Source organism: Simplicispira sedimenti (assembly GCF_022760965.1).
GTDB lineage: Bacteria > Pseudomonadota > Gammaproteobacteria > Burkholderiales > Burkholderiaceae_C > Simplicispira > Simplicispira sedimenti.
In genome coordinates, this window is sequence record NZ_JAKVIJ010000001.1 from 114,021 (window position 1) to 339,757 (window position 225,737).

At 66.5% G+C, this 225,737-nt stretch carries 205 protein-coding genes, 1 pseudogene and 1 riboswitch (2 of these 207 cut by a window edge); of the genes and pseudogenes, 102 read left to right on the top strand and 104 right to left on the bottom strand.

The window, feature by feature from the left end; translation table 11 throughout:
* From MJ602_RS00515 to sucC, 11 genes are all read right to left on the bottom strand, one after another.
* Positions 1 to 156, bottom strand: the start of a protein-coding gene (locus MJ602_RS00515) for a Wzy polymerase domain-containing protein (RefSeq protein WP_243018978.1). Its footprint begins 1,449 nt before the window's first position; only the first 156 of its 1,605 coding nucleotides appear in the window; the start codon lies at positions 154 to 156; its stop codon lies beyond the left edge, outside the window.
* 716 nt (positions 157 to 872) lie between these two features.
* Positions 873 to 3,896, bottom strand: a complete 3,024-nt coding sequence (locus tag MJ602_RS00520) for a fused MFS/spermidine synthase (RefSeq protein WP_243018979.1) — start codon at positions 3,894 to 3,896, stop codon at positions 873 to 875.
* 60 nt (positions 3,897 to 3,956) lie between these two features.
* Positions 3,957 to 4,718 carry a hypothetical protein gene (locus MJ602_RS00525; RefSeq protein WP_243018980.1) on the bottom strand — a complete coding sequence of 254 codons (762 nt, stop codon included), beginning with the start codon at positions 4,716 to 4,718 and terminating at the stop codon, positions 3,957 to 3,959.
* Between the two features lie 53 nt (positions 4,719 to 4,771).
* The gene (locus tag MJ602_RS00530; protein ID WP_279235517.1) at positions 4,772 to 5,305 is read right to left on the bottom strand and encodes a pilin; all 534 of its coding nucleotides are present in this window, start codon (positions 5,303 to 5,305) and stop codon (positions 4,772 to 4,774) included.
* Positions 5,306 to 5,455: 150 nt separating this feature from the next.
* Entirely contained in the window at positions 5,456 to 6,250 is a 795-nt protein-coding gene (locus tag MJ602_RS00540) for an MBL fold metallo-hydrolase (protein WP_243018981.1), read from the bottom strand.
* Between the two features lie 15 nt (positions 6,251 to 6,265).
* Positions 6,266 to 8,458, bottom strand: a complete 2,193-nt coding sequence (locus tag MJ602_RS00545; protein ID WP_243018982.1) for a CHASE2 domain-containing protein — start codon at positions 8,456 to 8,458, stop codon at positions 6,266 to 6,268.
* 110 nt (positions 8,459 to 8,568) lie between these two features.
* Entirely contained in the window at positions 8,569 to 9,225 is a 657-nt protein-coding gene (locus tag MJ602_RS00550) for an FHA domain-containing protein (protein WP_162014793.1), read from the bottom strand.
* 48 nt (positions 9,226 to 9,273) lie between these two features.
* Positions 9,274 to 10,077, bottom strand: a complete 804-nt coding sequence (locus tag MJ602_RS00555; RefSeq protein ID WP_162014792.1) for a Stp1/IreP family PP2C-type Ser/Thr phosphatase — start codon at positions 10,075 to 10,077, stop codon at positions 9,274 to 9,276.
* Complete coding sequence (locus MJ602_RS00560; protein WP_243018983.1) at positions 10,074 to 11,777, bottom strand: serine/threonine-protein kinase; 1,704 nt, start codon at positions 11,775 to 11,777, stop codon at positions 10,074 to 10,076. The genes MJ602_RS00555 and MJ602_RS00560 overlap by 4 nt, the downstream gene beginning before the upstream one ends.
* A 246-nt stretch (positions 11,778 to 12,023) precedes the next feature.
* Complete coding sequence (gene sucD, locus MJ602_RS00565) at positions 12,024 to 12,920, bottom strand: succinate--CoA ligase subunit alpha (protein WP_243018984.1); 897 nt, start codon at positions 12,918 to 12,920, stop codon at positions 12,024 to 12,026.
* A gap of 15 nt (positions 12,921 to 12,935) precedes the next feature.
* Entirely contained in the window at positions 12,936 to 14,096 is a 1,161-nt protein-coding gene (gene sucC, locus MJ602_RS00570; RefSeq protein WP_162014789.1) for an ADP-forming succinate--CoA ligase subunit beta, read from the bottom strand.
* 168 nt (positions 14,097 to 14,264) lie between these two features.
* Between sucC and argC the strand changes: the two genes are divergently transcribed.
* Positions 14,265 to 15,197 carry an N-acetyl-gamma-glutamyl-phosphate reductase gene (gene argC, locus MJ602_RS00575; RefSeq protein ID WP_243018985.1) on the top strand — a complete coding sequence of 311 codons (933 nt, stop codon included), beginning with the start codon at positions 14,265 to 14,267 and terminating at the stop codon, positions 15,195 to 15,197.
* 58 nt (positions 15,198 to 15,255) lie between these two features.
* Here the strand turns inward: argC and recX are convergent, their stop codons facing one another.
* Entirely contained in the window at positions 15,256 to 15,708 is a 453-nt protein-coding gene (gene recX, locus MJ602_RS00580) for a recombination regulator RecX (protein ID WP_162014787.1), read from the bottom strand.
* 6 nt (positions 15,709 to 15,714) lie between these two features.
* Entirely contained in the window at positions 15,715 to 16,797 is a 1,083-nt protein-coding gene (gene recA, locus MJ602_RS00585; protein ID WP_243018986.1) for a recombinase RecA, read from the bottom strand.
* A 129-nt stretch (positions 16,798 to 16,926) separates the two neighbouring features.
* Here recA and MJ602_RS00590 point away from each other — a divergent pair, with 129 nt between their 5' ends.
* The 3 genes from MJ602_RS00590 (at position 16,927) to MJ602_RS00600 (ending at position 19,697) form a co-directional block, all read left to right on the top strand.
* Entirely contained in the window at positions 16,927 to 17,436 is a 510-nt protein-coding gene (locus MJ602_RS00590; protein WP_243018987.1) for a MarR family winged helix-turn-helix transcriptional regulator, read from the top strand.
* Between the two features lie 55 nt (positions 17,437 to 17,491).
* Positions 17,492 to 18,166 carry a response regulator gene (locus MJ602_RS00595; protein ID WP_162014785.1) on the top strand — a complete coding sequence of 225 codons (675 nt, stop codon included), beginning with the start codon at positions 17,492 to 17,494 and terminating at the stop codon, positions 18,164 to 18,166.
* An 82-nt stretch (positions 18,167 to 18,248) separates the two neighbouring features.
* Positions 18,249 to 19,697: a sensor histidine kinase gene (locus MJ602_RS00600; protein WP_243018988.1), complete on the top strand. Its 1,449-nt coding sequence runs from the start codon at positions 18,249 to 18,251 to the stop codon at positions 19,695 to 19,697.
* Here the strand turns inward: MJ602_RS00600 and MJ602_RS00605 are convergent, their stop codons facing one another.
* The 3 genes from MJ602_RS00605 to MJ602_RS00615 are packed head-to-tail and all read right to left on the bottom strand — an operon-like array spanning position 19,698 to position 21,827.
* Positions 19,698 to 20,435, bottom strand: a complete 738-nt coding sequence (locus MJ602_RS00605; protein ID WP_162014783.1) for an SPOR domain-containing protein — start codon at positions 20,433 to 20,435, stop codon at positions 19,698 to 19,700.
* A 13-nt stretch (positions 20,436 to 20,448) separates the two neighbouring features.
* Entirely contained in the window at positions 20,449 to 21,291 is an 843-nt protein-coding gene (locus MJ602_RS00610; protein WP_243018989.1) for a biotin--[acetyl-CoA-carboxylase] ligase, read from the bottom strand.
* On the bottom strand, positions 21,288 to 21,827 hold the full coding sequence (locus MJ602_RS00615) for an SET domain-containing protein (protein WP_243018990.1): 540 nt from the start codon (positions 21,825 to 21,827) through the stop codon (positions 21,288 to 21,290). The genes MJ602_RS00610 and MJ602_RS00615 overlap by 4 nt, the downstream gene beginning before the upstream one ends.
* 119 nt (positions 21,828 to 21,946) lie before the next feature.
* On the opposite strand from MJ602_RS00615, the gene MJ602_RS00620 reads away from it, so the two are divergent.
* The 6 genes from MJ602_RS00620 to MJ602_RS00645 all read left to right on the top strand — a co-directional run bounded on the left by MJ602_RS00620 (position 21,947) and on the right by MJ602_RS00645 (position 27,814).
* Positions 21,947 to 24,892 carry a DNA topoisomerase III gene (locus tag MJ602_RS00620; RefSeq protein ID WP_243018991.1) on the top strand — a complete coding sequence of 982 codons (2,946 nt, stop codon included), beginning with the start codon at positions 21,947 to 21,949 and terminating at the stop codon, positions 24,890 to 24,892.
* 3 nt (positions 24,893 to 24,895) lie between these two features.
* On the top strand, positions 24,896 to 25,243 hold the full coding sequence (locus MJ602_RS00625; protein ID WP_162014779.1) for a DUF4124 domain-containing protein: 348 nt from the start codon (positions 24,896 to 24,898) through the stop codon (positions 25,241 to 25,243).
* Positions 25,244 to 25,333: 90 nt separating this feature from the next.
* A complete protein-coding gene (locus tag MJ602_RS00630; RefSeq protein ID WP_162014778.1) occupies positions 25,334 to 26,080 on the top strand; it encodes a tyrosine-protein phosphatase in 747 nt (248 codons plus the stop codon).
* Between the two features lie 66 nt (positions 26,081 to 26,146).
* The gene (locus MJ602_RS00635) at positions 26,147 to 26,773 is read left to right on the top strand and encodes a class I SAM-dependent methyltransferase (RefSeq protein WP_243018992.1); all 627 of its coding nucleotides are present in this window, start codon (positions 26,147 to 26,149) and stop codon (positions 26,771 to 26,773) included.
* The gene (locus MJ602_RS00640) at positions 26,770 to 27,525 is read left to right on the top strand and encodes a tRNA-uridine aminocarboxypropyltransferase (protein WP_243018993.1); all 756 of its coding nucleotides are present in this window, start codon (positions 26,770 to 26,772) and stop codon (positions 27,523 to 27,525) included. Before MJ602_RS00635 ends, MJ602_RS00640 begins: the two co-directional genes overlap by 4 nt.
* A gap of 37 nt (positions 27,526 to 27,562) precedes the next feature.
* Positions 27,563 to 27,814: a hypothetical protein gene (locus MJ602_RS00645; protein WP_162014776.1), complete on the top strand. Its 252-nt coding sequence runs from the start codon at positions 27,563 to 27,565 to the stop codon at positions 27,812 to 27,814.
* A gap of 114 nt (positions 27,815 to 27,928) precedes the next feature.
* Here the strand turns inward: MJ602_RS00645 and MJ602_RS00650 are convergent, their stop codons facing one another.
* Positions 27,929 to 29,104, bottom strand: a complete 1,176-nt coding sequence (locus tag MJ602_RS00650) for an Acg family FMN-binding oxidoreductase (protein WP_243018994.1) — start codon at positions 29,102 to 29,104, stop codon at positions 27,929 to 27,931.
* Between the two features lie 2 nt (positions 29,105 to 29,106).
* Positions 29,107 to 30,153, bottom strand: a complete 1,047-nt coding sequence (locus tag MJ602_RS00655; RefSeq protein WP_243018995.1) for an NAD-dependent epimerase/dehydratase family protein — start codon at positions 30,151 to 30,153, stop codon at positions 29,107 to 29,109.
* A gap of 46 nt (positions 30,154 to 30,199) precedes the next feature.
* Between MJ602_RS00655 and MJ602_RS00660 the strand changes: the two genes are divergently transcribed.
* From MJ602_RS00660 to MJ602_RS00670, 3 genes are all read left to right on the top strand, one after another.
* On the top strand, positions 30,200 to 31,084 hold the full coding sequence (locus MJ602_RS00660; protein ID WP_243018996.1) for a LysR family transcriptional regulator: 885 nt from the start codon (positions 30,200 to 30,202) through the stop codon (positions 31,082 to 31,084).
* Between the two features lie 150 nt (positions 31,085 to 31,234).
* On the top strand, positions 31,235 to 32,278 hold the full coding sequence (locus MJ602_RS00665) for a pirin family protein (RefSeq protein WP_243018997.1): 1,044 nt from the start codon (positions 31,235 to 31,237) through the stop codon (positions 32,276 to 32,278).
* Positions 32,279 to 32,321: 43 nt separating this feature from the next.
* Positions 32,322 to 32,792, top strand: a complete 471-nt coding sequence (locus tag MJ602_RS00670) for an FKBP-type peptidyl-prolyl cis-trans isomerase (protein WP_243018998.1) — start codon at positions 32,322 to 32,324, stop codon at positions 32,790 to 32,792.
* A gap of 59 nt (positions 32,793 to 32,851) precedes the next feature.
* Here MJ602_RS00670 and MJ602_RS00675 read toward each other — a convergent pair whose 3' ends face one another.
* Both MJ602_RS00675 and MJ602_RS00680 read right to left on the bottom strand, forming a co-directional pair.
* Complete coding sequence (locus MJ602_RS00675) at positions 32,852 to 34,009, bottom strand: iron-containing alcohol dehydrogenase (RefSeq protein ID WP_243018999.1); 1,158 nt, start codon at positions 34,007 to 34,009, stop codon at positions 32,852 to 32,854.
* Between the two features lie 111 nt (positions 34,010 to 34,120).
* Entirely contained in the window at positions 34,121 to 35,035 is a 915-nt protein-coding gene (locus tag MJ602_RS00680; RefSeq protein ID WP_243019000.1) for a gamma-glutamyl-gamma-aminobutyrate hydrolase family protein, read from the bottom strand.
* 187 nt (positions 35,036 to 35,222) lie between these two features.
* On the opposite strand from MJ602_RS00680, the gene MJ602_RS00685 reads away from it, so the two are divergent.
* The 4 genes from MJ602_RS00685 to MJ602_RS00705 all read left to right on the top strand — a co-directional run bounded on the left by MJ602_RS00685 (position 35,223) and on the right by MJ602_RS00705 (position 41,424).
* Positions 35,223 to 38,786 carry a TonB-dependent receptor domain-containing protein gene (locus MJ602_RS00685; protein WP_243019001.1) on the top strand — a complete coding sequence of 1,188 codons (3,564 nt, stop codon included), beginning with the start codon at positions 35,223 to 35,225 and terminating at the stop codon, positions 38,784 to 38,786.
* Positions 38,767 to 40,743 (top strand): adenylate/guanylate cyclase domain-containing protein, encoded by a 1,977-nt coding sequence (locus MJ602_RS16695; protein WP_279235520.1) that lies wholly within the window; start codon positions 38,767 to 38,769, stop codon positions 40,741 to 40,743. The genes MJ602_RS00685 and MJ602_RS16695 overlap by 20 nt, the downstream gene beginning before the upstream one ends.
* Before the next feature lie 118 nt (positions 40,744 to 40,861).
* Entirely contained in the window at positions 40,862 to 41,209 is a 348-nt protein-coding gene (locus tag MJ602_RS00700; RefSeq protein ID WP_162014767.1) for an HPF/RaiA family ribosome-associated protein, read from the top strand.
* Positions 41,206 to 41,424: a SlyX family protein gene (locus MJ602_RS00705; RefSeq protein WP_162014766.1), complete on the top strand. Its 219-nt coding sequence runs from the start codon at positions 41,206 to 41,208 to the stop codon at positions 41,422 to 41,424. The genes MJ602_RS00700 and MJ602_RS00705 overlap by 4 nt, the downstream gene beginning before the upstream one ends.
* A gap of 233 nt (positions 41,425 to 41,657) precedes the next feature.
* Here the strand turns inward: MJ602_RS00705 and gap are convergent, their stop codons facing one another.
* Both gap and tkt read right to left on the bottom strand, forming a co-directional pair.
* Positions 41,658 to 42,656, bottom strand: coding sequence for a type I glyceraldehyde-3-phosphate dehydrogenase (gap, locus tag MJ602_RS00710; RefSeq protein ID WP_162014765.1), 999 nt, complete (start codon positions 42,654 to 42,656; stop codon positions 41,658 to 41,660).
* Positions 42,657 to 42,692: 36 nt separating this feature from the next.
* Entirely contained in the window at positions 42,693 to 44,729 is a 2,037-nt protein-coding gene (tkt, locus tag MJ602_RS00715; RefSeq protein WP_243019002.1) for a transketolase, read from the bottom strand.
* A 106-nt stretch (positions 44,730 to 44,835) separates the two neighbouring features.
* Between tkt and MJ602_RS00720 the strand changes: the two genes are divergently transcribed.
* Together MJ602_RS00720 and MJ602_RS00725 are read left to right on the top strand one after the other, a co-directional pair.
* On the top strand, positions 44,836 to 45,621 hold the full coding sequence (locus tag MJ602_RS00720) for a nucleotidyltransferase family protein (protein WP_243019003.1): 786 nt from the start codon (positions 44,836 to 44,838) through the stop codon (positions 45,619 to 45,621).
* The gene (locus MJ602_RS00725; RefSeq protein ID WP_243019004.1) at positions 45,618 to 47,015 is read left to right on the top strand and encodes an aminopeptidase P N-terminal domain-containing protein; all 1,398 of its coding nucleotides are present in this window, start codon (positions 45,618 to 45,620) and stop codon (positions 47,013 to 47,015) included. Before MJ602_RS00720 ends, MJ602_RS00725 begins: the two co-directional genes overlap by 4 nt.
* A gap of 11 nt (positions 47,016 to 47,026) precedes the next feature.
* Here the strand turns inward: MJ602_RS00725 and MJ602_RS00730 are convergent, their stop codons facing one another.
* The 4 genes from MJ602_RS00730 to MJ602_RS00745 are packed head-to-tail and all read right to left on the bottom strand — an operon-like array spanning position 47,027 to position 50,615.
* A complete protein-coding gene (locus tag MJ602_RS00730; protein WP_243019005.1) occupies positions 47,027 to 47,689 on the bottom strand; it encodes an ABC-type transport auxiliary lipoprotein family protein in 663 nt (220 codons plus the stop codon).
* Complete coding sequence (locus MJ602_RS00735; RefSeq protein WP_162014761.1) at positions 47,686 to 48,672, bottom strand: MlaD family protein; 987 nt, start codon at positions 48,670 to 48,672, stop codon at positions 47,686 to 47,688. The genes MJ602_RS00730 and MJ602_RS00735 overlap by 4 nt, the downstream gene beginning before the upstream one ends.
* Positions 48,672 to 49,487, bottom strand: a complete 816-nt coding sequence (locus MJ602_RS00740) for an ABC transporter ATP-binding protein (RefSeq protein ID WP_243019006.1) — start codon at positions 49,485 to 49,487, stop codon at positions 48,672 to 48,674. The genes MJ602_RS00735 and MJ602_RS00740 overlap by 1 nt, the downstream gene beginning before the upstream one ends.
* Positions 49,488 to 49,490: 3 nt before the next feature.
* A complete protein-coding gene (locus tag MJ602_RS00745) occupies positions 49,491 to 50,615 on the bottom strand; it encodes an MlaE family ABC transporter permease (RefSeq protein ID WP_243019007.1) in 1,125 nt (374 codons plus the stop codon).
* A gap of 211 nt (positions 50,616 to 50,826) precedes the next feature.
* Between MJ602_RS00745 and MJ602_RS00750 the strand changes: the two genes are divergently transcribed.
* The 7 genes from MJ602_RS00750 (at position 50,827) to MJ602_RS00780 (ending at position 58,341) form a co-directional block, all read left to right on the top strand.
* Positions 50,827 to 52,500 (top strand): GMC family oxidoreductase, encoded by a 1,674-nt coding sequence (locus tag MJ602_RS00750; RefSeq protein ID WP_162014759.1) that lies wholly within the window; start codon positions 50,827 to 50,829, stop codon positions 52,498 to 52,500.
* Between the two features lie 249 nt (positions 52,501 to 52,749).
* Positions 52,750 to 53,508: a sulfite exporter TauE/SafE family protein gene (locus MJ602_RS00755; protein WP_162014758.1), complete on the top strand. Its 759-nt coding sequence runs from the start codon at positions 52,750 to 52,752 to the stop codon at positions 53,506 to 53,508.
* A 205-nt stretch (positions 53,509 to 53,713) separates the two neighbouring features.
* Positions 53,714 to 54,475, top strand: coding sequence for an ABC transporter substrate-binding protein (locus MJ602_RS00760; RefSeq protein WP_162014757.1), 762 nt, complete (start codon positions 53,714 to 53,716; stop codon positions 54,473 to 54,475).
* A 41-nt stretch (positions 54,476 to 54,516) separates the two neighbouring features.
* The gene (locus MJ602_RS00765; protein WP_162014756.1) at positions 54,517 to 55,299 is read left to right on the top strand and encodes an amino acid ABC transporter permease; all 783 of its coding nucleotides are present in this window, start codon (positions 54,517 to 54,519) and stop codon (positions 55,297 to 55,299) included.
* Positions 55,296 to 56,045, top strand: a complete 750-nt coding sequence (locus MJ602_RS00770; RefSeq protein WP_162014755.1) for an amino acid ABC transporter ATP-binding protein — start codon at positions 55,296 to 55,298, stop codon at positions 56,043 to 56,045. Before MJ602_RS00765 ends, MJ602_RS00770 begins: the two co-directional genes overlap by 4 nt.
* 54 nt (positions 56,046 to 56,099) lie before the next feature.
* A complete protein-coding gene (locus tag MJ602_RS00775; RefSeq protein WP_243019008.1) occupies positions 56,100 to 57,386 on the top strand; it encodes a DcaP family trimeric outer membrane transporter in 1,287 nt (428 codons plus the stop codon).
* Between the two features lie 64 nt (positions 57,387 to 57,450).
* Positions 57,451 to 58,341: a DMT family transporter gene (locus tag MJ602_RS00780; protein WP_243019009.1), complete on the top strand. Its 891-nt coding sequence runs from the start codon at positions 57,451 to 57,453 to the stop codon at positions 58,339 to 58,341.
* Here MJ602_RS00780 and mrdA read toward each other — a convergent pair.
* From mrdA to MJ602_RS00800, 4 genes are all read right to left on the bottom strand, one after another.
* Positions 58,328 to 60,271, bottom strand: coding sequence for a penicillin-binding protein 2 (gene mrdA / locus MJ602_RS00785; protein ID WP_243019010.1), 1,944 nt, complete (start codon positions 60,269 to 60,271; stop codon positions 58,328 to 58,330). The two genes, MJ602_RS00780 and mrdA, sit on opposite strands and share 14 nt — an antisense overlap.
* Before the next feature lie 31 nt (positions 60,272 to 60,302).
* Entirely contained in the window at positions 60,303 to 60,818 is a 516-nt protein-coding gene (gene mreD, locus MJ602_RS00790) for a rod shape-determining protein MreD (protein WP_243019011.1), read from the bottom strand.
* A 58-nt stretch (positions 60,819 to 60,876) separates the two neighbouring features.
* The gene (mreC, locus tag MJ602_RS00795) at positions 60,877 to 61,800 is read right to left on the bottom strand and encodes a rod shape-determining protein MreC (RefSeq protein WP_162014750.1); all 924 of its coding nucleotides are present in this window, start codon (positions 61,798 to 61,800) and stop codon (positions 60,877 to 60,879) included.
* 72 nt (positions 61,801 to 61,872) lie between these two features.
* Positions 61,873 to 62,916, bottom strand: coding sequence for a rod shape-determining protein (locus tag MJ602_RS00800; protein ID WP_162014749.1), 1,044 nt, complete (start codon positions 62,914 to 62,916; stop codon positions 61,873 to 61,875).
* 216 nt (positions 62,917 to 63,132) lie between these two features.
* Between MJ602_RS00800 and gatC the strand changes: the two genes are divergently transcribed.
* The 3 genes from gatC to gatB all read left to right on the top strand — a co-directional run bounded on the left by gatC (position 63,133) and on the right by gatB (position 66,489).
* Positions 63,133 to 63,432, top strand: coding sequence for an Asp-tRNA(Asn)/Glu-tRNA(Gln) amidotransferase subunit GatC (gatC, locus tag MJ602_RS00805; protein WP_243019012.1), 300 nt, complete (start codon positions 63,133 to 63,135; stop codon positions 63,430 to 63,432).
* A 7-nt stretch (positions 63,433 to 63,439) separates the two neighbouring features.
* Complete coding sequence (gene gatA / locus MJ602_RS00810) at positions 63,440 to 64,927, top strand: Asp-tRNA(Asn)/Glu-tRNA(Gln) amidotransferase subunit GatA (protein ID WP_243019013.1); 1,488 nt, start codon at positions 63,440 to 63,442, stop codon at positions 64,925 to 64,927.
* A gap of 113 nt (positions 64,928 to 65,040) precedes the next feature.
* A complete protein-coding gene (gene gatB, locus MJ602_RS00815; protein ID WP_243019014.1) occupies positions 65,041 to 66,489 on the top strand; it encodes an Asp-tRNA(Asn)/Glu-tRNA(Gln) amidotransferase subunit GatB in 1,449 nt (482 codons plus the stop codon).
* 51 nt (positions 66,490 to 66,540) lie between these two features.
* Here the strand turns inward: gatB and MJ602_RS00820 are convergent, their stop codons facing one another.
* Positions 66,541 to 67,233: a DUF4124 domain-containing protein gene (locus tag MJ602_RS00820; protein ID WP_423246675.1), complete on the bottom strand. Its 693-nt coding sequence runs from the start codon at positions 67,231 to 67,233 to the stop codon at positions 66,541 to 66,543.
* A gap of 4 nt (positions 67,234 to 67,237) precedes the next feature.
* Positions 67,238 to 67,936 carry an orotate phosphoribosyltransferase gene (gene pyrE, locus MJ602_RS00825; protein ID WP_162014744.1) on the bottom strand — a complete coding sequence of 233 codons (699 nt, stop codon included), beginning with the start codon at positions 67,934 to 67,936 and terminating at the stop codon, positions 67,238 to 67,240.
* Between the two features lie 12 nt (positions 67,937 to 67,948).
* Here pyrE and MJ602_RS00830 point away from each other — a divergent pair, with 12 nt between their 5' ends.
* Both MJ602_RS00830 and MJ602_RS00835 read left to right on the top strand, forming a co-directional pair.
* On the top strand, positions 67,949 to 68,752 hold the full coding sequence (locus MJ602_RS00830) for an exodeoxyribonuclease III (protein WP_162014743.1): 804 nt from the start codon (positions 67,949 to 67,951) through the stop codon (positions 68,750 to 68,752).
* Positions 68,753 to 68,835: 83 nt separating this feature from the next.
* Positions 68,836 to 70,785, top strand: coding sequence for a GspE/PulE family protein (locus tag MJ602_RS00835; RefSeq protein ID WP_243019015.1), 1,950 nt, complete (start codon positions 68,836 to 68,838; stop codon positions 70,783 to 70,785).
* Between the two features lie 18 nt (positions 70,786 to 70,803).
* Here the strand turns inward: MJ602_RS00835 and MJ602_RS00840 are convergent, their stop codons facing one another.
* Positions 70,804 to 71,301: an Lrp/AsnC family transcriptional regulator gene (locus tag MJ602_RS00840; protein WP_243019016.1), complete on the bottom strand. Its 498-nt coding sequence runs from the start codon at positions 71,299 to 71,301 to the stop codon at positions 70,804 to 70,806.
* A 73-nt stretch (positions 71,302 to 71,374) separates the two neighbouring features.
* Between MJ602_RS00840 and MJ602_RS00845 the strand changes: the two genes are divergently transcribed.
* Together MJ602_RS00845 and MJ602_RS00850 are read left to right on the top strand one after the other, a co-directional pair.
* Positions 71,375 to 72,286: an EamA family transporter gene (locus MJ602_RS00845; RefSeq protein ID WP_243019017.1), complete on the top strand. Its 912-nt coding sequence runs from the start codon at positions 71,375 to 71,377 to the stop codon at positions 72,284 to 72,286.
* Between the two features lie 40 nt (positions 72,287 to 72,326).
* A complete protein-coding gene (locus MJ602_RS00850) occupies positions 72,327 to 72,965 on the top strand; it encodes an MBL fold metallo-hydrolase (RefSeq protein ID WP_162014739.1) in 639 nt (212 codons plus the stop codon).
* Between the two features lie 67 nt (positions 72,966 to 73,032).
* On the opposite strand, the gene MJ602_RS00855 is transcribed toward MJ602_RS00850, so the two are convergent.
* The gene (locus MJ602_RS00855) at positions 73,033 to 73,881 is read right to left on the bottom strand and encodes a M48 family metallopeptidase (protein ID WP_162014738.1); all 849 of its coding nucleotides are present in this window, start codon (positions 73,879 to 73,881) and stop codon (positions 73,033 to 73,035) included.
* A gap of 30 nt (positions 73,882 to 73,911) precedes the next feature.
* On the opposite strand from MJ602_RS00855, the gene MJ602_RS00860 reads away from it, so the two are divergent.
* The 3 genes from MJ602_RS00860 to MJ602_RS00870 all read left to right on the top strand — a co-directional run bounded on the left by MJ602_RS00860 (position 73,912) and on the right by MJ602_RS00870 (position 77,584).
* Positions 73,912 to 75,279, top strand: coding sequence for an AmpG family muropeptide MFS transporter (locus MJ602_RS00860; protein ID WP_279235523.1), 1,368 nt, complete (start codon positions 73,912 to 73,914; stop codon positions 75,277 to 75,279).
* Positions 75,280 to 75,433: 154 nt separating this feature from the next.
* Positions 75,434 to 76,150, top strand: coding sequence for a response regulator transcription factor (locus MJ602_RS00865; protein WP_162014736.1), 717 nt, complete (start codon positions 75,434 to 75,436; stop codon positions 76,148 to 76,150).
* Between the two features lie 165 nt (positions 76,151 to 76,315).
* On the top strand, positions 76,316 to 77,584 hold the full coding sequence (locus tag MJ602_RS00870) for an ATP-binding protein (RefSeq protein ID WP_243019268.1): 1,269 nt from the start codon (positions 76,316 to 76,318) through the stop codon (positions 77,582 to 77,584).
* On the opposite strand, the gene MJ602_RS00875 is transcribed toward MJ602_RS00870, so the two are convergent.
* From MJ602_RS00875 to aptA, 11 genes are all read right to left on the bottom strand, one after another.
* Positions 77,568 to 78,734: an O-antigen ligase family protein gene (locus tag MJ602_RS00875; RefSeq protein WP_243019018.1), complete on the bottom strand. Its 1,167-nt coding sequence runs from the start codon at positions 78,732 to 78,734 to the stop codon at positions 77,568 to 77,570. The two genes, MJ602_RS00870 and MJ602_RS00875, sit on opposite strands and share 17 nt — an antisense overlap.
* Before the next feature lie 157 nt (positions 78,735 to 78,891).
* On the bottom strand, positions 78,892 to 79,098 hold the full coding sequence (locus MJ602_RS00880; RefSeq protein ID WP_162014734.1) for a zinc-finger domain-containing protein: 207 nt from the start codon (positions 79,096 to 79,098) through the stop codon (positions 78,892 to 78,894).
* A gap of 62 nt (positions 79,099 to 79,160) precedes the next feature.
* Positions 79,161 to 80,189 carry a glycosyltransferase gene (locus MJ602_RS00885; RefSeq protein ID WP_243019019.1) on the bottom strand — a complete coding sequence of 343 codons (1,029 nt, stop codon included), beginning with the start codon at positions 80,187 to 80,189 and terminating at the stop codon, positions 79,161 to 79,163.
* 14 nt (positions 80,190 to 80,203) lie between these two features.
* Positions 80,204 to 81,142, bottom strand: coding sequence for a branched-chain amino acid transaminase (locus tag MJ602_RS00890; protein ID WP_162014732.1), 939 nt, complete (start codon positions 81,140 to 81,142; stop codon positions 80,204 to 80,206).
* A gap of 99 nt (positions 81,143 to 81,241) precedes the next feature.
* Positions 81,242 to 82,627, bottom strand: a complete 1,386-nt coding sequence (radA, locus tag MJ602_RS00895; protein WP_243019020.1) for a DNA repair protein RadA — start codon at positions 82,625 to 82,627, stop codon at positions 81,242 to 81,244.
* A 119-nt stretch (positions 82,628 to 82,746) separates the two neighbouring features.
* Positions 82,747 to 82,875 carry a hypothetical protein gene (locus tag MJ602_RS16700; protein WP_279235525.1) on the bottom strand — a complete coding sequence of 43 codons (129 nt, stop codon included), beginning with the start codon at positions 82,873 to 82,875 and terminating at the stop codon, positions 82,747 to 82,749.
* Positions 82,876 to 82,937: 62 nt separating this feature from the next.
* The gene (locus tag MJ602_RS00900) at positions 82,938 to 83,363 is read right to left on the bottom strand and encodes a barstar family protein (protein ID WP_162014730.1); all 426 of its coding nucleotides are present in this window, start codon (positions 83,361 to 83,363) and stop codon (positions 82,938 to 82,940) included.
* Between the two features lie 126 nt (positions 83,364 to 83,489).
* The gene (locus tag MJ602_RS00905; protein WP_162014729.1) at positions 83,490 to 83,897 is read right to left on the bottom strand and encodes a guanyl-specific ribonuclease; all 408 of its coding nucleotides are present in this window, start codon (positions 83,895 to 83,897) and stop codon (positions 83,490 to 83,492) included.
* Positions 83,898 to 84,052: 155 nt separating this feature from the next.
* Positions 84,053 to 86,368, bottom strand: coding sequence for an NADP-dependent malic enzyme (locus MJ602_RS00910; RefSeq protein WP_243019021.1), 2,316 nt, complete (start codon positions 86,366 to 86,368; stop codon positions 84,053 to 84,055).
* Between the two features lie 242 nt (positions 86,369 to 86,610).
* Positions 86,611 to 88,128, bottom strand: a complete 1,518-nt coding sequence (locus MJ602_RS00915; protein WP_243019022.1) for a CoA-acylating methylmalonate-semialdehyde dehydrogenase — start codon at positions 88,126 to 88,128, stop codon at positions 86,611 to 86,613.
* 68 nt (positions 88,129 to 88,196) lie between these two features.
* On the bottom strand, positions 88,197 to 89,555 hold the full coding sequence (aptA, locus tag MJ602_RS00920; RefSeq protein ID WP_243019023.1) for an omega-aminotransferase AptA: 1,359 nt from the start codon (positions 89,553 to 89,555) through the stop codon (positions 88,197 to 88,199).
* A 108-nt stretch (positions 89,556 to 89,663) separates the two neighbouring features.
* On the opposite strand from aptA, the gene MJ602_RS00925 reads away from it, so the two are divergent.
* From MJ602_RS00925 to MJ602_RS00935, 3 genes are all read left to right on the top strand, one after another.
* A complete protein-coding gene (locus MJ602_RS00925; protein ID WP_243019024.1) occupies positions 89,664 to 90,602 on the top strand; it encodes a LysR family transcriptional regulator in 939 nt (312 codons plus the stop codon).
* Between the two features lie 456 nt (positions 90,603 to 91,058).
* Entirely contained in the window at positions 91,059 to 91,868 is an 810-nt protein-coding gene (locus MJ602_RS00930) for a hypothetical protein (RefSeq protein ID WP_162014726.1), read from the top strand.
* Positions 91,869 to 91,929: 61 nt separating this feature from the next.
* Positions 91,930 to 92,232, top strand: a complete 303-nt coding sequence (locus MJ602_RS00935; RefSeq protein ID WP_162014725.1) for a flagellar basal body protein — start codon at positions 91,930 to 91,932, stop codon at positions 92,230 to 92,232.
* Here the strand turns inward: MJ602_RS00935 and MJ602_RS00940 are convergent.
* A complete protein-coding gene (locus MJ602_RS00940; RefSeq protein ID WP_162014724.1) occupies positions 92,216 to 92,479 on the bottom strand; it encodes a DUF2061 domain-containing protein in 264 nt (87 codons plus the stop codon). The two genes, MJ602_RS00935 and MJ602_RS00940, sit on opposite strands and share 17 nt — an antisense overlap.
* A gap of 268 nt (positions 92,480 to 92,747) precedes the next feature.
* On the opposite strand from MJ602_RS00940, the gene MJ602_RS00945 reads away from it, so the two are divergent.
* From MJ602_RS00945 to MJ602_RS00970, 6 genes are all read left to right on the top strand, one after another.
* On the top strand, positions 92,748 to 93,809 hold the full coding sequence (locus tag MJ602_RS00945; protein ID WP_243019025.1) for an SPFH domain-containing protein: 1,062 nt from the start codon (positions 92,748 to 92,750) through the stop codon (positions 93,807 to 93,809).
* Positions 93,810 to 93,912: 103 nt separating this feature from the next.
* Complete coding sequence (locus tag MJ602_RS00950; RefSeq protein WP_243019026.1) at positions 93,913 to 95,406, top strand: DUF4178 domain-containing protein; 1,494 nt, start codon at positions 93,913 to 93,915, stop codon at positions 95,404 to 95,406.
* A gap of 21 nt (positions 95,407 to 95,427) precedes the next feature.
* Positions 95,428 to 95,649, top strand: coding sequence for a DUF350 domain-containing protein (locus MJ602_RS00955; RefSeq protein ID WP_162014721.1), 222 nt, complete (start codon positions 95,428 to 95,430; stop codon positions 95,647 to 95,649).
* A 59-nt stretch (positions 95,650 to 95,708) separates the two neighbouring features.
* Positions 95,709 to 97,256, top strand: a complete 1,548-nt coding sequence (locus MJ602_RS00960) for a polyamine aminopropyltransferase (RefSeq protein WP_243019027.1) — start codon at positions 95,709 to 95,711, stop codon at positions 97,254 to 97,256.
* A 192-nt stretch (positions 97,257 to 97,448) separates the two neighbouring features.
* Complete coding sequence (locus MJ602_RS00965) at positions 97,449 to 99,140, top strand: FAD-dependent oxidoreductase (protein ID WP_243019028.1); 1,692 nt, start codon at positions 97,449 to 97,451, stop codon at positions 99,138 to 99,140.
* Between the two features lie 35 nt (positions 99,141 to 99,175).
* Positions 99,176 to 99,661 carry a hypothetical protein gene (locus MJ602_RS00970; RefSeq protein WP_243019029.1) on the top strand — a complete coding sequence of 162 codons (486 nt, stop codon included), beginning with the start codon at positions 99,176 to 99,178 and terminating at the stop codon, positions 99,659 to 99,661.
* Between the two features lie 33 nt (positions 99,662 to 99,694).
* On the opposite strand, the gene MJ602_RS00975 is transcribed toward MJ602_RS00970, so the two are convergent.
* Genes MJ602_RS00975 through MJ602_RS00985 form a run of 3 tightly spaced genes read right to left on the bottom strand, consistent with a single transcriptional unit; the run spans position 99,695 to position 101,804 of the window.
* Positions 99,695 to 100,243 carry a sensor histidine kinase gene (locus MJ602_RS00975; RefSeq protein ID WP_243019030.1) on the bottom strand — a complete coding sequence of 183 codons (549 nt, stop codon included), beginning with the start codon at positions 100,241 to 100,243 and terminating at the stop codon, positions 99,695 to 99,697.
* Positions 100,210 to 101,136 carry a sensor histidine kinase family protein gene (locus tag MJ602_RS00980; protein ID WP_243019031.1) on the bottom strand — a complete coding sequence of 309 codons (927 nt, stop codon included), beginning with the start codon at positions 101,134 to 101,136 and terminating at the stop codon, positions 100,210 to 100,212. Before MJ602_RS00980 ends, MJ602_RS00975 begins: the two co-directional genes overlap by 34 nt.
* Entirely contained in the window at positions 101,133 to 101,804 is a 672-nt protein-coding gene (locus tag MJ602_RS00985) for a response regulator (RefSeq protein ID WP_162014716.1), read from the bottom strand. Before MJ602_RS00985 ends, MJ602_RS00980 begins: the two co-directional genes overlap by 4 nt.
* A gap of 123 nt (positions 101,805 to 101,927) precedes the next feature.
* Here MJ602_RS00985 and MJ602_RS00990 point away from each other — a divergent pair, with 123 nt between their 5' ends.
* From MJ602_RS00990 to MJ602_RS01005, 4 genes are all read left to right on the top strand, one after another.
* Positions 101,928 to 103,694, top strand: a complete 1,767-nt coding sequence (locus MJ602_RS00990; RefSeq protein WP_243019032.1) for a phosphoethanolamine transferase — start codon at positions 101,928 to 101,930, stop codon at positions 103,692 to 103,694.
* A gap of 42 nt (positions 103,695 to 103,736) precedes the next feature.
* On the top strand, positions 103,737 to 104,165 hold the full coding sequence (locus tag MJ602_RS00995; RefSeq protein WP_243019033.1) for a diacylglycerol kinase: 429 nt from the start codon (positions 103,737 to 103,739) through the stop codon (positions 104,163 to 104,165).
* A 12-nt stretch (positions 104,166 to 104,177) separates the two neighbouring features.
* The gene (locus tag MJ602_RS01000) at positions 104,178 to 106,178 is read left to right on the top strand and encodes an LTA synthase family protein (protein WP_243019034.1); all 2,001 of its coding nucleotides are present in this window, start codon (positions 104,178 to 104,180) and stop codon (positions 106,176 to 106,178) included.
* Positions 106,179 to 106,330: 152 nt separating this feature from the next.
* Positions 106,331 to 106,615 (top strand): hypothetical protein, encoded by a 285-nt coding sequence (locus MJ602_RS01005; RefSeq protein ID WP_243019035.1) that lies wholly within the window; start codon positions 106,331 to 106,333, stop codon positions 106,613 to 106,615.
* A gap of 21 nt (positions 106,616 to 106,636) precedes the next feature.
* Here MJ602_RS01005 and MJ602_RS01010 read toward each other — a convergent pair whose 3' ends face one another.
* Genes MJ602_RS01010 through MJ602_RS01030 form a run of 5 tightly spaced genes read right to left on the bottom strand, consistent with a single transcriptional unit; the run spans position 106,637 to position 112,121 of the window.
* Positions 106,637 to 107,602, bottom strand: coding sequence for an FAD:protein FMN transferase (locus MJ602_RS01010; RefSeq protein ID WP_243019036.1), 966 nt, complete (start codon positions 107,600 to 107,602; stop codon positions 106,637 to 106,639).
* Positions 107,583 to 109,766 (bottom strand): PepSY domain-containing protein, encoded by a 2,184-nt coding sequence (locus MJ602_RS01015; protein ID WP_243019037.1) that lies wholly within the window; start codon positions 109,764 to 109,766, stop codon positions 107,583 to 107,585. Before MJ602_RS01015 ends, MJ602_RS01010 begins: the two co-directional genes overlap by 20 nt.
* Before the next feature lie 9 nt (positions 109,767 to 109,775).
* The gene (locus tag MJ602_RS01020; protein WP_162014710.1) at positions 109,776 to 110,252 is read right to left on the bottom strand and encodes a DUF2271 domain-containing protein; all 477 of its coding nucleotides are present in this window, start codon (positions 110,250 to 110,252) and stop codon (positions 109,776 to 109,778) included.
* Between the two features lie 47 nt (positions 110,253 to 110,299).
* Entirely contained in the window at positions 110,300 to 110,728 is a 429-nt protein-coding gene (locus tag MJ602_RS01025; protein ID WP_162014709.1) for a PepSY domain-containing protein, read from the bottom strand.
* A 22-nt stretch (positions 110,729 to 110,750) separates the two neighbouring features.
* On the bottom strand, positions 110,751 to 112,121 hold the full coding sequence (locus tag MJ602_RS01030) for a ferredoxin reductase family protein (protein WP_243019038.1): 1,371 nt from the start codon (positions 112,119 to 112,121) through the stop codon (positions 110,751 to 110,753).
* 107 nt (positions 112,122 to 112,228) lie between these two features.
* Between MJ602_RS01030 and MJ602_RS01035 the strand changes: the two genes are divergently transcribed.
* From MJ602_RS01035 to MJ602_RS01050, 4 genes are all read left to right on the top strand, one after another.
* On the top strand, positions 112,229 to 112,588 hold the full coding sequence (locus MJ602_RS01035) for a PepSY domain-containing protein (RefSeq protein WP_243019039.1): 360 nt from the start codon (positions 112,229 to 112,231) through the stop codon (positions 112,586 to 112,588).
* Positions 112,569 to 113,240, top strand: coding sequence for a response regulator transcription factor (locus MJ602_RS01040; protein ID WP_243019040.1), 672 nt, complete (start codon positions 112,569 to 112,571; stop codon positions 113,238 to 113,240). The genes MJ602_RS01035 and MJ602_RS01040 overlap by 20 nt, the downstream gene beginning before the upstream one ends.
* Complete coding sequence (locus tag MJ602_RS01045) at positions 113,237 to 114,598, top strand: sensor histidine kinase (RefSeq protein WP_243019041.1); 1,362 nt, start codon at positions 113,237 to 113,239, stop codon at positions 114,596 to 114,598. Before MJ602_RS01040 ends, MJ602_RS01045 begins: the two co-directional genes overlap by 4 nt.
* A 79-nt stretch (positions 114,599 to 114,677) precedes the next feature.
* Positions 114,678 to 115,214: a GNAT family N-acetyltransferase gene (locus MJ602_RS01050; protein ID WP_242455242.1), complete on the top strand. Its 537-nt coding sequence runs from the start codon at positions 114,678 to 114,680 to the stop codon at positions 115,212 to 115,214.
* Between the two features lies 1 nt (position 115,215).
* Here the strand turns inward: MJ602_RS01050 and MJ602_RS01055 are convergent, their stop codons facing one another.
* Complete coding sequence (locus tag MJ602_RS01055; protein WP_279235537.1) at positions 115,216 to 116,304, bottom strand: YcjF family protein; 1,089 nt, start codon at positions 116,302 to 116,304, stop codon at positions 115,216 to 115,218.
* 23 nt (positions 116,305 to 116,327) lie between these two features.
* Here MJ602_RS01055 and MJ602_RS01060 point away from each other — a divergent pair, with 23 nt between their 5' ends.
* The gene (locus MJ602_RS01060) at positions 116,328 to 116,813 is read left to right on the top strand and encodes an NUDIX hydrolase (protein ID WP_243019042.1); all 486 of its coding nucleotides are present in this window, start codon (positions 116,328 to 116,330) and stop codon (positions 116,811 to 116,813) included.
* On the opposite strand, the gene MJ602_RS01065 is transcribed toward MJ602_RS01060, so the two are convergent.
* Complete coding sequence (locus MJ602_RS01065; RefSeq protein WP_243019043.1) at positions 116,814 to 118,304, bottom strand: M20 family peptidase; 1,491 nt, start codon at positions 118,302 to 118,304, stop codon at positions 116,814 to 116,816. It abuts the gene before it with no gap.
* Positions 118,305 to 118,455: 151 nt separating this feature from the next.
* Between MJ602_RS01065 and mnmA the strand changes: the two genes are divergently transcribed.
* Entirely contained in the window at positions 118,456 to 119,571 is a 1,116-nt protein-coding gene (gene mnmA, locus MJ602_RS01070; RefSeq protein ID WP_243019044.1) for a tRNA 2-thiouridine(34) synthase MnmA, read from the top strand.
* Positions 119,572 to 119,672: 101 nt separating this feature from the next.
* Here mnmA and ssb read toward each other — a convergent pair whose 3' ends face one another.
* Positions 119,673 to 120,215, bottom strand: coding sequence for a single-stranded DNA-binding protein (ssb, locus tag MJ602_RS01075; RefSeq protein WP_162014700.1), 543 nt, complete (start codon positions 120,213 to 120,215; stop codon positions 119,673 to 119,675).
* A gap of 82 nt (positions 120,216 to 120,297) precedes the next feature.
* Positions 120,298 to 121,476, bottom strand: coding sequence for an MFS transporter (locus MJ602_RS01080; protein WP_243019269.1), 1,179 nt, complete (start codon positions 121,474 to 121,476; stop codon positions 120,298 to 120,300).
* Positions 121,477 to 121,708: 232 nt separating this feature from the next.
* Here MJ602_RS01080 and uvrA point away from each other — a divergent pair, with 232 nt between their 5' ends.
* Complete coding sequence (gene uvrA / locus MJ602_RS01085; protein ID WP_423246676.1) at positions 121,709 to 124,768, top strand: excinuclease ABC subunit UvrA; 3,060 nt, start codon at positions 121,709 to 121,711, stop codon at positions 124,766 to 124,768.
* 59 nt (positions 124,769 to 124,827) lie between these two features.
* Here uvrA and MJ602_RS01090 read toward each other — a convergent pair whose 3' ends face one another.
* From MJ602_RS01090 to MJ602_RS01110, 5 genes are all read right to left on the bottom strand, one after another.
* The gene (locus MJ602_RS01090) at positions 124,828 to 125,793 is read right to left on the bottom strand and encodes an alpha/beta hydrolase (protein ID WP_243019045.1); all 966 of its coding nucleotides are present in this window, start codon (positions 125,791 to 125,793) and stop codon (positions 124,828 to 124,830) included.
* 160 nt (positions 125,794 to 125,953) lie between these two features.
* Positions 125,954 to 126,901, bottom strand: coding sequence for a helix-turn-helix transcriptional regulator (locus MJ602_RS01095; protein ID WP_243019046.1), 948 nt, complete (start codon positions 126,899 to 126,901; stop codon positions 125,954 to 125,956).
* A complete protein-coding gene (locus MJ602_RS01100; RefSeq protein ID WP_243019047.1) occupies positions 126,888 to 127,556 on the bottom strand; it encodes a hypothetical protein in 669 nt (222 codons plus the stop codon). The genes MJ602_RS01095 and MJ602_RS01100 overlap by 14 nt, the downstream gene beginning before the upstream one ends.
* Before the next feature lie 77 nt (positions 127,557 to 127,633).
* Positions 127,634 to 128,542, bottom strand: a complete 909-nt coding sequence (locus MJ602_RS01105; RefSeq protein ID WP_243019048.1) for a hypothetical protein — start codon at positions 128,540 to 128,542, stop codon at positions 127,634 to 127,636.
* 142 nt (positions 128,543 to 128,684) lie between these two features.
* Positions 128,685 to 129,170, bottom strand: coding sequence for a glutathione peroxidase (locus tag MJ602_RS01110; protein ID WP_162017944.1), 486 nt, complete (start codon positions 129,168 to 129,170; stop codon positions 128,685 to 128,687).
* A gap of 144 nt (positions 129,171 to 129,314) precedes the next feature.
* Between MJ602_RS01110 and MJ602_RS01115 the strand changes: the two genes are divergently transcribed.
* Positions 129,315 to 129,719, top strand: coding sequence for a DUF2251 domain-containing protein (locus tag MJ602_RS01115; RefSeq protein WP_162017943.1), 405 nt, complete (start codon positions 129,315 to 129,317; stop codon positions 129,717 to 129,719).
* A gap of 54 nt (positions 129,720 to 129,773) precedes the next feature.
* Here MJ602_RS01115 and lplT read toward each other — a convergent pair whose 3' ends face one another.
* Positions 129,774 to 131,075, bottom strand: coding sequence for a lysophospholipid transporter LplT (lplT, locus tag MJ602_RS01120; protein ID WP_162017942.1), 1,302 nt, complete (start codon positions 131,073 to 131,075; stop codon positions 129,774 to 129,776).
* 145 nt (positions 131,076 to 131,220) lie between these two features.
* Between lplT and alr the strand changes: the two genes are divergently transcribed.
* From alr to MJ602_RS01135, 3 genes are all read left to right on the top strand, one after another.
* The gene (alr, locus tag MJ602_RS01125) at positions 131,221 to 132,336 is read left to right on the top strand and encodes an alanine racemase (protein ID WP_243019049.1); all 1,116 of its coding nucleotides are present in this window, start codon (positions 131,221 to 131,223) and stop codon (positions 132,334 to 132,336) included.
* Entirely contained in the window at positions 132,333 to 133,151 is an 819-nt protein-coding gene (locus MJ602_RS01130; RefSeq protein ID WP_243019050.1) for a hypothetical protein, read from the top strand. The genes alr and MJ602_RS01130 overlap by 4 nt, the downstream gene beginning before the upstream one ends.
* A 495-nt stretch (positions 133,152 to 133,646) precedes the next feature.
* The gene (locus tag MJ602_RS01135; protein ID WP_243019051.1) at positions 133,647 to 134,993 is read left to right on the top strand and encodes a ferredoxin reductase family protein; all 1,347 of its coding nucleotides are present in this window, start codon (positions 133,647 to 133,649) and stop codon (positions 134,991 to 134,993) included.
* A 9-nt stretch (positions 134,994 to 135,002) separates the two neighbouring features.
* Here the strand turns inward: MJ602_RS01135 and MJ602_RS01140 are convergent, their stop codons facing one another.
* Positions 135,003 to 136,751 (bottom strand): diguanylate cyclase domain-containing protein, encoded by a 1,749-nt coding sequence (locus MJ602_RS01140; RefSeq protein WP_243019052.1) that lies wholly within the window; start codon positions 136,749 to 136,751, stop codon positions 135,003 to 135,005.
* A gap of 177 nt (positions 136,752 to 136,928) precedes the next feature.
* On the opposite strand from MJ602_RS01140, the gene MJ602_RS01145 reads away from it, so the two are divergent.
* Positions 136,929 to 138,257 carry a ferredoxin reductase family protein gene (locus MJ602_RS01145; RefSeq protein ID WP_243019053.1) on the top strand — a complete coding sequence of 443 codons (1,329 nt, stop codon included), beginning with the start codon at positions 136,929 to 136,931 and terminating at the stop codon, positions 138,255 to 138,257.
* Here MJ602_RS01145 and MJ602_RS01150 read toward each other — a convergent pair.
* On the bottom strand, positions 138,245 to 138,832 hold the full coding sequence (locus MJ602_RS01150) for an NAD(P)H-dependent oxidoreductase (RefSeq protein ID WP_243019054.1): 588 nt from the start codon (positions 138,830 to 138,832) through the stop codon (positions 138,245 to 138,247). The two genes, MJ602_RS01145 and MJ602_RS01150, sit on opposite strands and share 13 nt — an antisense overlap.
* 56 nt (positions 138,833 to 138,888) lie before the next feature.
* Positions 138,889 to 140,016 carry an HD-GYP domain-containing protein gene (locus tag MJ602_RS01155; protein ID WP_243019055.1) on the bottom strand — a complete coding sequence of 376 codons (1,128 nt, stop codon included), beginning with the start codon at positions 140,014 to 140,016 and terminating at the stop codon, positions 138,889 to 138,891.
* A gap of 137 nt (positions 140,017 to 140,153) precedes the next feature.
* Here MJ602_RS01155 and MJ602_RS01160 point away from each other — a divergent pair, with 137 nt between their 5' ends.
* Complete coding sequence (locus MJ602_RS01160; RefSeq protein WP_243019056.1) at positions 140,154 to 142,055, top strand: putative bifunctional diguanylate cyclase/phosphodiesterase; 1,902 nt, start codon at positions 140,154 to 140,156, stop codon at positions 142,053 to 142,055.
* Between the two features lie 19 nt (positions 142,056 to 142,074).
* Here MJ602_RS01160 and MJ602_RS01165 read toward each other — a convergent pair whose 3' ends face one another.
* The gene (locus MJ602_RS01165; RefSeq protein WP_162017933.1) at positions 142,075 to 142,491 is read right to left on the bottom strand and encodes a MerR family transcriptional regulator; all 417 of its coding nucleotides are present in this window, start codon (positions 142,489 to 142,491) and stop codon (positions 142,075 to 142,077) included.
* A 93-nt stretch (positions 142,492 to 142,584) separates the two neighbouring features.
* On the opposite strand from MJ602_RS01165, the gene otnI reads away from it, so the two are divergent.
* From otnI to MJ602_RS01195, 6 genes are all read left to right on the top strand, one after another.
* Entirely contained in the window at positions 142,585 to 143,397 is an 813-nt protein-coding gene (gene otnI, locus MJ602_RS01170) for a 2-oxo-tetronate isomerase (protein WP_243019057.1), read from the top strand.
* 140 nt (positions 143,398 to 143,537) lie between these two features.
* Positions 143,538 to 145,514 (top strand): methyl-accepting chemotaxis protein, encoded by a 1,977-nt coding sequence (locus tag MJ602_RS01175; protein WP_243019058.1) that lies wholly within the window; start codon positions 143,538 to 143,540, stop codon positions 145,512 to 145,514.
* 59 nt (positions 145,515 to 145,573) lie between these two features.
* A complete protein-coding gene (locus MJ602_RS01180) occupies positions 145,574 to 146,785 on the top strand; it encodes a GGDEF domain-containing protein (RefSeq protein ID WP_243019059.1) in 1,212 nt (403 codons plus the stop codon).
* Positions 146,786 to 146,851: 66 nt separating this feature from the next.
* Positions 146,852 to 148,312 (top strand): M20 family metallopeptidase, encoded by a 1,461-nt coding sequence (locus MJ602_RS01185; RefSeq protein WP_243019060.1) that lies wholly within the window; start codon positions 146,852 to 146,854, stop codon positions 148,310 to 148,312.
* 60 nt (positions 148,313 to 148,372) lie between these two features.
* The gene (locus MJ602_RS01190; RefSeq protein WP_243019061.1) at positions 148,373 to 149,431 is read left to right on the top strand and encodes an AbrB family transcriptional regulator; all 1,059 of its coding nucleotides are present in this window, start codon (positions 148,373 to 148,375) and stop codon (positions 149,429 to 149,431) included.
* A 33-nt stretch (positions 149,432 to 149,464) separates the two neighbouring features.
* On the top strand, positions 149,465 to 150,352 hold the full coding sequence (locus tag MJ602_RS01195; protein WP_162017927.1) for an alpha/beta hydrolase: 888 nt from the start codon (positions 149,465 to 149,467) through the stop codon (positions 150,350 to 150,352).
* A gap of 59 nt (positions 150,353 to 150,411) precedes the next feature.
* Here MJ602_RS01195 and MJ602_RS01200 read toward each other — a convergent pair whose 3' ends face one another.
* A complete protein-coding gene (locus MJ602_RS01200; protein ID WP_243019062.1) occupies positions 150,412 to 151,575 on the bottom strand; it encodes an MFS transporter in 1,164 nt (387 codons plus the stop codon).
* Positions 151,576 to 151,743: 168 nt separating this feature from the next.
* On the opposite strand from MJ602_RS01200, the gene ubiU reads away from it, so the two are divergent.
* The 6 genes from ubiU to ubiD all read left to right on the top strand — a co-directional run bounded on the left by ubiU (position 151,744) and on the right by ubiD (position 156,912).
* Positions 151,744 to 152,796, top strand: a complete 1,053-nt coding sequence (gene ubiU / locus MJ602_RS01205) for a ubiquinone anaerobic biosynthesis protein UbiU (protein WP_243019063.1) — start codon at positions 151,744 to 151,746, stop codon at positions 152,794 to 152,796.
* A 14-nt stretch (positions 152,797 to 152,810) separates the two neighbouring features.
* Positions 152,811 to 153,719, top strand: coding sequence for a U32 family peptidase (locus MJ602_RS01210; RefSeq protein ID WP_162018180.1), 909 nt, complete (start codon positions 152,811 to 152,813; stop codon positions 153,717 to 153,719).
* Between the two features lie 52 nt (positions 153,720 to 153,771).
* Complete coding sequence (gene ubiT / locus MJ602_RS01215) at positions 153,772 to 154,314, top strand: ubiquinone anaerobic biosynthesis accessory factor UbiT (RefSeq protein ID WP_162017924.1); 543 nt, start codon at positions 153,772 to 153,774, stop codon at positions 154,312 to 154,314.
* Positions 154,311 to 154,730 carry a putative zinc-binding protein gene (locus tag MJ602_RS01220; protein WP_162017923.1) on the top strand — a complete coding sequence of 140 codons (420 nt, stop codon included), beginning with the start codon at positions 154,311 to 154,313 and terminating at the stop codon, positions 154,728 to 154,730. The genes ubiT and MJ602_RS01220 overlap by 4 nt, the downstream gene beginning before the upstream one ends.
* Positions 154,727 to 155,341 (top strand): UbiX family flavin prenyltransferase, encoded by a 615-nt coding sequence (locus tag MJ602_RS01225; protein WP_243019065.1) that lies wholly within the window; start codon positions 154,727 to 154,729, stop codon positions 155,339 to 155,341. Before MJ602_RS01220 ends, MJ602_RS01225 begins: the two co-directional genes overlap by 4 nt.
* 86 nt (positions 155,342 to 155,427) lie before the next feature.
* Positions 155,428 to 156,912 (top strand): 4-hydroxy-3-polyprenylbenzoate decarboxylase, encoded by a 1,485-nt coding sequence (gene ubiD, locus MJ602_RS01230; protein WP_243019066.1) that lies wholly within the window; start codon positions 155,428 to 155,430, stop codon positions 156,910 to 156,912.
* Positions 156,913 to 156,973: 61 nt separating this feature from the next.
* Here ubiD and MJ602_RS01235 read toward each other — a convergent pair whose 3' ends face one another.
* From MJ602_RS01235 to MJ602_RS01275, 9 genes are all read right to left on the bottom strand, one after another.
* Complete coding sequence (locus MJ602_RS01235) at positions 156,974 to 158,899, bottom strand: 2Fe-2S iron-sulfur cluster-binding protein (protein WP_243019067.1); 1,926 nt, start codon at positions 158,897 to 158,899, stop codon at positions 156,974 to 156,976.
* 13 nt (positions 158,900 to 158,912) lie between these two features.
* Positions 158,913 to 160,352 carry a cbb3-type cytochrome c oxidase subunit I gene (locus MJ602_RS01240; RefSeq protein ID WP_243019068.1) on the bottom strand — a complete coding sequence of 480 codons (1,440 nt, stop codon included), beginning with the start codon at positions 160,350 to 160,352 and terminating at the stop codon, positions 158,913 to 158,915.
* Positions 160,349 to 160,852, bottom strand: a complete 504-nt coding sequence (locus MJ602_RS01245; RefSeq protein WP_162017918.1) for a hypothetical protein — start codon at positions 160,850 to 160,852, stop codon at positions 160,349 to 160,351. Before MJ602_RS01245 ends, MJ602_RS01240 begins: the two co-directional genes overlap by 4 nt.
* Entirely contained in the window at positions 160,849 to 162,438 is a 1,590-nt protein-coding gene (locus MJ602_RS01250) for a hydrogenase iron-sulfur subunit (RefSeq protein ID WP_243019069.1), read from the bottom strand. The genes MJ602_RS01245 and MJ602_RS01250 overlap by 4 nt, the downstream gene beginning before the upstream one ends.
* Before the next feature lie 14 nt (positions 162,439 to 162,452).
* Positions 162,453 to 163,250: an SCO family protein gene (locus MJ602_RS01255; RefSeq protein WP_242455496.1), complete on the bottom strand. Its 798-nt coding sequence runs from the start codon at positions 163,248 to 163,250 to the stop codon at positions 162,453 to 162,455.
* A 76-nt stretch (positions 163,251 to 163,326) separates the two neighbouring features.
* Positions 163,327 to 164,226, bottom strand: a complete 900-nt coding sequence (cyoE, locus tag MJ602_RS01260) for a heme o synthase (protein ID WP_243019070.1) — start codon at positions 164,224 to 164,226, stop codon at positions 163,327 to 163,329.
* Positions 164,227 to 164,242: 16 nt separating this feature from the next.
* Entirely contained in the window at positions 164,243 to 165,943 is a 1,701-nt protein-coding gene (locus MJ602_RS01265; RefSeq protein WP_243019071.1) for a cbb3-type cytochrome c oxidase subunit I, read from the bottom strand.
* 13 nt (positions 165,944 to 165,956) lie between these two features.
* On the bottom strand, positions 165,957 to 166,496 hold the full coding sequence (locus MJ602_RS01270; RefSeq protein ID WP_243019072.1) for a cupredoxin domain-containing protein: 540 nt from the start codon (positions 166,494 to 166,496) through the stop codon (positions 165,957 to 165,959).
* Between the two features lie 13 nt (positions 166,497 to 166,509).
* Positions 166,510 to 166,665, bottom strand: coding sequence for a hypothetical protein (locus MJ602_RS01275; RefSeq protein ID WP_197905039.1), 156 nt, complete (start codon positions 166,663 to 166,665; stop codon positions 166,510 to 166,512).
* Positions 166,666 to 166,916: 251 nt separating this feature from the next.
* On the opposite strand from MJ602_RS01275, the gene MJ602_RS01280 reads away from it, so the two are divergent.
* The 5 genes from MJ602_RS01280 to MJ602_RS01300 all read left to right on the top strand — a co-directional run bounded on the left by MJ602_RS01280 (position 166,917) and on the right by MJ602_RS01300 (position 172,353).
* Positions 166,917 to 167,888, top strand: a complete 972-nt coding sequence (locus MJ602_RS01280) for a COX15/CtaA family protein (RefSeq protein ID WP_243019073.1) — start codon at positions 166,917 to 166,919, stop codon at positions 167,886 to 167,888.
* A gap of 62 nt (positions 167,889 to 167,950) precedes the next feature.
* Entirely contained in the window at positions 167,951 to 169,252 is a 1,302-nt protein-coding gene (locus MJ602_RS01285; RefSeq protein ID WP_243019074.1) for an acyl-CoA dehydrogenase family protein, read from the top strand.
* A 93-nt stretch (positions 169,253 to 169,345) separates the two neighbouring features.
* Positions 169,346 to 169,786, top strand: coding sequence for an acyl-CoA thioesterase (locus MJ602_RS01290; protein WP_162017911.1), 441 nt, complete (start codon positions 169,346 to 169,348; stop codon positions 169,784 to 169,786).
* A gap of 81 nt (positions 169,787 to 169,867) precedes the next feature.
* Positions 169,868 to 171,202: a D-serine ammonia-lyase gene (locus tag MJ602_RS01295; protein ID WP_243019075.1), complete on the top strand. Its 1,335-nt coding sequence runs from the start codon at positions 169,868 to 169,870 to the stop codon at positions 171,200 to 171,202.
* A gap of 23 nt (positions 171,203 to 171,225) precedes the next feature.
* Positions 171,226 to 172,353, top strand: a complete 1,128-nt coding sequence (locus MJ602_RS01300) for an NAD(P)/FAD-dependent oxidoreductase (protein ID WP_243019076.1) — start codon at positions 171,226 to 171,228, stop codon at positions 172,351 to 172,353.
* 102 nt (positions 172,354 to 172,455) lie between these two features.
* Here MJ602_RS01300 and pyrF read toward each other — a convergent pair whose 3' ends face one another.
* The 4 genes from pyrF to MJ602_RS01320 form a co-directional block, all read right to left on the bottom strand.
* Entirely contained in the window at positions 172,456 to 173,286 is an 831-nt protein-coding gene (gene pyrF, locus MJ602_RS01305) for an orotidine-5'-phosphate decarboxylase (protein ID WP_243019077.1), read from the bottom strand.
* A gap of 9 nt (positions 173,287 to 173,295) precedes the next feature.
* Positions 173,296 to 173,883, bottom strand: a complete 588-nt coding sequence (gene metW, locus MJ602_RS01310; RefSeq protein ID WP_243019078.1) for a methionine biosynthesis protein MetW — start codon at positions 173,881 to 173,883, stop codon at positions 173,296 to 173,298.
* A complete protein-coding gene (gene metX / locus MJ602_RS01315) occupies positions 173,880 to 175,007 on the bottom strand; it encodes a homoserine O-succinyltransferase MetX (RefSeq protein ID WP_243019079.1) in 1,128 nt (375 codons plus the stop codon). The genes metW and metX overlap by 4 nt, the downstream gene beginning before the upstream one ends.
* Positions 175,008 to 175,133: 126 nt before the next feature.
* Positions 175,134 to 175,697 carry a TMEM165/GDT1 family protein gene (locus MJ602_RS01320; protein ID WP_243019080.1) on the bottom strand — a complete coding sequence of 188 codons (564 nt, stop codon included), beginning with the start codon at positions 175,695 to 175,697 and terminating at the stop codon, positions 175,134 to 175,136.
* A gap of 24 nt (positions 175,698 to 175,721) precedes the next feature.
* Positions 175,722 to 175,901, bottom strand: a riboswitch (yybP-ykoY riboswitch).
* A 227-nt stretch (positions 175,902 to 176,128) separates the two neighbouring features.
* On the opposite strand from MJ602_RS01320, the gene MJ602_RS01325 reads away from it, so the two are divergent.
* Together MJ602_RS01325 and MJ602_RS01330 are read left to right on the top strand one after the other, a co-directional pair.
* The gene (locus MJ602_RS01325) at positions 176,129 to 176,470 is read left to right on the top strand and encodes an RNA recognition motif domain-containing protein (RefSeq protein ID WP_243019081.1); all 342 of its coding nucleotides are present in this window, start codon (positions 176,129 to 176,131) and stop codon (positions 176,468 to 176,470) included.
* Between the two features lie 258 nt (positions 176,471 to 176,728).
* Complete coding sequence (locus MJ602_RS01330) at positions 176,729 to 177,232, top strand: RNA recognition motif domain-containing protein (protein WP_162017903.1); 504 nt, start codon at positions 176,729 to 176,731, stop codon at positions 177,230 to 177,232.
* 65 nt (positions 177,233 to 177,297) lie between these two features.
* Here the strand turns inward: MJ602_RS01330 and MJ602_RS01335 are convergent, their stop codons facing one another.
* From MJ602_RS01335 to MJ602_RS01350, 4 genes are read right to left on the bottom strand one after another with little or no spacing between them, the layout of a single operon-like run.
* Entirely contained in the window at positions 177,298 to 178,074 is a 777-nt protein-coding gene (locus MJ602_RS01335) for an SDR family oxidoreductase (protein ID WP_243019082.1), read from the bottom strand.
* A gap of 32 nt (positions 178,075 to 178,106) precedes the next feature.
* Positions 178,107 to 178,715, bottom strand: coding sequence for an LPS export ABC transporter periplasmic protein LptC (gene lptC, locus MJ602_RS01340; RefSeq protein WP_162017901.1), 609 nt, complete (start codon positions 178,713 to 178,715; stop codon positions 178,107 to 178,109).
* Positions 178,712 to 179,263, bottom strand: coding sequence for a KdsC family phosphatase (locus MJ602_RS01345; protein ID WP_243019083.1), 552 nt, complete (start codon positions 179,261 to 179,263; stop codon positions 178,712 to 178,714). The genes lptC and MJ602_RS01345 overlap by 4 nt, the downstream gene beginning before the upstream one ends.
* Positions 179,260 to 180,261 carry a KpsF/GutQ family sugar-phosphate isomerase gene (locus tag MJ602_RS01350; RefSeq protein WP_243019084.1) on the bottom strand — a complete coding sequence of 334 codons (1,002 nt, stop codon included), beginning with the start codon at positions 180,259 to 180,261 and terminating at the stop codon, positions 179,260 to 179,262. Before MJ602_RS01350 ends, MJ602_RS01345 begins: the two co-directional genes overlap by 4 nt.
* 60 nt (positions 180,262 to 180,321) lie before the next feature.
* Here MJ602_RS01350 and MJ602_RS01355 point away from each other — a divergent pair, with 60 nt between their 5' ends.
* Positions 180,322 to 182,307, top strand: coding sequence for a monovalent cation:proton antiporter family protein (locus MJ602_RS01355; protein ID WP_243019085.1), 1,986 nt, complete (start codon positions 180,322 to 180,324; stop codon positions 182,305 to 182,307).
* Here the strand turns inward: MJ602_RS01355 and MJ602_RS01360 are convergent, their stop codons facing one another.
* On the bottom strand, positions 182,308 to 184,746 hold the full coding sequence (locus MJ602_RS01360) for a putative bifunctional diguanylate cyclase/phosphodiesterase (protein ID WP_243019086.1): 2,439 nt from the start codon (positions 184,744 to 184,746) through the stop codon (positions 182,308 to 182,310).
* A 153-nt stretch (positions 184,747 to 184,899) separates the two neighbouring features.
* On the opposite strand from MJ602_RS01360, the gene MJ602_RS01365 reads away from it, so the two are divergent.
* Complete coding sequence (locus MJ602_RS01365; RefSeq protein WP_243019087.1) at positions 184,900 to 185,457, top strand: adenine phosphoribosyltransferase; 558 nt, start codon at positions 184,900 to 184,902, stop codon at positions 185,455 to 185,457.
* An 18-nt stretch (positions 185,458 to 185,475) separates the two neighbouring features.
* Here MJ602_RS01365 and MJ602_RS01370 read toward each other — a convergent pair whose 3' ends face one another.
* From MJ602_RS01370 to rpmH, 7 genes and pseudogenes are all read right to left on the bottom strand, one after another.
* A complete protein-coding gene (locus MJ602_RS01370) occupies positions 185,476 to 186,237 on the bottom strand; it encodes a hypothetical protein (RefSeq protein WP_243019088.1) in 762 nt (253 codons plus the stop codon).
* Between the two features lie 130 nt (positions 186,238 to 186,367).
* Positions 186,368 to 186,859: pseudogene (locus MJ602_RS01375) on the bottom strand (Crp/Fnr family transcriptional regulator).
* A gap of 72 nt (positions 186,860 to 186,931) precedes the next feature.
* The gene (gene mnmE / locus MJ602_RS01380) at positions 186,932 to 188,353 is read right to left on the bottom strand and encodes a tRNA uridine-5-carboxymethylaminomethyl(34) synthesis GTPase MnmE (protein ID WP_243019089.1); all 1,422 of its coding nucleotides are present in this window, start codon (positions 188,351 to 188,353) and stop codon (positions 186,932 to 186,934) included.
* A gap of 80 nt (positions 188,354 to 188,433) precedes the next feature.
* Positions 188,434 to 190,137, bottom strand: a complete 1,704-nt coding sequence (gene yidC / locus MJ602_RS01385) for a membrane protein insertase YidC (RefSeq protein ID WP_162017892.1) — start codon at positions 190,135 to 190,137, stop codon at positions 188,434 to 188,436.
* On the bottom strand, positions 190,134 to 190,427 hold the full coding sequence (gene yidD, locus MJ602_RS01390) for a membrane protein insertion efficiency factor YidD (RefSeq protein WP_162017891.1): 294 nt from the start codon (positions 190,425 to 190,427) through the stop codon (positions 190,134 to 190,136). Before yidD ends, yidC begins: the two co-directional genes overlap by 4 nt.
* Positions 190,424 to 190,876, bottom strand: coding sequence for a ribonuclease P protein component (locus MJ602_RS01395; protein WP_243019090.1), 453 nt, complete (start codon positions 190,874 to 190,876; stop codon positions 190,424 to 190,426). The genes yidD and MJ602_RS01395 overlap by 4 nt, the downstream gene beginning before the upstream one ends.
* Before the next feature lie 66 nt (positions 190,877 to 190,942).
* Complete coding sequence (gene rpmH, locus MJ602_RS01400; protein WP_005798102.1) at positions 190,943 to 191,077, bottom strand: 50S ribosomal protein L34; 135 nt, start codon at positions 191,075 to 191,077, stop codon at positions 190,943 to 190,945.
* Positions 191,078 to 191,382: 305 nt separating this feature from the next.
* Here rpmH and dnaA point away from each other — a divergent pair, with 305 nt between their 5' ends.
* From dnaA to gyrB, 3 genes are all read left to right on the top strand, one after another.
* Positions 191,383 to 192,804: a chromosomal replication initiator protein DnaA gene (gene dnaA / locus MJ602_RS01405; protein ID WP_243019091.1), complete on the top strand. Its 1,422-nt coding sequence runs from the start codon at positions 191,383 to 191,385 to the stop codon at positions 192,802 to 192,804.
* 127 nt (positions 192,805 to 192,931) lie between these two features.
* Positions 192,932 to 194,038, top strand: coding sequence for a DNA polymerase III subunit beta (dnaN, locus tag MJ602_RS01410; RefSeq protein ID WP_243019092.1), 1,107 nt, complete (start codon positions 192,932 to 192,934; stop codon positions 194,036 to 194,038).
* A gap of 123 nt (positions 194,039 to 194,161) precedes the next feature.
* Entirely contained in the window at positions 194,162 to 196,762 is a 2,601-nt protein-coding gene (gene gyrB / locus MJ602_RS01415) for a DNA topoisomerase (ATP-hydrolyzing) subunit B (RefSeq protein ID WP_243019093.1), read from the top strand.
* A 60-nt stretch (positions 196,763 to 196,822) separates the two neighbouring features.
* On the opposite strand, the gene MJ602_RS01420 is transcribed toward gyrB, so the two are convergent.
* The 7 genes from MJ602_RS01420 to MJ602_RS01450 all read right to left on the bottom strand — a co-directional run bounded on the left by MJ602_RS01420 (position 196,823) and on the right by MJ602_RS01450 (position 206,333).
* Entirely contained in the window at positions 196,823 to 198,337 is a 1,515-nt protein-coding gene (locus tag MJ602_RS01420) for an ATP-binding protein (protein ID WP_243019094.1), read from the bottom strand.
* A 13-nt stretch (positions 198,338 to 198,350) separates the two neighbouring features.
* Positions 198,351 to 200,048 carry a restriction endonuclease subunit S gene (locus tag MJ602_RS01425; RefSeq protein WP_243019095.1) on the bottom strand — a complete coding sequence of 566 codons (1,698 nt, stop codon included), beginning with the start codon at positions 200,046 to 200,048 and terminating at the stop codon, positions 198,351 to 198,353.
* Positions 200,049 to 200,059: 11 nt separating this feature from the next.
* Complete coding sequence (locus MJ602_RS01430; protein ID WP_243019096.1) at positions 200,060 to 201,538, bottom strand: type I restriction-modification system subunit M; 1,479 nt, start codon at positions 201,536 to 201,538, stop codon at positions 200,060 to 200,062.
* A gap of 84 nt (positions 201,539 to 201,622) precedes the next feature.
* Positions 201,623 to 202,162 (bottom strand): hypothetical protein, encoded by a 540-nt coding sequence (locus MJ602_RS01435; RefSeq protein ID WP_243019097.1) that lies wholly within the window; start codon positions 202,160 to 202,162, stop codon positions 201,623 to 201,625.
* A 60-nt stretch (positions 202,163 to 202,222) separates the two neighbouring features.
* Complete coding sequence (gene hsdR / locus MJ602_RS01440) at positions 202,223 to 204,664, bottom strand: EcoAI/FtnUII family type I restriction enzme subunit R (protein WP_243019098.1); 2,442 nt, start codon at positions 204,662 to 204,664, stop codon at positions 202,223 to 202,225.
* Between the two features lie 86 nt (positions 204,665 to 204,750).
* Positions 204,751 to 205,068, bottom strand: a complete 318-nt coding sequence (locus tag MJ602_RS01445) for an acylphosphatase (protein WP_243019099.1) — start codon at positions 205,066 to 205,068, stop codon at positions 204,751 to 204,753.
* On the bottom strand, positions 205,068 to 206,333 hold the full coding sequence (locus MJ602_RS01450) for a M48 family metalloprotease (protein WP_243019271.1): 1,266 nt from the start codon (positions 206,331 to 206,333) through the stop codon (positions 205,068 to 205,070). The genes MJ602_RS01445 and MJ602_RS01450 overlap by 1 nt, the downstream gene beginning before the upstream one ends.
* A 259-nt stretch (positions 206,334 to 206,592) precedes the next feature.
* On the opposite strand from MJ602_RS01450, the gene MJ602_RS01455 reads away from it, so the two are divergent.
* Positions 206,593 to 207,408, top strand: a complete 816-nt coding sequence (locus tag MJ602_RS01455) for a M48 family metallopeptidase (protein WP_243019100.1) — start codon at positions 206,593 to 206,595, stop codon at positions 207,406 to 207,408.
* 100 nt (positions 207,409 to 207,508) lie between these two features.
* On the opposite strand, the gene MJ602_RS01460 is transcribed toward MJ602_RS01455, so the two are convergent.
* Positions 207,509 to 208,525 (bottom strand): sodium-dependent bicarbonate transport family permease, encoded by a 1,017-nt coding sequence (locus MJ602_RS01460; RefSeq protein WP_162017880.1) that lies wholly within the window; start codon positions 208,523 to 208,525, stop codon positions 207,509 to 207,511.
* A 91-nt stretch (positions 208,526 to 208,616) separates the two neighbouring features.
* On the opposite strand from MJ602_RS01460, the gene MJ602_RS01465 reads away from it, so the two are divergent.
* From MJ602_RS01465 to MJ602_RS01475, 3 genes are all read left to right on the top strand, one after another.
* On the top strand, positions 208,617 to 209,555 hold the full coding sequence (locus MJ602_RS01465; protein WP_243019101.1) for a LysR family transcriptional regulator: 939 nt from the start codon (positions 208,617 to 208,619) through the stop codon (positions 209,553 to 209,555).
* Positions 209,552 to 209,920 carry a nucleotide pyrophosphohydrolase gene (locus MJ602_RS01470; protein WP_162017878.1) on the top strand — a complete coding sequence of 123 codons (369 nt, stop codon included), beginning with the start codon at positions 209,552 to 209,554 and terminating at the stop codon, positions 209,918 to 209,920. Before MJ602_RS01465 ends, MJ602_RS01470 begins: the two co-directional genes overlap by 4 nt.
* Before the next feature lie 270 nt (positions 209,921 to 210,190).
* On the top strand, positions 210,191 to 211,552 hold the full coding sequence (locus MJ602_RS01475; RefSeq protein ID WP_243019102.1) for a homoserine dehydrogenase: 1,362 nt from the start codon (positions 210,191 to 210,193) through the stop codon (positions 211,550 to 211,552).
* Positions 211,553 to 211,556: 4 nt separating this feature from the next.
* On the opposite strand, the gene MJ602_RS01480 is transcribed toward MJ602_RS01475, so the two are convergent.
* The gene (locus MJ602_RS01480; protein ID WP_162017875.1) at positions 211,557 to 212,453 is read right to left on the bottom strand and encodes an AraC family transcriptional regulator; all 897 of its coding nucleotides are present in this window, start codon (positions 212,451 to 212,453) and stop codon (positions 211,557 to 211,559) included.
* A 101-nt stretch (positions 212,454 to 212,554) separates the two neighbouring features.
* Between MJ602_RS01480 and MJ602_RS01485 the strand changes: the two genes are divergently transcribed.
* Complete coding sequence (locus MJ602_RS01485) at positions 212,555 to 213,346, top strand: hypothetical protein (RefSeq protein WP_162017874.1); 792 nt, start codon at positions 212,555 to 212,557, stop codon at positions 213,344 to 213,346.
* A 9-nt stretch (positions 213,347 to 213,355) separates the two neighbouring features.
* Here MJ602_RS01485 and nhaR read toward each other — a convergent pair whose 3' ends face one another.
* A complete protein-coding gene (nhaR, locus tag MJ602_RS01490) occupies positions 213,356 to 214,282 on the bottom strand; it encodes a transcriptional activator NhaR (RefSeq protein WP_162017873.1) in 927 nt (308 codons plus the stop codon).
* 107 nt (positions 214,283 to 214,389) lie between these two features.
* Here nhaR and MJ602_RS01495 point away from each other — a divergent pair, with 107 nt between their 5' ends.
* From MJ602_RS01495 to MJ602_RS01545, 11 genes are all read left to right on the top strand, one after another.
* Positions 214,390 to 214,620, top strand: a complete 231-nt coding sequence (locus MJ602_RS01495) for a TFIIB-type zinc ribbon-containing protein (protein ID WP_162017872.1) — start codon at positions 214,390 to 214,392, stop codon at positions 214,618 to 214,620.
* Between the two features lie 43 nt (positions 214,621 to 214,663).
* On the top strand, positions 214,664 to 215,095 hold the full coding sequence (locus tag MJ602_RS01500; protein WP_162017871.1) for a tellurite resistance TerB family protein: 432 nt from the start codon (positions 214,664 to 214,666) through the stop codon (positions 215,093 to 215,095).
* Between the two features lie 36 nt (positions 215,096 to 215,131).
* Positions 215,132 to 216,169: a TerC family protein gene (locus tag MJ602_RS01505; RefSeq protein WP_243019103.1), complete on the top strand. Its 1,038-nt coding sequence runs from the start codon at positions 215,132 to 215,134 to the stop codon at positions 216,167 to 216,169.
* A gap of 188 nt (positions 216,170 to 216,357) precedes the next feature.
* Positions 216,358 to 218,532, top strand: coding sequence for an ATP-dependent DNA helicase DinG (dinG, locus tag MJ602_RS01510; RefSeq protein WP_243019104.1), 2,175 nt, complete (start codon positions 216,358 to 216,360; stop codon positions 218,530 to 218,532).
* Positions 218,533 to 218,570: 38 nt separating this feature from the next.
* Entirely contained in the window at positions 218,571 to 218,927 is a 357-nt protein-coding gene (locus MJ602_RS01515) for a zinc ribbon domain-containing protein YjdM (protein WP_243019105.1), read from the top strand.
* Positions 218,928 to 218,934: 7 nt separating this feature from the next.
* Complete coding sequence (locus MJ602_RS01520) at positions 218,935 to 219,558, top strand: 3'-5' exonuclease (RefSeq protein ID WP_243019106.1); 624 nt, start codon at positions 218,935 to 218,937, stop codon at positions 219,556 to 219,558.
* Between the two features lie 76 nt (positions 219,559 to 219,634).
* Entirely contained in the window at positions 219,635 to 220,216 is a 582-nt protein-coding gene (locus MJ602_RS01525) for an NnrU family protein (RefSeq protein WP_243019107.1), read from the top strand.
* Between the two features lie 24 nt (positions 220,217 to 220,240).
* The gene (locus MJ602_RS01530) at positions 220,241 to 220,417 is read left to right on the top strand and encodes a LiaI-LiaF-like domain-containing protein (RefSeq protein ID WP_243019108.1); all 177 of its coding nucleotides are present in this window, start codon (positions 220,241 to 220,243) and stop codon (positions 220,415 to 220,417) included.
* A 68-nt stretch (positions 220,418 to 220,485) separates the two neighbouring features.
* Positions 220,486 to 221,001, top strand: a complete 516-nt coding sequence (locus MJ602_RS01535; RefSeq protein ID WP_243019109.1) for a C40 family peptidase — start codon at positions 220,486 to 220,488, stop codon at positions 220,999 to 221,001.
* Between the two features lie 60 nt (positions 221,002 to 221,061).
* A complete protein-coding gene (locus MJ602_RS01540; protein ID WP_243019110.1) occupies positions 221,062 to 222,162 on the top strand; it encodes a 3-deoxy-7-phosphoheptulonate synthase in 1,101 nt (366 codons plus the stop codon).
* Positions 222,163 to 222,332: 170 nt separating this feature from the next.
* On the top strand, positions 222,333 to 225,737 hold the 5' portion of the coding sequence (locus tag MJ602_RS01545) for an EAL domain-containing protein (RefSeq protein WP_243019111.1). It continues 627 nt past the right edge of the window; only the first 3,405 of its 4,032 coding nucleotides appear in the window; the start codon lies at positions 222,333 to 222,335; its stop codon lies off the right edge, out of view.

Here is a 225,737-nt window from a genome sequence, read left to right on the forward strand (position 1 = left end):
CTGGCGCACCTGCCACACCAGCAGCAACGCCAGCACCCCGGCGCACAGCCAGGCGCACATCAGCGGCCAGAAATTGGTCAGAGGCGCACGGGTGCTGGAGAACAAAAACGGCACTGCCAGCGCCAGCGCGGGTCCCAGCCAAGTCAAAAAATGCATGTGCCTTGCCGCCCCTTTCATGGCGTGCGCTGATGCCATGACACCATGGGCCGGCGGGGGCGCGCAAGCCACACCGCTGCACGCACAACCCATCCACTACCCACCCCCCCGCGCGTATCGTAGCGGGGCCCATCATGTGCGGAGCGGCGCGTCACTATCCACTCCACGCCACAAGCTCATTTGCAAACCCGGACCTCCCTCGCCTGGGAGGCCGGGTTGCGCATCACGCACAAATACCATGGCAGCGAGGCTTTTTCCATGGCTGCCGCGTCCGAGACTCGTATGATCGCGGCACCCAACGTAGCCATGGCTCTGCGCAACCACCTGCGCTGCGGTCCGTGCAGCGCGCCCATCTCCGGCACAAAATGCAAGGCAAGGCGTTTTCTCCCCTCGGCGTTATGGTAGCCACCTGTCTCGCGAGCGGCCGCGGACAAAGCCGCAGCAAAAGCGCGTTTGTCCTGGTGCTGGAAGCACTCTTACTCGCCACCAACGCCTTTGATTGGGCGTGGCGGGATCGTCGCGTACCGCAAACTGCCCACGCTGCGCGAATACGCACTCATCGGTCCCGGATGCTGGAGCCTGAACCCGTTCCGTTGTGAGGGTAACCGCAACCGCTGGGTGCGGCGCCCTATCAATGCCGGAGTTTCTTTGACGCCTTATTCCGCAAAATTGCGTTTTATTGCCTATCAAATGACTCCATTTAGCGCTTCATTTGATTACTCGAATGCCATTGCATTTAATAACCATCTTTGGCGCTGATAGCCACCGGTAGATTTTACTTTGGTGCCATATTGATCTTCCATGGCGGCCACATCTCCCCATTTTTCTTGCTGAGCTAACGCCAGTGACATGGCGGAATAAGCCACAGGCGCAAATTCTTCGTCTAACACAGCGTTGTGAGGGCGATTGTCAAGCCATTCTCTAGCGGTGGCTTCCATTTTTCTAGTGTCTCTCGATGCCATGGCTTCGAGCAATTTGAGAGTTCTTTTTATCTCATCTGGCATGGAAGCGCAATCAATCCATTGGGGGGCGATCCAAACGCCTTTCATGTGCTCCGGGGTCAGAAATGCCATCGTGAGATCAACGACTTCTCTCATGCGACTTGCCAAAACATAAATCTGTTGCTTAGTCCAAGGCTTTCCACAATAAGGTACCGCACTCTTGAGTAACAGACCTGGTGCGGTAGATCGGCCTGGTTGCAAACCTGCTACTTGATGGTTTTCTTCCTCTCCACGAAGAATGGCGCCAATGGCGCGCGCGCGTTTCGTTACTAGTTCTGCAGGAAAGTGATTTAAATTTGATGGCTCAAGCTTTGAGTGCATCGCGGCTCTTACCCCCAGCATTTCCAGCATGAGTGTAGGCTGATGTGGAAGTTCGAGTAAATGGTCGGCGTTTTGGTGTTTGAAACGTGTGCGGGGAGCATTTAGGCCGAGCACTGGGTAGAAATCTGAATTGGTACGCAACTGATCATACAAACGTGAAAAGCCGCGCAACATTCTTGCATCTGCCACCCTTCTGAAGGAGATTTGGTCAGAGGATGCGATATTCAGGGCTTGAAGTTCCGTGAGTAAGTATCCGCCGTCCTGGATTTTTGAAAAATCAACAGGAGGCACTTTCCCTTTGGGTGTTGCAATTATCAATAGATCTGACCCGTTGGATAGCCAAGCTTGATAGTCTGAAAATGAGCTGGTTAAGCCCCGCAATATAGAGCCAACCAGAGATTCGTTGATTTCATACAATTGCACCCATTGAACAAATACGCCATTGTCACTCAGGTGGCGTGGAATGAATTTGTAAAATTCCTCCGAAAAAAGCGCTCCTACTCCGCTGATCCATGGATTGGACGGTTCGGAAATGATGATATCGTACTTCGTTTTCTGCCCCGAAAAAAATGCTTTCGCATCATCAATGACAATCGTGGAGCGCGGATCGGAGTATGCGCGTTCAACTCTTTTGCCGAAGAGCTTAGCACCATCTACCATTACTTTTTCTATTTCAATGGTGTCCACTTTTTGGATGCGTGTATCGCCAAGTAAGGTATGTGATGTCAATCCAGAACCAAAGCCGATCACGCCTACATTTTTCGGTTGGTCGACGATAGCAAGTGGCAATGCAGCCGCCATAACCATTGTGGGCTCGTCATGCGGTGGAATGCCGTGATCTGACATCAGTACTGCAGCATCCACCTTGCCATTGGTTGCTATCCGAAGCGTTTTTGCATCACGGTTTGCGATGACAGCAACACTTGCGGTTTTTCCATCGCGATAGAAAACGATATTATCCTCATTGGTGAGCTGAGAGTTGCCTGATCGAAATACGCCAGAAGCTAATCGCATGGCATCAAATGGCACACGCAAGCCGATGACAAGGAAGAATACGGAAAGAGCGGCGGCGAGTCCGAAACCCCTGAGAGAGCGCCTATCACTCACAAAAGCTCGCAAAAACAAGAGGCCGACAGCAATGTCCACAAGTGCAGCAATGCACAAAGTGAGTTTCAATCCAACGATGGGAATTAGCAGATGAATCGCGATGAACACACCTGCTATTGACCCAATCGTGTTTGCCGCATAAACCTTGCCAATGGCGCCCTCGCCGGCGCCATCGCGCAGCAACGCCACGGTGAAAAGGGGCAGCGTCGTCCCAGCAAAGAACGCGGCGGGCAGCATGATAGCTATAGCAATCACTGCTGTTCCTATGTTGAACAGCGCGTAACCTTCATCTGTTCTTGCCAGCGACTGGATCAACCAGCCGACCCATTCAAATGAGTTGCCGTAAACTATCAGCGAAATCAAAGCAGCAGAACCCATGAAAACTTGCATCCACCCAACAAGTTTCAATGGTTGATCGACGGTATCAGCTCTTTTGCGGACCCACAATCCTCCGAATGCGATACCGCCGATAAAGGATGCAAGCATTAATTCAAATGCATGCATGGTACTGCCGACTGCCATGCTCAGCATTCGTATCCATACGATTTCGTAGGCAAAAGAGGCAGCGCCCGATATAGCGGTTCCCCACAGAACGGATCGGATCAGTCTACTTTTCCTGCCGTTCTGATCTGCTTTGCTTATCAAGGAGGCGTTGCTGACAGGGGCTTTTGTTTGATCCTTGCCCGCAAGAAGCCATGCCAATATGGCAACCAGAAAGTTAAAAGCAGATGCAAAAATCATCGCTCCTGGCAGTCCAACCCAGGGAACCAAAGCAAATACCGCAATCAGTGCGCCCGCAGCGGCGCCGATGCTATTTGTAAAATAAAGGCCGCCTAATAATCCGCCTGCGCCTTCTGGGAATTTTCTGATTAATCCCGCGCTCATCAAGGGGAAGGTCATTCCGAGCAAAACGGTTTGTGGCAAGATGAGCGCAGCCGCAACAGACCATCGCAATAAATCGATGCTCAACGAAGATCCCAGCAATGGAATAATCACGTCATAACTAAATGCGGCAATAGTATTAAAAATCCAATGAAAAACCAGACCAAATACACCGATCACCAGCTCGATGGCGGCGTAGACTTTGATCAAGTTACGCCATTGCAAGCCCATGCGCGCCACGCTCACAGCGCCCAGAGCCATTCCGCCCATGAATATCGCGAGCACCAGAGCCTGCGCATAGGCGGCATGCCCCAAAAATAATCCGAGATAGTGCGTCCAAATCGATTGATAAATCAATCCGGCAAACCCAGACAAGACAAATACGAATAGCAGTGACAAACGTATTGTGTTCTTTTGTAAAATAATCAATTTGGCTCCTTGTTTGGCGGGTGATGATGGGGCTGCTATTGGTCTCGTTTTGATGTGCTATTATTTATATTGTTTAAAGCCATCTATTGGTGCATATTCGCGGGCATGGCCTGAATTGTCCAGGAAAACGATCCATTCCTTGTTTTTTGTGCTGGTGAATGGAATGAATTTTATTTGATCTGCTAACATGTCCGCCGTCAGTGGGCTGTTGATTTTTTTCATGAAAAATTTCTCAAAATCTTCTGGGCGCAGGTCGGTTGCCGGTTTGGCGGCGTCCAGCGCCTGTTTGGAGGCAGAGGCATAATCTGTCCATAATTCTTCGCGCTGGCTCGGCTCGATGCCTTGCAAGGATTGAAAAATCAATTCAGTGGAAGAGAGTTTTGGATTTTGAAAGTCAACGGCGACCAGCAAGGGACCGCGCAGTGAGCCCTGTATTGCGCAATGATCGTTTCCTTTGGATGAGCGCCATACCACTTCGTTGGCTTGCAAGACGACAAACCTGTCGCGCTCAAATACTATGGCAACGGGCCGTCCGTTGATTAAGACAAAAAATCCTAATAAAAACGCTGCAATTTGGATGGCAATGATCAACGTCCAATCAATGGCCAATGCTTTTTTTGTTTTATTTGTTTTTATTAGAAGGATGGGTAGTGCTACGGCAAGGAAAAATTGGATGCCTAAAATCGTGCATAGCGTGCGTCCCATTTCAAGGACGTGAAGCGTGGGATACGGGTACCATACGCCAAAAATCAAAGGAGCGGCGAAGGCCAGCATAACGGCATTCACCATCCAATTGGAAAGAATGGACCAGTGGCGCGACATCGGCGGTTAAAAAAAAGGAGTGCCGGGCACTCCTTTTCGTGAGGTAGGAAAAATTATCGGCAAATAGCAGGAGCGTACTTCGCTTCCAGTGTACCCGCTGTTGCCTTCATGCTTGCTTTCGTGGCAGAAACTTGGGTATCCGAAGCGCAAGCCCAGTCGATCGCTCCGCTCACCCCTGCCGTCAATGCGGCCTTCAGCTGTGTTGGCGCAGCAGCAGTATCGCGTACAAACGGGTTAATATTCACGGTATTTTTTGCGGCAGCCACACCGACTGCGGCAGCACGGTAGGTCACCGTGATTTCACCCGTATCACTGATTTGCACTTTTTCAACAAACTTAGAATTTGCACCAGTATTGCCTGCTTGTGCATTCCAAGTGGTCACCACGTTCGCCAGATCATCGACAGACGTAGCATCACTGCCCAGCATGCTTTTTGCACTTTCGGCAAGGCCCAAGCCTTCAGAAACTCGAGTGCGGACTGTGTAGTCCTGGTAAGCAGGCAGCGCAATGGCAGCCAAGATACCAATGATCGCCACAACGATCATCAATTCGATCAGGGTAAAACCCTTTTGCATAAAACGCTTCATAAATCACTCCTTGGAGAGTTGAAAAAGTCGATTGACGCACTATAACAAGCACGTTGCATGCCAACCCAGCCCAACAAGGCGTCCACTGCTTGCTGACACCAACCACCGCGCGTCCAGTAACACCAGTGACATTCCTGTCACTCAAAGATGTCAAACCTGGAACACATCCCCCGCCTGCAGCCACCGAATGTCATGCGGCGCCGCAAAACCATGGGGAATGCTGGCATCGAAACGACGGATCTCTTGCATGATGAGATCCGTCTCCAAGGGCTTGGTGTGGGTGATGTAGATGGGGCAACGTTGACCAGGCGCCAGTTGCGCCAGTTCCTCGGCCAAGGCGTGGGGAGCCAGGTGCTGGGCCAGTCGCGCGAGGGAACCTTCGCGGTTGCTGAAGGCGGTTTCTATGACCAGTGCGGCCAGCGGTAACCGGTTCACACGTTGCCAGAATTCCGGGCAGCTGCCGCCGGTGTCACCGCTGAACACCCACCACCCTGTATCACCCCGCACTGCGTAACCCACGGCCGGCACGGTATGGCGCGCCGGCAGAACCTCTATGTCGATGCCTGTCACTTGAAGGCCTTGCCCCACCTGCAAGGGCAGGTAGCGCACAAAGGGACGGGTCTGGCTGGGGATGCGGCTGAAGTCGGGCCAGATGACGTCATTGAAGATGTGCTGCTGCAGCGCGGCAATGGTGTCGGGCAACGCATGCAGGCGCAGCGGCTCGGCACGGCGCGAGGCCACCGCATCCAGCATCATGGGGAGCGCGGCGATATGGTCCAGGTGCGAATGGGTAAGGAAGACGTCGTCCACCGCCTGCATTTCATCCAGGGTGAGGTCGCCCACACCCGTACCTGCGTCGATGAGGATGCGCCCGTCAATCAGGAAAGAGGTGGTGCGGCAGTCCCGCGCGATGGCGCCAGAACAACCGAGCACGCGCACTTGCATGGTGGTGTGGCCTTGTTATTTGGTGTCGAAATGGGTTGCCCCATCCCAATCTGGATCGTAGGGTAGCACTCTACGCTCTTGCAGACGCTGCGCATAAAAGTGCAGCAGCTTGTCCCCTGCGGGGTTGGATTGGATGCTGGGCCAGAGTTCATCGCACAAGGACCAGTTCTGCGCCCGGAATGCGGCCAGCCAGCGGTGCCAGGATTCCATGGCCTGGAGGTTTTCACCCGCCACCCGCCCCGCCACACCCAGTGGGTAGTAGATGGCGACGGCCTGCTCCTTGCCTTTGACACGGACGCGGTCCAGCTCGAGCCAGACAAAACCCGGCGCCTGCGCGCGCGTGCTTTCGCTGGCAACGATCTCGACTCCATAGGCCTTGCACAGCCCTTCCAGGCGGGAACCGAGGTTGACCGCATCGCCGATGACGGTGTAGCTGCGGCGCACGTCGGAGCCCATGTCGCCCACGCACATGGGGCCGGTGTTGAGTCCTACCCCAACGCCGATGACGGGCAGGCCTTGCGCCTGGTGTTCGGTATTGACCGCGTGCACAGCCTGCACCATGTCCAGTGCCGCCTGCACCGCCAGGTGTGCATGGTCGGGAGCGGTCACGGGTGCGCCCCAGAAGGCCATGACGCAGTCGCCCATGTATTTGTCGATGGTTCCGCGCTGCTGGCGGATGACATGGGTGAGTCTGCTGAACAAGGTGTTGAGCAAGGCCTGCAACTGCACCGGCTCCATGCGCTCGGACAGGGTGGTGAAACCGCGAATGTCGCAGAACATCACCGTCAGCTCACGCATGGCCGCTTGCATGCTGTAGCGCTCGGGCTCGCGCACCATTTCATCCACCAGCTCGGGCGGCACGTAGGTACCAAACAAATGGGCCAGTCCGCGCTTGGTGCGGCTTTCCACAAAATAGCCGTAGCTCATGTTCAGGGCAAAGGCCAGCAGCACCATCACCAAGACGGTGGCCAAGGGAAACACCAGGCTGTGGGACAGAAACAGCCACAGATTCAAACCAACCAAGGCCGCAAACACCGAGATACTCAGTGCCAATGCGAGGCCAGCCCCCAGCCACGGCAACAGCAGTCCCAGCAACAAGCCGGCGATGGCAATCTGCGCCAGGTCAAAGCCCAGAGCGTAATCCGGCTGCACTGGGCCCTGCCCATCCAGAAAGCGGGCGACGAGGTTGGCGTGTGCCTCCACGCCCGGATAGGCGCCCCCCACAGGCGTAGCGCGCAAATCCTGCAGCCCCGGCGCCGTGGAGCCCACCAACACCACCTTGTCCCGCAATTGCGCGGCCGGGAGCTTGCCCCGCAGCACGTCAGATGCAGAGACATAGCTGAACGAGCCGCCCTGCTGTCCCCCGGGCCCTCGGTAGGGCACCAGCACTGCCAACCGATCGTCGGTGGGGATGAGTTGGCTGCGCCCATCCTGGTGCAGTTCGATGCCCTGAACGGCAGCCCATTCCTGCGTGCCGCCCGCCGCAAAGCTGGGCCGCACCTCCGGCAAGCCCAGCAGGGTACGAAACACGGCCAACGCCAGGGATTCGTAGTACTGCCCCTGGTACTGCGCCAGCAGTGGCAATGAACGCACCACGCCATCATCGTCGGACATGGCATTGAAAAAACCCGCCACGGGCGCCGCCTGGGCCAGCGAGGGGATGTTGCTGCCATGCCCGTTCCAGGCCGTGGCGCGCAATGCCTGGCCCATCAATTGCTGGCGGGTCACCACAGGCTGGGGGAGCTGGCCACGCGCGCCACCGTCGCGGTCGCTGGTGAAGTAGTACCCCAGCACCACGCTCTGCCCTCGCAGCACTTCAGCGAAGCGTTGGTCAAAGTCGAGTTTCGGGGCCAGCTTCTGCAGGGCCTGCCCATAGCCGGGCATGTCGCGCAATGCCCCCTGGGCCAAGTGCTGCAGATGGCGCAGCCCTGAGCTGCCATCGGGCTCGGAAAAAACGACATCGAAACCCAAGACAGCCGCCTGTTGGCGCTCCAACAGCTCCTGGGTCAATTGCGCCAGTTTGTCACGCCCCCAGGGCCAATGGCCTACTTCTTCCAGGCTGCGCTCGTCAATATCGACGATCACCACACGCTCGTCCAGCGTGCGCGGCATGGTGGCGCGCAAGCGGATGTCGTAAATGATCTGGTCCAGCCGATCGAGCACCGGCATGCGCCATGCACCGCTGGCGTGCAGCAACGCCAGCAGCATGGGCAAAAAAGCAACCAGGAGGCGCAAGCCGCGGCGGCGCAATGCAGCGCTCCAACGTTTGGCCTGGACCGAAGGCGCCTGGTGCGTCATGGCCTCAGGCCAGGGACTGGTCAGCTCTGGACGAACTGCATTTCGGTGCCAGCAAGCTCCAGTCGGTCACCGTTGTGCAGTGGCACCGGTGTACCTCCAATGCGCTGGCCATTGTGCAACGGCATATCTGGCCCTTCGACGTGGGCCAGCACGAATCCGTTGTTTCTGCGCGTGATGGACGCCACCGCCAGCCCAGGCTTGCCGATGGTCGTCACTACTTTGGTGAGCGCCACCTCGCGGCCAGCCGCCGCGCCACTCATGACCTTGATGACCGCATGGAGCGGCGCTGCGGCAGCAGCTGGAGCCGCTGCAGGAGCGGGCCGTGGCATGGCCGGGGGCAGCACCATGCCGGGCTTGAAGATCATGGTCTTTTCGAACCCGCCCGCCTCTTCGTCGCCATGGAAGCGGATCTTGTACTTGCCCACCTCTATGGTGTCGCCGTTGCGCAAAGGTTGGCGCTTGGCGGCCTTGCCATTGACATAGGTGCCATTCGTGCTGCCCAGGTCTTCGACCTCGACTTCCTCGCCATGCATGTGGAACACCGCGTGCTCTCCACTGACGGCCAAGTTGTCGATCACGATGTCGTTGTAGGGACGACGCCCGAGGGTGGTGCGCTCCTTGGTGAGCTGCACTTCCTTGATGACGACACCGTCGATCGACACGATCATTTTGGGCATGACCAACTCCTGTAGTTCTCTAAGCTTGAGTAATGAATCTGTGGCTGGTTATGCCGCACCCAACAGGCGCGACATGAAACCTCGTTTGGGACTGTCTGCCGCCGCCTGCACTAGCACCACGCTGATGTTGTCCCGCCCACCTGCGGCGTTGGCGGCGTCGATGAGCTGGCGCGCCTTGTCAGCCAGAGGCACGCTGGCAGCAGCCAGATCGGTCAACTCCTTGTGCCCGACCATCTCACTCAGGCCGTCGGAGCACATCAGGTACAAGTCCTGCGGCTCCACAAGGAATTCATTGATTTCGACCAGCACGTCTTCTTCCACGCCCAGCGCGCGGGTCACGAGATTGCGGCTGCTCGACAGCGCCGCCTGCTGCGGCGTGATGAGGCCTGCGTCGATCTGTTCCTGCAACCAGGAATGGTCACGCGTGATCTGCTCCAGCACCCCTTCACGCAAACGGTAGCAGCGCGAATCGCCAATATGCCCCAGCATGAGACGAGTGCCCTGGAACACGCCCACCACCAACGTGGTGCCCATGCCCATGTACTGCGGGTTGGCCTCCGAAGCGCCCAGGATGGCCTGGTTGGCGTTATCCACACAGATCTCGATGGCACGCCGCAAATCCTGCGCCTTGAGGTGCGTGCCTGCCTGCGCAATCCAACGGGAGAGCTCGGCCTGAATGAACGTGGTGGCCATGCCGCTGGCCACCTCCCCAGCGTTGTAGCCCCCCATGCCGTCAGCCAGCACGGCGAGCTGCGCCACAGGGTCGACCGTGACCGCGTCTTCGTTGTTGGCGCGCACACGGCCCGGGTCGGTGAGCGCGCAGAACTGGTAACTGATGGACAAACCCGTCATGGCGTGGCCTTGTCCCGGCCCGTTGCGGGCGTGCGCGGCGCAGCCGCGTCCATCACGGTTTCTTGGAAATCCGACATATTGTGCCCAGGGGGATTGCTGAGCGCATCATAGACGAGCGCCTGCCCTGGCGACACGTTCGCGGGGGTGCCTGCCCCCCCGAGGGTGGCGTGCACGCCACGCAGGGCGGAAGCAAACTGCCGTCCGGTCTGAAAGCGCTCGCGCGGGCTCTTGCGCAAGGCCTGTTCCACCACCTGCGCCAGGTCCGCCGGCAGTTCTGGCCGCAGCGTGCGCAGGTCAGGGGCAGGCGTATGGGCGATGTGGTGCATCAGCTCGCTCATGGAGTTGCCGCGCAGGGGCAACTGGCCGCTCAGCAGCTGGAACAGTGTGACGCCCAAGGCGTACAGATCGCATCGCCCATCCACGCGCTGGCCCGCGAGCTGCTCGGGCGCCATGAAGCTGGGCGTGCCCAGCACGAGACCGGTGCGCGTCTTGCTGCTGTCGGTGATGCGGGCGATGCCAAAGTCCGATACCTTGACCGCGTCGGCGCGCGGGTCGTACATGATGTTGGCGGGCTTGATGTCACGGTGCACCACATTTTGCTGGTGCGCATAGTCCAACGCATCGGCCACCCGCGCCGCAATCGACACCACCTGCTCCACCGGCAGCAACTTGCCCGGCTGGGTAGCGCTGCTCAGGTCCTGGCCCTTGAGCAGTTCCATGGCGATCCAGGCCAGGCCCTGGTCCTCACCCGCGTCATAGATGGTGACGATGTTCTGGTGCTGCAGCCGCCCTGCGGATTCGGCCTCACGGAAAAAGCGCGCCCGAGCATCCACAAGGGCCGCACCATCGAACTCCTGCCCCAGCGCCAGCGCCTTGATGGCCACGATCCGGCCAATCTTGGGATCGCGCCCCTGATAGACCACGCCCATGGCACCACGACCCAGCTCCTTTTCAATCTGATAGCGCCCCAGCGTGGCAGGGTGCGCCGCAGAATCCGATGGCAGTTCCTGGGGCTTGCTGGCCTGGGCTGCTATTTCGGCCAGGTGACGTGCACGCTTGCGCCGCTTGCGCGCTTCGGCATGCTGGCGGTCGTGACGCAGGAGGTGTTCATACACCGCCACGGCCTGGTCGTAGCGATGCTTCTGTTCGAACTCATGGGCCAGGTTCAGCAATTCGCCCTGCACCTGCGGCAAGCCGCGCGCACGGCGCAGGCGCTCAAAAGCCATATCCAATTGACCTTGGCCCATCAAGGCCAAGCCCATCATGCGCTCGGATTCGACCTCTGCGGCCGACGGCGCAGCCACCGCCTTGTGCTCCGGATCGACCCGCACCAGCAGGACCTGCACCAACCCACCCAGCACCAGCACCTCCACCGGCAGAGTGAGCGGCAGCGCCACAGAAGCCGCTTGCATGGCGCCCCACTGCAAAGCCAGCAGCGCGCCCGCCAGACCGAGGGCCAGTCCTGCCCCGGCAACCGCGCTCAACACCGGCAAGACCCCGACGAGCACCAGCAGAGCCGCCTGCACACCCAGCCAAGGCAGAGCCACTACCCACGCCGGCACAGCATGCAGTTGCTCCGCAGAATGCACACCTGTCGCTGCAGCGTCGAACAGATGGCGATCCAGCGCACCGCCAGACAAGAGATGCAGCAGCCCCAGCACCAGCGCCACCAGCACGGCCCCAGCCCCGTGCCGTAGCACGTGCTGCCATGTCTGACGCCCTCCTCGGTGACCACCCACTGTTTGCACCCCTGTTGTTCGCACTCTATGTAAGCAAGAATTGCGCCCCGACATCCGGGGCCACGCCATGAGGCTATGACCAGTTACCCAGCCATAGCGACAGGGTTTGCCTGCGCCGGATCCGACAAAATTGTCAGCACCAGAAACAAAAAGCGCCTGGGCACAGGCCACAGGCGCTTCGGTCGGACGCGCCCACAGGCGCTGCACTCACTTGAGCTGTGCCTTGAGCAGCTTGCCCAGCTCCGAGGGGTTGCGCGTCACGACGAAACCGCACTCTTCCATGATGGCGAGCTTGGCATCGGCCGTGTCGGCCCCGCCGGAGATCAGCGCGCCGGCGTGGCCCATGCGCTTGCCGGGAGGGGCGGTCACGCCAGCGATGAAGCCGACGATGGGCTTCTTCATGTTGGCCTTGCACCACTGGGCGGCCTCGGCTTCATCAGGACCGCCGATTTCGCCGATCATGATCACGGCGTCGGTGTCGGGGTCGTCGTTGAAGGCCTTCATCACGTCGATGTGCTTGAGACCGTTGATCGGGTCGCCGCCAATGCCCACGGCGGTCGATTGGCCCAGACCCACCTCGGTCAGCATGGCCACGGCTTCGTACGTCAGCGTACCGGAACGGGACACCACGCCGATGCGGCCCTTGCGGTGGATGTGGCCGGGCATGATGCCGATCTTGATTTCGTCGGGCGTGATGATGCCGGGGCAGTTGGGGCCCAGCAGCAGCGTCTTCTTGCCGCCAGCAGCTTCCTTGGCCTTCATCTTGTTGCGCACTTCGAGCATGTCGCGCACGGGGATGCCTTCGGTGATGCAGATGGCCATGTCCAGGTCGGCTTCCACGGCTTCCCAGATGGCAGCGGCGGCACCTGCGGGCGGCACGTAGATCACCGACACGGTGGCGCCGGTCTGCGTGGCGGCTTCCTTGACGGAGGCGTAGATCGGGATGTTGAAGATCGACTCACCGGCCTTCTTGGGGTTCACGCCCGCGACGAAGCAGTTCTTGCCGTTCGCGTATTCCTGGCACTTTTCGGTGTGGAACTGGCCGGTCTTGCCCGTGATGCCCTGGGTGATGACCTTGGTGTCTTTGTTGATGTAAATCGACATGTGTGTTCTCCGGGCTTACTTGACGGCAGCAACGATCTTGGTCGCGGCTTCGGCCATGGTGTCGGCCGCGATGATGGGCAGACCGGATTCGGCCAGCAGCTTCTTGCCCAGCTCTTCGTTGGTGCCCTTCATGCGCACCACCAGCGGCACGGACAGGTTCACGGCCTTGCAGGCGGTGATCACGCCGGTGGCGATGGTGTCGCACTTCATGATGCCGCCGAAGATGTTGACCAGGATGCCCTTGACGTTCTTGTTCTTGAGCATGATCTTGAAGGCTTCGGTCACCTTCTCGGCGGTGGCTCCGCCGCCCACGTCCAGGAAGTTGGCCGGCTCGCCGCCGAACAGCTTGATGGTGTCCATGGTGGCCATGGCCAGACCGGCGCCGTTCACCAGGCAGCCGATGTTGCCGTCCAGGCTGATGTAGGCCAGGTCGAACTTGGAGGCCTCGACTTCAGCGGGGTCTTCTTCGTCCAGGTCGCGCAGGGCCACGATCTCGGGGTGGCGGAACAGCGCGTTGGCGTCGAAGTTGAACTTGGCGTCCAGGGCGATCAGGTTGCCCTTGGAATCGCAGTTCAGAGGGTTGATTTCCACCAGCGACGCGTCGGTGTCCATGTAGCACTTGTAGAGCTTGGCGAACAGATCCACGGCCTGGTCCACCGAGCCGCCGGTCAGGCCGATGGCCGCAGCGATTTTCTTGGACTGGTCGGCGGTGATGCCGGTCAGCGGATCGATCATCTCGGTGATGATCTTCTCGGGCGTGGAGTGGGCCACTTCCTCGATGTCCATGCCGCCTTCGCTCGAGGCGATCAGGGCCACCTTCTGTGTGGCACGGTCGGTCACCAGCGAGATGTACAGTTCATTCTTGATGTCGGCGCCGTCTTCGATGTAGAGGCGGCGAACCTTCTGGCCTTCGGGGCCGGTCTGGTGCGTGACCAGCTGCATGCCCAGGATCTGCTCGGCCAGCTTCTTGACGTCGTCAATGCTCTTGGCCACCTTCACGCCGCCACCCTTGCCACGGCCGCCCGCATGGATCTGGGCCTTGACCACCCAGACGGGGCCACCCAGCTTCTGGGCCGCTTCCACGGCCTCCTGGACGGTGAATGCCGGAATGCCCCGGGGTACGGGCACGCCAAAATTACGCAAGATTTCCTTGCCTTGGTATTCGTGAATCTTCATGAGGGTCTCTCTCAGGGAAGGGATTTCACCCGTCTACCATGGCTGATTGTTCTGGCGGCGGGCTTGGGACATGGCAGCCGGTAAATGTATCATGGTGCGGCGCACCATACCTTTTTGCAAACTTACATGCTGCGACACCCCCGTGCCGCACATGGCCCTGGAGAGACCATGCCCACCGTATTCATCGATGGCGAAGCCGGTACCACCGGCCTGCAGATCCGCGAACGCCTGCAAGGCATGGCGGGCGTGCAACTGCTGAGCATCGCGCCCGAAAAGCGCAAGGATCCACTGGCCAAGCGCGCACTCATTGCGCAGGCCGATCTGGTGGTGCTGTGCCTGCACGACGACGCAGCGCGCGAGAGCGTGGCACTGGTGGACGCCATCACCCAGGAGACCGGCAAGGCCATCAAGATCATCGACGCCAGCACCGCCCACCGCACCACGGCAGGCTGGGTCTATGGCTTCCCGGAGCTGTGCGCAGGGCAGGCAGATGCCGTGCGCCAGGCGACGCGCGTGGCCAACCCCGGCTGCTACGCCACCGGCGCCATCGCCCTGCTGCGCCCGCTGGTCGATGCAGGCCTGCTGCCGCAAGACGCAGCGCTGTCGCTGCCCTCGGTGTCGGGCTACAGCGGCGGCGGACGCAGCATGATCGAAGCCTATGAAGCCGGCCAGGCCGCGCCTTACGAGGCCTACGCCCTGGGCCTGGCACACAAGCACATCCCCGAGATCCTGCATTGCACCGGCCTGACCCGGCGCCCGGTGTTCATTCCGGCCGTGGGCAATTTTGCGCAGGGCATGCTGGTGCAATGCCCGCTGCACCTGGACCTGCTGCCCGGCGCACCCAAGGCCGCCGACCTGCACGATGCACTGGCCGCCCACTACGCCCGCACCAACACGCCAGAGCAGTATGTGAAGGTCCTGCCTCCCACCGACGACCTGAAACTCGCAGCCGACACCCTGGCCAACACCAACCAGCTGGAGCTGCGCGTATTTGCCAACGAAACCTACCGCCAGGCCGTGCTGGTGGCCCGGCTGGACAACCTGGGCAAAGGCGCCAGCGGCGCCGCCGTGCAGAACCTGCGCCTGATGCTGGGGCTTTGATTGCTATTGTTTTAATAGCTGCTGGCGCTTGATCATCAAGCGCCAGCAGCCAAAAACACTAAAAATCGTCTTCCACACCCCGCACCACGCGGCGCACGGTGTCGGAGGCAAATCCACGTGCCAGCAGAAAGCGCACCTGGCGGGCGCGGCCCGCAGCGTCGGGCGCGGGCGCGCCAAACTTGCGCTCCCACAGCACCCGGGCACGCTCCAGTTCGGTGCCGCCCAGGCCTTCCAGGGCCGCATCCACCGTGGAGGCATCCAGCCCCTTGGCCTGCAGTTCCTGGCGCAAACGCTGCGTACCCAAGCGGGCAGCGCGGCGGTGGACCAGCGATGCGGCGGCGCGCTCGTCGCTGAGAAAGCCCTGGGCCTGCAGGGCATCGAGCAGGGCATCGAGCTGCCCCTCGGTTTCCTCGTGCGGCGCCAGCTTGCGCCGCAGCTCCGAGCGCGTGTGCTCGCGCCGCGCCAGGCTGCGCAGTGCGCGGGCCCTGAGCGAAAGGGCGGGCTGTGCCATGCCCGCTTACGCGGCGTTTTCCGAAGCAGACGCGCCAGAGGCTGACGGCTGCAGGGCAATACCCAACTGTTCGCGAACGCGGTTCTCGATTTCAAGCGCCAATTCGGGGTTTTCGCGCAGGAACTCGCGCGCGTTGTCGCGGCCCTGGCCGATTTTTTCGCCGTTGTAGGCGTACCAGGCGCCGCTCTTTTCGATGATGCGTGCGTTCACGCCCATGTCGATGATCTCGCCCTCACGCGAAATGCCCTCGCCGAACAGAATGTCGAACTCCGCTGTCTTGAACGGGGGGCTGACCTTGTTCTTGACCACCTTGACCTTGGTTTCGTTGCCGATGGCCTCTTCGCCCTTCTTGATGGTGCCGGTGCGGCGGATATCGAGGCGCACCGAGGCGTAGAACTTCAGCGCATTGCCGCCCGTGGTGGTTTCGGGGCTGCCGAACATCACGCCGATCTTCATGCGGATCTGGTTGATGAAGATGACCGTGCAGTTGGTCTTCTTGATGGTGGCGGTGAGCTTGCGCAGCGCCTGGCTCATCAGGCGCGCCTGCAGGCCGGGCAGTGCATCGCCCATTTCGCCTTCGATTTCGGCCTTGGGCGTGAGGGCGGCGACCGAGTCCACGATGATCAGGTCCACAGCGCCCGAGCGCACCAGGCTGTCCACAATCTCCAGCGCCTGCTCACCCGTGTCGGGCTGGGAGATCAGCAGATCCTGCAGGTTGACGCCAAGCTTTTGCGCGTACTGGATGTCGAGCGCGTGCTCGGCGTCCACGAACGCGCACTGCCCGCCGAGCTTCTGCATTTCGGCCACCACCTGCAGCGTGAGCGTGGTCTTGCCGGAGGATTCGGGACCGTAGATCTCGATCACACGGCCGCGCGGCAGGCCACCCACGCCCAGGGCAATGTCCAGGCCCAGCGAGCCGGTGGAAACGACCTGGATGTCCTCGATCACCTCGCCCTCACCCAGGCGCATGATGGTGCCCTTGCCGAACTGCTTCTCGATCTGCGCCAGCGCGGCCTGCAGGGCCTTGGCTTTTTCGTCCTTGGCCTTGTCGTTGTCAGCGGGAGAGGTACGGGTGGCGGTAGCGTTCACGGTGGACTCCTTGGAAGGTGGGATGGTGTCGCCTGTTTTTCATCACAGGCTGGATGCTTGAACAGTAGTTTATCCAGCAATAAATCAAACATCGCCAAATATTTGGTCAGTTTGATTTACCATTTCCGCATGACTGACACCCTCGCCGCCACGCCTATGGATGCCGCGCACCACGATGCCTGGCGCCAGACGCACCTGGGCCGCCTGATGGGCCACGCCCTGCGCCGCTTTGATGCGCGGGTGCTGCAGCTCATGGCGCGCAATGTGGAGGTGCCGCTGGCGCTGTCCAACCTGGCGGCGCGCCAGCAGGTGAGTGCGGCGCATGTGCACATCACGCGCCACCTGTCGCTGCGCGGCGACCGGCTCAGCGACCTGGCCGCCAAGGCGGGCATGACCAAGCAGGCCATGGGCACGCTGGTGGACCAGTGCGAGGCCTGGGGCCTGGTGCAGCGCCTGCCTGACCCGCACGACGCACGCGCGCGGCGCGTGTGCTTCACCCCCACGGGGCTGGACTGGCTGCGCGCCTTCGAGGCGGCCGTGGCGCAGGCCGAGGCCGAATGGCGTGCCGAGGTGGGCGACGCCGTGGCCACGGTGGTGTCCATCGGGCTGGAGACCTATGCCAGCGGCGCCTCGTCCTGAGAACGTGCGCTGAGGCAACGCCCTAAAATCCTTGCATAACCAGGAGACTCCCCCCATGCGCATCCTCATAGCCGAAGACGACCAGGTGCTGGCCGACGGGTTGCTGCGCACGCTGCGCAGTTCGGGCGCCGTCGTGGACCATGTGGCCAACGGCGCCGAGGCCGACGCCGCGCTGATGACCAACAACGAATTTGATCTGCTGATCCTGGACCTGGGCCTGCCGCGCATGCACGGGCTGGAGGTGCTCAAGCGCCTGCGCGCGCGCGGCACGGCGCTGCCGGTGCTCATCCTCACCGCGGCCGACAGCGTGGAGGAGCGCGTCAAGGGTCTGGACTACGGCGCCGACGACTACATGGCCAAACCGTTTTCGCTGCAGGAGCTGGAGGCGCGCGTGCGCGCCCTCACCCGCCGGGGCATGGGCGCCACCAGCAGCACCATCAAGCACGGCCCGCTGGTGTACGACCAGGCCGGGCGCGTGGCCACCATCGACGGCAAGATGATCGAGCTGTCGGCGCGCGAGCTGGGCCTGCTGGAGGTGCTGCTGCAGCGCGCCGGGCGCCTGGTCAGCAAGGACCAGCTCGTGGAACGCCTGTGCGAGTGGGGCGAAGAGGTGAGCAACAACGCCATCGAGGTGTACATCCACCGCCTGCGCAAGAAGATCGAGAAAGGCCCGATCCGCATTGCCACCGTGCGCGGGCTGGGCTACTGTCTTGAAAAAATTCCAGGCTGAAAATTGCTATGTTCTTGATAGCTAGTGACGCTTGATTTCATTGCCTTACAAGCCAATTTGATTCAAATCCAGGGCCGCCACCTTGAAACTCTTTCAGCGCGAGCAACGCTCCCTGTTCGGCGAGATCCTGGACTGGATGCTCACCCCGCTGCTGCTGCTCTGGCCTGTGGGCCTGGCACTGACCTGGCTGGTGGCACAGGGCATTGCCAACAAACCGTTTGACCGCGCCCTGATCTACAACGCGCACGCCCTCGCACAACTGGTGACGGTGCAGCGCGGCAGGCCGCAATTCAACCTGCCACAGTCCGCCAGCGAAATCCTGCGCGCCGACGATTCCGACTCGGTCTATTACCAAGTGCTGGGGCCGCGCGGGGAATGGCTCTCGGGTGAGCGCGACCTGCCGCCCCCGCCGGAGGAAGAAACCCCCCAGCCCGGTGATGTGCGCTTGCGCGACGCCGAACTGCGCGGCGTGGACATCCGCGTGGCCTACATCTGGGTGCGCGTGCCGGTGGAGGGCAACCCGCTGGCCCTGGTGCAGGTGGCCGAAACGCGCGAGAAGCGCAGCGTGCTGGCCACCGAGATCATCAAGGGCGTGATGGTGCCCCAGTTCGTGCTGCTGCCGCTGGCCGTGCTGCTGGTCTGGCTGGCGCTGGCGCGCGGCATCAAGCCGCTCAACCAGCTCGAAGAGCGCATCCGCGCACGCAGCCCCGACGACCTCTCGCCGCTGGACCACAAGACCGTGCCGCTGGAAGTGGCGCCGCTGGTGGACTCGGTGAACGACCTGCTCACGCGCCTGAACGATTCGCTGGCCACGCAAAAGCGCTTCCTGGCCGACGCCGCGCACCAGCTCAAGACCCCGCTGGCGGGCCTGCGCATGCAGGCCGACCTGGCCCAGCGCGAGGGCACCAGCACCGACGAGCTCAAGCAATCGCTCAAACAGATCGGGCGTTCCAGCATCCGCGCCACGCACACCGTCAACCAGTTGCTGGCCCTGGCCCGGGCCGAGGCCAGCGGCGCGCAGATGACCCAGCAGCGCTGCGACCTGGCACGCCTGACCATGGACGTGGTGCGCGACTCGGTGCCCCGCGCCATGGACAAGCGCATCGACCTGGGCTACGACGGTGCCGAGCCCGGCGCCCCCGGCGTGTGGCTGGACGGCAACCCCACCCTGCTCAAGGAACTGGTGCGCAACCTGGTGGACAACGCCATCAACTACACCCCCTCCTCGGACGACAGACCCGGCGTGGTGACCGTGCGCGTGCTGGCAGACACCTTCGGCCGCGTGCTGCTGCTGCAGGTGGAGGACACCGGCCCCGGCGTGCCCGAGTCTGAGCGTGAGCTGATCTTCCAGCCCTTCTACCGCGCGCTGGGCAGCGAGGCCGACGGCTCCGGACTGGGCCTGCCCATCGTGCAGGAGATCGCCCGCCAGCACCAGGCCGAAATCAGCGTGGAAGACGCCCGCCCCGGCCAGACACCGCCCGGGGCGCGGTTCACCGTGCGCTTCCCGGCACGGGACGACCAGAACGATTGATCAGGAACAGGGCTTGAGCGTCTTGCCCGCCATGGCCGGGCGCAGCACGTCCAGCTGGGGGCGCAAGGCATCGTCCACGCTGGGCAGGCGCAACTGGTAGCCAGGGGTGTCGGGGCGCTCCTGCACCACCTTGGCCGTGCGCACGCCCTTGGCCACCAGATTGCCCATGCCACGCTGGGCCGCCTCTTCGGTGGAGAAGCGCCCCAGCGACAGCCCCGGCTCCAGCGACGCGGTGCTGGGCCGATCAAAGGAAATACCCAGCTCGCGCAGTTCAGCGCGCTTCTTGGCCAGGGCGTCGGCATCGGCGAACTTGCCCATGTACACCATCCAGCGGCCCGGGATGGTGGTGCGCTGCAGGCTCCAGCTGCCCTGGGGCAGCGCACCAGCCACGCGGCGCAGGGCGTTGGCCTGTTCTTCGTCGAACACCCCGGCCTGCAGGCATTCGCCCGCAGGGCGGGCGGGCTCGGTGGCCGCCACTGGGACCGACGCCGCAGGCGCCTCGGCGCTGGCCTGGACGGCACTGTGCTCTGGGGCGGGCACAGCGGCCGGGGCCGGGCGCACGGGCGGGGTGGCAGGCTCCCCCGCCAGGCGCACGGCCTCGGGGCGGATCTGCTGCTGCAGGCGCTGCGGTTCGCCCTGGGGCGCAGGCGCCAGGCCCCACTCGGCCAGATGGCCCTGGGACCAGGCGTAATAGCCAGCATTGGCCAGCAAAAGCACGATAACGGTCAGACGCAACATGTAAAAAAGCGGTTCAGGAAGGCCGCACGCTGATTTCAGCGCTGGTCACGGCCTGCATGCCCCGCGCAGTATGCACGAGCAGTGCGCCATCCTCGCCCACGCCATGGGCCTCGCCTTGCGTGCCGTCGCTGAGCTGCACGCTGCGGCCCGCCAGCGCATCGCGCAGGCCAAAGCGCGGCTGCAGGGGCGCAAAGCCATACTGGGCAAAAGCCTGCAGCATGGACACCAAAGGCGGCACCACCCGCAGCAGCGCCGTGGGCGCATCCAGGCCGGGCTCCACCTCTTGCAGGCTGCCCGGCGGCAGCGACAGGCCCGCAGCGTCCTGCGGCAGCACGTTCAGCCCCACGCCGATGACCACGTAGCGGCCACTGTGGGCGGCCGTGGCAGGCGAACCGGCGGACGCGCCCCCCACAAAGCTGGCCGTTTCCACCAGAATGCCGCCCAGCTTGCGGTCGCCCTGGGCACCGCCCAGCCACAGATCGTTGGGCCACTTGAGCGCCACCCGCGGCGTGCTGCTGCCCGCAGCGGGCAAGGTGGGTTGCAGGCTTTCGGCCACGCTCACGCCCACGGCCAGCGACAGGCCCGACCAGTCCTGCGGCCCCAGCGGCAGACCCAGCGAGAAGGTCAGCGAAGCGCCCGCCGCACTGCGCCAGGGCCGGCCCATGCGGCCCTTGCCAGCGGTCTGCTGCTCGGCCACCAGCAGTACCGGGTCGCACTGGCCCGCGCGGGCGCGGCGCATGAGCTCGGTGTTGGTGGAGTCGATTTCGGGCAGCACCTCGACCGTGAAGCCAGGCAGCAGCGGCACCACGGCTTCCCACAGGGCCTCGGCGGGCCAGCGCAGCGCGGCGGCGCTCATGAGCGCCCCTTGGTACGTGCCCCACCGGGCTGCACCGGGTTGTCGGGGTGCGGCGGCGCCCAGCCGCGCTTGGGTGCCAGCAGGGTGCCACGGCAGTTGGGGCTGCCGCACCAGCAGGGGTACTCGGCCTTGAGCTTCTTGGTGTAGCGCTCGTCGATGATGAGGCCGTAGTCGTAGTTCAGCTCTTCGCCGGCCGCGATGTTGCGCAGCGCGGTGATGAAGACGCGGCCGTCGCGCTCATCGGCATAGCAGTTGGGGTTGCAGCTGTGGTTGATCCAGCGCGCGGCGTTGCCGCCGTATTTGGCGTCGATGACGCGGTCTTCGTCCACGTGGAAGTAGAACGTGTGGTTGGGCTGTGCGGGGTCGTGCGGATGGCGGTCCTGCGCTTCCTGCCAGGTGATGACCTCGCCGGTGTACTCGATCAGCACCTCGCCCTCGGCAATATCCTGCACCGCAAACACGCCCTTGCCATGCACGCCCGAGCGGCGGGTCTGGATGCGGCGACCAGGGGCAAGGGCGGTGCGGGTGCGGGGCATGGCAAAACTCTGTTAACTTGATGGTGCACACATGTGCGTGCGCGTGCACGCGCGTGAGAGCACCGATTGTAGAAGCGCCCGGCAGCGTGCCGGGCGGCGTCCGTTTCGAGAAACCATCCATGAGCAAAACCCTGGTCATCGCAGAAAAACCCTCGGTCGCGCAAGACATCGTGCGCGCCCTTACGCCGGTTGCGGGCAAGTTCGACAAGCACGAAGACCATTTCGAGAACGACCAGTACGTGGTCACCAGTGCCGTGGGCCACCTGGTCGAGATCCAGGCCCCCGAGCAGTACGACGTCAAGCGCGGCAAGTGGAGCTTTGCCCACCTGCCGGTGATTCCGCCGCACTTTGACTTGAAACCCGTGGACAAGACCAAGAGCCGCCTGTCCGCCGTTGTCAAGCAGGCCAAGCGCAAGGACGTGACCCAGCTCATCAACGCCTGCGACGCGGGCCGCGAGGGCGAGCTGATCTTCCGCCTGATCGAGCAGTACGCGGGCGGCGCCAAGGGAGCGCTGGGCAAGCCCGTGCAGCGCCTGTGGCTGCAGAGCATGACGCCGCAGGCCATCCGCGACGGCTTTGAACACCTGCGCAGCGACGCGCAGATGCAAGGCCTGGCCGACGCCGCGCGCAGCCGCAGCGAGGCCGACTGGCTGGTGGGCATCAACGGCACGCGCGCCATGACGGCCTTCAACTCGCAGGGCGGGGGCTTCTTCCTCACCACCGTGGGCCGGGTGCAGACGCCCACACTGTCGCTGGTGGTCGAGCGCGAGGAAAAGATCCGCAAGTTCGTGAGCCGCGACTACTGGGAAATCCACGCCAGCTTCGGCGCCCAGGCGGGCGACTACCCCGGCAAATGGTTCGACCCCCAGTGGAAGAAGGGCGAAGACCCCGAGGCCAAGGCCGACCGCGTGTGGTCGCAGGCCCAGGCCCAGTCCATTGCCGACGCGGTGCGCGGCCAACCCGCCAGCGTCACCGAGGAAAGCAAGCCCACCACGCAGGCCTCGCCCCTGCTGTTCGACCTGACCAGCCTGCAGCGCGAAGCCAACGGCAAGTTCGGTTTCAGCGCCAAGACCACGCTCGCCCTGGCGCAAAGCCTGTACGAGCGCCACAAGGCCCTGACCTACCCGCGTACCGATTCGCGCGCCCTGCCCGAGGACTACTTGGGCGTGGCACGCCAGACCTTTGAAGTGCTGGCCGACTCGGGCATGGCCCACCTGGCACCCTTTGCACGCCAGGCGCTGGAAGGCAACTACGTGCGCCCCAGCAAACGCATCTTCGACAACAGCAAGGTCAGCGACCACTTCGCCATCATCCCCACCACGCAGGCGCCGCACGGCCTGTCCGAGGCCGAGCAAAAGCTCTACGACCTGGTGGTGCGCCGCTTCATGGCGGTGTTCTTCCCGAGCGCCGAATACCAGGTGACCACGCGCATCTCCAAGGTGCAGCAGCACCACTTCAAGACCGAGGGCAAGGTGCTGGTCAAGCCCGGCTGGCTGGCCATTTACGGCAAGGAAGCGGCCGACGAAGTGGAAGGTGCCAAGGACGGCGACAAGGGCCAGAACCTCGTGCCCGTCCAGCCCGGCGAGATGGTGCGCACGGAACAGGCCGAGCCCAAGGGCCTCAAGACCAAGCCCCCGGCACGCTACTCCGAAGCCACGCTGCTGGGCGCCATGGAGAGCGCGGGCAAGCAGATCGACGACGACGAGCTGCGCGAAGCGATGCAGGAAAAAGGCCTGGGCACCCCGGCCACGCGCGCGGCCATCATCGAAGGCCTGCTGACCGAAAAATACATGCTGCGCGAAGGCCGCGAGCTCATCCCCACGGCCAAGGCCTTCCAGCTCATGACGCTGCTGCGCGGCCTGGAGGTGGAGGAACTGTGCCGCGCCGACCTCACGGGCGAGTGGGAATACAAGCTCGCGCAGATGGAAAAGGGCCAGCTCTCGCGCGAGGCCTTTATGCGCGAGATCGCCGCCATGACCGAGCGCATGGTGAAAAAGGCCAAGGAATACGACCGCGACACCATCCCCGGCGACTACGCAACCCTCTCCGCGCCCTGCCCCAACTGCGGCGGCGTGGTGAAGGAAAACTACCGCCGCTACGCCTGCGTCGGCCGGTCGGACGACGCTTCAGGTGCTGGCGCGGGCGGCAACTCCGGCCAGGGCTGCGGCTTCTCGTTCGGCAAATCGCCCGCCGGGCGCACGTTTGAAACGGCAGAGGCCGAGCAGTTGCTGGCGCACAAGCGCATCGGGCCGCTGGAGGGCTTCCGCTCCAAGGCCGGTTGGCCGTTCACGGCCGAGATCACCATCAGCTTCGACGAGGAGTCGAACAACTACAAGCTCGAATTCGACTTCGGCGACGACAAGAACGCAGAGGACACCGGCGAACTGGTGGAGTTTGCCGACGCGTCCCTGGGCGCCTGCCCCATCTGCGGCTCGGCCGTGCACGAGCACGGCAGCAACTACGTCTGCACGCGCGCCGTGCCCACGGCGGCGCAGCCCACGCCGTCCTGCACCTTCAAAAGCGGCAAGGTCATCCTGCAGCAGCCCGTGGAGCGCGCGCAGATGGAAAAGCTCCTTGCCACCGGCAAGACCGACCTGCTCGACAAGTTTGTGAGCATGCGCACGCGCCGCGCGTTCAAGGCCTTCCTGGTCTGGGACAAGGACGCCGGCAAGGTCAACTTCGAGTTCGAGCAGCGCGAAAGCAAGTACCCCCCACGCAAGACCGCTGCCCGCGCCGCTACCAAAACCATAGCTGCCAGCGCAGCAAAGAAGAGCGCTGCAGCCAAAAAAGCCCCGAAAGAGCCCAAAGCCACGGCCCCCAAGGCCCCGCGCAAGAGCGCGCCAGGCAAGGCGCCCAGCGCAGCCCTGGCGGCGGTGATTGGGGCCGAACCGGTGTCGCGCCCCGAGGCGGTCAAGAAGCTGTGGGACTACATCAAGGCCCAGGGCCTGCAAGACCCCAAGGACAAGCGCACCATCCGCCCCGACGCCAAGCTCCAGGCCGTGCTGGGCAAGCCCGAGGTCGGCATGTTCGAGCTGGCCGGTCTGCTGGGGCCGCACCTGGGCTGACCCATGCGCAGCCCGCGTGAACGCGCCCTGTGGACCGCCTTGGCCGTGGCCCTGGCCGCAGCGGCCGGGGCTGCGTGGTGGACCGCCGACCAGTGGCTCCCCCACGCCGGTCCCTGGCTGGAGCGCGCCTGGCGCAGCACCACCCGCCCCGGCCCCGACAGCCTGCCGCCGCAGCACCGGTCTGCCGCAGCCACCGCAAACCCCAGCGCCGACGCCGCCTCGACCCCCGCCACGCAGGCGCGCAAATGCCTGGTCAACGGCCGCACCGTCTATACCGACCAGCCCTGCCCCAGCGGCAGTGCCGAAAAACCGCTCGAAGGGGCACTGACGGTGCTGCCACCGCAGAAGTAGTGCAGCGCGTGGGGAATCGCGCCTGCGCGACATGCAGGCTTCATCCGAGGCCACTATGCTTGGTGATGCATTTCCTGGACGCCTGACCCCATGACCCGCCCCACCCGTTCCATCGCGCTGCAAGGCGCCAGCAACTTCCGCGACCTGGGGGGCTACCCCGGCCTGGGTGGGCGCACGGTGCGCTGGCGGCGGCTGTTCCGCTCCGACCATCTGGCCCGGCTCAGCGCGCAGGACCAGCAGGCGCTGGCCGGGCTGGGCATTGCCCGTGCCGTGGACCTGCGCGGCGAGGCCGAGCGCAACGCCCTGGCCTATGCCCTGCCGGGGGTGCAGTACCACCCGCTCACCATCGAGCCCACGGTGGTGCAACGCATCCAGGAGGTACTGCGCAGCGGCGCAAGCCTGTCACCCCAGGACGCCGCTGGCCTGATGCAGGACACCTACCGCGGCTTCGTGCACGACAACGCCCCGCGCTTTGCCGCGCTGCTGCGGATGTTGGTGGAGCGCGACGACCCGCTGGTCTTCCACTGCACCGCAGGCAAGGACCGCACGGGCTTCGCCGCCGCACTGATCCTGCTGGCCCTGGGCGTGCCGCGCGAGGTGGTGATGCAGGACTACCTGCTCACCAACGCCCTCTACCGCCCGCCCGCCAGCCTGGCCAGCCACACACCGCCCGAGGTCATGCAGGTGCTGTGCGGCGTGCAAGAGGATTTTCTGGACGCCGCACTGCACATGGTGGACGCCCAGTACGGCGGCATCACGCCCTACCTGGAGGACGTGCTGGGGCTGGATGCGGCAGCGCGCAGCGCACTGGCCCAGCGGTATCTGCAGGCGGAGTGATCTGCCAGCGCCCCTGCACCAGGGCGCTGGCGGCGATACTCTGCCCCCACCCCACCGGAACCTGACGTGCACCCCAAGCCCACAGACCACCCCGCACCCACCGTGGCCTTCGACGAGGCCTACTACCAGCGCTACTACTTCGACCCCAAGACCAGCGTGGCCGACCCGCAGCACATCGAGCGGCTGGGCGCCTTCGTGTGCAGCTACCTGCAGTACCTGCGCGTGCCGGTGCGCCGCGTGCTGGACGTGGGCTGCGGCATCGGCCTGTGGCGCGACGTGGTGGCGCGGCATTTTCCGCACGCCAGCTTCCATGGCGTGGAATACAGCGCCTACCTGTGCGAGCGCTTCGGCTGGGAGCGCGGCTCGGTGCTCGACTACCGCGCCAGCGAGCCCTTCGATCTGGTGATCTGCCAGGGCGTGCTGCCCTACCTGAACGCGGCCGACGCGCAGGCGGCCATGCGCAACCTGGCCCGGCTGTGCCGGGGCGCGCTGTACCTGGAGGCCGTCACGCGCGAGGACTGGGAGCAGGACATGGTGGACCAAACGCTCACCGATACGCGCCAGTTCCGCCACCGCGCGCAGATGTACCGCCGCACGCTGGCCGAGGGCTTTACCCAGATGGGCGGCGGCCTGTGGCTGAGCCACCGGGCCGAGGTGCCGCTGTTCGCGCTGGAACACGCGGGCGCGCCGTGACCCTCACCCCATCGCCCCACGCCGTAGCGCGCCTGCGCAGCGAGCGTCTGGCACGCAGCGCCAAGCCGTTCCTAGCCCGGGGTGGGCCGAGCGGCGAGCGCTGTCCGGGTTGCCGCCTGCGGCCCAGCCACTGCCTGTGCGCCCTGCGGCCGCAGGTGCCCACGCGCGCGGGTGTCTGCCTGCTGATGGCCGACACCGAGGCGCTCAAGCCCAGCAACACCGGCTGGCTGGTGGCCGATGTGGTGGCCGACACCTTTGCCTTCGGCTGGACGCGCACCGAGGTGCCCCCCGGCCTGCTGGCCCTGCTGGCCGATCCGCAGTGGCAGCCGTACCTGGTGTTTCCCAGCGACTATGCCGAACCGCAGCGTGTGGTGACCCAGGTGGCGCCCCCGGCACCCTCGGGTGAGGCGCCCGATCGCAAGCCGCTGTTCGTGCTGCTCGACGCCACCTGGGCCGAGGCGCGCCGCATGTTCCGCAAGAGCCCCTACCTCGATACCCTGCCGGTGCTCAGCCTGCAGCCCGAACAGTCGTCGCGCTACCGGCTGCGCCAGTCGGCCGACGCGGCGCACCTGTGCACGCTGGAGGTGGCGGCGCTGTGCCTGGCGCTGGCGGGCGAGGAGCGGGCCGCCCAGGTGATGGAGGCCTACCTCGACGTCTTCACCCACCACTACCTGCAGGCCAAGAACCAGCGGCCGGTGGACCCCGGAGATGCACTGCACCAGCGCCTGCACGGCTTGTGTGGCGTACAGTAGCGCCCCTGCACCCCGCACACCACCAAGGCACCCTCCCATGAGCAAAGAACTGGCCCGACAGCGCGAACTGAACCCGATGGAACTGTGCGAGTCCTGCAAGGGCATCCAGCGCAACTGGCGCAAGGCGCCCGGCCATGCCGAACTGGTGCAGCGCGGCAACCGCAAGGAAGACCGCGAGACGGGCACCGTCACCATCACCCGTTACCAGTGCGACCGCTGCGGCACGGCCTGGGAATACGAAAACGACAAGAACAACCAGCAGGCGGGCTGGTCGGTGGTGGGGCGCTGATCGAGTTTGCTATTGATTCAATAGCTGCTGGCGCTTGATGGAAGGGCGCCACAGCCCGATTTCAATCAAAACTGGCGCATGGGTCGCAGCAGAGGCTGAAAGACTCCCCGTCGCTCAGCCCAACAGGTGCGCCTGCACTCCCCGGCGCGGCGCCGGCCCCACGGGCGGCGCGTAGCCCAGGCGCGCCCACATCTGCACCGCATTACGCCCGGGCGCTGCGCCCAGCAGCGCGTGGATGGCGGCGTAATGGGGCGCCTGCTCGGGGTATTCCTGCAAGGCCTGCTGCAACGGGTGCATGGACAGGCCGTGCGCCGTAGCGGCGAGCTGCGCACGCGCGTAGGCGCGGCCGGCCCGCACCTGGGTGGCGCGGTCGTTGGCCTCGGTCACCATGGCGAAGAAGGCCGGCGTGGCCTCGATCTTGGCGTTGAAGTCCTGCACCTGCTGGGTCACCGCCATGTCGTCGGGGCCGGGCGCGCGGCTGCGGTCGAACAGGCGCAGGGCCGCCAGCAGGCGCGGCAGCGGCTCGTTCACGCTCAGGCCGTCGCGGTGCTGGGCGATCTCGCGCGGGCCCACGCGCAGCACCTTCAACGATTCGAGCATGGTGCGCGGCGTGACCAGCTCCACGCGCCAGGCATCGCGCGCGATGGCGCGGTGCTCCGGCAGGCGTGCATTGCCCGGCAGGGCGAAGTCCACGCGCAGGCCGGGTGCCGCACAGGCCGCCGCGATGGCCTGCACCGCCTGCGGCTCGGGGGCGCGCGGCGCGTAGGCCGAACGGTTGGTGTGGCGCCGGAAGATCTGCGCGAACAGCGGGTCGGGCGGCGCGCTGGCGTCGGGCACCAGCCGCACACGCGCCGTGGCGTGGTGGGTGTGCGGCGGCGCGGGCGGTGTGCGCGGGTCGAACACGCCGTGCGGAAACATCTCCACCTCGGCGCGCAGGCCCTGCTGCAGCGCGGCCAGGTGCAGCAGTTCGAGGAAGGTGCCCTGGCTCATGAGGATCTGGCGCGCGTGCGGGTCGGTCTCGGGCAGCAGGCGCGTGCGGTCGCAGTAGAGCCAGATCTCGCCCGGCGTGTGCAAATCCACCAGCCACGATTGCAGGTTGTGCGAATGCGGCGCCAGGATGGCGTGCGCCAGCAGCCAGCGGCGCACGTCGCCCCCGGGCGGCACGGGCGCGGGCGGCTGCCACGCGGCCAGCGCCTCGGCGGGCAGGGCGGACGAACAGCCCGGCAGCGCGGGCGTGGCGGCAAGCACGGCGGCCCCGCCGAGGATGCGCAGAAAGGGGCGGCGCTGCATGCTCAGGCTCCTGCGGCGATAGGGGTGGTGACGGGCTGCGCGGCGCCGTCCAGCAAGGCCAGGCTGGCACGCAACGCCTCGCGCAGCGGGGTGTGGGTCACAGGACCAGCGTACCGGGCCAGCGCCGTGCCGTCGAGCGCATGCGGCACCTGCCAGAGGTAGCGCATGGCCTGTAGCGAGCGCAGCATGGGCACCACCGGAGTGGCCAGGCGCATCCAGCCCCAGGGCAGGGATTGCACCCGTAGCGCGCCACCGCGCAGCCCACCTTGCTCCTGCGCCCATTCGGCCAGCACCGTCTGCCAGTCGTGGCCGGCAGTGGTGTGACCGGCAAACGGCAGGCAGGGCAACTGCCCCGGCGCGGGGGCGGGCGCGGCGGCCACGCGCACGAAGGCCTGGGCCAGGTCGGGCAGGTAGGCCCAGGCGTGCGGCACGTCCAGCGGGCCGGGCCAGGTCATCACGCCCTGGCGCAGCTTGCGCGCGATCACCAGGTCCAGCCAGGTGCCCTGGCCCGCGCCAAAAAAGTCGCCCGCGCGCACGATGACGGCGCGCAGCCCCTGGGTGGCCACGGCCTGGGCGAGCTGCTGCTCCAGCGCCACGCGCACCGCGCCCAGCGGCGTGCTGGGGCGCTGGGGCGTGTGCGCATCCAGCACGGCGGGCATGCCCGCGCCGAAGTTGTACACATTGCCCGGAAACAGCAGCACGGCGCGCAGCGCCAGCGCGGTGGCGATGGCCTGGTGCAGCAGCGCCGGGGCCTCGGCGCGCCAGGCACTGGCCGTGTAGCGCGCCGGGTTCATGGCGTGGACCACGGCGTCGGCCCCCTCGTCCAGCGCCGCCTGCAGGTCTGCGCCCGGCGCCAGCCATTGCACGCCAGGCAGCGTCGGGGCCTGCGCCACCGCGCCATGCCGCCAGGGTGCGCGCACCCGCCAGCCCGCCGCCGCGAAGGCCAGCGCCACCGCCCGCCCCAGGCGCCCGTTGGCGCCCAGCACCCATACCGTCTTGGCCATGTCCATCTCCATGTGCTCTGTGATGGGCTTGATTGTGGGAACCATCGCGAAGTTACACAATTGCATGAATATCCATAGCAGGATTTCATTCATGAATACCCCGTTCGACTGGAACCTGGTGCGCTCCTTCCTGGCCGTGCTGGAGCACGGCAGTCTGCTGGGCGCGGCGCGCGCCTTGCAGTCCAGCCAGCCCACCATGGGCCGCCACGTCGCCGAGCTGGAGGCGCAACTGGGCACGGTGCTGTTCGAGCGCACCGGCCGGGGCCTGCAGCCCACGGCCACGGCGCTGCGGCTGGCCGAGTCGGCGCGCGCAATGGAGGCCGGCGCGCATGCGCTGGCACGCGGCGTCTCCGGTGCGCAGGCCGGCGCCAGCGGCACGGTGCGCATCAGCGCCAGCCAGCCCGTGGCCTGCCTGCTGCTGCCGCCGCTGCTGCTGCGCATGCGCCAGCAGCTCCCCGACATCCAGGTGGAGCTGGTGGCCAGCAACGAGGTCAGCAACCTGCTGCGCCGCGAGGCCGACATCGCCCTGCGCATGGTGCAGCCCGACCAGTCCAGCCTGGTGGCGCGGCGCATCGGCAGCGTGGCGCTGGGCGCCTACGCGCACCGCGACTACCTGCGCCGCCGGGGCACGCCGCGCCAGCCCACCGACCTGCTGGCGCACGAACTGGTGGGCAACGACCGCAACGAGGACATCCTGCGCGGCTTCGCGGCCCTGGGGCACCCGGTGGGGCGCGAGCAGTTCCAGCTTCGCACCGACGATTTCATCGCCTACTGGCAGGCCGTGCGCGCGGGCCTGGGCATCGGCTTCGTGGCGCAGTACATGGCGCGCACCGACCCCGAGGTACTGCAGGTCCTGCCCCAACTCGCGCTGCCGCAGATCCCCATCTGGCTCACGGTACACCGCGAGATCCGCACCAGCGCGCGCATCCGGGCGGTGTATGACTTTTTGGCCGAGGCGGTGCCGCAGGGGCTGTAGGAACGCTCCTCTTTCAATAGCTGGTGGCGATTATCTGTATTGGCCCTAATGCTGTTTTTGCTCTGAATACACCCATGGAACGCAGTGTTGCGCAGCCAGGGGCTAGTCCTGCGTAGCCAATACCGCTCCAATACACGCAGGAGCACTGCGATGACCACGTCCACACCCATTCTGAACACCCAGGCCCTCGGCCCGCTGTGGCCCACGCTGGACCCTTTCCTGTTCTGCGCCCACCACGATGACGCCTACCCGGCGGGCAACGGCGCATTCGGCCCGGCGTCCCACCTGCTGGGCGGCCGCCAGATCGGCAGTGACTTCAGCCGCCAGGACGGCTGGAGCATGTACCACGGCGACGCGGTGCCGGGCTTTCCGGTGCACCCGCACCGGGGCTTCGAGACCGTGACGCTGGTGCGCAAGGGCCTGATCGACCATGCCGATTCGCTGGGCGCGGCGGCGCGCTTTGGCGGCGGCGATGTGCAGTGGGTGACGGCGGGGCGGGGCATCCAGCATTCCGAGATGTTCCCGCTGCTCGATACCGGCGGGCCGAACCCGCTGGAGCTGTTCCAGATTTGGCTGAACCTGCCCGCGCGCCAGAAGATGGTGGCGCCGCACTTCACCATGCTGTGGAACGAACGCATTCCGCGCCTGGCGCACCGCGACGAGGCCGGCCGCCTGACCACCGTCACCGTGGTGGCCGGGGCCCTGCCCGGCGCCGCCAAGCCACTGGCACCGCCGCCCGAATCCTGGGCCGCGCAGCCGGACGCCGACGTGGCCATCTGGACGCTGCACCTGGCACCCGGCGCCCGGTGGGTGCTGCCCGCCGCGCGCGGCCAGGGCACGCGGCGCATGCTGTACTTCTTTGCGGGCGATGGCCTGCGCATCGGGCCGCAGCACCTCGGCGAGCACGCCGCGCTGGAACTGGTGGCGGGCCAGGACTGGGCGCTGGAAAACACCGGCACCCTGGCCGTGGAATGCCTGCTGCTGCAGGGCCGCCCCATCGGCGAGCCGGTGGCGCAGTACGGCCCATTCGTGATGAACACGCGCGAGGAGATCATGCAGGCCATGCAGGATTACCGCCGCACGGAGTTTGGCGGCTGGCCCTGGCCCGACAGCGCCCCGGTGCATGGCGGCATGCCACGGCGCTTTGCGCGCTACCCCGGCGCGCAGGCCGACACGCTGCCGGGCGGGGGTTGAGGGTCTGAGAGAAAATCCCCGCTTTGCCATCCGAAAGCGCCGCATGAACATCAGCAAAGACTCCGCCGTCACCATCAGCTACAAGGTGACCACGCCCCAGGGCAAGCCGCTGGACGCGGGCAACCTGGCCTACCTGCACGGCGGCTACGAGAACATCTTCCCCAAGGTGGAGGCCGCGCTCGAAGGCCAGGCCGCCGGCTTTGCCACCACCATCGACCTGGCCGTGGAAGACGCCTTTGGCGCGCGCGACGAGTCGCTGGTGCGCACCATCCCCAAGAGCGAGTTCCCGCCCGGCGTGAAGGTGGGCGGCCAGCTACAGGGCGTGGGCAACGACGGCCAGCCCCAGGTGTTCAACGTGGTGAAGATCAAGGGCCCCGAGGTGCACCTGGACGGCAACCACCCGCTGGCCGGCCAGGCGCTGCGTTTTTCCTGCAAGGTGACGGATGTGCGTGCCGCCTCGGCCGAGGAAATCGCCCACCGCCATGTGCATGGCGCCCACGGGCACCACCACTGATTGCTATTGTTTTGATAGCTGCTGGCGCTTGATATTCAAGCGCCAGAGCCATAAAACCCTTAAAGCGCCGCTTCCAGGATGGCGCGGCTGACTTCGGGCGTGATGCTGCGGTGCTCGCCCAGCTTGAGCATGCCGTGCGCCGTGAGCTGCGCCACCACGGCGTCCACCGCCTCGCGCCCCAGGCCGTAGGCAGACAGGCGCGTGGGGATGCCCACGCTCTCGAAAAATGCGCGGGTGTGCGTGATGGCGGCGTCGATGCGCTCGTCCTCGGTGCCGCCGCTGACATGCCAGACGCGCTCGGCGTACTGCAGCAGCTTGTCGCGCTTGGCTACGCGCTGCGACTGCATGAGCGAAGGCAGCACGATGGCCAGCGTGCGCGCGTGGTCGATGCCATACAGAGCCGTCAGCTCGTGGCCGATCATGTGCGTGGCCCAGTCCTGCGGCACGCCCGCACCGATCAGGCCGTTGAGCGCCAGCGTGGCCGTCCACATCAGGTTGGCGCGGTGGTCGTAGTCGGGCGGCTCGGCCAGCGCGCCAGGGGCGATTTCCACCAGGGTCTGCAGCAGGCCTTCGGCAAAGCGGTCCTGCGGGCGTGCCTGCACGGGGTAGGTCAGGTACTGCTCCATGACGTGCACGTAGGCGTCCACCAGGCCGTTGGCGATTTGCGCAGGCGGCAGGGTGTAGGTCTTGGTCGGGTCGAGCACCGAGAACTGCGGAAAGCAGTGCACGCTGGAGAACGACAGCTTGGCCTGCGTGGCCTTGCGCGTGACCACGCCGCCGTTGTTCATCTCCGAGCCCGTGGCGGGCAGCGTAAGCACGCTGGCCAGCGGCAGCGCCCGCTGCACATTGCGCCCGCGCTGCAGCAGGATGTCCCAGGGTTCGCCGTCAAAACAGGCGGCGGCCGCCACGAACTTGGTGCCGTCGATGACGGAGCCGCCACCCACAGCAAGCAGGTAGTCGATGTGCTCGGCGCGCACCTGTTCCACGGCGCGCATCAGCGTTTCGTAGCTGGGGTTGGGCTCGATGCCGCCAAACTCGCTCACGCTGCGCTCGCCCAATGCGGCGCGCACTTCGTCCAGCGTTCCGGTGCGCCGCGCGCTCTCGCCGCCGTACAGCACCAGCACCCGGGCCTGCGCAGGCACCAGGCGCGCCAGGTCGGCCACCTTGCCTTGGCCAAAGACGATGCGGGTGGGGTTGTGGAATTCAAAGTTCAGCATGGGTCGGGCTCCTTGTGGGGCAGCCATGCTAGCGCGGGAGGCCGCCGGGTGGCAGTCGCTGGGCGGACAGCCCCGGCAGGTCACCTGGATAATTTGCTACGAAATTTATAGCTACTTGCGCTTACCCATCAAGCGCCCGATGGTGTTTTCTGCCGTAAACACGTCGCGCAGCAAAGCCTGGCGCAGCAGGCGTGCGGCCCGGTCGCGGATGTGCAGCGGGCTCACGGCCGGGAAGGGCCGGAAGCGCGCCGCGCTGCAGGCACCCAGAAAGTCGTGCAGGAGCGCCGTATCGTCCAGCGTGTGCGAGCCCTGCACATGGAACTCGGGGTGCCACTGCGTGGCCGCGATGTAGCCCTGCCCGCGCAAGGGGCTGCGGCGAATGGCCTCGGGGATGCCGTCGGGGTGGCTGACGGCCTCGACCACAAAACCGGGTGCCAACCGCTTGATACCCTGGTGGTGGATGCTGTTGACCGTCACCCGCCGCTGGCCGGGGTACAGGTGCGCCAGGCGCGAGCCGGGCACCAGGTCGATCTCGTGGAAATGCTGGTCGTAGGTGCGCGCGTTGCGGTGCTGCTGGGCACCGGGGTGTTGGGTCTCGATGTCCTGGTACAGCGCGCCGCCAAACGCCACGTTGATGAGCTGCAGCCCCCGGCACACGCCAAAAATGGGTTTGCCTGCCTGCGCAAAGGCCTCGACCACGGCCAGGTCGTACAGATCGCGCACGCGGTCGCCCAGCCATTCCTCGCGCAGCGGCTCCTCGCCATAGCTGCCCGGCCACACGTCGGCACCGCCGTGCATCACCACACCATCAAGCCACTCGGCATAGTGCGCCAGCGTCACGTCGCCACGCGCCGTCTCCCCCGTGGGGCAGGGCACCATCACCACCATGGCGCCGGCCGACATGATCCAGTGCGCGATCGACTGCTCAACGTACTGCAGCGTCTTGCCGGTGAACAGCGAACGCGAGGGGTCGGCATGCTGAAAGCAGGCCGACAGCCCGATCTTGAGGCGGCGCGGTGCAAACATGCGGCTGTTGTAGCACTGCGCGGGCGCTGCGTCTGTAGGCGCAATCCGTCGGGCGGCCTGTACCGGGCGGACTTCACGGTGCTGTTGCTTTTACGTGCCACCCCTGTATCCAGGTGTCACCGGCCGGTCGCATAATTTCCGCCATCCCCCACCTGGCCCTGCGGCCTGCCCACACCAAGGAAGCTCCATGCCCTTGCCGCCCCTTCGCGCCCGCCCCCTGCTCTGCGCACTGGCCCTGGCGTGGCCCCTGCACACCCTGGCCGCCCTGCCCGCAGGCGCCGCCGCTGAGATCGTGGACCTGCAAGGCGCGGGTGACCAGCGCCCGGCCAGCGCCACGGCCTGGAGCCCAGCGCGCACCGCACAAGCCCTGGCTGCTGGCGACTTTGTGCGTACACGCGAGGCCGCGCGCATGGCCCTGTTGTTTGCCGACCAGACCCAGGTGCGCCTGCACCAGAACACGGTGCTGCAGGTCAAGGCGCTGGCGGCGGCCGGGCAGGGCACCACCACGCTGCGCCTGGAGGCCGGGCGCGCCTGGACGCAAACACGCCGCCCGCCCGGCAGCCCGCTGGAGTTGCAAACCCCCGCCGCCACCGCTGCCATCCGTGGCACCGACTGGCACATCAGCGTGGAGCCTGACGGGCGCACACTGCTCACCGTGCTGTCGGGCACGGTGGAATTTGGCAACCCCCAGGGCACACTGACACTGAACGCCAACGAAGCCGCCTATGCCGAAGTGGGCAAGGCCCCGGTCAAGCTCATGCTGGTGCAGCCGCGCGAGAGCGTGCAGTGGGTCAACGCCCTGCAGCCCGACCCACTGCCCCACCTGGCCGCCGAGCCCCTGCCTGCGGCGCTGGAGCCGGTGCGCGCCGCGCTGGCGGCAGGCCAGATCGACCGCGCGCGCAGCGCCCTGGCCCAGACGCGCGCCCAGGCGCCTGCATCCTGGGGCGCCGCCCTGGAATTGGCTATTGCACTGCAGGCCGGCCAATGGCCGGAAGCACGCGCACTGGCGCAGCAGCAAATGCCCCAGCGCCCCCCCTTGCCGGTGTGGCTCATGCAGTCCGACCTGCTGCTGATGGGCGGCGAAGGCCAGGCCGCCGTGGCCACCCTGCAGGACGCGCTGCAACAGTGGCCCGCCCACCCCGCACTGCTGGCCCAACTGGCCCGCGCGCAGTTGCTGCAGGACCGCGCGGGCGACGCCGCTGCCACGCTCGCCCAGGGCCAGGCACCCCACCCCGAACTGGCGCTCGCCCGTGGCGCCCTGGCCCGCCGCCAGGGCGATGCGCCGAGCACACTGGCCGCCTACACCGAAGCCACCCAACTGGCCCCGCAGGACGCACGCGGCTGGCTGGGCCTGGGCAGCGCGCACACCGAGCGCGAGGACACCGGCCCCGCGCGCCAGCACCTGCAGCAAGCCATTGCGCTGGCACCGCACCTGGCGCAGGCCCAGGGCGAACGCGGCACGCTGGAGACCTTTGCCAACCGATTTACCGACGCCGAAAGCGCCTTCCAGGCTGCGCTGCAGGACCACAGCGCCGACTATGTCGCCCTCACCGGCCTGGGCCTGCTGCGGCTCAAGCAAGGCCAGCCCGAAGCGGCGCTCGACGCCTTTTTGCGCGCAGGCGTGATGGAGCCGCGCTACGCCCGCGCCAAGACCTGGACTGCCGTCGCCTACTACCAGCTCGGGCGCCACCAGGACGCCATCACCACGCTGCACCAGGCTGCCGCACTGGACGACAAGGACCCCGTGCCCCACATGCTGCTGGCGCAGATCCACACCGACCTGTTCCAGCCCGGCGAGGCCGTGGCGGCGGCGCGGGCCGGGGCACAGCGCATGCCCTACCTGCGCTCGCTCAACCAGTTGGCCAACGACCAGAAGGGCAGCGCCAACCTGGGCGCGGCGCTGGCCTTCTTCGGCATGGAAGACTGGGCGCTGGAGCTGGCGCAGCAGAGCTTCTACCCCTACTGGGGCGGCAGCCACCTGTTCCTGGCCGACCGCTACGCGGGTGAGTTCAACAAGAACTCGGCCCTGTACCAGGGCTTTCTCACAGACCCCATGGCCTTTGGCGCCAGCCAGCGCTACGCCTCGCTGTTGCAGCGCCCCGGCAGCCACGGCGCCGTGGGGCTGACGCTGGACCGCGAGTTCTACCGTCTGGCCTCGCCCGCCCTCACGCTCAACGGCATGGACAACCGCCATGTGCCAGTGTCGTGGTTTGTGAAGGCGCAGACGGCGCGGGCGCTGCGCTTTCCGGTGGATGTGGGGGTGGTCAACCGACCCGCGTTTTTCGACGCTTCCGGCACAGCAGACGTGGATGCACAAGTGCTCACCCTGGGACTGGGCGCACAGCCCAGCGAACGGCTGAACCTGTTTGCCTATGCCAACCACTTCAACATCGACCTGCGCGCGCAGAACCTGTTCCGAACCTCACTGGACAAAACCCAAAGCCAGGGCTCGATGGGACTGTCTTACCGCTGGGGTCCCACCGAGCAGACCTGGATCAAACTCGGGCGTAGTTTGGACGATGCGCTGATACGAAACTACCCTGCGCTCTTCACCTTGAATCCGCTGCAAGGCGTTCTGGGACTGGCTTCGCGGCCGCGCAAACAGTTCAACGATCTGCAATTGCGTCACACCATGGATCTCCGCCCCGGCACCCGATGGAGCGCCGCTCTGGAGCATGTGGCCGAGAAGCAGTCCAGCCAAACCCTGGCCGAAGGGCTCATCTCAGCATCCACGCCCGCAGGGGAGTTGCTGTATGCCGATCGCTTGGCGTTTGGCGGCACCAATGCCATCGATCGCCGTTATACCGCCTTCACTTTGGAAGGCAGCCACCGCTACAACCCCATGCTGAACCTGGATGGCGCCTTGGGTTGGCAGCAGATACGCCACCGCGTTCTGGGGGCCAACATCTATGCGCTGGATCTGCTGGGCCAAGTCGATGGCAACATCGCCCAACGCCACGACACCGAACGCGTCTTCACCCCGCGCGCAGGCCTGGTGCTGCAGCCCGCCCCCGGCCACACGCTGCGCCTGGCCTATCAGGACTGGATGCGGCCGCTGAGCACTTCGACCCTCGCGGGCATAGAGACAGCCGGCATCCCCGTGGAAGACCAGTTGCTCGAAGCCGGTGGCCGCCACAAGCGCGCCGTGCTGCAATGGAGCCAGGAATGGGGCGCTTCCACCTTCATCAAGCTGCGCGCCGACCACCTGCGCCTGACCAACCCCGGCACCATCGGCGTGGACCTGCGCACCCCCAGCCTGCCGTTCCTGGAGGAGCTGCGCAACGCCCAGTTGACCAACCTCTCGAGCACCGACCTGCTCGAAGACACGCCCAGCTACGAGGGCGGCACCCTCAAGGTGCTGGCAGGCAGCGTCAACCACATGTTCAGCCGCCAGTGGTCGGGCTACGCCAAGTACCTGTACCAGCACAGCCACAGTGCGTTTGGTGAAGGCGACGAGCGCGTGACCGGGCGCATGATTCCCTACATTCCGCGCCACACCGCCGTGCTGGGCGCCACCTGGGCCAGCAGTGCGCGCTGGTACCTCAGCGGCCGCGCGGTGTACCGATCCGAACGGTTTGAAGACAAGGAAAACCTCACCCGCCGCCCACCGGGCTGGAACCTGGACCTGATGGGCTTCTGGGAATCCACCGACAAGCGCTGGGTGGTAGGCATGGCAGCGCTCAACCTGTGGGGTCCCAAGTCTGCGCGCCAGAAGGCCCGCTTCGTGCTGGATGCGCGCTACCGTTTTTAAGCCGCTCGGCGCGGCGCTGCTGGCCCTGCTGTTGGTGTGGGCCGCCGCGCACAGCCGCCCCTGGCATGCGCTGGAGTTCCGCAGCTTTGACCTGTGGACCACGCTCGCCGCGCCGGGGCGCAGCAGCGTGCCCGTGGCCATCCTGGCGATCGACGAACCCAGCTTTCAGCAACTGGGCCAGGGCTGGCCTTTCCCGCGCAGCCTGCATGCCCGCCTGATCGACCGCCTGCGCGAAGACGGCGCGCGCGCCATTGGCTTTGACGTGGTGTTTGCCGACCCCGCCGCCGACCCGGCGCAGGACGCCGCCCTGGCCCAGGCGGTGGGCCGCGCGGTGGCCGCCGGCATTCCCGTGGTGCTGGCCTCCAGCCGCGAGAAGGTGGACAGCGCCAGCGCCACGCTGTGGACCGAGGTGCTTCCCCTGCAGACCCTGCGCGATGCCGGAGCCCAGCATGGCGACGCCGGGGTGGAGCCGGACGACGACTTCGTGGTGCGCCGCATGCCCCCCAGCGCGGGCCGCTTTGCGGCCACTCTCGCGCAGCACCTGGGCGTCCGCCCAGCGCCCGCGCCCTCCGTAGACGCCGACCGCCTGGTGGCCTACCGGGGCCCGCGCGGCAGCTTTGACACGCGCTCGTACTACCAGGCCCTGGAGCCCGGCCTGCTGCCTGCGGGGTACTTTCGCGGCAAGGTCGTTCTGGTGGGGCGCTCGGCCTTGACGGCCAGCGAACTGCAACACACCCAGGCCGACCTCTTCAACGCCCCCTTTGCCGCACTGGGCGGCGAACGCCTGTTCCCCGGCGTGGAACTGCAGGCCACCCTGCTGGACAACCATGTGACCGGTGCCGCCCTGCGCCCCGTGCCCGAGGGCTGGAGCCTGGCGCTGGTGCTGCTGGCCCTGGCCGTGCTGGTACCGGCCAGCGTGCGCTGGCACCCTGGTACGGTGGCAGGGGTGGCTGCGGGGCTTTCGGGCGCGGTGCTGCTGCTGTCGTGGTGGCTGTTTGTCCAGGCGCGGCTGTGGCTGCCGCCGCTGCTGCCCTTGGCCGCCGTGGTGGCCATCTACGGTGCCACGGCCCTGGTGGCCTACGCCACGGCGCGCCGGCACGCGCGCCAGGTGCGCGCCATGTTTGCACAGTATGTGCCCCCCGAAGTGGTCCAGCGCCTGATTGCCCAGCCCGAACTGTTGCGCCTGGGCGGCGAGACGCGCGAAGTCACGCTGTTGTTCACCGACCTGGCGAACTTCACCACCCTGTCGGAACAACTCAGCGCCGAGCAGACGGTGGAGGTGCTCACGGGCTACTTCAACGCCATGACGCCGCTCATCCACGCCACGGGCGGCACCGTGGACAAGTTCATCGGCGACGCGGTGATGGCCTTCTGGGGCGCGCCCCTGCCCGATGCCCAGCACGCCGAGCATGCCGTGCGCGCGGCCATCGCCATGCAGCAGGCCATGGTGCCGCTGGTGGCCGCGCTGCGCTCGCACGGCCTGCCCAGCATCCACATGCGCATCGGCCTGCACACGGGCCGCGTGGTGGTGGGCAATGTGGGCTCGGAGCAGCGCTTCTCGTACACCGCCATTGGCGACGCGGTGAACCTCGCGGCGCGCCTGGAAGGCGCCAACAAGGCCTTTGGCACCGGCATTCTGGTGTCGGGGGCCACGGCGGCCCAACTGCCCGACGACATCGCACTGCGCCCGCTGGACGATGTGATCGTCAAAGGCAAGTCCGAACCCGTGCGCGTGTTCACGCCCTGCGATGACGCGCAGGTGTGCCAGTTGTCGCACGCCGCGCTGCAGGCCTTCCATGCCCGCGCCTGGGATGAGGCCAGCACCCACCTGCACGCCCTGTTACAGCGCCTGCCGGGCGACACCACCGCGCAGCGGCTGCTGGAACGCCTCCAGGCCGCACGAACGCTGCCGCCTGGGGCAGCTTGGTCGCCTGCAGTGGCACTGGACAAGCTCTGATCCAGACGAACTTCCCCCTCCACTACAAAAATCTCGCCGCAAATCCGGGCATGATGTAGGCGTGGAGACCGCATCACCCCGGTCGCCGCACCGACCCATCGCTCAGAAAGGAGAACCCATGCAAGTACAAGTCCATACCGACAACAAGATCCAGGGCGGAGAGTCGCTGGCCCAGTGGGTACAGCAAGAGGCCGTGTCTCGCCTGGCGCGCTTCAAGGACCAGGTCACCCGCATCGAAGTTTTCCTGTCCGACGTGGACGCAGGCAAATCCGGCGCCAACGACAAGCGCTGCCGCATGGAGGCGCGCCCCGCAGGGCGCCAACCCGTGGGTGTGACGGCCGATGCCGACAAGCTGGCCGATGCCTTCACCGGCGCCATGGAGAAGCTGGCCCGCGCCCTCGACAACGACCTGGGCCGCGTGAAAGACCGCAACGGCCGCGACACCATCCGCACGGCGGAGGAATGAGCGACCCGCACGCCACCGATCAGCGCCTGACCGAGCTGGAGATCAAGGCCAGCTACACCGAGGATCTGCTGGACCAGATGAACCTGGCCCTGTACCGACAACAGCAGCAGATCGACCGGCTGGTGCAGGAGCTGACCCATCTGCGCCAGCAGATGCCCGAGCCCGGTGGCGGCGCGCCGCGCAACCTGCGCGACGAGATTCCGCCGCATTACTAGAGAACATCCCCCTGCGGCGCTGCGCGCCTTCCCCCTTCTCTGGCATCGCTGCGCGCTGCGGAAGGGGGACGCCACCCGCGCGGCGGGGCGGCCCTTGCGCGGTGGCCGCTGGCCTAGGGGCATGCCCGCTTCATGGGCCGCGGATAGTGCAATCACCATGGATCGCGGCATAAAAAAACCGGCCGCCCTCGCGGGCCGGCCGGTTGAATTCCTGAGCGCAGCTCAGGCGCCTATCACTTGGCGATCACGCGCACCATTTCCAGGCACTTGTTCGAGTAGCCCCACTCGTTGTCGTACCAGCTCACGACCTTGATGAAGGTCTTGTCCAGCGCGATACCGGCTTCGGCGTCGAACACCGAGGTGCAGGGCTCGCCACGGAAGTCGGTGGCCACCACCTTGTCTTCGGTGTAACCCAGCACGCCCTTCATGGCGCCTTGCGAGGCGGCCTTCATGGCGGCGCAGATGTCCTTGTAGTCGGCTTCCTTTTCCAGCTCGACGGTCAGGTCCACCACCGACACATCAGAGGTGGGCACACGGAACGACATGCCGGTGAGCTTCTTGTTCAGCTCGGGGATCACCACGCCCACGGCCTTGGCGGCGCCGGTGGAGCTGGGGATGATGTTTTCCAGGATGCCGCGGCCACCGCGCCAGTCCTTGTTGCTCGGGCCGTCCACGGTCTTTTGCGTGGCGGTGGCGGCGTGCACGGTGGTCATCAGGCCGCGCTTGATGCCCCAGTTGTCGTTCAGCACCTTGGCCACGGGGGCCAGGCAGTTGGTGGTGCACGAGGCGTTGGAGACGATGGCCTGGCCAGCGTATTTCTCGTGGTTCACGCCGAACACGAACATGGGCGTGTCGTCCTTGGAGGGCGCGGACATCAGCACCTTCTTGGCGCCGGCGGCCAGGTGCTTCTCGGCGCTGGCCTTGTCCAGGAACAGGCCGGTGGCCTCGATCACCACGTCGGCGCCGACTTCGTTCCACTTCAGGTTGGCGGGGTCGCGCTCTTGCGTCAGGCGAATCTTCTTGCCGTTCACGACCAGGGTGTTGCCCTCGACCGAGACTTCACCCTTGAAACGGCCGTGCACGCTGTCGTATTTCAGCATGTAGGCCAGGTAGTCGGGTTCGAGCAGGTCGTTGATGCCCACGATCTCGATGTCCGAGAAGTTTTGCACCGCAGCGCGAAACACCATGCGGCCGATGCGGCCGAAACCATTGATGCCAACCTTGATAGCCATGTCAGTCTCTTCCTTGCAAAGTTAAAAACAACCCAATCACTTCTTGCCTGCCAGCACGGCGCGCACGGTGGCCGCCACGTTCTCGGCAGTGAAGCCGAAGTGCTTGAACAGCACGCCTGCAGGGGCCGATTCGCCGTAGCGGTCGATGCCGACCACGGCGGCGCAGCCGTACTTCCACCAGAAATCGGTCACGCCCATTTCCACGGCGATGCGCGGCAGCCCTGCGGGCAGCACGGACTTCTTGTACTTGACGTCCTCGCGGTCGAAGCTCGTGGTGCTGGGCATGGAGACCACGCGCACGGCGATCTTTTTCTCGGCCAGTTGCTTTTGCGCGGCCAGGGCCAATTGGACCTCAGAGCCGGTGGCAATGATGACGGCCTGGGCTTTCTTCTTCAGGCCCACGTCCTTGGGCTCGGAGAGCACGTAGGCACCACGCGAGATGTCGCCCAGGTCGCGCTTGGACAGGTAGGGCAGGTTCTGGCGGCTCAGCAGCAGCGCGGTGGGCTGCTCGCGGTTGGACAGGGCCACGCTCCAGGCCACGGCGGTTTCGGCCGTGTCGGCGGGGCGCCAGACGTCCAGGCCGGGGATGATGCGCAGGGCTGCAGCGTGCTCCACCGACTGGTGCGTGGGGCCGTCTTCGCCCAAGCCGATGGAGTCGTGCGTGAAGACATGGATCACGCGCTGCTTCATCAGCGCGGCCATGCGGATGGCGTTGCGGCTGTAGTCGCTGAAGGTGAGGAAGGTGCCGCCGTAGGGGATGAAGCCGCCATGCAGCGCCACGCCGTTCATGATGGCGGCCATGCCGAATTCGCGCACGCCGTAGTTGATGTGGCGGCCACCCACGCCGTTCTCGTTCTTGACCACGTTGCCCTGCAGGTCAAAGCGCAGGTTGGGCGTGCTCTTGGTGTTGGTGAGGTTGGAGCCGGTCAGGTCGGCGCTGCCACCCAGCAGCTCGGGCAGGGCAGCGGTGAAGGCTTCGAGCGCCAGTTGGCTGGCCTTGCGGCTGGCCACGGTCTCGGCCTTGGTGTGGGCACCCACCACGGTATCCACCGCCGTCTGGGCAAAGTGCGCGGGCAGGTCGCCGTTCATGCGGCGCGTGAACTCGGCGGCCAGCTCGGGGTAGGCGGCCTGGTAGGCGGCAAAGCGATCGTTCCAGGCCTGCTCGGCGGCGTGGCCGGTGGCGCGGGCGTTCCAGTCGGCGTACACCTCGTCGGGGATGACGAAGGGTGCATGGCTCCAGCCCAGCGATTCGCGCGAGAGCGCGATTTCATCGGCACCCAGCGGCTCGCCGTGGGCCTTGGCGGTGTTGGCGCGGTTGGGCGAGCCCTTGCCGATGTGCGTCTTGCAAATGACGAGCGAGGGGCGCTCGGTCTGCTTGTGCGCCTCGGCGATGGCGGCAGCCACCTTGTCGGCGTCATGCCCGTCGATGGGGCCGATCACGTTCCAGCCGCTGGCCACGAAGCGCAGCGCCGTGTTGTCGATGAACCAGGGCTGCACGGAGCCGTCGATGCTGATGCCGTTGTCGTCGTACAGCGCGACGAGCTTGTTCAGCTTCCAGGCGCCGGCCAGCGAAATGGCCTCCTGGCTGATGCCCTCCATCAGGCAACCGTCGCCCAGGAAGGCGTAGGTGTGGTGGTCCACCACGGTGTGGCCTTCGCGGTTGAACTCGGCCGCCAGGAGCTTCTCGGCCAGGGCCATGCCCACGGCGTTGGTGATGCCCTGGCCCAGCGGGCCGGTGGTGGTTTCCACGCCGGGGGTGTGGCCCACCTCGGGGTGGCCTGCGGTGCGGCTGCCCATCTGGCGGAAGTTCTGCAGCTCCTGCATGGGCAGGTCGTAGCCCGTGAGGTGCAGCAGCGCGTAGATCAGCATGGAAGCGTGGCCGTTGGACAGCACGAAGCGGTCGCGGTCGAACCACTGGGGGTTGGCCGGGTTGTGCTTGAGGTGCCGCGCCCACAGCCCGACGGCCATGTCCGCCATGCCCATCGGGGCGCCGGGGTGCCCGGAATTGGCTTGTTGAACGGCATCCATTGCGAGTGCGCGGATCGCATTCGCCATTTGTTGAGTGTTGGCCATCGGGGCGGCTCCGGTCGGGAGTGAGGTGGGGGAAAACCCCTGATTTTAGCGGCCTGCCCCAGAGCGCACCGCCCGACCCCGCCAAACCATGCACTACAGTGCCACCATGCTCGCCACCGCACCCTCTAGCCCCCCGCTTGCGCAGCCCCCCGCCCTGCTCCTGGCCGCAGGCCGGGGCGAGCGCATGCGGCCCTTGACCGACACCTGCCCCAAGCCCCTGCTGCGCGTGCGCGGCCAGCCGCTGCTGCAATGGCATTTGCGGGCGCTGCATGCTGCCGGGGTGCGCCGCGCGGTCATCAACACCGCCTGGCTGGGGGAGCAGATCAGCGCGCATTTTCAAGATGCTTTCAGTCCCCAGGGCTTACCGGACAAGCGCAATACGCTATCTATTTTCTACTCGCACGAGGGCCGTGACTTTGGCGGCGCACTGGAAACCGCGGGCGGCATTGCGCGCGCGCTGCCGCAGTTGGGCGATGTGTTCTGGCTCGCGGCGGGCGATGTGTTTGTGCCCGGTTTTGGTTTTGACGCCGCTGCCGCACAGGCCTTTGCGGCCAGCCCCATGCTGGCCCACCTGTGGCTGGTGCCCAACCCGGCGCACAACCCGCGCGGCGACTTCGGCCTGTCGCCCGAAGGGCTGGCGCTGAACCTGCCGCCCGAATCCACCCAGCCGCGCTACACCTACAGCACCATCGCCCTGCTGCGCGCCGCGCTGTTTGCGCCGCCGTGGTGCGATATTCCCCCCGGCAACCCGCAGGGGCTTGCCGCCCCGCTGGCGCCCTTGCTGCGTCGGGCCATGGACAATGGCCGGGTCAGCGCCACGCTCTACACCGGCCCCTGGACCGACGTGGGCACACCGCAGCGCCTGGAAGAACTCAACGCAAGCACGCCATGACCCTGACTGTTCCCCTTTCTGTGTACGCGCAACGCCGCGCGCACCTGGCCGCGCAACTGGGCGATGGCGGCATTGCCATCGTGCCCACGGCGCCCGAGCGCATGCGCAACCGTGACAGCGACTACGCCTACCGCCACGACAGCTACTTCCACTACCTCACCGGCTTTACCGAACCCAACGCCTGGCTGGTGCTCACGGCAGATGGTCGCAGCACGCTGTGGTGCCAGCCCAAGGACATGGAGCGCGAAATCTGGGACGGCTACCGCCTGGGCCCCGAGGCCGCTGTGGCCGCACTGGGGGTGGACGAAGCCTACTCCGTGGCCGAGCTGGACCAGCGCCTGCCCCGCCTGCTGGAGAACCGCGCCTGCGTGTGGTACCCCTTTGCCACGCACAGCGGGCTGGCGGCACGCGTGGAGGGCTGGCTGGCCCCCGTGCGTGCCCGTGTGCGCTACGGCGCGCTGTGCCCCGCGCGCCAGGCCGACCTGTGCTTGCTGCTGGACGAAATGCGCCTGGTGAAAGACGCGCATGAACTGGCCCTGATGCGACACGCGGCCCAGATCAGCGCCCGCGCCCATGTGCGTGCCATGCAGCACTGCGCACAGGCGCTGCGTGCCGGGCAGGAAGTGCGCGAATACCACCTGGAAGCCGAGCTGCTGCACGAATTTCGCCGCTACGGTGCGCAGGCGCCGGCGTACAACTCCATCGTCGCGGCCGGCGCGAACGCCTGCGTGCTGCACTACCGCGCCGACCGCGCGCCGGTGGGCAGCAACGACCTGGTGCTCATCGACGCGGGCTGCGAATACGACGGCTACGCCAGCGACATCACGCGCACCTTCCCCGCCGGTGGGCGCTTCTCAGGTGCGCAGCGTGCGCTGTACGAGCTGGTGCTGGCCAGCCAGGAGGCCGCCGTGGCCGCAACCAAAGCAGGGGCGCGCTTCAATGCCCCCCACGACGCCACCGTGGCGGTGCTGGCGCAGGGGCTGCTGGACCTGGGCCTGCTGGACAAGAACCAGCATGGCAGCGCCCAGGACGTGATCGAGCGCCGCGCCTACTTCCGCTTCTACATGCACCGCACCGGCCACTGGCTGGGCATGGACGTGCACGACTGCGGCAGCTACGTGGAGCCGGGCGAGATCGGCGCGGTGCAGGAACGCAAGGACCCGCTCTCGGGCGAGACCATCAAGGACCGCCCCAGCCGCATCCTGCGCCCCGGCATGGTGCTGACCATCGAGCCGGGCCTGTACGTGCGCGCCGCAGCCGACGTGCCCGAAGCCTTCCACGGCCTGGGCATCCGCATCGAGGACGACGCCGTGGTGCATGCCCACGGCTGCGAGCTGATCACGCGCGGGGTGCCCGTTCAAGCTGACGAGATTGAAGCGCTGATGCGCGGGTAAGACAGCAGCCCTCAATACCCGGAGGCCTCCAACCACTGCGCCAGTGCCGCGGCCACCTGGTCGGCACCCTGGGCCAGGGCGCGGGTGCCACCGGTGGCGTCTGGGCTGGGGGCGGGGGCCTGGGCCTCGAACAGGCGCTGGGCCAGCAGGCTCTCGCCCAGAGAACCGGGCCGGGTCAGTGTGGCGCGCAGGCGCACCAGGCCCACGCTGCGCTCGGGGCTGTCGAACACCTGGCTGAATTCCTCCAGCTCCACGCGCAGAAGCGCCGGGGGCTGTCCATCGACCCGCACCGATGCCTGGGCACCCAGGGTGCCGATGACGGCCCGCTGCTGGCCCAGGTGCGCCTGGAGGCGCTGGCGCATGAGCTGGATGGGGGGCTGGCTCCAGCGTGCCTGCTGGTAGGGGCGCAATTCGCGCGCGTCGGCATAGGCCAGGCGGTAATGCACGGCAGTGCTGCCGTCGGGCTGGCCGGCGTTGTCCAGCGTGGCCAGCGCCAGGGCCGGCAGGGCCTTGGCCGGTGCTGTGGCGGGCAAGGATGCAGGGCCAAAGTCGTAGAGCACCGGCCGCACCGGGGGCTCTGGCAGGGCCGAGCAGCCCGCCACAGAAACAAGCACAAAAATGGCTGTAGCGCCCGATTTATAAGCGCGAGCAGCTATTGTTTTAATAGCATTCATGGTTGCACTCCGGTGCGCTGCGGGGCGGTGAAGCCCGGTTCGCCCGGGCCGGGCTGGCCCCGGCCTGGGCCGTAGAGGATGCCTTGGGGGTTCTCGCCCAGGCTGGAGGCGGCGCGGCCTGTCAGGCGCGCGGCGCGGGCGGTTTCGTCGGCGGCGCGCTCCATGCGCGGCAGGGTGGTGGTGCCAAAGCGCTCCACCGCCTGGGCCAGTGCCTGGGCGCCGCGCTCGGTCTGTTCCAGCGTACCGCCGGGGGCGTTGATGCGCTTGGCCGTCTGCCCGATTTCCGCGGCCATGCCCGACACCTGCTCGCCCGCCTGGCGCATGGACTGCAGCGCGCCCGTGGCCTCGCGCGCCAGCGGTGGGAGGGCGGCCAGTGCCGGGTCCAGGCGCTGCTGCACGGTGGCATCGAGCCGCTGGCTCAGGGTGTGCACGCTGCCTGCGGCCTGGCCGGTGTTGGCCAGCAGCTCGCGCAGCAGGCGCTGGTTGTCGTCGGAGAGCACCTGGTTGATGCGCTCGGTGGCCTCCTGCACGCGGCTGAGGATGGCAGGGCCCTGGTCGAACAACTGGGTGAACGGCGAGGTGCGCAGCGGCAGGCGCGGCAGGCCGCTGGGGCCGGGAGCGATGGCAGGGTAAGGCTCGCCCGCGTCGTCCAGCAGCACGTAGGCCAGACCGGTCACGCCCTGGTAGCCCAGCACGGCAAAGGTGGTGGGGGTGATGGGGGCGTCCACGCTCACGGCGATGCGGATGAGCACGTTGCCGCTGGCCTGGCTGTCAAAGCCGATGTGCGTGACGCGCCCCACGGACACGCCCTTGTAGCGCACGGCCGCCTGCGGCTGCAGGCCAGCGACGCCTTCGCCGCTGGAGAGTTCGTAGGACTGGTAGTTGCCCCGGTCGCGCGTGAGCCAGACGCCCAGGCCCACCACCAGCGCGGTGACGACCAGCACGAACAGGCCTGCGGCAAAGGCATGGGACTTGTTTTCCATCAGCGGTCCTTGGCAATGGCGGGCGGAGCCATGGCGCGCAAGCCGCGCTCGCCCTGAAAGAATTGGCGGATGAAGGGGTGCTCGAATTGCACCACTTTTTGCGGTGTGTCGGTCACGATGACGCGCTTGTCGGCCAGCACGGCCACGCGCGTGGCCAGGGAGAACAAGGTGTCCAGATCGTGCGTGACCATCACCATGGTCAGGCCCAGCTCGGCATGCAGCTCGCGCACCAGGGCACAGAACTCGTCGGCGCCGTTGGGGTCCAGGCCTGCGGTGGGCTCGTCCAGCAGCAACAGCGGCGGGTCCATGATGAGCGCACGCGCCAGCGCCACGCGCTTGATCATGCCGCCCGACAGGTCTGCGGGCATGCGCGTGGCGTGCTCGGGCTTGAGGCCCACCATCTGCAGCTTGACGATAGCGGCGTCGCGCACCACATCCGGCGGCAGCGTGCCCAGTTCGTTGAGGGCAAAGGCCACGTTCTCCAGCACGTTGAAGGCCGAATACAGCGCACCGTGCTGGAACAGCATGCCCACGCGGCTGGCGGCGCCATCACCGCCCATGTCCTCGGCCGGGCGGCCCAGCACAGTGACGCTGCCGCGCGCGGGGTGCAGCAGGCCCAGCATCTGGCGCAGCAGCACGGTCTTGCCGGTGCCCGATCCGCCCACCAGCGCCAGCATCTCGCCCTGGCGCACGCTCAGGTCCAGATCCTGGTGCACGGCAAAGGCCTCGGACCCCTTGCCAAACACCGACCACAGCCCCTGGATGCGGACGACTTCCGGCGACGGCTCTGGTGGGGAGGCGCTCTGGTCTGCCATGGCTTAGAACCCCACGTTTTTGAAGACGACGGCAAACAGCGCGTCCACGATGATGACCACGGTGATCGACGTGACCACCGAGGCCGTCGTGCCCTCACCCAGGCTTTGGGTGTTGGGCTTGACGCGCAGACCCCAATGGCAGCCGATCAGCGCGATCAACGTGCCGAACACCACCGACTTGGACAGTGCCAGCGTGAGGTTGCCAAAGCCCACCGCCGCAGGCATGGCATGGTAGAAGTACGCAGGCGATATGCCCAGCGACAGGTCGGCCGCCAGCATGCCGCCCGCCAGGGCGCACAGCGTGGTCCAGACGCTCACCAGCGGCATGGCCAGCGCCAGGGCCAGCGCGCGCGGCAGCACCAGGCGAAAGCCGTGCGGGATGCCCATCACGCGCATGGCGTCCAGCTCCTCGTTCACGCGCATCACACCGATCTGCGCGGTAATGGCCGAACCCGAGCGCCCTGCCACCAGGATGGCCGCCAACAGCGGCCCCAACTCGCGGATCAGCGACACGCCCAGGATGTTGACGATGAAGGTCTCGGCCCCGAACTGACGCAGTTGCAGCGAGGTGAGGTAGGCCAGCACCACCCCGATGAGAAAGCCCACCAGGGCCGTGATCGGCAGTGCCGTGGCCCCCATGCGGTAGAGGTGGCCCGACACGTCGCGCCAGGGCGCGCGGCGCGGCGCACGCAGCAGGCGGCCGGTGTCCAGCAGCATCTGGCCCACCATTTGCAACAGGTGGCGTGCGTGGTCCACGCCATGCAGCACCAGCACGCCCAGATGGTCCACCTGGTCGGCCAGGCGCCAGGGCTGCGGTGCGGGCGCGGGGACGGTGTAGCGCGCCACGCGCTCCAGCATGTCGCGCTGCGCGTCGCTGAGCCACAGCCGTGCAGGCCAGGCGCGGCCCCAGTGGTTCCACAGCACCTGGGCACCCACATGGTCCAGCCATAGCATGCCCCGCAGGTCCCAGCCCAGCGCGGGCTGGTGCGGTACCTTTGCCAGTTGTTCGGCCAAAGGGAGCCACAGCACCCGCTGGCCCAACTCCGCCGCACCCCAGCGGCCATGCAGCAGCGCGCACGGCCCTTCGGGCGTGTCGGAGCAGGCAATGCGCGGTTGCGGATCGGTCATGGCCATGGGGCGACGGACAGTGCGAACACAAAGCGCACATGGTAGCGGCTGGCAGTGGCACAGGCGCCACACTGTCGCCTATGGGGCGACGCGGGCAGCAGGGGTATGATGAAAACTGGCCACTCAGGCCCTGAGAACAAGCGCCGATAGCTATTATTTTTATAGCATTTACCCTGTCCTGCAAACCCGCCTCTTGCCCTACCATGCTGCCATGAGCGACGCAACCTACGACTACATCATCATCGGCGGCGGCACGGCCGGCGCCCTGCTGTGCAACCGCCTGAGCGCCGACGCCCGCCACCGCGTGCTGCTGCTGGAGGCCGGCCCCCGGGACGACTACCACTGGATCCACATCCCCGTGGGCTACCTCTACTGCATCGGCAACCCGCGCACCGACTGGCTCTACCAGACCGAGCCCGACGCGGGCCTCAACGGCAGGCGCCTGCGCTACCCCCGGGGCAAGACGCTGGGGGGCTGCAGCAGCATCAACGGCATGATCTACATGCGCGGCCAGGCGCGCGACTACGACCAATGGGCCCAGATCACTGGCGACGACACCTGGCGCTGGGACCAGGTGCTGCCCGCGTTCCGCCGCCATGAAGACCACTGGCGGCTGGACCAGCCCGGCGATGTGAACGAAAACTTCAAGCGCCTGCACGGCAACAAGGCCACCGGCAGCACGGGCGAATGGCGTGTGGAAAAGCAGCGCCTGCGCTGGGACGTGCTGGACGCCTTTGCCCACGCGGCGCAGCAGGCCGGCATTCCAGCCACCGACGACTTCAACAGCGGCAACAACGAAGGCGTGGGCTATTTCGAGGTCAACCAGAAGAAGGGCTGGCGCTGGAACACAGCCAAGGCCTTTTTGCGCCCCACCTGCTACGGGCGCGACAACTTCGAGATGTGGACCGGCGCGCAGGCCGCCAAGCTGCTGGTCGAGCGCCAGCCCCATGGTCCGCTGCGCTGCACCGGCGTGCAGGTGTGGACAGGCAAGTCCATGGTCACCGTGCGCGCCACGCGCGAGGTGCTGCTGTGCGCGGGCGCAGTCAACTCACCCCAGTTGCTGCAGCTCTCGGGCATCGGCCCGGGCGAGCTGCTGCGCCAGCACGGCATCGACGTGCTGCACGATCTGCCCGGTGTGGGCGCCAACCTGCAGGACCACCTGCAGATCCGCTCGGTGTACAAGGTGCAGAACGTCAAGACGCTCAACACCCTGGCCAGCTCGCTGGTCGGCAAGGCCAAGATCGGGTTGGAGTACGCGCTCAACCGCAGCGGCCCCATGAGCATGGCGCCCTCGCAGTTGGGCGCCTTCACGCGCAGCAGCCCCGACCAGCCCTGGCCCAACATCGAATACCACGTGCAGCCGCTCTCGCTCGACGCCTTTGGCGAGCCGCTGCACGGCTTCCCCGCGTTCACCGCCAGCGTGTGCAACCTCAACCCCACCAGCCGGGGCACGGTGCAGATCCAGAGCGCCGACTTCCACCAGCCTCCGGCCATCGCTCCCAACTACCTCAGCACCCCCGAAGACCGCCAGGTGGCGGCCGACAGCCTGCGCGTGACCCGGCGCATCGTTGCACAGCCCGCCATGGCACGCTACCAGCCCGAGGAGTTCAAGCCTGGTGTGCAGTACCAAAGCGATGAGGAGCTCGCGCGTCTGGCGGGCGACATTGCCACCACCATCTTCCACCCCGTGGGCACCACGCGCATGGGCCGCGCCGATGACCCCCTGGCCGTGCTCGACCCACGCCTGCGCGTGCGCGGCATCGAGGCACTGCGCGTGGTCGATGCCGGCGCCATGCCCTTGATCACCAGCGGCAACACCAACTCCCCCACGCTGATGCTGGCCGAGAAGGCCGCCCAATGGATTCTGGAGGACCACGCACCATAGCCAAACTCTATGGAGCCAGACCGGGAAATCCCCTATGGGCCGCGGGCGACTGGGCCTTTACATTAGCACCACTCGAACGCGCACCCAGTGCGCTGGACGGGGGGCCGGGGAGACAAACCGCCACCACCACAACCACAAGCCTTTTTCAAGCACCCGGTGAGGTGCCATCTTCTTTCCAACCGCCAGCCCTGCTGGCGTTTTTTTTTGCCTGCTGCACGCGCCGCAGCACGCGATGCGACAATCGCGCCGATGGAATGGATACTGGTTTCGCTGGCCTCCCTGCTTGCCGGCTTTGTCGATGCGATCGTGGGAGGCGGCGGCCTGATCTTGCTGCCCGCGCTGTTTGCCACCTTTCCCAGCGCACCCCCCGCCACGCTGCTGGGCACCAACAAGAGCGCCTCGGTGTGGGGCACCACCATGGCCACCTGGCAGTACAGCCGCCGCGTGCAGATGCGCTGGCGCGCCATGCTGCCCGCCACCGCTGCAGGCTTTGCCGGTGCCTTTGCCGGTGCCTGGGCCGTCACCGTGGTGTCGCCCGACTTCCTGCGCAAGTTGCTGCCCCTGGTGCTGCTGGCCGTGCTGCTCTACACCCTGGCCAAAAAGGATCTGGGGCGCCACCACACCCCCCACCTGACGGAGCGCGCCGAAGCCGCCGCCGCCTGCGCCATCGGCCTGAGCGTGGGGTTCTACGACGGCTTCTTCGGTCCCGGCACGGGCAGCTTCTTCGTGTTCCTGTTCGTGCGCCTGCTGGGTTACGACTTTCTCAACGCCTCGGCCTCGGCCAAGCTGCTGAACGTCTCGACCAACATCGCCGCACTCATCCTGTTTACCGCCAAGGGCCATGTGTGGTGGCACTTTGCGTTGCCGCTGGCTGTGGCCAACGTGGTGGGCAGCCTGCTGGGCACACACATGGCCCTCAAGCACGGCGCGGGGTTTGTGCGCTGGATCTTCATCGTGGTGGTCAGTGCACTCATCCTCAAGACCGGGTACGACGGCTTCTTGCGCTGATCTTTCGCCGCCCTAAACCTCTCGTTCAGACTCGGCCATTGGGGTTCTCCATGATGGCGGGGCGCAAAAGGGCGGCCCCTATAATTGCAACAGTTTGATGACACCGTGGCCCGACATCCCTCGGGCCACGCCGTTTTCCCTGGCTCCGGCCCCGCTATCCGCAGGCCGGATTTTTTTGTACCTGAACACCCCGACAGGACATACGATGAAGTTTCTCAAGTTTGTCGCTTCCGCCGTGGCGCTGTGCGCCGTATTCGGCGCCCAGGCCCGCACCTTTGACGAGGTCAAGAAAGACGGCAAGATCCTGATTGCCACCGAAGGCCAGTTCGCTCCCTTCAACTTCTTCAACGGCACGACGCTCACCGGTTTCGAGGTCGAACTGGCCGAGTTGGTGGCCAAGAAGATGGGCGTGACCGTGCAATGGAAGACGCTGGGCTTTGACGCCCTGCTCACCGGCCTGCGCCAGGACCGCTGGGATCTGGTGATTGCCTCGCACGGCATCACCGAGGAGCGCGCCAAGGCCGTGACCTTCACCGAACCGCACTACTGCTCGGGCGGCATGATCATCGCCATGGACCCGGCCATCAAGAACGCCAAGGACCTGGCAGGCAAGGTGGTGGCAGTGCAGACCGGCACCAGCTACCTGGAAAACGTCCAGAAAGTCTCCGCCATCAAGGAGATGAAGAACTTCCCCACCGACGTGGACGCCCGCAGCGCCCTGGCTTCGCGCCGCGTGGACGCCTGGGTCACGGACCGCTTCGTCGCCAAGGCCGTGGCCGAGAAGAACCCCGGCGCGGGCTTCAAGCTGGGCGACATGCTGTTCATCGAGCGCATCGCCGCCGCCGTGGCCAAGGGCAACCAGTCGCTCGCACAGGGCTGGTCCAAGGCACTGGCCGAAACCATGGCCGACGGCAGCTACGCGCAGCTGTCCAAGAAATACTTCAACGAAGACGTGCGCTGCCAGTAAGCACGCGGGCGCTCCTCGCGCCCTCACCGGTCTGATCTTTCATGCTTACTGCCCTTTGGCCCAGCCACTGGAGCCGCCAGCAACGCAGCAATGCGACGCTGGTGAGCGCCGTGGCCTTGATGGTGCTTGCCCTGATTCTGCTGGGCAAGGTGCTGTCCTTCCTTCCTGAACCCATTGGCCCGAATGCGCAGGCCTTCTCCGACGGCGCCCGCACCACGCTGTGGCTGACACTGATCAGCGGCAGCATCGGTTTGGTGCTGGGCACGGCGGCGGCGCTGGCGCGCACGGCCCGCTGGGCCGCGCTGCGCTATGTGGCCAGCTTCTACATCTGGGTCATCCGCGGCACGCCGCTGCTGGTGCAGATTCTTTTCGTTTACTTTGCACTCCCGGTGCTGGTCCCAGGCCTGAACCTGCCGGACTTTGCCGCCGCCGTGCTGGCGCTGTCGCTCAACGTGGGCGCCTACAACGCCGAAGCCATCCGTGCCGGCCTGCTGGCCGTGCCACGTGGCCAGACCGAGGCGGCTCGCGCCCTGGGCCTGGGGCGCATGCATGTGTTCTTCGACGTGGTGTTTCCGCAGGCCTTCAAGATTGCCCTGCCACCGCTGGTGAGCAACTTTGTGGCACTGCTCAAGGATTCGTCCCTGGCCTATGCCATCGGCGTGGTGGAGTTGACCAACGTGGGCAACCGCATCCAGTCGGCTACCTTCCAGCCCATTGCCACGCTGACCACGGTGGCTGTCACCTACCTGCTGTTGACCACGCTGGTCACGCAGATTTCCAACGCCATCGAGTACCGCTTCGATGTGGAAGGGCGCGCACGATGAGCCGCCCCCAACCCACCCCCTACATCGTGGCAGAGCATGTGTGCAAGTCGTTCGGCACACACCAGGTGCTGCGCGACGTCTCCACGCACTTCAACACGGGTGAAGTCACGGTGATCATCGGCGCCTCGGGCTCAGGCAAGAGCACGCTGCTGCGCGCCATCAACCGGCTGGAGCCGCACGACAGCGGCACCATTTCCATCGGTGGCGTGCCCGTGACCGACGACCCGCACACGCTGCAGCAGCAACGCTGCGAGGTGGGCATGGTGTTCCAGCAGTTCAACCTGTTTGGCCACCTGAGCGTGCTGGACAACATCACGCTGGCGCCCCGGCGCATTCGGCGCACCCCACGGGCCCAGGCAAATGAGCAGGCCATGGTGCTGCTGCGCCGCGTGGGCCTGCACGAGCACGCGCACAAATACCCGTGGCAGCTCTCGGGCGGGCAGCAGCAGCGTGTGGCCATCGCCCGGGCGCTGGCCATGCAGCCCAAGGTGATGCTGTTCGACGAGCCGACCTCGGCGCTCGATCCCGAGATGGTGCAGGAAGTGCTGGACGTGATGCGCGAGCTGGCGCGCGGCGGCATGACCATGATCGTGGTGACCCACGAAATGGGCTTTGCCCGTGAGGTGTCCGACCGCGTTCTGTTCTTCGACCAGGGCCGCATTGCGCACGATGCACCGCCCGCTTCGTTCTTCGACAACCCCGGCAATGACCGCATCCGTGCCTTCATCGGCCGCATGGGCGCCTGAGATCCAGAGCCCACCGTTCCTTCGCTACCTCCCACACAACCCAACGGAGTGACCATGAAACTGACCCACACCTTCGTGACCCTGCTGGCCGCCGGCCTGTGCAGCCTGCCTGCGGGCGCCCTGGCGCAGTCCGCCAAAGAGCTGGAAGAACTGCGCAACGAGCTCAAGGCCCTGCGCGCCGAGCTCAACCAGCTCAAGGCCCAGCAGGCACAGGCACCTGCCGCCTCGGCATCGGCCTGGAATGACCGTATCGATGCCGTGGAGCTCAAGCAGAAGGATGCCGTGGTGCTGGGCGACATTCCCGGGAGCTTCCGCCTGCCGGGCAGCGAAACCTCGATCCGCGTGTACGGTTTTGCCGAGGCCAACCTGATCAAGGACTTCAAGGGCACGGCACCGGGCGACAACTTCTCCAACCTTGCCGAGCAGCCGCTGGGCAAGAGCGACAACGGCAAGACCGTGCTCACGGGCCAGACCTCGCGCTTCGGCTTCGAGACCTCCACCCCGATGGGCAACGGCGCGTTCAACACCAAGATCGAAGCCGACTTCTACGGCTACTGCGGCTCCGAGTGCAACCGCAACCGCCTGCGCCTGCGCCACGCCTATGGCGAATACGCGGGCTGGCTGATCGGCCAGACCTGGTCCACCTTCATGGACCTGGACAACCTGCCCGAGACGGTGGACTTCAACGGCCCTCCGGGTGCCACCTCGCGCCGCCCCACCATGGTGCGCTACACCTACAACAACCCCCAGCTGGCCAAGTTCCAGTTCGCGCTGGAAGAGCCGTCTGACGGCGCACACTCGCCCAACCTGATCGCACGTGTGGACAAGGGCTTCGACTGGGGCAGCCTGAGCGCGCGCATCCTGTCGCACGAACAGCGTATCAGCGGTGTGAGCAAGCGCGGCATGGGCCTGGGCCTGTCGGGCGCGTACAAGCTCACGGGCACCACCACCCTGATGGGCCAGTACACGCTGATGGACGGCGACAACGACGGCGCCTACCTCGTGGGCGCCAACTACCCGGTGGTCGATGGCTCCACGCTGCGCCTGGACCGCGCCCAGGGCGTGGTGCTGGGCCTGGCCAATGTGTTCAGCGAGAAGCTGCGCGGCACGGTGTCCATGGGCTGGGTGCGCTCGCGCAACCGCCTGGGTGACGCCTACGTGAGCGCCTACGGTGACACCGGCAACCTGCGCCTGTTGCAGTGGCATGCTGGCCTGTACTACACGCCGATCAAGAACGTCGAACTCGGCGGCGAACTGCTGGGCGGCCGCCGCACCACCTACGGTGGCGCCACGGGCGACATGACGCGCCTGAACCTGCAGGCACGCTACCTGTTCAACTGATCCGGCACTCTGCCGCTGACCAGGCTGGCCGGGCAACCGGCCGGCCTTTTCTTTTCTTACCACGATGCGCACCGAACGTTGGGGCCTGATGGCCTTGCTGGTGGTGACCCTGGTCTGGGGCACCACCTTTCCCGCCATGAAGCTGCTCTCAGCGCAACTGGATGCGCTGCAGATCATCTGGGGCCGCTTTGCGATTGCGCTGCTGGTGCTGGCACCCTTGTGGTGGGGCATGCGGCGCAGCGAGCGGCGCTGGGGACTGCTGTTGGGGGCGCTGCTGTTCCTGGCGTTCTGGCTGCAGATCGAGGGACTGGCGCGCACCAGCAGCAACCGCAATGCCTTTGTGACCGGCCTGAACGTGCTGGTGGTGCCCATCATTGCCATGGCGGCACTGGGGCGGCGCTACGGATGGCGGTTGTGGGCGGCCTGCGCCCTGGCCTGCGCGGGCATGGCCTTGATGTTCCATGAAAACGAGCCCTGGAACCTGGGCGACTCGCTCACGCTGGCCAGCACGGTGTTTTATGCGATCTACATCCTGACGCTGGAAGAAAGTGCGCGTCGCACGCTGCTGCAACCCCTGCGCGCCACGCGCATGGCAGCGGCACAGGCCAGCGTGATGCTGGCCGCCTCGACGGCGCTGCTGCTGCTGCGTGGTGACGAACTGCCGCTGGCAAGGCTGCCGTCGCTGGACGCAGAGGCCCTGATGGCACTGTTGTACCTGGGCCTGCTGGCGAGTGTGGTGGTGGTGACGTTGCAGGCCTGGGGTCAGCAGCGCGTGGATGCCATGCGCAGTGCCATCGTCTTTGGATTGGAACCAGTGTTTGCCGCACTCACGGCCTGGGCGCTGCTGGGCGAACACCTGGGTTGGGCCGGCTGGGGAGGTGCCGCCATGATCGTCACCGCCCTGGTGTTCAGCCAGTCCCAACCGGCCCCCAGGGTCGTCATCAAGGCGCAGTGAGTGGCACGTCGGCCACGGGGCGCGGCTTGCCCAGCGGCGCCGACGCCAGGCCCTTGCGCACGGCGGCCATGTCTTCTTCACTGGGGTATTCGCCCAGCAACCAGTAGTCGAACACCCGGCGCACGATGGGCGCTGCATGGGCCGCGCCAAAACCGGCGTTTTCGACAATCGCGGCCACCGCGATGCGCGGTGCATCGGCCGGTGCAAAAGCAATGTAGAGCGAATGATCGCGTTGACGCTCTTCCATCCGGGCCGCGTTGTAGCGGTCCTTCTGGCCAATGGTGACGGCCTGCGCCGTGCCGGTCTTGCCCCCCGAAAGGTAACGCGCCCCGGCAAAAACACGTGTGGAGGTGCCGCTTTGCGTCACCCCCACCATGGCCTTGCGCACTACATCGACATGGGCGGGCCGGTAGCCCAGATCCACCCCGGGCACCTGGGGCAGGGCCGTGGTCTCGCGCGAGACCGCATCCACCATGGCCTTGCCCAGGTGGGGCTGGTAGCGCGTCCCCCCATTGGCCAGCGTGGCAGTGGCCAGGGCCAGTTGCAGCATGGTGAAGTTGTTGTAGCCCTGCCCAATGCCCAGTGAGATCGTCTCTCCGGCGTACCACTTCCTCTGCTCGGGGCGCCGGTAGGCCTCGCGCTTCCAGGCCTGGCTGGGCAAGACGCCGCGCAGTTCGCCCTGCAAGTCGATGCCCGTGATCTGACCAAAGCCCAAGGGCTTCATGAAGTCGTGCATGGCATCCACGCCCATGTCATTGGCAAGCTGGTAGTAGTACACGTTGCTCGATTGCACGATGCTGCGGTGCATGTCCACAGCGCCCAGCCCATGGTCCCCATGGCTGCGGAACACATGGCCTCCAAAGGTCCAGGAACCGCCATCGTGCGTGATGGCAGACGGTGTGCGCTTGCCCGTTTCCAGTGCCGCCATGGCCATGAAGGGCTTGTAGGTGGAGCCCGGCGGGTAGGTACCACGCAGCGCCCGGTTGAGCAGCGGCTTGTCGATCGACGTGTTCAGGGCATTCCAGTTGTCCACGTCGATGCCCTCCACAAACAGGTTGGGATCGAAGGTGGGCTTGCTCACCAGCGCCAGCACCTCGCCGTTGCGCGGATCGATGGCCACCAGGGCGCCCCGGCGTTCACCATAGAGCTCCTCCACCATTTTCTGGAGCTTGATGTCCAGCGACAGCACCACGGTCTTGCCTGGTGTGGCAGGAAAGCTGTTGAGCTTTCGCACGGCACGCCCACCCGCCGAGGTCTCCATCTGCTCCACCCCCGTGGTGCCGTGCAACGGCCCCTCAAAGCTCTGCTCGATGCCCAGCTTGCCGATGTACTCGGTGCCACGGTAGTTGGCTTCGTCCTCGGAATCCTGAATTCGCGCTTTCTCCGCCTGGTTGATGCGGCCGATGTAGCCGATGGCGTGGCTGCCCACCTCGCCCAAGGGATAGTTGCGGAACAGGCGTGCCTTCACATCCACACCCGGGAAACGGTAGCGCTGCGCCGTGAAGCGGGCCACCTCCTCATCGCTCAGGCGGGTACGGATGGGCAAGGATTCGAAGCCCTTGGTCTCTTCCATGAGCCGCTTGAAGCGGCGCCGATCCCGCTGCTGGATTTCGATGATCTCGGCCAGGCCGTCGATGGTTTGCTCCAGATGGTCCACCTTGGAAGGCGTGATCTCCAGCGTGTAGGCCGAATAGTTGGTGGCCAGCACCACACCGTTGCGGTCCAGAATGAGCCCTCGGTTGGGCACGATGGGCACCACCGCCGTACGGTTGCTTTCGGCCTGGTCTGCCAGGTCGTCGTGGCGATGCACCTGCAGGAACACCAACCGCGCCACCAACAGGCCCAGCGCCAGCAGCACCACCAGGCCCAGCACCACCACCCGGACGCGAAAGCGGCGCGCTTCGGCTTCGACGTTGCGCAGTTCAGTCATCGCTCAGCCCGGCTCCTGGAAAGCACGGCGATCACGGAAGCTTGTCCTGCCCATCGACCGAGCGGCGCTGCGGCGCCAGCAGCATCCAACTGACGACGGGCCACAAGAGGGCCTCCAACAAAGGCGCCAGCACAACACCCCAACCCGGCATGCCCCGCCCCGCCAGAAGGCCAGCCAACACGTAGGCCGCGTGGGCGGCCGCGAACAGACCCACCATCTGCCAGGGCTGCTGCAACGGACGCAGCCACAACACCCGCCGATGGAACACGCGGGTCCCGTACATCAGCACGGTGTAGGCCAGAGCGTGCTGACCCAGCAGGGAAGACTGGTGCACATCCATGCACAAGCCCAGCACAAAACCGATGCCCATGCCCACGCGCCATGGCTGGTGCACGCCCCAGAAAGCCAGGGCAAGAATCAGCGCATCGGGCATCCAGACCATGGGCCCCAAAGGCAGCAGGTTGATGGCCAAGGCCAACAGCAGACTGGCCGTGATGAAGCCTGGGTTGACGGGCAGCAGCAGTTGCTGCCCACGGGGCATGATCATGCGCAGCCTCCATCAGCACAAGCTGTGCCGCCTGACGTCCACCGCGAGCGCCTGCACATCATTTACGCCCCTTCTTGCGAACAGGGGCTTCCTCGACCGTGGGCTCTGGGCGCTGGGGCAGCCGCAAAGCTTCCGGTTGCAGCACCAGCACATGGCGCGCCCCTTGGGTGGCGGCAACCGGCTCACAGTAGATGCGCGCAAACGCCGAGTCCGCCCGGCGTTCCACACGCACCACACGGGCCACGGGCAGGCCTGCAGGATAGACACCATCGAGGCCATTGGTGGCCAGCACATCACCGTCTTGTACATCGGCATTGGCCGAGACAAAGCGCAGCTCCATGCCACCGCCGTGGCTGGCCACCGGGTCGCCATACGCCACCCCCCGCGCACCCGTGCGCGCATTGAGCACGGGAATCGCCTGGTCCCGGTCGGTGACCAGCGTGACCTCGCTCACAAACGGAAAGACCCGCGTGACCTGGCCCAGCACCCCCACGCCGTCCAGCACGGGAGAGCCCGGCTGCACACCGGCATCCTGCCCCCGGTCCAGCATGACCCGGCGGGTGTAGGGATCGGCCGTTTCATAGAGGATCTGCGCTGCCAGCGAGGGCACTGCCAGCCGCTCGCGCAGGCCCAGCAGTTTGCGCAGCGCCTCGTTCTCCTGGGCCAGGGTGTCCGATTGGTGGGCCTGCAAGGCCTGCCGAGCCATCTGCGCACGCGCCGCCTCGGCCTGGGCCTTGGCATCCTGCAGGGACTGGACGTACCCGGTTCCATGGCTGGCCCACTCCACCGGCTGGAGCATGAGCCACTGGGCGGGATACAGGATGGCAGCCACCGTCTTGCGCAGCGGGTCGGTGATGCGCAACCGGGTGTCTGCCACCATCAAAAACAGCGCCAACGCGCTGTAGAGCACCAATTGGGACAGGGCCGAAGGCCCCTGCCGGAACAAGGAAGGGGCGCTGCGTTCCAGGGTTCCGAGCGGCATGGGCGTTCTGGCGGTGCGGTGGCTTGGGCGCCCGACCCCACCAGCGCGCTGGATGGGTGGGGGCCAAGGGCCTTATTCGCTGGTGAAGATGCTGCCCGCGCGGTCCATGCGCTCCAGCGCGATGCCGCAACCGCGCACCACGCAGGTCAGCGGGTCTTCGGCCACCAGCACCGGCAGGCCGGTTTCCTCGGCCAGCAGGCGGTCCAGGTCGCGCAGGAGTGCACCACCGCCGGTCAGCATCATGCCGCGTTCGGCGATGTCGGCGCCGAGTTCAGGCGGCGTCTGTTCCAGGGCGTTCTTGACGGCCGAGACGATCTGGTTGAGCGGCTCGGTCAGGGCTTCCAGCACTTCGTTGGAAGAGATGGTGAAGCTGCGTGGCACGCCCTCGCTGAGGTTGCGCCCGCGCACTTCCATCTCGCGCACCTCGGAGCCCGGGAAGGCGCTGCCGATCTGCTTCTTGATGGCTTCGGCCGTGGGCTCGCCGATCAGCATGCCGTAGTTGCGGCGGATGTAGCTGATGATGGCCTCGTCGAACTTGTCGCCGCCCACGCGCACGCTGCCCTTGTAAACCATGCCGCCGAGCGAGATCACGCCCACCTCGGTGGTACCGCCGCCGATGTCCACGACCATGGAGCCGGAGGCCTCGGACACCGGCAGGCCGGCGCCAATGCCGGCGGCCATCGGTTCCTCGATCAGGTACACCGCCGTGGCGCCTGCGGCCTCGGCCGCGTCCTTGATGGCGCGGCGCTCGACCTGGGTCGAGCCACAGGGCACGCAGATGATGATGCGCGGGCTGGGCGTGAGCAGCGAACGCGGATGCACCATCTTGATGAACTGCTTGATCATCTGCTCGGTGATCACGAAGTCGGCAATCACGCCGTCCTTCATCGGGCGGATGGCCTCGATGTTGCCAGGCACCTTGCCCAGCATGGCCTTGGCCTCGTGGCCCACGGCCTGGATCACCTTCTTGCCGTGCGGGCCGGTTTCGTGGCGGATCGCGACCACGGAAGGCTCGTCCAGCACGATGCCTTTGTCGCGGGCGAAGATCAGGGTGTTGGCGGTGCCAAGGTCAATGGCAAGATCGGTGGAGAGATACCGACGGAAAGCTCCGAACATTCAAAAATCCTCTCGGGCAGGGCAGGCGCTTCGGCTTGCCATCGCCGGTTTTGTGGCATTCAAATTGACTCTATTGCGCGCAACTGCCTGCTAACAGACAGCCTTGTGCAGCCTCGTGCGGCAAAGGCGGGATAATACCGCATCCCCTGTGAATAACTCGCCCCGGAAAACCCGTTGTTCAAGCTTTACATCCGGTTTCTGTAGGTACCCCTCTCTATGGCACTGACACCCCAGGACATTGGCCGCATCGCCCATTTGGCACGGCTCGAACTCGCACCCCAGGAAAGTGAGCGCATGCTTACCCAACTGAATGGGTTTTTTGACATCGTGGAACGGATGCGGGCTGTGGATACCCAGGGCGTGGAGCCGCTGGCCCACCCGGTGGCCGCCATCCAGGACGTGCAGCTGCGCCTGCGCGACGACGTGGCCAGCGAGCCCAACCAACGCGAAGCCAACCAGCAAAGCGCACCGGCCGTCGAACGCGGCCTGTTCCTGGTGCCCAAAGTGATCGAGTGAGCCCCGCATGACCCAACCCGCATTGCACGACCTGGGCGTGGCCCAGCTCGCCACCGAACTGCGCGAACGCCGCGTTTCCGCCGTCGAGGCCGCCCAGCACTTCCTGGATCGCGCCCAAACGCACCAGCACCTAGGCGCCTTCGTGGCCCTGAACGAAGAAGCCACCCTGACCCAGGCGCGCACCGCCGACGCGCGCCTTGCCGCCGGCACGGCTGGTGCGCTGGAAGGCGTGCCGCTGGCGCACAAGGACATCTTCGTCACGCGCGACTTCCCCAGCACCGCAGGTTCCAGGATGCTGGCGGGCTATCGCTCGCCGTTTGACGCCACCGTCGTCACCCGCCTGGCACAGGCGGGCTGCGTGACGCTGGGCAAGCTCAACTGCGACGAGTTCGCCATGGGCTCGGCCAACGAAAACTCCGCCGTCGCACCGGTGGGCTTTGACGCCCCCGCCCCCGTGCGCAACCCCTGGGACACCAGCCGCATCCCCGGCGGCTCCTCGGGCGGCAGCGCCGTGGCCGTGGCCGCGCGCCTGGCGCCCGCCGTGACCGGCACCGACACCGGCGGCTCGATCCGCCAACCGGCCTCGTTCTGCGGCATCACCGGCATCAAGCCCACCTATGGCCGCGCCAGCCGCTACGGCATGATCGCCTTCGCCTCCAGCCTAGACCAGGCCGGCCCCATGGCCCGCTCGGCCGAGGACTGCGCACTGCTGCTCTCGGCCATGTGCGGCCCCGACCCGGACCGCGACTCCACCTCGCTGGACATGCCGACGGAAGACTTCGGCCGCTCGCTGAACGACTCGTTGGAAGGCCTGCGCATCGGCATCCCGGCCGAGTTCTTCGGCGAGGGCCTGGCTCCGGACGTGCGCGCCGCCGTCGATGGCGCGCTGAAGGAGTACGAAAAGCTCGGCGCGAAGCTGGTGCCCATCAGCCTGCCGCGCACCGAGCTGTCGATTCCGGTGTACTACATCATCGCGCCGGCCGAGGCCTCGTCCAACCTCTCGCGCTTCGACGGCGTGAAGTTCGGCCACCGCGCCAAGGACTACGGCGACCTGCTGGACATGTACAAGAAGACGCGCGCCGAGGGCTTCGGCGACGAGGTCAAGCGCCGCATCATGATCGGCGCCTACGTGCTGAGCCACGGTTACTACGACGCCTACTACCTGCAGGCGCAGAAGATCCGCCGCATGATCGCCGACGACTTCCAGAACGCCTTCAAGGACTGCGACCTGATCGCCGGCCCCGTGGCGCCCAGTGTGGCCTGGAAACTCGGCGAGCATGGCAGCGACCCGCTGGCCGACTACCTGGCCGACATCTTCACGCTGCCGGGCTCGCTGGCCGGCCTGCCCGGCATGAGCGTGCCCGCAGGTTTTGGCGAGGGCGGCATGCCCGTGGGCCTGCAGCTGATCGGCAACTACTTTCAAGAGGCGCGCCTGCTCAACGCGGCCCACCGCCTGCAGCAGGCCACGGATTTCCACCTGCGCAGCCCGCTCTGAAAACCATAGCCACCAGCGCTTGATAGCAAACAAACTCAGCATCAAATCATGCTGAAACCCAATCAAATCAAGCGCTGGCAGCTCCTCTTTTTGATAGCCAAGGACAGCTCCCCATGTCTGCGAAACTGATCCACGGGTACGAAGTCGTCATCGGCTTCGAGACCCACGCCCAACTGGCCACGAAGAGCAAGATCTTCAGCCGCGCCAGCACCGCCTTCGGCGCCGAGCCCAACACCCAGGCCTGCGCGGTGGACCTGGCCCTGCCCGGCACCCTGCCCGTGATGAACCGCGAGGCCGTGGCCTGCGCCATCAAGCTGGGCCTGGCCCTGGGCAGCACCATCGCGCCCCGGAGCATCTTCGCGCGCAAGAACTACTTCTACCCCGACCTGCCCAAGGGCTACCAGATCAGCCAGTTCGAGATCCCGGTGGTGCAAGGCGGCGAGGTGTCGTTCTACCTGGGCGACGAGAAGAAGACCGTGCGCCTGGTGCGCGCCCACCTGGAGGAAGACGCGGGCAAGTCGCTGCACGAGGAGTTCCACGGCATGAGCGGCATCGACCTGAACCGCGCGGGCACGCCGCTGCTGGAGATCGTGACCGAGCCCGACATGCGCTCCACCGAAGAGGCCGTGGCCTACGCCAAGGAGCTGCACAAGATCGTCACCTGGATCGGCATCTGCGACGGCAACATGCAGGAGGGGTCGTTCCGCTGCGACGCCAACGTCTCCGTGCGCAAGCCCGGCCAGCCGCTGGGCACGCGCCGCGAGATCAAGAACCTCAACAGCTTCAAGTTCATGCAGCAGGCGATCGACTACGAGATCCGCTGGCAGATCGAGGAGCTGGAGGATGGCCGCGCCATCGAGCAGGCCACGGTGCTGTTCAACCCCGACACGGGCGAAACGCGCGCCATGCGCACCAAGGAAGACGCGGCCGACTACCGCTACTTCCCCGACCCGGACCTGCCGCCGCTGGTGATCGCGCCCGAATGGGTGGAAGCCACGCGCGCGCAGATGACCGAGCTGCCCCGCACCATGGCAGCGCGCTTCGTGCAGGACTACGGCCTGCCCGAATACGACGCCACCACGCTCACGCAGAGCAAGGCCATGGCGGCGTACTTTGAGGCCGCCGCACGGGCCAGCGGCCAGGCCAAGCTGGCCAGCAACTGGATCATGGGCGAGGTGTCACGCCGCCTCAACAGCGAAGAAATCGGCATCGAGGATGCCAAGGTTGACAGCGCAAAGCTGGCCACGCTCATCCAGCGCATCAGCGACGGCACGATCAGCAACAATGCTGCACGCCAGGTATTCGATGCGTTGTGGGGCGGCGAGGCCAGCGAGGTCGATGCCGTCATCGAGGCCAAGGGCCTCAAGCAGATGAATGACAGCGGCGCCCTGGAAAAAATCATCGACGAGGTGATCGCAGCCAACCCCGACAACGTGGCGCAGTTCAAGGCGGGCAAGGACAAGGCCTTCAACGCCCTGGTGGGCCAGGCCATGAAAGCCAGCAAGGGCAAGGCCAACCCGGCACAGGTCAACGAACTGCTGCGCAAACGCCTGGAAGGCTGAAGCGAGGGAAGTGGCAGGCGGGCGGCCGCGCCACGCAGGCCGCCCGAAGGCTCAGCGTGAGGCCGCAGGCACCGTGGCTGTGGCGGCCTGTGGCGGAACCACGCGCGCTGCCCACAGCTCCTTGAGCTGTGCCAGCTCGGCATCAAAGCGCTGGTGCACGCGGCGCTTTTCCTGGTCCTGCCCCGAAATGAAACGCTGTTGCTCGGCCATTTCTTCGGTGTTTTCGAGCAACTGGCGCTGCAAGTTCATGGGGGCCTTGGCGGGGTCCTTGCGGTAGAACTCCATCTCCACGTCGATCTTCTTGCGCCGCTCCTGCAGCTCGGCAATGCGCTTCTTGGCCGTGGCCGTGACCTCATCGACATGGGTGATGGCGGCGGCACGCTCGGCGTCGTGGGCGGCCTTGTCGGGGTAGCGCGCCAACAGCACCCGCTCGCGGCGGCGCTCCTCGGCAATGCGGTTGCGCTCTTCCAGATCCTTGCGCCGCTTCGCTTCCAAGACTTCGCGCTCATGCTCGGTGAGCGTAGGGCCGATCACACGGCGCACTGTGCCCGTAGGGCTGAGTTCGCGCTGCTCGCGGTCTATGCATTCGGGAATGGGCCGGTCAGAGGTCAGGCGCCTGCCGTTCTTGTCCACGCAGGAATAGATGCCTGGCGCGGGCCCAGCCGCAGGCTGGGCCACGGCAACCGTGCCCAGAGCCGCCAGCAGCAGGCCCAAAACCGCAGGACACCCGCGAAGAAGGTTCAATGCATCATCCTTGGTGGACACCGTAACGCTGGCGGTAGGCCAACACCCTTTCATGGTGGGGCGCCATTTCGCCGTCGCCATGGTGCGATAGATAAAGCAATAAGTCTGCCAGTGTAGCGATAGCGCAGACCTTCAACCCCAATTGCTCGCGCACGTACTGCACGGCACTGTACGGCACATCCTGGCCATTCTCGGTGGCTTTTTCCTGGCGGTCCAGCGCAATGGCCACGGCATGGGGCGTGGCGCCTGCGCTGCGGATCAGGGCAATGGATTCGCGCGCTGCCGTTCCTGCGGACATCACATCGTCCACGATCAGCACGCGCCCGCGCAATGGCGCACCCACCAGCGTGCCGCCCTCGCCGTGGTCCTTGGCTTCCTTGCGGTTGTAGGCAAAGGGCACATTGCGGCCCAGGCGCGCCAGTTCCACCGCCACGGTGGCCGCCAGCGGAATGCCCTTGTACGCCGGGCCGAACACCATATCGAATTCGATGCCGCTGGCCAGCAGGGCTTTTGCATAGAATTGCGCGAGGCGGCCTAGCTTGGCGCCATCATCGAACAGCCCGGCGTTGAAAAAATACGGGCTCATGCGGCCCGCCTTGGTTTTGAACTCGCCAAACCGCAGCACGCCGGACTCCACGGCAAACCGCACAAAATCCTGCGCCAGACCGTCTTGCGAACCGGTGGGCGTGCCTTGATCGACCATGGAGTGATTCCCTTGTTCCGTTTAACCAGCCTCAACCTCAACGGCATCCGCTCCGCCGCCACCAAGGGCGTGGAGCCCTGGATCGCCGCCACCGTCCCGGATTGTATTTGCGTGCAGGAAGTCAAGGCCCAGGCGGCCGATGTCCAGGGGCGCTTCGAGCAGTTGGCGGGCCTGCAAGGCCATTTCCATTTTGCCGAGAAGAAGGGCTACTCGGGCGTGGGTGTCTATACCCGGCACGAACCCAGCGATGTGATCGCCGGCTTTGGCAGCCCCGAGTTCGACGCCGAAGGCCGCTACCTGGAACTGCGCTTTGACACACCCCAGCGCAAGCTGTCCATCATCAGCGCGTACTTTCCCAGCGGCTCCTCGGGCGAAGAGCGGCAGGAAGCCAAGTTCCGCTTTCTGGAGCAGTTCCACCCACACCTCATGCGCGCCAAGGCGCAACGGGAATTCATCCTGTGCGGCGACGTGAACATCGCGCACCAGCAGATCGACCTGAAAAACTGGCGCAGCAACCAGAAAAACAGCGGCTTTTTGCCCGAAGAGCGCGCCTGGATGACAAAGTTGTTGCACACAACTGACCCAGACGGCGGTCTGGTGGACGTTTACCGCCAGCTCCACCCCCACACCACCGACGAGGCCTACACCTGGTGGAGCAACCGGGGCCAGGCCTGGGCCAAGAACGTGGGCTGGCGGCTGGATTACCACCTGGCATCCCCCAGCCTGGCCACTACAGCCCGCACGGCCCAGGTGTACAAGGCGCAGCGCTTCAGCGACCATGCGCCGCTGACCATCGACTACGACTTTGCTCTGTAACGCCGGGACGGCAGGGCGCCAGCCACCCCCTCCTGGTTGCATGTTGTAACCTGTAGGGCTGTATCCACCGACGGCCCCACGCCATGGCAGACACCACCACGCAGGACACCGCCTCCAGCCAGTATTTCGAGCCCCGCAACACCGACGAGCTGTGGGACCTGGTGACTTCGCCGCACCCCGTGGTGGGCAGGGCACGGCATTTGGGCGAAGCGCTGATCAACGCGGGCATGCTCCAGCCCACCGATTTGATGCAGAGCCTGCGCATGCAGCAGAGCGAGCGCGACCGCGGGCGCCAGCGGCCCATCGGTCAGATCCTGACGGAACTGGGGCTGGTATCGCAGGATCAGTTGCGCCAGGCGATTGCCGCCTGGCTGGGCGAGTATGTGGTGCACCCCGGCCACTTGCAGCCCGACCCGGTGGCCGTGGCGCTGGTGCCGCGCTCCGTGGCCGAGCGCGAGTCGGTACTGCCGCTGCTGGCGCGCGATGACGCGCTGGTGGTACTGATGGCCGACCCCTACGACCGCGCCTTGCTCGACGAACTGCGCTTCCTGAGCCAGCGCCGCCTGGTGCCGCTGCAGGCCGCCCCCGGCACGCTGATGCCCGCCATTGCCAAGGCCTACAGCGTGCATACCGACGCCCCCAAGGAGGGCAACGGCAATGGGGCCGCACGCAACGGCACGACAGGCAACGCCAGCGCGGCAGCGCGCCCCAGCTCGCAAGAGCTGGTCAGCAACCTCAACAGCATGGCGCCGGACTCCGACGCCGTGGCGACGGATGTGGTGACCGAATCGGACAACACGCTGGTGCGGCTGATCAACTCCATCATCGACGAAGCCATTGCGCACCGTGCGTCGGACATCCACATCGAGACCGAACCCGCGCCCAGCAACGTGCGTGTGCGCCTGCGCATCGATGGCGACTTGGTGCCCTACCTGGAGCTGCCCGCACGTTTTCGCTATGCCATGGTGGCGCGCATCAAGATCATGGCCACCATGGACATTTCCGAGCACCGCAAACCGCAGGACGGCAAGATCGACTTCTCGCGCTTTGGCGGGCCGCCGGTGGAGCTGCGCGTCGTCACGGTGCCCACCTCGCGCGGCCTGGAGGACGTGGTGCTGCGCCTGCTGGCCGGTGCCAAGCCGCTGCCGCTGGAAAACATTGGCCTGAGCCCGACCAACCTGCAGGCGCTGCGCGAGATGGTGAAGAAGCCCTACGGTCTGGTGCTGGTGGTGGGCCCCACGGGCTGCGGCAAGACGACCACGCTGCATTCGGTGGTCCGCGATCTCAACACCTCCAACCGCAAGATCTGGACGGCCGAAGACCCGATCGAAATCACCCAGAGCGGTCTGCGCCAGGTGCAGATGAACGCGCGCATCGGCTGGACGTTCGCGGCGGCCATGCGCACCTTTCTGCGCGCCGACCCCGACGTGATCATGATCGGCGAAATGCGCGACGAGGAGACCGCGCGCATCGCCATCGAGGCCTCGCTCACGGGCCACCTGGTGCTGTCCACCCTGCACACCAACTCGGCGCCCGAGAGCATTGCACGCCTGCTGGAGATCGGGCTGGACCCGTTCAACTTCTCGGACTCGCTGCTGGCCATCCTGGCCCAGCGCCTGGTGCGCCGCCTGTGCACCCAGTGCCGCGAACCCCATGCCGCCCACCACGACACGCTGCAAGCCATGGCTTCGCAGTACCTGGAGAGCAGCGCCGCCAACAGCGCCGAAGCGCGCGATGCGCTCATCGCACGCTGGCGCAAGGCCTACGGCAAGGACGACGGCAGCATCACGCTGTGGCGCCGCCAGGGCTGCCCTCAGTGCGAATCGCACGGCTACAAGGGCCGCATGGGCATCCACGAGCTGATGCTCAGCGACGAGCCCATCCGCCAGCACATCCGCCACCGCTCCTCGGCCACCGAAATCCGCCTCTCGGCGCTCGCCGCAGGCATGAAGACACTGCGCCAGGACGGCATCGAGAAAGTGCTGCAAGGCCTGACCGACATGTCCGAAGTGACGGCGGCCACCAACCTGTGAGCCGCGCGCCGGGGCGCGCTATGCGACCGGGCCGCAGCGATCCAACGGCACCTGCAGGCCCACCTTGAGGCAGCCCAGCGCGACCGAGGTACGAAAGCGCCGCACGTTGTCGTCGCCACCGAACAGGCGCCCCGTCAACGCCTCGTAGTCGGCCATGGTGGAGGCGGTGATGACCAGCAGGTAGTCCGCCTCGCCGGTGATGGCGTAGCACTGCTGCACCGCCGGTTCGCCTGCAATGCGCTGGCGCAGGCCAGCCGTGCGCAGCGGGTGTTCGTCGTGCACATGCACCTCCACCAGCAGCGTGAGCGGGCGCCCCAGCAGGCTGGCGTCGAGTTGGGCTGCCTCGGCCCGCACCACCCCGCTCTCGCGCAGGCGCCGGATGCGCCGCTGCACAGCCGGAGCCGACAGATGCACGGCCTGCGCGATCTCGCGCTGCGGCGTGGTGTTGTCACGCTGCAGGATGTCGAGGATGGCGAGGTCGAAGGCGTCGAGCTTCAAAGGATCGGCGACGGGCATATGGGAGCGAAAGTTGCGTGACAGACCCAGAAATAGAGCAGAAGACACAAGGGTAGCGCAATATATTTTCCGCATGTCGTCTTCTTTGCGCACCTCTGCGTTCATTCCGCTGCTGGCCATTTTCGGCTCGGTCACCTTCCTCGGCCTGGGCACCTCGTGGGCCAAGCACACGCTGTTTCCGCTGGTCGGCGCGCAGGGCACCACGGCCGTGCGCGTGGGCTTTTCGGCACTGCTGCTCCTGCTGCTGTGGCGTCCCTGGCGCTGGCGCCTCACACGCGCGGACCTGCGCGCCATCGCCTGCTACGGCGCCGCGCTGGGTGGGATGAACCTCATGTTCTACCTGTCGCTGCAGACGCTGCCCTTCGGCGTGGCTGTGGCCATTGAGTTCTCCGGGCCGCTGGCGGTGGCTGTGATGTCGTCGCGCCGGGCGCTGGACTTCGTCTGGGTGCTGCTGGCCGTGGCCGGGCTGGGCCTGCTGCTGCCGCTGGGACACGACGTGAGCACGCTGGACCCGCTGGGCGTGGCGTACTCGCTGGTGGCGGCCGTGTGCTGGGCGACCTACATCCTGTTTGGCAAGCGGGTCGGGCATTTGCATGCAGGCCTGTCGGTCTCGCTGGGCCTGACAGTGGCTGCGCTGGTGGTGCTGCCCGTGGGCTTGGCGCATTCCGGCATGGCATTGTTGTCCTGGCAAGTGCTGGCGGTGGGGCTGGGCGTGGCCGCCATCTCCAGCGCGGTGCCGATCTCGCTGGAGATGGTGGCGCTCAAGCGCCTGCCGTCGCAGGCCTTCGGCATCATGATCAGCATGGAGCCCGCCGTGGCCGCCGTGCTGGCACTGGGGCTGCTGGACGAGCGCCTGAGCGTCATGCAGTGGCTTGCCATCGGGCTCATCGTGATGGCCTCGGTGGGTTGCGCCGCCACGGCACGCTCGGCGCCCCAGGAGAGTCGGCGCAGCAGCGCAGCCTCCGCGCCTACACTTGCGCCCTGAGCCGGTCACCCGGCATCCTGCAACCCCGCTTTCCGTCCCCATGCTGCGCTACCTCACCGTTCCCGTCACGCCCTTCCAGCAAAACTGTTCCATCGTCTGGTGCGATGCCACCGGCCAGGCCGCCGTCATCGACCCGGGCGGCGATCTCGACCTGCTGCTGGCAGAAATCCAGCGCCTGGGGCTCACGCTCAGCCAGATCTGGCTCACGCACGCGCACATCGACCACGCCGGCGGCACGGGCGAGCTGGCCGAGCGACTGCAACTGCCCATCGTCGGGCCACATCCGGGCGATCAGTTCTGGATCGATGGCCTGCCGCAGCAGAGCGCGATGTTTGGCTTTCCGCCCGCGCAGCACTTCACGCCCACGCGCTGGCTGGCCGATGGCGACACGGTGCAGATCGGCAACGAGACGCTGGCCGTGCGCCACTGCCCAGGTCACACGCCGGGCCATGTGGTGTTCCACGCACCACAGATCGAGCGCTGCTTTGTGGGCGACGTGCTGTTCGCTGGCAGCATTGGCCGCACCGATTTTCCCCAGGGCAACCACCAGCAGTTGATCGACAGCATCACGCAGCGCCTGTGGCCCATGGGGAACCAGACGGTGTTCATTCCCGGCCATGGGCCTGAGAGCAGCTTCGGCCGCGAGCGCCAGAGCAACCCCTACGTGGGTGGCACTTGAAACTTCAATGGTTTTTGGCCTCTAGCGCCCGTGGATAAAGCGCTGACAGCTATCAATTCAATAGCATTTAGCCATTCTGGCGCGCGGCTTCGTACAGGCCCTGGACCTTGGGCACGTTCTGCTGCAGCTCACGGATGCGGTCGGGCCCGCTGGGGTGGGTGGAGAGGAAGGCCAGGCCGTCCTTGCCGCCCGTGGCCTGGCCCATCTTCTGCCACAGGCTCACGCTGGCGGCGGGCTGGAAGGCCGCACGGGCAGCCAGCTCCAGGCCCACCAGGTCGGCCTCGCTCTCGTCACCGCGGCTGAACTTGAGCGTGAGCAACTGCCCGCCCAGGTTGGCGGCCAGCTGCCCCACGTCGCCCAGGCCCAGCAACTGCGCGCCCAGGCGCAGGCCCAGGTTGGTGGCCTGGGTCTTGGCCAGGCGCTCGCGGGCGTGCTCGCGCAGTGCGTGGGCCATTTCGTGGCCCATGATCATGGCGGCCTCGTCGTCGGTCAGGCGCAACTGATCCAGGATGCCGGTGAAGAACGCAATCTTGCCGCCCGGCATGCAGAACGCATTGATCTGCTTGCTGGCAATGAGGTTGACCTCCCAGCGCCAGTGGCGCGCCCGGTCATTCCATGGCGTGGTGAAAGGGATGAGGCGCCGTGCGATGGCGTGCAGGCGCGCAAGCTGCGGATGACCGGACGGCACCAGCGCCCCCTGCGCCCGGGCCTGGGCCAGCAACTGGCTGTACTGCTGGGTGGCCGAGGACTCCAGCGTTTCGGCCGGCACCAGGCGGCGCATGCCCGAGGCCGAACCCACCTCCACCTGGGCCAGCGCAGGCGCAGCAGCCCCGGCGGCGGCAGCCAGCACAAAGGCGCGCCGCGCCTGCCAGGGGGACGACGAGGCTACGGAAGGAGCGGGGCAAAGAAAGCACATGCGGGAATAATAGTCAAAACACCACACCCCATGCCGCCCACCACCACGCCTTCTCCCACCGCACCGCGCATGTCCTGGCTCCAGACGCTGCGCGTGTACCTCGAACCCGCCAGCCTGCGCATGCTGACGCTCGGCTTTTCGGCTGGCCTGCCGTTGCTGCTGGTGCTGGGCACGCTGAGCTTTCGCCTGCGCGAGGCAGGCATCGACCGCAGCACCATCGGGCACCTGAGCTGGGTGGGCCTGGCCTATGGCTTCAAGTGGGCCTGGGCGCCGCTGGTGGACCGGCTGCCGCTGCCACTGCTCACCCACACGCTGGGGCGGCGGCGCAGCTGGCTGCTGCTGTCGCAGTGCCTGGTGGTGGCAGGGCTGGTGGGCATGGCGCTGACCGACCCGCGCCAGGCGCTGAGCCCCGTGGTGGCCTGTGCGTTGATGGTGGCCTTCGCCTCGGCCACGCACGACATTGCGCTGGACGCCTTCCGCATCGAATCGGCCGACGCCAACCACCAGGCGGCCCTGGCTGCCGCCTACCAAACGGGCTACCGGCTGGCGATGATCTGGGCCGGTGCCGGGGTGCTGTGGATTGCCGCGCGCGCCGAAGCCCCCGCACTGGCAGGCGCGGCCGCCGCTGCAACGGGCGCCGCGACCTACCAGAACGGCGCCTGGCAGACGGCCTACCTGGTGATGGCGGCCTCCATGGCTGTGGGCATGGTCACGGTGCTGTTCTCGCGCGAGCCCCGGCCCGTGGAGCTGCCCCCGGCACGCAACGCGGCCGAATGGCTGCGCGGCGCCCTGCTGGAGCCGTTTGCCGACTTTGTGCGCCGCTACCGCTGGCAGGCGGCGCTGATCCTGGCGTTGATCGCCGTGTACCGCATCAGCGATGTGGTGATGGGCATCATGGCCAACCCCTTCTACGTGGACATGGGCTACACCAAGGACGAGGTGGCCGCCGTGACCAAGGTGTACGGCGTGGTGATGACGCTGGTCGGCGCCTTTGTGGGCGGCTCGCTCGCCATGCGCTTTGGCGTGATGCGCATCCTGATGCTGGGCGCCCTGCTGAGCGCCTGCACCAACCTGCTGTTTGCCTGGCTGGCGGGCCATGGGCACGATGTAACGGCGCTCATCGCCGTGGTCTCTGCCGACAACCTGGCCAGCGGCATTGCGTCGGCGGCCTTCATTGCCTACCTCTCCAGCCTGACCAACGTCAGCTATTCGGCCACACAGTACGCGCTGTTCAGCTCGATGATGCTGCTGCTGCCCAAGTTCGTGGCGGGCTTTTCGGGCGACTACGTCAACGCCTTTGGCTACGCACAGTTCTTTGCATCCACCGCCTTGCTGGGCCTGCCGGTGCTGGGACTGGTGTGGATAGCATCCAAGGCCAAATCGGCCTCCAGCGCCTAACACATAAGCGCAAGCAGCTATAAAATACATAGCAAAAGTAACCGTGAAGCTGCGCCACGTTTACCTGTGCTTTACGCCAAGGACAAGGGGACATGACAGGTAGCAGGCATGATGCCCCCATCCTCCCACTCTGAGCACCCCCTTTGCTGACGCCATGAGCACCTCCTTGCTGATGATCGAAGACGACCTGCGTTTGGCCCAGATGGTGGGGGAGTACCTGGGCCAGTCGGGCATGCAGCTCGCGCACTGCCCCGACGCCGCCAGCGGCCTGGCGCGCCTGCAGGGACAGGACGGCGGCACCTTGCCCGAGCTGGTCATCCTCGACCTCATGCTGCCCGACATGGACGGGCTGGAAGTCTGCCGCCGCATCCGCGCGCTGCCCGGGCCGGTGGCGCAGATGCCGGTGCTGATGCTCACGGCCAAGGGCGACCCCATGGACCGTGTCATCGGCCTGGAGATCGGCGCCGACGACTACCTGCCCAAGCCCTTCGAGCCGCGCGAGCTGCTGGCACGCATCCGCGCCCTGCTGCGGCGGCGCAACGCAGGCGCGGCGCCCGTCGCCCACGTACTGCGCTTTGGCACGCTGGAGATCGACCGCGATGCGCGCAGCGTCTCGGTGGCGGGCCAGGCGGCCGATCTGACCTCCTACCAGTTCGACCTGCTGGTGGCCCTGGCCGAGCGTGCCGGCCGCGTGCTCACGCGCGACCAGATCATGGAAGCCGTGCGCGGGCGTGAGCTGGAGGCCTTCGACCGCTCCATCGACGTGCACATGGGCCGCATTCGCGCCGCCATCGAGCAAGACCCCAAGAACCCGCGCCGCATTCTCACGGTGCGCGGCGTGGGCTATGTGTTTGCCAAGCAGCAGGAGTGATGTGAACACCCCCCTGCGTCGCTTCGCGCCTTCCCCCCTCTCCTGCGGGAGGGGGGACGACGCCAGTGGCCTGGCAAAGCCAGTTCCACGGAGTCTGCTGGCCTGCGCAGCGCCAGTATCTTGCCCCCGTGACTGGGCACCGCGCACACGGTGATCGATATGTCGATGCTCCGCTCCATCTCCCGCACCTTTTCGCAGCGCCTGTACCTGCGCATCTGGCTGGCCGTGGTCGGGGGCGTGGCGGTGCTCACGTTGGTGGTGGGCTGGGCCTGGCGCACGGCGGCAGAGCAGAACGCGCTGCGCATTGCTCCCCCTGCGCGGGAGGTGGTGCTGCGCGATCTGCAGGGCCGCGTGGTGCTGCAAGGCACGGCCACACGCCAGCCGCAACATCCATCGGAAGGGGTGCTCTACCAGTTGCAGACCACCGACGGTCGAACCTTCGAGCTGGAGTTGGAGCCCCGCTTTCAAGGGCGCGAGCGCATGGATCGCCGCGAGCGCCATGAGCGCGCAGCCGCCCTGCGCGCACCGCCCCCTCCGCAGAGCCTGGCGTTCTGGACGCGGCCACCGTTTGGCTTCCTGTGGATGCTGGTGCTGGTGGGGCTGGCTGTGGCGTTGGGGGTGTTTCCCATCATCCGTCGCCTGATGTCGCGCCTGGAGGTACTGCAGCGCGGAGTGCAGCGCTTTGGCGAAGGCGACCTGGCAGCCCGCGTGCCCGTGCAGGGCCACGATGAGGTGGCCGATCTGTCACGCCAGTTCAATGCTGCGGCGGGGCGCATCGAAGCGCTGCTGCGTTCGCACAAGTCGCTGCTGGCCAACGCATCGCACGAGCTGCGCTCACCGCTGGCACGCATCCGCATGGGCATGGAACTGATGCAGGACGGTGTGCCATCGGCCAGTGCGCGGGCCGAGATCCTGCGCAACATCGCCGAGCTCGACCAGCTCGTGGACGAAATCCTGCTGGCCAGCCGCCTGGACGCGCGCGAGGCCGATGTGGGCTCGTTCGAGGTGGTGGATCTGGTGGGGTTGGCCGCAGAGGAATGCGCACGCACCGGCGCGGAGCTGGATGCAGGCAACCAGCCGCTGGAAGTGCATGCCGTGGCCAAGCTGCTGCGCCGCGCGCTGCGCAACCTGTTGGAAAACGCCCGCCGCTACAGCGATGGCACCGTGAGCGTCAGCCTGCACCTGCAAGGGGGCATGGCAGAAGTGCGGGTGTGCGATCAGGGGCCGGGCGTGCCCGCAGAGTTGCGCGAACGCATCTTCGAACCCTTCTACCGCCTGCCCGGCGCCAGCGAGCGCGCCGGTGGCGTGGGCCTGGGCCTGGCCCTGGTGCGCTCCATCGCAGGGCGCCACCAAGGCACCGTGCACTGCGAGGGCAACCCGCAGGGCCAGGGCGCCTGTTTTGTGCTGCGCCTGCCCATCACCCCGCTTGCCTAGACGCTCCCCCGTGGCCGCGCTGATGGCCGCGGATGGCCGCCATGAAGAACAGGACCATGAACAGATAGATCATGTTGCCGTTGAAATGCGCGAGGTACACCTGTGTCAATCCGAAACCCAGGTACGCCAGCGGAAAAAGCATGCCCGCCAAACGCAGGCACAAGGCCTCGGGGTCTATCGTTCCATCGGGGCGCTGCACCCGGGCCTGCGTGGGCCAGAACAAGGCCAGAGGGACGGCATAGAACAACAGCAGGCCCACCAGCCCAATCACACCGCGTTTGACAAACATATCAAACCACTCGTTGTGCGCATGGCCGTAGTACATGACCGAAGGGGGAGCCTCCCCTTTTTCCACACGCAGACGCTTTTGCTCGGCGTATCCCGCCTCGCCCCAGCCCGTCAGCGGCTTTTCCAGCCCCATGTCCCAGGCCAGTTTCCAATGGGCCAGCCGGTGGCCCACGGAGTTGTCGGCCTCACCGTTCTTGACAAACCCCGCCACCTCATCACGCGCCAGGCTCCAGCGTTCCTGCAGGTACGAGGACTGGTGCCACAGCAAGGCCATCACCACGGCCAGCAAGCCAAGTACGGCATAGATGAATCGATGGTTCGCCACATAGCGATAAATCAACCACAGCAGTGGAACCATGCACAAGACCAGGGCGACCCAGCCGCCCCGCGTCTGAGAAAGCAAGGAGCCCAGGACGCCCAGGAAGACGCAGGCCAGCATCAGCGCCGAGCGGCGCCAGCTCCAGCGCTCATGGAAAACCGCCCACTGAACCCAGCAGATGAGCCCAAACAGCCCGGACATGTTTCCGTACTGAATGACACCACTGCTGCTTTGGTGGGCCGCGTCGTACCAGGCCCTTTCGTACCCCAGGACAAAGATATCGTAGGAGGCCCTCAGCCCACCGAAGGCGGCACCCACCGCAATGCCCCAAAGCAGCCATCGCCCCTTGGGGGGGTACAAAAAGGCAACAGGAATGCATGCCAGCGCCAGCACATAGCGGAACGGCTTGTTCAGCGCCGACAGCCCACGGTCAAGGTCGGCGCCAAAAATCCACACGGCACCCATCACCGCAAACACCAAGGCCAGCCAGACGGCCGATCTATCGCTCAAACGCTCCTTGGCCCATAGGGGAAAGGATGCCATCGCGAAAACAATGAAGACAGCCGCCCCATAGGCGTAGCCCGAGGGCAGCAGCAAGGTCAAGGCGCCCAGCAAGAATGCCGACACCGAAGCCAGTTGGGAAGTAAGAAGCGTTGTCGCGCGGACTGGAAGCACGGATTTTCCCGGCCGATCATCGGTATCAATGACCGCCCGTCTTCACTCCCGCCGCAAGCGCGTATTGGGTGCCACAGTAGGGGCAGGCAACCACTTGTCCGGGTTTCGCGCTCAGGTACACCTTTGGATGACCACTCCACTGCTTGACGGCCGCCTTGGGGTTGGGGCAAGGGAAATTGCCTTGCCCATCCAGGTCCTCGGCATTCAATTGAATCGCTTTGTTCTCGCTCATGATTCACATCACCATTTCACTATGATTTAAAGATTCGGCCCGTATCAAGGCCCGCAGGCACATCACGCACCCGCCTTTACCACCACGGACCGCTCACGCTGGTAAAAGGAAAAGATCTCGGCAACGCTCGTTTCCACAGCGTACTTGCGCAGGTCCTTTTGCCGGCGGAGCGGCCTTTCCTCAAACGCATCCCGCAAAGCCTTGGCCAATGCAGCCGGGTCTTCCACGGGCACGATGGCCTCCACCACGTCATCGGCCAGATGCCGGGCGCCCTCGGTCGCGGTCGCAATGATAGGCAGGCCCGCCGCTGCGGCCTCCAGCATCACCAACCCAAAGGACTCCTCGCGGGCGGAGCTCACAAACACATCAAATGCGGCAAGCCAGTCCTGAGGCTTTTCAGCAAAACCCACAAACAACACGCCGGGTACCTTGCGCTGTTTCAAGGCTTCGACCTCGGCCCCCTGTCCCACAATCACCAGACAAGCCCCAGGCAACGCAGCCATCTCGAAGGCATCCAAAAGTACGTCCAGGCCCTTGGTGTGCTCCACGCGCCCCACAGAGCCCAGAACCCAGGCATCCTCCGCAATGCCGTGGCGCGCCCGCATGAGCGCGCGCGCGCCAGGGCTGGGTGCATACGGCAGCGTCCAGTTGTTGATATGGACCGTATGGGCGCGCAGTTGCGATGGCACTTCCTGCAGCTGCCAGGGCGCGATGGCGACCAGGGCGTCGAGGTTCTGGTGCTGCTGCGGCTTGTACCGCATGTGCAATGTAGCCACACGCAAAACCGTTCCACGCAGGTCCTGAAGGCCCCCGAGGGCCTTGCAACCATCGCTCAAATGGGCATGCGCCACATCGGGCCTCAAGCGACGTATCCAACGGCGCGCCTGCCAACGCCCCAGCCACCGCCCCACCCAGAGGATCTTCACCCGCGGATCGACCTTGTGGGAATAGCCCGTGGGACGATCGCGGTGCGCCGTCCTGCGCAGGATGAGGGTGACATCGTGGCTTGCAGACTGTGCATTGGCCAGCTCAATGGCGTAACGCTCGCTCCCGGCAAATCGGTTGGTCAGGATGACGTGGACGATACGCATACCCTACAACGGCTCTATACCTTGGTGAGCCAGTGGGCGTATTTCGGATTGCGTCCGTTGACGATGTCAAAGAACGCGCTCTGGATTTTTTCGGTGATGGGACCGCGGCTGCCCGCGCCGATTTCGATGCGATCGAGTTCACGGATGGGCGTGACCTCGGCCGCCGTGCCGGTGAAGAAGGCCTCGTCGGCGATGTACACCTCGTCGCGCGTGATGCGCTTTTGCACGATCTCCAGGCCCAGATCCTTGGCGATGTGAAACACCGTGTTGCGCGTGATGCCGTTGAGCGCACCGGCCGACAGGTCGGGCGTGTAGATCACACCGTTCTTGATGACAAACAGGTTCTCGCCAGCGCCTTCGGACACGAAGCCTGCGCTATCGAGCAGCAGCGCTTCGTCGTAGCCCTCGTCCGTGGCTTCCATGTTGGCCAGGATGGAGTTGGTGTAGTTGCTCACCGCCTTGGCCTGCGTCATGGTGATGTTGACGTGGTGGCGCGTGTAGCTGCTGGTCTTGACGCGGATGCCGCGCTTCATGCCTTCCTCGCCCAGGTAGGCGCCCCAGGCCCAGGCGGCCACCATCAAGTGGATGGTGTTGCCCTTGGGCGAAACACCCAGCTTCTTGTCGCCGATCCAAGTCAGGGGGCGCAGGTAGCACGACTCCAGGTTGTTGGCACGCACCACGGCCTTTTGCGCTTCGTTGACCTCGTCCATGGTGAACGGGATCTTCATGCGCAGGATCTTGGCGCTGTTGAACAGGCGTTCGGTGTGCTCCTGCAGGCGGAAGATGGCGGTGCCGTTCACCGTGTTGTAGGCCCGCACACCCTCAAAGGCGCCACAGCCGTAGTGCAGCGTGTGGGTCAGCACGTGGATCTTGGCATCGCGCCAATCGACCATCTGGCCGTCCATCCAGATCTTGCCGTCACGGTCGGCCATCGAGGGAACTACGGGGCTCATGGGAGGTGTCCTTTGCTTGCGGTTTCGCGAATCGTGGGATTTTACGGCGGCGCCCCGGCATCAGACCGCAGGGGACTGACAGGCTGCTTGCGTGACGGATCAGCCCAGGCCTCTCACCACGGACATGGCTTCCTCGATGCGCTCCACCGCATGGATCTCCAGCCCTTCGATGGGCTGGCGCGGTGCGTTGGCCTTGGGAATCACGGCCACCGTAAAACCCAGCTTGGCGGCTTCGCGCAAGCGCTCCTGCCCACGGGGCGCGGGCCGTACTTCCCCTGCCAGCCCGACTTCGCCAAAAGCGATGAAGCCCTTGGGCAGCGCCCGGCTGCGCAGGCTGGAGGTGATGGACAGCATCACCGCCAGATCGGCCGCCGGCTCACTGATGCGTACCCCGCCCACGGCGTTGACGAACACGTCCTGGTCGCCACAGGCCACACCTGCATGGCGGTGCAGCACCGCCAGCAACATGGCCAGGCGGTCGCGCTCCAGCCCCACCGACAGGCGCCGGGGCGAGGGACCGCCACCATCGACGAGCGCCTGGATTTCTACCAGCATGGGTCGCGTGCCCTCCAGCGTGACCAGCACGCAGCTTCCTGGAACCGGCTCGCTGTGCTGACTCAGAAAGATCGCACTGGGGTTGCTGACGCCGCGCAACCCGCGCTCCGTCATCGCGAACACACCAATTTCGTTGACGGCGCCAAAACGGTTCTTGATGGCGCGCACCAGACGGAAGTTGGAATGCGTGTCACCTTCGAAGTACAGCACCGTGTCCACCATGTGCTCCAACACGCGTGGACCGGCCAAAGCCCCCTCCTTGGTCACATGGCCAACCAACACCATGGCCACTCCGGTGCCCTTGGCCGCACGCGTGAGATGCGCCGCACATTCGCGCACCTGGGCCACCGAACCGGGGGCCGAGGCCAACTGGTCGGAATAGATGGTCTGGATCGAGTCGATCACAGCGACCGCCGGTTGTGTGGCCTCCACGGTGGCCAGAATTTTCTCGAGCTGGGTTTCGGCCAGCACCTGCACTTGGCTGTGCTCCAAACCCAAGCGGCGCGAGCGCAGAGCGACCTGGGCACCACTTTCCTCGCCCGTGACATACAGCGTGGGAAGGCCTGCACGCTGCAGGGCATCGAGCGCCTGCAGCAACAGCGTGGATTTCCCAATGCCCGGGTCGCCGCCGATGAGCACCACGCCCCCCTCGACGATGCCGCCACCCAGCACCCGATCGAGCTCCTCGATCCCGCTGGCCGCACGCGCCACTTCCGAAGCCTCGATGGCCGATAGCGGCGCCACCGGTTGCGCTGCATTCAGCGCATGGCCATGGCCATGGCCATGCCCGTAGCGGTTGCGTGCCGTGGCGGGCTCGGCCAGGGCTTCTGTCAAGGTGTTCCACGCCCGGCAGTGGGGGCACTGGCCCAGCCATTTGGGCGTGGTTCCGCCGCATTCAGCGCAGGAGTAGAGGGTTTTGTCTCGGGACATGGGCACAGGTCAGCGTTGGCTTGCGACTATAGCGGCTGCAGGTGCGCTACCTTGATGCGGCTCCATGAACGACACAGCCCGTCACGAGGACGGGCTGCGAAGGGTCGGCGCCAACGCACTCAGGCAGCGGTGAGCCAGTATCCCGAGTTGAATGGACTGCTCATGCGCAGTGCCAGAGGAGAGATGTCCACCAGCTTGTCGGTGGGCATCTTCTCGGCGCAATCGCCGCCGATGTCGATTCCCTGCACGGCGGCGGGATTCGCCTGGGCCTCGCTGGCCCGTTCTGCTTGGCCGGTGGTTGCAGAACGGGCTACAGAAAAGAATAGAAACACCGGAACGGTATCTTGCGATCGGCCCAGTAGTCGGCTGCGTCGCGGAACACGTCCAGAAGCTGCTCGCGGGCTTCCTTGTCGAACTTGGCGGTGGCAGGGATCTGCTCCAGCACCACGATGAAGCCAGGCTGCGGGCCGGACTTGTGCAGCGGATCGGTCAGGCAGTCGGACAGCGCATCGAAATTCTTCCCGAAATGCGCGGGGAAGGTGAACTGCTGCGCGATCAGGTCCAGCACATCCTGCTTGGACTGTGCGTGCGCCAGATTGGCGTACAGGAAATGCTGACCCAGCCGTGCGGCTGCGTCCTGCAGATCGTGCACCCGGAAGGCGCGGATCGACTGCACGATGTTGGGGCGAACACCGCGCAGAGGATTTTCCTGGTCTTTACGAAGTGGTGTATCCATCTCCGCTTCTCTTTCTTTCAAGTCCAAAAAATAACACCCGGGGCAATCAATGCAAGTCCCCGGGAGGCTGTGGCTCGGTCATGGATCCCCAAGCACAGAGCAGGCAGGCTCGCTGGGTGCAGGGGTTCATTCGACAATTTCGCGAAAACTGGCGTAGTGGTCGCTGGTGTAGTAGCAGGCATCCGGCGTCCGGGGCTGCAGGCCTCCACACACAATGCGCCGGGCACCCCGGTTGCGCGCACCTGGCGTTCTGACGGTGTACTCGCGGTAGTAGCCGCGCTTGTGCTGAGGCAGCAGCCTTTCGCGATTGCCAAAGACGGTGCCATCCTTGTCGTAAGGGAAGGGGCCACCCTGGCGGATCAGCGCATAGGTCTGGCGCCCCTGGAGCGGCAACTGTTCAATACGGATGGTGTCCAGGCCGCCGGTGGACGGCTGGTTGCGCGCCATGCCCGGCTGGGGCAGCAACGCACAGACAACACCCAACATCAATGCAGCGACAGCCTTGTGCGCCCCGCTGGACCAAGCCTTCAGCATCAATCGACACCTTTCAGAAACTACGGGTTAACCCGAAATTTCGAGCCGTAAGTGTGACTGAACCCCCCGAAAAAAGCAAGCATTTGCCCAATCTTTAGGCAGGAATACGGGGCTTGACAGCCCCTGAAAGTTAGCGCTTGCTTTTCTCTTTGTGCTTATCTTTGGGCGTTTGCGTCTGCCACGGTCAGCGCCGTCATGTTGACGATGCGGCGCACGGTGGCGCTGGCCGTCAGGATATGCACCGGCTGCGCCGCACCCAGCAGCACCGGGCCGATGGCGATGTTGCCGCCTGCTGCCGTCTTGAGCAGGTTGTAGGAGATGTTGGCCGCATCAATGTTCGGCATCACCAGCAGGTTGGCATCACCAATGAGGCTGCTGTGCGGCATGAGCGCCGCGCGCGAAGCGCCGTTGAGCGCCACGTCGCCGTGCATCTCGCCATCCACCTCCAGCCAGGGCGCTTGCACGCGCAGCAGTTCCAGCGTCTGGCGCATCTTCACGGCGCTGGGCTGATCGCTGGAGCCAAAGTTGGAGTGCGACAGCAGCGCCGCCTTGGGTTTGATGCCAAAGCGCAGCATCTCCTCGGCGGCCATCATGGTGATCTCGGCAAGCTGCTCGGCCGTGGGGTCGTAGTTCACATGGGTGTCCACCAAGAACACCTGTCGGTCGGGCAGCAGCAGGCCGTTCATGCAGGCGTAGGTGGCCACGCCGGCTCGGCGGCCGATCACCTGATCAATGTAATTGAGGTGGTGCGACGTATGGCCCCAGGTCCCCACGATCAAGCCATCGACCTCGCCCTTGTGCAGCAGCATGGCGCCGATCAGGGTCAGGCGCCGGCGCATCTCGATCTTGGCAATGGGCGCCGTGATGCCCTTGCGCGCCGTCATCTGGTGGTAGGTCTGCCAGAAATCGCGGTAGCGGTGGTCCTGCTCGACGTTCACTACATCGTAGTCGCGCCCTTCCTGGAGGCGCAGGCCGAATTTCTCGACACGCTGGGCGATGATGGCCGGGCGACCGATCAACGTGGGCCGCGCCACGCGCTCATCCACCACGATCTGTGCGGCGCGCAGCACACGCTCTTCTTCGCCTTCCGCATAGGCCACACGCTTCTTGGCGGCCGTTTTCGCTGCCAGGAAGATAGGCTTCATCATCGTGCCCGAGGCATAGACGAAGCTCTGCAACTGGTCGCGGTAGGCATCCATGTCGGCAATGGGACGCTGCGCCACGCCGCTGTCGGCAGCCGCCTGCGCCACGGCCGGCGCGATCTTCATCATCAGACGTGGGTCGAACGGCTTGGGGATCAGGTATTCCGGGCCGAAGGCCAGCTTCTCACCCACATAAGCCGCTGCCACCACCTCGCTCTGCTCGGCCTGCGCCAGGTCGGCGATGGCATGCACCGCGGCGATTTCCATTTCCAGCGTGATGGTCGTGGCGCCGGAATCGAGCGCGCCCCGGAAGATGTAGGGGAAACACAGGACGTTGTTGACCTGGTTCGGGTAGTCCGAACGGCCCGTCGCCATGATGGCGTCGTCGCGCACGGCCTGCACGTCTTCGGGCTGGATCTCGGGGTTCGGATTGGCCAGCGCGAAGATCAGCGGACGCTCGGCCATCTTGGCCACCATGTCTTTCTTGAGCACACCACCAGCCGAAAGACCGAGGAACACATCGGCGCCCGCAATCACTTCGCTGAGCGTGCGCTGATCGGTCTTCTGCGCGAAGAACTGCTTGTCCTCGTCCATCAGCTCGTTGCGGCCCTCATAGACCACGCCGGCCAGATCGGTCACCCAGATGTTCTCGCGCTGGATGCCCAGCTTGACCAGAAGGCCCAGGCAGGCCAGTGCCGCCGCGCCCGCGCCCGAAGCGACCAGCTTCACCTTCGACGGGTCCTTGCCCGCGACTTTCAGTCCGTTCAGGATGGCGGCGCCGACCACGATGGCCGTTCCGTGTTGGTCGTCATGGAAGACCGGGATCTTCATGCGCTCGCGCAGCTTGCGCTCGATGTAGAAGCAATCGGGCGCCTTGATGTCTTCGAGGTTGATGCCGCCGAAGGTGGGCTCCATGGACGCGATGATCTCGATCAGCTTGTCCGGGTCCTTCTCGTTGATCTCGATGTCGAACACATCGATGCCCGAGAACTTCTTGAACAGCACCCCCTTGCCTTCCATAACCGGCTTGCCCGCCAGCGGTCCGATGTCGCCCAGGCCCAGCACGGCCGTGCCGTTGGTGACCACGCCGACGAGGTTGCCCCGGCTGGTGTAGCGGAACGCGGCGGCCGGGTCCTTGACGATCTCCTCGCAGGGCGCGGCCACGCCAGGCGAATAGGCCAGTGCCAGGTCGTGCTGGTTGACCAGCTGCTTGGTGGCGGCGATGGCCACCTTGCCGGGCTTGGGAAACTCGTGGTACTCGAGGGCGGCCTTGCGCAGCAGCGCGCGCTTGTCGAGGTGGGGGATCGGGGCCGGTGCGTTCTCGGGCATGGAAGTCTCCAGTTGGCGGAACCGCGCGCCCTGCGGCGGGCTTTGCGCGGCCGGACCCCAGGGTCCGGGGGGATCTGATTGTAGGTGGCGTTCAGTAAAAACCCTGGTAAGCAGCTTTGCGGACCCGGGCGTCGCCATTGTGACGCATTTTCGTGAAAATCGATTTCACATAACAAAATGCCCTGCAGACCGAAAGACTGCAGGGCAGGGGGCCTGGAAGCGGCCCGCACGGGGCCGCGCCGTCAGCGGCTGCTCGGGAAGCTGAACACCGCCCCTTCGCGCACGCCGGCCGAAGGCCAGCGCTGGGTGATGGTCTTGCGCTTGGTGTAGAAGCGCACGGCATCCGGGCCGTAGGCGTGCAGGTCGCCAAACAGGCTGCGCTTCCAGCCGCCGAACGAGTGGTAGGCCACGGGCACGGGCAGGGGCACGTTCACGCCCACCATGCCGACCTGGATGTGGTCGGTGAAGTAGCGCGCGGCCTCGCCGTCGCGCGTGAAGATGCAGGTGCCGTTGCCGTATTCGTGGTCGTTGATGAGCTGCATGGCTTCCTGCAGCGTCTTCACGCGCACCACGCCGAGCACGGGGCCGAAGATTTCTTCCTGGTAAATCTTCATGCCGGGCTTGACGTGGTCGAACAGGCAGGCGCCCAGGAAGTAGCCTTCCTCATGGCCGGCCACCTGCACGCCCCGGCCATCGACCACCAGCGTGGCGCCCTCGGCCACGCCGCTGTCCACATAGGCCTTCACCTTCTCGAAGTGCTGCTTCGTCACCAGCGGGCCCATGTCGTTGCCGTTGTCGGTGCCCGGGCCGACCTTCATCTTGGCGATCTCGGCTTTCAGGCCCGCCACCACGGCATCGCCCACCTCGTCGCCCACGGCCACGAGCAGCGGGATGGCCATGCAGCGCTCGCCGCACGACCCATAGGCCGCGCCCATCAGCGCGCTGACGGCGTTGCCGACGTCGGCGTCGGGCATGAGCACGGCGTGGTTCTTGGCGCCGCCCAGGGCCTGCACGCGCTTGCCGTGCTTGCAGCCTTCGGCGTAGATGTATTCAGCGATGGGCGTGGACCCGACGAAGCTCACGGCCTTGACGCGCGGGTCCTGCAGCAGCGTGTCCACGGCCAGCTTGTCCCCGTTGACCACGTTCAGCACGCCAGGCGGCAGGCCCGCTTCCAGCGCCAGCTGGGCGATGAACAGGGCGCTCGTCGGATCGCGCTCGGAGGGCTTGAGCACGAAGGTGTTGCCGCAGGCCACGGCCATGGGCCACATCCACAGCGGCACCATGGCCGGAAAGTTGAAGGGCGTGATGCCCGCCGTGACGCCCAGTGCCTGGAATTCGCTCCACGAATCGATACTGGGTCCCACGTTGCGGCTGTGCTCGCCCTTGAGCAGCTCGGGCGCGTAGCTCGCGTATTCCACGTTCTCGATGCCACGCTGCAGCTCGCCGTGTGCGTCGGCCAGCACCTTGCCATGCTCGGCGGTGATCAGGGCGGCGATCTTGTCGGCATTTTCTTCGAGCAGGACTTTCAGCTTGCTCATCACGCGCGCGCGCTTGAGCGGCGGCGTGTTGCGCCAGGCCGGGAAGGCCGCTTCGGCGGAAGCGATGGCGGCCTCGACCGTGGCCTGGCTCGCCAGCGCCACGCTGGTGGTGGACTGACCGGTGGCGGGGTTGAAGACGGGCTGCGTGCGCTCGGTGTCGGCAACGATCTGGCCGTCGATCAGGTGGCCGATGGTGGTGGTGACGTTCTTGTCGTGGTTCATGATAATTTCAAGCAAAAAGTGCCTCTAGCGCTTATTCATCAAGCGCCAGCAGCTATCAAAACAGGAGTTCAGGCGGTTTCGTGCAGCGCGTCGCCCAGCGCGCTGACCAGGCGGTCGATCTCGGCCTGGGTGCTGATGAAGGGCGGCGCGAGCTGGATGGTGTCGCCACCGTAGCGCACGTAGAAGCCCTTGTCCCAGCACTTCATGGCGATCTCGTAGGGGCGCTTGGCCGGTTCACCCGGCAGCGCGGCAATGGTGAAGCCCGCCGCCAGGCCGTAGTTGCGGATGTCGGCCACATGCTTTGCCCCTTTCAGGCCGTGCACGGCGTTCTCGAAGTAGGGCGCCAGCGCCTTCACGCGGCCGGGCATGTCTTCCTTCTGCAGGATGTCGAGCACCGCGTTGCCCGCCGCGCAGGCCACGGGGTGGGCCGAGTAGGTGTAGCCGTGCGGGAACTCCAGCATGTACTCGGGGCCGCCTGCGGCCATGAAGGTGTCGTAGATCTCCTTGCTGGCGACCACGCCGCCCAGGGGCTGGGCACCATTGGTGACCTGCTTGGCGAAGTTCAGGATGTCGGGCGTCACGCCAAAGGCCTCGGCCCCGGTCCAGGTGCCGCAGCGGCCAAAGCCGGTGATGACCTCGTCAAAAATCAGCAGGATGTTGTTCTGCGTGCAGATCTCGCGGATGCGCTCCAGGTAGCCCTTCGGCGGGATCACCACGCCGGCCGAGCCCGAGAAGGGCTCCACGATCACGGCGGCGATGTTGGATGCGTCGTGCAGGGCGATCACGTCCAGCAGCTTGTCGGCCAGCGCGCGGCCGCCGTCCTCGGCCATGCCCTTCTGGAAGGTGCCTGCCGGCGGCTGGGTGTGGGGAATGTGGTCCGCCTCCACGCCCTGGCCGAACAGCTTGCGGTTGCCCACGATGCCACCCACCGAGATGCCGCCGTAGTTCACGCCGTGGTAACCCTTTTCGCGGCCGATCAGGCGCGTCTTGGTGCCCTGGCCCTTGGCGCGCCAGTAGGCGCGGGCCATCTTGAGCGAGGTGTCGGCCGACTCGGAACCCGAACCGGTGAAGAACACGTAGTCCAGCCCGGCCGGCGTGAGGTCCTTGATCCGGTTGGCCAGCTCGAACGAGGCCGGGTGGCCGAACTGGAAAGCCGGCGCGTAATCCAGCCGCGCCGCGGCCTGGCCCACGGCCTCGGCGATCTCGCGGCGGCCATGGCCCAGGCCCGAGCACCACAGGCCCGAGAGGCCGTCGAAGATCTTGCGGCCTTCGCTGTCGGTGTAGTAGGCCCCTTGGGCCTCCACCACCATGCGCGGATTCGCCTTGAAGTTGCGGTTGCCGGTGAAGGGCATCCAGTGGGCGTCGAGCCAGGCGGCATCGAGGCGCGGCGCGTCGGTGGCGGGTTGTTCGATGTGGACAAAGCTCATGGGAGTCTCCTGGTTCGGGTGCGGCGGCCGGATGGCTTGTAATCCGCCATTGTTCCGACAAGTGTTAATCTCTCAAATACTCAAATATCAATGTTTACTTGATGATTTATGCAAGTAAAACCACCCCCCACCCGTGAGCGCGCCGTGCTCGGCCAGCTCAGCGACATGGACCTGCGCCTGCTGCAGGTGTTCAAGAGCGTGGCCGAGTGCGGCGGCCTGTCGGCCGCCGAGCTGGAGCTGAACATCGGCACCAGCACCGTGAGCCGCCACATGAAAGACCTGGAGACGCGCCTGGGGCTGACGCTGTGCCGGCGCGGCCGTGCGGGCTTTGCCCTCACGCCCGAGGGCCAGCGCGTGTACGACGAAACCCTGCGCCTGCTCAGCGCGGTCGATGCGTTCCGCAGCAGCATTGACGACATCCACCGCCGCATGGGCGGGCGGCTGGAGGTGGCCGTGTTCGACAAGACGGCCAGCAACCCGGCGGCGCACATCGGCGAGGCCATCGCGCTGTTTTCCGAAAAGGCCCCCGACGTGAGCCTGCAAATGCACGTGGCCGCCATCCCCGCCATCGAGCGCGGGCTGATGGACGGGAGCTTCCACCTCGGCATCATCCCGGCGCACCGCAGCTCGCAGAGCCTGGTGTACGCCAACCTGTTCACCGAAACCATGCTGCTCTACTGCGGCGCACGCCATCCACTGTTCGGCCAGGACCACGCCGGCCTGGACTGGGACAGCCTGCGCGCCTGGCAGTTCGCGGGCCTGGGCTACCACTCGCCCAACATGGAGTTGAGCCACGGCGCGCGCCTGCCGCGCAAGGCCACGGGTTTCGACCAAGAGTCGATCGCCACGCTGATCCTCTCGGGGCGCTACCTGGGCTTCCTGCCCGACCACTACGCCGAGGCCTTCGAGCGCCAAGGCCTGATGCAGGCCGTGCAGCCGGCGCAGTTCTTCTACCGCTGCCAGTTCGTCAGCGTGCTGCGCCGCTCGCCCCAGCCGCCGCGCGCGGCGCAGGCCTTTGCGCAGTGTTTGCTGGCGGCACACTCCTGAAATCGGCGCAGAGGCTATTGCACGACCAGCAGAGGCGGCTCTACACTGGCCTCCACTGCGGAGGTTGCCATGCTGCGTATTTTCGTTTTGGCGCTGAGTCTGCTGTTGCATGCGTGTGGTGGGGGGTCTGCCCCGGCGCCTGAGCCACCTAGCCCCACAGGACCAGGTGGGCCAACAACGCCTTCAGGCCCCGCACCCTCTGATCCGCCCCAGGTCAGCATGCGTGAGCTGATCACTACCGCCCAAAGCATCTCGGTTCCGCTGACCAATGGCCGTGGCTTGACCATTGCGGATGTGCCTGTCACCTTGCACGCGGAAGACGGCACACTTTTCGCTACGCGATGGGGCAGTTCTGGAACCCAAAAAACTCCGCTGGCCACAGGCGCTGGCGGTGCAACCCTTGCAGGCGAGGGGCAGCAGCTACTGGTCGTTTACGCAGATCTGGCAGGCAACGCCATGCGCGCCCGCGTGAGTACGGATGGCGGGCAGCAATGGGGCGACCCCGTGCGTCTGGGCGACCGGCCTGCGGGGCCTCCCCTGCCCACAGCCTGCGTGTACAGCGTCCAGGGGCAGTTGCGGCGCGTGGTCGCCTGGTCAGCGCAGCCCTCTGAAAGCGATGGTCCATTGGTGCTGGTGCTGTTTGATGGCACGCAATGGTTGCCCCCAGTGATACGCAGCGACATCCGCAGTTCGGGCGCCAGTCTGCACTGCAGCGCCAGCACAGGCGCAGAAATTGTCTGGCGTGACCATCGTGCTGGCGCACAAGGCATGGCGGTCGCGCTCTGGTCAGCCCAGGTGACCCCGGCAGGCACGTTGGAAGGTGCAGGGTCTGCGATGTCCAACGCTTTCGATCCCAGCTTTTGCCGCAGCGGGGGCACGCGCTGGCTGGGCCACCACAGCACCACCAACGATGCACACCTGTCGTATAACCAGGATGGCACCGGCTGGACCGAGGTGGACACGCAAATCACCTCACCGGGAATCCAACCCTTGGACGAGAGTGGCAAGTTTGTCTCTGTGGCTTGCGCAGGTTCCATCGTCTTGGCATCTTGGGGCGACTGGCCAAGCAAGCAGGAGGCCAACGACCGCACGGCATCTCGGCGCTTGGGTGTGCTGTTCTCGCGCAGCGGCGCAAGCCACTGGCTTTCGGTCAGCCCCGCTGGGCTGGAGCTTGACCAAGGCCCGGCTACCACGGCAGCAACGGAACAAGGCGCCTGGATTGCCTGGAAGGCGGGCAATCGCCTGCGGCTGGCAGAAATCCGATGATCCAGGCTGAACATCGAATATCCGCTTGATTTTTCCACCGGTATGCCGATAAGCTGACACCATGTCCTCCTTGCTCTCCATCGCATCCTCAGGTCTGTCGGCCGCCCAAATGCGGCTGGACGCCTCTGCGCACAACGTGGCGAACATGAACACGCCCAATTTCCGGCGCAGCGTGGTCAGCCAGGCGGCGCGGGCGGAACAGGGCGGCGTGGACGCCAGCGTGCAGCGCGCGCCCGGCACGGGGGTGGCACTGGAGCAGGAGGTGGTGGATCAGATGTCCGCCACCTATGCCTTCAAGGCCAGCGTGCAGGTGCTGCGCACCCAGGAACGCACGCTCGGCAGCTTGCTCAATGTGAAGGCGTGAGCGCGGCCTGCGCCGCCAAGGCTTCGGCCTGGGCCTTGCGCCCGGCGCGGTCCCAGGCTTTTTCGTGGAAGAAGAAGGCCACGGCCTGTACCGTGGGCTCCAACAGGCTGAGCGTGAGCGCTGCCCACAGGTTGCCCGTCACGGCGTAGGCCACCATCGCAGCCACGCAAACGTGCACGACGTAGTAGCTGCCGGTCTTCATCAGCATGGTCTTGTTTTCGCGGGCTGCGCGGCGGATGCGGGTCATGGCGGCCTCCTGTGGCGTTGGGTTCTGCCGTAGCGGCATGACTCAATGATAACGATTATCATCCGCATGCGCTATCGAATCTGCCTATGGCGGCGATACCCTGGATGCTGTGCAATCCGTCACGAAAGATCGCGCAAGCCCGCATTCCCTGTGCCTCGGGCCGTTGCTATGATGGCTAGGGCCTGTTCACACTATTTTTGCCAGATGCAAAAATAGTGTGAACAGGCCCTAGCCCCTCTACCCACTTTCTTTGCGAACGGGAGCACACATGGCCCTCATGGACTTCATTAAGAAACAGTTCATTGACATCCTCCAGTGGACCGAGGACGGCGACGGCACGCTGGCCTGGCGCTTCCCGATGGAGGGCATGGAAATCCAGAACGGCGGCACGTTGGTGGTGCGCGAGTCGCAGATGGCGGTGTTCGTCAACGAAGGCCAGGTGGCCGACGTGTTCGGCCCCGGCACCTACAAGCTGACCACGCAGACCCTGCCGGTGCTGACCTACCTGAAGAACTGGGACAAGCTGTTCCAGTCGCCCTTCAAGAGCGACGTGTACTTCTTCAGCACGCGCCAGCAGATCGACCAGAAGTGGGGCACGCCCCAGCCCATCACGATCCGCGACAAGGACTTCGGCGCGGTGCGCCTGCGTGCGTTCGGCAACTACGCCTACCGCATTGCCGACCCCAAGCTGTTCCACACCGAGATATCCGGCACGCGCGACAGCTATCCCGTGGGCGACCTGGAAGGCCAGTTGCGCGGCATGGTGCTGCAGAACATCAGCAACGCCATTGCGGGCAGCGGCCTGCCTTTCCTGGACCTTGCGGCCAACCAGGTGATGTTTGCCGACGCACTGGCCAAGGAGCTGGCGCCCCACTTTGCCAAGATCGGTCTCGTCATCGAGAGCCTGACGGTGCAGAACGTCTCGCTGCCCGAGGAGCTGCAGAAGATCCTCGACCAGAAGATCGGCATGGGCATGGTCGGCAACGACATGGCCAAGTTCATGCAATACCAGACCGCGCAGGCCATCCCCAAATTTGCCGAAGCCAGTGGCGGCGGCAGCGGCATCGCGGGCGATGCCATGGGCCTGGGCGCCGGTGTGGCCCTGGGCCAGGTGCTGGCGCAGAACCTGCAGGCCGGCCTGCAGGGCGGCGCAGCCCAGGCCGCACAAGCCGCTGCGGCAGCCCCGGCCGCCGCCGCAGCCGCCTTGGGCGTCAAGCCCGAGGACGTGATGGCCACGCTGGAGAAGCTGGGCGATCTCAAGTCCAAGGGCATCCTCACGCAGGAAGAGTTCGACGCCAAGAAGGCCGAACTGCTCAAAAAGCTGGTGTAGGCAAACGCTATAAAAACAATAGCTGTTGGCGCAGGAGGGATGAGCGCCAGAGGCCAAAAACCTCATAAAACCGCAGCGCGCGGCGCCAGCAGCAGCCCCCAGCATGGCCACCAGCCCCACCCAACGCAGCTACCGGGCGCCCTGCCCAGGCTGCGGCGCGCCGGTTGAATTCCGCAGCGCACAGTCCACCCACGCCGTTTGCGGCTACTGCCAGAGCACCGTGGTGCGCCAGGGCGAGGTGCTCTCGCGCATCGGCAAGATGGCCGAGCTGTTCGACGACCACAGCCCGCTGCAGCTCATGGCCAGCGGGCGTGTCACGGAGGGCGGCAAGGAGCAGCCCTTCACGCTGATCGGCCGCCTGCAGTTCAAGAACGAGGCGGGCACCTGGACCGAATGGATCGCCTTCCTCGAAGACGGCACCATGGCCAGCCTGGGCGAGGACAACGGCGCCTACGTTTTCACCCGCCCCATCGATCCCGGACGCGAGCTGCCCGAGGCCGCACGCTTTCGCGTGGGCAGCACCACCGCCATCAACGGCAAGCCCTACAGCGTGGCCTTCAGCGGCCAGGCGAGCCTGATCTCGGCCCAGGGCGAACTGCCCAAGCTGCCCCCGCTGGGCGAGCCCTTCGGCATGGTCGAGCTGCGCAGCAGCGACGGCGAGGTGCTCTCCATCGACTACAGCCGCCAGCCGCCGCAGGTGGAGCGCGGCCGCGCGGTGCTGCTCGAAGACCTCCAGCTGCAAGGCCTGAAGGACGAATCGGCCAAGGACGAAAAAGGCCGCCAGTTCAACTGCCCGCACTGCGGCGCACCCGTGCAGGTGCAGCTCGCCAGCACCAAGAGCCTGACCTGCGGCTCCTGCGCCAGCATCATCAGCCTGGACAGCGGCGTGGGCGGCGAACTGCGCTCGGCCGAGCAGGACGAGCCCGTGCAGCCCCTCATCGCGCTGGGCACCAAGGGCCAGTTGAAGGGCGTGCACTGGCAGGTGGTGGGTTTCCAGCACCGCATGGGCGTGGAGCCCGGCGACGACGAGCACTTTGGCTGGAACGAATACCTGCTCTACAACCAGAAGCGCGGCTTCGCCTTCCTGGTGGACGCCGAAGACGGCTGGAGCTTTGTACGCCCCACCACCGGCGCACCGCAACTGTCGGGCAACGGGCGCAGTGCCACCTACATGGGCACCAAGTACGACCTGAAGTACAACTACGAGGCCGAAACCACCTACGTGCTGGGCGAGTTCTACTGGCAGGTCACGCGCGGGCAGAAAACCAGCAACCGCGACTTCGCCAGCAGCAAGGGCCTGCTGTCCATGGAGCAAGGCGCCAACGAGGTCACCTGGTCCAGCGGCGACAAGCTCTCGGCAGACACCGTGGCCAAGGCCTTCGGGCTGGAGAACAAGAAAGACCTGCTCCAGCGCGACGACGTGGGCCCCTTTGTGGCGGCCAAGGGCGCGGGCTGCGGCACGGTGATCCTGATCGCGGTCATCCTGCTCATCGTGCTCATCATCCTGAGCGACTGCTCGGGTTCATCAGGCAGCAGCTACTCGCGCAGCTCCGGCGGCTCGTGGGGCGGCTACTCCAGCGGCGGCAGCCACAAGTAACTTCAAGAGGAGAAACACCACATGATGGGAATCGAATGGCTCCGGCCCGCAGCCTTTCTCGGGTCCATGCTCTACGCGCTGATCGGCGTCGTCATCTTCTGGCTGTGCTTCATCCTGGTGGACAAGATCACGCCCTACGACCTGTGGCGCGAGATCGTGGAGAACCAGAACAAGGCCCTGGCCATGGTGGTCGCCGCCATGTGCCTGGGGATCAGCATCATCGTGGCGGCGGCGATCCACTGACGGCCCTGCCTACCGTGTCGCGCTACCTCGGCGCAGCACGGCCTTGAACCGCGCGCTCCTTGAACGCTTCCGCACCCTCCTCAACACCACAGACTGCCACCGGCCCCCGCCCCATCGAAGTCGCGCTGCTGGCCAGCGTCTTCGTGGTGGCGGCCTGCGGGCTGATCTACGAACTGGCGGCGGGCGCCCTGGCCTCCTATGTGCTGGGCGACTCGGTGCTGCAGTTCTCCACCATCATCGGCACCTACCTGTTTGCCATGGGCGTGGGTTCGTGGCTGTCGCGCTATTTCGAGCGGCAGTTGCCTGCCCATTTCCTGCGCATCGAGCTGCTCGTGGCGCTGGTGGGCGGTGCACTGCCGGCCACGCTGTTTCTGGCCAACGCCTATGTGCCGGGGTCCTTCCGACTGCTGCTGTACGGCATGGTGTTCCTGGTGGGCACGCTGGTGGGGCTGGAGATCCCGCTGGTCATGCGCATCCTCAAGCGCAACGTGGTGCTCAAGGACCTGGTGTCCAAGGTGCTCACCTTCGACTACCTGGGCGCACTCGCGGTGTCGCTGGCTTTCCCGTTGCTGCTGGTGCCGCAACTGGGGCTGATCCGCACCGGCCTGCTGTTCGGGTTGATGAATACCGCCGTGGCCGTGTGGGCGCTGTGGCTCTTCCGCCAAGAGCTGCACCGCCTGGGCGAGCACATTGCCGCTTGCGCCTTGGTGGTGGGGCTGCTCGCGGCGGGCATGGTGGGCGCCGACCAGATCACCACGCTGGCCGAGGACCGGTTCTACCAGGACCGCATCGTGTTCTCGACCACCTCGCCCTACCAGCGCATTGTGGTGACGCACGGCCTGGCGGGGCACCGGCTGTACCTCAACGGCAACCTGCAGTTTGCCCAGCGCGACGAGTACCGCTACCACGAGGCGCTGGTGCACCCCGCCATGGCGGCCCATGGCGGGCCGCGCAAGGTGGCCGTGCTGGGAGGCGGCGACGGCATGGCGGTGCGCGAAGTGCTCAAGTACCCCACGGTCGAGTCGGTCACGCTGGTGGAGCTGGACCCCGCCATGACCGCACAGTTTCGCGACAACCCCCGGCTGGGCAAGCTCAACGGCGATGCGCTGCGCGATGCGCGGGTGCACATCGTCAACGCCGACGCCTTTGGCTGGCTGCAGCAGGGCACGGACACGTTCGATGTGATCGTGGTGGACTTTCCGGACCCGACCAACTTTGCCATCGGCAAGCTCTACACCAACAGCTTCTACGCCCTGTTGGACCAGCGCCTGGCTGCCAGCGGCTACGCCGTGGTGCAGACCACCTCGCCCCTGGTGGCGCGCGCAAGCTTCTGGACCGTGGCACACACCATCGAATCGGTGGGGCTGCGCACCACGCCCTACCACGCGCATGTGCCCAGCTTTGGCGAATGGGGCTTCATCATCGCCAGCCGCAGGCCATGGCGTCTGCCCGAGGCGCTGCCGGACGGCCTGAAGTTCCTGACCCTGGGCACGCTGCCGTTGCTGCTGGACTTCCCACTGGACATGGCGCGCGTGCCCACCGAGGTCAACCGCCTGTCCAACCAGGCGCTGGTGCATACCTTTGAGCGCGAGTGGGGAAAACACTAGTGAAAACCTCCCTGTGGCGCTGCGCGCCTTCCCCCCTCTCTCGAATCGCTGCGCGACTCGGGAGGGGGGACGCTCCCGGCGCGGCGGGGCGGCCCTTGCGCGGGAGCCCTGGGCTGGGTCGCGCCGGTTTTGTGCAGCAGGGGCACTGCCACCGGCACTTGGGCTTGGACTTGGGCTTGGGCTGCTGAAGCCATGCAGCGCCGCCAGTTCCTCACCGCTGCAACCTCGGCCGCCACGGCGCTGCTGTCGGCGGGGTGTGAACCAGCGCCGCGGGCGCTGCAAGGGGGCTTTGCGGGCATCGACCTGGAGCGCGGGCACCAGGTGCGCGACCTGCTAGCGCGTGGCGCGCTGCCTGCGCCGGGGCTGGTGCGGCGTGCGCAGGTGGTGATTGCGGGGGGCGGTGTGGCAGGGCTGGCGGCGGCGCGGGCGCTGCGCCTGGCAGGGGTGAACGACTTTGTGCTGCTGGAGCTGGAAGACCAAGCCGGCGGCAACAGCCGGGGCAGTGCGGTGAACGGTGTGCCCTGCCCCATGGGGGCGCACTACCTGCCCGTACCGGGCGACGACGCCCGCGAGGTGCAGGACCTGCTGGAAGAACTGGGCCTGCGCCAGCGCGTGGCCGGGCGCTGGCAGTACGACGAGCGCCACCTGTGCCACAGCCCGCAGGAGCGGCTGTACTTCCAGGGCCAATGGCACGAAGGCCTGCTGCCCGTACAGGGCGTGCCCCCCAGCACGCTGGCGCAGTACCAGCGCTTTGCACGGCAGGTGCAGACGCTCATGCAGTCGGCCCGATTTGCCATGCCCATGCTCAAGACATTGGAGGCAAAAAGACCTCTGACGCCCATCCATCAAGCGCTGGATGCTATTACTTTTGAAGCTTGGCTGGGCAGCCACGGCTACGACGACCCGCACCTGCGCTGGTACCTGGACTACTGCTGCCGCGACGACTACGGCGCCAGCACGGCGCGCGTGTCGGCCAGGGCGGGCATCCACTACTTTGCCAGCCGCCACGGGTTCCATGCCCCTGGCGAGCCGGTGGACGAAGCGCGCGAAGCCGTGCTCACCTGGCCCGAGGGCAACGGCTGGCTCACCCAGCGCCTGGCCGCACCGCTGCGTACGGGCGGTCAGTTGCGCACCGGCTGCAGCGTGCTGCGCATTGCCGAGGGGCGCCACGGTGTGGAGGTGGATGCGCTGCACCACGCCAGCGGCCAGGTCGAGCGTTGGCAGGCGCCGCGCTGCGTTGTGGCGCTGCCGGTGTTCGTGGCGGCACGTGTGGTGCAGCCCGCACCCGCCTTCCTGCAGGCCGCCGCCCAGCGCCTGCAATGGGCCCCCTGGCTGGTAGCCAACATCCACCTCGACGCGCCGCTGCAAGACCGCCCTGGTGCCGCCCCCGCATGGGACAACGTGCTCTACCAGGACGCCAACCCCGGCGGCCTAGGCTATGTGGATGCCGGCCACCAGCGCCTGAACACCGGCGCCCTGCTGGCCGGCCCCACCGTGCTGAGCTACTACCAGGCGCTGGGCGACCAGCCGCAGGCCCGTGAACAACTGGCCACCCAGCCCTGGACGCACTGGGCCGACGCCGCACTGGCCACCCTGGGCGCGCCCCACCCGGACCTGGCACGCCGCGCCACGCGCGTGGAGATCACGCGCTATGGCCACGCCATGTCCATCCCAGTGCCTGGAACACTGCAATTCATGAGCCAAATTGGCCTCCAGCGCCCATCCACCCAGCGCAAAGCGCTATCGAATGGTGAGCAAACGCCCTGGCTGCCCACGCCCACCACAGACCGGCTGGCGTTTGCGCACAGCGACTGGTCCGGCTACTCGGTGTTCGAGGAAGCCTTCACACGCGGGCATGCGGCGGGTGGGGTGGCTGCGGGCTGAGAAAATGCGTGCACCACAGCCCCACCCAGCGCACCATGTCCCACGCCCCCAACCCCGGTCACTTCGAGCGCCAGCATGAACGGCTGGATGCCCTGCTGCACGCCCACCTGCTCGACGTGGCGGGCGCGGACTTCACCAGCGCACTACAGCACCTGCAGCAATGGCATGGTGGCCTGCAGGAACACATCGCCATCGAGAACACCCGCCTGCTGCCCCATGTGCCCGCGGGTGCGCGCTGGGCGGCGCGCGTGTACCTGCTGGAGCATGAGCGCATCGCCCTGCTGGCCGAGGAATACCGGGAGCGTGTGCAGGCCGTCGCGCAGCAGCCACCGCAGGACGAGTCCGGACGCCGCCACGCGGTGCTGATGCTGCTGGACGCCGCGCACGCACTGCGCCACGTGCTGGAGCACCACCACGAGCGCGAGCACACCGCCCTGGCCCACGAACTGCCCCTGGAGGTGCAGGAGGCCGCCTGGCGTGGCGTGGGCGACGTGCGAGGGACTTGTTCAGCGTTGCCATAGTCCACGCTGGACCCCGCGCCGGGTACGCAGCTCTCACCCAGCGGCGGCGGGGAAAACGAGCCGCACCTCCAGGCCCTGCGCACAGCCCGCAGGCGGGGAGCTGAACACCAGTTCGGCGCCATGCTTGTCGGCCAGGGTGCGCACGATGGACATGCCCAGGCCGTAACCGATGTGCTGGCTGCCGATGCGTGCATGGCGCAACTGGATTTGCTCCAGCTGCGCCGCAGTGAGCCCCCTGCCGTGGTCGCGCACCACCAGCGCGGGGCGCTCGCCGGGCTGGACTTCCAGCTCCACCTGGGCATCGGTGTGGTGCAGCGCGTTGTCGATGAGGTTGCGCAGCACAATGGCCAGGCCGTCGATGTCACCCTGCACCCAGACCGGCGTGTCGGTGTCGGGCGCCAACCAGTCCAGGCGCTTTTGCGCCTGGGGCTGCTGCCAGAACGATTGCGCCACCTGTTCGGCCAACTGCACCAGGTTCACGCGGCCGAAATGGGCCAGATCGGCGCCTTCGGCGCGCGAAAGTTGCAGCAGCCGCTCGGTGCGGTGGCTCAGGGTCTCCAGCGACTGCAAGGCAGCGCGCACTTCGTCTCGGGCACGCAGCCGTCGGTCGCACCGGGGCTGTTGTGGTGGAACTGCGCCTGGTCCAGGGCCGTGTGCAGGCGCAGGCGCACCTGGGCCAGGGGGGTGCGCAATTCGTGCGCCGCATTGGCGGCCAGGGAACGCTCCACATTCAGCGCTTCGCCCAGGCGCCCGAGCAACTGGTTGACGCCGTCGCCCACCGCGCGCAGCTCCTGCGGCATGTGGGCCAGGTCCAGCGCCTGCAGGTTGCTGCCGCTGCGGGCGGTGATCTGCTGCTGCAGGCGCCTGACGCTGTGCAGTTCGCGCCGCGCGATCCAATGGATCAGCCAGGCCAGCACCGGCAGCATGACCAGCAACACAGCCACCAGGCCCAGCAGCGTGCGCTCGCTGGCCTCGTTGCGCTCTTCCAGCGGGTCGGCCAGTTGCAACCAGACACGGTGCGGCGCATCAAAAAGACTGTACACCCGGTACTCGGGGGTATCGAAGAATCCGGCCTGCAGGGGTGCAGCGAACGGCGCCCCCGGCGCGGCCGGGGAACGCAGCAGCACCCCGCCCTGTGCGTCGCGCAATTGCAGCAGCAAGGGCTCTTCGCGGTAGTCGCCGGGCACCTCACCCGTGACCTGCGGCTCCAGGGGCTCGCCGCGCTCATCGACGGCGACATAGGCACCTGCAGAATCGGCGCGGCGCGCCAGCTTCAGATCCAGCAGCGCGGGGTAGAGCTGGCGGTGTGTGCTTTCCACCAGTTCCACGTCAAAGTTGTGCTGGATCTGGCGGTCCACAAACCAGGCGACCAGCCCGGTGCTGACCAGCCACACCGCCACCACCGCCAGGATGAGCGTGCGGCTCAGGTGCTGGGCCAGGCTCTGCGCGCGCGCAGGAGGACGGGTGCGGTTCATTGCGCCATCAATCGGTAGCCCGTGCCGCGCACGGTTTCGATCAGATCGCTGCCCAGCTTGCGCCGCAGGCGGCTGATGAAGACCTCCAGGGTGTTGCTGTCGCTGGCGCCATCCCATTGGTACAGCGCCTCCAGCAAACGCTCACGCGTAAAGGTCTGGCCGGGGCGACTGGCCAGCACGCGCAGCAAGGCCCATTCCTTGGGGGTGAGCACCACCGGCACCATGCCATTGCGCACCACCTCGCGCGCCAGGTCGATTTGCACCTCGCCGCGGGTCACGGTGGAGCTGCTTTGCGCACCGCGCCGACGCTCCACCGCGCGCAGCCGCGCCAGCAGCTCCTCGGGGTCATAGGGCTTGACCAGGTAGTCATCGGCACCCGCATCCAGCCCCCGGATGCGGTCGCTGACCTGGTCCCGCGCCGTGACCACGATGACCGTGGGACGCGACTCCTGCGCGGCGGCGGTGCTGGCCAGCGCGGGCAGCAGTTGCAGGCCCTCACCGTCGGGCAGGTTCAGATCCAGCAGCACGGCGGAGTAGTGCGTCACGGCCACCAGGGCGCGCGCCTGCTGCAGGTTCTCTGCCCAGTCCACGCTGAACTGCTTGGCCTGCAAGTACCCCAGCACGGCCTGGGCCAGGGGGCGATCATCCTCCACCAACAAGATGCGCAATTGACGACTCCACGCGTGACAAGTAGCCAGTGTATGGGGCTCCAGCGCATGCGTGCAAAGCTGAACGGAGTCTGAACGACCGCTTCACTGGATATTCAGGCGCGCTTTCTACATTGCGCAACCATGAAAGAACTGGTTCTGCCCTCCCCAGCGGCCCCTGCCGCCCCTGCGCAGCGAAAGCGCATGCTGCCCCCCTTTTCGCGCCCCACCGTCGCCCCGCGCTGGGCTGCGCTGGCGCTGGCCATCTGGTGCACCGTGGGCCTGAACCAGGCCTGGTGGGCCAGGCTGTCGCAACTGGCACAGGAACAAAGCCTGAGCGGCACCGAGCAACTGTGGACCGCCCTGGTGCTGACCGCTGCCACCTTCCTGTGGTTCATGCTGCTGTCGTGGCCGGGCTTGCGCCGCATCGGCTGGAGCGTGACGCTGGTCACCGCAGCCGCCGTGCAGTACTTCATGCTGCACTACGGCATCGTGGTGGACCCCAGCATGGTGCGCAACGCCCTGCAAACCAACACCAGCGAGACCATGGCACTGATGGGCAGCGGCCTGCTGCTGCATGTGCTGCTGTATGCGGGGCTGCCCATGGCCGTGCTGTGGGCGGGCGTGCGGCTGCAGCCCGGCGCCTGGCGCCGCGATCTGTGGCGCTCTGCCCTGCTGGTGCTGGCTGGCTTCGTCGTGGTGGGGCTGGGGGCCAAGCTGCTGTACAAGCCCATGGCGCCCCTGGTGCGCAACCACACGGAAATCCGCTTCCTGATCAACCCGCTGTCCACGGTGGTGTCCGTGGGCAACGTCACGCTCAAGCCGCTGTTCAAGTCCAAGCGTCCGTTCCAGCGCATCAGCGAAGACGCCGCCCTGGGCGCCAGCTACACCCCACCCCTGAAGCGCGCCACGGCGGCTGGCGTCGCAGCGGGCCACAAACCGCCCCTGCTGGTGCTGGTGGTGGGAGAGACCGCGCGCTCGGACCACTTTGGCCTCAACGGCTACCCACGCAACACCACGCCGGAGATGGAGGCACGCCATGTCATCAGCTGGCGCAATGTGCGCTCCTGCGGGACGAACACGCTGGCTTCGGTGCCCTGCATGTTCTCGCACCTGGGCAAGGAGGGCTTCGAGGGCCGCAAGTTTGAATACGAGAACCTGCTCGACGTGCTGCAGCAAGCCGGCCTGCGCGTGGACTGGCTGGACAACCAGGCCGGGTGCAAAGGGGTGTGCAACCGCATTTCGAACGCCCAGGCGGACAAGATCGCCAGTGCTGCAGCCCTGAGCCAATGGTGCAAGGACGACGAATGCCTGGACCAGATCATGGTGGAGCAGCTCGACCAGCGCCTGAAGGCGCTCCAGGCTGCGGGCGAACCCCAGGGCACGGTCCTGGTGCTGCACCAGATGGGCAGCCATGGCCCGGCCTACCACCGCCGTTCGTCCCCAGCCAACAAGCGCTTCTTGCCGGAGTGCGCGACCCATGTCACCTCGGACTGCAGCCGCGGTCAATTGGTCAACGTGTACGACAACAGCATCGTCGAGACCGACCATTTCGTCAGCCGCACCATCGACTGGCTCCAGACGCAGCAAGACCGCTTTGAGACCGGGCTGATCTACCTGTCCGACCACGGCGAATCCCTGGGAGAGAACGGCCTGTACCTGCACGGCCTGCCCTATGTGATTGCACCCGATGTGCAAAAGCATGTGCCCTGGGTTCTGTGGCCCGGCACGCTGCTGGCCCGCACGCAAGTGGCCGAGCGCTGCCTGCGCGCAGGCACCAACGCAGCCCTGACGCACGACCATTTCTACCACTCGGTGCTGGGCCTGCTGGACGTGCGCAGCAGCACCTACAAGACCGGGCTGGATGCCTTTGCCAACTGCCGCCCGGCAGTACCCCAGCGTGCCGCTTGACAGCGCCACGTCTCCACCATTCCCTTGCATGGAACGCAGCCTGTGCCAGCCTCCCCCAAGAACGACACACCCACATCCCCGGCCAACCCCCAAAAGCAACGCTCCGGCCTGACACGCCTGTGGTACGCCACCGGCTATTCGCTGCAAGGCTTGCAGGCAGGGTGGCAACAAACCGCCTTTCGGCAGGAGGCCTGCCTGGCTGCCGCGCTGCTGCCCGCGGCCTTCTGGCTGGGCCAGACCTGGCTGGAGGTTTTTGCGCTGGTTTTTGTCGTGGTGTTCGTGATGGTCACTGAACTGCTCAACAGCGCCGTTGAGGCCACCGTGGACCGGGTGGGCCTGGAATGGCACGCGCTGGCCAAGCAGGCCAAGGATCTGGGGAGTGCCGCTGTGCTGCTGGCGCTCCTGCTGTGCGCAGGCACCTGGGGCTGGGCCTTGTGGGCACGGCTCTGGAGCCCGGTCCATTCCGGATGAAGACGCACTCCCATGTTTGAACCCCGCAATCACCAGGCGCCCGCTGCGCGCCTGTGGTCCCTCTTGAGTCCTTTGGGCGCCTACGCGCCGATCGGCCTGTTGTTCCTTGTCGGCCTGCCGATGCTGTCGCTCTCGCGCATCGCGCTGATGCTGTGGCAGTGGGATCGCGTGGCCGCCACCGGCATCTGGCCCGACATGCTGCTCCATGGCGTTCGCGTGGACATCATCCAGTTGAGTCTGCTCGGCTTGCCACTGCTGCTTCTGGCACCGGTGCTGGCCATGCACCGGACCTGGCGGTTCTGGCGTGTGCTGAGCAGGTACTGGGTGGTTCTGTCGGTCGCGCTCCTGGCCCTGCTGGAAATCGCGTCGCCTGCATTCATCAACGAATACGACTCGCGCCCCAACCGCCTGTTCGTCGAATACCTGAAATACCCCGCCGAAGTGTTCCCCATGCTGTGGAACGGGTTTCGCCTCCACCTGGTGGGCGGAACGCTTGCCACAACCTTCGTCGTGTGGGCCATGGTGCGGCTGACCCGGCCGTGGCTGACGGTAGCGCCGTCCTGGTCCCGCCTCAAGCTCTGGCTGACCTGGCCGCTGCTGGCGCTGTTGGCCTTGGTGGCCATCCGGTCGAGCTTTGACCACCGCCCGGCCAACCCGGCATTGTTCGCGCTCACCAACGATGCCATGGTGAACACGCTGATCCTCAATTCGACCTGGTCGGTGGCACACGCCATCTACGGCATGAAGCATGAGGCACGCTCCAGCGAAATCTACGGGTCGATGAAAGAGAACGACATCCTCCAGCAGGTGCTTGCCACGCGCCAGCTGCTGCAAGATGCGCGGCCCTTGGTCGGCGACCGGGAGATCCCGACGCTGACCGACCAGAAGGCAAGCATCCGGCGCGAGCGGCCGCTCAACCTGGTGATCATTCTGGAAGAAAGCCTGGGCGCCACCTTTGTCGAGTCGTTGGGGGGCGTCCCCGTGACGCCGGAAATCGAGAAGCTCAAGGAAGAGGGCTGGTGGTTTGAGCAGCTCTATGCCACCGGCACCCGCTCGGTGCGCGGCATCGAGGCGGTGGTCACAGGATTCCCGCCCACGCCGGCGCAGTCGGTGGTGAAACTGTCGCTGGCGCAGAACAACTTCTCCACGCTGGCTCAGATTCTCGGAAAACAGGGCTACGAGTCGGAGTTCATCTACGGTGGCGAATCGCATTTCGACAACATGCGCGGCTTCTTCATGGCCAACGGTTTCTCCCGCGTCACGGACCAGAACGACTACGAATCCCCGGTCTTCAAGGGAAGCTGGGGGGTTTCGGACGAGGATCTGCTGAACAAGACACACGAACGGCTGCTGGCCAAGCACGCCGAAGGCAAGCGCTCGTTCACGCTCGTGTTCACTTCGTCGAACCACACGCCTTTCGAGTTTCCGGACGGCCGCATCGAGCTGTACGAGCAGCCCAAGGGCACGGACAACAACGCGGTCAAGTACACCGACTACGCGCTCGGCCAGTTTGTGAAAAAGGCCCGCTCCAGCGATTACTGGAAAGACACGGTTTTCGTCGTCGTCGCCGACCATGACATCCGCGTGCGCGGCGACAGCCTGGTTCCCATCGAGCGTTTCCATATTCCAGGGCTGATCTTTGGCGCGGACATTCCGCAGCGCAAGGTCAAAACGGTGGCCAGCCAGATCGATCTTGCGCCCACACTGCTGTCCTTGATGGGGGTCGATGCCAAGCACCCAATGATCGGACGCGATCTGACCCGTGAGCCGGACAGCCTCCCAGGCCGGGCGATGATGCAGTACGAGCAGAACTATGCCTGGATGGAGGGACAGAAGGTGGTGATCCTGCGTCCGGGCAAGGAAGCATCGCACGCTGACTACGACCCGGCGCGCAAGCACCTGACCACCGCTGCGCAGCCACCAGAGAACGGCAAGGCCATGGAGGAGCGCGCGCTCGCGCATGTCCAGCTGGGGGCATGGCTGTATCGGTCGCAGCTCTACCGTCTGCCTTGACCGCACGGCGGGGCACGCCCCGCCGAATGGATGGCGGCGCCGCCCCCTTGCTGAACGCCAGTGCAACAAGCCGTTCAGCAGCGATTCATGCCCTCCGGCGCAGACTGAAGGCACAGTCACTTTCGACTGACCTTTCTTGCGAGGAGATCGCCATGAACCCCATCCCCTTTTTCTCCGCCTTTGTGCTGGCCTCGCTGGTGTCCACCCCGCTGCTGGCGGGCGAACATGACCACCGCCGCACCCCGACGGCCGAACGCAATCTGCAAGACATGTGCCCGGTGCCCACCAGCGTGAGCGCCCAGGAGCCGGGCTATGGATGGCAGTATTTCAGCGACCCGGCCACCCACCACGCGGTGGTCATCAGCCCCGAAGGGGACTACTACTTCAGCCGCGGCAAGGGGCTGCACTGGGTGGCTTCGGCGCAGTCCGGCGCCTGAGCTGCGCTCCCGAGGGCGGGGCTATGCTGGGGCAAAGCGCCCCAGACCCACCTCCACCAGAGCGCCTTCACGGTGCAGCAGCCACAGGGCTTCCAGCCCCATGCGCTGCGCCAGGGCCAGGCCAGCACCAGGGCCGGCCACCAGCAGCGCGGTGGCCCAGGCATCGGCATGCATGCAACTGCGTGCCAGCACCGTGACCGAAGCAACCCCGTTGTGCACGGGTGCGCCGCTGCGCGCATCCATGGTGTGGGCCAGGCGCTGGCCCTGTACGTCCCAGAAATGCCGGTAGTCGCCCGAGGTGGCCACGGCAAGATCCTGCAGCTCGATGACCCCGCGCACTGCGCGACGTCCGACCTCAGGCTGCTCCAGCGCCACGGGCCAGGCACCACCGCCCGGCTGACCCCCCACGGCGCGCAGTTCACCGTCCAGTGCCACCAGCGCATGGCGCACCCCCTGCTGTTGCAGCACCGCCGCCATGCGGTCCACCGCGTAGCCCTTGGCAATGCCGCACAGGTCGATCTGCACCGCCGCGTGCTTGCGTGCGCGGCCCTGGGTGGCGTCCAGCTCCAGGCAGGTATGGGTGGGTGGATGGGCGGCACTGCGTGCGCTGCCGATGGCGGCGGCATCGGGCGCGGTGCGCGCCGCGCCAAAGCCCCAGGCGTCCACCAGCGCACCCACGCCGATGTCGAAGGCGCCCTGGCTCAGGCGGCCGATGTCCAGTGCGCAGGTCAGGACGTCCAGCATCTCGCTCGGCAGGTCCACCCAAGCACCCACCGGCGCATGGTTCAGGCGCACCAGGTCGCTGTCGGGCTTCCAGGGAGACATCTGCGCATCCACCCGCTCCACGGCAGCGGCCAGGTCCTGGCGCAGGGTGTGCCACTGCGCCTCGGGCCGTGGTGCGCAGGTGACGGACCAGCGCGTACCCATGGTGGGCCCGTGCAGCGTGGCATGCCCAGCGGCAGCGGGTTCAGAACACATCTTCGGCATAGCGCTCCTCCGCTTTGAGCTGCTGCACGCTCAGGTGCAGCGGGGCCAGCAGTTCATCCAGCGCCTGGGCCACTCCGCGTGCCATGGCCTGGCTGCCGCACACGCGCACCAGGGCACCGTGCGCCAGCAGGCCGCGCAAATGTTCGGCGTCACGGCGCAGGGCGTCCTGCACATAGCCGCCGCCCCCCGGGATGCGCGAAAACACCTTGGTTACACCCGCCACGCGCCCTTGTTGTTGCCACTGCGCGATCTCGGGCCCGAAGTAGTCGTCGCACGCCGGATCGCGCCCGCCAAAGTACAGGAACATGGGCTTGTGCCCCTCGTTGCGCCGGATGAAACCGGCCAGCGGCGCCACGCCGGTGCCCGCACCAATGAGCACCACGCTGCGCCGCGAGCGCCCCAGCGCAAAACCAGGATTGGGTCGGACGAAGGCCTGCACGCTGCCGCCTGGCACCAGGCCCAGCAGGTGCGTGGAGCACAGGCCGCCAGGCATCTGGCGCACACAGATTTCCACAAAGCCATCCTGCCAGCCCGAGGCCAGCGAGTAGTAGCGCGGCACGCTGCTGCCTGGCGGCACGATACCCAGCAGATCGCCTGCGTCGAAGTGCGCCAGCCCACCTTGCGCGGGCAAGGCGAAACGCAAAATGGCCGTCGGCTGACCGGGCCGCCCGGGGTAGTCCTGGCGCGCCTGCAGCGCGAGCGCCGTGGTGGGTGGCAGACGCGGCACATAGTGCAGGGGCAGGGGCGCCCCCAGCGCTTGCGCCAGCGCCTGGCCCCAGCGGGCGAACTGCTGGCTGGACTGCTGGTGGATGCACTCCAGCGGCAGCAACGTGGGCCAGCCCCGCGCGCGCAGGGCCTCATCCAGGGCCTGGGCGTAGGCACAAAAGCCAGGGTACTGGCGGTCGCCAAAGCCCAGCACGGTCACAGGTGTGGCGCCCGCCGGTGCGGCGGCAATGCGCTGCAGGGCCAGGCGTGCATGCGTAGGTGCCTGGCCATCGCCGTAGGTGGCAGCCAGGATGAATACCTGGCGCGTGGCGGGCGTGGTCTGAAACTGCTCCAGCGCCGCCGTGTGTACCCGGTGGCCTTGCTGCACCAGCGCTTCGTGCAGCGCCTGCGCAAAGCCCCAGGTGCTGCCGCCTTCACTGGCGACAAAGACCAGCACATCGGCCTGCGCCAGTGTGCTGTTGTGGGCCGTGCGCGGCGCCTGGCGGCGTGCCTGCCACCAGATGAGCAGGCCCGAGAGCCAGAACAGCGGCACGCTCGCACCTGCCAGCCCCAGCACCACGGCCCAGGGCCAGGCGGCTTCGCCCGTGTGCAGCACCACAGCCCAGTCCACCACCTGCTGCGCCAGGGTGGCGTCCTGCCAAGCCAAGCGCTGGCCGGTGTAGCGATCCAGCCAGCCAGCGCCCTGGCGCGTGGCGAGCTTCCAGGTGTCCTGCGGGTCGGCGGCGTCCGGGAAGTTGAGGCGCCGCAGGTCCTGCACCGCCAGGCCCTGCAAGGGCGCCAGTTGCGCCACGGGCAAAGCGGCCTGACCGGTGGGCACGGAGGCCACCTCGGGCTCGACGCCGGCATCCAGCACCACCAGGCCCAGGGTGGAGGCGCTCATGGTGAGCGCCGTGACCGATGTCAGGAACAACACGGCCAGCAACACCCGGCCCGTGACGGTATGGATGCGCTGCGCCAGCGTGCCACGCACACGCCCTGCCATGTGACGCCAGCCGCCCATGCGGCGCAGCAGCAACACCAGGCCCGAGGCGCACAACAGCCCCAGACCCAGCGCAACGCCTGCGGCACCCCAGCGCCCAGCGTCGCCCAGCAAGAACGCGCGGTGCAGGTTCTTCACCCAGCGTGGCAGCGCGGAAGCCTGGTAGGCGCCCAGAACACGGCCATCGGCCGGGTCCACATACGATGCCTGCGCCTGTTCGCCATCAAAACCAAACACCACGATGGCGCCCGAGGGCAGGCGGCGAATTTCCTCTGCGCCGGGCACGCCACGCGCCACACGCTCGGCCAGCGTGGCCACGGTCAGTCCAGGGTCTGCCGGTCGGGCACGCCAGGCCTGCTGCACCGGGTCGAACGCCAGCAGTGCGCCAGTCATGCCCAGCACCAGGACCAGGGCACCCAGCAGCAGCCCCACCCAGCGGTGGAGGGTCTTCCAGTTCATGCCTGTCCTTTATTGAAGCTGGAAGCTCACTGCCTGGATGTACTGCTTGCCCGCCTGTGGCTTGCCTGCCTGGCTGGCCGACAACGGCACGCGCACTTCGCTGGGGCTGTCACGCATGTTTTCCACCGAGGCGTCCACGCGGATTTCGTAGCCCGCATCGATCAGGGCGTCCGCCAGATCGAGCGTGACCTTGAGCGTGCGCCCCGCACCCACGCTGGCGCCCGTCACGCCCACCAGGCGCTTGGTGTCGCCGGCCGACAGGCGGTTCCAGTCGGACAGGTGCTTGTAGTACTTGGCCTTGCCGCCCGCCACCCACAGCGTGCCCGCGTAGGCGCCCTTGGCATCGGTCAGGTACACGGCGAGATAAGCACCGTCGCCGCCATAGTTCTTGAGTTGGGTGGTCAGGGTGACCTGGCGCGCTTGTGCCAAGGCAGGCACGGACAGCGCGCAGGCAGCGGCCAGGGCCGTGAGAAGGGGTTTGGACATGGTGTTCTTTCCGGTTCAGAGGGGGTAGCAGAGCAAGGCGCCGGGCCTCACTCGACCTGGCCGCGCACAGCGGTTCCAGGGGTGAAAACAGGTGAAGCGGCAGGAGCGGCTGCGGGAGCCGCGCCATCGGAAGCAGGCTGCGCGGCACGCTCGGCGCGGCGGTCGCGGTCACGGGAACGCTCGCCGTCCCGGTCTTTGTCGCGGCGCTTCATCTTGACGACCCGAAGCGTCTCCGGGTCCACCTTGGCCTTGAAGGACCGGCCTTGTGCATCCTTGCCATAGACCTCGTAGCAGCCGTCGTCGATCTTCAGGCGCTGGACGTCCCAGCCTTGCTGGGTGGCCATCTGGCGCACGGCTTCGCGCGATTGCCAGCGGGCCACCGGCGCATCGCAGTCGTCATCGGCCCAGGTGGGCAGCGTGGCAAGGCCCATGGCCAAGGCCAGCAGTGCAGTGCGCAGGGGGGAGGTGTGTTTCATCGTGCTTCTCCTTCGGGGTGGGTTAACGCATGGCAAACGACTCGCGGTGCAGTCGCCAGGAACGCTGGGTGCTGGCATGGGTATGCAAGGTGTCACCCAGACCCTGGGGGCCGCAGTACCAGATGTCCAGGGGGCCAGCGAGGCCCTGCAAGTCCTGCGGGCGCAGGAGCTGGCCCTGGGCCGCGCTGTGCACGGTGAGCGGCACCGCGGGCTGCGCCTGGGCGCACAAAGTGCGCAGGCGGGGCAGCAGCGGGTCGCTCGCAGCGTCGCGGGTGCAGTAATGCATGTGGGCGGGCGCGCTGGCGGCAGACTCTTTTTGCCGCGCCTCCAGCAGCGCCAGGAAGGGCGTGACCCCCACACCGGCGGCCACCCACACCTGGGTGCGGTGGGCGGAGCCCTGGCCGTCAAAGCGGCCGTAGGGGCCTTCGATGTCCACCGGCTGCCCCACGCGCAGCCGCTGGTGCAGGGTGCGCGTGTAGTCACCCAGGGGCTTGATCACCAGGCGCACGAGCGGCTCCCCCTGGAGGCTGCTGCCCAGGGCGTCCGGCGCACTGGCAATGGTGAAGGGATGGGCGCCTTCGGCCTGGTCAAAGCGCACAAAGGCGAACTGCCCCGCACGGTGGCCCGGCCAGCTGGACGGCAAGGCGCACACCACCTCGATGGGGGCCAGCGTGCGCTCCTCGCCCAGCAGCTCTATCGACTGGATGCGTGCAGCATGGGTGCGCGCGCGCCCCACCCGGCCCGCCAGGGACCACAGTGCTGCGCCGCTGCCCACAGCCATCAGAGCGCCCATGAGCTGGCCCAACGGTTGGGACCAATAAGCCAGGGGCATCAGAGCTACCGAATGGAACACCAGTGCCAGAAACAGCACCGGCATGGCACGGTGCAACAGGCGCCAGTGCTTGTAGTTCAGCAGGCGCGACAGGAGCGTGAGGGCGATCATGGCCAGCAGCAGGTAAAAGGCCCACTCCCCCAGGTCCTTGGCGAAATCCCGCGCATCGGTCAGCCAGGGCAGTACGGCATCGCGGGCAGGCTTGCTGCCACGGCCCCACAGCGCCTTGAGAATGCCCCCCGACTCCTTGGCTCCCCAGTGGAGCACGGCGGTCAGTGCTGCGGCAATTCCGGTCCACTTGTGCAAGCGGTACACCTTGTCCATGCCGCCGAGCGCCCGATCCATCCAGGGCAGGCGCAACGCCAGCAGCATGGCCAGCACCATCAGGCCCACGCTCCACAGGCCACTGAGGTAAATCATTTGTTGGCGCGCTGCCCACCAGGCAGCGCCCCCGCCCACGGCACCTGCCGCGGGCGCCAGACCTGCCCCCGAAGGGGCCACTGCCAACCATGCCAGGGTGATGCCCAGCAACCAGAAACCCAAGACCAGTTTGATCCGCATACGATGCTTCCTTTCCTGTTGCAGACCATTGTTGGAAATACCGCTTGAACGCTTGCTGAAACCTGCGTTCATCTGCGGTTCATCGGCAGCGCGATACAAACCAGTCCATGAACCTGTCCACCACTTCCTTCCATCGCCGCCTGCTGGCGCGCGCCTTGGCGCTGTGTCTGGCGGGCGCCACCCCCCTGCTGCATGCCGACGGCGACCACGACAAGGCCCGACAGGCCCTGGTGCAGGGCAAGGTGCAACCCCTGCGCACCGTGCTCGAAAAGGTGGAGCGCGACTACCAGGGCCAGGCAGTGAAGGTCGATTTCGACGAGGACGACGGCCGCTACATTTACGAGATACGCCTGTTGCAGAACGACGGGCGCATGGCCAAGCTGAAGGTGGATGCCGTGGACGGCAAAGTGCTGGAAGTGCGGCGCAAGGAAAAAACAAAGGACCGGGATGCGCATCCTCATCGTTGAAGACGAGCCCACGCTGTGCAGCCAGTTGGAGCGCGCCATCACCGCCGCCGGGCACACGGTGGAATGCGCCAGCGACGGGATCACCGCCCACCATCTGGGCGACGTGGAAGACTTCGACGCGGTGGTGCTGGACCTGGGCCTGCCCGCACTCGATGGCCTGTCGGTGCTGCGGCGCTGGCGCGCGGCCCACCGCAACATGCCGGTGTTGATCCTGACGGCGCGCAGCGCCTGGCACGAAAAGGTCGCTGGCATGGACGCCGGTGCCGACGACTATCTGGCCAAACCCTTTCACATGGAAGAACTGCTGGCCCGGCTGCGCGCCCTGCTGCGCCGCCTGGGCGAACATGCCAGCGCGCAGTGGCAATGCGGGCCGATTCTGCTGGACACCCGCCAGGCCCGCGTGCTGGTGGACGGCATGCCGCTGCAACTCACCAGCCACGAATTCAAGCTGCTGTCCCTGCTCATGCAGCGCAAGGGCGAGGTGCTCTCGCGTACCGAGCTGTCCGAGCACATCTACCCGCAGGATGGCGACCGCGACTCCAACACCATCGAGGTCTTCGTGGGGCGCCTGCGCAGAAAGCTCCCTGCCGGCTGTATCGAAACCGTGCGCGGTCTGGGCTACCGCCTGGTGGAACCGGGCTGCGCGGAATGAACGCCGGCTCGCTGCGCCTGCGCCTGCTGGCGGGCATGCTGGCCTGGATGCTGCTGACCATCGCATTGGTCGGGTGGGGCCTGCGCACCTTGTTCCAGGACCACATCACGCAGCAACTGCAGGCCCAGCTGACGGTGCAGCTCGATCAGTTGAGCGCCGCCGTGGACTGGCAGGCCCCTGACCGCGTCAGCGTGGGCGGCATGGCCGCCGATCCACGCTTGTCGCAACCCCTGTCGGGCCTGTATTGGCAGATCGACCGGCTGGGGCCCCAGCCCCAGGCCGCGCTGGCGCGCTCGCGCTCGCTGTGGGACCAGGTGCTACAGCTGCCGGATGCAGCGCCCCCACCAGGCACAGGCTTCCGGCCCCTTGCCTTGCAGGACAGCCAGGGCCATGCCCTGCTGGCCGTGGAGCGCAGCCTGCAATTGCCCGACGAGGAGGCACCACCACTGCGCCTGGTGGTGGCGGGCGACCGCGCGCTGCTGGCCGAGCCCCTGCATCGCTTCACCCAGATGCTGCTCATCGCGCTGGGCATTCTGGCGCTGTGCCTGGCGGCAGCCGTCGCGGTGCAGCTGCACCTGGCCCTGCGGCCCCTGGCGCTGCTGCGCCAGGGCTTGGCCGCAGTGCACCGCGGCCAGACCCAGCGCCTGGACGGACGCTACCCCCAGGAGCTGCAACCCCTGGTCAACGAGTTCAACCATGTGCTGACCCAGAACGCCGACATGGTGCAGCGCGCACGCACGCAGGCAGGCAACCTGGCCCACGCCGTGCACACGCCCCTGGCCATATTGGCCAATGCGTCGGCCCAGGAACAGGGCGCACTGGCCCAATTGGTGCAGGAGCAGGTGGCCCTGGCCAAGCGGCAGGTGGACTACCACCTGGCCCACGCCCGTGCCGCGGCCGCCGTGCGCGCGACCGGCCTGCACACGCCCGCGCTGGCCCCGGTGCAGGCCCTGCTGCGCACCATGCAGCGCCTGCACGCCGAGCGCGCGATCTGTTTCGAGCTGGCACCCCAGGCCCAGAACCTGGCGTTCAAGGGCGAAGAACAGGACTTGTTCGAGATGCTGGGCAACCTGATCGACAACGCCGGCAAGTGGGCGCGCCAGCGCGTGGTGGTGGACATCCAGCCGCAAGGCAGCGCACTGTGCATCACCGTGGACGACGACGGCCCCGGCATTGCGCCGAACCAGCGCGCACGCATGTTTGAACGCGGCGTGCAACTCGACGAACAGCACCCAGGGTCGGGCCTGGGCCTGAACATCGTGCAGACCCTGGCCCACACCTACGGCGGCAGCGTGGAAGCGCTGGATTCGCCCCTGGGCGGCGCACGCCTGCAGCTGTGCCTGCCGGGCGCCGACTGAGCACGTTACCCCAACCGGTGGGCACGTCGGAAAACTGACGCACAATCGGGCAGTTTCCCCGCCTTTTCACTGAACCACCGTGTCTTTCCCACCCCTGCCCGTCGGCCTGCTGATCCGCCCCCTGGCCCTGGCCGACCTGCCCGGTCTGCTGGACGTGCAGCGCTCCTGCTATGGCGGCGGATACGTGGAGAGCGCCGAGGTGTTTGCGCAGCGCATTGCCTGCCCGACGCAGTGCTCGCTGGTGCTGGAGGTGCAGGGCCGCGTCATGGCCTACCTGGCGGCCTACGACTCCATGATGGGCAAGGTCACACAGCTGCACGGCGAGTTTGAACCCGCCCCCCACCCCGACACCCTGTACCTGCACGACCTGGCCGTGCTGCCCGAGCTTGGGGGCCAGGGCATGGCCGCGCGCCTGCTGCACACGCTGTGGCAGGGCGCGCAACGCCGGGGGCTGCAGCGTGCAGCCCTGGTGTCGGTACAGGGCTCGCAGGGCTTCTGGCAGCACCACGGTTATGTCGCCTACACCTTGCAGGACACCGCCCAGCGCGAGCGCCTGGCGGCCTATGGGCGCGACGCAGTGTACATGATGCGGCGCCTGGACAGCGCGCCCCTGTAGCTCAGCCCCCGCGCACCAGCGCCATGACCTTGCCTGCGTCCAGCGTGGCCGCACGCTCGCGGATTTGCGGCAGGTACTGGGTCTGCATCTGGCGTGCGGGTGCCAGCAGGTCTTCGTAGGTCGAGCGCAGCAGGGCCGCATCCATCACGCGGCCCCCGGCGTAGTAGCGCTTGGCCAACTGGCCCAGCGCATAGGTGGTGGCAAACGAGAAGGCCATGCCCGTGGCCGCGCCACCGACCTTGCCCATGGTCTTGCCCAGCGCCTTGCCCACCAGGCCGCCCAGGAGTTTGCGGCCGAACTGCTCGATGTACTGCGAGGTCATGCCGATGCCGGCGGCAGCGATGAATTCCTTGATGTGGCCCTGGTCCAGCTCCACGCCATGGGCCTGGCCAATGCGGTACACCAGCCGGATCTGTAGCGGAATGATGGCCATGGAAGCCCACGACTGCGGCAGCAGCTCGAGCGCGCCGTTGAGGATGGCAGCGTTGAGGATGGTCTTGTCCAGTTCGGCATCCTGTGTGGTGGACGTGCCAGCGGCAGCCGTGGGGGCTGCGGCCGCTGCCGCTGCACCGGCGCGCCAGGACGGGGGCGCCGCCATGGTCTGCGCGGCCACCGCATCGGCCTGGGCCTCGAAGTCGCGCAGCCCGGCGTCCTGCGCCAAGCCCAGCGCGCTGCGCAGATCGGCCAGAAAGCGCTGCTCTGCGGCGCTCTGGCTGCCGTCTGCATCGCACACGCAGACGGCCATTTCGTAGGCCAGCTGGCGGTGCGCGGGGTCGGTGAGCGCGGCCACGGCACCCGGCACCGTCACACGCTGGAGCAACACGTCCTGGTACAAGGTGGCCAGGGGGTGCCCTCCCTGGTCATCGCTCAACGATTCGGCGATGCGCCGGATGGCTTCGCGCTCGCTGTCGGCCTTGTGGCCATCGGCAAATGCGGCGAACAGGGCCAGGGTGAGCAGGGCGTTGCGGGAGTCTTGTTGCATGCCAGTCCTTTGGGCGGTGGTGAAATCAGCGGCGCTGCGCAACGGCACCGAAGCGCAGCGCGATTCCTGTGCTCGGAGTGCACACAGGGCATGGCAGTTCCCTGTCATCGATGCTGGCGATAATCGCCGCCATGCCAAACCGCTGGAAACCCAACGTCACCGTGGCCGCCCTGATCGAACGCGACGGGCATTTTCTGCTGGTGGAGGAAGACACCGCCGACGGCCTGCGCCTGAACAACCCGGCCGGGCACCTGGACCCGGGCGAATCGCCCATCCAGGCCTGCATCCGCGAGGTGCTGGAAGAAACCGCGCACGACTTCACGCCCACGGCCGTGGTGGGGGTGTACCTCAACCGCTTTCGGCGCACGCGCACGGGCGACGACATCACCTACCTGCGCTTTGCGTTTGCGGGGCAGTTGGGCACACACCACAGCTGGCGCGCGCTGGACGAGGGCATTGTGCGCACCGTGTGGATGACACCCGAGGAAATCCGTGCCACGCGCGATCGCCACCGCAGCCCGCTGCTGCTGCGCTGCCTGGACGACTACCTGGCGGGCCAGCGCTTTTCGCTGAACCTGGTGCACACCGACGACAGCGTGCTGCAGCCCAACGGCTGATTACTGCGCCCCCTTCGCCACCTGCGGGATGAGCCGGTGGTAAAAGCGGATGGCCTCGGCGTAGTTCTGCACGCTCAGGCGCTCGTTGGTGCCGTGAAAACGCTTGAGGTCTTCCGCGTTGGCCCGGATGGGCGAGAACTTGAAGACATGGTCGCTGATGGCGCCGTAGTGGATGGAGTCCGTGCCCGCCACCATCAGGCCCGGCGCCACCAGGGCGTCGGGAAAGACCTCGCGGATGGTCTGTTGCAGCGCCCGGTACTGGGCCGAGTCGGTGGGTGCCACCTTGGACGCCTCCACGGCGCCAGGCAGGGCAAACAGCTCGAAGCGGTCCTGCGGTGCGGCCTGCGATACCTGGTTGCGCATGTGCTGGAGCACGCCATCCTTGGTGTCGCCGGGCAACAGGCGGAAATTCACCGTGGCCTCGGCGCGGCCGGGCAGCACGTTCTCCTTGTTGCCCGCGTTGACGATGGTGAGCGCCGTGGTGGTGCGCAGCAGCGCATTGGTGCTGGCAGCGCCTTCGAGCTGCTTTTGTACCAACGGGCCAAACAGCCACAGGTTGGACAGCGCCACCCTGGAGAAGCCACCCATTTCGGGCGCCAGGGTGTCGAACATCTCGGCCGCCACGCCCCGGATGCCGCCGGGCAGTTGCTCGTCTTCCAGCCGCTTGAGCGCCGCGCTGAGCATGGCAATGGCACTGGTACCCTTCGGCGGTGGCATGGACGAATGCCCCGGTGTGGCCGACAGGCGCAGCACCACCGACATGTAGCCTTTCTCGGCCACGCCGATCAGCGCGGCGGGCCGGGCCAGCCCAGGCATCACGCCGTCGAGCACGAGCAGGCCCTCGTCGAGCACAAAGTCGAGCTGCACACCACGCGACTGCAGCAGCGCCGCAATCTGCGCCGCACCGCGCTGGCCGCCCACCTCCTCGTCGGCGCCATAGGCCAGGTACAGCGTGCGCGGCGGCTGGTAGCCCTGGGCCAGCAGCATCTCCACCGCCTCCAGTTGCGACAGCAGGTTGCCCTTGTCGTCCCAGGCGCCCCGGCCCCAGATGTGGCCATCCTTCACCGCGCCCGAGAACGGCGGCACCGCCCAGTCACCCTCGGTGCCGGGGGCGATGGGCACCACGTCCTGGTGCGCCAGCAGCGCCACAGGCTTGGCCTGCGGGTCGGTGCCCTTCCAGGTGTAGAGCAGGCTCAAGCCCCCGACCACCTCGCGCTGCAGTTGGGCATGCACCCTGGGAAACTGCTGCGCCAGCAAGGCATGCAGGGCCTGGAACTGGTCGGCGCTGAGCTGTGCATCGTCGCGCGCGGAAATGGTGGGCAAACGCACCGCCGCACCCAGGCGCTGGGCGGCCGCAGCCTCGTCCACCGCCACCGGCGCCAGCGGCTCCACCGGCAACTGGCGCGAGCCCTTGCGCAGCGTGTTGACGGCCAGCACAGCGGCCAGCAGCAGGAACAGGGCCAGCAGTGCCCCGAGAATCTTCTTGGTCATGGGTGCGTCTCCTATCGTCTGCGGCAGATGTGCGTGCCCCACCACAGGTGTTACCGAATGCTACGCGGCACCGGCGCACTCGCGCAATGGCAATACCGCCAGCAACCGGGGCAAAATCGCCATGGAGGCCACCCTGGCGATAATTGGCACCATGAACAAGCACCGCGTCGTGGTGGGCCTCTCCGGCGGGGTGGATTCCGCCGTCACCGCCCACCTTCTCAAGCAACAGGGCCACGAGGTGGTCGGCATCTTCATGAAGAACTGGGAAGATGACGACGACAGCGAATACTGCTCGTCCAACGTCGATTTCGTGGACGCCGCCGCCGTGGCCGACGTGATCGGCATCGAGATCGAGCACGTCAACTTCGCCGCCGAGTACAAGGACCGCGTGTTCGCCGAGTTCCTGCGCGAATACCAGGCCGGGCGCACGCCCAACCCCGACGTGCTGTGCAACGCCGAAATCAAGTTCAAGGCCTTCCTCGACCACGCCATGCGCCTGGGCGCCGAGAAGATTGCCACCGGGCATTACGCGCGCGTGCGCCAGAACGCCACGACCGGATTGTTCGAACTGCTCAAGGGCCTGGACCCCTCCAAGGACCAGAGCTATTTCCTGCACCGCCTGAACCAGGCCCAGCTTTCGAAAACGCTGTTCCCCGTGGGCGAACTGCACAAGACCGAGGTGCGCCGCATTGCCGCTGAAATTGGCCTGCCCAACGCGAAGAAAAAGGATTCGACCGGCATCTGCTTCATCGGCGAGCGGCCGTTCCGCGAATTCCTCAACCGCTACATCAGCCACGCGCCAGGCCCCATCCTGGACGACCGGGGGCGCAAGCTGGGCCAGCATGTGGGCCTGTCGTTCTACACCCTGGGCCAGCGCCAGGGCCTGGGCATTGGCGGCGTGAAGGAAAAGGGCGCCCAGCGCGGCGGCGGCTCACACGAGCCCTGGTTCGTGGCGCGCAAGGACCTGGAGAAAAACACGCTGCGCGTGGTGCAGGGGCATGACCACCCCTGGCTGCTGTCGCACCGGCTGGTGGCGCAGGACCTGAGCTGGTGCGCGGGCCACGCCCCCGCGCCCGGCGCCTACGCCGCCAAGACGCGCTACCGCCAGCAGGACGCCGCCTGCACGCTGGAGACCTCCCCCGACGGGATGGCCCTGCAATTCCCCGAAGCCCAATGGGCGGTGACCCCGGGCCAGAGCGCGGTGCTGTACGACGGCGAGGTCTGCCTGGGGGGCGGGGTGATTGCAGCAGTGGATACGCCGCTTTGAGTCTTTTTGGCCTCCAACGCTCGCCAATTAAGCGCTGATAGCTATTATTTTAATAGCAATTTGATGTCCTGACCGCCGGCCGTGCGGTCAGGGCCTGGGCATCAGAACGGAATGTCGTCGTCCATGTCCTCAAAGCCCGAGGACGCGCGCGGCGCCTGGGCCGCGGGGGCCGGGGCCGGGCGTGCTGCCGGCGCGGGGGCCGGACGCTGGGGTGCAGCAGCGCGGCGCGGCGCCTGGTCGTAGCCGCCGGCATCGCCGCCGTAGCCGCCGTCGTCATAACCACCCGCCTGTCCGCCGCCCATGCCCTGGCGGCTGCCCAGCATCTGCATGGTGTCGGCGCGGATTTCGGTGGCGTAACGCTCCTGGCCGGTTTGCTGGTCGGTCCACTTGCGCGTGCGCAGGCTGCCTTCCACATAGACCTGGGAGCCTTTGCGCAGGTACTGGCCCACGATCTCGGCCAGGCGGCCGTTGAAGACCACGCGGTGCCATTCGGTGGCCTCGCGCATCTCGCCGCTTTGCTTGTCCTTCCACTTGTCGGTGGTGGCAATGGTCACGTTGGCCACCTGGTCGCCGCTGGGGAAGGTGCGCATCTCGGGGTCACGCCCCAGGTTGCCGACGATGATGACTTTGTTCACGGATGCCATGCTGCTCTACCTCGATGTTGGATGGGCGCCGCCTGTATCTCACGGCGCCAAACGCCCGATTGTGCCGCAAGCGCCCGGGCTGCTAAGAACCCGCCTTGGCCACGGGCCGCAGGGGCCAGGTCAGTGCCAGCCAAAGAGCCGCCAGCAGCGCCGTGGCGGCGAACAGGCCGGGGGCGCCCGCCCATTTGGCCAGCGCGCCGCCCAGGGCGCCGCCCGCAAACAGGCCCAGCGACTGCAGGGTGTTGTAGGCCCCCAGGGCTGCGCCGCGCAGGCTGCCGGGCGCCATGCGCGAGACCAGGCTGGGCTGCGTGGCCTCCAGCATGTTGAAGCCGCAGAAGAACACGAACAGCAGCGCCCCCAGGCCCCACAGCGATGGCATGCCGCCACCCAGCGCCACCACGCCCAGACCCACCTGCACCAGCAGGATCAAGCCAATGGACAGCAGCATGGCCGCGCGCAGGCGACCGCGCCGCTCCATGGCCAGCAGGCCGCCCATGGCGATGATGGACAGCACCAGCGCGGGAAGATAGGCCTGCCAGTGCGCCTCCTTGAGCAAACCGGCCTGCACCAGCATGGCGGGCACGGCCACCCACATGGCCATTTGCACGGTGTGCAGCACGAACACGCCAAAGTTCACCCGCATCAGGTCGGCATTGCGCAGCACGTCGGCCAGGCGGCCGGGCTGCCCGTGCGTGCTGCGGGGCTGCTCGGGCGGCACCACCCACAGCACGGTGGCAATGCCCGCCACGGTAAGCCCGAAGGTCAGCCAGAACAGCCCCGCCAGGCCGAACTGCGCCGCCAGCAGCGGCGCTGCCACCAGGGCCAGCGCAAACATGAGCCCGATGCTGATGCCCACCAGCGCCATGGCCTTGGTGCGCACGCTCTCGCGCGTCTGGTCGGCCAGCAGCGCCGTGACGGCGGCGGACACGGCACCCGCGCCCTGCAGCGCCCGGCCCAGCAGCAGGCCCATCACATCGTTGGCCAGTGCGGCCCACAGGCTGCCCACGGCAAACACCAGCAGCCCGGCCACGATGACACGCTTGCGCCCGAAGCGGTCGGACGCCATGCCCAGCGGCAACTGGAAGAACGCCTGCGTGAGCCCGTACATGCCCATGGCCAGGCCCACCAGGGCCGGGTCGTCGCCACCGGGGTACTTGCGTGCCTCCAGCGCAAAAACGGGCAACACCAGGAACAAGCCAAACATGCGCAGCGCAAAGATCAGCGCCAGGCTGACGCTGGAGCGGCGCTCCTGCGCAGTCATGGCGCTGGCACTGTCATGCGGGCGCCCCGGTGCGGCCGGGGCAGCGGTCGGAGAAGCGGGCGAGGACACGGTGGATTCGGGCACGCAGAGAATGGGCCGCCGGGGCAGGCCTGGCGGCGCTGGTAAAAACCCTGATTGTCCGCGATCCGGCGCGGCCAGGGGGGCGGCTACCGTCCAGAGCCCTTTTGGCTATCATGGAGAGTTCCCCTTTTGGCGCACCGCGCCCTCTGCCGTGACCCCGCTGCCCCCCCCATCCCCACCGCAAGACACCGCCACGCCGGAGACCGGGCGGCCGCTGGCCCAGGTGCTGCGCGCCCAGGCGCACATCTGCATCCGCGGGGCGCGCACGCACAACCTCAAGAACATCGACCTGGACATTCCGCGCAACGCACTGGTGGTGATCACCGGGCTGTCGGGCTCGGGCAAATCCAGCCTGGCGTTCGACACGCTGTACGCCGAGGGCCAGCGCCGGTATGTGGAGAGCCTGTCCAGCTATGCACGCCAGTTCCTGGGGCGGCTGGACAAGCCCGATGTGGACCTGATCGAGGGCCTCTCGCCGGCCATCAGCATCGAGCAAAAGGCCACCAGCCACAACCCGCGCTCCACCGTGGGCACGGTGACCGAGATCCACGACTACCTGCGCCTGCTGTTTGCGCGCGCCGGTACGCCCTACTGCCCCGACCACGGCCTGCCCCTGCAGGCCCAGACCGTGAGCCAGATGGTGGACGCCGTGCTGGCCCTGCCCGAGGGCACGCGCCTGATGGTGCTGGCCCCGGTGGCGCGCGGCAAGAAGGGCGAGTTCACCGAGCTGTTTGCGCAGATGCAGGCGCTGGGCTATGTGCGCTTTCGGGTGGACGGGCAGACCTACGAGCACGAAAACCTGCCCGCGCTCAAGAAGAGCGAGAAGCACGACATCGACGTGGTGATCGACCGCGTGAAGGTGCGCCCCGACCTGCAGCAACGCCTGGCCGAGAGCTTTGAAGCCGCCCTGCGCGTGGGCGCCACCGAGGGCCACGGCCGCGTGCTGGCGCTGGAGATGGATTCGGGCCAGGAGCACCTCTTTTCCTCGCGCTTTGCCTGCCCGGTGTGCAGCTATGCGCTGGGCGAGCTGGAGCCGCGCCTGTTCTCGTTCAACTCGCCCCAGGGCGCCTGCCCCAGTTGCGACGGCATCGGCCAGCAGGAGGTGTTCGACCCCGCGCGGGTGGTGGCCTTCCCGTCCCTGAGCCTGGCCAGCGGCGCCATCAAGGGCTGGGACCGGCGCAACGGCTACTACTTCGCGATGCTGGAGAGTCTGGGCGCGCACTATGGCTTTGACGTGGAGGCGCCGTTCGAGTCGCTGCCCGCCAGGGTGCAGGACGTGGTGCTGCACGGCTCGGGTACCGAAGACATTGCGTTCCGCTACATCCTGGACAGCGGCGCCCAGAAGGGCAAGGCCATCGTCAAGCAGCACCCCTTCGAGGGCATCCTGCCCAACATGGCGCGGCGCTACCGCGAGACCGATTCGACCGTGGTGCGCGAGGACCTGGCCCGCTTTCGCAGCACCCAGTCCTGCCCCGACTGCCAGGGCACACGCCTGCGCCGCGAGGCGCGCCATGTGCGCGTGGGCGAAGGCGCCCAGGCGCGCACGCTGCACGAGGTGAGCCACCTCACGCTGCTGGACGCGCAAACCTGGTTCGAGCAGTTGCAGCTCAGCGGCGCCAAGGCCGAGATCGCCGACAAGGTGGTGCGCGAGATCAGCGCGCGGCTGCGCTTTCTCAACGACGTGGGCCTGACCTACCTGAGCCTGGACCGCAGCGCCGAGACGCTCAGCGGCGGCGAGGCACAGCGCATCCGCCTGGCCAGCCAGATCGGCTCGGGCCTGACGGGCGTGATGTACGTGCTCGACGAGCCCAGCATCGGCCTGCACCAGCGCGACAACGACCGCCTGATCGCCACGCTCAAGCACCTGCGCGACATCGGCAACAGCGTGATCGTGGTGGAGCACGACGAGGACATGATGCGCGCGGCCGACGAGGTCATCGACATGGGCCCAGGCGCTGGCGTGCACGGCGGGCGCGTGGTGGCGCAGGGCAGCTTCGATGCCGTGCGCCAGCACCCGCAGTCGCTCACCGGGCAGTACCTTGCGGGCACCCGGCGCATTGCCGTACCTGCACGGCGCACGCCCTGGCTGCCGGTGGTGGCCGCCCCGGCACCCGAGGCCAAGCCCAAGTCACGCTTCCCGGTCAGCGAGGCCAGCCGCAAGCGCGCCGAGCGCATGGCCGAACACGAGGCGCGCCAGGGTCCGCTGCAGGCGCTGCGCGTGCTGGGCGCCACGGGCAACAACCTCCAGAACGTGAGCGTGGACTTCCCCGTGGGCCTGCTCACCTGCGTGACGGGCGTGTCGGGCTCGGGCAAGAGCACGCTGGTCAACGACACGCTGCACAAGGCCGTGGCACGCCAGCTCTACCGCGCCCACGACGAACCGGCGCCGCACGAGGCGATCGAGGGCATCGAATATTTCGACAAGGTCATCAACGTGGACCAGTCGCCCATCGGCCGCACGCCGCGCAGCAACCCGGCCACCTACACCGGCCTGTTCACGCCGATCCGCGAGCTGATGGCCGAGGTGAACACCGCCCGCGAGCGCGGCTACGGCCCGGGGCGCTTTTCCTTCAACGTGGCGGGCGGGCGCTGCGAAGCCTGCCAGGGCGACGGCATGGTGAAGGTGGAAATGCACTTTTTGCCCGACGTGTACGTGCCCTGCGACGTGTGCCACGGCCAGCGCTACAACCGCGAAACGCTGGAGGTGCAGTGGAAGGGCCGGAACATCGCCCAGATCCTCGACCTCACGGTGGAAGACGCCGCAGCCTTCTTCCAGGACGTGCCGACCATCGCGCGCAAGCTGCAGACGCTGCTCGACGTGGGCCTGAGCTACATCCGCCTGGGCCAGAGCGCGACCACGCTCTCGGGCGGCGAGGCGCAGCGTGTGAAGCTGGCGCAGGAGTTGAGCAAGCGCGACACCGGCCGCACGCTCTACATCCTGGACGAGCCCACCACCGGCCTGCACTTTGCCGACATCGACCTGCTGCTCAAGGTGCTGCACCAGTTGCGCGACGCGGGCAACACCATCGTCGTCATCGAGCACAACCTGGACGTCATCAAGACGGCCGACTGGCTCATCGACATGGGGCCCGAAGGGGGTGCGGGCGGGGGCACCGTGGTGGCGCAGGGCACGCCGGAAGAGGTGGCGACCCATCCGGCCAGCCATACGGGGCGGTATCTGGCGCCCTATCTGGCAGGACAGAAAGTTTAGGTCAAATGGGGCTCTAGCGCTTACTCAATAAGCGCCAGTAGCTATTATTTTTATAGCAATCAACGCCCCAGTTTCTGCGCCACCACCGCATCCAGCGAGGCCATGAAGCCCTCCACCGCACGGGTGTAGTCGCTGTCCAAGCCCAGCTCGGCGTTGATTTCGCCGTGCGTCAGGGGCTGGGGCAGCACCTCGGCGCGGCCGCCCAGGGTGTGCACATGCCGGGCCATGGCCTGCGCCTGCAGGCAGGGCTGGTCAAGCCGCTCGGTGGAGCAGACGAACTGGGCGGGCGGCGCACCGCTCACCCACTGGTGGAAGGGCGACAGCGCGTGCCAATAGACCGGGTTGGTACCAAAGGCGTCGTCGTACAGCGGCAGGTGCGGCGCGCGCATGAACTGGGGCACGTTGAGCATGGCGCTGTCCAGCGACACGGCGCCCAGCCAGGGCCAGGCGCCCAGGCGCTGGGCCAGCGCGGGCTGGGCGTTGATGAGCGACACCAGGTGCGCCCCAGCCGAGTGGCCCATCAGGATGAAGCGCCCCGCGTCGCCCCCCCACTGCGCAGCCTGCTGCTGCGCGGTGGCCAAGGCCTGGGCCACGTCCTGCGCCTGCTGGGACACAGGGGTGTCGGGCAGCAGACGGTAGTTCACCGACACCACGATCACCCCGCGCGGCACCCAGCGGGCGACCTTGTTCTGCACCACGCTGGGCATGGCCTTGTCCCCGTTGCGCCAGCCGCCGCCATGCACCATGAACACCACCGGCGCGCGTGCACCGCTGGGATCGGGCGTGCTGGTGCTGGGCCGGTAGATGTCCATGCGCTGGCGGGCGTCGGGGCCGTAGGGCAGGTCGGTGATTTTCTGCACATCCGGGGGCAGGGGCGCGCGCCGCTCCTGCACGCGCTCGGCCAGCCGGGTGCGCAGGCGCTCGGTGGCCTGGGGGGTATCACTGCGGGACAAAGGCTGGGCCTGCGCCAGCGGGGCCAGGCCCGCCACCAGGGCGCAGAACAGGGCCATTCGTTGCAAGGTCATGGGCACATCTCCTGACAGAAGGCCGCGCGGGCCGGTGGCGCCACTGTGCACCGGCCCGTGCGCTGGAATATGTACGCGGCATGAAGCCTGCGTTGATGGCGGTAACAGAAAGTACGGCAACGGCCCTGCGTTCACCAAGGCGGCCTACCGCCGACCGGCATCACGGTGCCGCCGTGCGCAGGCGTGGCGTGCGCGGCGTGCGGCGGCGGTGCACCCAGGGTGTCTGTGCGCCGGGCGCTGGGGGCGGCAGGTCCCGGTCGCGCTGCGCCAGGTACCACAGCAGCCAGTCGGGCTGGTCGGTCTGGTCGATGTGTGTGTTGGCGGTGTCAAAAAAACGCGAGGGCGCCGCGCCGTAGTTCTGCGCCCAGACCTTGGCAAAGTGGGCCGAATCGACAAAGCCCGCCGCCTGTGCAATCTGCGTGAGGGCCAGGCCGCTGCCCATGAAGCTGGCGGCCGCCCGGATCTTGATCGACAGCGCATAGCGCCGCAGTGGCAGCCCGAGCCCCTGGTGGAACAGGCGCGAGGCGTGGTGCGCCGACAAGCCCAGCAGCGGCGCCAGGCGCTCCAGTTCTGCGCCGGGGTCTTCGTCGAGCAGGCACATGAGCCTGCGCACGCGCGGATCCAGCGGCGCGGGCTGCGGGAGCTGGCGCGCCGTGGCCGCCACGGCCTCGCGCACCTGGGCGTCCACGGCCTGGCCCTGCAATCTGCCTGCGGCAAAGGCGCGCCCCAGGTCTTGCAGCGCAGCGCATGGCGCCCCGTGCAGCGCCTGCACGCCGGGCGCTGCCAGGGCCTGGAAGTGGCGGTAGTGGGGGTGGCCGGGCTCCAGGTCGATGAGCAGCAGGGATCGGTCCAGGGCATCCACGGTCTTGCACGCCATGGGCGCAATGAGCAGCGCCGGGGCTTGCACCGTGTGGCCCTGGCAGCGGGCCTGCAGCGCCTGGCCGTCGGTGCTGCACAGCAGCGTGGCGGCGTGGCGCTGGGTGGTGTTGCGCATGCCGGGGCAGGCAAACACAATGGCGTCGCCGAGCAGGCGCACGCGCGCCTGGGGCTGTCCCGGGGGCGCCGCTGTCCAGACCGAACGTGCGGCGGGTGGCTCAGCCCTGGCCATCGCTAGGGGTCTCCTCGTTCAAGCGTACCGACAGGCGCACCAGCGCCCCGTTGCGCACCACCTGAAAGGCCAGTTCGTGCACGCTCGTCAGGGCCACCATGTTGCTTTCCTCCACCGGCGGCTGGTCTGGCAGGTCCAGCGTGTACACGGTGTCGCCCGGCCGCAGGCCCGAGCGCGCGTACACGCTGCCGGGCAGCACGGCCTGCACCATGTAACCGCCCCGGGGTTCAGGTTGCAGCACCACATGGTCCAGGAAATCCTGGGCCGCCAGGCGGCGTTGAACCGACAGGCGCTCAGGCGCGATGCCCGCGTTGAGCGTGCGCGGGTCCGGGCCCTGCGCAGCTTCGTCCTCGTCGGCCACGGGCTGCAAGCGGTCCCAGGGGGAGTGGGTGGCTGCGGCGGGCTCGGCAGCGTCGGCCACGGGGGCGCCCGCTGCAAACGGCCAGGCCTGGCCCGCGCGCTGCGCCTGGGCCACCGGGGCGCTGGCTGGGGTGTGCAGCGCTGCGGGTGGCTGCGCGGGCCACAGCGCCCACAGCAGCGCCCCCAGGGCCACCAGCGCCAGAGCGGCCTGCGGCCAGCGCCGGGCCAGCGGGACAGGTCGCGCTGCCGGCACCGAAGGCGTGCGGGGCTGGCTGGATAGTTCGTAGTGCTTCATGGCGCTTGCTCCCGTGATTGCACCGCAGTCCGCACCCCAGCGCTACAGGGAAAGCGCCAGGGTTCGTTGATACTTTCTCAGGGTTTGACGAATGTCTTGAGCCAGTCCATGGTGGCCTTCACGCCCCATTGGTTGTTGCCATATTCATAGTACGGGTCCACCCCCAGGATGCCCGAGCATTGCACGCCGGGCACGCCCAGGTTGCCCATGAAGCAGTGGTCGGCATTGAGGTCGGCCACTTCCAAATCCTTGACGATGTACCAGCCGCTGCCGTTGCTGCGGAAGCACGATTGCCGCCCGGTGCACTTGAGCCCGGTGACCAGCTCGGCCTGCGAGCGCGCGATGGCCTCGGTGCCGCCCACGAACATGTCGCGCTCGCCGTTGATGATGCGGATGCGCTCGCCCGGTTGGGCGTGCTTGCCGTTGGCCATGCACGACTCCAGGTTGTAGGCCACGGTGTAGGTCGAGCCCGTGCCCTGGCCCATGGAGGCCTGCACCCGGCTGTCGTAGTTCTTGGCCAGCACCGAGATGATGGAGCCCTGGCTCAGACCGCCGGTGACGATGCCCTTGGAGCAATCGGCCTTGCCGCGCGCGCACAGCTTGGCGATGGCGCTGCTGGTGCTGGTCGCATTGAAGATGCCCTTGGCGCGGCCGCTGATGGTGGAGCAGCTGCCGAACGAGGCGTTGGCGTACTGCACCGTGGCTGCCACAAAGCCGCGCGCCACGGCGGCGTCGATGGCGGCCTTGGCCCAGGCGCTGTCATAGGCCTCGCCCGTGCCCACGGTGTGCACATACACCGGGTACTTGCCTGCGGCGCTGGGCTCCTTGCCGTAGATGTTGTAGGTGCTGCCGTTGCGGTAGGTGGTGGTGAAGGTGGTTTGCGCCTGCGCCGACAGCGCCCCCAGCAGGGCCATGCCTGCAACAAGGAAGCTGCCCAGACGGCACAGGGCGCGGCGTGGGGTGGTGTGGGGGGCGCATGGGTGCATGGTGTGTCTCCTGGTTGGTTTTGCACAGTGGGCGCCCGGCAAGGGCGGCACCACAAGGAAGGCAAACCAAGTCTAGGAAGCACACCGCGCGCGGCCTTGTACCGAAAGGCCATGGACCCCGGGGCTTTCCCGGGGAGAGGCATCACGCCTGGAGCGCGGCCTCCACGTCGTCCGCCAGCTTGGCGGGCGTGTCTTGTGGGGCGTAGCGCCGGATGACCTGGCCGTCCTTGCCCACCAGGAACTTGGTGAAGTTCCACTTGATGGCCTTGCTGCCCAGCAGACCGGGGGCCTCGGCGCACAGCCAGCGGTACAGCGGGCTGGCCTGCGCGCCGTTGACATCGACCTTGGCCATCATCGGAAAGCTCACGCCGTAGTTGAGCTGGCAGAAGCTGGCGATCTCGTCGTTGCTGCCGGGGTCCTGGCCAGCAAACTGGTTGCACGGAAAGCCCAGCACCACCAGACCCTGGTCGCCGTAGCGCTGGTGCAATTCTTCCAGCCCGGCAAACTGCGGCGTGAAACCGCAGGCACTGGCGGTGTTGACGATGAGCAGCACCTTGCCTTCGTACTGGCGCAGCGGGACGGTGCGGCCGTCGATGGTCTGGGCGTCGAAGTCGTAAACCGTGGGCATGGTGGGCACCTGTGCAGTGGAAAGACCCGCATGCTAGCCGTACCGCGCTGCAGGCGCTCAAGCGCCTGTGGATTCCTGCGCGCCTAGCCTGGATACACCCCACAGGCGTGGTACCTTTGCATACCTTTCCCGTCTGCACGCACCATGCCCATCCACGTCGCCGCCCAGCGGCAAATCTTTGTCGGCCAACCTGTGACCATCGAAGGGGTCGCGCCCCAGGGACAGTTCAGCGCGGTGTTCGAGGACGATGGCGAGACAGGTTACTTCTATGCGCTGGACCGGGCCCTGGCCAGCCAGCCCATCCAGGACGCGGTGCACATCTACGATGTGGAGAGTGTGACCGACCGGGCGCAGCCCTCCACGGTCAAGATCGGCTGGGCAGCCGACTGCCGCAAGGCGGTGCTGCTCATCAACGACTACCCGCACGCGGTGTTCGACTTTGAAGCGCAGCAGGGCTATTGCCGCAGCGGATTCCCGCCGCCGGGCGTGGGCCCCTGGTCGCAGGACGGCCACGTGTGGGACGAGGCCTGCATCGCGCTTTTTGCATAAAATTGGCCTCCAGCGCCCGTCCATCAAGCGCAATAAGCTATCAATTTTATAGCATCAGTGGTGCGTATCCTGCCGGGCGATCTGCAGCAGGTGCTCCAGTTCCTCGCGGTGGTGGCGGCAGTTGTGCACATGCCAGAGCTGGATCAGCCACATGGCGCCAGCCACCACCACGCCAAACGCCGTGATGGCACCAAAGGCCGACAGCCCCAGCAGGGTGGACAGGCTGTAGAACGCCCCCAACCCCAGGATGCATGCCTGCTCGTTGAAGTTTTGCACCGCAATGGACCGCCCCGCGCCCATGAGGTTGTGCCCCCGGTGCTGCAGCAGCGCGTTCATGGGCACCACCAGGAAGCCGCCCAGCCCGCCCAGCGCAATCAAAAAAGGCACGGCCAGCCAGACGTTGTCGATGAAGTTCATCAGAATGACCAGCAACCCCATGGCAACGCCCAGGGGCATGACGCGTGTGGCCAGGTCCAGCCGCATGTGCATGGACGCCACCACCGCACCCACCGCCGTGCCAATGGCCACCACCCCCACCAGCGCCGAGGCTTGGGTGGTGCTGTAGCCCAGCGCAGCAGCGCTCCAGGCGAGCACGATGTAGCGCAGGTTGCCCGACACACCCCAGAACAACGTGGTGGTAGCCAGCGAGATCTGGCCCAGTCGGTCGTTCCAGAGGCGGCGGTTGCAGCGCCAAAAGTCGGGCAGCAGTTCCAGCGCACTGGCCAGCACGCTGCGCGCGGGGTCGTGCCGCAGCGGGCGCATCTCCACGCCGGTGTGGGGGATGCGGGTGTTGAACCAGGCCGCCAGCGCATACACCAGCACCAGCGACAGGATGGCGGACTCGGCAGCGTTGTCCACCAACTCCACCCCCGGCAGATCGAACGCCAGCAGGTGCGCCGACACCGTGGCCCCCACCAACTGCCCGCCCAGCAACACGCCCAGAATGATGGAGGCGATCGTCAGCCCCTCGATCCAGCCATTGGCCTTGACCAGTTGGGAAGGCGGCAGCAGCTCGGTCAGGATGCCGTACTTGGCCGGCGAATACGCCGCTGCACCCAGGCCCACCACGGCGTAGGCCAGCAACGGGTGCAGGCCGGTCAGCATCAACAGACAACCCACTACCTTGATGGCATTGCTCACGAACATGACCTTGCCCTTGGGCAGCGCATCGGCAAACGCACCGACAAAGGGCGCCAGCACCACGTAGAACAGGGCGAACATGGGCACCAGCGCAGCACGCTGCCACTCGGGGGCGCCGCCCGTGCGCAGCAACTCCACGGCCGCCACAAACAATGCGTTGTCGGCGAGCGAGCTGAAAAACTGCGCCGACATGATGGTGTAAAAACCGCGCTTCATCGGGGAGGCTGGGGGGCGGCCATCAGCGGGACTGATGGCGGATTAAATCGGGGGGCCTGAATTTGTGACAGGCGGTTATAACACGCGGATTCCAGCGTCCCGGTGCCAGAATCCCCTTCCACACCCCAGCACGCACCTGCCCGCCATGCCCCGTCCCATTCTTGCCACCATCCACACCGCTGCACTGCAACACAACCTGGCGCGCGCGCAGCAGGCCGCTCCCGACGCACGCGTCTGGGCCGTGGTCAAGGCCAATGCCTACGGGCACGGTATCGAGCGGGTGTTCGAGGCTTTTCGCGCCGCCGACGGCTTTGCCCTGCTGGACCTGCAGGAGGCCGAGCGCATCCGCCACCTGGGCTGGCGCGGCCCCATCCTGCTGCTTGAAGGCGTGTTCGAGCCGCGCGACCTGGAACTGTGCTCGCGCCTGGGCCTGTGGCACGCCGTGCACTGCGACGCCCAGATCGACTGGCTGGCTGCCCACAAGACGCAGGTGCCGCACCGCGTGTTCCTCAAGATGAACTCGGGCATGAACCGCCTGGGCTTCACGCCCGAGCGCTACCGCGCCGCCTGGGCGCGCCTGAACGCCCTGCCGCAGGTGGAGGAAATCTCGCTCATGACGCATTTCTCCGACGCCGACGGGCCGCGCGGAATCGCCCACCAGATGGCCGCCTTTGCCCTGGCCACGCGCGACCTGCCCGGCGAGCGCAGCCTGTGCAACAGCGCCGCCACGCTGCGCCATGCGCAGGACGCCCAGGTGCGCGCCGACTGGGTGCGCGCAGGCATCCTGCTGTACGGCGGCGCGCCCGACCACCCCGAGCGCCGCAGCACGGATTGGGATCTGCAACCCGGCATGACCCTGTCCACCAAGTTGCTGGCGGTGCAGGAACTGCAGCCGGGCGACACCGTGGGCTATGGCTCCTCCTTCACCGCCGACGCCCCCATGACCCTGGGCGTGGCCGCCTGCGGCTACGCCGACGGCTACCCGCGCCACTGCGGCACCGGCACGCCGGTGCTGGTGGAAGGCGTGCGCACCCGCACCGTGGGCCGCGTGAGCATGGACATGCTGGCCGTGGACCTCACGCCCCTGCGCGCCGCGGGCATGGAGGTCGGCATGGGCAGCGAAGTCACGCTGTGGGGCCGCTCCAGCCAGGGCGCCGTGCTGCCCATTGACGAGGTGGCGCAGGCCGCAGGCACCATTGGCTATGAGCTGATGTGCGCGGTGGCCCAGCGCGTGCCGGTGGTGGTGGACGCCAGAGCATGAAGCGCCCCGGCCAGGCCCGGCGCAGCAACTGGCGCACCCTGCGCCTGACCGAGCGCGAGCAGATCGCGCAGACGCTGCAGCAGCGCCACAGCCTGCGCTGGCATGGGCTGTGCATCGGCAGCCTCACGCTGCTGGGCATGCTGCTGGCCGCATGGATGCAAAAGACGCTGGGCGTGCACCAGCTCTCGGTGCGCTACGCGGTCACGCTCACCGTGGGCTACCTGGTGTACCTGCTGGTGCTGCGCCTGTGGGCCACCTGGCTGGTGCAACCCGAGGGCAAGGGCAAGGCCAAGGACAGCGGCTGGGATGCGGGCGACGCCATCGATGCTGGCGACATGGCACTGGATGTGGTGGACCTGGCCCGCTCCGCCACCCGTGTGCGCCCCCATGTTTCCATGCCTTCGGACGGGGGCGACACATCGGGCGCGCTGGACGGCGCCGCCCAGGGCCTGGGCGACCTGGCCGGGGGAGCGCTCGAAGGCCTGGGCAGCGCCGATGAAGGCGCCGTGGTGGTGGTGCCCGTGGTGGCCATCTTTGCCATCGTGGCGCTGCTGGTCATGGGCGCGGGCTCGCTGGCGCTGCTGTTCTTTGGTTGGGACGTGCTGCTGGCCGTGGCCGTGGAACTGGCGTTTTCGGTCACCACGGCCCGTGTGGCCATGGGGGTGGAACGTGCGGGCTGGCTCAGCGCCGCCGTGCGCCTGACCTGGAAGCCGCTGCTCGGCGCACTGCTGTGCGCCGTGGCCCTGGGCGCCACCATCGACCATTTCCTGCCACAGGTAGATTCGCTGCCCGAAGCCATACGGCTCTTGCGCTGAAGCAACGGCCGCATGCGGTGGCGGCCATTCCGCAGGCGAGGTCGGCCGCGCCTGCAGGGCGGTGTTGCTGGCGCGAACCGGATCAGCAGATGACCGCGAGTTCATCCACGATGGCGCGCTCCCGGTGCGTAAGGGCTGCATAGCCCCAGCGGAACAGTCGGGTCAGGGCATGATTGACTTCGGATTCGCTGTAACGCATGGCTCTCTCCCACAGAAGCCACAGGCCCCTGAAGTTGGTGGTGGATGCATGTCTGACAGGCGCCCCTGGAAACCTCTGCCGCCAAGTGCACGCCAAGGCTTGTTGCTCGACCAAGCCCTGTGCACAGCATGAACCGATCGCAAGTGCGTGAAGCCGACAGGAAGCGGTGCCATCGGCCGTTATTTGGCAGATCAATCAGGCACGCCTGTGCGACTCGGTTGCTGCCGACCAGGCACCGTGCCATGCGACCTCCACCCGGGGCTACCATCCCCCCATCGGCACCTGCATCCACTGCCATGCAAACCATCCGCCAGGTCTTCGGCTTCTTTCTGCTTCTGCTCAGCACCGCCTGGTGGCTGAGCGACCCGACCGATGCCGCGTCGTTGACGCATGTCTTCGCCTGGCGCGCCGTGCTGCTGCAGTACACCGGCGTGCTGGCCATCGGTGTCATGGCGCTGGCCCTGGTGCTGGCGGTGCGTCCGGTGGTGTTCGAGCCCTGGCTGGGCGGCCTGGACAAGATGTACCGGCTGCACAAGTGGCTGGGCATCACGGCGCTCGGGGCGTCCATCGCGCATTGGCTGCTGGCCGTGGTGCCGCCGCACCTGGCGGGCCTGGGCTGGATCCGGCGCCAGGCGGTCTCCACCAGCCTGTTGCGCACCGACCTGCCCGCGCTCGAATGGCTGCAGCAGGCGCTGCGCGGCCAGCGCGGCATGGCCGTGGTGGTGGGCGAGTGGGCGTTCTACCTGGCCGTGCTGATGATGCTGCTGGCGCTGGTGCGCTCCTTCCCGTACCGCTACTTCTTCAAGGTGCACCGCCTGCTGGCCGCCGCCTTCCTGGCCCTGGCCTGGCATGCGCTTGTGCTGCTGCGGGTGGACGACTGGGCCGGTGTCCTCGGGCTGCCCCTGGCCGTGCTGGTGCTGGCCGGCGGCATCGCGGCGGTGCGGGTGCTGCTGCGCCGCGTGGCGGCCGGCCGCAAGGCGGTGGGGGAGGTGTCGGCCATCACCCGGCACGAGGCCGTGCACACGCTGGAGCTGGCGATCGACATCAAGGGCCGCTGGGCCGGGCACCAGGCGGGCCAATTCGCCTTTGTCACCTTCCATGCCGAAGAAGGGGCGCACCCCTTCACCATCGCGACGCCATGGACGGGGGACGGGCGCATCGGCTTTCTCGTCAAGGCCCTGGGTGACTACACGCGCACCCTGGAGCACCGCCTGCGCGTGGGCAGCGTGGTGCAGGTGGAAGGGCCTTATGGGCAGTTCACGTTCGAGGGCGCGCGGGCGCGCCAGATCTGGGTGGGCGGCGGCATCGGCATTGCGCCATTCGTCGCGCGCATGAAGGCGCTGGCGCAGGCGCCCGATGGCAAGACCATCGACCTGTTCCATGCCACTGCGGAGTACGACGCCGATGCCATCGGCCTGCTGGAGCGCGACGCCCAGGCCGCCGGGGTGCGCCTGCATGTGCTGTGGGATGCGCGCGATGGCCTGCTCGATGCCCGGCGCATCGCCGCCGCCGTGCCGCAGTGGCACGAGGCCGATGTCTGGTTCTGCGGCCCGGCGGCTTTCGGTCAGGTGCTGCGGCGGGACCTGCTGGCGCTGGGCCTGCCTGCGGAGCAGTTCCACCAGGAACTGTTCCAGATGCGTTGAGCTGCCGGATCAGGACATCTGCGGTGCGCCGCCACCACGGGTTTGGCGCGGCACCACCAGGGAGCCCCTCTTGCGGTTGCCCGTCTTGACCAGATACATGGCCTGGTCGGCAGCGGCGAGCAAGGCCTCCGGATCGCTGCCGTGCTCGGGGTACAGCGCAATGCCAATGGACGCACCGATCTGCACACGCAGCTTGCCCAGCGTCCAGGGCTGGCTCAGTGCGTCGGCCAGGCGCTGGGCCAGCGCCACGGCCTGGTCGTAGTGGTCGATGCCGCGCTGCAGCACGGCAAACTCATCGCCCCCCAGCCGCGCCACAAAGTCTGATTCGCGCGCGACCCGGCGCAGGGTCTGGCCCACCCAGACCAGCACCTGGTCCCCGGCGGCATGGCCGTGGGTGTCGTTGATGGGCTTGAACCCATCCAGGTCCAGGTACAGCACCGCCAGACGGCCCTGCTGGCGCCTGGCCAGCGCCACCTCGGCCACCAGGCATTCCATGAACTTGGCGCGGTTGTACAGCCCGGTCAGGCTGTCGTGGCTGGCCAGGTGCTCGATGTTCTGCTGGTGCTGGTGGCGTTCGGTCACATCGGTGAAGGTGCGCAGCAAGCCGCCACCCGCCACCGGAATGCTGCGTACTTCGATCATGCGGCCGTTGGGGCGCTGGCGCACGGCGAGAGGCTGGACCGTGCCGAGTGAGTGGGGTGACAGGTGCGCCAGCGCCTGCGGCGGCTGGCCTTCGAACTCGCCATGCTCGCGCTGGAAGCGAATCACGTCTTCCAGCAGGGGCTGGGTGTCCAGCAGTTCCCGCGGCAGATCGAGCAGTTCCAGGATGCGCTGGTTGTAGAACTCGATCCGGCCTTGCGGGTTGATCATGGCCACGCCCTGCTCCATGTTTTGCAGCGTGGCCTGCAGCAGCGCGGACTCGCGTGCCAGTGCGGTAGCGCTGTCGCGGGCCGCCTGCTCGGCTTCGGCCAGGCGCTCCTGTTGCAGGCGCAGCTCTGTGATGTCGATATGGGCATACAAATGGACGGAATCCACCCCGGGGCGGGCCTGCACGCGCACGGTGCGTGGTCCAGGCAGGGTCAGCTCGAAGGGCGCCCCGGTAAAGCGCATCATCTCGCGCAGGGTCTGCAGGCCCTGGACGCAGGCGGGTGCATCGGGCGTGCCTGCCGCTGTCCATGCCTGGCGGAACACCTCCTCCAGCGTGCGGCCCAGGGCGGCCCGTGGATCGTGCAGGCCGTACTTCAGCGCAAAAGAGGCGTTCACCCAGGTGATGGCCCCGGCAGCGTCGCACTGCATCAGCCCCACGGGCACGCGGTCCAGCAGCGAGGACAGCGCCCCGGCATCCTGCGGCAGCCCGGCGCCCTGGCCCAGCAGGTCCAGCGCAGCGCCATGCCGCAAGCTCCACACGCGCAGTCGCCCCACCCCCTGCAACCGCAGGGACGACACCACCAGTTGCCGCCCCCGGTGCTCAAAGGCAAAGGGCTGGGTTTGCCCCCGGTGGCGCGCAATACCGGCATCGATATAGCTGTCGATGCGCTCGATCTCGTCGGGCCCCAGGCGCCCCAGGTAAAAACGGCGCAGGTTGTCGCAGTACGGCTCCCCCACATGGACATGCCCCGCATGTTCCGGAAAAAAACGCAGGAAGGTCTCGTTCCAGACCTGGGTACGGTCTTGGTCGTCGAACAGGCACATGGCAATGCCCAAACCATCGAGCATTTGCCCCAAGGGAGCAATCCAGTCGTTCGCAGGGTCGGTCATGGTGGGCAGGCTCGCGCAGTGCGCGGGGAATAACAGCATTGTGCATCGGCCACAGGCGCTTTGCTCCTCGGGGAAGCCCGGATGCAGGCGCTGCTTTGCCAACACGCCACACGCGCTTTACCGGCGCTTGACGCAAGACGCCTAAGATGAAGCCAAAACTCCACTTTGTTCCCTGCCATGCGCCGCATTCACCGCTTTTACTGGTTCAGCCTGCTCGGCCTTTCGGGACTTTGGCTGCTCATCAATGCCCCCGGCCTGTCCACCCTCCAGGGCTTTTTTCCCTGGCGCAATCTGCTGATCCAGTACAGCGGCGTGCTGGGCCTGGGTGTGATGAGCCTGGCCATGCTGCTGGCCGTGCGCCCGGTGCGCCTGGAGCCCTGGCTGGGCGGGCTGGACAAGATGTACCGCCTGCACAAGTGGCTGGGTATTGCGGGGCTGGTGCTGTCGGTGGGGCACTGGCTGCTGTCCGAGGCGCCCAAATGGCTGGTGCGTGCAGGCCTGCTGGAGCGGCCCCAGCGCGGGCCCGGCCCCCAGTTGGAGGGATTGGAGGCCTGGCTGCACGGCCTGCGCAAACCGGCCGAGGGACTGGGCGAATGGGCCTTTTATGCCGCCGTGCTGCTCATGGTGCTGGCGCTGGTGCGGCGCTTTCCGTACCAGCGCTTCTTCCAGACGCACCGGCTCATCGCCGTGGCTTACCTTGTGCTGGTGTTTCACGCCGTGGTGCTGATGCGCTTTGACTACTGGGGCACCCCGCTGGGCTGGCTGATGGGCGCCCTGATGGCCGGGGGCAGCGTGGCCGCCGTGTGGGTGCTGCTGCGCCGCGTGGGCGCACAGCGCCAGGTGGCAGGCGAGGTGCAGTCCGTGGTGCGCCACGACCGCCTGCAGGTGGTGGAGGTGACAATTGCCCTCAAGGGCCGCTGGGCCGGACACGACGCCGGGCAGTTTGCCTTTGTGACGCTGCACGCGGACGAGGGGCCGCACCCCTACACCATCACCTCGGCCTGGCAGGATGACGGCCAGATCACCTTCATCATCAAGGCGCTGGGCGACTACACCGCCACGCTGGCCGAGCGCGTGCAGGTGGGCGATGTGGTGCGCATCGAGGGGCCGTACGGTCGCTTCAACTTCGAGGGCCGCCAGCGCCGCCAGATCTGGGTGGGCGCGGGCATTGGCATCACCCCGTTCATCGCACGCATGAAGGCGCTGGCGCAGCAAGCCGACGGGCGCGAAATCGACCTGTTCCACACCACGGCGGTGTACGACCCGCACGCCATCGGCCTTTTGGAGCGCGACGCCCGCGAGGCCGGGGTAGGCCTGCATGTGCTGTGGGATGAGCGCGACGGCCTGCTGAATGCCCAGCGCATCGCGCAGGCGGTACCGCAATGGCGCGATGCCGATGTCTGGTTCTGCGGCCCCGCCGGGTTTGGTCAGGCCCTGGAGCAAGGCCTGCAGGCCCTGGGCCTTCCCGCAGAGCGACTGCACCGCGAGCTGTTTCAGATGCGCTGAGCCTCCTCCCCAAGCCGCCGCGCGCGCTCCAGCCAGCGCTGGCGCCGCGCGGCATCTGCCGTGCGCACCGGCCCAAAACTCTGCACACGCACGGGCCGGATACCGCTGAACTCCAGGATGGTCTTCTTCATCTGGTGGTGGCCTGGCATGTGCTGCACCCAGCGGTAGTACCAGGGCGGTGAATCCATGGTCACCAGCAACTGCGCCGAGCGGCCCGCCAGCAGCCGGTCCCACAGCGATGATCCCTGGCGGTACTTGAAAGCAAACCCGGGCAGGAACACCCGGTCGATGAAGCCCTTGAGCAGCGCCGGCATGGCGCCCCACCAGGTCGGATAGACCCAGACCAGGTGCTCGGCCCAGCTGATCTGTGCCTGCGCGGCCTGCAGGTCAGGCTCCAGCGCTTGCTCCCCCCGGTAGCCCGCGCGCAGGATCGGATCGAACGCCAGCGCCCCCAGATCCAGCAGGCGCACCTGCGCCCCGGCCGCTTGCGCGCCCTCCTTGTACGACTGCGCCAGGGCCGCGCTGAGGCTGTCTGCCGATGGATGGCCCAGGATGACCAAAATGCGTTGCGCCACGTAAATACCTTGAAGTTGCGATGTCCGCCATCGTCACCTTGTCCCACGGGGCAGAGTCAAGCGCCTTGGCTGCTCCAGCACTTGTTGACCATGCTGCGAAATCGCAGGCTGATCTCGGGTTGCAGCGCGGCCACGATGGCGTGGTCGGGGTCGGCGGCATCGATGGGGCTGGGCCTTTCCATCGGATGGTCGCCACCCACGGCAATCAGCATCATGTCGGGCTGCTCGGGCCGCTCTGGCACGTGGCGTGTGACCACCGCCATGTGCCCACTCGCCAGGCGCACGATGCTGCCCGCGTGGTAGGTGCCAAAGCAGTCGGCAATCGCTTGCACCTTGCGCGTGTCGTACCAGGTCCCAGCGTGCTGGCGCAGATCGTCAAGGACGGACAGGCTCAGCTTGCGCTCCCGGTAGGGGCGGGGGCGCAGCATGGCCGCATACCCATCGGCCACCGCCATCAAGGCCCCGGCCGCATTGCCGTCCAGACACAGGCCCTGCGGATACCCGCTGCCGTCCATGCGCTCATGGTGATCCTGCACCGCCCGCAGCCACAACGCGTCGCGCACACCCAAGCCGTCCAGCATCTGCACACCTCTGTCCGGGTGCTCGCGCACCAACTTGCGCTGCTCTTCATCCAGAGACGCCGCCTGGCCCAGCGCCTGGCGCAAGGCCAGGGCCCCGAGGTCGTGTGACAAGGCCGCGGCCACGAGCGAGATGCGGTCTGCATCACTCCAGCCCTCGCTGCGCGAGAGCACCGCCACCACAACGCCGACCAGCACATGGTGCAGCACAGAGTAGGGATGGTGCTGGTCCAGGTAGGCCTGCGCGAGCGCGGCGTGGTGGTCCTCGTCGCAACAGGCAATGAGCGTCTGTGCCAGTGCCTGGACCTTGAAGGTGAACGAGGGCAAGCCCTGGTCCTGCAGCAGGACACGCTCCATATCAGTCATGGTGTCCGCCAGCACCTCCATGCGCTGGAATACGGGCTCGTGACGGCGCGTGCCGATGCCCTGGGAGGTCGCCACGCATTTGAACCCGGCTTGCTGCAGGCGCTCCGCGCTGTCTTCGCGGTACACCGTGGAGCCGCGCGCCAGCAGCAACTGCCCATGCACGTCGAAGATGTCCACGCGCGTTGGCAACCCCACCCGAACATCCAGCGGGTCCACAGGAACGAGTGGCGGAGCGCTCATGGCGCGATTGTGAACCTGTATGCCCCATTGTGGGTATGTCACTGCTGGTCCTAGGGCAGACCCCCATTCACGCCCGTGCATGGCTGCTCCATGCTGGTGGCTGCGCGCCGCCCGACCTGGCGGCAGCCCTCGCTTCCATGTCCTCTTCCCTTCCTGCCACCCCCCTACAGTCCCCAGGCACGGTGCTGACGCTGCAGCAGCGGCGCCTGCAGCAGATCCTGTGGGCGGTGATGGCCGCCTTCGGTACCGCGGCGCTGATGAGTTTTTCCAAGGGCGGCTACACCAGCGTGGCCCTGGAACTGGTGGCCCTGGCGCTGCTGGGCCTGGCCTATCGGTGGAACCATCGCGGCGAACTGGCGCGGGCATCGCAGTGGATGCTGGCTACGCTGATCGCGGGCATCTTCGGGCTGATGGCGGCGGGCGAGGGGCTGTATGACGAGGGGACGCTGGCCTTTCCGGCCATCCTGATCTTTGCGGGCATGTTTGGCAGCCGGCGCATGCTGTGGGTACTGATGGCCTGGTTGCAGGGCGCCTTGGTGCTGCTGTTCGTGCTGCACCAGACCGGCGTGATCCGCGCTGCGTCGGCGCCTGTGGACTTGCAGCGCCTGGTGATGATGGTGGCCATTCTGGCCGCCATCGGTTTTTTCGTCTGGCTGCTGACCGGCGACCTGCACAGCACCCTGGCGCAGCTCGCTTCAGAGAAGGAAGCGCTGGCCGAATCGCACCAGCGCATCGACGTGCTGGCACACCGCGACACGCTGACCCAGCTCCCCAACCGCACGCTGGCCAAGGACCGCCTGGAACAGTTGCTGCTGCAGGCCCGGCGCGACCAGCGCATGGTGGCCGCGCTGTACCTGGACCTGGACAACTTCAAGACCGTGAACGACTCCCTCGGCCACGCCGTGGGCGACGAGCTGCTGTGCCTCGTGGCCGAGCGGCTGGGATCGGGCCTGCGCGACGGCGACACCGTGGCACGGCTCTCGGGCGACGAGTTCCTGATCCTGCTGGGCAACGTCCACAGCGAGGAGGCCGTGGCCGCCAGCGCCAGACAGGTGCTGCAACTGCTGGCCAGGCCGTTCCCGCTGCAAGGTCTGGACGTGGTGGTGACCACCTCGCTGGGCATTGCTGTGGCGCCGCGCGACGGGTCGGACGTGGACGAACTGCTCAAGAACGCCGACCTGGCCATGTACCGCGCCAAGGATTCGGGCCGCAACGCGTTCCGCTTCTTTGACGCGAGCATGAACGAAAACGTGGTCGAGCACCTGCACATGGCGTCGGGCCTGCGCACGGCACTGGCCCACGGCGAGTTGCAGGTGCACTACCAGCCGCAGTTCGACCTGCACAGCGGCCGCATCATTGGCGCCGAGGCGCTGGTGCGCTGGAAGCACCCCACGCTGGGCTTCGTGCCGCCGGGCAAGTTCATCCCGGTGGCGGAGCGTACCGGCCTCATCAACGAGGTCGGCACCTGGGTGCTGCACCGCGCCTGCCTGGACGCCCAGGCCTGGCGCCAGCAAGGGTTGGGGGCGCTGACAGTGGCGGTCAACGTCTCGCCCCTGCAGTTCCACCGCGACAACATCGAGCGCGAAGTGGCCAACGCGCTTGCCGCCTGCCAGCTGCCCGCTGACGCACTGGAGCTGGAGCTGACCGAATCCCTGCTGGTGGCCGACGCACACCACCTCAGCGAAGTGCTGCAGCGCCTGCGTGCACAGGGCGTGCAGATCGCCATCGACGACTTCGGCACCGGCTACTCCAACCTGGCCTACCTGCAGCGCTTTGCGGTGCACCGGCTCAAGATCGACCAGTCTTTTGTGCGCCGCATGGGCAGCAGCACGCACGACGAAGGCATCGTGCGCGCCATCATCGAAATGGCCCACTGCCTGGGCCTGCAGGTGGTGGCCGAAGGCGTGGAAGACGCGGCCATGCTGCACAGACTGCAGGGCTTTGGCTGCGAGTTCGGCCAGGGCTTCCACTGGTCGCCCGCACTGCCCGCCGAAGGCTTTTGCGCGTTGGTGCGAAACCACCAGGACAGCGCAGCCTGAGCCTGCCTGCGCAGCGTGCTCAGGCTGCGCCCAGCCCTGCGGCGGGGCAATCCAGCACCAGGCGGGGAGCATTGGCGACATCGCAGGAGCGCAGCTCCGCCTCCAGCGCCGCCAGTTGCCGGTCCAGGCGGCGCAGACGCTCGCGCTCACACGCCACCGCCGCCCGGCGCGCCGCCACCAGAGCGGCCACCTGCTGCCAACCCTGGGGCGAGGGGAGGGCGTGCAGGCCGTCGAGTTCGGCCAGGCGAAAACCCAACGCCAAGGCCTGGCGGATCAACTGCACGCGTGCCACATCGTCTTCGCCATACTGGCGGTAGGTGCCTGCGCGGGCCACCCGACCCAGCAGGCCGCGCGCCTCGTACAGTCGTATGGCCTTGGCCGAGGCCCCGGTGCGGCGGGCCAGTTCACCGATGCGTAACAATGGAAGAGTCGCCATGGTTGCTATGAATATGATAGCTTGCAGCGCTTGTTAGACGGGCGCCAAGGCCGTTTTTTGCACAAAAACCCATTCTCAAGACGTCCAAACGCCATGCCCCAGTTTGCCGCCAACCTGAGCCTGATGTACACCGAGCTGCCATTTCTGGAACGCTTTGGCGCCGCTGCGCGCGACGGCTTTGCCGGTGTGGAATACCTGTTCCCCTACGCCCACGAACCCGCGCTGCTGGCAGCGCAACTGCGCACACACGGGCTGCGCCAGGTGCTGTTCAATGCGCCGCCCGGTGGCCTTGCGCGCGGCGCCATGGCCCAGGCCTGGGACCAGGGCGCACGCGGCACCGCCGCCCTGCCGGGGCGCGAGGCCGAGTTTCGCGCCGGGGTGCTGGAAGCGCTGCACTACGCTGAGCAGCTCGACTGCCTGCGCATCCACCTGATGGCGGGCTGCCTGCCCGAAGGTGCCGACCCCGCCGCCTGCCGCCAGACCTACGTGGACAACCTGCGCTGGGCCTCCGCACAGGCCGGTGCCTGCGGGCGCGAGGTGCTGATCGAGCCCATCAACCCGCGCGACATGCCCGGCTACCTGCTGCAGCGCCAGGACGACGCGCACGCCGTGCTCGACGCTGTGGGTTCGCCCCACCTCAAGGTGCAGATGGACCTGTACCACTGCCAGATCGTCGAAGGCGACCTGGCCACCAAGCTGCGCCGCTACCTGCCCACGGGTCGCGTGGGCCATGTGCAGATGGCCGGCGTGCCCGAGCGCCACGAACCCGACCAGGGCGAGGTGTACTACCCCTACCTGTTCGGGCTGATCGATGCCCTGGGCTATGGCGGCTGGATCGGCTGCGAATACCGCCCGCGCGCGGGTACATCGGCGGGGCTGGGCTGGCGCACCCCACCGTCGCAGTAAACGGCAGGCAACTATCGCATTGGGTGGCGACTGACGCAGCGGTATCCGGGAATATGCGCTTGCCCCGGCGCGCCTGGCTCCCGTACATTATTGACGTTACGTCAATTAACGCTGCATTTTGTTACGTCAAGGAGCTACCCATGCGGAACCCCTCAGCAGACAACCGCTCGGTCGCACGCCGCATCACGCTGGCCGCCATCGTGCTGGTGGCGCTGGTACTGCTGCTCGTGGGCCTGGCCATTTCCACCCTGACCAGCCGCAGCACGCGGGAGCAGGTGGTGCGCAGCGTGGGCGACACGGTGCAGAGCGTGGCCCAGTCGCTGGACGCGGCCGACGCCACCAACCGCGAGCTGGTGCAGCAAACGGTCAAGAGCTTCCAGCGCCAGTTCGACAGCGCCATGCAGCTCGATGAAACCACGGGCGAACTCAAGAGCTACGGCGCGCCCGTGAACGGCGACACCAGCGCCGTGGACGCCTTTGCCGCCCAGACCGGGGGCGTGGCCGCTGTCTTTGCGCGCAAGGGCGAGGACTTCGTCGAGATCACCACCTCCGTGAAAGACGCCCAGGGCGTGCGCGTGCCCGGCCCGCCGCTGGACCGCAAGGGCGGCGCCTACCGTCACATCAGCAAGGGCGAGCCCTATGCCGGCCGCACGCCGATCCAGGGGCGCTCCACCATGGGCTACTACCTGCCGGTGAAAGACGCCGCAGGCAAGGTCATCGCCGCGCTCTTTGTGGGCAACGACATCAGCGTGTTCGACGGCATGCTGGAAAAGCAGGTGGCGCAGACGCGCTTTTTCGACAACGGCGGCCTGTACGTGATCGACCCGCGCGGCAGCCTGGACGAAGCCGTCTTCGTCGTGCACCCCAGCGCACGCGGCCAGAAGGTGCTGCAGGCCTTCCCACAAGGCCGCGCGTTCTTCGAGGCACTGGGCCAGGCCAGCGACGGCCTGGTGCGCGATGCCGCAGGCATTCTCCAACCCAATGCCCAGGCGCCCTGGGCGCTGCTGCGCAAGACCCGCGCCGAAGGCTGGTGGGTAGTGGCCGAGGTGCCCGATGCCGAGGCCATGGCCAGCCAGCGCCAGGTCAGCTACGCGGTCTGGGGACTCATGGCGCTGGCGCTGGGCCTGCTGGGCGTGGGCCTGTTTGTGGTGCTGCGGCGCGGGGTGAGCGAGCCGCTGCGCCAGCTCACCCACGCCATCACGCTGGTGGGGCAGGGCGACCTGACGCAGTCCTTCCAGTCGGCCAAGCACGACGAGATCGGCGCCCTGGTGCACGAGGTGGAGGCCATGCGCCAGCGCTACGTGCAGATGCTGCTGCAGGTGCGCCAGGCGGTGGATGGCATCACCACCGCCAGCGCAGAAATCGCGGCGGGCAACCAGGACCTCTCCACCCGCACCGAGCACGCCGCCAGCAACCTGGCCGAGACCGCACAAAGCATGGAAGAGCTGACCGCCACCGTGCGCCAGTCCGCCGACGCCGCGCGCCAGGCGCACCAGATGTCGGGCGCCGCCGCCGAAGTGGCCACGCGCGGCGGCCAGGTGGTGGGCGAGGTGGTCGCCACCATGGGCGATATCCAGCAAAGCTCGCGCAAGATCGGCGACATCATTGGCGTGATCGACGGCATTGCCTTCCAGACCAACATCCTGGCGCTCAACGCGGCGGTGGAAGCGGCCCGCGCGGGCGAACAAGGCCGCGGCTTTGCCGTGGTGGCCAGTGAAGTGCGCAGCCTGGCAGGCCGCTCGGCCGAAGCCGCGCGCGAGATCAAGCGGCTCATCCAGGCCTCGGTCGAGCGCGTGGACAGCGGCACCCAACTGGTGCAGAACGCCGGTGCCACCATGGGCGAGATCGTGGCCTCCGTGCACCGCGTGGGCGACATCGTGGGCGAAATCTCGGCCGCAGCGGCCGAGCAGTCCGACGGCATAGGCCAGGTGAACACTGCCGTCAACCAGCTCGACCAGATGACCCAGCAGAACGCCGCCCTGGTCGAACAATCGGCCGCTGCCGCGCAAAGCCTGCGCGAACAGGCACAGCGCCTGACCACCGCCGTGCAGGTGTTCAAGCTGGGCCATGATGCAAGCACACCACACACGCAGATTGGGCTGTCTCCTCAGCGCTGAACTATTTCTTCGTTTGCATCTGGCAACACATTCCCCACTGGTGAAACAATCAGGGGGTCATGGTTACAGTTTGGTCCGTTCTGATGCTGGCATCGGCCGTGGTCGCCCTCACACTGGCGACCGGGCTGACCGTGGCCGCCTGGGGTGGCCGCCGCGACGGGCTGCGCACTTGGGCACTGGCACTGGCCTTGCAGGCGCTGGCCTGCGGCCTGCTGGGCTGGCGCGCGCAGTGGCCTGTGCTGTGGGTCACGGTGGGCGGCGGCATGCTGGCTTCGGGCGCCCTGGCCTGCGTGTTGGCGGCCATTGCGCGCCAGCAGGAACAACCCATGCCCTGGGGCGCCGTGGTGCCGCCCCCGCTGCTGCTGGGCCTGGTGCTGCTGCCCTGGCACGCCGACCTGGGGCTGGCAGCGGCCCTTGTCGGTACCGTGCTGGCCGGGCAATGCGCCTGGGTGCTGTGGAACCTTCTGGAACGCCGCTTTGCGCTGCCCGAGCGTGGCACCGCGCTGGTGGCCACAGGCCTGGGCGGCCTGATGGCCACCCACACTGCGCTGGCCGTGGCCGGGCTGGCGGGGCTGCCCGACCCGCAGTCGCTGCTGACCGATCCGATGGTGCTGATCCCCGGCGTGCTGTTTGCACTGGCCTCCTGGCTGGTGGCCACGGTGGGCTTTGTGCTGCTGCACAGCCACCAGGGCCGCAGGCGCAGCCAGGTGCTGGCCGCGCTGGATGAAACCACGGGCATTGCCAACCGCCGCTCCATCATTGCCGCGCTGGACCGCGACGTGGCCCGCGCCATCCGCACCCGCCTGCCCATGGCGGTGCTGATGCTGGAGCCCGACCTGCTGGGCGAAGACACCGGCGGCGCCCGCCAGGACGGCGAATCCCTGCTGTGCTCCATGGTGGAGCTGGTGCAGAACCGCATCCGCTCGCAGGACATCGTGGGCCGCTACGGCGCCTGCGAGCTGCTGCTGGTACTGCCCGACACCAGCGCCCAAGGCGCCGCACGCCTGGCCGAGCAACTGTGCGACGCCGCGCGCGACCTGCCCCCACTGCCTGGGGGCACCCCCGCGCTGACACTGAGCGTGGGCGTGTTCGGCGGGCGGCTGGAGCCGGGCGACAGTTGGGACCAGCTCATCCACGCGGCCGACCAGGCCCTGGAACAAGCCCGCCAGTACGGCGGCAACCGCGTGCACACCACGGCCACGCTGGGCCGCATGGCCCATGCGGGGATGATGACCTCCTCGCACGCGACCTTTCCGACCTCGCTGCACTAGTGCCTGTAGCAGACCACGCAGGCTTGTGGTCGAATGCAGCTTTTGCGCCAATGTGAAGCCACCGCCATGAACGCTCCCCTCCCTCCCCAGGCGCTGGACAGCGCCGCCGCGCTGGACCGCATCAGCGGCGTCTGGGACGCCAGCATCGTGCCCCAGCTCACCGACTACATCCGCATCCCCGCCAAGTCGCCCATGTTCGAGCCCGGCTGGGCCGATACGGGCCTGCTCGACACCGTGGTGCGCAACGCCGCCGCCTGGGTCGAGGCGCAGAAGGTGGCGGGCCTCACAGCCGAAGTGGTGCGTCTGCCGGGCCGCACGCCGGTGCTGTTCTTCGAGATCGCCGCCACGCGCCCGGCCAGCCCGCAGACGGTGCTGATGTACGGCCACCTCGACAAGCAGCCTGAATTCGAAGGCTGGCGTTCCGACCTCGGCCCCTGGACGCCCAAGATGGAGGACGGCAAGCTCTATGGCCGCGGCGGCGCCGACGACGGCTACGCCGTTTACGCCAGCATCGCCGCCGTGCAGGAGCTGCAACGCCAGGGCGTGCCGCACCCGCGCATCGTCGGCCTGATCGAAACCAGCGAGGAAAGCGGCTCGCGCGACCTGCTGCCCTACATCGACGCGCTCAAGACCCGCCTGGGCGACGTGGCCCTGGTGGTCTGCCTCGACTCGGGCGCGGGCAACTACGACCAGCTCTGGCTCACCACCAGCCTGCGCGGCATGGCCAGCGGCACGCTGAAGGTGGAGATCCTCACCGAGGGCATCCACTCGGGCGACGCCTCGGGCCTGGTGCCTTCGTCCTTCCGCATCATGCGCCAGGTGCTGGATCGGCTGGAGGACAGCGCCACCGGGCGCCTGCTGCCCGCCCGCTTCCACTGCGAGGTACCCGCCGAGCGCCTGGCGCAGGCGCGCGCCACGGCGGCCATCCTGGGCGAGGAGGTGTACCGGCGCTTCCCCTGGGCGCACCACGACTGCGGTGGCTCCACCATCGTCGCCCTGCCCACCACCACGGACCCGGTGCAGGCGCTGCTCAAGCGCACCTGGGAGCCCACGCTCAGCGTGACTGGCGCCGAGGGTTTTCCGGCCCTGCAGGACGCAGGCAACGTGCTGCGCCCGTACACCGCCTTCAAGCTCAGCCTGCGCCTGCCGCCGCTGGTGGACGCGGCAGCTTGCGTGCAGGAGATGAAGGCGCTGCTCGAAGACAACGCCCCCTACCAGGCCAAGGTGACCTGGGAGAGCGCCAGCGGGGCCAACGGCTGGAACGCGCCCGAGACCGCGCCCTGGTTCGCCCAGGCGCTGGATGCCGCTTCTCAAGCGCACTTCGGCGCGCCCTGCGGCTTCATCGGCCAGGGCGGCACCATTCCGCTGATGGGCATGCTCAGCCAGGGCTTCCCGAAGGCGCAGATGATGGTCTGCGGCGTGCTCGGCCCCAAGAGCAACGCCCACGGGCCCAACGAGTTTCTGCATGTGCCTTACGCCAAGAAGCTCACCGCCGCCGTGGCACAGGTGATTGCCAGCCTGCCTTGAGACCGAGGACGGGGCATTGATCCCGCCCATTGCTGCACCCACACCTTGTTTGCGCGCGCCATGACTTCTTCAAGACACTGGCTGGCGCTGTGCATGGGCAGCGCGCTGCTGTCGGCGGCGCTGCTGGCCCTGCATGTGCCTGCGGCCGTGCTGCTGGGCTGCATGGTGTGCGCCATTGCCGTGGCGGTGCGCGGCACCACGCTGGCCGTGCCGCGCACCTTGTTTGGCTGGGGGCAGGGGCTGCTGGGCTGCCTCATGGCGCACAGCCTGCAGCCGCAGCACCTGGGCACGGTGGTGCAGAGCTGGCCGGTGTTTCTGGGCGCCACGCTGCTGCTGATTGCCGCCAGCACCGGGCTGGGCTGGTGGCTCACGCGGCGCCAGGTCATGCCCGGCACCACGGCCCTGTGGGGTATGGCGCCGGGGGCGGCCACGGCCATGGTGGTCATGTCGGAATCGTTTGGCGCCGATGTGCGGTTGGTGGCCTTCATGCAGTACACGCGGGTGGTGGTGGTCACGCTGGTGGCGGCGCTGGTCACGCGCGCCGTGGTGGGCCCGCTGCCCGACAGTGCCAGCGCCATTCCGTGGTGGCCGCCCACGGCGCCGCAGGCGCTGGCGCTGACCGCCGCCCTGGTGCTGGGCGGCCATGCGCTGGCACAGCGCCTGAACCTGGCGGGCGGCTCCATGGTGCTGCCGCTGGTGGCCGCCGCGCTGGTACAGGGCCTGTGGGGCTGGACACCCGCGCTGCCCCCGGCGCTCATGGCGCTGGCCTATGCGGCCATTGGCTGGAGCGTGGGCCTGCGTTTTACGCGCGGCATTGCGCTGCACGCGCTGCGTGCGCTGCCGCAGGTGCTGCTGTCCATCGCCCTGCTGATGGGGGTGGGCCTGGCCACCGGCACGGCGCTGGTGCTGACCACGGGGCTGGACGCCTTGAGTGCCTTTCTGGCCACCTGCCCTGGCGGGGCCGATTCCATGGCGGTGATTGCCGCCACCAGCGCGGTGGACACGGGCTTTGTGATGGCCATGCAGCTGGCGCGCTTTCTGGTGGTGCTGGTGGCGGGACCTGCCGTGACGCGGCGTGTGGCCCAGGGCAGCGCACAGGCGGGGCCGCCTCCTCTATGATGCGCTTCAGTAACGCCCAGCCCCTGCAGCACCATGGTTGAGACCTCCGACGCCGACTCCGCATCCCCCGCCTATACCCTGAGCGCCTTCACCGCCAGCGACGGTGAAAACATCGCCGTGTACGACTGGCCCCTGCCCGAGGACGAGCCCCAGCGCGGCACCGTGCTCATCGTGCATGGTCTGGGCGAGCACGCCGGGCGCTACGACGCCACGGCCCGGCGCCTGAACGCTTGGGGCTTTGCCGTGCGTGCGTTCGACCAGTACGGCCACGGCCAGTCGGGTGGGCCGCGCGGCGGGCTGACCCACTCCATGCGCCTGCTGGAAGACCTGGCCGACATGGTGGACGCCGCGCGCTCCCACACGCCCAAGGGCCTGCCCCTGGTGCTGCTGGGCCACAGCATGGGCGGGCTGGTGGCGGCGCGCTTTGTGTCGCTGCACCTGCGGCCGGTGGATGCGCTGGTGCTGTCCTCGCCCGCGCTGGACCCCGGACTCAATGCCGTGCAAAAGCTGCTGCTGAGCACGCTGCCACGCATTGCCCCCAACCTGCGCATCGGCAACGGGCTGCAGGTGGACTACATCTCGCACGACCGCGCGGTGGTCGATGCCTACGTGGCCGACCCGTTGTGCCACGACCGCATCAGCGCACGCCTGGCGCAGTTCATTGCCGACGGCGGCCCCGCCACCCTGGCCCGCGCCGCGCACTGGAGCGTGCCCACGCTGCTGATGTGGGCCGGCGCCGACCGCCTGGTGCAGCCCGCAGGCAGCCGCGCCTTTGCCGCCGCTGCGCCCAGCGCGCGCGTGCGCAGCCAGTGCTTTGACGGCCTGTACCACGAGCTGTTCAACGAAAGCCCGGAGTTGGCCGCGCCGGTGTTTGCGCTGCTGCGCCAGTGGCTGCTGCAGCAGTGCCCGGCAAAAGTTTGAGGCATTTTGGCCTCTGGCGCCCGTCCATCAAGCGCCAACAGCTATCATAATAATAGCAACTAAGCCTTACGCCGCAAGGCAAGCCACAGCACGGCCATGCCGGTCAAGGCGATGGGCGCGAGCGAGCCGTAGTTCAGCAGCGTCCAGCCCTGCGTGGTCACCAGCGCGCCCGAGGCAAAGGATGTGAGCGCCATGGTGGCAAACACAAAGAAGTTGATGGCGGCCTGCGCGCGGTCCTTCTCCTCGGGGCGGTAGGCCTGCAGCGCCAGCGTGGTGCTGGCCGTGAACAGAAAGTTCCAGCCCACGCCCAGCAGGAACAGCGCAATGCCAAAGTGGTGCAGGTCCACGCCCATCAGCGCCACGGCCACGCAGGCCAGGTTGAGCAGCACACCCGCCCCCATCACCGGCAACACGCCCAGGCGCTGGATCAGGTGGCCGGTGAAGAAGCCCGGCGCGAACATGCCGATCACATGCCACTCCAGCACCAGCGCAGCGTCGTCGAACGCGTAGCCGCACACCTGCATGGCCAGCGGCGTGGCAGCCATGAGCAGGTTCATCACCCCATAGCCCAGCGCGGCGCCCAGCGTGGCCACCAGAAAGGCGGGCTCGCGCAGCAACTGGCCCACGCTGCGCCCGGCGCGGGTGCTGGCGGCGGTGCGCGGCGGCGGCGCGTCAAAACGGATGGCTGCCATGCACAGCATGGACAGCAGCGCCACCGCTGCCAGCGCCACATAGGCCCCGGCAAAAGGCACGGCCAGCAGCGTGCGCGTGTGGCTGGCCAGGTTGGGCCCGGCCACGGCGCCCAGCAGGCCCCCGGCCAGCACCAGCGAAATGGCTTTGTCGCGGAAGGCGGGCGCCGCCAGCTCGGCAGCGGCAAAGCGGTACAACTGCCCGTTGGCGCTGTAGTAGCCCGCCACCACGGTGGCCGCACACAGCAGCCAGAAGCTGTGGCTGCGCACCGCCCAGGCCCCGGCCAGGGCCGACGCCAGCGCCACGGCCAGGCCGATCTGGAACGACACCTGCCGCCCCCAGCGCTGCTGCGTGCGCGCCACCAGCCCGGTGGCCAGTGCACCGCCCACCACATAGCCCATCACGGGCAAGGTGGCCATCCAGCCATAGGGCGCCAGTTGCAGGCCTACCAGGCCGTTGATGGCGATGAAGACGACGTTGTTGGTCAGGAAAAGGCCCTGGCAAAGCGCCAGCAGCCACAGATTCTTGTTCATGGGGGGCCAGGAGAGCACGCGCGGCAATCGTCCATTGTGCGCCTGACTGACCCAGCAAGGGCGCGGCACTGCTTGACCTGGATCATGCCCCTACCGATGGAAGGGGCGTATGGTTCAGCCTGCGCGAAGGTGCCTGCCGGGCCGCCCGCGTCCGAGTTTTTCGATCGCATGCAAACCCACACTTCCCCCACCGACGGCGCAGCCCCCGAGGCCGCGCCCCCGTTCGAACTGGTCTGCCCCGCAGGCAGCCTGCCCGCGCTCAAGGCCGCCGTGGACGCGGGCGCCAGCTGCGTGTACCTGGGCCTGCGCGACGCCACCAATGCGCGCAACTTTGCCGGGCTCAATTTCGACGAAGCCGCCATCGCCAACGGCATCCAGTACGCGCACCAGCGCGGGCGCAAGGTGTTCATGGCGCTCAACACCTACCCGCAGGCCGCCAACCCCGAGCCCTGGCGCGCCGCCATGGACAAGGCGGTGGACCTGGGCATGGACGCCGTGATCCTGGCCGACCCCGGCCTGATGCAATACGGCGCGCAGCACCACCCCAAGCTGCGCCTGCACCTGTCGGTGCAGGGCTCGGCCACCAGCGCCGATGCCATCAACTTCTACCGCGAGCAGTTCGGCATCGTGCGCGCCGTGCTGCCGCGCGTGCTGGCCGTGGAGCAGGTGCAGCGCGTGATCGACAACACCCCGGTCGAGATCGAGGTGTTCGGCTTCGGCAGCCTGTGCGTGATGGTCGAAGGCCGCTGCGCGCTCTCGTCCTACGTGACGGGCGAATCGCCCAACACCCACGGCGTGTGCTCGCCCGCCAAGGCGGTGCGTTGGCAGGAGACGCCCAAGGGCCTGGAATCACGCCTGGGCGGCGTACTGATCGACCGCTACGGCCCCGGCGAGAACGCGGGCTACCCCACGCTGTGCAAGGGCCGTTTTGACGTGGGCGAGGACGAAAACTACTACGCCATCGAAGAGCCCACCAGCCTGAACACGCTGGAGCTGCTGCCCCAGCTCATGAAGATGGGCGTGCGCGCCGTCAAGATCGAAGGGCGCCAGCGCAGCCCGGCCTATGTGGCGCAGGTCACCAAGGTCTGGCGCGAGGCCATCGACAGCTGCCAGGCCGACCGCCTGCGCTACGCCCCCAAGACCGCCTGGATGGCCAGCCTGGACCAGGTGGCCGAAGGCCAGCAGCACACCCTGGGCGCCTACCACCGCCCCTGGAAATGATGAACACCCCCACCCTGAAACTGTCCCTGGGCGCGCCGCAGTACTACTGGTCGCGCCAGACCTACTTCGACTTCTACGAGGCCATGGCCGCCACGGCCGTGGACATCGTCTATCTGGGCGAAACCGTCTGCTCGCGCCGCAAGGAGCTGCGCCTGCAGGACTGGCTCGACATCGCCGAGCTGATGCGCGCATCGGGCAAGGAAGCCGTGCTGTCCACCCAGGTGCTGCTCGAATCGGGCGTGGAAGTGAGCACCATGCACAAGGTCACGGCCAACACCGACTGGCCGGTGGAAGCGGGCGACATGGGCGCCGTGCAGCGCGTGGCGGGCAAGCGCCCCTTCACCGGAGGCATGCACCTGAACATCTACAACCTGCCCACGCTGCAGTGGCTGGCCTCGCTGGGCGCCACGCGCTGGGTGGCCCCGCTGGAGATGAAGCACGAAGACCTGGCCGCCCTGATCCAGAACGGCCCGCAGGCCCTGCAGACCGAGGTGTTTGCCTACGGGCGCATGCCGCTGGCGTTTTCGGCGCGCTGCTTCACCGCACGCCAGCGCAACCTGCCCAAGGACGACTGCCAGTTCAGCTGCCTGGACCACCCCGACGGCCTGATGCTCAAGACGCGCGAAAGCGAGGAGTTCCTCGTGCTCAACGGCATCCAGACGCAGTCGGCGCGCGTGCACAACCTCATCGACGAGCTGCCGCGCATGCAGCGCATGGGCGTGGCCGTGGCACGCATCAGCCCCCAGTCCCAGCACATGACGGAAGTGGTGGCGCTGTTCGACGCCGTGCGCAAGGGCCAGCTCAGCGGCCCCGAGGCCCGCGCCCAGCTCCAGCCCCTCATGCCCGACCAAAGCTGCAACGGCTACTGGCATGGCCGCCCCGGCCTGGAGCTGGTGGACAGCCCGGCCCTGGTGCCCGCCTGAACCGCTGCCCACCGCCGCCATTGCACAAGACAAGCCCGCACTGGAGTCCCCCATGAACGCCCCGCACACGCCCCCCGCCCCCTTTGTCCTGCCGTCTGCCGTGGCGGCCCTCACCTCGCGCCTGCCCGCATTTCCGGGCTCGGTGCTGCTGGTCACCGCACTCAATGTGGGCCTGGCGCGCCAACTGCCGCGCGACGTGGGCGAGATGCTGCTGAACAAGCGCCTGCGCATCCATGTGCGCGACGCGGGCGTGACCTTCGACTACACCTGGACCGGCGGCGCCTTTGCCCCGCGTGCGCGCTTCGCCGAGACCGACCTGTGCATCAGTGCCAGCGCCCACGACTTCCTGCTGCTGGCCCAGCGCCAGCAAGACCCGGACACGCTGTTCTTCAGCCGCCGCCTCTCCATGGAAGGCGACACCGAACTGGGCCTGGTCGTCAAGAACACGCTGGACGCACTGGAACTGCCTGTGCTGGATCTGCAGCAATGGGGCCCGCGCCAGGTGCTCGCGCGCCTGGCCGCCCTGCGCCCTGGCATGCGCCCCAGCAACAGCAACCCCGGCGCTGGCCACGGTTTCCCAGGAGCACGGCCATGACAGACACGCGCGCTGCACTGCCCCTGGTCTATTCCTGCTCGGGCTGCTCCAGCGCCGCGCAGTTGGCCAACCATGTGGCGCTGCGGCTGGACCGCGCAGGCGTGGCCGAGATGTCGTGCATCGCGGGCGTGGGCGGCGACGTGCCCAGCCTGGTGCGCACGGCGCACTCGGGCCGCCCCATCATCGCGCTGGACGGCTGCCCACTCAACTGCGTGCAGGGTTGCCTCTCGCGCCACGGCATTCAAGCTGCGCGCCACTACCAATTGCAACAGTACGGCGTGAAAAAGCGCCGCCACGAAGACTTCGACCCCGCACAAGCCCAGCTTGTGCTGGACCAGGTGCAGGCCGACCTGGCAGCCCACCCGCTCACGGCGCACTCAGCGTCCGCCGAACCCGCCCCCCGGATGGCCGCATGAACGCTGCGGCCACGCCCCCCGCACCAGGGCAGGCGCCGCAACGCGTGGTCGTGGGCATCTCCGGCGCCAGTGGTGCGGTGTACGGTGTGCGCCTGCTGCAGGCGCTGCGCACCTGCCCTGGGGTGGAGTCGCACCTCGTCGTCTCGGACACCGGCTGGCGCACCCTGCGCCATGAAATGCACCTGGAGCCCGACGCCGTGCGCACCCTGGCGCATGTGGCGCACGACGCCGACAACGTGGGCGCCAGCATCGCCAGCGGCTCGTTCCAGTGCGCGGGCATGGTCATCGCCCCTTGCTCCATGCGCACCCTGGCGGCCGTGGCGCATGGCCTGGCCGACAGCCTGCTGACCCGCGCCGCCGACGTCATGCTCAAGGAGCGCCGCCGCCTGGTGCTGCTGGCGCGCGAAACACCGCTGCACCTGGGCCACCTGCGCAACATGGTCAGCGTGACCGAAATGGGCGCCATCGTCTGCCCCCCGGTGCCCGCGTTCTACCTGCACCCGCGCAGCGTGGACGACATCGTGGACCACACCGTCGCGCGCACGCTGGATCTGCTGGGCCTGGCCCATGGGCTGGGCGGGCGCTGGCAGGGGCTGGGCGCTGGCCACTGACACGGGCTGAACTGGGTTCTTTTTTTGCTATATTTTTTATAGCTGCTTGCGCAGTACTCATAAGCGCAAAAGCCACTTTTATCCAAATGCACTACCACGACCTGCGCGACTTCATCCAGCAGCTTGAACAGCGCGGCGAGCTGCGCCGTGTGCGCGAGCCGGTATCGCCCCACCTGGAGATGACGGCCCTGTGCGACCGCGTGCTGCGCGCGGGCGGCCCGGCCATGCTGTTCGAGAACCCCACGGGCCACCGCATGCCGGTGCTGGGCAACCTTTTCGGCACGCCCGAGCGCGTGGCGCGTGCCATGGGGGTGGAGAGCATCGCCGGGCTTCGGCCGTTTGGCGAGCTGCTGGCCTCGCTCAAGGAGCCCGAGGCGCCCAAGGGCTTCAAGGAGATGGTGGGCATGGGCAGCCTGCTCAAGACGCTGTGGAACATGGCGCCCAAGGAGCGCAGCAGCCCGCCGTGCCAGGAGGTGGTGTGGGAAGGTGCTGACGTGGACCTGGCGCGCCTGCCCATCCAGCACTGCTGGCCCGGCGACGTGGCGCCGCTGGTCACCTGGGGCCTGGTCATCACCCAGGGGCCGCACAAGGCGCGGCAGAACCTGGGCATCTACCGCCAGCAGGTGCTGGGGCGCAACAAGCTCATCATGCGCTGGCTGGCCCACCGGGGCGGCGCGCTCGACTTCCGCGACCACTGCGCCATGAACCCCGGCAAGCCCTACCCGGTGGCCGTGGCGCTGGGGGCCGACCCGGCAACCATCCTGGGCGCCGTGACGCCGGTGCCCGACGCTTTGAGCGAATACCAGTTTGCCGGCCTGCTGCGCGGCGCGCGCACCGAGGTGGCGCCCGCGCTGGGCGTGCCGTTGCGCGTGCCGGCCAGCGCCGAGATCGTGCTCGAAGGCCACATCCAGCCCGACGCCACACATGCCAGCGGCTGGGAGCATGCCCTCGAAGGGCCGTACGGCGACCACACGGGCTACTACAACGAGCAGGCCGAGTTCCCGGTGTTCACGGTGGACCGCATCACGCTGCGCAAGGACGCCATCTACCACTCCACCTACACCGGCAAGCCGCCCGACGAGCCCGCCGTGCTGGGCGTGGCACTCAACGAGCTGTTCGTTCCGTTGTTGCAACGCCAGTTTCCGGAAATCGTGGACTTCTACCTGCCGCCCGAGGGCTGCAGTTACCGCATGGCGCTGGTGCGCATCAGGAAGGCCTACCCCGGCCACGCGCGCCGCGTGATGATGGGCGTGTGGAGCCACCTGCGCCAGTTCATGTACACCAAGTTCATCGTGGTGGTGGACGAGGATGTGGACGTGCGCGACTGGAAGGAAGTCATCTGGGCCATGACGACCCGCATGGACCCCCAGCGCGACACCATGTTCATTGAGCACACGCCCATCGACTACCTCGACTTTGCTTCGCCCGTGAGCGGCCTGGGCAGCAAGATGGGACTGGACGCCACCAACAAATGGCCGGGTGAGACCCAGCGCGAGTGGGGCCGCACCATCACCATGGATGCCGATGTGACGGCGCGCATGGACGCGCTGTACGAATCTCTCGGCCTTTGACGAGGAATGAAAAAAGCGCCCGGCACCTTCGCGGTGCCGGGCGCTTTTGCTTTCGAGGCGCTCAGTGCTGCGCCGGGGTCTGGGCCGGTGCCGCCATCAGGAAGGCGTCGGAGAAGCAGGAGTTTTCGTCCAGCCCCTGCGCGATGAAGGCGGGCACGGCCGTCTCCACCATCTTGACGGAGCCGCACAGGTACACCTCGTGGCCGCTGAGGTCGGCAAAGTCGGCCAACATGGCTTCGTGCACCAGGCCGGTGCGGCCGGTCCAGGCGTCGCCCTCGCTGGCGTCGGACACCACGGGCACCACGGTGAAGTTGGCATGCTCGCGCTGCCATTGCTCGCAGCGCTCCAGCATGTAGAGGTCCTGCGGCTTGCGCGTGCCCCAGTACAGGCGCATGGGGCGCTGCACGCCGCGCGCAAAGGCGTCTTCGACAATGCTCTTGATGGGCGCAAAGCCCGTGGCCCCGGCGATGAAGAGGATGGGGTGCTGGCTTTCGCGCAGCGTGAAGCTGCCACGCGGGCCTTCAAAGCGCAGGGTGTCGCCCACCTTCATGCCCTGGAACACGTGGGTGGTGAAGCGTCCGCCAGGCACCAGGCGCACATGCAGCTCGATCTGGCGGCTCTCGCCCGGCCGGTTGGCGAACGAGAAGGCACGGCGTTGGCCGTCGTCGAGCAGGATGTCGATGTACTGGCCTGCACTGAAATCCAGCGTCTTGCCCTCGGGCAGTTGCAGCAGCACGCGCATCACATCCTCGGCCAGACGTTCCATCTGGGCCACGGTGGCGGTGTGCACGGTGGCTTCCTGGTGCTCGGCACCCGTGAAACCTTCGACATCAATGACCACGTCGCCCTTGGGAACGGCACAGCACATGAGTGCCTTGCCCTGGGCCTTTTGGGCGTCCGGCAGGGCGCTGCGCTGGTAGGGGCGCTGCTCGATGCTGCCTTGTTCGACACTGCAAATGCACAGGCCACAGCCGCCGTTGCGGCATTCGTAAGGCAGGGCCAGGCCCTGGCGCAGACCGGCGTCCAGAATGGTTTCGCCCTCGCGCACCTTGAATTCGGCGCTCGCACCGTCTGTGCCATGCACCACCACCTGGTGCGTGCGCTTGTCGCCGCGGCGGAACTGCGGCGGCCACCAGGGCAACAGGGACAGCAGCACCGAAGCACCCACCACCAGCGCCCACACGCGGCCCATGGGCCAGTCGGTGATCAGCGGGAACACGGCCAGGTAGAACCAGTCCAGCTCCACCTGGGTGACTGCCTGGGCCAGGTTGCTCACGCCCCCCTGGCTGTGCACCGGGGCCACCAGCGAGAGCACCAGAAAGGTCAGCAGCATGCCAATGACGATGGGGCGCGGCGGCGTGGTGCGTGCCTTGGGCACACGCTGCACGTGGATCCACATGATCATCAGCAAGACCAGCGGAATGCCCAGGTGCATGAAAGACAGCAGCGTGAAGAAGCGGTCGCCCACATGGTCGGAATACAGGAAGTTGCGCATCAGCGTGCCGTTGAAGATCGGCAGCCAATCCAGCCATTCAAAGCTGGTGACGGTGACGTATTGCGCCAGTTGGTCCCAGGGCAGCATGTAGCCATTGATGCCGGAGGCATAGACCATCCAGATCAGCATGACGCCCGTGACCCACGAGAACCAGCGGAAGCCGTGGTACAGGTTGAAGGCGAAGTAGCGCAGCATGTGCAGCACCATGGTCAGCACCATGGCATCCGAGGCATAGCGGTGCACGCTGCGCATGATGCCGCCGGCCCACCACTGGTTGTTGGTCAGGGCAATCACGGATGAGTAGGCCTCGGCGATCCCGGTCTCGAAGAACACGTAGAGGTACAGCCCGCTGGCGCCCACGATCCAGAACAGGAAGAAGGTGATGGCCCCCAGATGGTAGAAGGGGTTGATGCGGTCACCAAAGGCGGCGTTGAACAGGCCCTCGGCTTTGAGAAAAAGCCATTGCAGGAGGTTTTGGAAGAGTTTGATCATTGTTCGTGTTCCTTCAGCCGTGGGCGGCACCGGGTTGTGGCTGGCGGATGGTGCGGATCACCACCACCACAAACAACAGCCCGCCGATGATGGCGATGAGCCCGCCGAGGCCCATGAGGCCCATGCCCGCCACTTCGGCGGTGCTGCGCAGCACCTGGTCGGTGCCTGCCACCTTGCGTTGCACGCCGTAGCCGCCAGACCAGACCAGCCCGATGATGTGCATGAGCTGGCCGATGCCGTACATCCAGGGTTGCCAGGTGGCCATGCGGCCCTGCGGGGCCTGGTAGCCCATGGACGGCAGGATGCGATAGACCGCACCCATGAGCGCCAGCGTCACACCCACGATGCAGCCGTGGTAGTGCGCCGGGATGCGCACGTTGCTGCCCTGGATGAAAATGCCAATGACGCCACCCGCACCAAACAGCAGCACCGAGGACAGCAGCGCCGCACGCAGTGGGCGCATTTCAGCCGTCAGGTTGCGCAGCATCAGCACCCCCAGCACGGCGGCCATGCCCACCGGCACGATGGCCGGACCACCGCCCATGCGCATGGCCCAGGTAAGCAGGTTGCGGTGCTCCACCGATGCGACGTCGTGGGCCAGATAGGCATAGGGCGTCACAAAGACGCCCAGCAGCGCCAGCAGAAACATCAGCACCGTGACGCGCGGGCTCAGCACCAAATGGGCGCCGCAGGCACTGGCCAGCCAGAGCCACGCCACCAGCATCATCAAGGTCCAAGTGAACTGCAGCGCGTGTCCACCACCCCAGAACAGGATTTCGTAATACGCCTTTCCGTGCAAGGTGGTGGGCAGGACCGCCCAAGACCAGGCAAAGCACAGCAAGGCCACGGCCGTGGCCACCGCGGCAGAGCTCAGGCCGAAGTCCAGCGCGCCGCGCCCGTCGTACTGCAGGCCCAAGCGGGGCGCTGCCCACAGGCTGCGCAGCACCAGAACGGCAGTGCCCACGCCAAACACGACCAAGCCGACAAGGAACAGCGGAGATTCCAGCACCGGGATGTAGTTGGCCATGATGGGTTCGCCGGGCGCCAGAAAGGGTGCCAGCGCCATGGCCAGGGTGCCCGCTGCGGTGATCCACAACGCCACCCAGCCCGCCCCCTGGGCACGCTGGCTGCCATGCAGGCTCCACAGCAAACCGCCCATGGCCACAAACCACACCAGCACCGACAGGTCCACGTGCAGCACCAGCGAGATGTGGAAGAAATTGGCGGCCGGGAGCCACTGGTTCACGTAAGGCGTGCGTGACACGACCAACAGCACCGAGAACAGCCCGGAGCCGATCAGCGCGGCCATACCCAACCAGAGCCAGCCGCGGGCCAGCGCCAGACGGGCGTCCTGCGGGATGCTCAACTGGTAGTCCGCACCCGCGCGCACGGTGGGCAAGGGCGCCGTGGCCGCGCGCCGCCCACCTGACAAGGGAGAGGTTCCTGCGCTCATAGCAGCACGATGCCTCCCTTGTCGAGGTTGAAGTCGATCACCATGACCTGCGCGGGCTTGAGGATGACGGTCTCCTCACGCTGGTGGGTGAAGCCTTCCACGGCCTTGTTGTCCTTGAAGCGGACGGCGATGCGGTGCTCGCCAGCTGGCAGATCAAGCCGCTGGTACACGGTGGAAGCACCGTCGCGCGACAGGCCCGAAGGCGGCGAGGTGTGGCGCAGCACCGACTTGCCGTCGATGTCCACCTCGATACTGACCGGTGAACGCTCGCGCTCGCACTTTTGCGTCTGGCGCATATTCTTGGCCATCTTGGCCTGCTCTTCCGCGGTGAAGGGTCGGCAGTCGGCAATGCGCACACCATGGTGGATGAAGCTGACCTTGATCTGCGCCATGTCCGGCGGCAGGGGGTGGTACACAGGCCAGCGTGAAAACACCCCAAGTGCCACGGCAAAGCTGCCGTACAGCAGGGCCTGGCCGGTCCAGTTGAGTACGCGGTTCATCGGTTTTTCTCCTCAAGTTCAGGGGGGGCACAGGTATCGCATTGCCTGCGCAATTCGTCCACGGCAGCCGCCAGCGCTTGCTCGTCGCCGGGGTCGGTCCAGGCGGTGCGCCAGCGTTCGGCAGGTACCGAACTGCGCAGATGGGGCTCGCGCTCGCCGCTCAGGCGCTGGGCTGTCCAGCGCTGGCCCAGGCGGAATTCGCAGCTGCCTTCGCGGCAGCCGTTGATCAGCACACCGTCGGCGCCCGCACGCAGCGCGTACTCCACAAAGGAGGGCGGCAACATGCCAGCACAGATCAGCGGGAAATGCAGCACATCGGTGGCGTCAAGGTGGGTGCGCGTGCCCTGCTCGCATCCAAAGACCACCAGGCGACGGGGGCCTGGCATGGCACGCAGACGCTCCACCAGTTGCGCACGCAGGTCATTGACTGGCCATTGCGGCATGTCGATGCCGGTGACCAGCGTCTCGGCGCTGCGGAAGGGGGTGGACGACGGGCACGCGCCCGCGCAAATGCCGCACCCAGCGCACAGATCGGCATTCACCTCGGCCAGGCGCATGCCTCTGCGGCCATTGGGGTGCGGCACCATGGTGATGGCCGAGTAGGGGCAATCGTCAAAGCAGCGGGCACAACCGCTGCAGTGGTCGGGGTACACCACAGCCACAGGAGCGGGCGCAGGAGCGGGCAGGAAAGGGGGCACCGACAGCAGCACAAAGGCCAGCCCCAGCAGCGCCCACACCACCAGCGGTGAGGTGGCATCGATCAGTGGGTGGATGAAAAGAAGAATCCAGTCAATCGCCAGCGCCTGAGGCACGGAGCTCAGATCGGCAGGCCCCTGGCTGACCACCGGCGCCACGAAGGACAGCAGCAGCAAGGTGATAAAAGTCCCCCATGCCAATGCACGCGGCGGGAACACCCTGGCCAGGCTGATGCGCTGGATATGGAACCACAGGCCAAAGATCAGCAACAAGGGGACACCGATGTGGATGAACACAAACAGCGTGAACAAGCGGTCGCCCAGGCTCAGGCCGCCCAAGAAATTGCGCGCCAGGGGCGAAGCCAAAAAGGGCAAAGCGTCGAGCCACTCTGCCGTGGAAACCACCGAGTACTGTCCCAAGCGATCCCAGTTGAGCCAGAAGCCGCCCACGGCACAGACAAAGGCCAATGCCACCAGGGGCACACCGGTGATCCAGGGCACCTTGCGGAAATGCCGGTAGTGGCCCAACACCCATTCGCGCACGATGTGTGCGGCCATGACCACCACGAACGCATCGGCCGCATAGCGGTGCACACCGCGCAGTGCGGTGCCCAGCATCCAGGGGACCTCCGTCAGCGCCTCGATGGACCGGTAGGCCCCGGCGGCCGAGGTGTCGAGCACGATGTAGAGCACCGTGCCACTGACCACGAGCAACCACAGCAGCATGAACCCCAAAGCGCCCAGGTGCTTGAGGGGGTTGAGCGCCGGGCCGAACGGCTTGTCGAACGCGTGCTCCAAAGCCCGGTAGGTGGCTGCGAGGCGAGAAACCGGCGAAAGAGCGAGAGAGGTGCTGGCGCCTTCCGGGGAGAAGGCTGAACCGGGCAAGGACATGGAACTGGCGAGCGTCAGGCGCTGCGCACCCCCTTGTTGCGTGCACTCTTGCGATTGGAGCGCCACTCATTGAAGAAGAACATCAACATCAGGACGAAGAACATCACCCCACCGGCGATCTGGATAGGCAAGGTGTAGTCCACACGGTAGGTGCCCGTCTTGGGGTCGTACACAGTACAGACAACGCGCACCCGGTCCATCAGAGTCTCCAGCAACTCGTTCGATTGAACCGGTGTGCCCGCGATCAGCATCTTGAGGGGTTCGCCCAACTCGCCGGGAGCGACGATCTCGCCGTACACCTGCCGCACGATGCGTCCCTCGGCATCCACGATGGACACCTGCAAGACATGGTCAAAGCCTGCGGGGGAAGCGGCGTACACAAAACCAAAGTCCTCGGCCAGCTTGGGAACCAGCGCGGCCGGAGGACTCAGAAAATCCCAGTTGGGCTGGTTGATGCCGTACTGGGTGGCAAAGGACTTGAGGGCCTGTGGCGAATCGGCGGGCTGATTGAAGCCGATGCTCACCACGTTGAACATGTTGGGCCCCAGGCTCTTCTGGAGTCCGTCCACCGTTTCCTGCAGGGATTTGGTGGTGGTAGGGCACACCTGGAAACAGCCGGTGTAGATAAAGCTCACCAGCAGGGGTTTGCCCCGGAATGAGGAGAGGGACACAGGACGTCCCTCACGGTTGAGAAGAATGTGGTCGCCGATCGTGCGACCGATGGCAGCCTGGCTCGTGCGCAATGCCTGCTCACGATCCAGGCCCAGATCGGCCGTGTTGCCCTGCGGGCCCGATGCTGCGGCAGGCAACACCAAAGCCAGGCCCAACCCGCAGCACAGTGCGGCTTGGCGCAAGCAAGACAGGAAAGACCGACCCACAACCACTCCTTCAGCGCAGCATGGCGTCAACGCAGGCGGCCACCAACAGGAGGCTCAACTGCACCAACGATGCAAAGAAAGAACCCATGGCCGTGGCACGCACGGGATTGCGCGCCAGCAACCAGGATTTGTGCACAAAGTGCAGCCCACCGGCCAGGGCGCCAACGGCATACACCGGGCCGGCACCGTAGGCCAGGGGAAGCAGTGAGGCCACAAACAGCGCCACCGTACTGACAAACACGGTACGGGCCGCCCGCTCGGGGCCTACCACAACGGGAAGCATCGGCACGCCCGCCTGGGCGTAGTCATCGCGGTTGGCGATGGCCAGACTCCAGAAGTGCGGAGGTGTCCACAAGAAAAGCACCAGGGCCAGCAACCAGGGCAGCGGGCCCAGGGCTGGATCCACGGCGGCGGCACCCGCCAGCACGGCAAAACTCCCCGCAAGACCGCCAATGACGATGTTGAGAGAAGTGCGCCGCTTCAGCCACAGGGTGTAGACCACCCCATAGAAGAAGGCGCCGAGAAACACGTGGAGCGCCGCAACGCCATTGAGTGCGACCCAGGCCGCGCCCACGGCCCCTGCCAGCAGCACGGCCATCAGGACGAGCCAGGCAGGGTGGTGGGGCAGTGCGCCTGTGGCAAAGGCACGCTTGGCGGTGCGCGCCATGAGGCGGTCGCTCTCGTACTCGACATACTGGTTGAACGCCCCCGCGCTTGCCGACGCCAGGAGCACGGAGACGGCCAGAATCAGCACCTGCACGAAGCTGGGTGCCGGCCCTGGCGCGACCGCCATGCCCACAAGCGCGGTAATCATGATCAGCACACCGATGCGCAGCTTGAACAGGGAGACGACGTCGCGCGTCATCTGACCCATGCTGCGCCCGGCGGGCTTGAGCGTGGTGGTGTGCATCGCTCAGGGCTTCCGATCAGCTCAGACCCCACAACTGGCCGAGGTACTTCCAGTTGACGAAGTAGTACAACACGAAGGTAACCAGGAAGAACATGGCCAGCACGAAGGTGCCAGGCGCCACGAAACCAGCCGAACCATAGGTCTGGGCAGCGGCGGTGGGGGCGGCAGGCATCAGCGGGGTGAACTTGGGGCTCACCACACCGGCGTCGAGCTTCTTGCCGAAGAACACGGACATCACGGTCACGTACACAAAGATGGCGCCGCCAGCGATGGCAACGATACCGCTGATACCGACCAGACCCATCATCAGGTAGGCAGCGCCGGGCCATTCATAGGCCAGGGCGTGGCCGCTGAAAGCCATGTCCCAGTGGCGACGGGAGACGCCCAGGGTACCAGCGCCCATCATCACGAGGCAGAAGAAGTACATCGAGAAGCCGAACAGGTACGGCTGGATCTTGGCCAGACCAGGGGCAATCATCTCGCGCTGGAACAGCACGGGAATCAGGAAGTAGGTCAATGCCATGAAGGTCAGCGTGGTACCGATCACCACGGTGGCGTGGAAGTGGCCGGGCACGTAGATGGTGTTGTGGATCAGCAGGTTGAGCTGCTCGGTACCCATCATCACGCCGGTGATACCGCCCAGGAAGCCGAAGCCCACCAGCGCAATGAACACACCGGAGAAGGTCGGGTTGCCCCAGGGCGCCTTGCGCAGCCACTCAAACAGACCCTTGTTGTAGCCGCGCGCACGCTGGGCCACTTCCATGGCGCCAGGGATGGACAGGGCGTGGATCATGGATGCCAGCACAGCAAAGTACATGAAGTAGCTGGTGTTCACCACTTTCCACTCGGTACTGATGCCGGGGTCAGCAAGCAGGTGGTGGGCACTGGCGAGTTGCAGGAACAGGATGTACAGCAGGAAGGCGCCACGGCTGACGCGCTCGGACATGGGCTTGGCGCCAAAGGCGATGGCGGCCACGGCGTACCAGATCGAGATGTGGGCGGCCACGTTGATCTGCTGCGACGAGTGACCGAAGGCCCACCAGATGGTGCGGTAGATCAGGGGATCGACTTCATTGATCAGGCCGATGGACATCAGGAAGGTCGGGATCAGGATGATCGCGCCCGAGCTGATGGTGAACACGGCGATGATGGCTGCCGTGATGGCGCCAAAGGTCACCAGCGGCACCGAGCCTTGGTAGGTCTTTTCGCGCTTTGCGACGACCAGCGTGCCGAAGAACACGAAGCAGGCGATCAGCGCACCCACGGCGAACAGGATCAGGCCGAGATAGAACGACCAGTGCGCCATCATGGGCACATAGGAGGTCATCATCACGCTGGAACTGCCCTGGAACACCGACACGTTGTTCACGATGGCACCAATCAGCATGAGCGCGTAGGCGGCCCATGCAATCTTGGGTGTCGCCAATCGGCATCGCAAGAGGGTGGATGAGGCAAAGTACAGAACGGCGACTTCGAAGAAGATGATCCAGAAGATCAGCATGTCGATGCCGTGGGCCGTGAGCACCATGTAGAAGGTGTCGGCTGCCAGCCAGTGCACCGCGGGCCAGCGGGTCAGCACCACGCCGATGGCCAGCAGGCCCCCGACGAGCAGTGCCACCACGGCGGTGACGGCGTTGATTTTCATGAGCGCCTCGGCCTGCTTTTCAAACTGCAGGCCCGAGCGCGGGCAGGTACGGTAAGTGGTTTGTACGGTCATGGCTGTCCTCGCATTACTTCACGTACATACGACCCACCATCTCGTGGTGGCCAATGCCGCAATACTCGTTGCACACGATGGCGAAGGTGCCCGACTCGTTCGGCGTGACCTTGATCACGTGCTCGTAACCCGGCACCACTTGGATGTTGATGTTGGTCGGCTGCAGAGAGAAGCCATGGTTGTAGTCCATGGAGGTCAGGTGCAGCTTGTAGGTCTTGCCCTTTTCCAGTTCCAGGATGGGCCAGAAGTTCCACAGGCGCGCGATCATGTACACGTCGGTGCCTTCGGGCGGGGCCACCACGGGAATGTTCTGTTCGGTTTCCGTGCGAACGGTGTACTTGTCCACCATGGCCTGGGTGGCCGCGGAGAACTTGTCGGGCGTGGTCTTGTAGGTCTCGGTAGAGAGGTTTTGCTTACCGTAGATGTGCCAGAACACCATCATGAAGAACATGACCATGCACCAGACGAATGCGATGCCGATCCATACGGCTTCGAGGCGATCCAGGGGGTGTTTCCACCACAACCGCTCTGAGGGGGGAAGAATTGCGCTCATGGCTGCGTTCCTTTTACTTAGCGGCTGGGATGGTCAGGATGTCTATGACACCCCAAAGGTTGTAGACAATCATTGGAATCATCACGCCCAGGAACAGAAGCAGGAATGGGTTGTCCAGCAACTGTTGCATGAACGGAACTTTTTCGTTCTCATCGTCATGGTGGTTCATGGTCACTTCTCCTTGGTAAGCTTTTCAGCGGCTTACATTCTTGACCTTAACTGTCGGTCTAAACATGATCTGAATCAATACTTGGGGCATGGTAAACCGTAGGCGCGTCTGTAACAAGACGAAAAATCTGACCGCAAGTGTGTTTCATACACTTGAAATGTACATTTACGCTGGCTTTCGGTGTCCTGACGGTTTTCGATCGGCAAAGCGCATCACGCGTGACTTTTTCACCACATATCCCCAATAACCCTATGAGCACCATTGATATGAGCCTACCCCCTCCACCGCTTGCACGCCGTCGCCTGCTGTTGCAGCGCATGGCCTGGGTGTGCGCGGTCATGGTGCTGGCCATCACCAGCCTCAGCGCCTTTTTGCGTCTGAGCAAGTACGGTCTGGACTGCGATCCCTGGCCGCAGTGCTATGCCCAGGCACAGCAGGACTCCGCAGCAGGCCCTGCTGTCAATCAGCCATCGGGGGCCGAGGCCGCAGCGCGGCTGGCCCACCGGGTGATTGCATCGGCCGCCCTGCTGCTTGTTCTGGTGATGCTGATGACGGCACTGGCCTCACGGCCGGTCCTGTGGCCCGAAGGGCGTCTTACCCTCGGGCTGCTGGCGCTGGCGCTGTTTTTGGCCGTGCTGGGGCGCTGGACCGCCCAATCACAACTGCCTGCCGTGACGCTGGGCAACCTGTTGGGCGGCTTTGCCATGTTTGCCCTGAGCGTGCGCCTCGCGGGCGTCGCGGCAGCACCGATGGACCACGGCGTAGAGCGTGCGCCACTGGCGCGCTGGGCCTGGGCGGCGGGGCTGCTGCTGCTGGTGCAGGTCGCCTTGGGCGGCCAGGTGAGTGCCGCCCATGCGGGCTTGAGCTGCCCTGCGTGGGGCAGTTGCGATCTGAGCGCTGCCTCCTGGGAGGCCCTGAACCCTTGGGCGCTCCCGCCGGCCATGGCGCTGCCCACCCGCCCCGAAGGCGCCTGGGTGCACCTGCTGCACAGCGCTGGCGCCGTGCTGCTGACGGTCGTGCTGTGGCTGACGGCCTGGCGAGCCTGGCGGCTGGGACAGCGCGGTACCGCCGCTTGGCTGATCGGTCTGCCTGCTGCCCTGGGCTTCCTGGGCCTGGCTCTGGTCGCCTGGGAGCTGCCGCTGGCCCTGGTGCTGACGCACAACACCGGCTCGGCCCTGCTGCTGGCCCTGCTGTGGGGACTGACCGTGCCACGCAAGGCGTGACAGGGAGACGATCCCTGTCACCTGCGTTGTGACAGTGCGGGCGCCTTCTTTCAGAATGCGCCATGGACTTTGCCCCTTCTGCCCGGGCCCAGGCGCTGCGCGAGCGCATGGATGCCTTTGTCGAGCGCTACCTGCTGCCCCACAACCCGGCCTGGCACCGCGCGGTGCAGGAGGGTGCGTATCCGCCGCCCTTCATGGAAGACCTCAAGGCCCTGGCGCGCGAGGAGGGCCTGTGGAACCTGTTCCTGCCCGGCCTGCGCGATGACGAACCAGGCACGCGCCTGTCGCACCTGGAATATGCACCGCTGGCCGAATCCATGGGCCGCCTGCCCTGGGCGGCCGAGGTGTTCAACTGCAGCGCGCCCGACACCGGCAACATGGAGCTGCTGCACCGTTTTGCCAGCCCGGCACAGCGCCAGCAATGGCTGGAGCCGCTGCTGCAGGGCCACACCCGCTCGGCCTTTGCGATGTCAGAGCCCGACGTGGCCTCGTCCGACCCCACCAACCTGCAGACCACCGTGCGGCGCGAGGGCGACACGCTGGTGGTGCAGGGGCGCAAATGGTTCATCACAGGCGCGGCGCACCCGCATTGTCGGCTGCTGATCGTGCTGTGCCGCAATGCCGATGACGAGGGCAGCGGCGAGCCCATGCCGGACTCTCACCACCAGCACAGCATGGTTCTGGTGCCGCTGGATGCCCCCGGCGTGCAGGTGCTGCGCAACATCAGCGTACTGCACCAGCACACGCCCGAAGGGCACTGCGAGATCCTGCTGCACCAGGTGCGTGTGCCCGCCAGCCACCTGCTGGGCGACTGGGGCGCAGGCTTTGCCATGGCCCAGGCCCGGCTGGGACCGGGGCGCGTGCACCACTGCATGCGCAGCATTGGCCAGTGTGAACTGGCCCTGCAACTGGCGGCTGAGCGCACCTTGGAGCGGCGCACCTTTGGCAAATACCTGAGCGAGCAGTCCAACGTGCAGGACTGGCTGGCGCAAGCGCGCATCGCCATCGACCAGGCCCGCCTGCTGGTGCTGCAAACTGCCTGGATGCTGGACCAGGGCGATGCCCTGCCTGCGGCGCAGGTACGTGCCCAGGTGGCGGCCATCAAGGTGGTGGCTGCGCAGCTCCAAAGCAACGTGCTGGACCGCGCCATCCAGGTGTTTGGTGCCATGGGCCTGTCGCCCGACACCCCGCTGGCCCAGTTCTGGACCTGGGGCCGGGCGCTGCATTTCATGGACGGCCCCGATGAAGTCCACCTGCGCAGTGTGGCGCGCCACGAGCTGGCCCAGGCCCGCAGCCGCATGGGCGCCAGCAGCGCATGGTTCACCACCCCGGAGCAACTTCTGGCACCACCACGCATCCGCTAAGAGCCTGTTGACGATCTTTGCAGGGGGTACGCAAGGCTTGCGGAATAATGATCCGCAGCAGCAACTCTGGGGCCAAGGGCGCCTCCCTTCACCATGCATTCACTGACCTTGCGTTTTCTGGCATCCCACAGCGCGGGCCTGCACGTGGGCACACGCATCAACGGCGGCAGCGTGCTGCACTGGGTGGACGAAGCGGGCCTGGCCTGCGCCACCGGCTGGGCCAAGGGGCATTGCGTGACGGCACTGATCAGCGGGGCACGCTTTGAACGCCCGGTGTTCGCAGGCGACCTCATCGAAGTGCAGGCCCGCCTGGCCTACACCGGCAAGACCAGCATGGGCATCGCCGTGGAGGTGTACCGCACCCGCCTGCCCGGCGACACGCTGGAACAGGTGCTGCAGTGCGCCTGTGTGTACGTGGCGGTCGATGACGCCAACCGCCCGCGCAACGTGGACACCTGGAACCCCGAGACCCCGGGCGACATGGCCCTGGCAGAGCAGGTACGCATCCACGTACAGAACGCGCGCGCAGCGTAGTTCAAGGTCAAAACAGCCCCTGGCGCCCTTTTGATAAGCGCCAGTAGCTATTATTTTTATAGCAATCAACATCTCTCTGGCATGCAACCCGCCGACCCCACCCTGCTCCAAGACCGCCTGCGTGCCGCCCAGCCCTGCCTGTGGACCAACCCGGGCCGCGTTCCCGAGGTGCAGCCCCGGCTGTCGGTAGGCACCGGCACGGTGGGCGTGGAGGACATGCAGGCGGCCGTGGCACGCTTTGGCCGCTTCGCCCCCCTGCTGGCGGAGCTGTTCCCTCAGGAACTGCAGGCCAGCGGCGGCGTGATCGAGTCCCCGCTGGTGCCCGCGCCCGCACTGGGCCAGGCCCTGGGGCTGGGCGCCGCCGAAGGCGCCCTGTGGGTGAAGTGCGACCACCTCCTGCCCGTGGCCGGCTCGATCAAGGCGCGCGGCGGCATCCACGAGGTGCTCGAATTCGCTGAAACATTGGCGCTGGAGCATGGCCTGGTGGCGCCGGGCGGCGACTACCGCCAGCTTGCCTCGCCCGAGGCGCGCGCGCTGCTGGGCCGCTACCAGGTGGCCGTGGGCTCCACGGGCAACCTGGGCCTGTCCATCGGCGTGGCGGCGTCCGCGCTGGGCTTTCGCGCCGCCGTGCACATGTCGGCGGATGCCAAGGCATGGAAGAAGGAGCGCTTGTGCCGGCGCGGCGTGGAGGTGGTGGAGCACGCGGGCGACTACGAGCAGGCCGTGGCCGCCGGCCGCGCCCAGGCCGCGAGCGACCCGTTCTGTCACTTCGTCGATGACGAGCGCTCGCTCTCGCTGCTGCAGGGCTACAGCGCCGCGGCCCCCGCGCTGCAACGCCAACTGGAGGCTGCGGGCATCACCGTGGACGCCACGCACCCGCTGTTCGTCTATCTGCCCTGCGGCGTGGGCGGCGCACCGGCCGGCATCACCTTCGGCCTGCGCCAGGTGCTGGGGCCGCAGGTGCACTGTTTCTTTGCCGAGCCAGTGCAGTCGCCTTGTTTCCTGGCGCAGATGCTGGCCGGGCCGCACGACCACCCCAGCGTGTACGACTGGGGCCTGACCAACCAGACCGAGGCCGACGGCCTGGCCGTGCCGCGCGCCTCGCTGCTGGCCGCCAGCCTGATGCACCCGCTGCTCTCGGGCGTCTACACCGTGCAGGACGCCACGCTGTTCCAGCACCTGGCGTGGGCGCACGATGCCGAGGGGCTGCGTATCGAGCCCTCGGCGGCGGCCGGCTTCTCGGGCCCAGCCATGCTCACCGGCACACCCGAGGGCCGCGCCTGGCTGCGCGCGCAGGGCCTGGAGGCGCACCTGCCGCGCGCCACGCACCTGGCCTGGACCACCGGCGGGCTGTTCGTGCCCGAGGCCGAATACCATCAGTTTTTGCAACGCGGGCGCGGCGCCACAAGCGCCTAGCCCGCCCCCTCAGGAGTCCCACCATGGAAACCTTGGATTTCGCCGTCATCGGCGCGGGCATCGCCGGCGCCAGCGTGGCCTGGGAGCTGGCCCAGAACGCCCGCGTGCTGCTGCTGGAGCGCGAGGCGCAGCCCGGCTACCACACCACCGGGCGCTCGGCCGCGCTCTACATGGAGACCTACGGCACGCCGCGCATCCGCGCGCTCACGCGCGCCAGCCGGGCCTTTCTCGACCAGCCGCCGCCGGGTTTTGCCGACAGCCCCATCCTCTCGCCGCGCGGCGTGCTCTACATCGCCGGGCCGGACCAGATGGACCTGCTGGAGGCCGCCTGGCAGGAGCTGCACACGCATTCGCCCAGCCTGCGGCGCCTGAGCCCTGCTGAATTGGTCGAACGCGCGCCCTGCCTGCGGCTGGAGGCGCTGGGCGGCGGCCTCGCCGAATCGGGCGCGGCCGACATCGACGTGAACGGCCTGCACCAGGGCTACCTGCACGGCCTGAGAAAGCAGGGCGGCACGGTGCGCATGAACGCCGAGGTCACGGCGCTGTCGCGCGCGGACGGCGTATGGACCGTGCAGCTGCAGGACGGCAGCAGCGTGCAGACGCGCACCGTGGTCAACGCCGCCGGCGCCTGGGCCGACGTGGTGGGCCAGCTGGCCGGCGCCGCGCCCATCGGTCTGACGCCGTGCCGGCGCACGGCCTTCACCTTCCCCGCGCCCGAGGGGCTGGACCTGCCCAGCCTGCCGGCCATCATTGCCGTGGACGAGAGCTTCTATATCAAGCCCGACGCGCGCCAGCTGCTGGGCTCGCCCGCCAATGCCGACCCCATGTACCCGCACGACGTGGTGCCCGAGGAGATCGACGTGGCCACGGGCATCTGGCACATCGAGCAGATGACCACGTTCCAGATCCGCCGCCCCTCGCACACCTGGGCCGGGCTGCGCTCCTTCGTGAGCGACGGCGACATGGTGATCGGCTGGGACGGCCAGGTCGATGGCCTGTTCTGGGTGGCCGCGCAGGGCGGCTACGGCATCCAGAGCGCGCCGGGCTACGCGCTGCTCGCGCGCAACCTGCTGCTCGGCGAGCCGCTTGACGCGTCGCTGGTGGCCGAAGGCGTGGATGCCGAGGGGCTGTCGCCCCGGCGCTTGCGCTAGCAAATCAGGAGCTGCTTGCGCTGATTGGTATTGATTTTCAGCATGAAATAATGCTGAAAATCAATATCCGCGCGCGCTGCCAGCTCCTGTTTTTGATGAATCTCAGGGTAAGGGGATCGCCGCCTGCAGCAGGTTGCGCGTGCGCTGCGCCTCGTGGCGCGCGGCGGTGGCGAAGTCCGCGCCGTTGCTGGCATAGAGGATGGCGCGCGAGGAGTTGACGATGATCGGCCCGTCCTGCCGCCAGCCCGCGCGCACCGTGGCGGCGGCGTCGCCGCCCTGGGCGCCCACGCCAGGGATCAGCAGCGGCACCTGCGGCGCGATGGCGCGCACGCGCTCGATTTCGGCCGGGTAAGTGGCGCCCACGACGAGGCCGAGCTGGCCGTTCTTGTTCCACGGCCCCTGCGCCAGGCGCGCGATGTGCTCGTACAGCAGCGGCTGGCCGTCCACGCTGGCCAGGCGCTGGTTCTGGAAGTCGTCGCCGCCGGGGTTGGAGGTGCGGCACAGCAGGAAGGCGCCCTTGCCGGGGTAGCGCAGGTAGGGCTCGACCGAATCGAAGCCCATGAAGGGCGAGAGCGTGACCGCGTCGGCGCCGTAGCGCTCGAAGGCCTCGCGCGCGTACTGCTCGGCGGTGGAGCCGATGTCGCCGCGCTTGGCGTCCAGGATCACCGGCACGCGCGGCGCGTTGGCGCGCATGTGCTGCATCAGGCGTTCCAGCTGGTCCTCCGCGCCGTGCGCGGCGAAGTAGGCGATCTGCGGCTTGAAGGCGCACACCAGGTCGGCCGTGGCGTCCACGATGGCGGCGCAGAAGTCGTAGATCTTGTGCGGGTCGCCCTGCATGCCCGCAGGAAACCGCGTGGGTTCGGGGTCCAGGCCCACGCACAGCATGGAGTTGTTCTGCGTGGCCGCGTCGCGCAGCATGTCGAGGAAGGTCATGGGGCGATTTTATGCAGAGCGCTCGAAATGGAACACCGCCGTCCCGGCCAGCGCATTGGGCAGGAAGCGCACGGCCTGGCCCTCCTGCAGGCCGAAGGCATCGAGGATGCGCAGCCGGTTCTTCTGCGCCAGCGCCTCGAAATCCTTGTAGGTGCCGACGCGGATGTTGGGCGTGTCGTACCACTGGTAGGGCAGGCGGCGCGTGACCGGCATGCGCCCGCGCAGCACGGACAGGCGGTTGGGCCAGTGCGCGAAGTTGGGGAAGGCGACGATGCCGGTGCGCCCCACGCGCGCGGTCTCGCGCAGCATGACCTCGGCGTTGCGCAGGTGCTGCAGGGTGTCGATCTGCAGCACCACGTCGAACGAGGCGTCGCCGAACATGGCCAGGCCTTCGTCGAGGTTGAGCTGGATGACGTTCACGCCCCGGCGCACGCAGGCCAGCACATTGGCGTCGGCGATCTCGATGCCGTAGCCGCTGCAGCCGCGTTCGCGCTGCAGGTAGTCGAGCATGCTGCCGTCGCCGCAGCCCAGGTCGAGCACGCGCGAGCCTTCGGGCACGAGGCGCGCCAGGGCTTGCATGGTGGCTTTCTCGGTCATGCCAGCTCCTTTGCAATGCTATCAAAATAAGAGCTCATGACGCTCATGTAGCGGGCGTCATCGAGCAAAAAGGCATCATGCCCGTGGGGCGCGTCGATCTCGGCGTAGCTCACGTCGCGGCGGTTGTCGAGCAGGGCCTTGACGATTTCGCGCGAGCGCTTGGGCGAGAAGCGCCAGTCGGTGGTGAAGCTGACCAGCAGGAACTTCGCCGTGGCGCGCGCCAGGGCCTGGGTGAGGTTGCCGCCAAAGGCGCGCGCGGGGTCGAAGTAGTCGAGCGCGCGCGTGATCAGCAGGTAGGTGTTGGCGTCGAAATAGTCGCTGAACTTGTCGCCCTGGTAGCGCAGGTAGCTCTCGATCTGGAACTCGACGTCCTGGGTGCTGTATTTGAGGTCGAGGCCCTCCCGGAGCTGGCGCCCGAACTTCTCGTTCATCACGTCGTCGCTCAAATACGTGATGTGGCCGATCATGCGCGCGATGCGCAGGCCGCGCTTGGGGATCACGCCGTGCCGGTAGAAGTGGCCGCCGTGAAAGTCCGGGTCGGTGACGATGGCGCGGCGCGCCACCTCGTTGAAGGCGATGTTCTCGGCCGTGAGGTTGGGCGCACTGGCCACCACCACCGCATGGCGCATGCGCTCGGGGTACTGCAGGGTCCACGACAGCGCCTGCATGCCGCCCAGGCTGCCGCCGAGCACGGCTGCCAGTTGCGTGATGCCCAGGCGGTCGAGCAGGCGGGCCTGGGCGTTGACCCAGTCCTCCACGGTGACCACGGGGAAGTCGGCGCCATAGATCTCGCCGGTGTCGGGATGCGTGTGCATGGGGCCGGTGGAGCCGAAGCACGAGCCCAGGTTGTTCACGCCAATGACGAAGAAGCGGTTGGTGTCCACGCTCTTGCCGGGCCCGATCATGTTGTCCCACCAGCCCTCGCTCTTGTCCTGGCCCTCGTACCTGCCCGCCACATGGTGCGAGGCGTTGAGCGCGTGGCACACCAGCACGGCGTTGGAGCGGTCGGCGTTGAGCTGGCCGTAGGTCTCGAAGGCGAGGTGGTAGTCGCGAATGGCGGCACCGCTTTGCAGCGGCAGCGCCTCCGGAAAATGCATCGACTGGGGCGTGGCAATGAACGACATAAAAAAACCCGGTAACGCTAAAAACGGTACCGGGTCGGCTGTCGGACGGTCTTTAGCTGAATTTATTAAGCGCCCGCAAGCTGTGGCAAATCGGCGCGTCCGGCAACTATAGCAAAACCCGCAGGTTCAGGCGGGTACCCACAATGCCAGGATGCCCAGCACCAGGAAGATGCCGGCCGACACCACATGCACGGTGCGCAGCGGAATGCGCCGCGTGATGCGCTCGCCCAGCCACACCACGGGCGCGTTGGCCAGCATCATGCCCAGCGTGGTGCCGGCCACCACCCACAGCCAGCCGCTGTACTGGGCGGCCAGCATGACGGTGGCGATCTGCGTCTTGTCACCCATCTCGGCCAGGAAGAAGGCCACGACCGTGGTGCCGAAGACGCCCCAGCGCGGGCCTTCGCCGGTGTCGCCGTCTTCAAGCTTGTCGGGGATCAGCATCCACACCGCCATGGCGATGAACGACACGCCCAGCACCCAGCGCAGCATCTGCGGCCCGATCAGCGTGGTGATCCAGGCTCCGGCGGCGCCAGCCAATGCGTGGTTGAACACGGTGGCCACGAAGATGCCCCAGACAATGGGCCAGGGCTTGCGGAAACGCGCCGCCAGCACGAGCGCGAGCAACTGGGTCTTGTCGCCCATTTCGGCGAGGGCGACGATGGAGGTGGAGACGAGGAAGGCTTCCATGGCGGGGATATCAGTGGCGGCCGGACGTGTGGTGCGAATGCATCGACCGCACCCCGGCTCCGGCCCATTGGACGGTGTGCGGTCAATGGTCTCGCCCATCCGTGGACTGCAGATGCCATGGTGCGTGAGGCACCAAGTGTGTTGACATCCGCTCCCTGGCACTGGCTGCCAGGGCCGGCTACTCCCCAAAGACCCGCGCATTGTAGCGGCCCGCGTCCCGCCGAAATGCCCGCCAAATGTTGCGGCAAACCAAGGCCCAATAAATAAAAAGTGGGCTGGACGCCAATTTGCCTGATAATGGGCCCGCTTTTTCGCTTTGCGGAAAGGCAGAGAGTCAGCGGTGAATGGTCAGTTTCGCGTCTTTGAAGTCGTCACAGGTTTGTTGATAGCGTCGGACTCCATCGCAGTTTTTGTATTTTAAGGAGTCCCTCATGGGCAACAAACTTTACGTGGGCAACCTGCCCTACTCGTTCCGCGACAACGATCTGGAACAATCCTTCAGCCAGTACGGCGCCGTGTCCAGCGCCAAGGTGATGATGGAGCGCGACACCGGCCGTTCCAAGGGTTTCGGTTTTGTCGAAATGGGCAGCCCGGCCGAAGCGCAAGCCGCCATCGCAGGCCTGCACGGTCAGAACCATGGCGGCCGTGACCTGGTGGTCAACATCGCCCGCCCCATGGAGCCCCGCGCCCCGCGCAGCGGTGGTTTCGGTGGTGGCTTTGGCGGCGGTGGCCGCGGCAACGGCGGCGGCTTCGGCGGCCGCAGCAGCTACTGAGCCACTGACGGGCTCTGAGCCCCACAAGGAGCCTGTTTCAGGCTCCTTTTTTATGCGCCAGGCGCGGCAAACGCGCCACAGGGGGTAAAAACCCTTGCTTTGCTGAGCAAACGCAGGCACATAATAGGATTGCAGGAAATTCTGCTTTCCGGTTTGCGGTGATCCGTCGGTTTCACGCAGCGTGCATCGTTGAGATAGGCTGGTTGCGTTTTCGGGGCTCCATCGCTTTTTTTCTTGTGTTTTTTCAGGAGTCCCTCAATGGGCAACAAACTGTACGTGGGCAACCTGCCCTACAGCGTGCGTGACAACGATCTGGAACAGGCCTTCGGCGCCTTCGGCAGCGTCAGCAGTGCCAAGGTGATGATGGAGCGCGACACAGGCCGCTCCAAAGGCTTCGGCTTTGTCGAAATGGGCAGCGACGCTGAAGCCCAGGCCGCCATCAATGGCATGAACGGCCAATCGCTCGGTGGCCGCGCCATCGTGGTGAACGAAGCACGTCCCATGGAGCCGCGCCCCCCCCGTTCGGGTGGTGGCTTTGGCGGCGGCGGCTTTGGCGGCGGTGGCCGCTCGGGCGGCTTCGGCGGTGGTCGCAGCGAAGGTGGCTACGGTGGCGGCGGTGGCCGTGAAGGTGGCTATGGTGGCGGCGGCCGTGGCGAAGGCGGCGGTGGCGGTTTCCGCAGCCCCTACGGCTCGGGCCCGCGCGGCGGCGGTGGTGGTGGTCGCGGCAATGGCGGCGGCTACGGCAACGGCGGCGGTTACTGATCGCTGTTGGCTACCCAGGCCTCCCCACAAAAAAAAGCTCCTTCGGGAGCTTTTTTTGTGGGCGTTCACTTGCTTTGCCGGTGTTTGCGCGGGCGCCCGGCAAGCAGGCGATCGAACACCGCATTGGGCAGCAGGCGCAGCAGTTTGGCCACCACCCCCATCTGCCAGGGAATGACACAGTAGCTCACACCAGCACGCTCGGCCGCAAAGGCGCGGTCGGCAAAATCCTCAGGCTGCATCAAAAAGGGCATGGCGTAGCGGTTCTGGCGCGTCAAGGGGGTGTCGATGTAGCCAGGGCTGATGGTGCTGACCCCCACGCCGGTGCCGCGCAGTTCGCCGCGCAGGCTTTCGCAGTAGCTGATGACGGCTGCCTTGCTTGCACAGTAGGCACCATGCCCGGGCAGCCCCCGGATGCCAGCCACGCTGGCAACGCCCACCAGGCGCCCACTGCCCCGCTGCACCATGGGCGTGATGAAAGGCTGAAAGGTGGCTGCCGTGCCCACCGTGTTGGTCGCCAGAACCTGGGCCATGGTGGCGATGTCTTCGCGCAGCGCGGTGTCCACGCCCACGCTGATGCCTGCGTTGGCTATCACTACGTCGGGCACGCCCTGGCGCTGCAGGCAGTCTTGCCCCGCGGCGGCAATGCTGTCTGGCTGCGCCACATCTGCGCTATAAATTTCATAGCTGCCGGCGCTTATTCCGTTTGCCTCAGCCCATGATTTGATCTCATGTGTGCGGCGAGCGACCAAGGCCAGTCGCCACCCGGCGCGCAGGTAACGCGCCGCCAGGGCCTGCCCGATGCCGCTGGAGGCGCCGGTGATGAAAACCAGGGGAGCAGTCATGCCCTTGCCTCCTTCGAAATCGGAACGTCCATTCAGCGTGCGGGCCCAAGCACACCCCGTACCCGGCCGCGCAACTGGAGCACCTGCTCCAGGTGGTCGTATTCCAGGCTGTCTGCGGTGAAGCGGTCCTTGCTGCCGCGCAGCAGCGTGACGGGAAGGTGCGAGCGCACGCGTTCCTCCTGTGGCCAGGCGTGCAGGAAGTCGCCACGGAACTCCAGGCGCGGCTGGGCCTTGCCGTTGACCACGGCAGCTTCGCGCACCACCACAGCGTTGCCCAGAAGCTGGACTTCGGTGCCGTCGGCGTTGCTGAGGGCCCGATCCGCCGTGGCCACGATCACACGGTCGCCTTTGCCCTGCGAATGGATGCGAACCTGGTCGATTTCGAGCGTATCGGTATCGGGGTAGTGGCGCGCCACCGCGCCCCGCACCTCGGTCTGCAAGCGCCCATCGGGGCCAAAGCTACGCACGGACAAACCGCTCATGTGGTAATCAGGCTCATGGCGCGGTGCGGCGGCAGGCCGCAGTTCCTGGGGTTGGGGCGCATTGCGCACCAGCCACCAGGTGCCCAGCGCCATCAGGCCCATGAGGACCACCGGCAAATAGAGCGAGAGCCTGTCCCAGGCCTGGCGCAAACGGGTCATGGCGCGGTGTAATGGTCCAGCAACCGGGCATAACGGCCACTGGCCACCAGCAGCAGGTCGCAGAATTCGCGCACGGCACCGTCACCGCCCCGTGCCTGGGTCACGTGGTGGGCCATGGCACGGACCTCCACATGGGCATTGGCCGGCGCACAGGCGAAGGCGCTGTGCCGCATCATCGGCAGGTCTGGCCAATCGTCGCCCATGGCGGCGGCCTGTGCCCAACCCAAGCCCAGCGTGGCAAGAATCTGCTCGGCCGCCGGGCGCTTGTCTTCAGTGCCGTACACAGCATGCTCCACGCCCAGCGCGTGCAGGCGCAGGCGCAATGCGGCAGAGTCGCGCCCTGTCACCACGGCGGGAACGATGCCCGCCTGTTGCAGCAGCTTGATACCATGGCCGTCCAGGGTGTGAAAGCGCTTGAGCGTCTCACCCGCCTCGCTGAAATAGAGCCCGCCATCGGTGAGCACGCCATCGACATCGAAAAAGGCCACGCGCACGTCCTGCGCGGCCAGCAACAGCTCGGGTGGGAACTGAAGAACGGGGTTGTTCATATCACCTTCGCACGCATCAGGTCGCCAATGTGCACGATGCCGGACAGGCGCCCATCGCCATCGACCACAAGCACGCTGGTGATGCCGTGCGTTTCCATCATTTCGGCTGCGTCCACGGCAAGCGCCTGGTCGGCAATGGTGCGCGGCCCGGCATGCATGACCTGGGCGGCCGTGGCCTGGCGCAGGTCGGCCCCAGCCTCAATGCGGCGGCGCAGATCACCATCGGTGAAGATGCCGACCGGCCGCTCCTGGCCATCGACCACGGCGGCAGCGCCCAGGCCCTTGGCGCTCATTTCGCGCATGAGATCGCTGAAAACGGTATCGGGCGCCACGCGGGGCACCTGGGTTCCGGTGCGCATCACGTCTTCCACCAGGGTGAGCAGCTTGCGCCCCAGCGCGCCGCCCGGATGCGAGCGGGCAAAGTCCTCGGGGCGGAACCCGCGGGCATCCAGCAATGCCACGGCCAGCGCGTCACCCATGGCCATCTGGGCCGTGGTGCTGGTGGTGGGCGCCAGGTTGTGCGGACAGGCTTCGCGCTCCACAGCGCAATCGAGCACCACATCGGCATGGCGGGCCAGGGTGGAGTCCAGCCCGCCGGTCATGGCGATGAGCGGCACGCCCAGGCGCTTGATCACGGGCAGGATGGCCGTGAGCTCGCTGACCTCGCCGCTGTTGGACAAGGCCAGCACCACGTCACCAGGGGTGACCATGCCCAGGTCACCGTGGCTGGCCTCGGCGGGGTGCACAAAGAATGCCGGCGTGCCGGTAGAGGCCAGGGTGGCAGCAATCTTGCGCCCCACATGGCCGCTTTTCCCCATGCCCATGACCACCACCCGCCCGGGCACCTGCAGCATGCATTGCACCGCCTGGGCAAAGCGATTGTCCAGACGCCCGGCCAGCGCCTGCAGGGCGGCCGCCTCGATGTCGAAGGTTTCCCTCGCCAGGCGCAGCGCCTGGGCAGGGTCGAAGGGGCGCTGCGCGCCGATCGCTGCTTGCATGGACAGGATTCTATCGACCGCCGCCTCATCAAACCGGACGACGTCGGATAGCATCGGGAGATGTCTTCGCTCGCCCTCACCCTCTTGTACCTGCTGGCTGCCGTGCTGGGGGTGGTGGCCTGCCGCAGCCTCAAGCTGCCCCCCATGCTGGGCTACCTGGCCGCGGGCATCCTGATTGGCCCGCACGCCCTGGCGTTGGCGCAGAACTCCGAAAGCGTGCGCCATCTAGGCGAGTTCGGTGTGGTGTTCCTGATGTTCGCCATCGGGCTGGAGTTCAGCCTGCCCAAGTTGCGCGCCATGCGCAAGCAAGTGTTCGGGCTGGGTCTGTTGCAGGTGGCGGCCACGATGCTGGCAGCGGTGATCGGCACGCTGGTGTTGGCACGCTGGCTGGGCGGCGTATGGGACGTGGGTTGGCAGACGGCCGTGGCCCTGGCCGGCACCATGGCCATGAGCAGTACGGCCATCGTCGGCAAGCTCCTGGCCGAGCGCGCCGAGCTGGAGAGCGAACACGGGCGCCAGATCATGGGCATTCTGCTGTTCCAGGATCTGGCGGTGGTGCCGCTGCTGGTGCTGGTGCCCGCGCTGGGCTCTTCGCCCGACGAGTTGCTCCTGGCGCTGGGCCTGGCGCTGGTCAAGGCCACGGTGCTGGTGGGGCTGCTGCTGACGGGCGGGCAAAAGTTCATGCGCTGGTGGCTCACGCAGGTGGCGCGGCGCAAGAGCGAAGAGCTGTTCATGCTGAACCTGCTGCTCATCACCCTGGGCCTGGCCTGGCTGACCGAGCTGGCCGGGCTGAGCCTGGCGCTGGGCGCCTTCATCGCCGGAGTGCTGGTGTCCGAAACCGAGTACCGGCACCAGGTGGGCACGGATATCCGCCCCTTCCATGACGTGTTGCTGGGGCTGTTCTTCATCACCATCGGCATGATGCTTGACTGGCACATCCTCATAGAGCAATGGGCGCTGGTGCTGCTGCTGCTGGTGGCGCCGCTGCTGCTCAAGCTGGGCATCATCCTGCTGCTGGCGCGCAGCATGGGGGCCACCACCGGGGTAGCGCTGCGCACTGGCCTCTTCCTGGCGCAGGCCGGGGAGTTCGGCTTTGTGCTGCTGTCGCTCACGCAGCAAAGCGGCTTGATCCGTCCGGCGCTGCTGAACCCCATTCTGGCGGCCATGGTGCTGTCCATGCTGGCCACGCCCTTCCTGATCCAGTACAGCAACTGGATCGTGATGAAGTTGGTGGCCAGCGACTGGCTGCAGCAATCGCTGCAGATGACCACCATTGCACGCAAATCCATCGGCACCAGCGGCCATGTGGTGATCTGCGGCTTTGGCCGATGCGGACAGAACCTGGCACGCATGCTGGAGCACGAGGGCATTCCGTACATGGCACTGGACCTGGACCCCGACCGCGTGCGCCAGGCGGCAGCCGCCGGGCATTCGGTGGTGTATGGCGACGCCTCGCGCCTGCAGGCGCTGATGGCGGCAGGCCTGGTGCGCGCACGCGCCGTGGCGGTGACCTACCTGGATATCCAATCCTCGCTCAAGGTACTGGCCAACACGCGCACCCATGCACCACAAATACCGGTGGTGGTGCGCACCCAGGACGACCTGCACCTGGACAAGCTGCGCAATGCGGGCGCGACCGAGGTGGTGCCCGAGGCCATCGAAGGCTCACTGATGCTGGCCAGCCATGCCCTGGCCCTGGTGGGTGTGCCCATGCGCCGGGTGCTACGCCTGGTGCAAGACCAGCGTGACGCACGCTACAACCTGCTGCGCGGCTACTTCCACGGGGCCGACGACGACACCGCCAACGAAATAGACCAGGAGCGCATGACCACGGTCACGCTGCCGCCGGGTGCCGCCACCGTGGGTCAGGCGCTGGGGCAACTGGCATTGCATGCCATGGGTGTGAAGGTGGTGAACCTGCGCCACAGCAATGGGCGCATGAGCGCTCCGCTGGACGAGATCGCGCTCGCCGTGGGCGACACACTCGTGCTGTCAGGCCATCCGGCCGCGCTGGCGCTGGCCGAGGACCGCCTGCTGCGCGGCTGATCACAGCGTGTCGGCGGGACCCGGGCGACCGAAGAGGTAGCCCTGGAAACGCTGGCAGCCGTTGCGCAGCAGGAATTTGCGCTGCGCATGGGTCTCGACGCCCTCGGCCACCACCTCCAGTCCCAGGCTGCGCCCCAACGCAATGACGGTGCAGGCGATGGCGGCATCGTTCGGATCGGTCAACACATCGCGCACAAAGCTCTGGTCGATCTTGAGCTGGTCCAGTGGCAAGCGCTTGAGGTAGCTCAGCGACGAGTAGCCCGTGCCAAAGTCATCGATGGAGAAGCCCACGCCCTGTTTGCGCAGGGCCTGCATCTTGGCAATGGAGTCCTCCACGTCCTGCAGCAACAGGCTCTCGGTCAGCTCCAGCTTGAGCAAGCCGGCGTCGGCACCAGTCTGTTGCAGGATATCGAGCACCTGCGCCACGAAATCGGGGTGGCGAAATTCACGCGCACTGACGTTGACCGCCAGCGTCCAGTGGCAGCGCACCGGATCTGCCGCCCAGCGCATGAGCTGCACACAGGCCGCCTGCAACACCAGGCGACCCAGGCTGTGGATGAGGCCGGTCTGTTCGCTCAAGGGGATGAATTCCCCCGGCGGCACCATGCCCCGCTGCGGATGCATCCAGCGCACCAAGGCTTCAGCACCCTGCACCTGGCCTGCCGCATCGACCACGGGCTGGTAATGCAGGCAGAACTCCATGCGCTCCAATCCCTGGCGTACATCGGCCTCCAGGGCAGCGCGCGCCGACGCCTGGGCCTGCATCGCCGGGTCGAAAAAGCTCATGGCGTTGCGGCCCTGGGCCTTGGCCTGGTACATGGCCATGTCGGCGCGTTGCAGCAATTCCAGCACCGAAAGCTGGGCGTCCTGGAACAACGCAATACCGATGCTGGGCGGGCAGTGCAGTTCGGCACCTGTGAGCGCGTAGGGCACATTGAGCTGCATCAGGATTTTCTGGGCCACCGCCTCCGCCTGCATGGCTGCCTCTGCGGCCTGCGCATCCAGGCCTTGCAGCACCACGACAAACTCGTCGCCCCCCAACCGCGCCACGGTGTCGGTGGTGCGAACGCACTGGCACAGGCGGATACCGGCTTGGCGCAACAACTCGTCACCCCATTCATGGCCCAGGGTGTCGTTCACGTCCTTGAAGTGATCCAGGTCCAGGTACAGCAGCGCGCCATGGCTGGCGCTGCGCCCGCATTGGGCCAGCGCCTGCTCCAGGCGCTCGATCAGCAGGCGACGGTTGGGCAGGTGGGTGAGCTCGTCATAAAAGGCCAAGCGCTGGATTTCAGCTTCGGCCTGCTTTTGGCGCGTGATGTTGCGCGCCACACCCATGTAGCCAGTGAACCGCCCTGCGTCATCGAACACTGGCTCGCCGCTCACACTGACCCAGACCGTGGTGCCGTCCGGGGCCTGGCGTTGGACCTCGAAATCGTGAAACGGCTGGCGGGCGTACAGCAGGGCGCGGTGCGCGCTCCACTGTGCTTCGCTCGCCACGACATCGGGCAGATCCCAGCGTGTCAGGCCGTAGTGGTCCTCATAGGACATCGCGAGACTCTGTCGCGCGCTGCCTTCCAGGCGCACAAAGCGCAGTTCGGCATCCTGCTCCCAAAACCAGTCGGAGGACAGATGCGTGAGACTGCGCCAGCGCGTCTCGCTCTGGCGCAGCGCTTCCTGGGCAGCGAGGTAGTCGGTCACGTCGGTGTAGGTACGCACCAAGCCTCCGCCGGGGAGCATGCGGGTGCGGGCCTCCAGGTAGCGACCCTGCGCCGTGCGCCGCAGGTACACCTCCGGCGACTGGGTGTGGTGGGGCTGGCCGCTGACGAACGAGCCCAGGTATTCCCGTGATGTGGCGTCCCAGCCAATGTACGCCGCGTCAAAATCGCCGCGGTCTTTTTGGAACTGCAGCACCTCGTCCATGGCGGGCTGATGCTCCAGCAAAGCACTCGGCAAATCCAGCAACTCCTGCATGCGATGGTTGTGCACCCGGATACGGCCATCGGCGTCGATGAGCACCACCCCCTGCGAAATGCTGTCCACCACGCGTTGCAGGGTCTGTTGTGCCTCGTGCGGGATCTGCGCGTCCTGATGCTGGGACTGAAGCAACCCCAGTTCACGCAGACACTGGAGCAGGGCTACGGTATCTCCGTCCCGCACCCCATGCACCGGACCCAGAGCCTGGGAGATTTCCCCATCTGGCGGTAGCAGCAGTACCAGGGGGACACCCTGCCAGCCGGAGGGCAAGGACTGAGGCAGGGTCTTTCGTAGCGCCCAGGGCAGCACGACCGCATCGACCGCATGCTGCTCCAGCAAAGACTGAGCGATTTCCACGGAAGCTGCGACCAACCACTGCCCCTGCAGCCCGTCCTGGCCAGATGCGGCACGCAGGGCGCCGTGGAGGGCGCCACCTTCGTCGAGCAGCAAAATGGTGGGAGGCATGTCAAGACCTGGGGGGCTGCACCAGCTCGATCCGAGGGGTGCATGCGCAACCATTATGCGGCGCTAGTGCTCCTGTGCGGTGTTTCTGTATCCATTTGTTTACACTGTGCCCGTCTGCACCATTGGGGCTGTTCCGCCCCGGCTATTTGCTCTATGACCACCCCTTTCAGCATCCAAGACTACCTGCGTGAACACATTCGCACGGTGCCCGACTGGCCTGCACCGGGCGTGCAGTTCAGGGACATCACACCGCTGCTGCAGAACCCCAAGGTGTTCCGAGTGCTGATCGACGCATTTGTGCACCGCTATATGGACCCCGCCTTGCGCCCCGATGTGGTGGCTGGCCTGGATGCACGCGGCTTTATCCTGGGCGCGGTGGTCGCCTACGAACTCAATGTGGGCTTCGTCCCCATCCGCAAGAAAGGCAAGCTGCCCTTCACGACGGTGGAGGAAACCTACGAGCTGGAGTACGGCAGCGCAACGGTCGAGTTGCACACCGATGCCGTGCGCCCTGGCGACAAGGTGCTGCTGATTGACGACCTGATCGCCACCGGCGGCACCATGATGGCAGGCAAAAAATTGCTGGAAAAGCTGGGCGCGCAGGTCATGGAAGGCGCTGCCATCGTCGATTTGCCCGAACTCGGCGGCTCAGACCGCCTGCGCGAGGGCGGTCTGGCGCTGTTCACCCTGGTGAATTTTGCCGGGCATTGAGCCCGGCATCCCACCGACTCACAAGTCGCCGTACTGTGTTCCGCTGAGGCCTTGCGGACGGGAATCGGGCATTTCCGTGTCCTCGAAGTCCAGCCGCTGGGGCTCGGGGCGGCTGGGGCCAGAACGCACCGGCACGCCGGTGGCCGCCGCCGCAGGGCGCGCTGCCGTGGCCAGGGCCTGTTTGAAAGCGGCCACTTCGTCGGCTTCGATGGGATCGAAACGCGGACCCGCGGGGCGCTGCGGGGGCGGCGTGGCGGCTGTACGTGGCGCTGGGGTGCCAGACGCAGCGGCAGCAGCGGGGGCTGCCTGCGGCCGGGGTACCGGTGCTTTCTGCGGCATGCCCACGGCCACATGGTCGTTGAGGCGCCAATACACTGCATTGACCGCAATGTCGTAACGCGCCTTGGCGGTCTGTGCAATCAGTGCCTCGATCTCGCTCAGGCGTGTGGTGTCACCACCGTATTCCCGGGCTATGTCCATCATCACCAGGAACTGGCGACCGCGCTGATCCAGCGACAGCACCTTGAACTTGTAGCTGGCCGAAAGCACGGCCGCCTTCACCATGGCGTCGCGAACCACGGAATAGAGCAGTTCGCGCCGCTCCATGCGTTCGTTCTTGCGGTTCGCCGCATGGTCGGGGGGTGGGGCCTCAAGCGTGGACCGGCCATCACGGCCAGGCACCAGCGGAACGGTGGCGTCGGCGTTGAGCAAGCCCGTAGGCTCCATCGGCTTGGCTTTGGCCGGCGCCTTTTTGGGCAAAAACCAGCTGAACAGTGACATGGCGGGCTTCCTCGAAGGGCTTCTGGCAAGAACGTTTGTTGCAACGCGCAAAGAGTGTAACTGCATGCGGAGTCGTCCTTGTGTGATGAGTAACCGGGATTTCCCTTGCCCGCCATGGCGCTAAGGCCTGTCAGGTCGTTGCGACGCGCCGCTTGCGATTGCCCAGGCGCTTGGCCAGCACAGCACCGGCAGCCATCACGACGGCAAGGGCGATGGCAGGCTGGCGGTTGCCCAGTTCGGAAAAGCGCAGTGGCGTGAGGTTCCACAGCTTGCAGGCCGCTGCCGCCTGCACGGTGGCTCAGCGGGGGCGGTGCGAGAAAAAGGCGCCTTCCCCGACCACGGAGCCGGGGTTGACGATCGCCATGCGCAAGCGGCCTTTCTCGTCTTCATAGTGAACGCTGAGGTTGCCGCTTTCCACGAAGTACAGCGTGCGGTCGTTGGCACCCTGGTTGATGAGCAGTTGCCCTGGGGCCAGATGGCAGGGCTGGAGATAGGCGGAAAAGAGCTCCCATTGCTCAGGCTTGAGCGGGTTGCTCAGGCTGTCTTCCGCCGTGGCCTGGACGATGGCGTTGATCAGCCCTTGGACGTCCTGTTTGGTCAGGGTGGTAGTGGCGACATTCATAGACCAACGAAGCTATCCGTATTGGCGCTTGCGCACAAGCACCGTTTACCCCTGCTTACACTTCGCAGGCCTTCATTTTCCGATGCAGAAGCTGGAAAAAATGACGCCCAACAAATCGTCGGAACTGAATTCGCCCGTGATGTCGCTCACTGCGTTCTGCGCCAGTCGCAGCTCTTCGGCGAGCAGATCCAGCGCAGGCCCGCTGGCATCGAGCTGCGCAGCCGCTTCCGCCAGGTGATGCTGCGCCAGTTGCAGCGCCTGCACATGGCGAGCGCGGGCAATGCATACCCCCTCGGGCGCCGCCTGCCAACCTGCCATTTCCAGCAGGCGCTGGCGCAGAAGCTCCAGCCCCTCGCCTGTACGCGCAGACAGACGCACACCCACGTTGGCCTGGCTGAGGGGAACACTGGCAGCGCCTGCGCAATCGCTTTTGTTCCACACATCGACCACCGGCACCGAGGGCGGCAGGCGCTGCGCCATGGTCTGGGCGATGACTGCGTCTGCCTCTTGGTAGCCAGGATCGGCGCAGCGCACCAGGTCGTGCAAAAACAACACTGCATCGGCCTGCGCGATGGCATCCCAGGCCCGGGCGATGCCGATGCGCTCCACCTCGTCGGCACTGTCGCGCAGACCGGCCGTATCGATCACGTGCAGTGGCACGCCCTCGATCTGTATGGTTTGCTGCACCTTGTCGCGCGTGGTTCCGGCGATGGGGGTGACGATGGCCAGCTCGGCGCCCGCCAGGGCGTTGAGCAGCGAGCTCTTGCCCGCATTGGGCTGACCGGCAATGACCACCTTGATACCCTCGCGCAGCAAGGCCCCCTGGCGGGTGCGCTGCAGCACCTGCGCCATGGTTTGCTCCAAATTCGATAGCTGTCCACGCGCATCTGCCTTGCGCAGGAAGTCGATTTCCTCTTCAGGAAAATCCAGCGTGGCCTCAACCAGCATGCGCAGGTGGATCAGGGCATCGCGCAAGGCATGGATTTCCTGCGAGAACGCACCGTTGAGCGAGCGGCTGGCACTGCGTGCCGCAGCCTCAGTACTGGCGTCGATGAGGTCGGCAATGGCCTCGGCCTGCGCCAGGTCGATCTTGTCGTTGAGGAAGGCACGCTCGGTGAACTCCCCCGGCCGGGCCAGGCGCAGGCCCGCCAGGCGCGGCTGGCCGCTGGCAGGGTCGATTTCGGCCGCGGCCTCCAGGCAACGCGCCAGCAACAACTGCAGCACCACTGGCCCGCCATGGGCCTGCAGTTCCAGCACATCCTCGCCGGTGTAGGAGTGCGGTGCCGGAAAGTACAAGGCCAATCCCTGGTCTATGGGCTGGCCCACCGCATCCCGAAAGGGCAGATAGGTGGCCTCGCGCGCGCGCAGCGCACGACCGCACAGCCCCTCGACCAGCGATGCCAACCCCTTGCCCGACACACGCACGATGCCCACCGCCCCGCGTCCAGGGGCGGTGGCGATGGCGGCGATAGGGTCTTGGTGGCGCGGCAGCATGGTGGAGGGGACTGTACAGGTTTCGGAAAGCACGAAGGCCGCTCGCGCGGCCTTCGTGGGAGGGGCAACCGCTCAGGCGGTCACTTGAACTTGGGCAGGTTGAACTGCGGCGGCACGCCCATGCGGGTGTTGATGATCCACTGCTGGACGATGGACAGGATGTTGTTCGTCAGCCAGTACAGCACCAGACCTGCCGGGAAGAAGAAGAACATCACGCTGAAGATCAGCGGCATGATCCACATCATCTTGGCCTGCATCGGGTCCGGCGGTGCGGGGTTCAGGGCCGTCTGCAGCAGCGTGCTCAGGGTCATCAGCACAGGGAGAATGAAGAACGGGTCGGGAGCAGACAGGTCATGCACCCAGCCGATCCAGGGGGCATTGCGCATTTCCACGCTGGACAGCAGCACCCAGTAGAGCGCAATGAACACCGGAATCTGAACCATGATGGGGAAGCACCCCCCCATGGGGTTGACCTTCTCCTCGCGGTAGATGCGCATCATCTCCTGCTGCATCTGCTGCGGCTTGTCCTTGAGACGCTCGCGCATCTCCATGATCTTGGGGTTGATGGCCTTCATCTTGGCCATGCTGGCGTAGGCCTTGGCATTGAGCCAGTAAAACGCGAGCTTGAGCAGCAACACCAGGGCCACGATGGCCCAGCCCCAGTTGCCGAGCAGCTTGTGCAACTGGTCGAGCAGCCAGTACAGCGGCTTGGACAGGATGGTCAACCAACCATAGTCCTTGACCAGCTCCAGGCCCGGGGCCAGCTTTTCCATCATGGTTTCAACCTGCGGACCGGCAAACAGGCGCGCATCCAGGGTCTTGCTGGCGCCCGGAGCAATGGCGTCCAGCGCGGTGATCATGCCCACCGAGTACAGGTTGGCGTCCACCTTGCGCATGAAGATTTCGCGCTTGGCGCCCTCGGGCAGCAACCAGGCCGAGGCAAAGTAATGCTGCACCATGGCCACGTAGCCGTTGTCGCTGTCCTTCTGGAAGTCGGCCTTGTTGGCCTCAATGTCCTTGAACTCGACCTTCTGGTACTTCTTGTCCTGGGTGAATACCGCCGGGCCGGTGAAGGTGGAATAGAAGGACGACTCGCCCGCCGGCTTGTTGCCATCGCGCACCAGTTGCAGATAGAGCTTGGGCTCGACCGCGGCAGCGCCGGTGTTGACGACTTCATGCTTGACCGCGATGTCGTAGGCGCCGCGCCGCACGGTCCAGGTCTTGACCAGCTTGACGCCACCGAGGTCGGGCGACTCAAAGCGCACGCTCAGCTCGTCCGTACCGTCCACCAGCGCCCGGGGGCCGGGCTGGGCGGTCATCAGTGTCTTGTGGTTGGGCATGGCAGCACCGCCGATCAGGCCCGTCTGCGCCACATACACGCGCTGCGGGCTTTCGTCGAGCAGCACAAAGTTCTGTTTGCCGTCCACCAGATCCGCATGCTTCAGCAACTCTGCGCGCACCAGCGATCCGCCCTCGGAATCGAAGCTCAGGCGCAACACATCGGTGACCACTTCGAAGCGCTCGCGCGGCGCAGCCGGTGCAGCCGGTGCGCCAGACGCAGGCACCGCCGACGATGCCGCAGGGGCGGTGGCGCTGGAGACAGGAACCGAGGCATCCGCCGCTGGCGTGCTGGCGGGTGCAGCGGCATCGGCCTTTGCCGTCACGGGTGCGGGCCCTGGGAAGAAGGTCGCGCTTTTGCCGTTGTGCAATTGCCATTTGTCCCACAGCAGGACCATGGAAAAACCGAATATCACCCACAGGATGGTGCGGCGGATGTCGTTCATGGAGACTTCTTTGGTGAGGAAGAGGTGGTTGTGGGCGGCATCAGCCGGGAGAACAGTCGCGTGGCGCGCGGCGCCTCCTGCGGCACCGGGTCATGCCCACCCGCACACCAGGGATGGCAGCGCCCCAGGCGGCAAACAGTCAGCCAGGCTCCGCGCGCTGCGCCATGCCGCTCCAGCGCTTGCAGCGCATACACAGAGCAGGTGGGCTCAAAACGGCAGGCAGAACCCAGCCAGGGGCTCAACAGCAGCCGGTAGGCCTTGACCAAGCCGATGAGCAGGCGTTGCATCATGGCGCGGCCGATCCTGTCAAGGCCGCCTCAGGCAGCGCCTTGCGGGAGGAGCGCTCAAAGAGCTGCAGCAGCTCGGCACGCACCGCCTGGCACAGCGCCTCGGAACGGGCGCTGACGAACTGCTTGCGATCAAAGGCCGAGCGCAAGCGCACCACATGCGCTGCCGGAGGCAGGCGCGTGGCATTCAGGGCTGCAACGGCAAAGATCTGGCGCTTGATGGCATTGCGCGTCACGGCGCGGCGCGCCCAGCGCTTGGGCACCATGGCGCCGAGCCACACGTCCTGAACCCCGAACAGGGGCCGGGGATGGCGCTGTGATGCGCCCTCAGGAGGTCGAGCGACATCCTGCGCCTGCAGCACCAAGCGGTGCAGCGCAAAGTGAGCGGTACGGGCCACCGTCTCGCCAGCCAGCGTGGCCTGGAACTGCGGACGGGTCTTGAGCCGCTGCATGGAAGTCGCCCCCTGCGGTGGTTGCCGATGCAAACCAGGGTGCGGACAGGCCCGGATGGCCCGGCCTCAGACGGCCAGGCGCTTGCGGCCCTTGGCGCGGCGAGCGTTGATCACGGCGCGGCCGCCGCGGGTCTTCATGCGCACCAGAAAACCGTGGGTGCGGGCGCGGCGCGTCTTGGAGGGCTGGTAAGTGCGTTTCATGGGATTTCCTCTGGGGTTCGGGTCTGCGTGCTGGCCATGTGGCCTCTGCAATCCGTAGGCGCCGTTGGGGTGCCAGGGCTGCAAGACTGCCGCGCAGGAGTGCTTTGCCTGAAATTGGGTTCAGGAAAAACCCGCGATTATCGCAGGCTTGGGTTCGTGAAGCAATGGTCAACACCGAAAAACCCTTGGAAATCCTTGTGCCCGAACGGCGTCACAGGGTCGATACCGATTTGTGGATAACTTTTTGACAAGCTACAATCCGCAGCCTTCCAACGTTCCTCCTATCCACAACAAGAACTCCCGCAATGACCGAGGAACCCCCGCGTCCGACTTCCGAGCCCGCACCACACGAAGCCGGGCAGGCGCTGTGGCAGGCCTGCACCGAGCAGCTCTCCCAAGAACTCCCCACCCAGCAGTTCAATACCTGGATCCGGCCGCTGTCCGCCCAGGTGGCCGAGGACTTCTCGCGCGTCACGCTGCTGGTGCCCAACCGCTTCACGCTGGACTGGATTCGTGCCCAGTACGCCGGGCGCATCGCTGCGGCGCTGGAAGCCATTTACGGCCAGCCCGTAACCTTGGAGTTAGCGCTCGCTCAGCGTCAAACTGTTGCCAGAACTCATGCACCGCAGGCTGCGCAAGCAGCCTCTGCCACCACACCCACCCTGGCCGATGCCCCGCCCGCCGAGGACAACGCCGCCGAGCCGCTGCGCAGTCGGCTCAATTCCGCGCTCACCTTCGACACCTTGGTTGAAGGAACGGCCAACCGCATGGCGCGCGCCGCCGCCATGCATGTGGCCAGCATGCCGGGGCATTTGTACAACCCGCTGTTCATCTACGGCGGCGTCGGCCTGGGCAAGACCCACCTGGTGCACGCCGTGGGCAACAAGCTGCTGCAAGACCGGCCCGACGCCAAAGTTCTCTACATCCACGCCGAACAATTTGTTTCGGATGTGGTTAAGGCCTACCAGCGCAAGACTTTTGACGAATTCAAGCACCGCTACCATTCGCTGGATCTGCTGCTGATCGACGATGTGCAGTTCTTTGCCAACAAGGACCGTACACAAGAGGAGTTCTTCAACGCCTTCGAAGCGCTGCTGGCCAAGAAGAGCCACATCGTGATGACCTCGGACACCTACCCCAAGGGGCTGACGGCCATCCACGAGCGCCTGGTGTCGCGCTTCGATTCGGGCCTGACCGTGGCCATCGAGCCGCCCGAGCTGGAAATGCGCGTGGCGATCCTGATCAACAAGGCACGCGCGGAAGGCGCCGAAATGCCCGAAGAGGTCGCCTTCTTCGTGGCCAAGAACGTGCGCTCCAACGTGCGCGAACTGGAAGGCGCGCTGCGCAAGATCCTGGCCTACAGCCGCTTCAACCAGAAGGACATCTCCATCCAACTCGCGCGCGAGGCGCTGCGCGACCTGCTGTCCATCCAGAACCGGCAGATCAGTGTGGAAAACATCCAGAAGACGGTGGCCGACTATTACAAGATCAAGGTCGCCGACATGTACAGCAAGAAGCGCCCGGCCAGCATTGCCCGGCCGCGCCAGATTGCCATGTACCTGGCCAAGGAGCTGACGCAAAAGAGCCTGCCCGAGATTGGCGAGCTGTTCGGCGGGCGCGACCACACCACCGTGCTGCACGCGGTGCGCAAGATTGCGGGCGAGCGCCAGCAGCTCACCGAACTGAACCAGCAGCTGCACGTGCTGGAGCAGACCCTCAAGGGCTGAGCCATGTGGCGCAGCGCAGCAGCCAAACGCGGCCCGGCACAGGGCAAAATGGCAGATGGTGTTTCGGGCGGATGGCAAGACCCTGCCGCTGGCCCACACACCAAGCCCCTAACCACCAGAGGTTGACATGATCGTCCTGAAGGCAACACAAGACAAGGTTCTCGCGGTTCTGCAATCGGTTGCTGGCATCGTCGAGCGCCGCCACACGCTGCCCATCCTGGCCAACGTGCTGATCCGCAAGACCGGCAATGCGCTGCAGTTCACCACCAGCGACCTGGAAGTGCAGATCCGCACCACCGCCGAGCTGGGCGGCGACACGGGCGACTTCACCACCACGGTGAACGCACGCAAGGTCATCGAAGTGCTGCGCACCATGCCCGGCGACCAGACGGTGAGCCTGGAATCGAGCCAGGACAAGCTCCTCCTCAAGGGCGGCAAGAGCCGTTTCACGCTGCAGACCCTGCCCGCCGCCGACTTCCCGCTGGTGCAGGAGGCCGCCAACTTCGGCCCCGCCTTCAGCGTGCCGCAAAAGACGCTCAAGCACCTGCTGGGCCAGGTGGCGTTTGCCATGGCGGTGCAGGACATCCGCTACTACCTCAACGGCATCCTGTTCGTGGCCGAAGGCAAAACGCTTTCGCTCGTGGCCACCGACGGCCACCGCCTGGCCTTTGCCAGTGCCGAGTTGGACGTGGAAGTGCCCAAGCAGGAAGTCATCCTGCCGCGCAAGACCGTGCTGGAACTGCAGCGCCTGCTCAGCGACGCCGACGGCGCCCTGGAAATGCGCTTTGCCAACAACCAGGCCAAGTTCTGCTTTGGCGCGCTGGAGTTCGTGTCCAAGCTGGTCGAGGGCAAGTTCCCTGACTACAACCGCGTGATCCCACGCAACCACCACAACAGCGTGACCCTGGGCCGCACCGCGCTGCTGGCCAGCCTGCAGCGCACCGCCATCATGACCACCGACAAGTTCAAGGGCGTGCGCCTGAACCTCGAGCCCGGCCTGCTGCGCGTGGCCAGCAGCAACGCCGAACAGGAAGAGGCGGTGGACGAGCTGGACATCGACTACGGGGGCGACGCGATCGAGATCGGCTTCAATGTGAGCTACCTCATCGACGCCCTGGCCAGCATGGAGCAGGACATGGTGCAGATCGCGCTGGCCGACGGCAACAGCTCGGCCCTCGTCACCCTGCCCGACAGCCAGAACTTCAAGTACGTGGTGATGCCCATGCGCATCTGATACGCAAATACACCACAGATTGCTATTAATTTTATAGCTACCGGCGCTTTATAGACGGGCGCTAGAACCATATTTTGCATATAAACCGCAGGCCCCTGTGGCCTGCCCAGACCCAAGCCGACCATGACCGCTGAGAACACACCGCCCACCCCTGAAGACCAGGGCGCCCCCCGCGCCGAGCAGCCTGCGGCCGGTGGCAGCGAGGGCTATGGCGAAGGCGCGATCCAGATCCTGGAAGGCCTGGAGGCTGTGCGCAAGCGCCCCGGCATGTACATCGGCGACACGTCGGACGGCACCGGCCTGCACCACCTCGTGTTTGAAGTGGTGGACAACTCCATCGACGAAGCGCTGGCCGGGCACTGCGACGACATCGTTGTGACCATCCACACCGACAACTCCATCAGCGTGACCGACAACGGCCGCGGCATCCCCACGGGCGTGAAGATGGACGACAAGCACGAGCCCAAGCGCTCGGCTGCCGAGATCGCACTGACCGAACTGCACGCGGGCGGCAAGTTCAACCAGAACAGCTACAAGGTCTCGGGCGGCCTGCACGGCGTGGGCGTGAGCTGCGTCAACGCCCTCTCCAAATGGCTGCGCCTGATCGTGCGCCGCGACGGCAAGGTGCACCAGATCGAATTTGCGCGCGGCTTTGTGCAAAACCGCCTGCTCGACACCGTGGACGGCTTCGAGGTTTCGCCCATGCGGGTGACCGGCGCCACCGAAAAGCGCGGCACCGAGGTGCACTTTCTGCCCGACACCGACATCTTCCAGCAGAACCACGAGTTCCACTACGAGATCCTGGCCAAGCGCCTGCGCGAGCTCTCTTTCCTGAACAACGGCGTGCGCATTCGCCTCAAGGACGAACGCGACGGCCGCGAAGACGACTTTGCCGGCAGCGGCGGCGTGATGGGCTTTGTGCAGTTCATCAACGCCAACAAGAAGGTGCTGCACCCCACGGCCTTCCACGCCACGGGCAGCCGCCCGGCCGACAGCTATGGCGGCATTCCCGGCACCGAAATCGGCGTGGAAGTGGCCATGCAGTGGAACGACGGCTACAGCGAACAGGTGCTGTGCTTCACCAACAACATCCCGCAACGCGACGGCGGCACCCACCTCACGGGCCTGCGCGCCGCCATGACGCGCGTGATCGGCAAGTACATCGAAACCAACGAACTGGCCAAGAAGGCCAAGGTCGAGGTCAGCGGCGACGACATGCGTGAAGGCCTGTGCTGCGTGCTGAGCGTGAAGGTGCCCGAGCCCAAGTTCAGCAGCCAGACCAAGGACAAGCTCGTCTCCAGCGAAGTGCGCGCGCCGGTGGAAGACATCGTGGCCAAGTCCCTGGCCGAATACCTGGAAGAGCGCCCCAACGACGCCAAGATTCTGTGCGGCAAGATCATTGACGCCGCCCGCGCCCGCGAGGCGGCGCGAAAGGCCCGCGAAATGACGCGCCGCAAGGGCGTGCTCGACGGCTTCGGCCTGCCCGGCAAGCTGGCCGACTGCCAGGAAAAGAACCCTGAACTCTGCGAAATCTACATCGTCGAGGGCGACTCCGCAGGCGGCTCGGCCAAGCAGGGCCGCGACCGCAAGTTCCAGGCCATCCTGCCGCTGCGCGGCAAGATCCTGAACGTGGAAAAGGCGCGCTACGAAAAGCTGCTCACCAGCAACGAAATCGTCACCCTCATCACCGCGCTGGGCACCGGCATTGGCAAGGCCAGTGCGGAAAGCGGCAAGAGCGGCAGCGACGACTTCGACGTCGCCAAGCTGCGCTACCACCGCATCATCATCATGACCGACGCCGACGTGGACGGCGCGCACATCCGCACGCTGCTGCTGACCTTCTTCTACCGCCAGATGCCCGACTTGGTGGAGCGCGGCCACATCTACATCGCCCAGCCGCCGCTGTACAAGGTCAAGAGCGGCAAGGAAGAGCTGTACCTGAAAGACGGCCCAGCCCTGGACCAGTACCTGCTGCGCATCGCCCTGAAAGACGCCAGCGTGAACACCGGCGGCACCAACCCCCAGGTGCTTGCAGGCGACACCCTGGCCGAACTGGCACGCAAGCACCAGACCGCCGAAGCCGTGATTGCACGCCTGTCCGCCTTCATGGACCAGGAAGCCCTGCGCGCCATTGCCGACGGCGTGGCCGTCAAACTCGACACCCTGGAAGAAGCCCAGGCCAGCGCCGTGGCCATGCAGGCCAAGTTGGCGGAACTCTCCACCACCGGCGTGCCGCCCGAGGTGGCCGGCGAATTTGACGCACGCAGCGACAAACCCATCCTGCGCATCAGCCGCCGCCACCACGGCAACATCAAGAGCAGCATCCTCACGCAGGACTTCGTGCACGGCGCCGACTACGCCGCCCTGCAGGAAGCTGCCGACACCTTCCGCGGCCTGCTGGGCGAGGGCGCCAAGGTCATGCGCGGCGAAGGCGAAAAGGCCAAAGATGAAAAAGTCAGCGACTTCCGCCAGGCCATGCGCTGGCTCATCAGCGAAGCCGAACGCACCACCAGCCGCCAGCGCTACAAGGGCCTGGGCGAAATGAACCCCGAGCAGCTGTGGGAAACCACCATGGACCCCGCCGTGCGCCGCCTGCTGCGCGTGCAGATCGACGATGCCATCGAGGCCGATCGCGTGTTCACCATGCTGATGGGGGATGAGGTGGAGCCGCGTCGGGATTTCATTGAGACCAACGCGTTGCGGGCTGGCAACATCGACGTTTGAGGCGTTTATTCGCCCCAAAGAAAACAACAAATTGAATAAGTCGTTGTTTTTATTGAATTTTTAATCCTCACCGTTGTTGTTATCTTCAAGCACAGATAACAAAGACAACTCAACACCGGCCCCGTTCGGCTTGGTGTACGCCATGTTCCGCTTGGCACGGCCTGGTACGGGTATCAAAAGCCCTTGCTCACGCCAGGCTGCCAATAGCTTCGATGCTTTTAGCGTGTCCACCCCAGCAATTCGGACGACATCGGCGTTGGCAATCGATCCGTGGCGATCAATCCAGTCACTGACCTCATCCCAGGCGGTGGGCCTCTTTAAGTTAAAGAGGGTGACGGTCACACTCTCCACGGCTGTCTCGGTGTTCTGCTTGTACTGGGGCGGATACAACTCAGCCAATGCCATTTCAGAGAACATCATCCGGACGCCTTCCCCCGCATCGATGTTCGGTGCGACGGGAAATTCGCGCAAGTTGCTGGCTATCAACGGATTGCGCGCCCTCGACCCCGACCGGGCGATATTGGCCGGCGTGATGTTGCCGGGCAGCAAGCCGGGACTTTCCACTTCGACACGGTCGTCAAAGATGCGAACAAAGATATCGCGGTTCAGCCGATAGTCACGGTGAATGACGGCATTCACGATCGCCTCTTTCACAGCCCGCTCGGGATAGGCATGAAGCGTCTTGAACCCGCTGTTGCTCAGCGTTAGCCCTTGCGCAAGTTCATCCATCACCAGCCTGACCGCTGCATCGATCTGATCAATCAACGGGCCACGGATGGTCTTGGCCGCCTTGCGTAAGTTGGGGGTAGCTCCGCTCGAAACCTGTTTGCCGTCGTACACCATCACACGCACATCGGCACGGCTGTCAAAAGCCGCCAGCAGACTACCTGGCTCGTCCGCAAACAACAGCACGGCAGCTCGCCTCGGTTGAACCACGCCATCCACCTCTTCAGCAAGACCAATGCGCAAAAGCTGGTCTGCAAAGCTACCGGATAACGGGCCGCGCGCCTCGGCAAAACGCTTCCATGCCGTGGTTTGCAGCCTGTCAAGGGCTACCGCGACGGGCTCGCTGCTCGCGCTTCGCGCCCCGCGCCGGTACGACAGCTCGGTACTTTCCGCCGCACTCATAGGCCGATTACCAGCCTCCATGCGCGTGAAGGTGCCACAGTTCAAGATGGAGTGCACATGGCTGCTACGACCCACATGCACCAACAACAGATGGCCGTTCTGCCCTTTGGCCGGGCCATTGTGGAGACGACACGACACCGCAACCATACGCACCGTGCTGATGGCGGGCGAAAACTCTGTCAGCAGCTTGCGTCGCAGTTCATCCACGGCCTCGGGGTTTTCTTCCACACCAAACAACCGGGCATCGCCCTTGAACTCCTTCAGGTCCGCCACGCCCAGCACCAGTGTGCCGCCGTCAGTGTTCGCCAGAGCGCAAACCGTTTCCAGCGCCTTGCCCACCATCTTGCCGCTGACACGCTTGAACTCGAGATGGCGAGATTCACTCATCGTGATGAGCTGTTGCACGAGGGCGGCGTTATCGATGGCCGCAGTGGGAGTCAAATTCATGGCGTGTTTGCCCTCAAGCGGTCACGGAATCCACCAGCGCCTCGGCCAGACGGGCCTGCACGGACTGGCGTTCGGCCAGGCGCTGGCGCAGGTCGGCGCAGAGGCGGCGCAGGGCGGTGACGCGGGTGACGATGCGGGATTGTTCGGGGAGGGGGGGAAGCGCAAGCACGTACCGATCAAGCGCCTGTCCAACAAAGTGCTTGATCGTGGCCCCTGTGAAGTGTTTGTCCAGGCTCCCAGCTCTTGAATCTGACTCCAAAGCAATTGCGATTAATTCAACCGCAATGCCACCTCGTGGGCGGACCCGGTGCAGCGCCTTTTGAAAGTACATCTCGCGATCGGGGTCACGCCATATTGCACAGCGCCCTGGATACCCGCCTTCACAAATAAGCAAATCTCCTGCCATCAATCGAAACTCAGCAAGCTCGCTGGCCTCCAGGCTGATCTCTTTGATGTCATCAAGATCGATGTGGTGCCACTGAACATTGGTGTTGCGCAGGTAGGGATAACGCCTTCCTGAGTTCTTCGCTTTGTCCAACATCTTGCCGAGCCGGCTGTCAGCGATGTCCGCAAGTCGCACCCACTCCCACCCCACCGGCAACTCAAACGGCTTTTCCTCATCGGTGATGGGCGGCAGGGGTTTGTCGCGTTTGATTTGGCCAGTGGCGATGAGGCGGTCTTTTTCGGCGCGGATTTTTTGCAGCAGGGCGCTGGCGGGTTCGTCGGAGGGGTCTTGGGGCACGAGCAGGCCGCGCACGGCCAGTTGCAGCAGGGTTTGCTCCAGGGCGTCGATGGCTTCGGGGCGGTCCAGCAGCAGGTCGAAGTGCTGGGCCACGCGCTGCCAGTTGGCGGCCAGCTCTTCGGGCGTGGTGCTGGCGGTGAGTGTGCCCAGCAGGGTGCTGACCAGTTGGACGTGTTGCGCGGCCTCCAGCTGGCCCTTGGCCTCCAGCGCATCGCACAGGCGCATGAGGGCTTCGACGCGGGTGACGATGCGGGACTGTTCGGCGAGGGGTGGCAAGGGAATTAAGAACTGACCGAGCTTGGCAATGCTCAAACCTTCGCGCGATACGCCAACCTGCACATCCATGACGGTCTGTTGGACATGCCGTGAGACAAGAACTTTATGCAAATAGGCATTAATTTCTGGCAGAACGGCACGAATGATCGTGACGTGTTGGCTAACGTTTGCCTCATCAAAATCGCTTGGAACGACAGCACAGCGCCCGATGGACGCACCAGTGATGTTGAATAGCAAGTCATTTGCGACAACCACTGTGCCAGCCATCCTGGCGTGCGTTTCTGGCTTGATGAAAGCCACGCCATCGAGGCGCAATCCTTCGTCCCACACGTTCTGGGATCGAAGGAATTTCACACCAGACGAGACATAAACTTCGCGACCTCCAAGAGGTGTGCTTCCGGCACCGATCTTCTGCAGCAAAGCGCTCAGCCTCACCCACTCCCACCCCTGCGGCAAATCAAAAGGCTTTTCCTCCTCCCCAATCTCCGCCAGCGGCTTGTCCCGCTTGATCTTGCCCTCGGCCATCAGCCGATCCTTCTCCGCCCGAATCTTCTGCAGCAGCACAGCAGCCGGTTCATCGGCCGGGTCTTGCGGCACCAGCTTGCCTTGCACGGCCAGGGTGAGGATGAGTTCGCGCAGCTTGGCAACGCCCCCAGGGGCGGTGGCGAGTAGCTCCATATTTGATAGCAGCATGCGCTTATCCCTCAAGCGCTAGCGGCTTTTTTTGTCAAAGACTGGGCGAGGATGCCTTTCAACTCGTCGCGCAGGGCCTGGGCTTCGGCCTGCAGGCGGGCGTAGTCGGCCAGCAGCACGTCGGGGTCGTGGCTTTGCTGTTCGCCGATGTGGGGGTTCTTCTGGTCCAGGTTGAAGCCAGCGGCCTTGATCTGGTCGATGCCGACCTTCCAGGCCCGTTCGTTTTCCACGCGGGCGGCAAAGTCGTCGGCCTCGGTGCCCCACCAGGCTTTCTCGGCGTCGAATTCGGAGATAGCAATGGGCTTGGTCTTGTTGTAGGTTTTGACGCCCTGGGGGTAGGGGTGCTCGTAGTACCAGATGTGCTGGGTGGGCTGGCCTTTGGTGAAGAACAGCAGGTTGGTTTTGATGCCGGTGTAGGGCGCAAACACGCCGTTGGGCAGGCGCACGATGGTGTGCAGGTTGCAGTGCTGCAGCAGTTGTTCTTTGATGCGGGCCTTGACGCCTTCGCCAAACAAAAAGCCATCGGGCAGCACCACGGCGGCGCGGCCATGGGGTTTGAGCAGGTGCTGGATGAGCACGAGGAAGAGGTCGGCGGTTTCTTTGGTGCGCACGTCGGCCGGAAAGCCTGCCTCAATGCCCGGCTCTTCAATGCCGCCGAAGGGCGGGTTGGTGAGGATGACGTTGACGCGGTCTGCGGCGGTGTAGTCGCGCAGGGGGCGGGCCAGGGTGTTGTCGTGCACGATCTGGCTGGGCACTTCGATGCCGTGCAGCAGCAGGTTGGTGACGCACAGCATGTGCGGCAGCTGCTTTTTCTCGACACCGCGGATGCTGTTTTGCAGCACGGCCTCTTGCTCTGCGTTGTGCACTTGTTTGCGCAGGTGCTCGATGGCGCAGACGAGGAAGCCGCCGGTGCCGGTGGCCGGGTCCATGACGCTTTCGCCCAGCTGGGGGTGGGTCATGTCCACCATGAACTGGGTGACGGCGCGGGGGGTGTAGAACTCGCCCGCGTTGCCTGCGCTTTGCAGGTCGCGCAATATCTTCTCGTACAGGTCGTTGAACTGGTGGCGCTCGGCCTGGCGGTTGAAGTCGATGGCGTTGAGTTTGTTGACCACTTGGCGCAGCAGGTGGCCGCTTTTCATGTAGTTGTAAGCGTCTTCAAACACGCCGCGCACCACGTAGCCGCGCGGGTTGCGCTGCGGGTCGGCGCTCAGGCCCTTGAGGGCGGGGAAGAGCTGCTTGTCCACAAAGTCGAGCAGGGCGTCGCCGGTCATGCCCTCGGCATCGGCCGCCCAATGGCGCCAGCGCAGGTGTTCGGCCATGGGGCTTTGGTAGTCGTCGCGGGTGAGTTCGAGTTCTTCTTCCAGCGCGTCAAACACCTTGAGGAACAGCAGCCAGGTGAGCTGGCTGATGCGCTGGGCGTCGCCATCCACGCCAGAGTCCTGGCGCATGATGTCTTGGATGGATTTGATGACGGGGGTGAGGTTGGACATGCCGTGGTCTATGAATGAAATTGGTTTCTAGCCCTTACTGGGCAAGCGCAAGCAGCTATCGATTTTTATGAATGACGCAATGTCTTAAGGGGGCGTCGAGGGCTGCAGATGGTCGCGGTAGAGACGCCCTTGGGCACGGCAAGCGGCGAGTTGTTCTTTGAAGCTGCTGCGGTAGTTCGGCCCCAGCCAGGCGACGAAACGCACCAGCCCGTCGCAGATGACCTGCCCTTGAAACACCAGCAGACCGCAGGAAAGAACCGCGCCGCTGCTGCCAAACATCTCCTTGAGAGGTGTAGTCAGCGTCTTGGTGGCGTAAGCCGCCGCCCCCTTGGGCTCCAGAAATTGGCTGTGCGTGGCGGTATCGCTGACGTAGATCCAGTTGTCAACGCACAGCGTTTGTACGGCTTGCAGCACATCGTCCGCACAGGGGCTGCCCAGGTTCTGCAGGTGCGCCAGCGCTGGCTGCAAAAGTGCAGGGTCGGCATGCAGGGCATCGCGCGCTGCGGCCAGCTGCGTCACCACGTTCGTCTTGGGTTTGGTGATGGGGATGGATTCGAGCAGGTTTTGGTAATGGCCAAGGAAGTGCCGGGCCGCTGCGGGGTCAATGCATTTCTTGTGTGTCATCGACGGTTCTATTGCTCTCTTGTAAAGGCTGATCGGTGCCTGTACTTCTGCGTGCTGTACTCATGCCGATGGCGCATACAGCTCGCGCTCCAGCGTGTGCAGCGCGCTGAGGTACTGCGGGCGGCCACCAAAGCTGCGCACCAGCTCTACGGGGCTGCCCAGGTCGGTGAAGGGCTGGAGTTTGAAGACTTCGTTGCTCTCGATGGTGGCGATGCCTTCGTCGGCGTATTTGTCGAGCAGGGCGTCAAGCACCTTGCGGGCCACGGGGCCGTATTGGGTGAAGACGCTGCGCTTTTTGACGCGCTGGGCGCGCTCGCGGCGGGTGAGCGGGGGCTGGTCGTAGGCGACGTGCAGCAGCAGGTCGAACGGGTCGAGGTCTTTGCCCACCTCAGCGGCCAGGGCGTCGATGAGCACGCCTTCTGCCTCCAGCTCGGCCAGCAGGGCGGCTTTGCGGTCGGCCTGCTGCCAGGTTTGCAGGAACTGGTCGAGCGAGTCGTATTTTTTGAGCAGATTGATGCGGGTGTAGTCGCGCAGGCTTTCGGTGATGAGCTTGCCTTGGGCATTGAGGTACTGCACGCGCTCGCGCGCCACGGCAACGGGAATGCCATCCACGATGTATTTGCGCGGTGCGTCTTCCTCGGCGGTGATCAGGCCCACGGTGGCCGCAGGTTCGGTAGGCCATCCATCGGGCGCCGAGGCGGTGCTGGGCAGCTCTGCGGGCGGCGGCGGGGCCACGGGTTCACCGGGCTGAGGGGCGTACACCTGCACGGGCTCACCGTCAAAGCTGGGGTCAGCAAAGAGCTCCGTGGCGCGCTTGAAGTCGAGGATGGTGAACCAGCTTTTGCCCAAGTCTTCGCGCAGGCGGGTGCCCCGGCCAATGATCTGCTTGAACAGCGTCATGGACTTGATGGTCTGGTCCAGCACGATGAGCTTGCAGGTTTGCGCGTCCACGCCGGTGCTCATGAGCTTGGAGGTGACGGCGATGACCGGGTAGGTCTTCTCAGGGTCGATGAAGTTGTCCAGCTCGCGCTTGCCCTCAACGTTGTCGCCGGTGATCTGCACCACGTATTTGGGCTCTTTGGCGCACAGGTCGGCGTTGGCGTTGCTGAGTGCCTTGCGCATGCGCTCGGCGTGCTCGATGTCTTCGCAAAAGACGATGGTCTTGGCGTAGCGGTCGGTGGCCTGCAGGTATTCGGTGATCTTGGCGGCCACCACGGCGTCGCGCTGCTCCATGACGAGCCTGCGGTTCATGTCGGCACCGGTGTAGATGCGGTCTTCAATGAGGTGGCCGAACTTGTCGCACTGGCCCTCGGTGGGGCGCCAGCCGAAGGTGTCTTTGTCCAAGTCCACGCGCACCACTTTGTAGGGCGCGAGGTAGCCGTCTTCAATGCCTTGCTTCAAGCTGTAGGTGTAGAGCGGCTCGCCAAAGTAGTCGATGTTGGAGACGTCTTCCGTCTCCTTGGGTGTGGCGGTGAGGCCGATCTGTGTGGCGCTGGCAAAGTAGGTCAGGATGTCGCGCCAGGCGGAGTCTTCGGCCGCACTGCCCCGGTGGCATTCGTCCACCACGATGAGGTCGAAAAAGTCGGGGCTGAACTGCTTGTAAATGTTGCGCTCTTCTTGCGTGCCGGTGACGGCCTGGTAGAGCGAGAGGTAGATCTCGTAGCTTTTGTCCACCACCTTGGTGGTTTTGTTCACAGCCAGGTCGAGGTCTTCGATGGTGACCTGGCCTTGGGTGTCCACCCGCTCCACGCCCTTGGCGTGGGGGCTGAGCTTGGCCATCGCGCCCTTGAAGGGGCGGAAGTCATTGACCATCGTCTGGTCGATGAGGATGTTGCGGTCGGCCAAAAACAGGATGCGTTTTTTGGCGCCGCTTTTCCACAGGCGCCAGATGATCTGGAACGCGGTGTAGGTTTTTCCGGTGCCCGTGGCCATGACGAGCAGCACGCGGTTTTGGCCTGCGGCAATGGCCTCTACGGTGCGGTTGATGGCACCGAGCTGGTAGTAGCGCGGGGTTTTGCTGGGGGCGTAGTCGGTGGCGGCAATGTGCTCCACGGCAGGCGTCCAGCCCTTCCACGCGCAGTACTTGGCCCACAGCTCGGCGGGGGTGGGGAATTGGTCCAGCGTGAGGTCGCGCTCCAGCACGCCATCAGACAGGGTGGCATCGCGGAACACAAAGCCATCGCCATTGCTGGCAAAGCTGAAGGGTACGCCCAGCAGCTCGGCGTATTGAATGGCCTGGGGCATGCCCGCGCCGACGGAGTGCTTGGCGTCTTTGGCCTCGACCACGGCCAGCGGTACGTTGGGCTTGTGGAACAGCACGTAGTCGGCCCGCAGCATGGAGGCCTTGTCGCGGTGCGCCGCTTGGCCGCGCACCACCACGCGGCCGGGGCGCAGGGTGTATTCGCGCAGGATGTGCTGCTGCACGCTCCAGCCCGCACGCTGCAGAGCGGGGGTGATGCACTGGTCGCAAATGTCGGTTTCGCTCAGGCGGGTGGGGTGCATTCCGATCCTTGATGGCGCTGGGACTCTCTACCGGCGGCGCGTGCGCTGGTTGTGCCCAGCGGGCATTATCCCCACCGGGCGGGCCGCTACACCGTCGCCCATTGCTCGAATTCAGTGCCCGTGGCCAAGCCTGCTGGCGGGTCAGTCACAGCAACCCCTTCGACCCGCGCCAAGGGCGGGCCGTGGTGCGCCCAGGTGATCAGCGTCTCCACGTCCACCTGGGGGCCGTGCACCAGCGCTTCGACACTGCCATCACTGCGGTTTCTCACCCAGCCCACCACGCACAGGCGTCGGGCCTCCTGGGCCATGTGGTAGCGGTAGCCCACGCCTTGCACGCGGCCGGTGATGCGCAGGTGGCGGGTGACAGTGGGCGCCGCGCTGGGCTCGGCAGTGGAGGCGGCCATCACTTGATGCCTGCCATTTCCAGCCTTGCATCCACGGTGACTGGCGCCTTGGTGCCGACCAGCGCGTCGAAGCGCCGGGCCATGGCCTGTTCCAGGTGATCGAGCCGCAGGCGGCTTTGGGGGTGTGCGTCGGCAAACTGCAGGTCGCTGTCCCCCAGCGCGTTGACCTGCACCAGCGCAGAGACCAGGCCGTAGGGATCGAGCCCGGCGCGCGCGGTCAGGGTGACGGCCTCGCGGTCGGCGGCGTGCTCGGCCTCGGCGCCGACCCCCTGGGTGTGCACCTGGCGCACCAGCGCCGGTAGGCCTGCGGGCGTGCCCACGCGCAGGGCAGTGCGCATGGCGTGCAGGTGGTGCCTTTGGGTCACATGGGCGATTTCGTGCGCCAGGATGCCTGCGAGTTCGGCCTCGTCGGTGCAGCGGTCCACCAGGCCCCGGGTGACAAACACATGGCCGCCAGGTGCGCTGTAGGCGTTGAAGTCGGACTCGTCCACCACCACAAAGGTCCATAGCAGATGGGGGCGGCTGGACTGCAGGCTGATCCAGCGACCCAGCAGGTTGATGTAGCGTTGCAGCTCCGGCGTGGGGTCCAGCGGCTTGCCCTGCAGCAGCAGTGCAGCCATCTGGCGGCCCAGGTCGGCCTCTTGCGCCTCGGTCATGCCCTCGACGGATTGCAACATGCGCCCCAGCGCAGGGTCACCTCCTGCGCCAGCCTGTGGAGGCTCGGCGGCTGAAGCCTCGGCGCTGCTGGCCGCAGCCGATGGCGTCAACGCGGGGACCGGAAGTGCATCGACGGTGCGGGATTGAAGGGCTGCAGTGCTTGCAAAGGTACGCGCGCTGTCGGCGCTTGCACGCCAGCGGTCAAGCTGTTGGAGGGGTTGTGCACCGGAGGCTGTGCGTCCGCCCACCGGCGCGCGCGATACATCGCCTTCGCCCAGGCCACGGATGCCCACGGTGGCAGTGGCCACGCTGACAGAGGAGCCACCGCCCGCCTTGCTCCCCAGGTCGCGCAAGGCTTGCGCTGCGGTGTTGTTGACACGGGCCGGGGTTCCGATGTCGAACATGTGCACCCAACCCATGGCCCCGGATTCGGATCGCACCTGCACCCAGGCACCTTGCCGCTGGGGGGTGCGCGTGACGGTTGCATGGGCGGCCAGCTCGGCCACATGGGCCGCACTGTCCCCAGGGGCTGCCCGCAGTTGCGTGGGGCGCTTGATCGTGACGGCATCCTGAGCGTACGCGGCGGCTGTGCCTGCCAGCCAGAGCACCAAGGCAGTCCCCCATGCGCCGACGCACAGGCCGTAGCGTTTTATTTTGCTTTGATTGGGCTGCGACCGCAAAAGCATGAATCCCTCCATCGATGGCACATTAAATGCGTCTATTTGTAAATGTTTCGGTGAAATTGAATCAGGACGAAATTGTTATGGTTTTCATAAAAGCCTGCAATTCAATGGCATTCAAAGGAAAAGGATGCATGACATAGTTCACACATCGCACTCAAGGCGCATTCAGCGACCGTGATGATTGGTGTGTGATTGTGTACATTGCGCGCTCTTTGCATTTCTTTCAACCCAATCTGCTTTGAATCATATGAACCGTCGTGACCTGATTTCCCTCGCAGCGCTCGCCTCTGGCATCAGTTCTGTTTCCCCTGTATGGGCGCAATTCAACTTGGGCAAGGCCCTGGAAGCAGGCCAGGATCTGGCCAAGGCAGAATCCATTACCGACGAAGAGTTGAAAAAGTATTTTGACCAGGTGTCCACGCAAATGGACGGTCAAAGCTCTGTCGCTCCCGCCAGCAATGCCTATGCCAAACGCCTGACCAAAATGGTGACGGGCCTGCAGAATTACGACGGCCTGCGGTTGAATTTCAAGGTGTACCTCACCCCCCAAATCAACGCTTTTGCTATGGCCAACGGCACCATCCGTGTCTATTCAGGCCTGATGGACCAATTTACCGACGACGAAGTGCGCTATGTGATCGGCCACGAAATCGGCCACGTCAAAAGCGGCCACTCCAAATCACGCATGCAGGCGGCTCTGCGCACCAGCGCCTTGCGCAAGGGCGTGGAATCCAGCAATACCCGTGCAGGTGCGTTGGCCAGCACCGAGCTGGGCAACCTGTTTGAGAAGGTGGTGAACGCCCAACACTCGCAGTCGAACGAACGCGAGGCGGACGACTACGCGCTGCAGTTTATGAAGGCCCGCAAATACAGCCCTCAGGCCTGCGTGAGCGCGCTGGAGAAGCTCGCGGCTCTGTCGGGGGACAACTCCAGCAGTTTCCTGTCCACCCACCCGGCGCCCAAAGACCGTGCCGACCGCATGCGCACCCAACTGGCCTGATCACCCTGCTGCATGGGCAGCGCCGCACCAACCCGCCCAGCCCACACAAGGCATGGCGGGTTTTTTATCGGCAGTTTCCATGGCTGCGCCGCGGGCCACTTCACCCCAGGGCCCAAGCAGCCACCTGGGTGTAGCACGTGATGCCCAGCAGGATGTTGAGCGGAAACGTCAGCCCGAGCGACAGGCCCACGTAGAGCGACGGATTGGCCTCTGGGATGGCATAGCGCACCACGGCGGGCACGGCGATGTAGGACGCGCTGGCGGCCAGCACCATGAGCAGCACGGTGTCGCCCAGCGGCAGGCCGGCCGCCTGCGCCAGCAGCAGCGCCAGGCCGGCATGCACGGGCGGCGCCAGCAGGCCGTAGGCGATGAGCAGGGGCGGCTGGCTGCGCAGGCCGGGCAGGTTGCGCGCGGCGCTCAGGCCCATGTCGAGCAGGAAGAAGGCCAGCATGCCCTTGAACAGATCGCCGGCAAACGGCTTCATGGCCTGCTGGCCCGCCTCGCCCGTGAGCAGGCCCACGGCCATGGCGCCGAGCAGCAGCAACTGGGCGCCGTCGGTGAAGGATTCGTGCAGCACTTTGGAGAGAGAAAAGCCCGCCCCTCCCTGACCACCGCCCAGCGCCAGGGTGCCGCCACCACCGACCTGCACGGCAACGGGCGTGGCGGCCTGGCTGCGGCGCAGGGCATTGGCCATGAGCACGGCCAGGATGATGGCGGGCGACTCCATCAGTGCCATGGCGGCAGCCATGTGGCCGCCGTAGGCGATGCCCTGGGCGTCGAGGTGGGCCGTGGCCGTGATGAAGGTGACGGCGCTGACCGAGCCGTAGGTGGCGGCCACGGCCGCGGCATCAAAGCGCGGAATGAAACGGCTCAGCAGCAGGTAGCTGGCCACCGGCACCGCCACGGCCAGCGCCACTGCCAGCCCCAGGCCCGTGGCCACCTGCGCCGTGAGGCCCGACTGCGCCAGCGCGAAGCCGCCCTTGAGCCCCAGCGCCATCAGCAGGTACAGCGACAGGAAACGCGAGATGGGCGCGGGAATTTCGAGGTTGGATTTGATGAGTCCGGCAAAGACGCCGAAGACGAAGAACAGGATGGCAGGGTCGATCAGGGTGTGCATGGCGGGGCTTTCACAGGCTCGGCGTGACTGTAGGGGCCCCGATGGATAAAGTAAAATCGATATTTAAATAGATAACAATAGATTTTTATCTATGAGTATCACCTTCCGCCAGATGCGCCTGTTCCTGGCGCTGGCCGATACGGGCAGCGTCAGCGGCGCGGCGCGGGCCCTGCATGTGACGCAGCCCACCGCGTCCATGCAGTTGCGCGAGGTGACCGAAGCCGTGGGTCTGCCGCTGTACGAGGTGATCGGGCGCCGCGTGCACCTCACCGATGCCGGCCGCGACCTGGCCGCCACGGCACGCGCCATCGTCGATGCATGGGAGAACTTCGGCCAGCGGGTCAACGCCATGCACGGCCTCACGCGCGGGCGCCTGCGCGTGGCCGTGGTCAGCACGGCCAAGTACTTCGTACCGCGCCTGCTGGGCGGCTTTTGCACGCAGTACCCGGACATCGAGATCGCGCTGGAGGTGCTCAACCGCGACGGCGTGGTGCAGCGCCTGCGCGAGAACCTGGACGATCTCTACGTCATGTCCATGCCCCCGGCGGATCTGGACCTGGAAGACCATGTCTTTCTCTCCAACCCGCTGGTGCTCGTGGCCTGGCAAGGCCATCGCCTGGCGAAGCGCCGCCGCATCGCCCTGGCGGACCTGGGTGACGAGCGCTTCGTGCTGCGCGAACGCGGCTCCGGTACCCGGCTGGCCACGGACCGTTTCTTCGCGGCCCAGGGCTTCGAGGCGCCCACGCGGCTGGAACTGGGCAGCAACGAGGCCATCAAGGAAGCCGTGGCGGGCCGCCTCGGGCTGGCCGTGCTGTCCAGGCATGCCCTGCGCGACAGCGAGCTGGAAACCGATCTGTGCGTGCTGCCGGTGCAGGGCATGCCCATTCCCTCGCAATGGCATGTGGTGCACCCGCGCGCCAAGCAGCTCTCGCCGATTGCGCAGGTCTTTCGCGCCCACCTGCTGGGCGCCGCAGGCCAGGCACCCGCCCAGACCGGGCGAGGCTCAGTGCCGCTACAGTCGCCGCCATGATCGACACCACGCCTCCCGAAGACCGCATGCAGGCCCTGGCCCGCGCACTGCAGCAGTTCGCCGACGCGCGCGACTGGGGCCCCTTCCATTCGCCCAAGAACCTGGCCTCGGCGCTGATCGTCGAGGCCGGCGAGCTGCTGGAGCATTTCCAGTGGCTCACCGAGGACCAGAGCCGCCAGCTCGCGCCCGGCCAGAAGCAGGCCGTGGCGCACGAGATGGCCGACGTGCTGCTCTACCTGGTGCAGCTCTCCACGGTGCTGGACATCGACCTGATGGACGCGGCGCGCGCCAAGATGGCCCTGAACGCGCAGAAGTACCCCGCAGAGCAGTCACGCGGCCACAGCCGCAAATACGACACGCTGTGAGGGCGGCGCAGCGCCTCATGTACACTGGCCGCTTCATGCCGTACCTCCCGTTCATCACCGCATCCGCTGTTGCCCCCATGGGCGGCATGATGCCGCGCGCCTGCGCGCGGGCGATGGGGGCACGAATGATTACCACCATTACCACCGCGGCCACCTGAGCACGCGCAGGTGGCCGTACCGGCGGCCACCTGGTGTCTTCTCTCTTCTTCCCCGAACTAACGAAACCCAGCCCTGGCGGCCGGGTTTGCTTTTGTTTGTTCGGAGAAGTCCATGTACCGCGATCCTGATCCCCGTTTCGAATCCCTTGGCGGCCACCCCGTGGCCCTGCGCCCGCTGCGCGTGGGCATGATCGGCATTGGCACCGTGGGCGCGGGCACCTTCCGCGTGCTGACGCGCAACCAGGCCGAAATCGCGGCGCGCGCCGGGCGCGGCATCGAGGTGGTGGCCGTGGCCGCGCGCAACCTGGCACGCGCCGCCGCCATCGTGGGCGAGGGCGTCGCGCTGACGGACGACCCGCTGCAGGTCGCCACGCGGCCCGATGTGGACGTGCTGGTCGAAGTGGCCGGCGGCACCGGCCCGGCGCGCGACTGGGTGCTGGCCGCCATCGCGCACGGCAAGCACGTGGTCACGGCCAACAAGGCGCTGCTGGCCGAGCACGGCGAGGCGATCTTCGGCGCCGCGCGCCAGCACGGCGTGGCCGTGGCCTACGAGGGCGCGGTGGCGGTGAGCATCCCCATCATCAAGGCGCTGCGAGAGGGGCTCACGGCCAACCGCATCGAGTGGGTGGCGGGTATCGTCAACGGCACCACCAACTTCATCCTGAGCAAGATGCGCGACGAGGGCATCAGCCTGGCCGAGGCCATGGCGCAGGCCGGCGCGCTGGGCTACCTGGAGGCCGACCCTTCGCTCGACATCGACGGTTGGGACGCAGCGCACAAGCTCGCGCTGCTGGCGGCCAGCGCCTTCGGCATGCGCGTGGACTTTGCCGACGTGCAGGTCAAGGGCATCACCGCGCTGCATCGCCTGGACGTGGCCTGCGCCGAGCAGCTGGGCTACCGCATCAAGCTGCTGGCCGTGGCGCGGCGGCGCGACGACGGCGTGGAGCTGCGCGTGCAGCCCGCGCTGCTGCCCGCCACACACCTGCTGGCCCACGTGAACGGTTCCATGAACGGCATCATGGTCAAGGGCGACGCCGCAGGCGTGACCTTGTACTACGGCGCGGGCGCGGGCTCGGAGCCAACGGCCTCGGCCGTGATCGCCGACCTCGTGGACGTGGCCCGGCTGGAGGGCACGCAGGCCGCGCAGCGCGTGCCGCACCTGGGTTTCCACGCCCATGCGCTGCAGGCCCTGCCGGTGCTGCCGCGCGCCGCCGTGCGCTCGCGGCACTACCTGCGCGTGCCGGTGCACGGCGCCTCTGGCATCGCGGCCGTGGGTGCGCTGCTGGCGCGCCAGGGCGTGCCGGTGGAACGCCTGGAGTGGATGGCTGACAGCACCGAGGACGCCCGCCAGGTGCTGGTGCTGACCGACGAGGCGCCCCAGGGCACCGTGGACCTGGCCGTGCACGCGCTGCAGGCCCTGCCGGAGGTGGCAGGCCCCTGCGTGCAGTGGCGCGTGGAGCTGCTGGCGGGGTAGGCGTTCAGCCTGGCGCAGGCCCCTCACTGGCCAGCCAATCGCGCACCGAGCAGCCCACGCGCTGGCGGAACAGGCGCGAGAGCGCCGACGGGTTGGCGTAGCCCAGCTCCGGCGCGAGCTGCTTGACCGGCCGGCCCGCGCGCAGGGCCGCCTGCGCGAGCGCCAGGCGCCAGTCGGCCAGGTAGTCGGCAGGCGTCTGGCCCACCGCCGTGCGGAAAGCCGCCGCGAAGGCGCTGCGCGACATGCCGGCCTGTGCCGCCATGCGTTCCAGGGTCCAGTCCTGGCCCGGCTGCTCATGCAGCGCCACGAGCGCGCGCGCCAGCCGCGGGTCGCCCAGCCCGGTGATCAGACCCGGTGGCAGACCGCATGCGGCGGCGTGGTCCAGCAGCCAGCGCAGCAGCTGGATCAGCAACACCTCGAACAGCCGGTCGGCCAACAGGCGGTGGCCGCAGCGCAGTTGCTCGGTCTCGGCGAACAGCAGCGCCAGCGTGTGCTCCAGCCCCGGTGCCTCACGCAGCGGCAGCGCCACCAGCGGGGGCAGGGCGCGGGCCAGCGGGTGGCTGGCGCCCCCCTCGAAGGCCAGCGTGGCGCAGACGAAATCCGAGCCCTCAGCCGGCGGGTTGTGGAAGGTGTGCGCCAGCGGGCGCGGGTAGAACAGCAGCGTGGGTTCGTCCACCTGCAAGCGGCGCGGCGCTCCGCTGCGCGCGGGGTGCTCCAACGTCATCGCGCCCCGGCGCAACACATGCACGAAGCCGCGCCCCTGCGCCGCATCGAAATGCGTCACACCGCACAGCGGCCCGGCGTGCAGCCAATGGGCGCGCACGCGGAATCGCTCCAGCAGGGCGGACAGCCGGTCCAGCGAGTGCTCGGGGGCCGATACGGAGGTGGCGTCAGTTTGCATCTGGACGAATGGGTACGAATGTTGGACAGAAAGAACCCCATGGTACCTCGCCACGTCGCACCATGGCGGTGTTCTTTCACCCCTGCACCAGGAGCATTGCCATGACCACCCCAGTTTTCTTCCCCCGTCCTTCCACCCTGGCGCTCGCCGCCGCGCTGCTCGCCGGCGCCGCCGCGCCCGCCCTGGCCCACGGCCCCAAGCCGCACGCAGAGGGCGGCATTGCCAGCGCGCCCAGCAAGGCCGTGAAGGCGCCGTTCGACATCGTGCACACGCGCATCACCACCGAGGGGCGCACGGCCGTGTTCCACATCGGCGTCTCGGGCAAGGCGGGCGCGCTCAAGCCCACACGCACCGGCAAGCTCGCGGGCAGCCGGGTGTTCTCCTACGTCTGGCCGACCACGCTGGACCCGGCCATGGTGGGCTTCGAGCCCGGCAGCGGCACGCTGGCCTTCGCGGTCACGGCGCACCCGGACTTCGACGACACACCGCTGTTCGACGAGAACGGCGATGGCAACCCCGGCAACGACGGCAACCTCTGGCATTCGCACTGGGTAGTGCTGCAGCCCGACGAGGCCTGCGGACCCGGCGCGCTCAAGGTGGCCGACATTCCCGCGGGACAGCAGCCGCGCCTGCCCAAGACCTGGCCGGGGCTGCCGCTACTCATCGACAGCCCGGGCTGGAGCCCGCGCCTCAAGGGCGACACGCTGGAGGTGCGCGTGCCCTTCGACGACATCGCCCCCGTGCAGGCCGCGCGCTTTGACGGCGTGGCCGCCGCGCTGCGCGTGAACGCCAGCGTGCACAGCCCGCTGCTGTGCGTGGCCGAAGTGTTCAAGGTGGCCTCGGGCCAGCTCTCGCTGCCAGGCCAGGTGGAAGCGGGCGCCCCCCAGCGCTGAGAAACCGGGTCAGTCCGCGCGCGCGGCAAACAGCTTGCCGCGCGCAGTCGCCGTGATGGCCGCCACGGCTGGGTGCGTGATGCGGCGCTCGACCGAGATGGCATAGAACTCCTCCATCAGGTCGTCCGGCGTTCCCAGCCACTGCACCTGGTACTGCTGCGCGATCTCATCCGCCAGCACGGCGGGCGCGGCGAACACGCCCCTGCCCTCGCGTCCAAAGGCCTTGAGCAGGGCACTGTCGTCGAACTCCGCAGCCACCACCGGCGCCAGCCCGTGCTCGCTCAACCACGCGTCGATGCGGGGCCGCAGCGCGGTGGGCGCGCTGGGCAACAACATGGGCATGACGGCCAGGCAGGCAGGAAAAGTCTTGCGCGCGCGTTGCGCCGTCAGCCCCGCCTCCTTGAGCAGCCGGGGCGCGGCAAAGAACGCTACGCCGGAACGCCCCAGCAAGTGGGTGTACACGCGCACGCTGAGGCTGACGGGCGCAGGCACATCGGACACGATCAGGTCCAGCCGGTGCACCGCCAGCTCGGCCAGCAGACCGGTGAGCCCACCCTCGTGGCAGGCCAGGCGGGGCGGCTCGGGCAGCGCCATGGCCGGCTCCAGCACATGGAAGGCCACGGCCTTGGGCACCGAGTCGGCAATGCCCACGCGCAGCACTGTGGTGCGCCGCGCGTCGCGCCCACTGGCCAGCGCCTCCTGCAGCGAGGATCCCAGGGCAAAGATCTCATCGGCGTAACGCATCACCAGCCGCCCTGCATCGGTGGGCTCGACCCCCCGACCCACCTTGCGCAACAGGGGCTGGCCCACCCGCTCTTCCAGCAGCTTGATCTGGCCGCTGAGGGTTTGCGGCGTGAGGTGCAGTTGCTCGCTCGCGCGCACGATGCCGCCGGCGCGCAGCACGGTCCAGAAGTAGTGCAGGTGCTTGTAGTTCATGGCGTCAACAGTGCGGTTTTATCGAAGTATTGCGCGCATTTTCTGATTTTTTTCTGATCTATGCCTGCCTACAGTGCACCCCTATCCACTGCTCTGAAGGAGTTCCCATGAAATGTCCCAGCTGCTCGACATCCTCGCTGGTCATCACCGAACGCAGCGATATCGAGATTGATTACTGCCCCCAATGCCGCGGCGTCTGGCTGGACCGGGGCGAGCTGGACAAGCTGATCGAACGGTCACAACTGGAGTACGCGCCCGCCCAGGGCAACACGGGCTTCGAGCGCATCGCTCCGCACCGGCGACGCAAGTCCTCATGGCTGAGCGAACTGTTTGATTGACCCGTCCCCTTGCACCCCCACACCCAACCCCAGGAGATACCCCATGCGCAGCTACCCCCGCAACAGCCCCGAAGCCGCCGCCCGCATCGTGGCGCTCATCATGGTGGCCGATGGCCACGTCAGCCGCAGCGAGACGGCTGCGCTGGACAGGCTGCATGCCAGCACCCTGCTGGACATTGCGCCCGCCGACATGGCACGGGTGCTGCGTGAACTCTCCGAGGACCTCATGTGCACGGCCTATGCCCCTTGGGGCAGTGCGTGCCGGATCGGTGACGAATTGCTGCGCGCGCTGCTGTCCGAGGTGGACGACCCCGAACTGCGTGCCACCACCCTGGCGCTGTGCCAGGAGGTGGCGCAGGCCGATGCCCACCTCTCCGAAGCGGAAGAAAGCCTGCTGGCGCAAACGGCCCACCTGTGGGGCCTGGGTCTGGGTCAGCGCACCCGGCTGCAGCGCCAATCGGCCCTGAGCCTGTGACCTGCTCCCACCCGAACAACCGAACCTTCTTGCACCATGACTGAAATTCTGCAGACCGCCTTCCTGGGCCACGCCGTCTGGCTGTGGCTGGTGTTCGTGACGGTGGTGGTGGCCTTGCTCGCCTTCGACCTGGGCGTCTTGCACCGCGACGACCACGAAATCGGCATCCGCGAAAGCCTCTGGCTCTCGGCCGGCTACATCGGCGCGGCCACGCTCTTCGGTGCGTGGCTGTGGTGGCAGCTAGGCAGCCAGAGCGGCATCGACTACTTCACTGGCTTTGTGGTCGAAAAATCGCTGTCCATGGACAACGTGTTCGTGATTGCGATGATCTTCTCGTTCTTCGCCATTCCGCGCCAGTACCAGCACCGCGTGCTGTTCTGGGGCATTCTGGGCGTCATCGTGCTGCGCGCGATCATGATCGGCCTGGGCGCCGCACTGGTCACCCAGTTCTCGTGGGTGCTGTACCTGTTTGGCGCCTTCCTGGTGGCTACCGGCATCAAGATGCTGTGGATGGCCGACCACACGCCCAACCTGGATAAGAACCCGCTGCTGCGCTGGCTGCGCACCCACCTGCGCGTGACGCCGCAGTTGCACGGCAACGCGTTCTTCGTGAGCGCACCACACCCTACCAGCGGAAAGGCCGTGACCTGGGTAACGCCCCTGTTCCTGGCACTGTGCATGGTGGAGTTTGCCGACCTGATCTTCGCCGTGGATTCGGTGCCCGCCATCTTCGCCATCACCACCGACCCGTTCATCGTGTACACGAGCAACATCTTCGCCATCCTGGGCCTGCGCGCGCTGTACTTTGCGCTGGCGGCCATGATCCACCGCTTCGCCTACCTCAAGTACGCGCTGGCCCTGGTGCTGGTGTTCATCGGCAGCAAGATCTTCCTGGTCAACATCGTGGGCAAGATTCCCTCGCTGGTCAGCCTGGGCATCACAGTGGGGCTGATTGCCGGGGGGGTGCTGGTGTCGCTGTGGAAGACACGCGGCCAGGCCGCCGGGGCCGTGGCGTGGGCCCCTGAAGAGGCACTGGCCGCACCCAAGGACGGAGGCACCGTGCAAGCCCAGTGACGGGCAACTCAAGCCCAAACCCTGTGCAATGGTGGGAGCAGACCGGTCCGGCCCCGCATGAGGCCAGATCTGAAAGCCCCACCATTCGCTATTATTTTGATAGCTATTGGCGCAATATCCATAAGCGCTGAAGCCATATTTCTTACCAATACCGAGCGAATTGCCGGCTGTGCCACACTCCCACCCCTATGTCTTCCACAGAATGGGCCCAGGCGGGCCTGCAGGCGTTCGATGCGGTGGTGCGCTCCACCGAGGGTTTCCGTGGCCGCGCGGGCCAGCGCGCCATGGCCGAGCAGGTGGCGCGCACCTTCGGCGCGGCGCAGCTCGGCAAGGTGGACGAGGAGGAGGGCGAGCCCACGCGCGCCATCGCCGTGATCCAGGCCGGCACGGGCGTGGGCAAGTCGCTGGCCTACTGCGCGCCGGCCATCGCCATCGCGCTGGCGCGCGGCACGCGCGTGCTCATTTCCACCGCCACCGTGGCGCTGCAGGAGCAGCTGGTGCACAAGGACCTGCCCGCGCTCGCTGCGCAGATGGAGCAACCCTTCAAATTCGCGCTGGCCAAGGGGCGCGGGCGCTATGTGTGCAAGCTCAAGCTCGAACGCCTGGCCGGCACGGGCGAGGCGCACGGCGAGGACGATGACGACCTGTTCCCCGAGGAGGCCGCGCACGCGCGCGGCAAGCCCAGCCGGCAGGAGACCGAGGCACGCATGCAGTTCTACGCCAGCATGGCGCAGGCCCTGGCTCAGGGAGCGTGGGACGGCGACCGCGACAGCCTGGACACGCCGCCCGAGCCCGAGGCCTGGAGCCCCGTGGCGGCCGAGGGCAGCTCGTGCACCGGGCGGCACTGCCCGGCCTTCAGCCAGTGCGTGTACTACGACCAGCGCAAGGCGCTGGTGGGCGCGCAGGTGATCGTGGCCAACCACGACCTGCTGCTGTCGTCCTTGGGCGCGCGCGTGCTGCCCGAGCTGGACAACTGCCTGCTGGTGCTGGACGAGGCGCACCACCTGCCCGCCACCGCGCTGGACCAGTTCGCCTGCAGCGCGGACCTGAGCCGCCTCACCTGGATCGACCGGCTCTCCAGCCGCGCGCTGCGCATCGGCACGCTGGTGGAGGTGACCGAGGTGGCCGACATCCCGCGCCACGCCAGCCAGTTGCGCCAGCACCTGCAAGACCTGGCGCGCCTGGTGATGGACCTGTACGGCGAGGCCCTCAAGGCCCAGAACAGCGCCTGGGGCCCGGCGCGCGTGCGCGTGCCGCGCGGCGTGCTGCCCGGGGCGCTGCACGAGCCGCTGGGCCAGCTCGCGCACCACGCGGCGGGCTTTCTGGAATGCCTGCGCGCCATCTCCAAGGCGCTGCGCGCCGAGATGCGCGACAAGCCCGACGAGGCGCGGCGCCTGTCGCAGCTCTATGCGCAGATCGGCACGCTCGCGCCCCGGCTCGAAGCCGTGCACGCCACGGCGCAACTGCTGCTGCAGGAGCCGCCCGAGGGCGAGGCCACGGGCTTCGTGCCCAACGCCAAGTGGTTCACGCTGGAGACCGACGGCGACTTCATCGTCGTCAAGGCGCACGCCAGCCCCATCCTGCCCGGCAGCACGCTGCGCGGCCACCTCTGGAGCAGCGTGCGCGGCGCGGTGCTGACCTCGGCCACGCTCACAAGCTGCGGACAGTTCGATTTCTTCCTGCGCGAATCGGGCCTGCACGGCATGGATGCCGCCACCACGCTCGAAGTGCCCAGCCCGTTCAACTACGCCGCCCAGGGCACCTTGATCGCCGCCGAGACCCACGCCGACCCGAAGAACGCCGTGCAGTTCACCACCGAGATGGTCGAGGCCCTGCTGCACGACCTGGCGCGCGTGGAATACGGCGCCCTGGTGCTGTTCACCTCGCGCGAGCAGATGCGCCAGGCGGTCGATGCGCTGGCCACCTCCATGCGCAGCGTGGTGCTGGTGCAGAACCAGATCCCGCGCACGCAGCTGCTGGCGCGTCACCGCGAGCGCGTGGCGGCGGGCGAGCCCTCCATCATCTTCGGCATGCAGTCCTTCGGCGAAGGGCTGGACCTGCCTGGGCGGCTGTGCGAATCGGTGTTCATCACCAAGCTGCCCTTCGCCCCGCCCGACGACCCCGTGGGCGAGACCCGCGCCGAATGGCTGCGCGCCGTGGGGCGCGATCCGTTCAGCGAACTGGTGGTGCCGGCCACCGCCATCCGCCTGGCGCAATGGGCGGGCCGCGCCATCCGCACCGAGGAAGACCAGGCGCATGTGTATTGCTACGACAAACGCCTCACGCGCACCAGCTACGGCCAGCGCCTGCTCAAGGGCCTGCCGCCGTTCACGTTGGAGCGGCGCGGCGCGCGCGGACAATAGCGGCCCTGCACCACAACAACACAGCGGAGGAAATCCCCATGCCCCACACCGTGCCCGCCTGCCCGCAATGCGGCCAGGAAAACACCTATCCCGACGGCGACAACTACATCTGCCCCGACTGCGGGCACGAATGGCCCCAGGCCGCCGCCGCCAGCCAGGAGGACGAAGCCGCCGGCGACGGCGTGGTGCGCGACGCCAACGGCAACCCGCTGCAGGACGGCGACGCCGTGATCCTGGTGAAGGACCTCAAGGTCAAGGGCGCGTCGTCCACGCTGAAGAAGGGCACCAAGATCAAGGGCATCCGCCTGGTGGACGGCTCCGACGGCCACAACGTGGACTGCAAGACCGACCTGGGCAGCATGTTGCTCAAGTCAGAATTCCTGAAAAAGGCCTGAAACCCCGATGCCCGCGCCCATCGCCATCATCGACTTCGAGACCACCGGCAGCACACCCGCCCAGGGCGCGCGCGCCACCGAGGTGGCCATCGTGCTCGTGGAGGGCGGCCAGGTGGTGGACCAGTTCCAGAGCCTGATGAACGCTGGGGTGCGCATTCCGCCGTTCATCACGCAGCTCACCGGCATCACCAACGCCATGGTGGCCGATGCACCGCCCGCGGCCGAGGTCATGGCGCAGGCGCGCCGTTTTGTGGGCGACACACCGCTGGTGGCGCACAACGCGCCGTTCGACCGGGGCTTCTGGCAGGCCGAACTGGCGCGCGCCAACTGCGATGCGCCGCAGCCCTTTGCCTGCACGGTGCGGCTGGCGCGCCGCCTGTACCCCGAGGCTCCCAACCACCAGCTCGGCACGCTGGCACGCTTTCACCAGTTGCCCAGCACGGGCCGCGCGCACCGGGCGCTGGCCGACGCGCAGGTGACGGCGGCGCTGCTGCTGCGCATGCAGCAGGACCTGCGCGAGCGCTGGGGCGTGGCCGCGCCGGACTTTGGTTTTTTGCTGGCGCTGCAGGCCTGCCCCAAGGCGCGGCTGGCGCGGTTTCTGCAGTCAAACACCCTGGGCATGGCGGGTTGAGGCGATCGGGGCTGCACGCTGTCACGGTCTGCCGATACAGTGGAGCCCTTGTTCAGTCACAACAACAGGGGTTTCCATGGTGATTCTGGTTCTGGGTCTGGTGCTCTTTTTGGGAGTGCATTCGGTGCGCATCGTGGCCGATGGCTGGCGCACGCAGATGCGTGCGCGCCTGGGCGAGGGTGCCTGGAAGGGGCTGTACTCGGTGGTGTCGATCGTGGGCCTGGGGCTGGTGGTCTGGGGCTATGGGCTGGCACGGCAGGAGCCGGTCGTGCTGTGGAACCCGCCCGTGGCCATGCGGCACATGGCATCGCTGTTCACGCTGGTGGCGTTTGTGCTGCTGCTGGCCGCCTATGTGCCGCGCAATGTGTTCAAGGCGCGGCTGCACCACCCCATGGTGCTGGCGGTCAAGACCTGGGCGCTGGGGCACCTGATCTCCAACGGCAACCTGGCCGATGTGGCGCTGTTTGGCGGTTTTTTGCTGTGGGCGGTGCTGGACTTCCGCGCCGCGCGCCAGCGCGACCGGGCCCAGGGCACCAGCTACCCCAGCGGCACGCTGGCGGGCACGGGCATCACCGTGGTGCTGGGGGGCGTGGCCTGGGCGGCGTTTGCCTTCTGGGGCCATGCACTGCTGATTGGCATCTCACCGCTGGGGCGCTAAGCTGACCCCCTCAAGGAGGTACCCATGAAAGGCAATTTTGCAGCTGTGGTTCTGGTGGTGGTGGGCAGCTTCATGCTGCTGACCAACCTGGGCATCATCGACGTGAGTGTGCGTGAGCTGCTGCACACTTGGTGGCCGGTGGTGCTGATTGGTGTGGGCGTGGCCCTGTTCGTGACGCCGGAGCGCATCAAGAAGAAGTGAAGGCTGGACGGCCCAGCGCTGGTTTGCTATTGTATTTATAGCTGCCAGCGCTTATATTCATTGCCTTCATGCCCATTTTTACCCTGAATTCCACCGTCACCCGCGTGCCCGCCATGCTCACATTGGCGGCGGCCTTGCTGCTGGGCGCCTGTGGCAGCGCGCCCCCGGCGCGAATGGAGCCGTCGGCCTGGCCGGGTACGCCCTCGCTGTCGGACGAGCAGGCGCACGACATCGCCATCCACGCGCTGGGCCTGGTGGGCACGCCCTACCGCTACGGGGGCAACACGCCCGACACAGGTTTTGATTGCAGCGGCCTGATCGGCTACGTGTACCGCCAGCGCGTGGGCACTCCGCCACCGCGCACCGTGGCCCAGCTGAACCAGTGGGGCCAGCCGATTGACGCCAACGAACTGCGCACCGGCGACCTGGTGGTGTTTGGCCGGGGCCGCAGTCCCTCGCACGCCGGCATTTATGTGGGGGAGGGGCGGTTTGTGCATGCGCCCAGCAGCGGCGGCACGGTGCGCCTGGACCATCTGCAGTCGCGCCACTGGTCCAACCAGAACCCCGCCTTCCGCAGGCCCTGAGCGCCTGCTCTGCGCACGCGACAGCGGCTTGAAAGCCGTCCGCGCGACAATCGGGGGATCATGAACCACGTCCACCGCCCCGCCAGCGTGCCCAGCACGCACGACACCACCCGCATCGACGACACGCGCATCAAGGCCGTGCGCCCCTTGATCACCCCTGCACTGCTGCAGGAGTGGCTGCCCACGCCGGACAGCGCCCTGGCGCTGGTGGAAGGCAGCCGCGCCGCCATTTCGCGCGTGCTGCACGGGCAGGACGACCGGCTCGTGGTGGTGGTGGGGCCTTGCTCCATCCACGACCACGACCAGGCCATGGACTACGCGCGCCAGCTCAAGGCGCAGGCCGAGGCGCTGCAGGACGACCTGCTCGTGGTGATGCGTGTGTACTTTGAAAAGCCGCGCACCACCGTGGGCTGGAAGGGCTACATCAACGACCCGCACCTGGACGGCAGCTTTGCCATCAACGAAGGGCTGGAGATGGCGCGCACGCTGCTGCTGGACATTCTGGCGCTGGGCCTGCCGGTAGGCACCGAGTTCCTGGACCTGCTGTCGCCACAGTTCATCAGCGACCTGGTGAGCTGGGCCGCCATTGGCGCACGCACCACCGAGAGCCAGAGCCACCGCCAGCTCGCCAGCGGCCTGAGCTGCCCGGTGGGCTTCAAGAACGGCACCGACGGCGGCGTGAAGGTGGCCACCGACGCCATCCAGGCCGCGCAGTCCACCCACGCCTTCATGGGCATGACCAAGATGGGCCAGGCCGCCATTTTTGAAACGCGCGGCAACCAGGACTGCCACGTCATCCTGCGCGGTGGCAAGCACCCCAACTATCAAAAGGCCGATGTGGATGCCGCCTGCGCACTGCTGCAGGCGGCAGGCCTGCGTGAGCAGGTGATGATCGACGTATCGCACGCCAACAGCAGCAAGCAGCACCAGCGCCAGATCGTGGTGGCCCACGATGTGGCGGCCCAGATTGCCGCAGGCGATGCACGCATCACCGGCGTGATGATCGAAAGCCACCTGAACGAGGGCCGCCAGGACATCGTGCCCGGCCAGGCGCTGCGCCAGGGCGTGTCGGTGACCGACGCCTGCATCAGCATGGAACAGACCGTGCCCGTGTTGCAGGCCTTGGCCCAGGCGGTACGCACGCGCCGTGCAGGCCGCTGAGAGGCGGATTGCCTTTGGCCCACGGATGGCGGAACCGGAGCGAAACGGGTAGCATGACGTAAGCATTTGTGACAACACAGAATGTGAAACTGCGATGAAGCCTCTGAGCCCACCTTTCACGCTGGGCCTTTCCGTCTATGGCACCGCGCCGATGGGTGCGTGAGTAACCCATGACCGACGCTCTGGATCAGCCACCACCACCCGCCTCGCCGGAGGTACAGGATCCGGCCGAGGCCTTGCGCATTTCCGAAGAGCGCCTGACCCTGGTGGCACGCGCCACCACCGACACGGTGTGGGACTGGAATGTGCGCACCAACGCCCTGTGGTGGGGTGGGCGCTTTCGCGAAGTGCTGGGTCTGCCGCACTACACCAAGGTGCCCCACGCCGATGCCTTCGTTGCACGCCTGCACCCCGAGGACCGCGAGCGTGTGGTGTCCTCGCTGCAGGCCACCGTGCAAGGCAGCGGCGACACCTGGGAGTGCGAATACCGCATCCGCCATGAAGACGGCCACTACCTCTGGATGCTGGACCGGGGCTTTGTGATCCGCGATGCCCAAGGCCAGGCCCTGCGCATGGTGGGCGGCATGGCCGACATCAGCGAGCGCAAGCTGGTGGCCCAGGAAGAAGCCCAGGAAGCCCAGGTGCACGCCGAACTGGTGCGCGTGCAGCAACGCATTTCTTCCCTGGAACTGGGCCTGCCCGAGGTGCTGCAGCATGTGGCACAGACGGCCCTGGACATCTGCCAGGCCGAAGGGGCCTTGCTGGAGCTGCTCGAAGGCGACCAACTGGTGGCCCAGGCCGCGGTAGGGCAACTGGTGCGCACTCCCGGCAGTGCCTTGCCTCTGAGCAACAGCCTGTTGTGGCCCAAGCTGCAGCAAGGCAGCCCGGTGCTGTGCAACGACACAGCCGCCCAGGGCTGGAATCTAGGGGATGACCCTCTGCGCCAGCAGGTGCGGTCGGTGCTGGCGGCTCCGCTGGTGTGCGACGACACCGTGGTGGGCACGCTCAAGGCCACCTCCAGTCGCACAGACAGCTTCAGCCCCCGGCACCTGGCGCATTTGCAGATCCTGGCCCAAAGCCTGGGGGCCATGTTGCGCCTGCGCCAGGTGGCGGCGCAGTTGCGCGAATCCGAGCAGCAGTACAAGCTGCTGTTCGACATGCACCCCCAGCCCATGTGGGTGCGCGCCGACGACCCCAGCCTGCGCTTTCTGGCCGTCAATCAGGCCATGCAGGCGCAGTACGGTTACAGCGCGCAGGAACTGCTGCGCATGGGCATGGCCGACCTGTGGCTGCCCGAGGAGCGCGCGCAGCGCAGCGCCGAAGTAAGAAACCACCCCCACGACCAAGCGCATAACGGCCTGCTGCACCGGCACCGCCGCAAGGACGGCTCGGTGTGCGAGATGGAGATCTCGTCGCGCGGCATCATCTTCAACGGCCAACCGGCGCGCCAGGTCATGGCCACCGACGTGACCGAACGCCAGCAGACCCAGCGCGAGCTCAGCCGCCTGGCGCGCGCCCAAAGCATGCTCAGCAGCTGTAACGAGACCCTGGTGCGCGCCACCTCCGAAACCACATTGCTGCAGGAGGTATGCCGCATGGTGGTGGAGATGGGGGGTTACCGGCTGGGTTGGGTGGGTTTTGCACAGAACGATGCACAGCGCTCCATCCAGATCGTTGCCCACGCGGGCGAGGGCAGCGACTACCTGGAGCAACTGAACCCGTCCTGGTCGGAGCACCATCCGCGCGGCCAGGGTCCGGCCGGCCTGACCGTGCGCAGCGGCCACAGCGTCATCGTGCGCGACGTGGCCAGCACCACGCTGCAGGCCGACTGGGCCGATCGCATGGTGGGTCAGGGCTTCCACGGGGTGATGGCACTGCCCCTGCGCGCGGCGGGGCACACGTTTGGCCTGCTGTACCTGTACGCCCCTGAAGTGCTGCTCATCGGCACCGAAGAAGAGGCCTTGATGCAGCAACTGGCCGACGACCTGGCCTTTGGCATCATGAGCCTGCGCGCACACAGGGAACAGCAGCAGTTGCAGGCCTCGGTGCTCAAGATGGCCGCGGCCGTCTCGGCCACCACCGGAGCTGAGTTCTTTGTGCAACTGGCGCGCAACATGGGCGAGGCCCTGGGCGCCCAGGTGGCGTGCGTGGCCCGCCTGCTCCCAGGCAGGCAGGCAGGCGATGCGCCCCGGGTGCTGGCCTTGGCGCTGGTGGTGGATGGCAAGCTGTCCGACAGCGTGGAATACGCGCTGCAAGGCACACCCAGCATGGAACTGCTGCTGCAAAAGCAATACGTGGTGCAGAGCGGGCTGTCGCAGCACTACCCCCAGGCACCCATCGTGCAAAAGGTGCAGGCCCAGGGCTACGCCGGGCAGCAGTTGGTGGACGCCTCGGGAAAGCCCACAGGCATGATTTTTGTGCTGTTTCGCCAGCCGCTGGCCAACGCCGATTTCGTGGCCACCACGCTGCAGATTTTTGCCACCCGCGCAGGCGCCGAAATCGAACGCCAGGCCACCGATGTGCGGGTGCGGCACCAGGCCTCGCTGCTGGACAAGGCGCAGGATGCCATCGTCGAGCGTGACCTGCAGCACCGCATCATCTACTGGAACCAGGGAGCCGAGCGCCTATACGGCTGGAGTGCCGCACAGGCCCAGGGGCGCCAGGCCGATGCCCTGATGTACGGTGACACCGCCGCCTTCGAACACGCCACCACCACGGTGCTGACCCGTGGCGAATGGTCGGGCGAGATCAGCGTGCGCCACCAGGATGGACACACCATCGAGGCCGAGGGGCGCTGGACCCTGGTGCTGGACGACAAGGGACGGCCCGAATCCATCCTGGAGATCAACACCGACATCCGCCAGCGCAAGGCCAAGGACCGCGAGATCCAGCGCCTGGCGTTCTACGACACCCTCACCGGCCTGCCCAACCGCATGCTGCTGCTGGACCGCATGCAGCATGCCCTGGACAACGCCATACGCCAGCACCAGGGCGGGGCGCTGCTGTTCATTGACCTGGACAACTTCAAGACCCTCAACGACACCCTGGGGCACGACAAGGGCGACCTGCTGCTGCAACAGGTGGCGCAGCGCCTGAACACCTGCGTGCGCAGCGTGGATACCGTGGCGCGCCTGGGCGGCGACGAGTTCGTGGTCATGCTCGAAGGCCTGAGCGCGGACGCGCAGGCGCTGGTGATGGAGGCCCGTGGCGTGGGCGAGAAGATCCTGACCCAGCTCGGCCAGCCCTACGCCCTGGCAGGCTACCACTACCGCAGCACGCCCAGCATCGGCATCGTGCCCTTCCTGGGGCCGCAGACCAGCGTGCTGGAACTGCTCAAGCAGGCCGATCTGGCCATGTACCAGGCCAAATCGGCCGGGCGCAACACGCTGCGCTTCTTCGACCCGGAAATGCAGGCGGCGGTGAGCGCCCGTGCCACCCTGGAAGACGACCTGCGCCATGCGCTGGCGTTCGAGCAGTTCTTGCTGCATTTCCAACCGCAGGTGGACCAGAACGGCCGCTTTGTGGGGGTGGAGGCACTGGTGCGCTGGCACCACCCAGAGCGCGGCCTGGTGTCG

What these genes read in the sequence shown, in the direction of transcription:
- MJ602_RS01515 (WP_243019105.1), top strand. Translation starts at nt 218,571, where the DNA reads ATGCCCCACACCGTGCCCGCCTGCCCGCAATGCGGCCAGGAAAACACC.
- MJ602_RS00555 (WP_162014792.1), bottom strand. Translation starts at nt 10,077, where the DNA reads ATGACGGGTTTGTCCATCAGTTACCAGTTCTGCGCGCTCACCGACCCG.
- MJ602_RS00775 (WP_243019008.1), top strand. Translation starts at nt 56,100, where the DNA reads ATGAAACTGACCCACACCTTCGTGACCCTGCTGGCCGCCGGCCTGTGC.
- MJ602_RS00890 (WP_162014732.1), bottom strand. Translation starts at nt 81,142, where the DNA reads ATGAGCCCCGTAGTTCCCTCGATGGCCGACCGTGACGGCAAGATCTGG.
- MJ602_RS01290 (WP_162017911.1), top strand. Translation starts at nt 169,346, where the DNA reads ATGCATTCACTGACCTTGCGTTTTCTGGCATCCCACAGCGCGGGCCTG.
- MJ602_RS01425 (WP_243019095.1), bottom strand. Translation starts at nt 200,048, where the DNA reads ATGCTGCTATCAAATATGGAGCTACTCGCCACCGCCCCTGGGGGCGTT.
- MJ602_RS00550 (WP_162014793.1), bottom strand. Translation starts at nt 9,225, where the DNA reads ATGCCCAAAATGATCGTGTCGATCGACGGTGTCGTCATCAAGGAAGTG.
- gatB (WP_243019014.1), top strand. Translation starts at nt 65,041, where the DNA reads ATGTCTGCGAAACTGATCCACGGGTACGAAGTCGTCATCGGCTTCGAG.
- MJ602_RS00745 (WP_243019007.1), bottom strand. Translation starts at nt 50,615, where the DNA reads ATGACCGATCCGCAACCGCGCATTGCCTGCTCCGACACGCCCGAAGGG.
- MJ602_RS00760 (WP_162014757.1), top strand. Translation starts at nt 53,714, where the DNA reads ATGAAGTTTCTCAAGTTTGTCGCTTCCGCCGTGGCGCTGTGCGCCGTA.
- MJ602_RS00665 (WP_243018997.1), top strand. Translation starts at nt 31,235, where the DNA reads ATGACCACGTCCACACCCATTCTGAACACCCAGGCCCTCGGCCCGCTG.
- ubiD (WP_243019066.1), top strand. Translation starts at nt 155,428, where the DNA reads ATGCACTACCACGACCTGCGCGACTTCATCCAGCAGCTTGAACAGCGC.
- MJ602_RS00980 (WP_243019031.1), bottom strand. Translation starts at nt 101,136, where the DNA reads ATGAACCGCACCCGTCCTCCTGCGCGCGCGCAGAGCCTGGCCCAGCAC.
- dnaA (WP_243019091.1), top strand. Translation starts at nt 191,383, where the DNA reads ATGACCGAGGAACCCCCGCGTCCGACTTCCGAGCCCGCACCACACGAA.
- MJ602_RS01335 (WP_243019082.1), bottom strand. Translation starts at nt 178,074, where the DNA reads ATGACTGCTCCCCTGGTTTTCATCACCGGCGCCTCCAGCGGCATCGGG.
- MJ602_RS01020 (WP_162014710.1), bottom strand. Translation starts at nt 110,252, where the DNA reads ATGTCCAAACCCCTTCTCACGGCCCTGGCCGCTGCCTGCGCGCTGTCC.
- MJ602_RS01500 (WP_162017871.1), top strand. Translation starts at nt 214,664, where the DNA reads ATGCGCAGCTACCCCCGCAACAGCCCCGAAGCCGCCGCCCGCATCGTG.
- nhaR (WP_162017873.1), bottom strand. Translation starts at nt 214,282, where the DNA reads ATGAACTACAAGCACCTGCACTACTTCTGGACCGTGCTGCGCGCCGGC.
- MJ602_RS01505 (WP_243019103.1), top strand. Translation starts at nt 215,132, where the DNA reads ATGACTGAAATTCTGCAGACCGCCTTCCTGGGCCACGCCGTCTGGCTG.
- MJ602_RS00675 (WP_243018999.1), bottom strand. Translation starts at nt 34,009, where the DNA reads ATGCTGAACTTTGAATTCCACAACCCCACCCGCATCGTCTTTGGCCAA.
- MJ602_RS00955 (WP_162014721.1), top strand. Translation starts at nt 95,428, where the DNA reads ATGATGGGAATCGAATGGCTCCGGCCCGCAGCCTTTCTCGGGTCCATG.
- recX (WP_162014787.1), bottom strand. Translation starts at nt 15,708, where the DNA reads ATGGCACAGCCCGCCCTTTCGCTCAGGGCCCGCGCACTGCGCAGCCTG.
- MJ602_RS01270 (WP_243019072.1), bottom strand. Translation starts at nt 166,496, where the DNA reads ATGAGCGCAATTCTTCCCCCCTCAGAGCGGTTGTGGTGGAAACACCCC.
- MJ602_RS00540 (WP_243018981.1), bottom strand. Translation starts at nt 6,250, where the DNA reads ATGCAAGTGCGCGTGCTCGGTTGTTCTGGCGCCATCGCGCGGGACTGC.
- MJ602_RS01430 (WP_243019096.1), bottom strand. Translation starts at nt 201,538, where the DNA reads ATGTCCAACCTCACCCCCGTCATCAAATCCATCCAAGACATCATGCGC.
- MJ602_RS01240 (WP_243019068.1), bottom strand. Translation starts at nt 160,352, where the DNA reads ATGAGCGCAGGAACCTCTCCCTTGTCAGGTGGGCGGCGCGCGGCCACG.
- MJ602_RS00525 (WP_243018980.1), bottom strand. Translation starts at nt 4,718, where the DNA reads ATGTCGCGCCACTGGTCCATTCTTTCCAATTGGATGGTGAATGCCGTT.
- MJ602_RS01420 (WP_243019094.1), bottom strand. Translation starts at nt 198,337, where the DNA reads ATGAATTTGACTCCCACTGCGGCCATCGATAACGCCGCCCTCGTGCAA.
- MJ602_RS00940 (WP_162014724.1), bottom strand. Translation starts at nt 92,479, where the DNA reads ATGACCCGCATCCGCCGCGCAGCCCGCGAAAACAAGACCATGCTGATG.
- MJ602_RS00900 (WP_162014730.1), bottom strand. Translation starts at nt 83,363, where the DNA reads ATGGATACACCACTTCGTAAAGACCAGGAAAATCCTCTGCGCGGTGTT.
- MJ602_RS00735 (WP_162014761.1), bottom strand. Translation starts at nt 48,672, where the DNA reads ATGGAAAACAAGTCCCATGCCTTTGCCGCAGGCCTGTTCGTGCTGGTC.
- MJ602_RS00845 (WP_243019017.1), top strand. Translation starts at nt 71,375, where the DNA reads ATGTCGTCTTCTTTGCGCACCTCTGCGTTCATTCCGCTGCTGGCCATT.
- MJ602_RS01295 (WP_243019075.1), top strand. Translation starts at nt 169,868, where the DNA reads ATGCAACCCGCCGACCCCACCCTGCTCCAAGACCGCCTGCGTGCCGCC.
- gyrB (WP_243019093.1), top strand. Translation starts at nt 194,162, where the DNA reads ATGACCGCTGAGAACACACCGCCCACCCCTGAAGACCAGGGCGCCCCC.
- MJ602_RS00850 (WP_162014739.1), top strand. Translation starts at nt 72,327, where the DNA reads ATGCTGCGCTACCTCACCGTTCCCGTCACGCCCTTCCAGCAAAACTGT.
- MJ602_RS00630 (WP_162014778.1), top strand. Translation starts at nt 25,334, where the DNA reads ATGACCCGCCCCACCCGTTCCATCGCGCTGCAAGGCGCCAGCAACTTC.
- MJ602_RS00860 (WP_279235523.1), top strand. Translation starts at nt 73,912, where the DNA reads ATGCCGCCCACCACCACGCCTTCTCCCACCGCACCGCGCATGTCCTGG.
- MJ602_RS00880 (WP_162014734.1), bottom strand. Translation starts at nt 79,098, where the DNA reads ATGAGCGAGAACAAAGCGATTCAATTGAATGCCGAGGACCTGGATGGG.
- MJ602_RS00875 (WP_243019018.1), bottom strand. Translation starts at nt 78,734, where the DNA reads ATGGCATCCTTTCCCCTATGGGCCAAGGAGCGTTTGAGCGATAGATCG.
- MJ602_RS01165 (WP_162017933.1), bottom strand. Translation starts at nt 142,491, where the DNA reads ATGGCGACTCTTCCATTGTTACGCATCGGTGAACTGGCCCGCCGCACC.
- MJ602_RS00945 (WP_243019025.1), top strand. Translation starts at nt 92,748, where the DNA reads ATGGCCCTCATGGACTTCATTAAGAAACAGTTCATTGACATCCTCCAG.
- MJ602_RS01245 (WP_162017918.1), bottom strand. Translation starts at nt 160,852, where the DNA reads ATGAACCGCGTACTCAACTGGACCGGCCAGGCCCTGCTGTACGGCAGC.
- MJ602_RS01360 (WP_243019086.1), bottom strand. Translation starts at nt 184,746, where the DNA reads ATGCCTCCCACCATTTTGCTGCTCGACGAAGGTGGCGCCCTCCACGGC.
- MJ602_RS01015 (WP_243019037.1), bottom strand. Translation starts at nt 109,766, where the DNA reads ATGAACTGGAAGACCCTCCACCGCTGGGTGGGGCTGCTGCTGGGTGCC.
- MJ602_RS01035 (WP_243019039.1), top strand. Translation starts at nt 112,229, where the DNA reads ATGAACCTGTCCACCACTTCCTTCCATCGCCGCCTGCTGGCGCGCGCC.
- MJ602_RS00680 (WP_243019000.1), bottom strand. Translation starts at nt 35,035, where the DNA reads ATGTTTGCACCGCGCCGCCTCAAGATCGGGCTGTCGGCCTGCTTTCAG.
- pyrF (WP_243019077.1), bottom strand. Translation starts at nt 173,286, where the DNA reads ATGACCTTCCTCGACATGCTGCGCGACGCGGCCACGCAGAACAACTCC.
- MJ602_RS01280 (WP_243019073.1), top strand. Translation starts at nt 166,917, where the DNA reads ATGAGCACCATTGATATGAGCCTACCCCCTCCACCGCTTGCACGCCGT.
- MJ602_RS01010 (WP_243019036.1), bottom strand. Translation starts at nt 107,602, where the DNA reads ATGCCGAAGATGTGTTCTGAACCCGCTGCCGCTGGGCATGCCACGCTG.
- MJ602_RS01480 (WP_162017875.1), bottom strand. Translation starts at nt 212,453, where the DNA reads ATGCAAACTGACGCCACCTCCGTATCGGCCCCCGAGCACTCGCTGGAC.
- argC (WP_243018985.1), top strand. Translation starts at nt 14,265, where the DNA reads ATGCCCACCGTATTCATCGATGGCGAAGCCGGTACCACCGGCCTGCAG.
- MJ602_RS01005 (WP_243019035.1), top strand. Translation starts at nt 106,331, where the DNA reads ATGAACCCCATCCCCTTTTTCTCCGCCTTTGTGCTGGCCTCGCTGGTG.
- MJ602_RS00915 (WP_243019022.1), bottom strand. Translation starts at nt 88,128, where the DNA reads ATGAACCACGACAAGAACGTCACCACCACCATCGGCCACCTGATCGAC.
- mnmE (WP_243019089.1), bottom strand. Translation starts at nt 188,353, where the DNA reads ATGCTGCCGCGCCACCAAGACCCTATCGCCGCCATCGCCACCGCCCCT.
- MJ602_RS01180 (WP_243019059.1), top strand. Translation starts at nt 145,574, where the DNA reads ATGGTTACAGTTTGGTCCGTTCTGATGCTGGCATCGGCCGTGGTCGCC.
- pyrE (WP_162014744.1), bottom strand. Translation starts at nt 67,936, where the DNA reads ATGGTCGATCAAGGCACGCCCACCGGTTCGCAAGACGGTCTGGCGCAG.
- MJ602_RS01530 (WP_243019108.1), top strand. Translation starts at nt 220,241, where the DNA reads ATGAAAGGCAATTTTGCAGCTGTGGTTCTGGTGGTGGTGGGCAGCTTC.
- MJ602_RS01110 (WP_162017944.1), bottom strand. Translation starts at nt 129,170, where the DNA reads ATGCCCACGGTTTACGACTTCGACGCCCAGACCATCGACGGCCGCACC.
- MJ602_RS01485 (WP_162017874.1), top strand. Translation starts at nt 212,555, where the DNA reads ATGACCACCCCAGTTTTCTTCCCCCGTCCTTCCACCCTGGCGCTCGCC.
- MJ602_RS01475 (WP_243019102.1), top strand. Translation starts at nt 210,191, where the DNA reads ATGTACCGCGATCCTGATCCCCGTTTCGAATCCCTTGGCGGCCACCCC.
- MJ602_RS01105 (WP_243019048.1), bottom strand. Translation starts at nt 128,542, where the DNA reads ATGCACCCATGCGCCCCCCACACCACCCCACGCCGCGCCCTGTGCCGT.
- hsdR (WP_243019098.1), bottom strand. Translation starts at nt 204,664, where the DNA reads ATGCACCCCACCCGCCTGAGCGAAACCGACATTTGCGACCAGTGCATC.
- lplT (WP_162017942.1), bottom strand. Translation starts at nt 131,075, where the DNA reads ATGAAGCGCGGTTTTTACACCATCATGTCGGCGCAGTTTTTCAGCTCG.
- MJ602_RS01055 (WP_279235537.1), bottom strand. Translation starts at nt 116,304, where the DNA reads ATGACAGGGAACTGCCATGCCCTGTGTGCACTCCGAGCACAGGAATCG.
- MJ602_RS00595 (WP_162014785.1), top strand. Translation starts at nt 17,492, where the DNA reads ATGCGCATCCTCATAGCCGAAGACGACCAGGTGCTGGCCGACGGGTTG.
- MJ602_RS01300 (WP_243019076.1), top strand. Translation starts at nt 171,226, where the DNA reads ATGGAAACCTTGGATTTCGCCGTCATCGGCGCGGGCATCGCCGGCGCC.
- MJ602_RS01345 (WP_243019083.1), bottom strand. Translation starts at nt 179,263, where the DNA reads ATGAACAACCCCGTTCTTCAGTTCCCACCCGAGCTGTTGCTGGCCGCG.
- metW (WP_243019078.1), bottom strand. Translation starts at nt 173,883, where the DNA reads ATGACCGAGAAAGCCACCATGCAAGCCCTGGCGCGCCTCGTGCCCGAA.
- MJ602_RS00765 (WP_162014756.1), top strand. Translation starts at nt 54,517, where the DNA reads ATGCTTACTGCCCTTTGGCCCAGCCACTGGAGCCGCCAGCAACGCAGC.
- MJ602_RS01145 (WP_243019053.1), top strand. Translation starts at nt 136,929, where the DNA reads ATGCGCCGCATTCACCGCTTTTACTGGTTCAGCCTGCTCGGCCTTTCG.
- MJ602_RS00925 (WP_243019024.1), top strand. Translation starts at nt 89,664, where the DNA reads ATGCAAGTAAAACCACCCCCCACCCGTGAGCGCGCCGTGCTCGGCCAG.
- MJ602_RS01520 (WP_243019106.1), top strand. Translation starts at nt 218,935, where the DNA reads ATGCCCGCGCCCATCGCCATCATCGACTTCGAGACCACCGGCAGCACA.
- MJ602_RS00730 (WP_243019005.1), bottom strand. Translation starts at nt 47,689, where the DNA reads ATGAATGCTATTAAAACAATAGCTGCTCGCGCTTATAAATCGGGCGCT.
- MJ602_RS01155 (WP_243019055.1), bottom strand. Translation starts at nt 140,016, where the DNA reads ATGAGCGCTCCGCCACTCGTTCCTGTGGACCCGCTGGATGTTCGGGTG.
- rpmH (WP_005798102.1), bottom strand. Translation starts at nt 191,077, where the DNA reads ATGAAACGCACTTACCAGCCCTCCAAGACGCGCCGCGCCCGCACCCAC.
- MJ602_RS00590 (WP_243018987.1), top strand. Translation starts at nt 16,927, where the DNA reads ATGACTGACACCCTCGCCGCCACGCCTATGGATGCCGCGCACCACGAT.
- MJ602_RS01135 (WP_243019051.1), top strand. Translation starts at nt 133,647, where the DNA reads ATGCAAACCATCCGCCAGGTCTTCGGCTTCTTTCTGCTTCTGCTCAGC.
- MJ602_RS01250 (WP_243019069.1), bottom strand. Translation starts at nt 162,438, where the DNA reads ATGTCCTTGCCCGGTTCAGCCTTCTCCCCGGAAGGCGCCAGCACCTCT.
- MJ602_RS01000 (WP_243019034.1), top strand. Translation starts at nt 104,178, where the DNA reads ATGTTTGAACCCCGCAATCACCAGGCGCCCGCTGCGCGCCTGTGGTCC.
- radA (WP_243019020.1), bottom strand. Translation starts at nt 82,627, where the DNA reads ATGTCCCGAGACAAAACCCTCTACTCCTGCGCTGAATGCGGCGGAACC.
- lptC (WP_162017901.1), bottom strand. Translation starts at nt 178,715, where the DNA reads ATGACCCGTTTGCGCCAGGCCTGGGACAGGCTCTCGCTCTATTTGCCG.
- mreD (WP_243019011.1), bottom strand. Translation starts at nt 60,818, where the DNA reads ATGATCATGCCCCGTGGGCAGCAACTGCTGCTGCCCGTCAACCCAGGC.
- MJ602_RS01040 (WP_243019040.1), top strand. Translation starts at nt 112,569, where the DNA reads ATGCGCATCCTCATCGTTGAAGACGAGCCCACGCTGTGCAGCCAGTTG.
- cyoE (WP_243019070.1), bottom strand. Translation starts at nt 164,226, where the DNA reads ATGCACACCACCACGCTCAAGCCCGCCGGGCGCAGCATGGGTCAGATG.
- MJ602_RS01470 (WP_162017878.1), top strand. Translation starts at nt 209,552, where the DNA reads ATGATCGACACCACGCCTCCCGAAGACCGCATGCAGGCCCTGGCCCGC.
- MJ602_RS00840 (WP_243019016.1), bottom strand. Translation starts at nt 71,301, where the DNA reads ATGCCCGTCGCCGATCCTTTGAAGCTCGACGCCTTCGACCTCGCCATC.
- MJ602_RS01540 (WP_243019110.1), top strand. Translation starts at nt 221,062, where the DNA reads ATGAACCACGTCCACCGCCCCGCCAGCGTGCCCAGCACGCACGACACC.
- ubiU (WP_243019063.1), top strand. Translation starts at nt 151,744, where the DNA reads ATGCAAACCCACACTTCCCCCACCGACGGCGCAGCCCCCGAGGCCGCG.
- MJ602_RS00935 (WP_162014725.1), top strand. Translation starts at nt 91,930, where the DNA reads ATGTCCTCCTTGCTCTCCATCGCATCCTCAGGTCTGTCGGCCGCCCAA.
- MJ602_RS01495 (WP_162017872.1), top strand. Translation starts at nt 214,390, where the DNA reads ATGAAATGTCCCAGCTGCTCGACATCCTCGCTGGTCATCACCGAACGC.
- sucD (WP_243018984.1), bottom strand. Translation starts at nt 12,920, where the DNA reads ATGTCGATTTACATCAACAAAGACACCAAGGTCATCACCCAGGGCATC.
- MJ602_RS00965 (WP_243019028.1), top strand. Translation starts at nt 97,449, where the DNA reads ATGCAGCGCCGCCAGTTCCTCACCGCTGCAACCTCGGCCGCCACGGCG.
- mreC (WP_162014750.1), bottom strand. Translation starts at nt 61,800, where the DNA reads ATGCCGCTCGGAACCCTGGAACGCAGCGCCCCTTCCTTGTTCCGGCAG.
- MJ602_RS00650 (WP_243018994.1), bottom strand. Translation starts at nt 29,104, where the DNA reads ATGCAGCGCCGCCCCTTTCTGCGCATCCTCGGCGGGGCCGCCGTGCTT.
- tkt (WP_243019002.1), bottom strand. Translation starts at nt 44,729, where the DNA reads ATGGCCAACACTCAACAAATGGCGAATGCGATCCGCGCACTCGCAATG.
- MJ602_RS00610 (WP_243018989.1), bottom strand. Translation starts at nt 21,291, where the DNA reads ATGAGCGCCGCCGCGCTGCGCTGGCCCGCCGAGGCCCTGTGGGAAGCC.
- otnI (WP_243019057.1), top strand. Translation starts at nt 142,585, where the DNA reads ATGCCCCAGTTTGCCGCCAACCTGAGCCTGATGTACACCGAGCTGCCA.
- MJ602_RS00770 (WP_162014755.1), top strand. Translation starts at nt 55,296, where the DNA reads ATGAGCCGCCCCCAACCCACCCCCTACATCGTGGCAGAGCATGTGTGC.
- MJ602_RS01185 (WP_243019060.1), top strand. Translation starts at nt 146,852, where the DNA reads ATGAACGCTCCCCTCCCTCCCCAGGCGCTGGACAGCGCCGCCGCGCTG.
- MJ602_RS00725 (WP_243019004.1), top strand. Translation starts at nt 45,618, where the DNA reads ATGACCCTGACTGTTCCCCTTTCTGTGTACGCGCAACGCCGCGCGCAC.
- MJ602_RS01175 (WP_243019058.1), top strand. Translation starts at nt 143,538, where the DNA reads ATGCGGAACCCCTCAGCAGACAACCGCTCGGTCGCACGCCGCATCACG.
- gatA (WP_243019013.1), top strand. Translation starts at nt 63,440, where the DNA reads ATGACCCAACCCGCATTGCACGACCTGGGCGTGGCCCAGCTCGCCACC.
- MJ602_RS01190 (WP_243019061.1), top strand. Translation starts at nt 148,373, where the DNA reads ATGACTTCTTCAAGACACTGGCTGGCGCTGTGCATGGGCAGCGCGCTG.
- MJ602_RS00750 (WP_162014759.1), top strand. Translation starts at nt 50,827, where the DNA reads ATGAGCGACGCAACCTACGACTACATCATCATCGGCGGCGGCACGGCC.
- MJ602_RS01225 (WP_243019065.1), top strand. Translation starts at nt 154,727, where the DNA reads ATGAACGCTGCGGCCACGCCCCCCGCACCAGGGCAGGCGCCGCAACGC.
- MJ602_RS01465 (WP_243019101.1), top strand. Translation starts at nt 208,617, where the DNA reads ATGAGTATCACCTTCCGCCAGATGCGCCTGTTCCTGGCGCTGGCCGAT.
- MJ602_RS01200 (WP_243019062.1), bottom strand. Translation starts at nt 151,575, where the DNA reads ATGAACAAGAATCTGTGGCTGCTGGCGCTTTGCCAGGGCCTTTTCCTG.
- MJ602_RS00615 (WP_243018990.1), bottom strand. Translation starts at nt 21,827, where the DNA reads ATGCCCCGCACCCGCACCGCCCTTGCCCCTGGTCGCCGCATCCAGACC.
- MJ602_RS00530 (WP_279235517.1), bottom strand. Translation starts at nt 5,305, where the DNA reads ATGAAGCGTTTTATGCAAAAGGGTTTTACCCTGATCGAATTGATGATC.
- dinG (WP_243019104.1), top strand. Translation starts at nt 216,358, where the DNA reads ATGTCTTCCACAGAATGGGCCCAGGCGGGCCTGCAGGCGTTCGATGCG.
- gatC (WP_243019012.1), top strand. Translation starts at nt 63,133, where the DNA reads ATGGCACTGACACCCCAGGACATTGGCCGCATCGCCCATTTGGCACGG.
- MJ602_RS01095 (WP_243019046.1), bottom strand. Translation starts at nt 126,901, where the DNA reads ATGGCCAGGGCTGAGCCACCCGCCGCACGTTCGGTCTGGACAGCGGCG.
- MJ602_RS01395 (WP_243019090.1), bottom strand. Translation starts at nt 190,876, where the DNA reads ATGCAGCGGCTCAAGACCCGTCCGCAGTTCCAGGCCACGCTGGCTGGC.
- MJ602_RS00670 (WP_243018998.1), top strand. Translation starts at nt 32,322, where the DNA reads ATGAACATCAGCAAAGACTCCGCCGTCACCATCAGCTACAAGGTGACC.
- MJ602_RS00870 (WP_243019268.1), top strand. Translation starts at nt 76,316, where the DNA reads ATGCTCCGCTCCATCTCCCGCACCTTTTCGCAGCGCCTGTACCTGCGC.
- MJ602_RS01445 (WP_243019099.1), bottom strand. Translation starts at nt 205,068, where the DNA reads ATGGCCGCCTCCACTGCCGAGCCCAGCGCGGCGCCCACTGTCACCCGC.
- sucC (WP_162014789.1), bottom strand. Translation starts at nt 14,096, where the DNA reads ATGAAGATTCACGAATACCAAGGCAAGGAAATCTTGCGTAATTTTGGC.
- MJ602_RS01365 (WP_243019087.1), top strand. Translation starts at nt 184,900, where the DNA reads ATGACCACCCCTTTCAGCATCCAAGACTACCTGCGTGAACACATTCGC.
- yidC (WP_162017892.1), bottom strand. Translation starts at nt 190,137, where the DNA reads ATGAACGACATCCGCCGCACCATCCTGTGGGTGATATTCGGTTTTTCC.
- MJ602_RS01080 (WP_243019269.1), bottom strand. Translation starts at nt 121,476, where the DNA reads ATGACTGCGCAGGAGCGCCGCTCCAGCGTCAGCCTGGCGCTGATCTTT.
- MJ602_RS01460 (WP_162017880.1), bottom strand. Translation starts at nt 208,525, where the DNA reads ATGCACACCCTGATCGACCCTGCCATCCTGTTCTTCGTCTTCGGCGTC.
- MJ602_RS00705 (WP_162014766.1), top strand. Translation starts at nt 41,206, where the DNA reads ATGAGCGACCCGCACGCCACCGATCAGCGCCTGACCGAGCTGGAGATC.
- alr (WP_243019049.1), top strand. Translation starts at nt 131,221, where the DNA reads ATGCCCCGTCCCATTCTTGCCACCATCCACACCGCTGCACTGCAACAC.
- MJ602_RS00685 (WP_243019001.1), top strand. Translation starts at nt 35,223, where the DNA reads ATGCCCTTGCCGCCCCTTCGCGCCCGCCCCCTGCTCTGCGCACTGGCC.
- MJ602_RS00800 (WP_162014749.1), bottom strand. Translation starts at nt 62,916, where the DNA reads ATGTTCGGAGCTTTCCGTCGGTATCTCTCCACCGATCTTGCCATTGAC.
- MJ602_RS01220 (WP_162017923.1), top strand. Translation starts at nt 154,311, where the DNA reads ATGACAGACACGCGCGCTGCACTGCCCCTGGTCTATTCCTGCTCGGGC.
- MJ602_RS01235 (WP_243019067.1), bottom strand. Translation starts at nt 158,899, where the DNA reads ATGATCAAACTCTTCCAAAACCTCCTGCAATGGCTTTTTCTCAAAGCC.
- MJ602_RS01060 (WP_243019042.1), top strand. Translation starts at nt 116,328, where the DNA reads ATGCCAAACCGCTGGAAACCCAACGTCACCGTGGCCGCCCTGATCGAA.
- MJ602_RS01285 (WP_243019074.1), top strand. Translation starts at nt 167,951, where the DNA reads ATGGACTTTGCCCCTTCTGCCCGGGCCCAGGCGCTGCGCGAGCGCATG.
- MJ602_RS01140 (WP_243019052.1), bottom strand. Translation starts at nt 136,751, where the DNA reads ATGACCGACCCTGCGAACGACTGGATTGCTCCCTTGGGGCAAATGCTC.
- ssb (WP_162014700.1), bottom strand. Translation starts at nt 120,215, where the DNA reads ATGGCATCCGTGAACAAAGTCATCATCGTCGGCAACCTGGGGCGTGAC.
- MJ602_RS01025 (WP_162014709.1), bottom strand. Translation starts at nt 110,728, where the DNA reads ATGAAACACACCTCCCCCCTGCGCACTGCACTGCTGGCCTTGGCCATG.
- mrdA (WP_243019010.1), bottom strand. Translation starts at nt 60,271, where the DNA reads ATGACTGAACTGCGCAACGTCGAAGCCGAAGCGCGCCGCTTTCGCGTC.
- MJ602_RS01435 (WP_243019097.1), bottom strand. Translation starts at nt 202,162, where the DNA reads ATGACACACAAGAAATGCATTGACCCCGCAGCGGCCCGGCACTTCCTT.
- MJ602_RS01325 (WP_243019081.1), top strand. Translation starts at nt 176,129, where the DNA reads ATGGGCAACAAACTTTACGTGGGCAACCTGCCCTACTCGTTCCGCGAC.
- MJ602_RS00740 (WP_243019006.1), bottom strand. Translation starts at nt 49,487, where the DNA reads ATGGCAGACCAGAGCGCCTCCCCACCAGAGCCGTCGCCGGAAGTCGTC.
- MJ602_RS00970 (WP_243019029.1), top strand. Translation starts at nt 99,176, where the DNA reads ATGTCCCACGCCCCCAACCCCGGTCACTTCGAGCGCCAGCATGAACGG.
- MJ602_RS00720 (WP_243019003.1), top strand. Translation starts at nt 44,836, where the DNA reads ATGCTCGCCACCGCACCCTCTAGCCCCCCGCTTGCGCAGCCCCCCGCC.
- MJ602_RS01370 (WP_243019088.1), bottom strand. Translation starts at nt 186,237, where the DNA reads ATGTCACTGTTCAGCTGGTTTTTGCCCAAAAAGGCGCCGGCCAAAGCC.
- metX (WP_243019079.1), bottom strand. Translation starts at nt 175,007, where the DNA reads ATGTCGTTCATTGCCACGCCCCAGTCGATGCATTTTCCGGAGGCGCTG.
- MJ602_RS00780 (WP_243019009.1), top strand. Translation starts at nt 57,451, where the DNA reads ATGCGCACCGAACGTTGGGGCCTGATGGCCTTGCTGGTGGTGACCCTG.
- ubiT (WP_162017924.1), top strand. Translation starts at nt 153,772, where the DNA reads ATGAACGCCCCGCACACGCCCCCCGCCCCCTTTGTCCTGCCGTCTGCC.
- MJ602_RS01350 (WP_243019084.1), bottom strand. Translation starts at nt 180,261, where the DNA reads ATGCAAGCAGCGATCGGCGCGCAGCGCCCCTTCGACCCTGCCCAGGCG.
- MJ602_RS01045 (WP_243019041.1), top strand. Translation starts at nt 113,237, where the DNA reads ATGAACGCCGGCTCGCTGCGCCTGCGCCTGCTGGCGGGCATGCTGGCC.
- MJ602_RS01535 (WP_243019109.1), top strand. Translation starts at nt 220,486, where the DNA reads ATGCCCATTTTTACCCTGAATTCCACCGTCACCCGCGTGCCCGCCATG.
- MJ602_RS01065 (WP_243019043.1), bottom strand. Translation starts at nt 118,304, where the DNA reads ATGACCAAGAAGATTCTCGGGGCACTGCTGGCCCTGTTCCTGCTGCTG.
- MJ602_RS00645 (WP_162014776.1), top strand. Translation starts at nt 27,563, where the DNA reads ATGAGCAAAGAACTGGCCCGACAGCGCGAACTGAACCCGATGGAACTG.
- MJ602_RS01195 (WP_162017927.1), top strand. Translation starts at nt 149,465, where the DNA reads ATGGTTGAGACCTCCGACGCCGACTCCGCATCCCCCGCCTATACCCTG.
- MJ602_RS01265 (WP_243019071.1), bottom strand. Translation starts at nt 165,943, where the DNA reads ATGACCGTACAAACCACTTACCGTACCTGCCCGCGCTCGGGCCTGCAG.
- MJ602_RS01525 (WP_243019107.1), top strand. Translation starts at nt 219,635, where the DNA reads ATGGTGATTCTGGTTCTGGGTCTGGTGCTCTTTTTGGGAGTGCATTCG.
- MJ602_RS00950 (WP_243019026.1), top strand. Translation starts at nt 93,913, where the DNA reads ATGGCCACCAGCCCCACCCAACGCAGCTACCGGGCGCCCTGCCCAGGC.
- MJ602_RS00545 (WP_243018982.1), bottom strand. Translation starts at nt 8,458, where the DNA reads ATGCTGCTGGCGTTGCTGCACGCCAGCGGTGCATGGCGCATGCCGGTG.
- MJ602_RS01100 (WP_243019047.1), bottom strand. Translation starts at nt 127,556, where the DNA reads ATGAAGCACTACGAACTATCCAGCCAGCCCCGCACGCCTTCGGTGCCG.
- MJ602_RS00855 (WP_162014738.1), bottom strand. Translation starts at nt 73,881, where the DNA reads ATGTGCTTTCTTTGCCCCGCTCCTTCCGTAGCCTCGTCGTCCCCCTGG.
- MJ602_RS01275 (WP_197905039.1), bottom strand. Translation starts at nt 166,665, where the DNA reads ATGAACCACCATGACGATGAGAACGAAAAAGTTCCGTTCATGCAACAG.
- MJ602_RS00905 (WP_162014729.1), bottom strand. Translation starts at nt 83,897, where the DNA reads ATGCTGAAGGCTTGGTCCAGCGGGGCGCACAAGGCTGTCGCTGCATTG.
- MJ602_RS16695 (WP_279235520.1), top strand. Translation starts at nt 38,767, where the DNA reads ATGCGCGCTACCGTTTTTAAGCCGCTCGGCGCGGCGCTGCTGGCCCTG.
- MJ602_RS00865 (WP_162014736.1), top strand. Translation starts at nt 75,434, where the DNA reads ATGAGCACCTCCTTGCTGATGATCGAAGACGACCTGCGTTTGGCCCAG.
- MJ602_RS01030 (WP_243019038.1), bottom strand. Translation starts at nt 112,121, where the DNA reads ATGCGGATCAAACTGGTCTTGGGTTTCTGGTTGCTGGGCATCACCCTG.
- MJ602_RS01115 (WP_162017943.1), top strand. Translation starts at nt 129,315, where the DNA reads ATGCCCATCCACGTCGCCGCCCAGCGGCAAATCTTTGTCGGCCAACCT.
- MJ602_RS01130 (WP_243019050.1), top strand. Translation starts at nt 132,333, where the DNA reads ATGAAGCGCCCCGGCCAGGCCCGGCGCAGCAACTGGCGCACCCTGCGC.
- MJ602_RS00930 (WP_162014726.1), top strand. Translation starts at nt 91,059, where the DNA reads ATGCGCGCCCGCGTGAGTACGGATGGCGGGCAGCAATGGGGCGACCCC.
- MJ602_RS01355 (WP_243019085.1), top strand. Translation starts at nt 180,322, where the DNA reads ATGTCTTCGCTCGCCCTCACCCTCTTGTACCTGCTGGCTGCCGTGCTG.
- gap (WP_162014765.1), bottom strand. Translation starts at nt 42,656, where the DNA reads ATGGCTATCAAGGTTGGCATCAATGGTTTCGGCCGCATCGGCCGCATG.
- MJ602_RS00655 (WP_243018995.1), bottom strand. Translation starts at nt 30,153, where the DNA reads ATGGTTCCCACAATCAAGCCCATCACAGAGCACATGGAGATGGACATG.
- aptA (WP_243019023.1), bottom strand. Translation starts at nt 89,555, where the DNA reads ATGAGCTTTGTCCACATCGAACAACCCGCCACCGACGCGCCGCGCCTC.
- MJ602_RS00755 (WP_162014758.1), top strand. Translation starts at nt 52,750, where the DNA reads ATGGAATGGATACTGGTTTCGCTGGCCTCCCTGCTTGCCGGCTTTGTC.
- MJ602_RS00625 (WP_162014779.1), top strand. Translation starts at nt 24,896, where the DNA reads ATGCGCAGCCCGCGTGAACGCGCCCTGTGGACCGCCTTGGCCGTGGCC.
- MJ602_RS00620 (WP_243018991.1), top strand. Translation starts at nt 21,947, where the DNA reads ATGAGCAAAACCCTGGTCATCGCAGAAAAACCCTCGGTCGCGCAAGAC.
- MJ602_RS00990 (WP_243019032.1), top strand. Translation starts at nt 101,928, where the DNA reads ATGAAAGAACTGGTTCTGCCCTCCCCAGCGGCCCCTGCCGCCCCTGCG.
- MJ602_RS00660 (WP_243018996.1), top strand. Translation starts at nt 30,200, where the DNA reads ATGAATACCCCGTTCGACTGGAACCTGGTGCGCTCCTTCCTGGCCGTG.
- yidD (WP_162017891.1), bottom strand. Translation starts at nt 190,427, where the DNA reads ATGATGCAACGCCTGCTCATCGGCTTGGTCAAGGCCTACCGGCTGCTG.
- MJ602_RS01160 (WP_243019056.1), top strand. Translation starts at nt 140,154, where the DNA reads ATGTCCTCTTCCCTTCCTGCCACCCCCCTACAGTCCCCAGGCACGGTG.
- MJ602_RS01320 (WP_243019080.1), bottom strand. Translation starts at nt 175,697, where the DNA reads ATGGAAGCCTTCCTCGTCTCCACCTCCATCGTCGCCCTCGCCGAAATG.
- MJ602_RS00910 (WP_243019021.1), bottom strand. Translation starts at nt 86,368, where the DNA reads ATGCCCGAGAACGCACCGGCCCCGATCCCCCACCTCGACAAGCGCGCG.
- mnmA (WP_243019044.1), top strand. Translation starts at nt 118,456, where the DNA reads ATGAACAAGCACCGCGTCGTGGTGGGCCTCTCCGGCGGGGTGGATTCC.
- MJ602_RS00700 (WP_162014767.1), top strand. Translation starts at nt 40,862, where the DNA reads ATGCAAGTACAAGTCCATACCGACAACAAGATCCAGGGCGGAGAGTCG.
- MJ602_RS00835 (WP_243019015.1), top strand. Translation starts at nt 68,836, where the DNA reads ATGGCAGACACCACCACGCAGGACACCGCCTCCAGCCAGTATTTCGAG.
- MJ602_RS00605 (WP_162014783.1), bottom strand. Translation starts at nt 20,435, where the DNA reads ATGTTGCGTCTGACCGTTATCGTGCTTTTGCTGGCCAATGCTGGCTAT.
- dnaN (WP_243019092.1), top strand. Translation starts at nt 192,932, where the DNA reads ATGATCGTCCTGAAGGCAACACAAGACAAGGTTCTCGCGGTTCTGCAA.
- MJ602_RS01090 (WP_243019045.1), bottom strand. Translation starts at nt 125,793, where the DNA reads ATGACCTTGCAACGAATGGCCCTGTTCTGCGCCCTGGTGGCGGGCCTG.
- MJ602_RS00885 (WP_243019019.1), bottom strand. Translation starts at nt 80,189, where the DNA reads ATGCGTATCGTCCACGTCATCCTGACCAACCGATTTGCCGGGAGCGAG.
- MJ602_RS01330 (WP_162017903.1), top strand. Translation starts at nt 176,729, where the DNA reads ATGGGCAACAAACTGTACGTGGGCAACCTGCCCTACAGCGTGCGTGAC.